Below are 230686 nucleotides of genomic sequence, written 5' to 3'. Positions count from 1 at the left end.
AAAAGAACAGCAAATATTTTTATATAACGCTTGATTCGTACGTTACGTGAGGTTTTATGATAAAGACAGAAAGAATTTCAGGAGGGATATAAATGAGCGAAACATACTCAATTGGCCAATTTTCAAAAAAGACAGGAACGACCATTCGTACATTGCATTATTATGATGAACTTGAACTGCTTAAGCCATCCATCATTACAGAATCGGGACGCCGATATTATGCAGATGAAAATATCGTTCAGCTTCAGAAAATAATATCGTTAAAATTTCTAGGATATTCTTTAGAAGATATAAAAGAATTTTTGCATTTAAACGACTGGAATTTAATGGACTCCCTTCTTTTTCAAAAGGACGAAATGCTGAAGAAGAAGGCTCATATTGAAAGGGTTATCCGCGCATTAGATCAAGCCATTGATATTACAGAGTCACAAGGACAAGTAGATTCCTCCATTTTTCTTATGATCATTCAAAATATTCAAATGGAAGAAGAATTTAAAGATTGGCTAAAAAGCTTATTGCCAAGTGATCGTGTAGAAGAAATTTACAATATTTCTGATGAAAAACAGCGCGAGCTGAATAGAACTATGACTACAACTTGTATACAGCTTAAAGAAGCCGCTGGAAGTAAACCAGAGGACCCAGCTGTTCAAGAGCTTGTCGGTCAGTTATTCATGATGACAGCAGAATTATTAGGCGGAGAAGATGTTCTATTTCAAGAGATTATTGAGAATGAGCAGATATCAGAAGAAGACCTTGATAATGATCCGCTTTCCCTTGCTTCACCATTCTCAAAGGAGGAAGAGGAATGGCTGGCTAAAGCGATGGAAATCTATTTACTGAATAGAGGGGCTGATGAGTATGACAGCGAATAAGGCCGAAGTTTCCGCCTCTGTTGGAGGCTGGAAATCCTTCTGGCAGTTAATTAAAATGTCCAATCCGCCGAAATGGCTCTTCATCATAGCCATTTTGTTAAGTCTTGTTGAGACGGCTGCTGGTTTGGTTGTACCCCTTTTAACTAAATCACTTGTTGACCAGATGGCAGCTTCTGCACTTGAAGCTTCACTTATTGTCTTTTTTGCAGCAGCGTTTATTCTACAGACCATTTCCTCAGGATTTTCTTATTATTTTATGACATATATGGGAGAAAAGATTGTCGCTTCCCTAAGACAGCGGCTTTGGCGGCATGTGTTAACCTTGCCGATCCCTTATTTTGACCAGCATGAATCCGGAGAAACCATGAGCAGGATTACACAAGATACGAATATTGTGAAAGCATTGATTACTCAGCATTTAGTCACCTTTATTACAGGGTTAATTTCCATCATTGGAGCCATTATTATTTTGCTTGTAATCGATTGGAAAATGACGTTAATTATGCTGATATCTGTTCCTATTTCCGTCCTGATCATTCTGCCATTAGGACAAAAAATTTATAAAATCTCTCTTTCTACACAAGATGAAATGGCTCATTTCTCGGGAAATTTAGGCAGGGTTTTAGCAGATATTCGCCTTGTTAAAGCCTATCATGCTGAAAAAACTGAAATTGAACGCGGTGAAAAGGGAATTACTCATCTCTTTCAGTTCGGGTTAAAAGAAGCTAAAATTCAAGCCATTGTTTCTCCTTTTATGACACTGATTATGATGCTCGTTCTTGTTATTCTCATTGGATATGGAGGCGTAAAAGTCGCAGCAGGCACTCTCTCAGCAGGCGCACTAGTTGCCATCATTATTTATCTGTTTCAGATTATCGTTCCATTCACACAAATGGCTTCTTTTTTTACAGCCTATCAGAAAGCACTTGGAGCGACTGAAAGAATACAGGAAATGCTCGAACTTAACAGTGAAGCTTCTGGTTTGGCAGTGCCTGAAAATAGCAGCACTCAAAATATTTCCTTTCATCAGCTTGTTTTTTCCTATGGAGACAAACCAGTTATACAAAATATAAATCTCCAGGTTCCATCTGGTAAAACAACCGCCTTTGTTGGACCAAGCGGCAGCGGGAAGACTACCCTTTTTGCCTTGCTTGAACGCTTCTACTCCCCATCAGACGGAGCCATCTTCCTGGGGGATCAGAATATAGATGAATTTGATCTTCACAATTGGCGCAGTCAAATTGCCTATGTATCTCAGGAAAGCCCGCTTATGTCCGGTTCAATTCGTGATAATATCTGCTACGGTTTGGATCGTCCTGTTTCAGATGATGAATTGCTTCAGGCTGCAAAGGTAGCCAATGCAGCTGAGTTCATTGAAAACCTGCCAGATCAATATGAAACAGAGGTAGGTGAACGAGGAATAAAATTATCTGGCGGACAGCGTCAAAGAATCGCGATTGCAAGAGCAGTCATTCGCGATCCAAAAATTTTATTATTAGATGAAGCTACTTCTAACCTGGACAGCGCATCTGAACAGCTTGTACAGGAAGCTCTTCAGCAGCTGATGAAAAATCGAACAACACTAGTAATAGCCCACAGACTCTCGACCGTTTTTGATGCTGATCAAATTGTCGTGCTAGAAAAAGGCAGCATTACAGGAATCGGTACACATATGGAACTGTTTGAAACTCATGAGTTGTATAAAAAGCTTGCAAAGCAGCAGTTAAAAACAGAAGCATAGCATGAAACTAAAACAGACTCCCAAAAAGGGGGCCTGTTTTTTTAATGCCTTATTAATGAAGTTCCAATTTCTACTTTAAAAAAGGTTTAAAAAAGACAGCAATGGTGGAATTTAGGTAGAGGGTAAGCAAATAGTAAAGCAAATACATAAAAGAGTTGGCAATCTTATTAAAATGTATTAAAATTAGTTTTTGCTTATAAATATTAATAGAAAAGGTGAATGAATTGCAGCAAACAACAGAGAAGAAATATGCATCCGCTGATCTAATAAAATTCATCATCCCTTCCCTCATTGGGATTGGTTTTTTTATGGTGCCTATTTCTTATGACGGGGAAATTACGATCCCAATCGCCATTCTATCTAATTTCGTACAGGATATACTCGCAGGATATATCCCTGCGATCATGACGGTTTTGATCATCATTACATTAATCGGCACACTTGCGGCTAAGTGGGTAAAGCCGGCTTTTATACAAAACAGTTCATTTTTTACAAACTTATTTGATGTTAGCTATATATGGGTAATTGCCCGGGTAATCGGCAGCTTATTTGCCATTGCAGCATTGTTTAAATTAGGTCCGGAAGCAGTTTGGTCTGAAAATACGGGCGGATTGCTGCTGTATGACCTGCTCCCGGTTTTATTTGCGGTCTTTTTATTTGCAGGTTTATTTTTACCACTGCTGCTGAATTTCGGTCTGCTGGAATTCTTCGGTACACTATTAGCGAAGTTTATGCGTCCTGTCTTTAAACTTCCTGGACGTTCTTCCATCGATTGTGTTGCTTCATGGCTTGGCGATGGGACCATTGGTGTTTTATTAACAAGCAAGCAATATGAAGAAGGCTTCTACACAAAAAGAGAAGCTGCGATCATCGGTACAACTTTTTCTGTCGTATCTATTACATTCTCTTTAGTTGTCATCTCACAGGTTGGTCTTGGCAGCATGTTTGTCCCCTTTTATATCACCATCTTAATTGCAGGACTGGCCGCTGCTTTAATTAGCCCGAGAATCCCGCCTTTATCACGTAAACCTGATACGTATTATAATGGTGAAGCTAGTAAGACTGATGAAAGTATTCCAGAAGGGTATACCCCTTTTAGCTGGGGAGTTACAAAAGCTGTGGCTAAAGCAAGAACTCATACTGGAGTGGCAGCATTTTTTAAGGATGGAGCAAAGAATATTCTCGATATGTGGATGGGTGTAGCCCCTATTGTCATGGCACTTGGAACACTCGCCTTAATTGTTGCGGAATACACACCTGTTTTTCAAATTCTTGGAATGCCGTTTATTCCTCTATTGGAATTGATGCAGATCCCAGAAGCAAAAGCCGCTTCAGAAACCTTGGTTGTCGGTTTTGCTGACATGTTCTTGCCATCTGTAATCGGTTCTGGTATTGAAAGTGAAATGACACGATTTGTTGTAGCGAGTGTATCTGTTACACAATTGATATACATGTCAGAAGTGGGCGGCTTGCTGCTTGGCAGTAAGATTCCTGTTACATTCCTTGAACTAGTCATTATTTTTATTCAACGAACCCTTATTACATTGCCGATCATTGTGATTGCGGCTCACATTATTTTTTAATACCACTACATACCCGCCGTTATGGCGGGTATTTCTATTTCCTCCAGATTCCCACCCTTCCAAATTTACAATATATTTACAAAAAATTAATAATCACGGTAAGTTCGATTTTTCCAATCATTCATTATTTCAAGCTTCTAATCGGAAACAGAAAAGGTTTTGTAAATATTTTTACGTTAAATTTACATTATATTAATAATAAATTTACACTGAATGTTTATAGTCATTAAGCGTAGATTAAAAAGAAAAAAGCAATTTAAATGGGTATTCGAAAACAAAAAAGTCAGAAAACTGTTTCACCTTTTTAATAGAGCTGGCTTCTCATCATCTTTACTAATCTTGTCCATATCACAGGATATACAGCGCCAGCAAAATTTGTATTTTTATGTAAAACAGGTAGGTACCACGAAATGTATAACTCTGGAGGTATTTCATGAACTTTAAGAAAAAACTCATGACAGGAATTGCTTCGCTTAGTCTCATACTTGTCATTTCCGGCTGCAGTCAAGATAACACGGAAGCTGAGCCTTCATCAGGCAATCAATATACGCTTGCGATTTCTGGATCTACATCTGTTGGGCCACTAGCGGAAAAGCTCGCTGAGAAGTTCGAAGGTAAAAATGCTGAAGTCAATATCGAAGTCAATCAGATTGGCTCTTCTGCAGGTATAACAAACTCTCTGAGCGGTGTTTCTGAAATTGGCATGTCCTCTCGCGATTTAAAGGAGGAAGAAAAGCAGGAGGGATTGGCAGAAACCATCATTGCTTATGATGGTATTGTCGTTGTCACGCATCCTACCAATAAGGTTCAAGATCTAACACTTGATCAAGTCAAACAAATATTCACTGGAGAAGTCACAAATTGGAAGGAACTAGGCGGGGATGACATGGAGATTGTCGTTGTCTCTCGTGAGGATGGTTCAGGTTCTCGCGATGCCTTCCAAGAAATTGTTGGATACTCATCAGGTGAACTTATTAGAAGCTCCATTGTAGCCAGCGGAAACGGAAATATTAAAACAACCGTTGCTATGAATAAGCATGCTGTAGGATTTATCTCATTTGAGTACATAGATGATACGATATCTACGGTTAAAATTAATGGAGTTCAAGCAACAGCAGAAAATGTTCTGCAGCAAAAATACCTGCTATCAAGACCATTTTTATTTGTTAACAAGCCAGAGAATTTAACTGAGTCAGGTCAAAAATTTATTGATTACATTTTAAGTCCTGAGGGACAGGAAATTGTGTCTGAGGCGGGAGCTATCAGAGTAAAATAATATCTTTTCAACATTATTTCAACACGAAAGACCTGGGAGGAAAATGGAATGCCAAATCATTCTAATGAGGAGTTAGTTTCTCAGATCGAGAGTTCAAATAAACGAAAATATTTCTTAGAGAAGTTGTCTGAAAAGGTCTTCCTATTTTGCTCACTTCTCTCTGTTATCAGCTTATTACTGATTATTGGTTTCGTCTTTTATAAAGGCACCCACCCCTTCTTCGCTGAAGGATATAGCTTTATTGAATTTATCTTTGGATTAGACTGGGTGCCAAGCGAGGACAAGTTTGGCATATTGCCAATGATTGTAGCTTCCATCTTCGCTACAATCGGCGCTTTAATTATTGGGGTGCCTATCGGGCTATTTACAGCCATATTTCTAGCTGAGATTGCCCCTAAGAGTATTGCCAGAATCATATCACCAGCTGTCCAGCTGCTGGCAGGGATCCCTTCAGTCTTATACGGTGTATTTGGACTAGCGATTATTGTACCTTTCTTACAAAATCATTTAGGCCTGGCTAAAGGGCAAAGCTTAATTGCCGTGATTCTTGTACTGGCAATCATGATGCTGCCAACCATTGTTACTGTTGCAGAAACATCTATTCGCGCAGTTCCAAAAACCTATAGAGAAGGCTCTCTTGCATTGGGAGCTTCACCGATCGGCACGATCTTCAAAGTAGTCGTACCCGCAGCAAAATCCGGAATTATGGCGGCTATTGTCTTAGGCTTAGGAAGAGCAATCGGTGAGACAATGGCTGTTATTCTCGTCGCAGGAAATAGCCTCGTACTCCCGACTAGCCTTACAGATAGCATACGCCCTTTAACAACGAATATTGCCTTGGAGATGGGCTATGCATTCGGAACACATCAGGAAATGCTATTTGCTACAGGGATTGTTCTATTCTCATTTATTTTAATATTAAACCTTGTTTTGGCTAAAATCGGATCAAAAGGTGGGAAATAGGTTGAGGAAAGCAAAGGATTATTTTTTCCAGAGTCTGCTTTGGCTATCAGCCATTATAACTATTGCAACACTTTGTATCATTGTAGGATTTATCTTCTATAAAGGCATTCATTTAATCAATCTGGATTTTATTTTTGGTGACTATTCTCCTTCTGGCGGAGGCGGTATTTTACCGATGATTGTTACCACCATTTATACAATCGTGATTTCGTTATTAATCGCGACTCCTATTGGAATATTAGCAGCTGTATATTTGCAGGAATATGCAAAACAAGGCAGGCTGATCAGAATTATCCGGTTTGCAACAGAAAGTTTAACAGGGATTCCATCCATTATCTACGGATTATTCGGAGCTGTATTTTTTGTTACTGTCCTGAAAATGGGTATGTCCATTATTGCCGCATCACTGACATTAACTATTATTGTACTTCCTGTTATTATCAGAACCACTGAGGAAGCATTAAAAACGGTTCCTCTTACCTATCGGGAAGGTTCACTTGCCCTGGGAACAACTAAGCTTCAAACCTTATATAAAGTTATTTTACCTAGCGCAATGCCTGGAATTCTTTCAGGAATTATCCTTTCAATCGGAAGGATTGTCGGAGAATCTGCCGCTATTTTTCTAACAGCAGGGACGGTAGCCGCAATGCCGGAGAACATTTTCTCTTCTGCAAGAACGTTAACGGTTCATTCATTTCTAGTGACACAGGAAGCTGGAGATATTGAACTGGCAGCAGCAGTAGGCATTGTTCTTATCGTGATTATTTTGATACTTAACCTTTCAGCCACTTTTATTTCCAAAAAGTTAAACAAGGCCGACTATTAGTGAGGTGCTAAATCATGAATACAACGAAGATGGATAGAAATAAAGGGAATGAGCAGCAAATACAGAATAAAATAAGCGTAAATGATTTAAACTTGTTTTACGGTGAAAAACAAGCCCTATTTAGTATCTCTATAGATATTCGGGAAAAAGGGGTAACGGCTCTTATCGGACCTTCTGGCTGCGGGAAATCAACTTTTCTCCGCACATTAAATCGTATGAATGACTTAATTGACGGTGTAAAAATCAGCGGTGACATTGTAATTGACAACGAAAACATTTATCGATCAAATGACGTAATCAAGCTGCGCACAAAGGTTGGTATGGTTTTCCAAAAACCAAACCTATTCCCGATGAGCATCTACGATAATGTTGCGTATGGACCGCGTATGCAAGGCATTAAAAGCAAGAAGGTCCTCAATCAACTAGTAGAGGATAGCCTGAAAAGCGCAGCTATATGGGATGAGGTAAAAGACCGTCTGAAGAGTTCTGCTCTTGGTCTGTCTGGCGGACAGCAGCAGCGCGTATGTATTGCCAGAGCGATCGCAATGAAGCCTGAAGTTATTTTAATGGACGAACCCACTTCAGCACTTGATCCTATTTCAACCTTAAAGGTTGAAGAGCTAATCGCCAATATGAAAAAAGATTATACAATCGTTATCGTAACGCACAATATGCAGCAGGCTGCACGTGTTTCTGATAAAACAGCTTTCTTTTTAAATGGCGAAATTATTGAATATGCTAACACAGAGACCATCTTCTCAATGCCAAAAGATCAAAGAACAGAAGATTATGTAACCGGCCGTTTCGGTTAATTCAGGAGTGATATGAATGGTTGTTCGTGAAAATTTTGAAAATAATCTGCAGGAACTTCAAAATAAAATGTCTGAAATGAATGCGCTGACGCTTGAAGCATTTGAGAATGCATTTACTGCATTTAAAACCCAAGATGTAGAGCTGGCTTTAAGAGTAATTGAAGAAGACAATGAAATTGATGTTTTGGAAACAGAGATTAACCAATTTATCGTATGGCTTATGGTAAAAGAACAGCCTGTTGCTCGTGATCTCAGAAGAATTATCGGTGCTTTAAAGATTTCCGCTGAGATTGAGAGGGTAGCTGATTTTGCAGTCAATATCGCAAAATCGACTATAAAAATCGGAAAAGCCAATTCACTTATTAAAGGAACAAAATTAGAGGAAATGAAAATAATCTCTATGGATATGCTGCAAAAAGCAGTTAGTTCATTTATTGATGAGAATATCCTCCTTGCTAAAGAAGTCGGTTCATTAGATGATCAGGTTGATGATTTTTATAGTGAAAACTACAAACAATTGACAATGTACTTGTCCAGCAGTGCTGCTGACACAAATCAAGCAGTTCAGTTATTATTTGTAAACCGTTACTTAGAACGTGCTGCAGATCATATTACAAATATAGCTGAAAGTGCTGCCTATCTAATCAAAGGTGAGATTTACGATTTGAACACATAATTAAAAGCCAAAAAATGCGGATTAGTGCATTTTTTGGCTTATTTTTTTAGAAATTAAAAACAGCGGAAGCTGCTGATTCTTCTTAAATCAGTTCCATAATATGTCCAGCGGTTTCTTCTCCAGCGCCAGCCAGCTACTGAAGTTCTGCCTACAAATGTTGGATAGAACCAGAAACTGTTACCATTATCAAGCCACACATATGTGAAACGGAAACGACATCCTCTAATTGCTCCAGGGTCTACTGCAAAAACAGATGGACCACCGCTGCTGCTGAATTGCTGCTGCTGCATTTGCGGTGTAAAGGATGGTGGTGGTGAAGATGGAGGTCCATCTTGGCCTCCGCCTCCGCTAAATCCAGGAGAGCCACCTTGGCCTGGTCCAAATCCCGGCGGCTGTGACGGGAACCCCGGTTGGAATCCTTGTGATGGGAATCCTGTCGGAAATCCTTGTGATGGGAATCCAGGAAAAATTCTCATTTGCTCTTCTTCGTACCCATATGGATATGGATTAAAATACATGATTCAATCTCCCCTCAAGACAGTCTATATTTGTGTTTATTCGAATTTTGTTCAGACTATATTATGCAATCTGGCTAAGGCGGGTGTTTGACCACTTTGATTTCTTGGAAACTGATGACTTGTTTCTGTATTGTAGTTTGGTCCTTATGCTTAGGGAAATCATTTTATGTGGGATGATTGGATTTGATAGGAAATCGGCGGGATTTGATAGGAAGTTTAATTATTTTGATAGGAAATCCTGAATGTTTGATGGGAATGTCCGCTTTTTTGATAGGAAAACCTGAATGTTTGAGGGAAAGCCCGCTTTTTTGAAAGGAAAGCCCAATTTTTGAATCCCAAATACTCTTAGATTGGTCAATTCATCGAAAAAACCAAGAAATTGATCGAAAATCTTTAAAAAATGATTGAATAATTCCAGGAAATGATCGAAAACCTTTGGGAAATGATCGATATCCCCTGCAAACCGGCCATCTCAATAATCCCCAAGCCAATTTCAGATACACACTATAAATCCCGCTCCTTCCCCTTTCTTCGCGGCACAACAAAAAGAGACAGATTCTCCCCGTCTCTTAGTTTGTTGTGATTTCTGCCAGCTTAGCAGAGATCGCTTTTATTAGTTTTTCTGTTTCTAATTCTATTTGAGCACCAATACGGCCGCCGCTGACGATAATTCTATGCAGATCGTCCGCCTCTTGCGCCAGGAAAGTTGGGTACAGCTTTTTCATGCCCAGTGGCGAGCAGCCGCCGCGTATATAACCAGTCAGCTTTTGGATATCGTTGACTGGCACCATTTCAATCTTCTTTTCTTCTGCTGCTTTCGCCGCTTTTTTTAGATCCAGTTCTTTTTCTACAGGTACTATAAAAACATATACACTATTGCTGGAGCCTTTTAGCACCAAGGTTTTATAAACCATTTCTGGATCTTTTTTTATTTTCTCAGCAACTGAGATTCCATCAATTTTCCCGTCATTTATTTCATATGAAATAAATTCATAGGGAACTTTGTGCGAATCCAGAAAGCGCATTGCGTTTGTTTTTCCTTTGGCCATTTTTAAACACCCTATGTCATTTTAAAACCATTATAACATTTTTCCCCAATTTATAGGAAAGAGGGAATCATAAGTTAGATTCGATATACACGTGCTTCGTATGGCTTTAAGGCAATTTTCTTCGTTGGTTCATGAAGAATGTCACGGTAATTGTGCAATAGTAACTTTTCTTGGTTCAGCGTAAAGTCAGAGGTGAATGTGGCTTCCTCCATGGATAAATTAGTGATGACCACAACCTGCTCTTTTTCGTAAGTTCTTGTGTACGCATAGATTTGTTCATCCTCTTCCAGAAGCAAATCATAAATGCCATACGTAAAGAGCTCATGATTTTTTTTCAGCTGAATCATTTTTTTATAAAATGATAGAACTGAATGTGGATCCTTCAGCTGTTCTTCCACGTTAATTTGAAGATAATTTGGGTTCACCTTCATCCAAGGCTGCGTATTTGTAAATCCAGCTTGATCCTGAGAGGACCATTGCATCGGAGTTCGGCTATTGTCGCGTGAAGATGCCCAAAGAATCTTCATAATTTCTTCATGAGGCACTCCTTCTTCACTTTTAAATCGATAAATATTCTTAGTTGCCACATCATCATAATCATCAATGGAAGGATAGTGCACATTCGTCATGCCGATTTCCTGCCCCTGATAAATAAATGGTGTTCCTTGCATAAGAAAATACATCGTTGCCATGGCCGTTGCACTTTCATACCAATATTTATCATCATTGCCCCATGTTGATACAATACGTGGCTTATCATGATTTTCAATAAAAAGGGCATTCCAGCCATCACTTTCAAGCCCTTTTTGCCATCTTGAGAGGACTTTTTTCAATTCTACAATATCAAGAACAGGATTCGTTTCAGCATCCCATAGCCCTAAATGCTCGAATTGAAAAATCATATCCATTTTTCCTTCTTTTTCACCAACCCATAGATCTGCTTCATCAACTGATACACCATTTGCTTCTCCAACAGTCATGACATCGTAGTTGGCATAGGTGCGCTCTTTAAACTCTTCTAAGAAAGGATGAATGCCTTCCTGATTCATATGCATATCAAAAGATGACACATATTGTTTCTTTTTCGGGTTAGGCATATCAGGAAATCCTGGACGTTTCTTTATGTGACTGATCGCATCAATTCTAAAGCCATCAATTCCTTTTTCCAGCCACCAATTTACTGCGTCATAAAGCGCATCCCGCACTTCTTCATTTTCCCAGTTTAAATCTGGCTGTTTTGTAGAGAAAACATGAAGATAATATTGATCTGTTGTTTCATCGTATTGCCATGCAGAGCCTCCAAAGATGCTTTCCCAGTTGTTTGGCTCTTTGCCTTTTTTGGCATCTCTCCAAATATACCAGTCACGCTTTGGATTATCCTTTGAAGACTTTGATTCAATAAACCATTCGTGTTCGTCACTTGAATGGTTTAAAACGAGGTCAAGAATCAGCTTCATTCCGCGTTTATGAACTTCTTTTAAAAGCTCATCAAAATCCGCCATTGTTCCAAAGTCTTCCATAATATCCTGATAATCCGAAATATCATATCCGTTATCATCGTTCGGTGATTTATACATTGGACAAATCCAAATGACATCTATTCCTAAATCTTTAATATAATCCAGCCGTTGTATGATCCCTTGAAGATCACCGATTCCATCACCATTTGAATCTTGAAAACTGCGGGGATAAATTTGGTACCCTATAGCTTCTTTCCACCATATTTTTTTCATATGAACCCCCCATTAAATAGAGTTTCTATCCGTATTTTTCCCTTGTGCGCAAACGTTTGCATTTCACTTCAAAAAAAAGCTGTGAAACATTCACTATTGCTATGCTCAGTGTAACGCTTACAAAGAATTTTTTCAACTGTTTTTAGATAATAAAAAAGACTTAGGAACTTTCACAAAAAGGTGCCTATTTTGAGGATTTTACATAAAAACACCAACAAGCCCCACACCTAAAATACCCACTGCCAACGAAAGGATATACTGTTTGGATCCTTTAAGGTATTTCCAGTCTATGAAAGTTTGAAACCCCATTATTGTTATGACAACAGCAATGAAGAACCACTCTATCATATTTTCTTCTATAAATAGTGAATAGATTATAATCATCATGAGAAAAAGAAGAGGCTTCCCAATTAAATCCGCTTTTACTGCCCCGTACTCCCTCTCTGCTTTCTCATTGCCAAAAAAGATTTTTCTTAATAATAAATGAGAAAGAGAAAGAATAATCACGATTAATGGCAGTATGATAAAATTGTCCACTATTAATTCCTCCCTCTCATTATCGGCCGTGCATTTTATAAAAGTTTTAAGCCCCTACCAGCAGCTGATCTCGATATGGCTGAAGTGAATGTGTCTTGATGACTTGGAATAGTTCGCTGTCGCTCCCGATGACACTCTCAGCGAAGTTCCAGGCATTTTCTTCAATCTGCAGCGCTATGCCAAGCCTTTCTGTTTCTGTTTCAGCAAGATCAAGCTGATCGGCAAGCCATAGTAAATTTTTGTCTTCCGCATGACCAATTTCATGTGCAAAAACAATTTCTATATATTCATTAAAGAAATCTAATGACGAAAACAATTGCAAACATTGTCCTTTTATCTCTTCTAAATACAAAGTAATTGTATGGGTACCTATATGGTATTTGCCTCCAGCAAAACGCTCTCCAGGGAAAAATGATTCAAATTGAACGATTGCTTTACTTCCGGACCGTTCCAGCAAAGAATAAAGCCTATTTTTTAGTCCTGTTTCCAAAATTTCACCTTTTCTATATATAATCTTACACCATTATATGCAAAAACAGGAAGTTAATAAATGTTATTTTATTCCTTATCCTTTTATTGGTTTGGCATTAGCGATTTGTGAATCCAAATAGCTGCTTGTGAGCCATCGCCCATCGCAATGGTAACCTGCTCCGAGTGAGCAATTACATCACCTATTGCCCATACATTGGGAACATTCGTCATTTTTGTTCGCGGGTTGACAATGATATGCCTATTTTCCATAATTTCAGCCCCAAGCTGTTCTGCTAAGTTCGAATGGACAGCCGTACCTCCGAACCCTAAAAAGGCCTTTTCAGCATATATACGTTCTCCATTTTTTAAAAGAACGCCTTGAAAAGCATCACCCTCCGACAATGCTTCTAATATATCTGCCTGAATAAGCTGTATTCCTTTTCTTTGCATTTGTTTTTGCAAAAGTTCATCCGGCATTCCTTCTTCATGATTAATCATAATAATATCAGTGGTCCAGTAAGCAATTGTAAGAGCTTTATTTGCTCCTGCATTACCAGAACCAATGACAATTGTTTTTTTATTTAATACTTCATAGCCATCACAGTCCGGACATACATAGATGGATGTTCCAAGACATGGCATGATACCGGGAATTGGAGGAATTCTGTCCATTACGCCTGTAGCAAGCAATAATCGGGCACTTTGAAACGTCTCTCCTGATTCAAGCGTAATAACAAACTGGTCTGCTTCCTTCCGAGCCTTAACAGCCTTTCCTTTTACAAACTGAATTCCCAGGCTTTCTGCTTGTTTTTTGCCAAGACCTCTTAAAGTTTGACCGCTTACCCCGTCAGGATACCCAAGAATATTATGATAGCTTTTGCATATTTCTGATCGTCCTCCCCCAGCATCAATCACCAGGACACGATGTTTATATCTTCCTAACTGAATAGCTGCCTGCAGTCCTGCTATGCCGCCACCGATAATTAAACAATCATAGTTCATTTTCAAGACCCTTCCTATATAGAGAATAAAAAACAAAAGGACACCCTAATAAAATAGGATGTCCTCTTCACATATCAGCGATTCATATGAGCTAAAAATCCGCCTAAAAGCTCGTCCAAATCCTCTGTTTGTTCTTCACTTTTAACCGAACGCTCCTGTTCAAGATCTTTTTTAGCATCTTCCCAATTAAAATCTGCAAAATCATCATCTGAATCATCTTGCATGATGTCATTTTGTTCTTGAAACAGTTCTTCCTCTGGGGTGTCAGGCAGAGCAGGCATTTCTTCAGCTGTCTTATCGGAAGCAGCCGCTTCCTGTAAATACAAAGCTTCTTCAATATCAGTTGATTTGCTGTTAAGGGCCGCTAGCAGTGTTGTTGCTCTGACCGGGTCATTAATGAGCTGATAAACAATACTTCCTAACAAGGCCTCTGAGTGCTCATGCTTCAGCCAGTCTTTCTGTGACTTCGTTAAGTTCCTTGGCATTGGAATACGAATCGTTTCCCGTCCGCTTGAGCTCATGGTGCCGACGCCGTTTATAACGAATTCCGCCATCTTGCTCGAAAAATTTCTTCTTTCCGTTTCACGGAGCTTTTGTAAGCTCTTTATAATATGGTCAGGTGTATCAGAGGGGATACGAAAGGAAATAGATTGCCCTCTTTTCATTTCAGAAGCCATACAGCATCACCTAGTTTGCCTCTACTGGCTTTTTATCCTGCGCAGCAGAATCCTTGTCCACTCTTCTTTTATAATCTGAAATCAGCTTATAGTAGGCATTGGACATCATCCAAATGCTTTCCTTTTCATCCTCAAAAAAGTCAATGTTATAACCGTCTAAGCTATTATTTAATGCTTTTAGATAATCCTTTAAAACGGTTGAACCGCCGCCAACAAAATAGCAAATTTCAGTCTGTGAATTCTTCTGCCATATATTGCGCAGCAGGCGATACTGCTTCTTGGCTAGGTCAAGCAGGATTCTGTCTGTAATATCATGAACGCTCGTTCTGCTTCCTTTTACCATAATATGATTGCGATCATTCTTTTTTGTAATAATTTCTACCACATCTCTGCGGCTGTCTAATTCAACGCCATGCTTGCTGCGAATCTCTTCGCGGATGGCTTCCAGTGCTTCTGACACACCTAGATTAAAGCCCTGCGCCTTATCATCATCTACATTGCGGTCTTTAATGACAGCAATATCAGTGGAAAGCCCGCCAATATCCTGAATTAAAATTCGCTTATCAATTAAATCCTTATTGATAATGTTTAAGTCATTGTCCATGACCAAATTAATAAACGCAGCAAAGCCTTCCGGATAAACCTTTACTTCTTCAAATTTTATATTCACTTTAAGCCCTTGATATTTTGGTGTGATTAAAAATTCCACCTGATGAACAGAGCCTAATAGCTTTGAACGATAGCCGGCATCCTTGCCTTCTTTTACTTCACGAAGAGGAAGACCTGTTCCAAGCATATAGCTTGCATCAATGGTATTTCCTGACTTTTTGAACTTTTCCGTTTTTTCAGCTTCTACTGCATCCAGTGCAAGTGCAGCAAAAAGCATAATAAGCGTCTGATCTTCCTCCGACTTGCTGCTGCCTGGATCTAATTCTGATGCATTATCACTTTTAGTGGCTAAACTGCCAACTCTGTATATCGCATTATTTTCTTTTAAAGCAGGGGAGTGGACTCTAATATGTAATCCGTCTAGAGGGTTTTTGCTGTCCAGCTCCTCAATACCAATAACTGGTCTGTCCTCAATATCTCGCGCAATTACATTAGGGATGCTCATCTCTGTTTCCAGCTTACCAAAAATGGCTTTCACCGAATCATTTCCAACATCAACAGCAGCAATCCTTGAATTAACCATCCTTCATCCAATCCTTTCAACTCTTTTAATAGAAAAAGAGGTAATACATCAAGAGTAAATGAGATTCGTAGATTAATCAATTATTCTTGTAAAAACGTAATATAAGCGTAAAAACGTAAACAAAGTGTAAACAACTGTGATTTGTCTGCACTTTCCGTTTACACGTATACATATTTGCATACATACCGTTATATCAATATGTGTGCGAGTTTGTATACATGTATACATTTTTGTTTACATTTGTATTCAATATTGTATACAAGTTTTCAAATTTGCATACAAACCCTTTCTAGCTTTTATTCATAGATTTCATCACCCTGAGGTCTGCTTCATCCTCTATAACGCCATTTAATGCTGACAGCAGGGCACGACTTACGTAACTTGAAGAGTATTAAGCTGCAATATAATCTGCAATGAACCGCAAATAAATGAAATTCAGCAAAACTAAATAAACTATTATTTTAGAAAAATATGAGAATAATTAAGCATAGTAAATACATTCCATATTTAAAAATATTTCAGAGTATTTCCAGAATAAAGTTTTGACACAAAAACCAAAAAAGTATTATATTAATATATTATACAAGGAGGTTGTAAGATGTCAGACTTTAATAAACAGAAAATTGTGGCCAGTGTCCCTCAACGTGGCTTTTTTGGTCATCCTAAGGGGCTATTCACCCTATTCTTTACAGAGTTCTGGGAACGATTCTCTTACTATGGAATGCGTGCTATTCTCGTCTATTATATGTATTATGAAGTATCAAAAGGCGGCCTTGGCATAGATGAACCGACAGCTTTAGCTATTATGTCCATTTATGGCTCCCTCGTTTATATGTCAGGTATTATTGGAGGATGGCTGGCTGACCGCATCTTTGGCACCTCAAAAGCCGTATTTTATGGCGGAATCTTAATTATGCTGGGACATATCGTTTTAGCGATCCCTGGAAGCCTCGCAATGTTCTTTACTTCTATGGTATTAATTGTTCTAGGTACAGGTTTATTAAAACCTAATGTTTCAAGTGTTGTTGGTGATATCTACAGTGAAGAAGATCATCGCCGTGATGCCGGCTTTAGTATCTTCTATATGGGGATTAACCTTGGTGGTTTCCTTGCACCGCTGATTGTTGGTGAAGTTGGAATGAAGCATGATTTCCACCTTGGTTTTGCCATCGCAGCAGTTGGAATGTTTATCGGATTATTGGTCTTCTTATTTACAAAAAAGAAAAACTTAGGTTTAGCAGGCACATATGTAGCGAATCCGCTCTCTCCTGCTGAAAAGAAGAAAGTATATACAATTATCGGAATTGGTCTAGTTGTCATAGCCATTCTAGTTGCCATTACAATTCCGCTGGGTATTTTAACTTTTGATAGCTTTATCACACTGATTGGTATCCTGGGCATTGGGATTCCTACTGCTTACTTTATTGTCATGTACCGCAGTCCAAAAACAACTGCAGTCGAGCGTTCAAGAATCATTGCATATATTCCTTTATTTATTGCGTCAGTCATGTTTTGGGCTATCCAAGAACAAGGGTCTACGATCTTGGCAAACTATGCAGATAAGCGAACACAGCTTGAGATTGCAGGCTTTGATATTTCACCAGCTTGGTTCCAATCATTAAACCCATTATTTATTATCATTTTTGCGCCGGTATTTGCTTGGCTATGGGTAAAGCTTGGAGATCGCCAGCCATCTGTTCCTAAGAAATTCTCTTTAGGTCTTCTATTTGCAGGTATTTCATTCTTAGTGATCTTATTGCCAGCATATTTTGGCGGCACAGATTCACTTGTAAATCCTTTATGGCTCGTTTTAAGCTACTTTATCGTCGTATTAGGTGAACTTTGCTTATCACCTGTTGGTCTTTCTGCAACAACAAAATTAGCACCTGCTGCATTTTCTGCGCAAACTATGAGTTTATGGTTTTTATCAAACGCAGCTGCACAAGCAATCAATGCGCAGATCGTTAAATTTTATACACCGGAAACAGAAATGCTGTATTTTGGGGTCATCGGAGGAGCATCGATTCTTCTTTCCATTATCTTATTTGCTCTATCCCCTAAGATTCAGTCATTTATGAAGGGTGTCAGATAATCTAATATGTAAAAAAGACAGGTCATGCGCCATCCGGCACACGTCCTGTCTTTTTATTTTGCTCATTAAACTCTCTTCTCCCCTATCGCTTCATTTCAATCATGAATTTATACCGATCAGCGCGATAAATGGATTTAACGTATTCAACTGGTGTGCCGTCATGTAAAAATGTATTTCGTTCAATTAGAAGCACAGGACCACCAGATTTAATTCTAAGATAGTCGGCTTCATTCTGACTGGAAATAGCTGATTCTATCGTTTGAGTGGCATAATCTATCTGCAGGCCAAGCTTCCCTTCCATATATGCATATAACGATTGATTAACAATTTCTTCTGTAAGCCCCTTCATTAAATTGGCTGAGATATAGTTCGTTTCTAATGCCATTGGGACATCATCTGCTAATCGAATTCTTTTTATTTCATATACTGGACCATGTTCAGGAATGGAAAGCTGCTGTGCAATTTTTTTCGTAGCCGGGATTAGCTGAAAGTGAACAAGCTGAATTCCGGGTATCATTCCTCTTTTTTTCATATCTTCGGTAAAACTAGTAAGTCCCTGTAATGGCTGTTCAAGCTTACGCTCTGCCACAAATGTGCCTTTTCCTTGGACGCGATATAAAAAGCCATCGTTCACAAGTTTAGTAAAAGCTTGTCTTACAGTCATTCTGCTGATTTGAAAACGTTCAGCGTACTCTCGCTCTGCTGGCAGTGCATCACCTGGCAAAAGCTCACCCTTTTCAATTAACTCTTTTATAATTTCCTCTAGCTGATAATAGATCGGGACTGGGGAATTTTTATTAATCATGCTCCTCTCAACTGCTTCCTTTCTATATAAAGATTTCCTGGATATATATATCTATTTTAAGCTTCTGTTCACGTTTGTATAGGAAATACGTTAAGATCTAGTATAAAGTTTCGTTATCAGGATAATAAAATCGGGATTTATGTTTGAAGTACGCAGCCTACAGTTCTAGGTTTGGGTTTATTCTTTCAGTTTAATTTCTGAAACGGGCCTAAAGTTAGCTATCACCTTAAAGAAAAAAGCCAGAAGAACCGTTCCTCTGGCTTATTCACCAATTGCCGCTTTATCTGCAATTATTGTAACATATGGGTGATTTCTTAATATAGATGCTGGGAAGTTTTCTTGTATTTCTCCTTCTATTAACTGCTTGTAAGCTTCATGCTTGCTTTCCCCGGATATCAGCAGGAGGATTTCTCTGCTTTTCATGATAGAAGCAATGCCCATGGTGATCGCTTGGTTTGGCACCTCATCAATATTGGCAAAATATCTCGCGTTCGCCTCTTTAGTTGATTGCGCAAGATCGACAATATGTGTAGGGCTTTGAAAGCTTGTTCCCGGTTCATTAAATCCGATATGGCCATTTCCGCCGATTCCAAGGATTTGCAGATCAATGCCGCCCACGCTTGCCATTAGAGCTTCGTATGCTTCGCACTCTGCTTCTGCATCAACTGTGTTGCCGCGTGGCACATAGGTATTTTCCTTGTTAATATCAATATGATTGAAAAAGCGCTCATTCATGTAATGACGATAGCTTTGCGGATGATCTCCTGATAATCCCACATATTCATCCAGGTTAAAGGTTGCAATTCCGTCGTAAGAAGTTCCATTTTGATTATGGTCCTCAATCAATCGTTTATAGGTTCCTTCTGGAGTTCCTCCAGTAGCAAGACCCAATACCATTTTTGGATTTGCTTTTACTTTATCTATAATATACTGAGACGCTTTCTCGCTCATTTCCTGATAATCATTTACTTTAATAATGTTCACTTTATTCATTCTCCTTTCGATAGGCAACTTCACCGCGGCATAAGGTCATAACAACATCATGCTCTTCATTCAAAATAACGATGTCTGCATCCTTTCCTGCTGCGAGGCTTCCCTTGCGGTCAAATACACCAAGCTGTTTTGCTGGATTAACGGAAGCCATCTGGATCGCATCCTCTAATGAACAGCCGGTAAATTCAATCATATTTTTAACTGCGTGTCCAAGGCGCAATATGCTTCCTGCTAATGTTCCGTCTTGAAGTACTGCTTTCCCATCAGCAACAGTTACATCCTGCCCGCCTAAATCATATTGTCCATTTTTCAGGCATTTGGCTCTCATGGAATCTGTGATTAAAATTAATCCTTCTTCACCCTTTTGCTTAAATGCAAGCTTGACCATCTCAGGTTTGACATGAACACCATCTGCGATAACTTCAACCATCAACTCATCATGCAGAAGAGCTGCTCCTGCAACACCTGGCTCACGATGATGCAGGCCGCGCATTTGGTTAAACAAATGGGTAACATGCGTGCATCCCGCCTCGATTGAATCTTTCACTTCTTCGTACGTGGCATTTGAATGACCAATGGAAGCAACAATGCTTTTACTGCTTAAGTATGATGCCAATTCCTTGCCGCCCGGCCGTTCAGGTGCGAGGGTTACTAATTTAATATTCCCTTGAGATAGGTTTTCCCATTTTTTAAAAAGTTCAACATCAGGATCAATAATATATTGTGAAGGCTGTGCTCCAGCCATCTCTTTATTCACAAATGGTCCTTCAAGGTGCACCCCTAAAATTTCAGCTCTTCCCTCAGGCTGCGGTTTACTCATATAGCCTGCTGCGGATTTTAATGCTTTTTCAATTTCTTCCTGCTCTTGTGTCATGGTAGTCGCTAAAAAGCTGGTCGTGCCTTCTGCAGGCAAGGTATTCGCCATAGTCATAAGAGCAGATTCCGTTCCATCCATTACATCAGCTCCGGCAGCACCATGTATATGCACATCTATAAAACCTGGTACTGCTGTCAGATTTTCCTGCAAATCAAAGACGACAGCATCTGTTATATCTTGCAGATCTTCTAATCGTCCGATCTCACTTATTTTTTGGTTCGTAATTTTAATATATCCTGTATAAAATTGATTCTTTTCTGAATAGATTTGCATACCCTTTAACAAAATAGGCTTATCCATCATTTTTCATCCTTTCATTTTCAAGGTCATTTTAGCATTATACTCATATAGTTGTCTATACCAATTAATCGTAAATTCATATAGACAACTAATAAACTAGCTGTTATGATTATTTTCATGAAAAGCGCTTTCAGCTTAACAAGCACAACCAAAATATAATTAAGGAGTTGAGATTTATGTTAGGTTTTTTACAGCGCATTGGTAAAGCTCTAATGCTTCCGATCGCAGTGCTGCCGGCAGCAGGTTTGCTGCTTCGCTTCGGACAGCCTGACTTACTGGATATTCCCTTCATCGCTAATGCAGGGGACGCTATTTTTGGAAATTTAGCTTTAATTTTTGCTATTGGTGTTGCCATGGGATTTGCAAAAGATAGCAACGGTGCGGCCGCTTTATCAGGAGCGATCGGCTATTTAGTTTTAACAGAAGGTGCAGTAGCAATTGATCCGGATATTAATATGGGTGTTCTTGGCGGTATCATTGCCGGGATCATTGCAGGGCTATTATATAATAAATTTCATGATATTAAATTACCGGATTGGTTAGGGTTTTTCAGCGGACGCCGGTTCGTACCAATCGTAACATCTGTTACCATGATTTTGCTCGCATTTATTGCAGGTTATGCATGGCCGCCTGTTCAGGCAGGAATAGATGGAATTGGAAATTGGATTATTGAACTGGGTGCAGTTGGTTCAGGTATCTTTGGATTTTTAAACCGTTTATTGATTCCATTAGGACTTCACCATGTTCTGAACAGCTTATTTTGGTTCCAGTTTGGTGAATTTAATGGAGCAGCTGGGGATATTGCCCGTTTCTTCGCTGGAGATCCAACTGCCGGCGGATATATGACAGGCTTCTTCCCAATTATGATGTTTGGTTTGCCTGCAGCAGCGTTTGCAATTATCGCGACAGCAAAGCCGGAAAACCGTAAAGCAGTCTCTGGTATGTTTATTGGTCTAGCGTTAACTTCCTTCTTAACGGGAATTACAGAGCCAATTGAATTCTCATTTATGTTTATTGCTCCACTTCTTTACGGAGTGCACGCTTTATTAACTGGGGTATCCATGTGGTTAACTTCCATGTTAGGCATTAGAGATGGTTTTACCTTCTCAGCTGGTGCAATTGATTATTTGCTCAACTTTAATATTGCCGAAAAGCCGCTTCTTCTTTTACTAATCGGTCTCATCTATGCGGCAATCTACTTTGTCCTATTTTACTTCCTCATTCGGGCCTTTAACTTAAAAACACCTGGCCGCGAGGATGAAGATGAATCTCTTACTGAAGATGAAGACACGGAAACAACTGGCGGTACTAAATATGATAAAATGGCTAGTCAATTTATCAAAGATATTGGCGGCACAGAGAACATCGATGTCATTGATAACTGTGCGACACGCTTACGTTTAAATGTTCATGATATGAATAAAGTAAATGAGTCTGCATTAAAAGCGCACGGCGCCAAAGGTGTTATGAAGCTCAACAAAACAAATCTGCAAATCATTGTAGGTACAGACGTTGAATTTGTTGCAGATGCTATGAAGAAACAGAATAAGTAAAAATGAAAGCTGACTGGGGTCTTTTCCAGTCGGCTTTTTTTATACCTTTTCCTTTTCTGTAATGAGGCGAGACGGGGCTTCGTTTGATTCTAACTTAATACCTCTTCCTAATTTATGGGATTAGCACTGTTAAAACTTTATTTATGTAGTTGATTACCCTTTTATAGTGTTTATAATTCAGCTTTTCGTTAATCTCTGCTTACAAGTCACGGATTTCAGACCTGTGTTTCTGCTCTTTTTGTATTTATATACCACTTATTGGGTGTCCTTGTCCTATTGCTGCTCTTTTCGCCTCTCTATTTCCCATTTACTGGAGTTTAGTGTCCTGTTTCCGCTCTTTCCGTCTCTCTATTTTCCACTTACTGGGGTTTAGTGTCCTGTTTCCGCTCTTTTCGTCTCTCTATTTCCCATTTACTGGGGTTCACTGTCCTGTTTCCGCTCTTTCCGTCTCTCTATTTTCCACTTACTGGGATTCACTGTCCTGTTTCCGCTCTTTCCGTCTCTCTATTTTCCACTTACTGGGGTTTAGTGTCCTGTTTCTGCTCTTTTCGCCTCTTTATTTACCATTTAATAGGATTATATGTCCTGTTTCAGCTGTTTCAGCTCTTTCAGTCTCTCTACTTACCATATATCATGATCCCCTGTCTCGTTTTTTTCATTTCTACTAACCTATATACCCATTATTGGATTTCCGATTCCTTTTACTTGTCTCCAGCTATAATATGCTGGTCTATATGTTTATACTTCTGAGATTTTTTTGAACACATCCTTAACGATTTCACATTCATTACTCATTCTGATAAGCTCCCCTGCAGATGTTTTAAATCTTTCTCAACCTTTTCCAGTTTTAGGTACATTTGCATATCCATTGCTATCGTGATAGCAGTCTATTATACTATGAATATATTGTCTTTTTTCGACAATATTGGACATAATGCGTAATTTTTGCATGTACCCCTGAAAAAAGGAGGTCTTTTAATGAAAAAAAATCAGCGCAAAACGGAGTTCACTTCTGCACAGGAGGAGGTAGCTGCAACTGCAGTTATGCGAAGCAGCCGAAAAACAGGATTTTCATTCCCATTTTTCAAGCCTCTAAAATTGAAGTTGTTTTTTACTGTGCTTTTCACCGTACTGCTTATTGGTACAGGGATTTTTATGTACCAAAAGCTTTTTACAGGCAGTACTTATGCCAGTGAAACCGTGAGCATTGTTGAGGAAGTTCGGGAACTTTCTTCTCTCGCAACTGCTGAAGCCGTGATTACTACTGTCATCAAAGAAGAAAACAATAAGATTTTTAATAAAGAGATAAATGTAAACTTCCCTGGTACGAAAAGAACGATCCTGCTTGTTGTTCCAGCAACCGTTCTTGCAGGTGTGGATTTACAATCAATCAGCAATGAGAGCTATACGGTAGACGAAGAAAAGAAGCATATTACGATGACACTTCCGCATGCAGAGCTGCTGCAGGAGCCATCGATTCAAATGGACAAGGTTCAGACATTCTCCGACCAAGGAATCTTCCGAAGTGATGTAGATTGGGAGGAAGGCTTCGATTTAGCAGCTGTCGCTTCTGATGATATAAAAGAACAGGCTGTTAATTTAGGTCTGTTAACAAAAGCAGAGCAAAGTGCAGTTAATGCGCTCACTAGCCTTTTTAGCGGTCTTGGCTACACAGCGTCTATTGAATTTGAATAATTGAAGCGAATGCAAGTAGAGAATGATCTCTGCTTGCTTATTTTTTGTCTAACAGAAGTTTGTTTATTGACCTTTCTTTTTTCTCTTTTATTCCTTATCATGAAAGAGAGTAATCGTATACATATTAGATCTCACTGGAGATACAGCCAGTGAATTGGAGTGACGGATCAGTGGAAACCAAAAAAGCTTTGCCTGTACTTTTTGCCGTGATGTTTCTGGTCATGGTTGGTTTTGGAATTATTATTCCGGTTATGCCCTTTTACGCAGAAGAGATTGGAGCTTCTCCAACACAACTCGGACTGTTAATGGCTGTTTACTCCCTTATGCAGCTGCTTTTTGCACCGATGTGGGGAAGAATTTCAGATAAAATCGGCCGAAAACCTGTCATTATGATTGGGATTTTTGGTTTAGGTATTTCCTTTCTTTTGATGGCACTCTCGACGGAGCTATGGATGCTCTTTGCAGCGCGTGTGCTAGGCGGCTTTCTTTCCAGTGCCAATATGCCAACTGTTATGGCATATGTAGCAGATATTACAAGTGAAGAAGATCGCGGCAAAGGGATGGGTATTGTTGGAGCTGCCGTTGGCATGGGGTTTGTGTTTGGACCTGCTATTGGCGGTGTGTTTTCCAGCGAAAGCCTGCATATACCATTCTTTATTGCCGGAGCTTCTTCCTTTATCACATTCTTTTTCGTATGGATGGTTTTAAAAGAATCACTCACACCTGATCAAAGAAGCTCTGCAAATAAAAGAGCTCCGCTTCGGCAGGCATTTAATGGACCCACCTCCATGCTGTTTTTACTGCAGCTCTTTGTTTCTTTATCTCTATCAGGACTTGAAGCGACTTTTGCCTATTTTGCTGCTGAAAAGGCAGGCTTAGGCACTGTTCAGCTCGGCTATATCTTTATGATCATGGGACTGGCAGGAGCCATCGTCCAGGGTGGAATCGTTGGCAGGCTGACGAAAAAATGGGGTGAAGGTGCAGCGATTCAAATTGGAATTGTTGTCTCAGCCATCGGTTTTGGACTTATTCTTCTGACTGACAGCTTTTGGAGTGCTGCTTTATTTTTAAGCGTGTTTGGAATTGGAAATGGCTTTATTCGGCCAAGCGTCTCTTCTTTGCTGACCAAGCAATCAGTTTCTGGTCACGGAAGTATGACCGGGCTATTATCATCCTTTGATTCGTTCGGACGTATTATTGGCCCTCCCCTCGGCGGCTGGCTTTTTGCTTTTGCGATTGGGCTTCCTTATATTTCAGGAATACTACTATCCCTGCTGGCGCTGATTCTATTCCAGGTCTATAAAAGAAAGTCAAGAACAGCTATTAATCACAGCTCCCCTATAAAATAGATACATTGAAACTCGGCTGACAAACGCTTCTGCATAAGTAGCGTTTGTCAGCCTTTTTCCTGCTCTTTTATGATTGCACTGGTATTGAAGATTAGGATCTTAACACTCATGGTTTAATAAAACAATGATGCGGGGAAAAATACTGTCATCTTTACCTAGAGTTAAAGATTAGGAGGATTTTATATGGAGCTTCATAACGGTAAATTATTTTGGGAAGAAATCACTGAAGATATAGAAGTAAAAACAGGAAAACAGCCAAAAAGTCATTATGATGTCATTATTATAGGCGGAGGCATGTCAGGAGCATTAAGTGGTTACATACTGGCAAAAGAAGATTTAAGAATTGCTATTGTTGATAAGCAGAAAATGGGCACAGGAAGCACAATGGCTAATACTGGTTTGCTGCAGTATTCGAATGACATCATGCTTTCTGAATTAATACAGCAGATTGGCAAAGACAAGGCCGTCAGATTCTATCAGCTTTGCCGGGAAGCAATGGATCAGCTGAGAAAGGTCGCTGAGGAAATCGGATCAGAAGCTGATTTTCTGGATAGAAGCAGCTTTTATTATGCAAGCGAAGAATCTCACATTGAGCTGCTGAAGAAAGAATATCAGGCTCTTTCCGAAAATGGTTTTGAGGTCGAATACTTATCAGAAGAGGATATCAGGGAGCAATACCCTTTCACAAAACCTGCCGCACTTAGAACGCACGGCGATGCTGAAGTGAATCCTTTTAAATTTAACCGAGACATTTTAGCAGAGCTGAGTAAAAAGGAAAATGTTGATTTATTTGAGAATATTGAGGTAACAGAAACAAGAGAAAAGGATAATGAAATCGAACTCGTGACGTCTTTAGGGGTTTTAAAAGCAAATCACCTAATATTTGCAACCGGTTATAATAAATCACTTGCATTTCCTGGTACAGAACCTGAAATCAATCGTTCTTATGCCATAGCAACTGAACCAATTGCTGATTTATCACCTTGGAAGGACAGAGAAATGATTTGGGAAACCAAACGGCCGTATCTGTATTTGCGGACAACAGCAGACGGACGCATTATAGCTGGCGGGCTTGATGAAGAGAAACCAAATGCGCCTAAAAAAGATCGCACCATTGAAGATCATGCTAAAGAACTGCAAGAAAAAGTGCAGTCTCTGTTTCCTATGTTAACGATTGAGATTGCTTATTCCTGGGGAGCTGTTTTTGGAGAGTCTGCAGATGGTCTTCCTTTTATCGGGCGTATTCCAAAGAAAGAACAGACCTATTGCCTGTTAGGCTATGGAGGAAACGGTACAGTATACAGTATGCTCGGAGCCCATATCCTGCGCGATTTAATAACTGGCCAGCCTAATCCGGACGCTGAAATCGTTCAGTTAAATCGAAATTAAGAATTTTTTCCTGCTGCCATACAGCATCTCGATAAAAGCAAAAGGGCTCTCCATACACAATACTTTGAGAAAACCCTTTTGCTAGTTAATTTGTTGGAGGCGGTTCTTCCATCCAGCTATGCTTAATCATCAATTTTGCCCCTTTATGGGCATATTCAAAAACATCTTTCATGATTCCAGCCAGCGTAGCTGCAATATCATTTCTTAAGCTAAAAGCTGTGCCGAGTGAATTGCCTCCTAATGAAAAGCTGCAGAACAGACTGACACAATACATCATCAGCTTATCTGAAAAAGGAGCCAGTATAGATTTGGTAATATTCCCCCCTGGGGGCACAGGAATCTTTAAATCACTTGCAGTCAGCAGCTGGGTTAAGTCCTTTATAATTTCCTGGGCTATTTTACCGCCTTCTGTAAAATAGTCCTTCACCGCTTGCTCATGAGCACATTGTGCAAATCCTTTAATGAGCGTCATGCCAAAGAGATTTGCTTCAATTGCATGGTACATATGCGAAACTTCCACTGTATTTAAAGATCTTTTAGTGGCAAGAGGGTTGATTCCGCCTAAATAGCTGTTGTCTTTAACAAAGTCTACTTTAACTGGCATTGGTACACTAGGAGACCTCGTTAATAGCCCTCGCTGCAATAAATATGCTGTACAAATCTCATAATACCGCTGTGTGATGACCGTTAATTCTCTAAATAAGTTTATAATATCTTCCCGATACGCCATCGTTAAGTTTAAGGTGTGCATGCCCATGCTTATTTGTTTTAAGAGGCGAAGAAGCATAATATCAAAGCCATTATCGTATAACTTTGGCACCTCTTTATTCACATCTGCTTCTGTAAAACCAAGAGGAACCGCCATTCCTTCTTCTTTGAAAATATCAGCGATCCGTTGTATATACGGCTTAATTTCACTCTGCAGGCTTGTCATTATTTCCTTTGCTTCCTCATCATCAGCTTGCTCAATAAAATAGTCCAGAATGCGGGTAATCATGGTTTTCTGCTTATATGTCATCCAGAGTATGCCTATTTCAGAAGAAGTGATTGCAGTTCGCTTTGACATCCTTTTCCCTCCATGAAAGTTTACAATTCATCATTCCAAGTTATTTTTCACATGGACCGCAGAAATCATTCTCTCTAAGAGAAAGTATTTAGCCTCAATTTCAGCTGGCTTTTTCCATTGCGAATCATTCCCCCGCTTGCCTAGCTGCTGCTTGTCATTTAGAAACTTTTTCCTTTAGAATAAACATCATAAAGGAGAGTGCGTAACATGTTTTCTATTTTGCTGATTGAGGATGATACTTCCTTGTACACAGAGATAAAAGAACGGCTTGGTCAATGGTCTTATACTGTTCATGGTGTACAAGATTTCAGCAATGTTTTAGCCGAATTTTCACAATTAAAGCCTGATCTTGTCATCATTGATATACAGCTCCCTAAATTTGATGGTTTTCACTGGTGCAGAGTGATTCGTGCTGTTTCAAACGTACCGATTATTTTTCTGTCATCCCGTGATCACCCAACTGATATGGTGATGTCCATGCAGCTTGGCGCAGATGATTTTGTCCAGAAGCCATTTCACTTTGAGGTTCTCATTGCTAAAATTCAGGCTATTTTAAGACGCGTCTACAATTACAGTTCAAGTCAGTCAGAATTTAGAACCTGGTGCGGAGCTGCTGTTGACTTTGAAAAAAACACAGTTTCTAATGAACATGGAACGATTGAACTGACCAAGAATGAGATCTTTATTTTAAAACTGCTGATTGAGAAGAAAAATTCCATTGTTACACGAGATTCATTAATGAATAGCTTGTGGGACGATAAACGATTTATCAGCGACAATACACTTACTGTCAATGTAAATCGCTTGCGGAAAAAGCTTGATGAAATTGATTTAGGCAAGCAGATTGAGACAAAGGTCGGACAAGGCTATGTGGCGCTGGAAGAGGAAGTTTCATGATGATTGGCACTTATTTACGTGAAAGATTGAGCTGGATCCTTCTTTTTTTCGCAACACAGTTTTTGATTCTTTTTATAGTCTTTATTGATTCAAGTATTCCTGTTGGCTCTGTGCTGTACATACATTTGCTGTCATTCCTTCTGTTCGCCATTTTTTTGACTGTTCGTTACCATAAAGAAACAAAATTTTACCGAAGTCTTGCAGATAGAGAGTATAATCTCGATATTACAGGCATTATTCAAGCTGAAAGTCCATTTGAGAAGCTAGTTGAGGAAACCATCACAGAGCAGACGGCTCTGCTAAAGCGAGAGGCAGCTCAAAATTTTATCCTGCTTGAACAAGAGAAGGACGATTTATTAGCATGGATTCACGAGGTGAAAACGCCGTTAACTGCCTTGAAGCTTATGATTGATCGTCTGGATGATGAAACGATGAAGAAGCAAATGACATATGAATGGCTGCGGGTTCATTTGCTGCTTGATCAGCAGCTCCATAAGAAACGGCTGCCTTTTATGCAGAATGATTTATATATCGAGAAAACAGAGTTAGAACCGATTGTTTTTGAAGAGATCCAAACATTGCGGGCATGGTGCATGCAAAAAGGGCTTGGCTTTCACATTGATCTGCATGAAGAAGAGGTATATACGGATGCGAAATGGCTTGGCTTTATCCTTAGACAAATCCTGTCTAATGCAATTAAGTATAGTGAACAAGGGGATATTATTGTAAGAAGCGAAAGAAAAGGTGATCAGCATATCCTTCAAGTGCAGGATTTTGGCAAAGGCATAAGTGCAAAAGATCTCCCCCGTATATTTGATAAAGGCTTCACATCAACTGAACAGCATCAGAATAGCGCTGCAACTGGAATGGGCCTCTATTTAGCGAAGAAAGCAGCAGACTCCCTGCTCATTCATATTGATGTAACATCAGCTATGGGCAGCGGTACTACCCTTACTTTAACCTTTCCTAAAAAGAATGATTTTGTAGATATGAAAGCATTGCATTAATCTATATATATACGTTTCAAGCATGTGACAAGAATGTCACATGCTTTTATCATTTGTTCGTCCGATCGAAGGTAAAGAATGTTCCCCCATTTTATAATAAAGACAAATTTACAGAATGAAAGGAAGGAACGAATATGGTCATTTTAGAGGCTCAAAAAATATATAAAAGCTATGGAAATAAATTTAACAAACAAGAGGTTTTAAAAGGGATTGATGTCAGCATTGGAAAAGGAGAATTCCTTAGTATTATGGGTGCATCCGGATCCGGTAAAACGACATTGCTGAATGTCCTTTCCTCTATTGATCACGTAAGTACTGGAAGCATCAAAATTGAGGGCAAAGAAATCACATCTCTAAAGGAAAAACAGCTTGCTGAATTTCGCAAAAAGAGTTTGGGATTTATTTTTCAGGATTATAACCTGCTCGATACTTTAACGGTGAAGGAAAATATCCTGCTTCCGCTCTCGATTGCGAAGGTATCAAGAAAAGCGGCTGATTCCCTTTTCCATTCCCTTGCATCGGAGCTTGGCATTCGTGAGATTGAGCATAAGTATCCGAATGAAATCTCAGGCGGGCAAAAGCAGCGTACTTCTGCAGCACGTGCGTTTATTCATGAACCGAGCATTATTTTTGCTGATGAGCCTACTGGTGCACTTGATTCGAAATCAGCATCAGACCTGCTGAATAAATTAAGCGAATTAAATATGAAGCGCGGTTCTACCATTGCGATGGTGACACATGATCCTGTCGCCGCAAGCTACAGCTCGCGTGTTATTTTCATAAAAGATGGGCAGATTTATACACAGCTGACGAAGGGTGAGCAGGACAGGCAGGCATTTTTCAAGGATATTATGAAAACACAGGCCGTTTTAGGAGGCGTCCAGCATGAGTCTTAACCAGCTAATTTTTCGCAACTTAAAGAAAAACCTAAAAAATTATTATTTATATGTGTTTGCGCTTATTTTTAGCTCGGCTCTCTATTTTTCCTTTGTGACGCTGCAATACGATCCTTCCATGGATGAAATGACAGGATCCATAAAAGGCGGCGCGGCACTGCGGGCTGCATCAGTTCTGCTTGTCGCTATTGTTTCCATCTTCTTAATTTATGCAAATAATCTTTTCATCAAAAGACGAAGCAAGGAAATTGGATTATTTCAACTGATCGGGATGACCAAAGGGAGAATATTTCGGATTTTGACTTTGGAAAATTTCCTGCTGTATTCTGCATCCGTCATAATCGGTATTGGAGCAGGCTTTGCTTTTTCAAAACTGATACTGATGATTCTTTTCAAAATTATTGATATTGATATGCTTGCAGAGCTGCGGTTTTCACCAGAGGCGCTTCTTCAAACAGCTATTGTATTTGCAGTTATTTATCTGCTGATCATGCTCATGAACTATTTGTTTATTAAAAGGCAAAGCATCTTATCTCTATTTAAGGTGACATCGTCTACAGAGACTCGTGCCCGGAAGCTATCCATATTTGAAATTCTAATTGGAATTGTCGGAATCACCCTAATTTTAACTGGCTATTATGTTTCTTCTAAGTTATTTAGCGGTGATTTTACCAATATGAATCGTTTATTCATGGCGATGATCTTTATACTGGCATCCGTGATTATTGGCACGTATTTGTTTTTTAAAGGCTCGGTCAGCTTTATCTTTAATTTAATACGGAAAAGTAAAAATGGTTACTTAAATATTAATGAAGTTCTTTCACTATCCTCCATCATGTTTCGCATGAGGTCGAATGCGATGCTGTTATCGATCATTACAACGGTATCAGCCCTGGCAATTGGACTCTTGAGCTTAAGTTATATTTCGTATTATTCGGTGGATAACGGTGCAGCCAGCAGTCAGCCAGATATGTTTACATTAGCTGATTCAGAAGATGCTGCAGCATTTACAGCAAAACTTGATGCAGAAAATATTGATTATAGCCAAAAAGAGATTGAAGTTTTGCAGGCGAATTTAAATATTGGAGATATTATGGACTCCGCCTTGGAAGAAATGAACTTTGACCCTGCTAATGTCTCAATGGGAATTGTCAGTGATGAAGCATTGGAAGAAATTGATGCTGAAGCTGACGAAGTATTATTTGCTGGATATAATGATGCTTTAGGCAGATTTTATAATTTCGAGGACGAAGGCAATATTACTCTTTTTTCAAAATCTTCTTCCATGGATCTGCGCTATATTGGGCTTGAGAAACAATCGGTTGTTCCCTACTTTTTTTCAGGCGGAGGATTCCCTGCCGCGATTGTAGATGAAGCTGTTTTTACACAGCTTCAGAATGATCTGGATCCTGAAATACAGCTTGAAACATCTACTTATATTGGGATGAATATTAAGGAAGAAGCACAATATGAACTTGCAAATGAAGTTTTTAATGACCTATTCGCTGATGCTGAGGGCATGAATATGTCCAGGATGAACAGCAGTGCTTCGCAAAAGCTTGTGATGGGTCTTGCGATGTTTATTGTCGGCTTCTTAGGACTAACCTTCCTGATTACTTCCGGGTGTATCCTTTATTTTAAACAGATGGACGAAAGTGAAGATGAGAAGCCAAGTTATGTCATTCTGCGCAAGCTCGGGTTTACGCAATGGGATCTGCTGCGCGGTATACAAGCAAAGCAATTATTCAGCTTTGGAATTCCGCTTGTGCTGGGTCTCTCTCATAGTTATTTTGCCGTGCAATCGGGCTGGTTCTTTTTCGGGAACGATCTGTGGACACCAATGCTGATTGTTATGGTCGTTTATACTGGATTGTATTCAATCTTTGGGGTGCTTTCTCTAATGTATTATAAGCGTGTCATTCGGGAAGCACTTTAATTTAAAAACCAAGCAGTCTATTTCACTAGTTGAAATAGACTGCTTGGTTTTTTGTATTACATTTTCCTAATGGTTTGCTGCCTTTTTGAGTTCCAGCAGCAGAATCTTCTTTATAGGTAATGTGCTGGAACAGAAAAAAACATCCAACCACCTTGCTTCTTTGCAGAGTATTTGGTAAGATAACTGACGAACGTTCGTTAGATTCGAGGTGGTTGAGTTGAAAAGTACGGAAATTAAGGAAGCTGCTTTAAAGTTTTTTACCATTCATGGATATGAAGGGGCTTCTCTTTCACAAATAGCAGATGAGGTTGGCATTAAGAAGCAATCCATTTATGGACATTTTAAAGGGAAAGATGATTTGTTTCTTCAAGTGCTGCGCGATGCAAAGGATACGGAACTTTCTTCAAAGTTAACTTATTTTCAATCAACATTGGATGAAGCTCCAGAACAATCTTTATATGGTTATCTTCAGCTTGTCATTGATCTGTTTCAGAAGAATGAGCATCTGAAGTTTTGGCTGCGTATGTCCTTTTTTCCGCCCGCACACTTGGCTGAAGCCATCACAGAAGAAGTTGTGGACTTGGAAGATCAAATGCAAGTGGTCATTGAAAAACGATTTAGTGAATGGATTGAAAAAGGGCTGATTCACAATAGTGATCCTTCCATACCTGCTCTCGCCTTTATTGGGGTCGTCGATTCAATTCTTCTAGAACTTGTATATGTAAATGATGAAAAAAGATTATGTAAAAAGCTGGAAGCATCCTGGTCCATCTTTTGGAGAGGAATTTCATCGTAGAAAAAGAGGTGTTCATTATGAAAAATCAAAAAGCAGTATTAGTCATCCTTCTTAGTAATGTTTTCATTGCTTTTTTAGGGATTGGACTCATTATTCCTGTCATGCCGTCATTTATGAATATTATGCATTTGTCAGGCGCGACGATGGGCTATCTGGTCGCCATGTTTGCCGTTGCCCAGCTTGTGATGTCACCGTTCGCCGGGCGCTGGGTCGACCGGTTTGGGCGGAAAAAAATCATTATTCTTGGACTCTTCTTATTTGGGGTATCTGAGCTTATCTTCGGTTTAGGCAAAAGTGTGCCTGTCCTTTATCTATCCAGAATATTAGGAGGGTTTAGTGCAGCCTTTATAATGCCAGGTGTTACTGCATATGTAGCAGACATCACGTCCCTGAAAGACCGTCCTAAGGCTATGGGATATGTCTCTGCGGCTATTAGCACTGGATTTATTATTGGCCCTGGAATCGGCGGGTTTATAGGCGAATATGGTGTTCGGCTTCCATTCTTTTTTGCAGCTGGCATTGCTTTTGCAGCTTGTATTCTATCGGCCTTTATATTAAAAGAGCCGCTTTCTAAGGAGAAGCTTGCTGAATTAGCAAACAATCAGGCACAATCTAATTTCTTCTATGATCTTAAAAAATCAATTCGGCCATTATACTTTATTGCCTTTTTAATTGTATTTGTACTTGCATTTGGATTATCTGCCTATGAAACAGTTTTCAGCTTATTCTCAGATCATAAATTTGGATTCACACCAAAAGATATTGCGGGTATTATTACGATCAGTTCCATCTTTGGTGTTATCTTTCAGTTATTTTTGTTTGGGAAATTGATTGATCTGTTTGGGGAAAAGAAGCTCATTCAGCTTTGCTTGATCGTTGGTGCTGTTTCTGCATTTTTATCAACCGTTATCTCAGGCTATTTTGCTGTTTTAGCTGTCACATGCTTCGTTTTTCTTGCTTTCGATCTCTTGCGTCCAGCGTTAACGACATTCCTGTCTAAAGCAGCTGGAGAGGAGCAGGGCTTTGTGGCCGGCATGAACTCAACATATACGAGTCTCGGCAATATTGTGGGTCCAGCTATTGGCGGTATTCTATTCGATGTGAATATTCATTACCCTTATCTCTTCTCAGGTGTGGTAATCGTAGTTGGACTTCTCATTACCGTCATCTGGAAGGAAAAGCAGTTCTCTGAGAGTTTAGCGAAATAACACAGCGCTAAATAGATTTAAAGGAATATAACAAAAGGCATAGCGGAACATACCGCTATGCCTTTATTTTTAGGCACCTGCTCTTTTACAGAGCTCCTTAAATGTTTGAAGCAGTTCCACATCGATTTCATGCAATAGGCTTCTATTTTTCCGTACACCTGAGCCAACATGAATTTCATAAGGTGAAACATCTTGTAAAAAGGCCTCGATATTCTCTGGTGTTATGCCTGATCCCGGCATAATCGTCAAATGGCTGCCTTCACAGGAATTTATCAGCTCTTGCAGCTGTTCTTTTGCCTGTGGAGCTTTTTCTGCTCCTCCAGATGTTAAAATACGGGATATCTGTTTGTAAGACTTTAACACTTCTAATGCTTCCAATTGATTCTCTACTTGATCAAAAGCACGATGATACGTAACATCCAGGCCTTCTGTATCTTCCAGCAGAACAGAAAGAGCCTCTTCATCGACTTTATTCTCTGCAGTTATTGCTCCGATCACAATTCCCGCTGCCCCAATATCTCTGCATGCTTTAATGTCTGATTTCATGATTGCTACATCCTGCTGTGTGTATGTAAAACTCCTGCTATGCGGACGGATCATCACACTGACAGGAATCGAAACAGCATGGCAAACCGCCTCAATCAAGCCATAGCTCGGGGTAAGCCCGCCTTCTCCAACAGCTGTAATTAACTCAATTCGATCTGCTCTTGCTTTTTCTGCTAGTATTGCATCGTTTAGCGTATCCGCAATGACTTCTATCAACATATGTTTTATAACTCCTTTAATTGAAAAACTTCATGGATCGTGCCTACTTCATGGCCTGAATCATTTTTCACTGAATTGGGCTTAAGTGCCCTTAAATTCCGAATGGTTTCTTTATTGCTATAGTCAATCTGCTCTAAGATAGAAGCAACAATATTTGGCCACACTTCTTCGGATCCATTGATCACCTTTAAAGCAAAGCCAAGGCGCTCTTTTCTTAACCCAAAGCAGTATACACCCTGTGCTCCCCCTTTAGCAAAGATATTATCGTCCCGAAGCAGAATAGAGCAAATAAAATGATGTGAAGCAATGATATTTGGCTCCTTGTTCATGATTGCTCCAAGCTTTTGAACAGCTGATCTTAATGCGGAATCTTTAATCATATCTGGACATGCCAGTTTTAAGTAAGTTAAAGCCATATTTTCCAGAGGGATTGCCAATACAGGAACACCACAGCCATCCGTCCCTGCCTTGATTAGGTCAAGAGGAATTTCTGACAGCTCAGAAAAAATGTCATTGATTTGCTTCTGCAGCGGGTGCTCCTGTCTCCAATAGCCGCTTACCTCATATCCTAATTCCCTGCAGACAGCGGCAAAGCCGATATGCTTGCCTGCACAATTATGATAGAGACGCCGTTTTTCTTTGCCTTCTCGAAGCATTTCCTCATAAGGTCCCTTATTTAATGGATAGGACGGGGGACAGAGCAGTTCTTCTTCACGAACAGGCAATTTATTCAGCAATGACTCCAGTGCTGCAATATGGTAATGCTCTCCGCGCTGAGAAGCGCCAAACAGCGCGGCCTCTTCATCCGTTACTCCATATTTTTCAATGATATCTGTTAGCAATAAAGGCAGTGCTTGAATCGGTTTAGCCGCTGATCGAAAGAAAACATCCTGCTTGATATCTCCAAATTGCCGGACTGTTTCTTTCTTGTCGTTCACACCTGCAATAATCCCAAAATGGACATTTTCAACACTTCCATTTCTTCTTTCTTCAATGATGGCATGATGCATGAAGATTCCCCATTTCTGCTGTTTATTACCTATCATACTATATTGCCCGATATATTTTCTAAATAGCTTTTTCAAGCATTTATTACTTAGTGTAAACGAACTGTTGTCAAACTATAAGTTGTTCGAACAACCTAGAAAGAAGTTATGTCAAAAATATAGAATAAAATTCTAAATATTATAAAAATAGTATAAAATAATATAAAAAGAGTTTCGGGGGTTTTGTATGGGGAGATGGAAAATGAATTTATTAATAGTTGGTGTCTTTTTGCTTATATTCGCCATTGTTACAGTAACACGTACCTTTATGACAGAGTCAAGGCAGCCTGAACCAAATAAAGCTGAAGTAGCGCTTGATGAAGACAAAGCTATACGTCATTTTTCGGAAGCGCTTACCTTCAAAACCATTTCCTATCAGGATCGAACTGCCTTTGATTATCCAGAGTTTGAGCGCTTTATTGAATTTTTAGAAGACACATATCCGGCTGTTCATCAGCAGCTTGAGGTAGAGAAAGTAAACGATTATGCGCTAATTTACAAATGGTCTGGAAGCGAATCCGGCAAAAAACCAATTGGTTTAACCAGTCATTATGATGTGGCCCCTGTTCTTGAAGGAACCGAAGCAAACTGGGAGCAAGGTCCATTTAGCGGTACTGTTACCGACGGAGAAATTTGGGGACGCGGCACCTTGGACGATAAAATTGGGGTAATTGGAATTCTTGAAGCTGCAGAACATCTTTTAGAGGAGGGCTATGCACCGAAAAGAGATGTGTATTTTATGTTTGGTTTTGATGAAGAAATAGGTGGAGATGAAGGAGCGGCTGCGATTGTCGATCTGCTTGAAGAACGGGGAGTGACATTTGATTTTGTTCTTGATGAAGGCGGAGCGATCGTGGGAAATATGGTTCCTGGCGTTGAACAGCCTGTTGGTGTGGTAGGTGTGTCAGAAAAAGGTTCGGCTACTGCTGAACTGACCATTTCCGGAAGCGGAGGGCACTCTTCTCAGCCAAAGGATCATACCAATATCGGCCGAGTCGCCAGTGCAATTGCAAAGCTTGAGAATACTCAATTTAAAGCAGATCTGCGCGGTCCAGGTGAAACCTTATTTGAATTTGCCGCACCAGAAATGAGTTTCGGCATGCGATATGTGTTTGCAAATAAGTTTATTTTTGAACCGATTATTGAATCGATTTTACTAAAACAGCCAGCTACTGCCGCCTTAATTCGAACAACCATTGCACCAACCGCCTTCCAGGCTGGTGAGCAATATAATGCGCTGCCTGAACAGGCGACGGCCATTATTAATCTTCGTGTCATGCCAGGCGAATCGCTTGAGAATGTGAAAAAGTTTATTGAAGAAACCATTGATGACGATGAAATCTCTGTGTCTGTAACTGGGAGCGAGGCAACAAGTGTATCCTCGACAGACAGCTGGCAGTTCCAAACCATTCAGCAGGCTGCCCGCAATGTCTACAGCGATGCTGTTATGGTTCCATACTTAATGTTTGCCGGATCAGACGCAAAGCATTATGACCGTATCGCTGATAATACGTATCGTTTTCTGCCCGTTCTCATCACCTCAGAAGATTTAACAAGGATGCATGGCACAAATGAACATGTCAGCATTGATAATTATTTGAATGCAATTGCTTTTTATATGGAGGTTATGAAGGAGAGTGATCGAAAATAAAAAGTGCCCAAGAATGTCTGATCATTCTTGGGCATTTTCTTATTTCCATTGTGCAATTGTATTGACAGGCAGACGGTAAGATTGGTATCCCTCTTCATCTGCTTTACCAATTGAAATGAGCATAATTGGTACATATCTGTCTTTATCCATATCAAACGCTTCAGCAATTTGATCCTTTTCAAAGCCGCCGATTGGGTTCGTGTCATACCCATGCGCCTTTGCTGCAAGCATAAGCTGCATCGATACCAGACCGCTATCAACAAGCGTAAGCTCTTTATTGATTTGCTCTGGCAATGTGGAATAAATTTTTGAGATTGATTGAATTTGGCGCTCTTTTACTTCCTCAGGCATAATGCCAAGTTCAACTGATTTTGTGAAAATTTCTTCTGCATACGTATGACTCTGCAGATCAGCAAATACCTCAATCACCGCAGATGATGTTTGCACTTGTGATTGATTAAATTTAGCAAGCGGCGCAAGTTTTGCCTTTGCTTCAGGGCTTTCAATTACAAGAAAGCGCCAAGGCTGCAAATTAAGGGATGAAGGAGCTAAGCTTGCTTCCGTTAAAATTTCCTCCATCTCTTCCCGGCTGATTTTTACCTCAGGATCATATTTTCGAATTGATCTTCTGCCTTTTAAAACATCCATAAAATGGGTCATAACAATTCTCTCCTTATGTTTAATTTCCAGGCTGCAAACGTTGTTTGATAACTCTCCAAGCAGTGTGTTATTTTGATCCTTGATAGGTCAATGTTTAATAATTCCAATATATATTCTTTCCCTATAGTGGTCAAAAAAAGTGCTCAATGGGAAAAGTAATAGGAAATCCACTGGTTTTGATAGGAAATTCAATAAGTTTAATAGGAAAATATTTATGTTTGATAGGAAACTATTGAATTAATTGCATATTTATACAAGCCCGTTTCATTGCGCTTCGGACCCTCGCTTTCCGCGGGGAGCAAGCTGAGCCTCCTCGTCACTCCGCGTTCCTGCGGGGTCTCACCCTTTGCTCTTCAGCCCGCAGGAGTCGAGGGGCCTCCGCTCCATTTCACTCATGTTTGAATGATATATGATCAATTAACAAATAAAAAACCGGATGATTAGAAAATGTTGTTTTCTAATCATCCGGATGTATAACAAAGGCTTAATACTTATGTCCAAGTCTTTTCTCCAACATCTTATACAGTCTTCAATGTCCGTTTTAAGAACTCTCTTGTACGCTCCTGGTCAGGATTGTTAAAGATTTTTTCTGGAGGTCCTTCTTCCGCGATGACGCCTTTGTCCATAAATACAACACGGTCAGAGACTTCTCTTGCGAATTCCATTTCATGTGTAACGATTAACATGGTTAAGCCTGTTCCAGCGAGCTCTTTCATAATTTTTAATACTTCGCCAACCATTTCAGGATCTAACGCAGATGTCGGTTCATCGAAAAGCATTACATCTGGTTCCATTGAAAGGGCACGTGCGATAGCAACACGCTGCTTTTGTCCGCCTGATAAGTGGCGCGGCTTGGCATTAATGTAATTTTCCATCCCTACAACACGCAAGTATTTGCGTGCAATTTGTTCCGCTTCTTCCTTTGAACGCTTTAATACCTTTATTTGTCCGACCATACAGTTATTTAATACATCATGATTATTGAACAAGTTAAATTGCTGAAAAACCATCCCCAGCTTTCGGCGGTATTGGTGGATATCATGACGGTCATCCAAGATATTTTCTCCATTATAAATAATCTGGCCGCCGCTTGGTTTTTCAAGTAAGTTTACACAGCGCAACAGTGTTGATTTTCCCGAGCCTGAAGAGCCGATAATTGTAACAACTTCACCTTTTTCCACAGAAAAATGAATATCCTTTAAAACCTCATGCGAACCAAATGATTTGCTTAAGCGCTGGATTTCAATGATTGTTTCCATATATGTTCCTCCTCTCAGTCAAGAAATTACATCCCTTTATTGGCTTTCTTTTTCATATCTTCTGCTGTTTCAACATGCAAGTTATTGCCGATCACAGTGTAGTTATCCGGTCCCTCGAGTTTGCGTTCAAAGTAGCGCAGGATGAGAGTAATCGCAAACGTCATAATAAAGTAAATGATACACGCGACAAAGAATGATTCGAAATAGCGGAAATTATTGCCCGCCACCGTTTTCGTCTGGAAAAATAATTCTGTTACAGAAATAACACTTAATACAGCCGTGTCTTTAATATTAATAATGAACTGGTTCCCTGTTGCCGGCAAAATATTGCGGATTACTTGCGGCATAACTACATGAATCATGGTCTGCACATGATTCATGCCGATTGCCTGCGCCGCTTCATATTGGCCTTTATCGACCGAAATAATGCCTCCGCGTACAATTTCAGCCATATATGCACCTGTATTAATTCCTACTACCACAATACCCGCAATAATCGGGTTCATATGAAAATTAAAGGCAAGTGCAGAGCCATAAAAAATGACCATTGCCTGTACAATCATTGGTGTGCCGCGGAAAAATTCAATATAAATGGTTAAAATGGCATTGATCAGTTTAAGCAGATTCTTTTTTATTCCTTTTTCAGGAGCAGGTATTGTTCGAACTACTCCTGCCAGCAAACCAATGAGCGATCCAATAATCGTTCCTGTTAAAGCGATGACTAACGTCCAACCAGCTCCGCGCAAAAACATCGGCCAGTTTGACTGTATGATTTGTATCATCCAATCGAGACTCATGGTGATCCTCCTTTTTTAATGAATATGTCAAAAAAGAAGCCGGCTACATGTCATGTCATGCAGCCGGCCGTGCAGCGTTATTAGTTAGCTGCTGGCTGATTTTTAATCGCCTCATCCATAATTTCTACACGCTCTTCTTCAGAGATTCCTGCTAAAATTTCATTGATCTTTTCAGTTAGCTCGCTGTCTTTTGCAACACCTACAGCAATAGCTGTATCGTCCTCAGATGTTTCAAAGCCTTCTGTAAATTCAACCATTGCAAAGTTTTCATTTGCAGAAGAAGCACTCACACCTTCAGGACGCTCGGAAACATAGCCGTCAATTACGCCAGATTCTAGCGCAACACGCATAGCAGGGAAGTTATCCATTGCCGGCTGCTGTTCAACGCCATCAATTTGTTCAATAACTGAGTAATGGAACGTATTCAATTGAGCCGTTACTTTTGCACCGCTGAAATCTTGAATAGAAGTGGCATTTTCATAGTCTCCGCCTTTTTTCACTACCATAACAAGGTCGGATTTATAATAGTTGTCTGAGAAATCGATTGTTTGCTTTCTTTCTTCAGTTGGTGACATCCCTGCGATAATTGCATCAATTTTATCAGAAGTTAAGGCAGGTACAAGACCATCCCACTCCGTTTTAACGATCACTAGCTCTTTCCCTAAGCCTTCAGCGATTTTTTTCGCAATTTCTACATCATAGCCGCCTGCAAATTCAGCGTTTCCATCAATTTTCACACCGCCATTTGCATCATCCATTTGTGTCCAGTTAAATGGTGCATAACCTGCTTCAAGACCAACACGGAATACATCCTTCTCCGTATCAGACTCTGATCCTGATCCCGCAGAACCCTCATCTGAGCTAGTTCCACACCCTGCTAAAAGCAATACTGCCGCAAGTGCCAATACACTTAAAAACGATAATTTTTTTCTCATATTTTTCTGACCCCCATTTTTTTCTTTTAATAAAAATTGAGATAGGGGGAGGCGATTAACCTCCATTTATCCCTCTCACACCACCGTACGTACGGTTCCGTATACGGCGGTTCCGATTAAGTCGAACGCTGTAAGTCATATCTAGCAGAAATACTTTTTAACCCAAGGGAAAGCCAGTAGGCTTTCCCTAATGTTTTATGAAGAATTGGACTTTTGGATATCCTCCAATAAGCCTTTCTTGTATTTCCCCATTCATATGCTTTCCCTTTCGAAACACCTAGTTTAATAAGTTTCTTGACCTTCGTTTGGGGAAGTTTCCATTCCTTCCATCGAATCATTCTTAACCTTCGATTAAGCCATCCTTCGAGTTTTGCGATTACTGAACGGGTATCTGCTAAATGATAATAATTAACCCATCCCACTAGATATTGGTTAAGGTTATGAATCCTATCTTCCATGGCAATTGACCTTCGTCTGCTTGTAAGCTTTCTTATTTTATCTTTAAACCGTTTAACTGATTGGGGAGATATTCTCACCTTCGGTTTTAGATTACTTGTAAAACTGAACCCAAGAAATTTCCTTTTCCAAGGGCGGTCTACAGCACTTTTATCCTTGTTAACCTTCAGTTTAAGATTCCTCTCGATAAAATGGGTCATTGCCTTCATAACTCTTTCTCCAGCTCTTTTAGATTTCACATAGATATTACAATCATCGGCGTAGCGGACAAAGCGATGTCCTCTGCGCTCCAGTTCTTTATCCAGTTCATCCAACACAATATTCGAAAGTAAAGGGCTTAAAGGTCCACCTTGCGGTGTCCCCTCAAGGTTAGGACTGACAAGTCCGCCTTCCATAACACCAGAGGTTAAGAACCGTCTTATTAGTTTGAGGAGAGTACTATCCTTTATCCTCATGGCTAATTTACTCATTAATCTATCGTGGTTAACCTTGTCAAAGAACTTTTCAAGGTCAATGTCGACTACCCATCGATAACCCTCTTCTATATAGCTTTGGGCTAATTTAACAGCCTGGTGCGCTCGCCTGTTAGGGCGAAAGCCGAAGCTACATTCAGAGAAACTAGGGTCATACATTCTGGTAAGCACTTGGGTGATTGCTTGTTGAATGAAACGGTCTGTCACGGTTGGGATTCCCAGTTTCCTCTTCCCTTTGCCGTCTGGTTTCGGGATTTCGACTCGACGGACGGGGGATGGGATATAGGTTCCCTCGAAGAGGGATTTTCGCAGTTCGCTCCAGTTGAGCATAATATGTCCACGAAGAGCAGTGACGGGCATTTCGTCCACTCCATGTTTTCCCTTATTCTTTTCTACTCTTTTAATCGCATTAAGTAGGTTTTCCCGTGACATGATTCGTTCCATTAACATTGATATAACCTCCCGCGTAAATAGGTGTTCTGTTTGTGTCCTTTTCATTCTCCACCCTGTTTAATGACCCCCGCGGATTCACCGTTTCTTTCATTAAACAGGTACTATGTTTTCTGTTTCATCGAATGGAAAGATACGCCTAGTTCCTATTTTCCATAACCGGTTCAGCCCTTCCTTATCCTCTTAAGCGAATAAGTACTATGGCTTCTGCTGACGCCTGTCGTTCAACTTATCCTCACGGATAGGCTTACCGCATGAGTACGGCATATCGACAGGTTCTCCCCGGGTAAGAGTACAGACTTTCCTTCCATGTCTCCGCCTCATTTACTATGTGACACCTTTGGCAGTATGGACTTTGTCTTGTATTGCAGACTCACCCAATGTCATCTAGCCTCATATGAGATTCGTGTTCCTCAGAGCGGAAGTTTGCCGCCGACTTCCTTCAGATAGGAGGGTCACCCCGCATATCCTTGTCTTAAGCTACGGCTACTACTGCCTTCGCCGTTCGGGACTCGCACCCTAGAGCCTGCACCCATGCCGGGCACACAACAAAAAAGACCTGAGATGAACTCAGGTCTTTGTATACATAGTTAGCCTAAATCCTCCACTTTTCCCTTAAAGAGATAGCACACCTCGAGTAAACCGGGAAGTTTACCGAGACAGTCCTGCAGCTCTTAACTGCAGACCCAGCATCCAATACTTGAGCATATTGCACACTTCGGCGGGATTTCCTTCTTTTTAGCATCATCGCTGCTCACGCTCAACTAAAAACTATTAAATACCGCACCTCTACCTCACCGAAAAGTGAGGTTTATTCAGTTTTCATATATTCATAGGCTACAATAAAGCATGTAGTTCTGTCAACCTAGTAAAAACTGACAGCTTTTGGATCATTATTCTGAAATAATTTCTAACTTCTCTCTAATAGAAGTTCTTGGCTTAGCTTCCGGCACATGTTCAGCATATCCGATCATTAATGTGCCAACGATCTTTTCGCCTGGCTGCACACCCACTTTTTCACGGAAAACCGGATTGTAAATCCAGTCATTTGTGCGCCAGATCATGCCGATTCCTCTTGCCCAAGCCGCAAGCTGGAAGTTTTGAATAAATGCCGATACAGCCCCATAATCTTCGTCCCATGTTTTTTGACGAGGATCTTCCGGCATAATAACAACTAGATGTATGGGAATTGAACGGAAATACGCCGCTTTTTTTGCTGCCTTTTCTGCCGCTTCCTCTCCAGTGCCTTGAGTTGCTTTAAAAGCTTCTATAAATTTTTCTTTTCCTTCCCCGCTATATAAAAGAAAACGCCATGGCTCCGTCATTTTGTGATTTGGCGCCCATTTTGCTATCTCCAGTAAGTCAATGATTTCCTCTTGATCTACTGGCTTCTCCTGAAACTTCTTGATGGAGCGTCTTCCTTTGATCAGATCATCAATACTTTGCTGCATTTCTCTTCATCCTCTCTCATTATTCCCCTCTTCTTATAAGCGTAATTTAAATTGGTCTTTTAGGCAATTTAAGCGTCCATGGAGTGTGTTACTGAGATTTATTTATCTATGACTGTACTATCTGCTATGAGCTTACTTATTCAAGTCCGACCTGCTTGGCATTCCTGCCTGGGCACCAAGTTTTGTTACAGAAAGACCTGCTGCTTTAACGGCAAATTGGCAGGATTCTTTTAAAGGCAAGCCCTCAGAAAGGGCAACTGCTAAAGCACCAGTAAATGTATCCCCTGCTCCTGTTGTATCAATTGCATCCACTTTTAATGCAGGTATCGAGACTCTTTCTCCTTGATCAAAATACTCCGCACCGTCTTTTCCTTTCGTGATAACCAGCTTTGAGAGAAGAGCTTCTTTGTTTGTAAATGCCGAAAACAGCTGGTTAGCCTCCGCTTCATTTGGCGTGATATAGGTAATTTTATCAATCCAATTTTCTGGTATGTCATGATAAGGAGCAGGATTGACGATCACATTTACATGACCTTCAGCAGCTATTTCTAATGCTCTTTCTACCGATTCAAGCGGTATTTCAAACTGAAGCAGCAGCCAGCTGCTCTTTAATATCTCTTCTCTATGCGACTCAACCATTTCTGGTGTAATTCTCTTATTCGCTCCAGGCACGACTATAATTTTATTATCGTTATTCCAAACTGTAATACTGGCGATCCCCGTTTTTTCATTCTTTAGACTGCGAATATGCTCAATATTAATCTGATGGCCTTTTAAATGGTTTATATATTGCTCACCAAATAAATCGTCTCCCACACAGCCAATCATTTTTACCGACGCCCCCAGTTTTGCTGCCGCAACCGCCTGATTAGCACCCTTTCCTCCTGGCACTGTAAGAAAGTTTTCTCCCAGAACTGTTTCGCCTAATGCAGGCTCTCTGTTTGTAATTGTAACAAGATCCATATTCATACTGCCGATTACAGTGATCATCTTTATTCTCCCTTCAATTAGTAAAAAACACGAAGAATTATCTCCACTCTACTGTAAAGAATAAGTTAAATAAAAGTAAAAACCTTTGACAACTGCAAAAAAATCCTGTAAATTACCGTATGTACGAACATTTAATAACTAACACAATAATAATATTCGCTTTTAGGAGTGTTGAACCTTGGATAATGTATTTGATTATGAAGATATTCAGTTAATTCCTGCAAAATGCATTGTAGATAGCCGTTCTGAATGTGATACATCTGTTAAATTTGGCAAGCATACATTTAAGCTGCCTGTTGTACCTGCGAATATGCAGACTATTATTGATGAGAAAATCGCTGCTTATTTAGCTGAAAATAATTATTTTTATATTATGCACCGCTTTGAACCGGAAACACGTATTGCATTTATTAAAGATATGCAGTCTCGTGGTTTAATTGCCTCAATCAGTGTTGGGGTAAAAGAAGAAGAATACGGCTTCATTGAGCAATTAGCGGCAGAGAAGCTTGTGCCGGACTATATTACAATTGATATTGCACATGGTCATTCAAATGCCGTAATCCGTATGATTCAGCATATTAAGAAGCATTTACCTGAAAGCTTTGTCATTGCCGGTAACGTTGGAACACCTGAAGCGGTTAGAGAACTTGAACACGCTGGTGCAGACGCAACAAAAGTCGGAATCGGACCAGGGAAAGTATGCATCACAAAGATTAAAACTGGTTTTGGCACTGGCGGCTGGCAGCTTGCAGCATTGCGCTGGTGTGCAAAAGCAGCAAGCAAGCCAATTATTGCTGACGGCGGTATCCGTACACATGGCGATATTGCAAAATCAGTCCGCTTTGGCGCTTCTATGGTTATGATTGGCTCTCTTTTTGCGGGACATGAGGAATCACCTGGGGAAACAACTGAAATTGACGGCAAACTAGTTAAAGAATATTTTGGCTCGGCTTCAGAGTTCCAAAAGGGAGAAAAGAAAAACGTAGAAGGCAAAAAAATGTTTGTTGAGCATAAAGGTGCTTTGCAGGACACATTAACCGAAATGGAACAGGATCTGCAATCCTCCATCTCATATGCTGGCGGAAACAAACTTGATTCCATTCGCACTGTAGACTACGTAATCGTGAAAAACTCTATTTTCAACGGTGATAAAGTTTATTAATACTGTGATAAGGCCAGGTAGATGGTTCTCCTGGTCTTTTTTATTTTGGATATTGGATGAAGGCTATATCTGTAATTATTTCACTAAAAAAGCAAAAGCCGGCTTGTCACCTACTGACTAGTCCGGCTTTTGCTGCTTCCGTTGCGAAATGCGAAACACGATCTGTTTTCCCGTTTTTTTATACGGTTAATGCCTCTTTCATTTTTTTCTTAACGATTTTAGCTGCATTAATTTTTGTGTGCAGATTTGGGGCAATGGAGCGTTTATACTGGTTTCCTTTAATGGCTTCTCTGATTTCCTGGGCAGTGCTAAAGTCTTTTTCAAATACATTTTTGACAACTCCAATGTGGATAGGGTGATGGGAGTCGCTTCCGCAAACGACTGGAATGTCCAGCTGTGCAGCAAACGACAGAACATCTTCCATCATTTCTTCTATCCCATGCTCATGCATATCTTTTCCATTCAAATCAAAAGCATGGAACCTTTTGAGCAGAGCAGGATCATGATGATGCAATGGTGTTGTTTCTCTTAACGGATGGGCACCAATCATCAGCAGGTCATGATGCTCACCTAAGTCCAGTAAGTTCGGAAGTGAGATAAAGGATTCCTTATCCGTATGGAAATCAAGCAGCCTGCGGATTTGCAGAAGCCTCTCTTTATGTCCTATGAATAAAATATGACCTGTTTCGTAAACATCAATTTCCATTCCAGTAAACACTTTAAAGCCATCAACATCGTAATAATCATCTATATAATCAAAGTGCTCATCGAGCTGCTCGTAGATTTCATAGTAATTTTTCGTGTTAAAATGCTCCGTCATTGCGATTGCAGTCAGTCCTGCCTCTCGTGCATTCAAAATAACCTCTTTAAAAAATTCAATATCAAAATCCACTCTTTTTGCCAGTTTAACATGTGTATGAAAATCTATGATCATGCTGAATCTTCCTTTCTATTAAAGCGGGAATTGATATCCCACTATGTAGATCAATGCTGTAATTAGCGTACTAATCCCTATAAAATAATAATCATATTTTGTCATTTTTAAATAATTCAGTTTGATATCTTTTGCAATATTATTCTCCAGCGTGTAACTAAAACCTCTTACCTCTAAAACCTCTACCGTTGTTCTGGTCCGCTTCGCTGTATTCAGCATCATCGGATAAAAGGCCATGATACACATTTTGATATAGTAAAAGACATAACGGCTGTAAAGAAAGCCTGGTTTAGCCGGCAGCTTCCCTCTTAATCGGAAGGAATGAATAATGTTCTGGTATTCCTCAATTAAAATGGGCAGCATACGATAACCATATGAAACGCCAAAGCTAAACTTTCCTGGTACCCCTAATTTAAGAAGTGCGTCACTAAACTTTTCAGGATCCATACTTGTAAAGACTGCCATTGTCGCTAAGGAAACCGTAGCTACCTTCATCGTCACTGGAATAACAGCAATTAAGACTGTAAAGCTATTGCCTAAAAACATGGCCGCAAAAACCAAATACGTAAACTGCGAAATAACACCAACAATCAGAAGGAATATAAGCAGCGGGCTTACTCTCGACATATAGGCAAGTACTGCCGTAAATAAGGTCAGCCCAATTAGGATCGTCTGATTATGTGTCAGCCATGGAATGATTGAATAGATGAGCACCCACAGAATCAGCATACGCGGATCCAGCTTAGCAAGCGGAGTTGGTTCATTTCCATATGCTGTTCGCATGAGTTCAATTTTAATATTTTCAACGGTCAGCTTGCTAAAGAACTTTTGAAAAACACTCACTTGCAGATTCCTCCCATTTGATTCTTCTTAAAAAGCCGTCAATCGTGAGTTCAACCGGGTGGATTTTCAATTCATGACATAAAGAAACGATTTGAGGCTCAACCAGTGAAGCTTCCCTTAAAAGAAACTGGTTTGAAAATAACTCCTGCGGTGTTGTATCAGCGATGACTTCTCCACGGTTAAGAACAACCACCCGCGTTGCCCACTCAGCAACAAGCTGCATATCGTGGGTAGCAATCACAGCGGCCTTGACCGAAGAGTCCAGCTCCCCGAGCATGGCAATCATTTTTTTCCTTGTTGCAATGTCCAGGCTTGCTGTCGGCTCATCTAATAAAACAACCTCAGGCTGCATTGCCAGTCCAATGGCAAGGGATGCTCTTCTCTGCTGTCCCCCGCTCAATAAGCGTCCATCCCGATGCTTCAGCACTTCTAGGTTAAACTGCTGAACAATTCTATTCGTAATCTCCTCTTGAGCAGGATGATTGCGCACTTTAAGGAAGAAGGATATATCTTTCCGGATTTCATCTTCAATGAACATCTCTTCTGGATTCTGATAGATATGGGCAATTTTCTCAGCTCTTTTTTCAGGAGAAACCTTTTTAAGAGAATCCCCTTTATAAAAGACATCACCCTGCAGCGGTTTAATCAGACCTGAAATAAGCTTGAGTATTGTTGACTTTCCCGCTCCATTACTTCCTACTAAGGCAATTCTGTCACCTGTCTTAATTTGAAGCTGAAGATCTTTTATAACAGGTACAATCTTGCGGGATAAGGTTTTATAGCCATAATGTACTCCATTGAATTCAACAATTGACTGCTGTTTTTCAGGAGAGACAGTAAACGGCATACCTTTCTCATGAATGGTGTAGTTTTCAAACCAGCGTCCCGCTTCTTCTAGTGTCACAGGCAATTGCTCTGACAGAGGACGTTCATGAAAGGCTGCCATTGTTACTTGAGGAGGATGTATATGTTTTTCTGTGAGCTCCTCAACTGAGTTCAATGCCTCTTTCACAGGCTTCTTCCACTTAACGCTTCCTTTTTCCATCAGCATCACATCCTTGCAGTAATTCGCAATAAATTCAGTATGATGCTCAATGACAAGAATCGTTAAACCTAATTCGGAATGCAGGTATTTTAACTTTTCGTACAATTGTATAGCATGCGCAGGATCCAGCTGTGCTACTGGTTCATCAATGATTAATACTTCAGGCGTAAGGGCAAGTGCACCTGCTAAAGCCACAAGATGCTTTTGCCCTCCGCTTAACTGCCAGACATATTCATCTGCTAAATGAGTGAGATCAAGAAGCTCCAGCGCCCTCTTGCCTCTTTCTATATAGTCCTTATATCCGTAATTTAACGGAGAAAAAATGACTTCATCAAGCACCTTTGGACGAACTAGCTGATTCTCAAAATCCTGATATACATAAGCAACTTTGCTAGAAAGGGATGCAACATTTGAAGCTGCTGCATCCTCTCCATTAATAGACATTTTCCCTTCAAAATCTCCTACATAATAATAGGGGATTAGGCCATTTATCACTTTGCAGAAAGTAGATTTACCTGCCCCATTTCCGCCTATGATTGCCGTAAACTCATGCTTTTTAATTTCGACAGAAACATCCTTTAATACCCATTCTTCTGCCCCAGGATATCGAAATGAAACATTTTCAAATAGAATCATTGGACCTGCCCCCATCTGACTTGTTATTATGCTGCCTGATCAAGATCAGCTGTTCCGCTTCCTTTTTTGCGAACCAGTTTATAGATGATAAAGATTGCTCCTGCCGCTAAAATTACCCAAGCACTATAGCCAATCCATTTTTGATCATCTGCAAACTGATTAATGAAATCCGCTGACCAGAAAGCTAAGTTCATATCCATCTCAGCAATAAACTCTGCAATCATACCAACAAATGTTAAAATAACAATCGTTGCAATTAACCCAGGCGTAATATAAGAACCGATAGATGTTTCCACTTTCGCATCACGCGGACGCATACCTAGTAAAGGTTCGATTTTTCCATATAATTTTGGTGTTAAGATCAACGTAGGAATGAGACCAACTAACACACCTGTAATGACCATTTCATTTAAAAAGCTAACACCTTCTAAGACAACTATACTTTCAGGCAATCCTGGTACGGCATCAAAGCCTTCTACTCCAAACCAGACCTTCCCGATATCAACAATTGTGCTGAGGAGCTGATCAATTCCCACTCCAACAAGGGATGCAATCGCAAGCTGAACCTTGCTTAACGGGTTGCGGACAAGGAGACCCGCAACATAAATGGCGAGCGTAAATTCAATGAATCCTTCAATCTCACCAATTCCGCCAAAATCGCCCATCAGCAAACCTGCGAAAACGATATTTCCTACTGAAGCACCGACTGCAACATAAAGCGGATGAAATAAAGCTGCTAAGATGAGTGGAATAAAAGCAAAATAAGAAATAGAAAATTCAATTGGCCCCACTTCATTTGATGGAAGCAGCTCCGTAATCATTTTCGATAATCCAAATAAAGACATAGACAAAACAAATACCATCATTTTTTGTGACTGTGTTAATTTTCTTTCCTTGTTAATACTCATTTTCTTCACTCCCTTTTTTGATCTTGCCTCCAGTATAGAGATGGTTTGTGAAGATAGTTTTAAGATAATGTAAAATTACTATCTTTTTTATTTATATGAAATTTTTATTTCATTTTTGTAGTATACTCAGATTATGAAGATGAAGGAGGGCACAGAGAATGGTAGATTTCACAAAGCAGCAGCTTTCAAAGAGCCAGCAGATTATTGCTGACTATATCCAAAAAAACATCGATAACGTACCTTTTATGAATGAACTGGACATTTCAAAAGCTTGCGGGACAAGTGTCGCCACTGTATCCCGCTTTTGGAATGCTGTTGGTTTTCAAAATTTAAAGGATTTTAAACAATATATTAAAACGGCGACAAATCAAGTGACACCAGCGAGCAAAGTAGAGGCGTCCCTGAGAAAATATGAAAACGGCTATACGCCGTTTATGCTTGATAGCGCACTCCACTATTTATCGGACACAAAAAAGCACTTAGCAGATCAAAGTTTTCAGCAATCGATTGAAAAAATTGCGAATGCGGAGAACATTCATTTATTTGGAGCAGGCTCTTCAGTAAGTCTTGTTTCGCTATTCGCCTTTCGTCTTAAAAGATTTAATAGTAATGTATACACCTTTAACTCAAGCGGCCATGAGATATTTGAGGATATGATTCATATGAAAAAAGGGGATGTGCTCTTTCTTTTTGGTTTTGTGCAAGCATCTGTTGAAATTAATGTCTTGCTCGATTACGCCAAAAAGAAAGAAATCTGCACCATTTTAATGACAGATATGCTGGTATCTCCATTGCTTGAACAAGCCACTTATACCTTGTATACAAGCAGAGGTGATGTGGGAGAGTTCCACTCTATGGTGGCTCCCATTGCTTTAATTGAAAGCATTGTTGTAAATGTAGGAAAGCAAATGGGAGATCAAGCCTTAGATAAGCTGCATGAACTTCATCAGATTCGGAAGGATTATCATGATCGGCTGCCTCGAAAGTAGACAAGTTGATAGCGATTGACTTAACTGCTTTCACTAATGATGGTTTCTGCTATACGAAAAATTACTTAATGCACAAAAAGCTAATTGCCCGCATTCGGACAATTAGCTTTTTTCAATTGTTTTATAATTTGAATTTCGTTACCGCATTTTGCAGTTCCAGGGCTAAGTCGCTTAAGTTTCGTGCAGATGAAGACATCTCTTCAATTGCTGCTAATTGTTCCTCGGCTCCAGCAGCCACTTCCTGGGTGCTGGAAGTAGTTGTTTTTGTAATAGTGGAGATTTCATTAAAGGAAGCAGAAACCTCCTCTGACGCAGCTGATATTTCCTCTGACGTGGCCGACATCTCTGAAATATGATCAGCGACATCTTTCGTAAGCTCGACAATTTCCATAAAGAGCTCTCTTGTATCTTTTGCAACATTTACACCATTTTGGACTTCATCAATCACACTTTTCATCGATTTGCTTGACTGTTCAATATCATACTGTATTTCAGTAATGATATTTGAGATTTCTTTTGAAGATCTCTGTGATTCCTCAGCAAGCTTACGGACTTCGTCTGCTACAACTGCAAATCCTTTGCCATGCTCTCCAGCACGAGCCGCTTCGATAGCGGCATTGAGGGCCAGTAAGTTTGTCTGATCAGCTATCGCAGTGATTGCATTTAAGATCTTGGTAATATCCTGTGAACGAACGATGAGTGATTGTGTTAGTTGATCTGATCCAATCACCGATTCATGGATTGCGTTCATTTGCTCTATTGTTTTTTCTACAGACCCACTGCCTGCACCTGCTTTATCCAGTGTTACATTTGACTTTTCTGTGATTAGAGCAGAGGCTTCGGCCATCTGCTGGATGCCCTGTGCGACTTCATCAAGTGCCTGCACACTTTCAGAAACCATTTCTGATTGCGCTGAAGCACCTTCGGCAACAGTTTGCATGGATTCAGCAATTAACATGCTTGTTTGGTTGGATTGGTCTGCACTTGCTGCCAATTGTGCCGATGTGGAGGCAGTCTGCTCAGATCCCTCTTTTACCTGCAATATTAACGAATGCAAATTCTCTTTCATGGTACTAATATCTTTTGCCAGTATTCCAAGTTCATCCTTTGAGCGTATTGCCAGCTTTTCTCCGGTTAAATCACCTGCTGCAATGGTTTGAACTTGTCCTGTTAATTGTTTAATTGGCTTACTGATTCCATTCGCAATGAGAACAGCTGCTAGAGTAATTAGGATAAAAGCAGCAATCATAATAATGATCGCTATGTTTCTAATGCTATCCGTAACTGCTAAAACAACATCTAAAGGTGTAAATAAGTAGATGCCAAATCCTCCAGCTTGCAATGGGGCATAAGAAACTAACAGATCTTCTCCATTTTCTTGAACTGTTTTTGTCCCGCTAGCTGTTTTCCCCTCTTGTAAAAGATTCGCTAACTCAGCAGAAAACGCGGCTTCATCCACCTTTTTCCCAACTAAATCTGTTTCAGGATGATATTGAATGACATTTTCCTGATCAATTAAGACAGGATATGTGCCATTATTTGCTCCTTCTTCATCTTCTAAAAACTGCTGCACAAGACTTTCAAAATTAACGGAGGCAGAAACTACGCCAATTACATCTCCCTGCTGGGATGTAATTGGCGTAGCAACAACAATGATCCGATTTCCTGTTGCTTTCGATACGATCACATTTGAAATCGTTTGCTCTCCCTTCATCCCGTTTATAAAATAATCCCGGTCTGATAAATTTAATGTTCCGACATTACTTGCGGTTGTATGGGCCTCAACGATTCCGTCCTGCCCAGTGACAACAACTGTCTCATAATTTGGATCTTGTTCTTTTATAACACTCATTATCTGACTGCGTTCTTCTAAATCTCCATTGATAATGGCATTTGATTTTGAAATAATTGTTATTTCATCTAATCTTTTTAAAATCCAATCTTCCATGCTTGAAACTGTATTCTCTGTTTCCGCTCCTAACCACTCTTTTTCATTTGAAACAACTTCCTTACTGCTTGTTTCATAAATAAGGTAAGAAGCAGCTGCAAGAGGAATTAATCCAATTAATAAAAAGTATAAAATAAATTTAGTGCGAATGTTTGCTGATCCTGATGCACGTTTTTTCATTGATTTTCCCCTTTGAATTTTCTAAGCTGTAGCTTACTTTACATATCGGTGAAATTTAAAATAAATTCACTAATATGCCGAGGTTTTTGGGGGTTTTTTTATTGCCAGTTTCTTCATCTATAAAAATATCTATATCAATATAATATATGACCTGATTTAGAGAGGATAAGCACTTCTTCAACTATACTAGTTAAGAATTAGGTTCATACTTGTTGCTTCCAGGACGCCTTTTGATTTCATTCCACGCTTCGATTGCTTCATTACGGCTTCTTCCTTTGTTCCTTGAATCAGAAAAATAGTCTTGAATAAATTGATTATATTCAAACTGAGGAGCAATGGCTTTCTTATAAGAAGGATCTTTCTTTCTTTTTTCTTCCTCATGCCAGGCAGCTAAAGCATCACGATATGTTTTTCCAATATTACTTTTAAAGTAGTTTTGAATATATGTAGAAAAATGAAAATTTGCTATAACGCTCTTAAAAAAAGCTCTTACATCCTGACTGCATCGATGATTTTCTGTAATGACAGTATCAAGACTCAAATCACCCTTTGCCTCTACATTCTTTCTAATGTTTGAATTTCTAACAGGTTTTCTGATCTCTCCTGTCTGAAGATAGATTTCTATTCTCTCAGCAATCTCCATTTTTGAACCTGATGCACTGATGCCATTTTCTCTGCAAAATGTTTGCAGTTCAGCTTTAAGCCAATAGTACTCTTTAAAAGTATCAATCTTTATATCCTTCCTTAGTACTGGTCTCAAAAGATTTCGCCTCCTATAACGGTTTCACTTTATTTTAGAACAAACGTTCCTGTTTTACAATATTATCCTTTATAATGAGTTTTTCTCTAGAATACCACTCTGCTTTTGATTACATGTTCACAAACGTGTTTCAGCCTTAATGAAAAAGGTATTAACTCTATAAGCAGTTATTTGGGAAAGGGTGATTTTTTTCATGTCTTTAGGAGTTGCTGGTTTTGCGCTTGTTCTTTTGGCCATTTTACTTGTTCTGGCAATGTGGGTTCGGTTGAAGATTAGAATTCTGCAAAAGTTGTTTTTACCGGCATCTCTGATCGGCGGTTTTCTCGCTTTGCTTCTGGGTCCTGAGGTGCTCGGCCAGCTCGTAAGCAGCCTTGGTTTCAGCCGTTTAGAGTCTGGTTTATTTACAGAGGAAATTGTGGAGGTCTGGGCAGATTTACCGGGACTGCTGATTAATGTGGTTTTCGCATGCCTATTTATCGGACTTTCCTTGCCGAAACCAAAGAAAATCTGGAAAATTGGCGGACCACAAACTGCATTAGGCTACACTATTTCTTTAGCTCTATATGTTGTTGGAATCCTGCTTACTATTACAGTTATGACACCTCTTTTTGGTTTAAATCCTGCAGCTGGCGCCTTACTCGAAATCAGTTTTGTAGGCGGTCACGGCACGGCTGCAGGTCTGCAAAGCACTTTTGAAGAGTTAGGATTTCCAGAAGGATATGACCTCGCGATCGGACTTGCTACAGTAGCGATATTATCTGGAGTTATTATTGGGATGGCTTTAATCAATTGGGCAGCACGAAAAGGAAAAACAAAAATATTGGATCATCCCGATGAAATCTCAGTCGAGCAGCGCTCTGGCATTATTAAGGAAGAAAATAGGGAAGGTGCCGGTCTTAAGACGACTTCACCTATGTCTATTGAACCGTATGCTCTGCATCTGGGCATTATTGGGATTGCAATTTTCATAGGATACATTCTTTTGGAAGGTTTCATCTGGCTGGAGGAAGCTACATATGGAAGCGCCTATGATGTTTTTTTATTTCAGTATGTGCCGCTTTTTCCCTTTGCCATGCTTGGCGGGATCCTCCTTCAACTTGTACTTGGACGATTCGATTCTCATAAACTGACAGATCGTGAAACCATTAATCGCATCCAAGGTGTTGCGCTCGACTTTTTGATTATTAGTGCGATGGCGTCTCTCAGTCTCCAAGTTATTGGAGAGAATTTGCTTCCGTTTATTATTTTCGCTGCAGCCGGAATTGTGGTTAATCTACTATTATTCTTGTATCTTGCTCCCCGAATGATTCCAAATTATTGGTTTGAACGGGGAATTGGAGATTTCGGCCAAGGAGTCGGCGTGGCTGCAACAGGTATCATGCTGATCCGAATTGCTGACTCTGACAATAAGACACCTGCGCTGACTGGCTTCGGCTATAAGCAAATTCTATTTGAGCCTATGCTCGGCGGAGGCCTCATCACTTCGGCTGCTGTCCCCTTTATTATTCAATTTGGCGCTATCCCTGTTCTAATTGCAGTAACACTCCTGATGATTGGCTTTTGGTGTTTAGGCGTGCTGTATTTTGGCCGAAAAAAAGAGGAGGAATAAGAGCTCTTCTCTTAGATGCTCTTCCTTCTCTTTATTCTAAAACAAGAATAGATCTTTAGATAATTTTCTGCTAACCTCGCACATTGTCCCTTAAAGGGATACTGAAAGAGTAAAAGGAATTATTTACAAAAAGAAGGCGAAAAGGAGAAATTTTCGTCTCTTTCAGGAAGGTCTGTGTGATAGATTTAATATTTTCACGAGCTGATCATTTAAATAGTCTGCGCTGTAGGAGAAATCACTTTTATACCACTCAATGATAATGCCGATAATAGCATTGGCTTGATATGCACAGTGAATTTGTGCATTTAGGTCTTCTGGCATTTTAGGATCCGCTTCTTGCAGCAATAAACGGTTGATTTCTTCGAACAGCAAATAATAATACATAAGAGGAACTTTCTTAGAAAAGACAATCCGGTAAAAGTGTTCATACTTTTGAATATGATGAAAGATGCGAATCGTTGAAGAGTTTAGCCTGCTTACTTTTAAGACAGAAACAAAGCGATAGGGTTCTTGATACGCACGCGAAAGATCTCCTGTAATTTCTTTAAAATATTCTTCGAAGAGGTCTTCAATTTGAGCATAGTGTAAATAAAAAGTTCCTCTATTAATATTGGCAGTACGGCAAATTTCCGTTACTGAAATGTCTTCAAGCAGCTTTTCATCTAATAAATCAAGCAGGGCATGGTGCAGGGCATTTTTGGTTTTTACAATTCTCATATCTTGTTTTGTCATTTTTTACCTCTTAATAAACAAATTTTTAAAATCTGTGCACTAACAGCACAATCTCTCTCCACCATCTATTGAAAGCGTTTTATTCTTTATAATATTATTTATTCAACAAGTGTACAATAAAACTCGTTTGAGATTCTTACCATCTATGAATGGATGTGCTCTTGTCACTATGAGTTTAAAGGAGATGTTCACAATGCGATTACAGGACAAAGTAGCGATTATCACGGGTGCAGCATCCGGCATGGGGAAAGCAATTGCCGAATTGTATGCAAAAGAAGGAGCAAAAGTAGTTGTTTCAGATTTAAACTTTGAAGGGGCTAAGGCTGCAGCAGATGAAATTAATAATGCTGGCGGCGAAGCGATTGCCGTTCAAACAAATGTGACGTCTGATTCAGATTTGGAGCAGCTGTTCAACGAAACGAAAAAATCATTTGGGAAGCTTGATATTCTTGTCAATAATGCAGGGATTATGGACGGCATGGAGCCGGTTGGCGAGATTTCCGATGAACGCTGGGACAAAGTCTTCGAGGTCAATACTGTCTCTGTTATGAAAGCTTCTCGTATTGCTATTAATCTCTTTTTAGAACAAGGACATGGAACGATCGTTAATAACATTTCTGCAGGTGGTCTATACGGTGCTCGTGCAGGAGCAGCCTATACGGCTTCAAAGCATGCAGCAGTTGGTTTAACGAAAAACACAGCCTTTATGTATGCAAATAAAAACATTCGCTGCAACGGAATTGCACCAGGAGCAGTCATAACAAATATCAGCTCTTCTATGACAAATGTGAGCGAATATGGCGCAAGCAGGCAGTCACTCGGCATGCCAATCAACCCGCGTGCCGGACAGCCGGAAGAAATTGCCCAAATGGCTCTCTTCCTCGGTTCAGATGAATCAAGCTTCGTCAATGGCCAAGTCATTGCTGTCGATGGCGGCTGGACTGCCTACTAGGATAGCTCTGATCAGCGGACCTGGGATTGTTCTGAAAATTAAAAGGCTGTCCAAACGTCAAATAAATGACTAATTGGACAGCCTTTTTGTGTACTAAACTCTCTTATCGCCTGCTTAATTAAAACGCAGGAATAGCTGTTTCGTCGTAGTTTTCTTCAAGGAATTGCTTTACCTCTGGGCTGGTCATAGCCTCGGCAAGTTTTTGAATCGCTTCTGATTCGGCATTGTCTTTACGTGCCACTAAAGTGATCGCGAAGTCGTTGTCTACTCCTTCGGTCAGCAGGGCATCATTTTTCGGAGTGAGGCCAAGCGGTGCTGCATAAGCAGGTGTCATCACGACTGCATCGGCATCATCATACATTCTCGCCAGCATAAGCAGATCAACTTCTTCAAATTGATAGTTTTTAGGATTTTCTGTGATATCCCCGATTGTATAATAGGGTCCTGTTTTTTCCTTTAGTGTAATAACTTCGTGCTGAGCAAGCAGTGCTAAGGAACGGTCGATGTTCGATACATCATTCGCTATTGCAATCACTGCTCCCTCTGGCAGCTGGCCAATCTCATCGTATTCCTTTGCATACACACCATAGTTAGCAAAGTAAATTGGTGTGACAGGCACTAGTTCAGCATCGTTGCTGCGATTAAATTCCTCCATGTAAGGAACATGCTGAAAGAAGTTTGCATCAACTTCTTCTGCTGCAAGTGCATTATTGGGCTGTACATTATCACCAAGCACAACAACCTCAAGGTTAACTCCTTCTTCTTCAAGCTGCGGTTTAACCAAATCTAAGATTTCCGTCATCGGCGGAATTAACGAAGCTACCTTTAGTGTGACTTCTTCTTGCTCCGGTTTCGTCTCTGTTGCTTGTTCCTTTGTTTCTTCATCTTGACCACTGCAGCCTGTTACAAATAAAAGTACAGCTGCTAATAGAAATAATAGTTTCTTCATGCTGTCATCCTCCAAGTTTATCTTTTATCAATTACTCTGGACACCGTAGTTCCAGTAAATTGAATTAGTTGTACAAGTATAACCATAATGATAATCATATACATCATCAGTTCAGTTTGAAATTGCTGATAGCCATATCTAATGGCGAAATCACCAATCCCTCCTCCTCCAACAACACCCATAATGGTCGAATATGAGATAAAGCTTATGATCGAAGTCGTTAATCCGAGCACAAGTCCTGATCTCGCTTCAATGTATAAGAATTTAAAAATAATTTCTCTGACAGAAGCACCCATAGATACGGCTGCCTCTAATACGCCTTTAGGCACATCCAAAAGCGATTGTTCCACTAGTCGTGAATAATGGGCTATTGCGATAATCGATAACGGTACTGTTGCAGCCGCCGTCCCAATCGCTGTCCCAAGCAGGAGTCTTGTAAACGGGATTAAGAAAACGACTAATAACAAGAATGGAAAAGATCGAATTACATTGACCAAAAGATTCAGGACCGAGAAAACATATCTATTTTCGAGCAATTGACCTTTTCTGCATAAAAAAAGAAAGGTACCTACAGGCAGTCCAATTAGGATGGCTGCCAGTATGGACACACCGACCATAACAAAAGTTTCGCCAATGGACTGCCAAATCTCCGCTTCATACTGCAGCATGATTTGCATATGTTACTCACCGTCCCTTTTAAGCTGCTGAACAAAATATTCGGGCCGATTGTCTATTGCCTGTATTCCTAAAGGTTCAATCGTGACGGTTTCATAGATCTCTCCTTCTGACATAACTGACACCCTGCTGCAGATTTTTTTTACAACGTCCATCTCATGGCTGACGAACACGATTGTTACGCCCAGCTGCTGGTTAATATTGTTCAAAACAGTTAAGATCTCTGCGGTTGTGTTAGGGTCAAGTGAAGATGTCGGCTCATCACAAAGCAAAACCTGCGGATTATTGGCAAGTGCTCTCGCAATAGCCACACGCTGCTTTTGACCTCCGCTTAACTGTGCCGGATATTTTTCTGCCATCTTCTCAAGTCCAACAAACTGCAGGCATTCTAACACGCGCAGACGTATATCACTTTTCCTTGAGCCTGCCAGCTGCAGTGCTACCGCTACGTTATCAAACACTGTTTTGTTGGCGACAAGATGAAAGTGCTGAAAGATCATTCCAATCGACTTGCGGGCGCGCCGAAGTTCTTTGGCACTCAAGCGTGTAAGCGTCTGCCCGTTTACTTCCACATCCCCTGTATCCGGAAGCTCTAATAAATTCATCAGCCGCAGCAATGTAGACTTCCCTGCTCCGCTCGCACCGATCAATCCGTGAATTTCGCCTTTTTCAATTGTTAAATTCACTGATTTGATCGCTTCAAACTGTGAAAAGCTCTTGCTCACATTTTGTAATGTAATCATAAAAAAACCCCCTATCCAGAAAGAACGGGTAATGGCAACGCAATTTATTATAGCTTAATAAAGGATGGATGTCATGGGGAGACCATTCCATTGCCAATCCTTGTTCCTTTTATGTATGTTTAATGAGATGATCGGCTGTTCAAAGAAATGTATGTGAAAATAAAAAATCCGAATTGCTCCTAATTCAGAAAGAATTTGAAGCATTTTTCGGATTTTAAGCAGAGCATTTATTACTAAAAACATAACGATTAGCTGTGAACAGGCTGTTCTTTACTAAGTCCAAGTGTTTCCGCTGTTGAATGCAGCAATTCCTGGAATAGGCGAGGATTCGCCTCTAATGATACTCCATAGGATGGAACCATTTCTTTAATCTTAGGCTCCCATTCATTTATTCGCTGCGGGAAGCACTTTTCTAATACTTCAAGCATGACATGAACGGCTGTTGACGCCCCTGGAGAGGCACCAAGCAAAGCAGCAACCGATCCGTCAGAAGAGCTGACAACCTCTGTCCCGAATTGCAATGTTCCTTTACCTGCAGGTGTATCCTTGATAACCTGTACACGCTGGCCGGCAACAACAATGTCCCAATCCTCTGCTTTAGCATTGGGGATAAATTCCCGCAATTCTTCCATGCGCTTTTCATTAGACAGCAAAACCTGACCAATCAGATACTTGGTTAAAGCCATTTCTTTTACCCCTGCAGCCAGCATCGTCAGCACATTATTCGGCTTTACAGACTTAATTAGATCCAGATTAGAACCAGTTTTCAAAAACTTTGGAGAGAATCCTGCAAACGGTCCAAATAATAGTGATTTTTTATTGTTGATGTATCTCGTATCAAGGTGCGGCACAGACATAGGCGGTGCTCCAACCTTTGCCTTTCCATACACTTTTGCGTGGTGTTGGGCCGCAACTTCTGGATTATTGCACACCATAAATAAACCGCTGACTGGGAATCCCCCGATCTGTTTTGATTCCGGAATACCCGTTTTTTGCAGCAGCGGCAAGCTGCCCCCTCCTCCTCCGATAAAAACAAAGGATGCTGTATGATATTCAATTTTGCCGCCTTCCATATCCTGAACCTTTAACTCCCAAGTGCCGTCACTGCTGCGCTTAATGTTTTCTACACTATGCTTATAATTCACATAAACATTCTGCCTTTTTAAGTGATTAAAAAGAATGCGTGTTAATGCACCAAAGTTAACATCCGTACCAGAATCAATTTTCGTTGCAGCAATCGGTTCTGAGGAAGTTCTTCCCTCCATCATCAGCGGAATCCATTCCTTCAGTTTTTCTGGATCACTCGAGAATTCCATCCCTTGGAATAACGCCGTGGCTGATAACGCTTCCAAACGTTTTTTAAGAAAAGTGACATTTTTTTCGCCTTCTACAAAGCTCATATGAGGAATCGGCATAATAAATTCCTGCGGGTTTTGTATAAGATTGCTTTTGACTAAATAAGACCAAAATTGTCTTGAAAGCTGAAACTGCTCATTGATCTTTACAGCCTTGCTGATATCGATGGTTCCATCCGGACGTTCAGAAGTATAATTAAGCTCACACAAAGCGGAATGGCCTGTGCCTGCATTATTCCATTCGTTCGAACTCTCTTCTCCTGCTTCTGCAAGCTTTTCAAACACTTTTATTTCCCATTCTGGAGCTAATTCCTTCAGTAAAGCACCTAAAGTCGCACTCATGATTCCAGCACCAATTAAAATAACATCTGTTTTTTTCTGTACGCTGCTCATCACAATCATCCTCATCCCCAAATTTGCCAAAACATTCGGTTAAGCCCTTCCATACCCCTTAAGAGCACACCGCACCGTGTCTAAAAAAACAATATCATAATATTATTATAATAATTTATGCAATAAAATATCTAGTATTATCTGATAATTATAAACTATTTATAGCTTGAAAAAAAGGGAAAGGTTTTGGAAATGAAAAGGAAAAATCACTTTATATTGAAAGCGCTCTAATAAAAAGAGGATTAATCCCTTAATTTCCCCTAGTATTAATAGGAATGACTACTAAACCCCATTTAGCTTCCTTTCAAAAGTATTAGGGTATAATAATTTGATTAAGAAAATTCTTCATTATAGTAATCCTCTCTTAGTTATATTCTTGAATCAAAAAAAATAAGACTGGGAGATCCCAAGTCTTATAAATCATCATGATTATACTCTTTTACAGTATTACGCCCTTCCCGCTTCGCTTTGTACAGGGCTTTATCCGCCTTTTGCAGAAGCTGATGTAAGGTTTCTTCTTCGTTTAATTCTGTTTTGGCTATCCCCATACTCACCGTTACATAAATCTTTGTACCTTCAATAATAAGGGGCTTTGATGCCAAAAGCTGCCGAAGCTCTTCAGCTATGATTTTTCCATTTGAACCATTAAGAGCAAAGACAAATTCCTCGCCTCCGTAACGGGCAAATAGCATGTCTTCATTTACTAACGAGTTACATACCTTAACGACATGTCTTAATAGCTGATCTCCTGCATCGTGTCCGTATGTGTCATTTACTTTCTTAAAGTAATCAATATCCATTAGGATAACCGATAGCGGCTGAACCTTTTTCTTTGCTTCCCAGAGCATTTGTTTAGACATCTGGAAAAAGGCTCTGCGGTTATAAATTTGGGTGAGTTCGTCATAGTCAGCTTGATGCTGCAATCTAATCTGTAATCTTTTTAGCTCTGTAATATCCGTGAAAATAATTAATAAACCTTTAGTATTACCAGCCTGCTGCAGCGGTGTTGTGCGAACCTGATAAATATGATCGTCATGATTAACCTCCCGGGAGGCAGCCGTTTCGATTGAAAAAGGAACCTGACCACCTGACAGATCATTCCAAATTTGATGAAATGGCAGACCAAACATCTTTTTATTTAATTTCGGAAACATATTTTTACATGCATGATTAAACTCAACCATTTGTTTCGCTTCATCCAAAACGATTACCCCATCATTAATGCTATGAAAGATCGCATCTTTGGCAATTGGCATAAGGGTAAACATTCGTGATGAACTAATTGACCAAATATATAAGATAGACGTTAGCCATAAAACGATTGGAACTGGATCTAGACCAGGCGGAGTTAATCCAATTAAATAGATGAAAGCCGTTGCCATTGGAACGAATTGACCAAACAATAAGGATATTAATTGGGGGCGATACACTCGTTCTGTTTCTTTCCATCTAGTGAGGACAAGAACGAAAGCAAAAAACATACTTGCAAAGGTATAGATGCCATGAACCACGTACCAAACGCCCATCTCCTGACGCACATACGGAGCACCTAATAATGGGTCGATTTCATAGACACGATAATGGAGATGATGAAAGTCATTTGTTGCTACCATGAACAGACTGATCATCGGGATTGTTAAGAGCGCAATCCATTTTTTGCGTGTTAGTTCAAATCCTAAGTAATTCATGATGAATAACAACCCAACAGGGGCGGAAAGCGGCATGGCTGTGTACTGAATGATGGTCCATAGCTTGATTTGCTCAATATTTGTAGACATTAAGCCAAAAGCTGAGGAAAAACAATATACAGTGATCAAAAAGGTGTATAAGCTAAAAACCTTCCCTATACTTGTATATTTGTGGCGATTAAGGAAGACATTTATAAACAAGTACATATTTAATACACCCGAAGTGCACACAAGGGTGATATACGCTGTTAATTCAGAATTCATAATAGAGTCCCTCTTTTGGAAATTTCCTGCTATTAGCATATACGATAACCGCTGTGCATTTCAATGCTCTTTCTGCGCATTTAGCTTCCTTTAAATGTAAAAGAACCCATTAAAAAGCGGAAAATATACATAGTGGCGCACCCATTGGGCAAACTATCCACTACCAATACAATAGAGCAAAAAGAGGGGCAACATGAACGCACAGCCACGCAGAAGCCTTTTAAAGATTAGCATGTTCGGCATCTCTTATTTAAAAGACCATAATCCTTATATGATTGCATGGTGGTCAGCCGTTTTTCCCGGCTTTGGCCACTATCTGCTTAATCAGTACATACGCGCCACGTTACTGACATTATCAGAGGTTATTATAAATACTTTAGCTCATATAAATGAAGCAATGGTCTATTCTTTTTGCGGAAAATATGAACTAGCCACCTCTATATTGGAACCCACATGGGCATTTGGATACTTGGTAATCTACCTATACACAATAGGAGATAGTTTTCGAATTGCTTTATATCAAAATAAACTTACTCATCTGGCCCTAAAAGAAAACAAAAACATACCATGTCTGGCAGTCACAGCCGCAGAAATTCAATATCTTGAGGAAAAAAGCCCGTTTTTCAGTGCTTTTTATTCTTTTTTCTTTCCGGGATTAGGGCAATTATATAACCATCGATTTGGCCTTGCCTTTTACGCGATGTTCTGGTGGTGGATCTACATCTGGCTTTCAAAGGCACATGAAGCATTATTGACCCTTTTACTCGGACAACTAGAAGCTTCTAATAGCATGCTAAACCCTCATTGGTTCTTATTTATGCCTTCTGTCTTGTTTGGATCTATTTACCAATCTTATTTAGCAACAATGGAACAAAACCAACTATTCCGCTTGGAACAAAGAACTTATCTATCCAAGAGGTATAGCAATTCGAAATTAAGAATCTTCTCATAAGCAGGTGCTTGACCATGTTGATTTTTGGATTATTTGAGCAGTCAATTGAATTAGAACAGGCACTTGCGGAGTTAGAGGAATTCTCAGTTTTAAACGAACAAATCCTTATCGTGTTTATGGATCAAAACAAGCAAGGCAGTAACAAGCAGCATCCTCCTCCTCATGATTTTGAAGTCGGAGTTGCCTGTGCCACTGGAGCTGCCGTTATAGGAGCAAGCCTTGGGTTTACCCTCATGCTTGGGCCTATTCTTTGCGGCATAATTGGCGCATTTACAGGTTTTATCACAGGATTATCCGTCTCCAAACTTCTCAATAAAGCCAAGAATCATAAAACCTTAAAGGAAAGCCGTCAGCAAGTGATCATCGTCATAGAGTCCCCTGAGTCCTTAACTTCACAAATAACGGCCATACTCCGGCGCTACCAGGCACTCTCAATTGGAGTACCAGGTAAATAGCAGGGACATTTCCAGTAATCTTGATAGCAAGAATAGATTGCAAAATAAGGTTTAATCAATTATATCTTCATCTTTTTAGCACGCTGCTCGTTTTACTCCTTATATAAAAAAAGCCAGGAGATCGCTCCCCTGGCCTTTTTATGTCAATCTTTTTCCAATAACGATGCCCCTGCAATGCCAGGGTGTGTCATTTCATATGGGTCTAATATGAGATCAAGTTCTTCTTCTGTAAGTACATCGTATTTCAGGCATAAATCTCTTATGGAGGTACCATTCAGGATCGCTTCTCTCGCAATTCTGGCAGCTACTTCATAGCCAAGATGCGGATTAACAGCGGTGATAATTCCTGCGCTCTTTTCGACATATTCCTTTAATCTTGCTTCATTTGCTTCAATGCCTTTAACACAATACTCCGTAAAACTGGTAAATGCGTTTTTCATGATGCTAATTGACTGCAGAAGATTAAAGATTAAAACTGGCTCCATTACATTCAGTTCAAGCTGCCCTGCTTCAGAAGCAAGAGAGATTGTATGATCATTTCCAATTACCTGAAAAGCCACTTGGTTAATAAGTTCTGGCATAACGGGATTAACTTTTCCTGGCATGATGGATGAACCGGGCTGTCTAGCGGGCAGTGTAATTTCCCCTAAACCTGCTCTTGGGCCTGAAGCCATAAGTCTTAAATCATTGGCAATCTTAGACATATTGGTCATACAGATTTTTAGCGCAGCAGACACTTCTGTGTAGGAATCCGTATTTTGAGTGGCGTCCACCAAGTGTTCAGCACCTTTAAAGGGCATCCCGCTTATATCAGCCAAATATTGTACAACCAGTTCAATATAGCGAGGCAAAGCGTTTAAGCCTGTCCCAACAGCAGTAGCACCCATATTCAATTCATATAAATGCTGTCTTGACTGCTTAATTCGCTTAATATCGCGACCGATTACACGGCTATATGCTTCAAATTCCTGTCCAAGCCGAATAGGTACAGCATCCTGCAGATGTGTTCTGCCCATTTTAATCACATGATTAAACTCTTTTCCTTTTTCAAGAAAAACAGTTTGCATTTTCTCCATCGTTATAATGAGCTGTTCCAGCAGACTTAAAATGGCAATATGCATAGCTGTTGGAAAAGAATCGTTTGTTGATTGGGACATATTCACATGCGTATTCGGGCTGCAATGAAAATAATTTCCTTTCTCTTCTCCAAGAAGTTCAATGGCACGATTGGCAAGAACTTCATTTATGTTCATATTAATAGATGTTCCAGCTCCGCCTTGAATTGGATCCACAATGACCTGCTCATGCCATTGTCCTTCAATCATTTCATCTGCTGCTTGTACAATTGCATTTCCAATGCCGGAATACAACTGTTTAACATCCATATTTGCCATGGCTGCCGCCTTCTTTACCATTGCCATGGCTCTAATTAGTTCAGGATGAATTCTATACCCCGTAATTGGAAAGTTTTCTACTGCCCGAAGCGTTTGTACACCATAATACGCCTCAGCAGGAACTTCCTTTTCCCCTAAAAAATCTTTCTCAATCCGAAAGTTATTCATTGATGCTAGCATAAAAGTCATTCTCCTTTTTATAAACCATCAAGCCTTATTTTCTCTATAATAAATGTTCCATTTTATACTCGTATTCACTATAAAGCGATTAGATTGAAATGGCAACATAATTGACGAAAATCCGCCTGTCACATTCATTTTAATCGATAAGACTTGCTTAAAAGAATAGCTCCCTCAATTGACAGTCTAATATTCAGTCGAGGAAGCTCTATTTTATAGAAGCGAAACAATTCTGTATAAAGTTATTGTAACCTGCTTAACATCGTCCAATTCCTTATAAATAGCAGGTATATTGTCAAGCTTCATCCAACATTTTCATTAAAATACGTTTCAGCTGGATAAACTCTTCTTCATTTAAATTCGTTTGCTCAAGGAATTTCAGCGGGATCTTTTCGGCTTGTGCTTCTGCTTGTTTTCCCTGCTCTGTTAATGTCACTTCTACTACGCGCTCATCTTCCTTTAAGCGTGTTCTTTTAATTAACCCATTCTCCTCCATTCTCTTCAGCATCGGTGTTAAAGTGCCAGAATCAAGATATAGTTTTTCACCTAATGCTTTAACAGAGATTCGATCTGTCTCCCAGAGAACGAGCAAAACTAAATATTGCGGATACGTAATGTTTAACTCCGTTAGTAATGGACGATATAATTTTGTCATTTCCCGTGTTGCTGCATAAAGCGGGAAACAAATTTGATTATCTAATTTTAATATTTCCTTCGTCATTGGTAATCACTCCTGAGTTTATTATATCAAGGAAGGGGAATAATTATATAAGATTTGACTACTGATAATTAAATTGTGTACAATTTAATAGTAAAAAATTAATTCAAAAGGAGTGTTTCATAATGTCAGCATTATATACTGCTTCATCAACAGCTTCAGGCGGCCGTCAAGGTTCCGTTAAATCATCTGATGGTACACTAGATTTGGCTCTTTCCATGCCAAAAGGATTAGGCGGCACAGAAAAAGAGGGAACAACTAACCCTGAACAATTATTCTCTGCTGGCTATTCAGCGTGTTTTGACAGTGCCCTTCAATTAGTTGCAGGACAAGCGAAAAAAAAAATTACATCTGCTGTAACAGCTGAAGTCAGCATTGAAAAACAAGGTGCAGGCTTTGGCTTAAGCGTTAAATTGATTGCTGAAATGGAAGGTGTCACACAAGAAGAAGCTGAAGAGCTTATGGAGAAGGCGCACGCAGTCTGCCCATATTCCCGTGCTATTGAAGGAAATGTGAAAGTAGAAAGGTCTGCTGTTGCAAAATAAGCCCTTAGTATAAACAAAGAAGGCCGCGATGAACGCGGCCTTCTTTCTATTCAAGATTGGCATGCTTGCCATACATTTTGTTAGAATCCAGACCCTTTTTATCCATAAAGCTTAAAATAAGGGCATCATAAAATAACAGCATCGTTTGCTCAAATAAAGATCCCATAGGCTGAATGGTTTTATAGTCCCCTTCAGATTGATCTTTTGTTACGCCAGGCAGTTTCACAACAATATCAGCCAATTCGCCAATTGTTGAGTTAGGCGAAATGGTAATGGCTGCAATGGTACCGCCAATGCTTTTTGCCTTTTCAGCAATTGCTACCAGGGTTTTCGTTTCACCTGAACCAGAACCGATGATCAATAAATCATCTTTTTCTAAATTGGCTGTTACGGTTTCACCTACTATATAAGCATCAATGCCCATATGCATCATTCGCATTACAAAGGATTTACCCATAAATCCAGATCTGCCTGCACCAGCCACAAAAACCTTTTTAGCCTTTAAAATCTGTTCGACCAATGCGTCTGCTTCAGATTCAGAGATCAAATGAACCGTTTGACTTAATTCCTGAACAATTTCTGTTAAGTATTCAGTCGTCGTCTTCATCACTAATTATCCTTGCTGGATTAGCTTTTGCATTTCTTGTGCGACTGCTTTTTTATCATCTTTACCAGTAATGCCTCCGCCAACGATTACAAGATCTGGCTGCTGCTTAATAACATCAGGAAGTGTTTCTAGTTTAATTCCGCCTGCAACAGCTGTTTTCGCATTTTTAACAACACTTTTAATCGTTGCAAGGTCTTCAAACGAGTCTTTGCCAACAGCTTGAAGATCGTAGCCTGTATGGACACAAATATAATCGACACCAAGCTCATCCAGCTCTTTTGCACGTGCAGCAATATCTTTCACAGCAATCATGTCAGCAAGAATTTGCTTGCCTTGTTTCTTTGCTTCTTCTACTGCACCTTTAATTGACTCATCTTCAGCTGCACCAAGAATCGTCACAATATCAGCACCTGCTGCTGATGCTTGACTCACTTCATAGCCAGCTGCGTCCATGATTTTCAAATCAGCAAGAACCGTCATGTTAGGAAATGCTGCTTTTACTTCTTTTACAGCTTTAAGACCTTCATTGATGACAACCGGTGTCCCGATTTCTACAACATCCACATGATCTTGAACTTCTTTAACAACTTCAATTGCTCCTGGAATATCGACTAAATCTAATGCTAGCTGTAATTTCATGAACATTCACTCCTACTGGAATATTTTGATAAGTTTAGTTAAAAACATTTACTCATCAATATACGGCTTAGTATACTGAACATATATCAAAAGAAAAAGTACGCACTTTAAAAGCATATAGTGCTAAAAAGTATACTATTTGATATAACTGGGCTGACGGAGAATCAAAAGCTACGTTATTTCTCCAAAATCACTCAGCTATATATTTTCCTTAACATTTGAAAAAGGAGACGTGAGAACAATGCCAAATTTAGGTGAAAGAACATTTAATTGTGAGAAAGAATTAACACTTGCGATTATTGGTGGCAAGTGGAAAATGCTGATACTTTGGTATCTGGGCAAAGAAGGGACGAAGCGATTTGGAGAGTTAAAGTCCCTTATGCCCGGCATTACCCAGAGAATGCTTGTCAATCAATTGCGTGAATTAGAGGACCATTTAATTGTTCATCGTGAAGTGTATCCGGTTGTCCCTCCTAAAGTGGAGTATTCATTAACAGAACATGGCCAGAGACTCATGCCTATTTTGGAATCCATGTATGAATGGGGCAAAGATTATATTGAAGATGTCCTGGAAAAAGAATCAGAAGAACAATCAGCAACAAAATAAATCTAAGAAGCCTTATCAATGATTAGCATCATTGATAAGGCTTTTTTATAGTTCCTTTTTATTCACTATTGCACTTTTATGTAACTAGATGAAAATAAAGTGCGTACTTTCACCTGCTGACTATACATAATATACTGATTTCGCAAAGCAACAATAAATAGAGATGTAACCTCTCAGAAATATATAAGAGCTGAAACTATGTATCATTTGTTGTCATTTTATCAGAAAGTAGGGCTGTTCATGGATTCTATGACCTTTGTATTATTTGGGGCAACAGGTGATTTAGCAAAAAGAAAAATCTATCCTGCACTGTTCAACTTATTTCTTGATCAGAAATTACCGAAATCCTTTTCAATTATAGGAGTTGGAAGAAATAACTGCACTGACACTGAATTTCAGGCTAAAGTAAAAGATTCGCTTTATACGTTCTCAAGACATCTTTTAAACGACGTTTCTAAAAAAAAGGAATTTGTTAAATTATTTCATTACTGCCAATTAGATGTGACCGACCCGGAAGGCTATCATAAATTGCTGAAATTAGCAGAAAAACATGAAGCAGAACAGCAAATTGCAGAGAATAGAATGTTTTATTTATCAGTTGCTCCACAACTTTTTGATGTCATTGCTCTAAATATTAAGAAAAGCGGCTTAGGTAGCACCAATGGCTGGAAGCGATTAATCATAGAGAAGCCATTTGGTCATGATGTTTCATCTGCACAAGCTCTAAATGAAAAACTAAGCAGAACCTTTGAGGAAGAGGAAATCTTTCGAATCGACCATTATCTCGGAAAACCAATGGTGCAAAACCTGGAGGCTTTCGTGCTTGCCAATCCGCTCTTAAAAGCCATTTGGAACAATCAGTTTATCTCGAATGTCCAAATTACAGCCAGCGAAACGGTAGGAGTTGAAGATCGAGCAGAATATTATGATCATACTGGAGCCATCCGTGATATGGTACAAAACCATTTGCTCCAGCTGCTTATGATGACGGCTATGCGCATTCCTGAGAAAAAGAGTGCTCATGATATCCGAAATGGAAAAAGAGAGGTAATGGAATCAATAAGACCATTAACTAAAGAGGGTGCCAAAGCACAAATAGTAAGAGGACAATATCTCGCAGGTGAAATAAACGGACAGCCGGTTGTTTCCTATAGCGAAGAAACAGGCGTTCAAGCGCAATCCAAAAATGACACTTTTATCGCTGCCCGCGTATGGATCGATCATCCGTACTGGAATGGTGTACCTTTTTATATTCGAACAGGAAAACGAATGCAGGAAAAAACAACAAAGATTGTTGTTGAATTCAGAAATTCCAGTGATCTGGATTCTGTTGAAATAGAAAACATAAAACCAAACCTATTAACGATTAGTATTTTCCCCAATGAAGGCGTTTCGCTGCAGTTAAATAGCAAAAGTCTAATGAGTGGAAAGATTGAGCCGATTAACGTGCATTTTTCTGCCAGTCAGCGCGATTTGCCAGAAGCATACGAACGATTGCTCTATGATGCTCTTAGCGGGGATCCTACCTTCTTTGCTCATTGGGAAGAAGTTGAAAGTTCATGGAAATGGGTTGAGCCGATCCTGGAAGCATTTGAAGAAGATTCCATTCCGCTGCACCATTATCCTTCAGGATCAATGGGACCTGATGCAGCCCAGCAGCTATTAGATGAATTGGGTCATAGATGGTGGTAGATAAAGAGTAAGCAAGCATAGTGGCGAGGGATAATTAAGGAGTATATGTTATATGAAAGTTGGATTAATAGGCTTAGGGAAAATGGGTTTGCATTTAGGAAAAAATTTAATAGATCATAAACATGAGGTCGTTGCCTTTGACCTAAACAGCATGGCTGTCGAAGAACTTGGTCAATATGGTGCCATCGGGTCCGAAAGCCTGAAAGAACTTGTTCAAGCTTTAACTAAACCGCGCATTCTCTGGCTGATGGTGCCTCATCCTGTCGTAGATACTGTTATCCATGAGCTTTTGTCTTACTTAGATGAAGGAGATATTGTCATTGATGCTGGAAATTCTCATTACAAAGAATCCTTAACCCGATACAGCTCGTTAAGAGAACAAGGTATCCATTTTGTTGATGTAGGGACTTCAGGCGGTATAGACGGTGCCCGAAATGGAGCTTGCTATATGATAGGCGGAGACAAAGAAGCCTGGGAAATCATAGAGCCAATATTTAAGGATACAGCAGTAGATAATGGGTATCTTTATACAGGTGAAGCAGGAAGCGGCCATTTCTTAAAAATGGTGCACAATGGCATAGAGTACGGCATGATGGCTGCAATTGGAGAAGGCTTTGAAGTATTGGAGAAAAGCCAATTTGACTATGATTATGAAAAGGTGGCAAAGGTATGGAATCATGGATCCGTCATCCGTTCCTGGCTAATGGAATTAACACAGCAGGCCTTTTCCAAGGACGCTGAACTCGATGAAATTAAAGGCATTATGAACTCGTCTGGTGAAGGAAAATGGACAGTTGAAACAGCCTTGGATTTGCAGGCTGCCACACCAGTCATTGCGCTGTCGCTGCTTATGCGCTATCGCTCACAGGAGACCGATACATTCACAGGTAAAGTTGTTGCCGCACTGCGAAATGAATTCGGGGGCCATGCGGTGGAAAAAAATAATTAAAGCGGGGAAGGGATTCCCCCCTCCCTTACTTTGCGTTTTTAATAAACACAACCTTCAGGTAATCTCCCTCAGGAAATGACTTAATGGTTTTAAAATCCTCAGGCAGTGAATATTCCTCCAAAAGCTGATACTTCTTATTTGATTCTTTATAAGCCTGATCAATAAACCCTTTAAATTTATCCATATTAAAAGAGCTGGCATTCGTTGATGCTACAATGATCCCGCCCTCTTCTGTAATGGAAATTGCTTCTTTTAAAAGATTTTTGTAGTCTTTTTCGGCACTGAATACCATCTTTTTCGATCTTGCAAAGCTAGGAGGATCGAGAATGACCATATCAAATTTCAGCTGCTTTTTCACCGCATATTTAAAGTAGCGGAATACATCTTCTACAATAATATCCTGCGCTTCGTAATCAACTCCATTGATGCTAAACTGTTCGATTGTTTTACTTAAGCTTCTATTAGCTAAATCAACACTTGTTGTTTTTTGAGCATCTCCTAAAGCTGCAAAAACGGAAAAGGCACCTGTATAGGAAAAAGTATTTAAAACAGTCTTTCCTGCAGCATATGCGTCACGGATTCTTTTTCTAACTTCCCTTTGATCTAAAAAGACCCCAACCATTGCACTTTCATTAAGATAAACGGCAAAATGAACTCCATTTTCTTTAACGATAATCGGGAATGTGCCTCTTTCTCCCGTAACAAAATCATCTTCCTCAATATATTTGCCGCTTTCAGCAAATCGTTTCTTTTGATAGATTGCTTTGTACTGTACCAATTCCTGCAATGCCCCGATAATAGATTTCCGAAAGCTATAAATTCCTTTGCTGTACCAATGAATTAGATAGTAGCCATCAAAATACTCAATCGTTAATCCGCCTAATCCATCACCCTCGCCGTTTACTACTCTGAAGGCAGTGGTTTCCTGGTTATTGAAAAATGACTTCCGGCTCTCAATGGCCTTCTTTAGTTGCTTTATAAAAAAGGACTGGTCAATTAGCTCATTCTCATTTCTAGTCAAAACCCAGCCATATCCTTTGTTTTGCTTGCCATAATAGCCTCTTGCAATAAATCTGTTCTTTTCATCTACGAGCTTAAGGATGGTACCTTCTTCTATACCATCATGCAGATTTAGAACAGACTCTTTTGAGATCAGCGGATAGCCGCCTTTAAATTTACTCACAAATTTACTCTTAACAGTTAAAGTGACATCTTTTTTCATCTTGTCATCCTATCAATAGTTTATGGTGTTGCTTAACATCATAATCATATCAGATCTGCAAGATGAAATCATTTTGCCGGGAAATAGATATCTTCAAGATCTGATTTGCTTCTTTCACTTACACTTTTAGAAAATAATATAACTATAACTACAGGGCTTATCTTATGAACATTTTGTTACAAATCCCAATCTGAATTGCTATTTGAGTGGATTTTCTTTAATTTTGATAGGGTAGTGTTTATTTCTTTCTGAAAAAACTGCATTCTATGAAAATTAGGATTGACACATTAACTGATAACGATTATCATTGAAAACGAATCTCATTACCAACTATTTTTCAAGAGTTTTGCAATACACTTCATTTTCCTGATAGCTAAGCATGTTTACATAGATTTATAACCGCTTTCAAATAAATGAAGAAAGTAATCCATTAATACAAAGGTTTAAAATGATTGCAGGCATTTCAAGTACTACTAACTTAATGACGAAAAGGATGAGAAAAAGAATGAAAGCGAACAAAAGATTTATTACCTTCATTATTTTTGCTATGACCCTATTCCTGCTTGCTGCATGTTCTGGCCAGGATTCTGATACAGCTTCAAATGAGAATGAGAGTAACTCAGACTCGTCCGAAGAGACAGCTGCTGCCGAAGAGGAAAACTCTGAATATCCAATAACGATTGAGCATGCTTTTGGTGAAACGGTTATTGAAAGCAAACCTGAACGTGTTGCTACTGTTCAATGGGCAAACCAGGATGTAGCTCTTGCTCTTGGTGTTGTGCCTGTAGGTTTTTCAGCTGCAAACTTTGGTGTTCAGGATGACAGTGGTTTATTGCCTTGGACAGCAGAAAAGCTTGAAGAACTTGGGGAAGAAAACCCGAATGTTTTCCAAGATACAGATGGCCTTGATTTTGAAGCAATTTCTGATTCAGATCCAGATGTCATTTTGGCAGCATACTCAGGCATTACCCAGGAAGACTATGATTTATTAAGTCAAATTGCTCCAGTTGTTGCATATCAAACAGGACCTTGGGCTACAACATGGCGTGAGCAAGTTCTTCTTAGCGCGACTGGTATGGGTATGAAGGAAGAAGGAGAACAGCTGATTGCAGACACGGAGAATTTAATTAAGGAAAAAGCTGCTGAACATCCTGAAATGGAAGGGAAAAAGGTTGTGTGGGTAAACTTCTCAGCTGATGATATGTCCAAACTTCACCTTTACACACCTGCAGATCCTCGTGGAGAATTCTTAATGGAGCTGGGAATGGAGTATCCTGAAAGTATTACAAACGAGATTACAGATCCTTCTAGTTACTCTTTAAGTTTAAGTGCTGAAAATGCTGATTTACTTCATGATGCTGATTTAATTGTTGGCTATGGCGATGATAGTTTATATGAGGCAGTAAAAGCTGATCCTCTATTAGGGAAGATTCCTGCCATTGAAAGAGGTTCTGTAGTATTCATCAATGGTACCTCTCCATTAGGAGCAGCTGGCAACCCGAATCCGCTTGCAATTGACTATACGATTGATGAATATTTAGAGTTAATCGGAGGAGCTATTGAAAAGATAAATGAGTAGTTTAACAGATCAAACTATAAAGCAGAAAAATGCGTATTTACCAAAAAACTTCATAATCGTATTGACTGCTTGTTTGATCCTGCTTGGTGTATGTATAGTCGCCTCTCTGGCGCTTGGCTCTCGTACTGTGAGCTGGAATGAACTGATGGCTGGCTTATTTCACAACGACGTTGACTCCTATGGGGCCAGCGTCGTTCGTCAGAGAATAAGCCGGACCATTTTCAGTTTATTTTGCGGTGCAGCACTTGGTGTTTCCGGAGCGCTTATGCAGGCTGTTACACGTAATCCCATTGCAGATCCAAGCATTTTAGGAGTCAACACAGGTGCATCCCTTTTCGTTATTTGCGGACTCGCATTCTTTAACATTAGTACTGCGGGTGAATATATGTGGCTGGCAATAGCTGGGGCGATGGTCACAGCTGTATTTGTATATGGTATTGGCTCTATGGGGCGTGGGGGTGCCACGCCTCTTAAGCTTGTTTTGGCTGGTGCCGCGACAAGTGCAGCCCTTTCATCCCTTGTCAGTGCTATTATGATTCCACGCTCTTACGTGATGGATCAATTTAGATTTTGGCAAGTAGGAAGTGTTGGCTCTGGGAATTGGGAGTCTATTTCTCTCTTTTTGCCATTTCTCATTACCGGCCTTGTCATTGGAACCCTGGCAGCTTCAGCCTTAAATGCCTTGGCGCTAGGTGATGATGTAGCAACCGGATTAGGCGTGCGTACAGGAACGCTAAGAATTATTGCCGCTTTTGCCGGGGTACTTCTATGTGGTGCAGCAACAGCACTAGCTGGTCCAATAGGCTTTGTTGGATTACTGGCTACGCATGTAATCCGTCTGATGATTGGTCCTGATCTTCGTTTCGTTATTCCAATGGCCGCCCTTTCAGGAGCCATTATATTAACCATTTCTGACGTAGCAGGCAGGCTTATCGGCAGTCCTGGAGAATTGGAAGTTGGAGTTGTAACTGCCTTTATTGGCGCTCCAATCCTGATTATTATAGCCATGAAAGCGAAAGTGCGTTCACTATGAAAAATAATTCTATTGAAATCATCAAACAAGGCAGACGTCTTAGACGCCGCCGCTGGATATTGGTCACTAGCCTCCTCTTTATTCTTGCAATCGCCCTTTGCTGTGCCATGCTTTTACTGGGAAACACGATCTACCCAGTAAACGATGTCATTCGCACTCTTTCCGGCGAACAAATTAAAGGGGTAACATTTGCTGTTAATACCATCCGTCTGCCGCGGATGCTGGCGGGTCTTTTTGCCGGCTTTGCTTTCGGTATAGCAGGATACATCTTTCAAACGATGCTGCGCAATCCACTTGCAAATCCTAATGTTATCGGAATTACATCTGGTTCAAGTGCGGCAGCAGTCTTTTGCATTGTTATACTTCATACCAGTAATACGGTTGTTTCCATTGTCTCTGTGATTGCTGCACTTATAACCGTTATACTCATTTACTTATTATCTAAAGGAAGAACGTTTTCCATCGGCCGTCTTATTTTAGTGGGGATTGGAATCCAGGCAATGCTGGACGCTTTTATTTCATATGTTCTTTTAAAAGGGGATCAGCAGGACATCCCGGCAGCCATCAGATGGCTTAGCGGCAGTCTTAATGGATCACAAATGGATGAACTTCCTCCTCTTGTAATCGCCGTACTGATTTGTACGCCTATTGTTCTTTTATTGGGGAAACATTTAAGTATATTAGAGCTTGGTGAACAAGCTGCAACTACTTTAGGCGTAAGAACAGACCTTGCAAGAATATTATTAATTGTCAGCTCGGTCTGCATGATTGCACTTGCTACTGCAACGACTGGTCCTATTGCCTTTGTTTCATTTCTGGCCGGACCAATTGCGAAAAGAATTGTCGGAATTGGTTTTTCCAGCATCATCCCTGCAGGCCTTGTAGGTGCAAATCTCGTCTTGGCAGCAGATCTGATCGGTCAATTCGCATTTGAAGTCAGATTCCCAGTAGGAATCATAACAGGAATACTCGGAGCGCCATATCTGATCTTCTTGCTCATCCGAATGAATCGAAAGGGAGACTTATGATGATATCACCGCATGTGTTTAAAGCAGAAAAAATCGAAGCTGGCTATGAAAATAAGAAGATTTTACATGAAGTAAGCTTAACCATTCCCAGCAACAAAATAAGTGTTATTATTGGCGCAAACGCCTGCGGGAAATCGACGCTTCTAAAAACATTGGCTCGGCTGATCAAGCCCACTTCCGGCAGCATCACGCTTGATGACAAACCGATCAGTAAGATTCCCGCTAAAGAATTAGCAAGAATTGTTGGACTTCTGCCGCAATCTCCAATTGTGCCTGAGGGAATATCAGTGGCCGATTTGGTTGGCAGAGGCAGGTTTCCTCACCAATCCTTATTTAGCGGCTGGACAAAAAAAGATTATGAAGCGGTCGCAGATGCCATGGATATTATGAATATCACCGAGCTTGCCAATCGCAATATCGATGAACTTTCCGGCGGTCAAAGACAGCGTGTATGGATTGCCATGGCCTTAGCACAGCAAACAGATATTTTATTTCTAGATGAACCAACCACCTTCTTAGATATTACGTATCAGGTTGAAATTCTTGATCTGTTGACAGATCTAAATCGAAAACGCGGAACAACCATTGTGATGGTTCTGCACGATATTAATTTATCGGCCCGTTATGCTGATTATATTTTCGCGATGCACAGCGGAAAGCTGGCAGCGGAGGGGAAACCATCAGACGTAATCACAAGCACCTTAATTAAAGACATTTTTGGTCTTAACTCAACTGTGATTGAAGATCCTGTTTCAGGATCGCCAAATGTAGTGCCTATCGGACGCTATCATGCTGATAGAGTATAAACTTAGAATGGGTTGCAGGAATCTTACTTGAGGAAGATTCCTCAGCCTTTGAAAACCACTGCCGAATTAAAAAAACTCCTCTAAATCGTTTAGAGGAGTTTTATCATATTAGTGATTCGTTTAGATGATTAAATAGATTTTATCTGCTCTGCCAACAATATCAATGAGTTGTTCATCATTTTTTAGAATCTGTCTGGCTATTTTTCTTCGATGGATTAGTTTAGTCCATTGTTTTTGATTACCTCTTGATACCAGTGAAAGCTATCCTTTTTAATTCTGCGCAATTCCTTTTCATTAAAATCATCTCGGTCTACATAAATAAATCCATAACGTTTCATAAAGCCTTGGCGAGAACTTAATAGATCCATCACAGACCATGGGCAATACCCAAATAGTTCTACACCATCCGCAATCGCATCATTACATGCTGCAATATGACTTTTTAAGTATTCAATACGGTAGTCGTCATGAACCTTGCCGTCTTCTGTCAGCTGGTCTCCTGTTCCCAGGCCATTTTCAGTAATAATTAATGGTAAGCGATATTTTTCATAATAATCATTTAACACTAGTCTTAATCCCATTGGATCTACTTGAATTCCGTAATCAGTAACTACTAAATTTGGATTCTTTTCAATCTTAAAGTATCCATATAAGTCAAAGTCAATATCGTTCACCTTTGTTCCAAATGGATTGGCTTCATCTGCCGGCAAATAGCTGGCAACAAGAGTGCGATAGTAGTTTAAAGCAATAAAATCTGGTTTCGCTGCCTTTAGAATTTCAGCATCTTCAGGTTTTGTGATAGGGTAAATATCACATTTTCTAAGATACTCTTTATAATAGCCAGGATAATCACCATAACAATACATCTCTAATGCGTAGTTTGTTTTAAAGTTGTCATTCATGCGTGCTGCCCATACATCTTCCGGACGGTTTGAGTTGGGATATGTCATCGTAGAAGACACCGCTGGACCGATTTTTGCATCTGGCAGCATTTCATGGCAGGCATTTGTTGCGAGTGCATGTGCAACAAACATATGGTAGTCCATCTGTGCTCTCATTCTTTCTACCTGATCAGCCGGAACATCATACATATTCATTCGAATATTCACTCGTACCATAAGGTTTTGCTCATTATTCACTTGCCAATGCTTCACACGATCGCCAAACGCTCCATAACAAACCTTTGCATACTTCTCAAACGCATATACAGATTCACGGCTCTCCCAGCCATTGTACTTTTCAACTAGAGCAAAAGGAAGGTCAAAGTGATATAGAGTCACAAATGGTATGATGTCATTCTCTAGTAAGAAATCAATTACATCATTATAGAAATCAATTCCCTTTTGGTTGACTTCTCCGTCTCCATCTGGGATGATTCTTGCCCAGGAAATGGAGAATCGGTATGTTTTTAAACCCAGTTCTTTCATTAATAAAATGTCTTCTTTATAATTATGGTAAAAATCACTTGCAACCGTGGTATCGGCTTGTACATCTGATTTCATAAATGAATTATGATCCGCAACTGTTTTCCCTTTTCCATCTTTATCCCATGCACCTTCGATTTGAAAAGCGGAGGATGAAGCTCCCCACCAGAAGTCCTCTTTAAAATAATTTTTCATCTATAACACTCCTATGCTTTAATTAATAATAATTGTCCTTCAGGTGTTGCTATGTCATTTTCTGTAAATGTGACACTTTGATACTGTGTTGAATTCGTTATAATAATCGGAGTACTAAGATCATAGCCTTTAGCTTCCATATCTTTTATATCAAAGGAAACAATTTTTGTCCCCTTTTTAATTTCATCGCCTGCTTGGATATGTGCCTTGAATCCCTCGCCCTTAAGTTGAACTGTATTCAAGCCAATATGTATCAGCATTTCTACTCCATTTTCAAACTGTAAACCAATAGCATGCAAAGTTGGATATAAGGTTGTCACTTTACAATCCATTGGTGCGACAACTTCTCCGATCTCAGGATAAATCGCAATTCCTTCACCTAATGCTCCTGAAGCAAAAACTTCATCATTTATTTGTGATAAAGGAAGTACTTTTCCTTGCAGAGGTGACGGGATTTTAATATCTCCATCTGCTTTAATGGCTCCTGGAACAACTTTATCCGTATGTTTTGGTGCTTCATCCACTTCTGCATCTTCCGGCACATCTTTAAATCCAAATATTATGGTCATTGCAGCAGCACCAAAAAATGCAATTGCGATCCCGATCAAATAACATAAGAAAGCCTTTGTACCTGCTTCAATATATACCGGAATGGTTAAAACCCCTTGGTTCGCAAAGGCTGTACCGTATGAGCCTCCCCAGCCCATTAAAGCCCCGCCTAACGCACCGCTGATGACTGCGTAGATCATTGGCTTTCTCAGTCGCAGGTTTACACCGTATATAGCTGGTTCAGTGATACCAAATAGAGCTGTTATCGTGGAAGTAGCTGCTAGTGTTTTAAGTTTTTTATTCTTTGTCTTTAAGAACACCCCTGCTGCTGCTCCTGCTTGAGAAAAGTTAGCTGCACCAGCGAAAGCTAATAGATTCTGCTGGCCGGTTTTTGCGACATCATTGATGCCGATTGGAACAATTGCTTTATGTGCGCCAAAGATCACCAGCACACACCAGATTCCGCCTATAAATGCTCCTAATAAAATGGGGCTAATGTCCATAATGACATAATAAAGCCAGTTAATGAAATCTCCTAAATAAATGCCAATAGGACCAAAAACAATTAAAGTGGCAGGTACCATGACCAATAATGTAAAAGTAGGTACCATGATAATCTTTAGAACTTCAGGTATCACACGCTCAAAGAAACGCTGAACATAAGCCATGATAAAAATTGCAATGATAATTGGAATTACGGTAGAAGTATAGTTAGCTTCTGTTATGCCAATCCCAAATAAGGTAACAGGATTTTCGCTAGTCATTAATGCAACAATGTCAGGGTAACATAGGGTTGCTGCTAATACCATTGCAATAAATTCATTTGCTTTAAACACCTTTGATGCGGCATAACCGATCACAATTGGGAAGAAGTAAAACACTGCGCTTGATGCAGCATTCAAGATAATGTACGTATTGTACTCTTTAATATCAATGCCGTAATAGAGAGTAGCGATCATGACCGCAAGAGCTAGAATCCCTTTGATCATTCCGGATGCAGCGATTGCTGGAATGATTGGTGTAAAAATAGCCGTTACTGTATTTAAAATCCGGCTCCCAATAGAACTTTTCTCTTCTTTCTTTCCTTGAGGACTGCCTAAGTCATCCAAATGCTGCATAATGTGTGCGTACACATCTTCTACTTTATTTCCTATAACCACCTGGAATTGGCCTGCACTCTCTACAACCGAGATAATTTCGTCCATATTCTCCAAGTTTTCTTTATTGGCTTTTTCTACACTTTTCAGTACAAAACGCAAGCGGGTATAACAATGTGTTAATTGCGATATGTTTTCTTTCCCTCCAACATTCGTTAAGATGTCTTGGGCCAATTGCTTTATATTCATCCTCTTAGCTCCTTCACTAGATTAATCCGCTGGCCAACGGGTAAGGAGACACTAAAACAAAAAAAGATCAAATATACACAAATACCCCATTAGAGAGCGAAAATACTCTATGGTTATTTGGTGTACATTTGATCTAGCCTGCTTTACCAGTAACATGTCAAAGTGTATCCCGTCATTAACTAAGCTATAATATATCAAGGTTTCATTTTGTTAGCAAGATTTTTTTATCACAGTTTCCTTCATTCAAAAGTATTTTATTCCTGCGCATGTTTTAATGAAGATCTTAAAGATTATTATTCTGTTAACACGAGCAAGGATATAAAAACTAAGCCCAGCTAGAGATTATACTCTGCTGGATTTAGTTTGGTTTAAATTGATTTAAAACTCTTCCTTGGCAATTGGATGTGATGCTTCATAAATGAACTGTTCCAGTTCTTCCTTATATTCCACTTCCTGCTCATTGCTCCAGTTAAAGATTTTTTTCATATACTGGATGACTGATTCCTTATGTGCTTGAACCCAGGCAATATCAAAGAAGAGGGCACTGGTTCTTCGAATAAAGAAGTCTGCTGGCTTATAGACCTGCTCATCATTTATAGCATACGTTAAACACGCATAAACGACTGGGTCAAGATTTTCTGCTATTGCTTTGTTGGCATCATCCTGATAAATAGAATACACTTGATCCACATTTGATCCATAGCGCTGCACTAATTTTTCCGCTTCAGCTTCTGTTAAGCCAAGCTTCTTTCCTTCTTCTACCTTGTTCTGTGCAAATGTGATGAATCCTTTCGAACCGCCTACATCTCCTCCAGAAATGACCATATGCTTTGTTGTTGTTCCAGGAAATTCTCTGCCTTCCTCCTTGTGGAGCTGTCCCGCCACTAAGTCAACAATGTTTTCTGCCATTTTACGGTAGCCTGTCAATTTCCCTCCAGCTATAGAGATAAATCCTGATTCTGAAACAAAAATTTCATCTTTTCTTGATATTTCAGATGGCGACTTTCCATCCTCATGTATCAATGGTCTAAGCCCTGCCCAGCTTGATTCCACATCATCTGCTGTAATCTTCACTTCTGGAAACATAAAATCAATCGCTTTTAATACATAATCACGATCTTCAACTGTCATTTTTGGATGAGCAATATCCCCCTTATAAACCGTATCTGTCGTGCCCACATATGTCTTGCCTTCTCTTGGAATGGCAAATACCATGCGCCCATCAGGTGTATCGAAGTATATTGCCTGTTTTAATGGAAAACGGCTGCGATCGAAGACAAGGTGAATACCTTTTGTCAGCTGCAGTGATTTGCCTTTTCTTGACTTGTCAATCTCCCTTAGAGTATCTACCCATGGGCCTGCAGCATTCACAATTTTCTTTGCCCGAATCTCCTGAACAGATCCATCCGTTAAATCCTCTGCTTTAATCCCAACGACTTTCCTATTTTCATATACTAGATCAGTGACCTTCATATAATTGAGAGCCAATGCGCCTTTTTCAACAGCCTTTTTCATCACTTCGAGGGTCAGGCGGGCATCATCCGTCTTGTATTCTACATAATAGCCTGCACCATTCATTCCCTCTCTTTTCAATAATGGCTCACGTCTTAACGCTTCATCTGGAGTAAACATTTTTCTTCTTTCGCTTTTCTTAACTCCCGCTAGAAAATCGTACACCCTTAAGCCAATATTGGTTGTAAAAGGACCAAAAGTTCCTCCTTTATAAAAAGGCAGCAGCATCCACTCTGGCGTTGTGACATGTGGGCCATTTTCATATACAATCGCTCTTTCCTTTCCTACTTCAGCCACAACTCCAACTTCAAACTGCTTTAAATAGCGCAATCCGCCATGGACAAGTTTCGTCGATCTGCTTGATGTGCCGGCAGCAAAGTCCTGCATTTCTACAACAGCTGCTTTCATTCCCCGGGCCACAGCATCCAGCGCAATACCCGCTCCAGTGATTCCGCCTCCAATCACAAGGAGATCCAAAGGTTCTTTTTGCATTTGATCTTTAACGTCCTGTCTTACTAAGTTTGTGAATTTCATACAAGTCAATCCTCTCGTTTTATGTTCTTCTTCTATGTCATTACAAGCTATTAAACAATGTTTTCGTTCCTGATTCTGAAGGTACAAAAAAAGAGACCACAAACCGACCCTGCTTTTCGTTGCCAAAAAAGGGTGATTGTGGTCTCTCGAGATCTCCAGCCAAATAGTATTAACTTATTTTTAGTATAACATTTGATGCATTAATTTTAAAGTTTAACGTTACAGCAATTGTAAAAAATCTATTTATATTCACGTGTTGCTTTGACCGCTTTTTTCCAGCCATTATAGAGCAATTCACGCTTTTCCTCAGCCATATTGTCTGTAAAGGTGCGATCCTTTCTCCATTGCTGTGCGATTTCTTCCTTTTCGGACCAGAAATCAACTGCAAGGCCAGCAAGAAAAGCAGCGCCTAACGCTGTCGTTTCATTCACAACAGGCCGGTCAACAGGAACTCCTAAAATATCGCTTTGGAATTGCATTAAAAAGTCATTCTGAACAGCACCGCCATCCACGCGCAATGATTTTAAATCAATACCAGAGTCTGCTGTCATTGCATCTAATACATCTCTTGTCTGGTAGGCAAGAGACTCCAATGTCGCACGGATAAAATGCTCCTTTGTTGTACCGCGTGTCAGGCCAAATACGGCTCCGCGAGCATCACTGTCCCAATAAGGGGTACCCATTCCTACAAAGGCAGGTACCATATATACGCCTTCAGTTGATTCTACTTTGGTTGCATACTCTTCACTTGCCTTGGCACTGTCGATCATTCTCATTCCATCCCGCAGCCATTGAATGGCAGATCCAGCGACAAATATACTTCCTTCCAGCGCATATTCAACTTTCCCGTCAACACTCCACGCAATCGTCGTAAGAAGTCCATGCTCGGACTTAACTCCTTCACTGCCGGTGTTCATTAACATAAAGCAGCCTGTTCCATACGTATTTTTAGCCATGCCCTTCTCAAAACATGCCTGGCCAAACAATGCTGCTTGCTGATCGCCGGCAATACCGGCAATAGGTACGTTGTAGCCAAAGAAATGATAGTCTACTGTATGTGCATAAACCTCTGAAGACTGACGGACTTCAGGCAGCATGCTTTTTGGTATATCTAAAATCTCAAGCAGCTCATCATCCCATTGCAGGTCATAAATATTAAACATAAGTGTCCGGGAAGCGTTTGAATAATCGGTTACATGCACCTTGCCGCCTGAAAGCTTATAGACCAGCCAAGTATCAATAGTACCAAATAAAAGCTCACCATTATTAGCCTTTTCTCTGGCACCTTCTACATGATCAAGAATCCATTTTACTTTCGTACCAGAGAAATAGGGATCTAAAAGCAGACCCGTTTTACTGTTAAATAATTCATTATATCCTTTGTCACGCAGTTCCTGGCAAATGTCCTCCGTTTGGCGTGACTGCCATACAATCGCATGATGTATTGGTTTCCCGGTGTTCTTATCCCAAATAACGGTTGTTTCTCGCTGGTTTGTAATGCCTATTCCTGCTACTTCCCCAGGCTCCACATCTGCCTTTCGCAGCACAGAGGCAATACAAGCAAGAATGGAAGTCCAAATTTCATTTGCATCATGCTCTACCCAGCCTGGTTTCGGAAAAAATTGTTCAAACTCCTGCTGAGCTGTCCCAACAATTTCACCCTCTTTATTAAAAAGAATAGCACGGGAGCTTGTTGTACCTTGATCCAATGCTAATATATATTTTCCCATCCGTATTCCTCCTCTTCCATCCATCATTCCTTGCCGTAATCTTTAACGTGTTAGATTGTGAATAAAAGAGAGCCCGGAACACCTTGCTCCTTGCTCTCTTCACATTTATATTCTATTAGAGAATTGTATACAACGCAGTATTTGCCAGTGTAATGAGTGTCATTAACACGGTATTTAGAATAGCACCTACATATACATTGCCCGTTTTTCTATAAAAGTAGCGATTGAAGATGGCAGCTACCAGAAGAACGGGAACCAGTCCAATGACGATAATAGAGGATAACGATTCTCCCGTATAACCTGCCGTTCCTGTCGTAAATAGTAAACCATATTGATAGCCTAAATATAAAACTAAACCGCCTATAAAGTGAACGATGGAAACGAGATAACCTTTAAATCCATCATATTTTACACTAGCTGTATTCATATTGACAGATAAGCCAATGATGAAATAGTAAATAAAGAAGAGTGGAGCATATTTTAATAAAGCAACCAGATGCTGATCTTCAAACGTTTTCACAGCTAGTGTCCACAGACGGAAATCAACCTTGAATAAAGCATCTACAAGATATAGAATTCCAAAGCCGATCGCAATTGCTGCAATAGCTGTTACGAAGGCAGCAAGAATCGTTTTAATAGAAACCTTAATTCCATAGCTATTAATCGTTGCACCTTCAGGCTTTTTAGCAATATAGTGATAGCCAACCATAATCATTAAAGTGACAATCGCGACATTAATAGCCCAATAAAGAACTGGGTTTACCGTTGGTGCTCCAAAGAATTCTGTTGTAGCTATAAGAGTATCTTGGTTTCTTAAAATAACATATTGAACCACACTCAAAACAAGCATAATAGAAGAAACGACTGTGATTGTACGCTCTGACTTTTTCACCATTGAGAAGATTAGAGCAATGGCAGAAATAGCAATAAAGACCATACTCACTTGTCTCAAGAGCCTCATTCCATATAGATCTCCACTATATAATGCAGAGAAGAATAAAGCAGGGAACAGGAGCCCAATGACAATTAAGAATAAACCTGCGAGCTTTGATCCATTTGTTTTTGCTTCTGGAAGCAGATCAGGTCTGCCAGTATAAACGTTTTTCAAGAAAGGCAGTTTTGACAGCAATGATACAACTGGTATGAATAGCATGAAGAATCCAATCAGTGCAAGGAAAGAGAACCACTCTTTATACATCCATGTCTGGCCATCCGCATCTACTGTTACAATATTGCTGTAATCAGCAAATGTCATATCATAAAAATCAATTGCGTATTCTGTAGATGTTTTTGAAAAATGATTCCAAGGGTGTGTTTCATTTGGCTGATAAATAACCCTTTTTCCGCCATTGACTTCATATATAGTGCCTGCCTCCGGATTTTCCGGATTGCCTAAAAATCCTTGACCTTCTGCTGTGCCGATGTAATTTTTCTTCACTACAGGTGCGCCGGCCGCTGCTGCGTCAGCATCAAAGAAGAATTCATCATAGATACCTGCAATTTTACCAGATGTTCTTGGACCATATGAATTGTTGATGATTTCATCTGTGTATTCCAGTGATCTCAGCCACTGATAATCAGAGCCCATTGTTAGAGAACTAAAGATTTTTCTGATGCCTGATTCCTGGAAATCCATTTCATCAAGCATAACGGCATGAGTTGACGAGAAGCCGCCCATTGAATGCCCAGAAACTGCAATGATTCCATTGCCGCTTTCATCTTTCAGAACAAAGTCCTGATCATACATATATTGAACGGCATCATAAATGGCTTGAGGCCAGAATGAGAAAAACGGAACTGGCTTTTCCATTGTACCTGTTGAATGTCCATGATCATATTGATCTAATGCTAAAACGACATAGCCTCTTTTAGACATTTCAATTGTCTGTGCATCCTGCATCTCAGCAGAATTCAGATAACCGTGAGTTGCAATAATCGTTGGTCGCGGCTGTTCGTCACTTCCTTCTGGTTTATATAAGAGACCAGAAAGCTCTCCTCTTGGTGTATCAAAGTAAATCCGTGATACATCCACATCCCCACTCGAACTATTAAACTGAGAAGCTGAAAAGCTGCCAACTAAAATCAGCAATAATGAAACCACTAATAAGATGACTGTTTTTTTCATGTTTTTCATATTAATCCCCCTTTTGATCTCTCTTTAAAACTCCATCCCCAATAACGATGACCATTTTCAGAGCATAAAAAAGACACACTAAATACCCTTGAATAAATATCCAAAGCATTTAATGTGTCTCCTGATCACGGTCACTAGTTATTAACTTAAATACAGTGTATAACTATATGAAAACGGTGTCAACAAAATATTTCGGGGCAGGGTTTACAACTTTTTTCAAAAAAGTCTTCTACGTATCTTACCAAAGTTCTCTATTTGAAGTCGTAACAGCAATAGCGCCGTTTTCTATAGACTTCTCGACATCCTCTTTCGTGCGGATCAAACCGCCAGCAATCAGCGGAATACCTGTTTTTTCATGAATTTCTTCCATGATGCCTGGAATAATGCCCGGCAGCACTTCTATATAATCGGGCTGGATTTTTCTGCATACTTTCACATTGTTCTCAAGCACATGACTGTCTAATGCAAAGAGCCTTTGAATGGCGATAATATTGTGCTTTTTTGCCAAAGTAATCACATTTACTCTGGTAGAGATAATGCCATCCACCTTCACGTTATTGATTAAATATTCAATCCCGTATTCATCCATTTTAAGGCCTTGAATCAGATCCGCATGCATAAACACCTTTTTGCCATTCTTCTTAGCATACTTAACAACACTTTCTGCCTGAGAAAGGCGGGTTTCTAAAAAAATGATATATTCATGGTCTTTATTTAACGCATATTCAAAATCCTTCATATTGCGGATCGCAGGTATAACTCGATTAAACAACCTCTCACATCCTATTTCTGATTTATGAATCATTAGCACACTCGATGGCACATTAACTTTATCGGCATCATTGTACCATTTTTACACTCCTTTTACGGTACGCCTGCCTAAACAGAATTAAAAGGATTTAAGAGGAAAGAAGAGTTCCTCCAAAAGGACGTTATCATTTTTTAATTCTCCAGCGCCTGCTCTTCTCCTTCTTTCCATTCAGCAGGAAACTGTCCATAACGCCAGATAATACTTCTTTCATAAAATGCATACCATAAGTGAATACCATCTATAATCTGCTGTATTTGTTCTTCTGACTTTAGCTGTTCCTTGGTCTCCAGAAAATAAGGAAGATAGATTTCTAAATGATGATGGAACTTCACAGCAACTCCAATGTCTCGATTGATAAGCGGCTGAAGAAAGGAAATGATTTCATCGAGTTGTTCTTGAGGAATTGCCTTCTCTGTATAAAGATTATGAGCTACCAGTGATTGCTGTAATGTATACTTTTCACTTTTAAGTTTATTCCCTTTAGGGACTAGCACAAAAGGATGTAAACTTTTCCCAGCGTCTTTTGGCAGAGTTAGCTCGAAGTATAACCCCACCTTTCTAGTATTTTCAGTATGCTTCTTCGTTTTATAAGAGATATAATATATTCGGTCTTTTTGCAGCTTCGGAAAATGAAAGAACCTGGTTATTTTCATGTTCCTGCGGTTCTCAAAACCATACTTTAGAAACATTCCAGTGACATTCGGTTTTATTCTATAGCCACTGTTAGGAATAAGGTATTCAAAGAAACTATTCCAATATCTGATGCAATATTTATAGATTACGAGTGAAGAAGTACTTTTCTTTTTATTTATATCTTCATTCAGCTCTTTTTGCAGAACCCATGCCCCGCCAATCCAAAGAACACTTAAGAAGACTGCAAACTTCCATACTTCTATTAAGGAACTTTGTACAATGAGGCTTATAACTATAACTGCTAAGATAAGAGCTGCTAAAAAAACTCTCCAAAAATAACGTTTTTTCAGCTTCTTTATATATTGCTCCTGAGAGGGATCTAAAGGTTTAAAACCGAGCCATCTGCTCACCTTCTCCTTTACCTCTGGACGTTCTTCAATCTGAAGATCAGATACTTCATAAAAAAGGCCGGATTTGCGATGAGATTGAGGATTCATCTCTTTTTCGATTTTTATTTCTGCCACAGTGCTGTCATCAATTGATGAGCTAAAACTACCCCTCTGGTCGTTTATAAAATGAAAAAAAGACTCTGTTTCTTCTTTCTCTAACATCTCTAATTTAATCCATTTTCCTAAATACAGCATGTCTATTTTTCCATAAACCCAGCCTAGATTGTATTTCATATCTAAAAGCTCATCATACTTAAATTCATTCAGTGTTAATTTCCCTTTATAGCCTTTATCAATAAAAAGAAAGCGGCTATTGGTTGCGATGAACATCCCAGTAAATGTTTGATAAGTCCCGCCCATTAAGCGTAAAATCTTTTCATTATCCTTTAAAATATTGGGCAGCTCTTCAATCTCTTTTCTCATTAATTTCCTTCGATGATCACTTACATGCAGTTCTTGAAGCTGCCGCTGAACTTCTTCCATACTTGGCATGCTATCACCTCAGTTCTATGTGTACTCACCTAATTTTTAAATTTCTTTTAGCATACGTATAAGTTAGATAAATTGTTTCAAAATCATGCTGAACAACAAAACAATCATCCTAAAATTAATCTCAATATGCTGTTTTTGTAACTTTATTGCTTGATGATGTGAATAAATTTGTTTACTCAGGAGTCTAATAACATCATTTTATATTTATTCTTTAAAAGCCACAAAAAAACCGAACAATTAGTCAGGCTGTTAACCTCTGCTAATCGTTCGGATGTTTCTTGAGCTGAACCTAATGTCTCAATCTCTTTGCTTTATACCTTAATCTTTTAGAAATTGCCGGGTTCCTTTGAAATGAACAATAGGATGTTCTGCTGTATACCTATACCTTCAATAATGCCTTTCATTTTCTTATCCAACTCTTGTTCCAGGCTGCATCCGTTTCATCTTACCTGTACTTTCTTTCACCTGATCCGCTTCATGCGGAGGTTTGATCGTCATAGCAATGATGAGAGAAATAATACATAGAACGGCAATAACCGTAAAGGTTGCCTGGAAGCCTCCAAGAATCGCTGCGACAATTGATCCTGCTAAAGCACCTATTCCAAAGCCCTGATAAATGACACCATAGTTTTTACCTTGATTTTTAAGTCCAAAGAAATCGGCTACGATGGCTGGAAAAACGGTAATATTTCCTCCGAAGCAGAAGGCGATAGCTGCTACACAGGCAAAGAAAATTGGGAAGTTCAATGGCACAAAACTTAATACTGCTACCGCAATAGCTGTGGCTAATAGTGTTCCACAGACAACTTGCATTCGACCAACTTTGTCTGACAAAGCCCCTAAAATAATTCGGCCAGTGGTATTAAAGATTGCTACTAATGCTACTGCATTTGCAGCTGTGGCTACATCTAAACCAGCTAGACTCACACCAATGTCCTTAACAATACCAACTAAATATAAACCGCTCATACAAGCTGTAAAGAAGATGATAAATAGCATGTATGCCTGTTTCGTCTTAAGCATCTCTTTTACTGTATAATCTTTTTGAATTGATGCTGCTTGTGCTGTGCTCTCTCCAGAGACCTTCGCTTCTTTTAATAAGAAAGAACCGCCAACGACCATGACTAACACGATGAGTCCCCATAATAAGAAGGCTGTTGAAACACCAAATGAAGAAATGAAGCTTGCGTTGACATATTTGAAAATTAAGCTGCCTGTTCCGAATGCACCTACTGAAATTCCTGAGATTAATCCTTTTTTCTCCGGGAACCACTTAATCAAGTTACTTAATGAGGTAATATATGCCGTACCGTCAGCAAAACCGACAATAACGCCTGCAACAATGTAAAGCGTCCATAAAGAAGATACTTGGGAGCTTAAGATCAGTCCAGCACCTAATAAAATCCCAGCAGCCGCAACTAAGCGGCGAAGTCCCCACTTATCCTGCAGCTTTCCTGAGAAAAGGGTAGCAAACGCAAGTGCAAAGCTTGTGATCGAGAACGTAATGGCTGTTGCACTTAAATCCCAGCCAAATTTATCGACTAGCGGCTGGTTAAATAAACTCCATGTATAAATAGTTCCAAGTCCCATTTGCACAATGACTGTGCCTATTATAATAAGAAAGCGATTTACGTTTTGGTTTTTCATTCCGATCTCCTCTTTCTTAACGGTTTCTATACTTGAATTTTACCGCTGGAAAGCTTTATGAAATCGGTATCAGAATGAAATGCCTCAGATCTGGAATGAATGGTATTTACAAATGCATAATCTGTCGAAAGGTTTTTGATTTGCTTCTGCTGACCGGTATTTCAGCCTTTATATCTTTTAATCGGACGATATACGTATTGTTGAACCAAGGAACAATTTCATGTATTTTAGACAGGTTTACGCTATACGAACGGTGACATTTAAAGAAAATATCCTGCGGAAGTTTATCATGAAATTCGCTTATAGACATCGGCATGCTGTATTCGTCTGTTTTAGTATAAACAAGAGTCGTCTTCTCACTTGCTTCTGCGTAATAAATATCATTCACATCTGTTACGATGATATTTTCATTTTTCCGGAGGTTGATTCTGCGATTTGAATCTGAAGGAACTTCATCATGCGGCTGCTGATTCTTTTTAAAAGCTGATTCCAGCTTCGCTAACATCGCTGCAATTCTTTTTTCCTCGTATGGCTTTAATATGTAATCAAAAGCCTCTAACTCAAATGCTTGTGCTGCATGTTCCTTATAAGCTGTAGTAAAAATGATATATGGCTTTTTTGCAAACTTGCTTATACTCCCTGCAAGCAGCATGCCATCCAATGAAGGGATATTGATGTCTAAAAAGATCGCATCCACTTCTTCTTCTTGTAAAAATTTTAATACATCAAGTCCGTCTTCAAATGCAGCAACAATGTCGATCCCGCTATGCGTCTCAATTAAATATTCCAGCTCGTCCTTCGCCGGAATCTCATCTTCTACAATGATGGCTCTCATGATATCTCCTTTGTTATGTCAAAATAAACTTCCGTTCCTGGCTCCAGCCTCTGAATGACTAGACCTGTTCCATAAATTAATTTCACACGCTGATGTACATTGGATAAACCGATTTGCTTGGAGGAAACCGTCCCTTGGTATAAATGATCAATGACATCCTGCCCAATCCCCACTCCTGTATCGCGAACACTCACTCTAATTTTCCGGCCTGTATCTTTAATTGAAATCGTCACTTTCCCAGGTCCTTTTCTTTTTAAAATGCCATGAATAACTGCATTTTCAACTAATGGCTGGATCAGTAAACTTGGCAATTTTAAATGAATGTCATCTACATCGTATTCAACTTGAAGACGTTCACCAAACCTCGCTTTTTCTATTTTGATATAATTTTCTACTTGTTGCAGAGCTGTCCCAATATCAATAAGTTCTTCATCTACTTCTAAATTATATCGCATATAGCCCGATAAGCTGATGATCAGTTCTCTCGCTTTATCAGGGTCACGTCTTGTAGTAGAAGCTATTGCATTGAGTGCGTTAAATAAAAAATGAGGATTGATTTTTGTCTGCAGCGCTCTTAATTCTGCTTTATTCGCCTCTTCTTTAATCTGTTCTACTCTTGATACCTCCATCAGGGTAGAGATGATCTGCGCAAGTCCGATGGCCATTGTCTGGAGCGTATATGTAATCGTATAAGCTTTGCGGTAATAGATTTTCAGCGTTCCTGTAATAATACCCCTTTCCTCTAAAGGAATAATCAGCAGGCAATGGATCTGCGGAGTATGATGATCTGCAATATTGTTTCGGATCGTAATCTTCCCGCTGCGGATCGTCTCTTTTGTTAAATCACTAATAATTTCTTGGCCAATCTGATATTTTTCTTCTCCATAGCCCACATAGGATAGCACGTCTTTTGTATCTGTTATCGCAACGGCATCTGCTTTAATATCTTTTTTTATAATGGTACAGATGGTATGAAGAGATTCCATGTTGATGGATCGAAAATAGGGAAGTGTTTTATTCGCAATATTAAGAGCTAATTGTGACTGCTGAGCGGCAATACGTTCCTTTTCACCCTCCACACTGGCAATCATCAGCACAATTAATCCAATGCTCCCCTGTCCTAAAATCATTGGAAATGCAATCTTTGAAACGATATCCACCCCTAGTTCATATGGTTCAGCCATCATGAGTATGAGGATCATCGTTAAGATCTCACAAAACATTCCCGCTGCAATGCCATATATCCACCTTCTGGCTTTTTTCATATAGAGATAGATATAACCCGATACAACCCCAGCCAAGATACTTGTGATCAAACAGGGTATAGAGGTTACTCCCCCAATATCGATTAAATACCGGTGAACTCCTGAGACAATCCCTGTTATAATCCCCACCCATGGACCGAAAAGAATCCCTCCAGCCGTGATGGCAATTGTCCGGATATTCACAATAGAGCCTTCTACTTCTATTCCTGAGTAGGTTCCAAATAGGGCAAATAGACAGAAGATCACCGTGATAATTGATAGCTCTGTTGGAGAATGCCGATCTCTTTGCAGTATTTCTTTAAATCTCGGCACTCGCGTCATAAAAAATAGAGTAATCAGTAATAGTGCTGCTCGTTCAATTAATTGAATGAGCATTTGCAGTTCAATTGAAAGGTACAAGGCGAACAGCCTCCTTGGTGCTAGATTCTTTTATCTTAATAATATCACTGCAGCATCGCATTAATGAAATCCCGATTACACTATGTTCTTGACTCTCACTTACGAGAAACATTCATTTAACCTGACTGACTTTAAATCCTAAGAGCAGGGTACCGTCCGTCCAAAGCATTTTTCAGAAGCAATTGTATTTTCAACAGAAAGAGTGCAATTGAAAATAGCATATTCGAGGATTGGATGTTCATCTATTTGCAGTATTTAATTTCATTGAGAATTTTTGATCGTTTCTTTTGCCATTTTTACCTGTTATTGATAGATTAGAAAGGGAGGCACAATCGGACAAAATGGTTTTTTTACACAGATCATAAGCATCCTGGTGCACAGTCTTGTCCATTGCTGCTTAATTTTTCTTCAACTCATTACTCTTTTCATTAAAACCTTTCCTGTAACCTTGTGAATTCTAATGTATAGAACAAAAATGATTAGATTATACTAATCGGCGTGGTATGTTTCCCAGACATCCTCACTGTACATGCATGAAAAAATTCATCTATTACCCAGCTTTTAGTTTCCGCATCTTTGTTACAACTTTATTAATATAAATGAAAACCACCTTAAATCTGTTGACAAAGAGAATCAGTCCTATATAATAATAATTACAAATTAGTATCTATTATAGGAATTAAGTTTTCTATAATAATCTATATACTAAATCTTAGGAGGAATTTTATTATGCCATTAATCGGTAAACAAGTTGAACCATTCACATTACAAGCCTACAAAAACGGTGATTTCATCGAAGTAACAGAAGAAAACTTTAAAGGAAACTGGAGCGTTCTTTGCTTCTACCCTGCAGATTTCACTTTCGTGTGCCCAACTGAGCTTGAAGATCTTCAAAACCAATACCCAGCACTTCAAGAACTTGGAGTAGAAGTATTCTCTGCATCTAGAGATTCTCACTTCACACACAAAGCTTGGCACGATACTTCTGAAGCAATTGGCAAAATCACTTACACAATGATCGGTGACCCAGCTCACGTTCTTTCTCGTCAATTTGATGTTTTAGTTGAAGAATTAGGACAAGCTGACCGCGGTACTTTCATCATTGATCCTGACGGCGTAATCCAAGCTGTTGAAATTAATGCTGATGGCATTGGCCGTGACGCTAGTACAATCGTGAACAAAATTAAAGCGGCACAATATGTTCGCAACAACCCAGGCGAAGTTTGCCCGGCTAAATGGCAAGAAGGCAGCGATACACTTAAGCCAAGCCTTGACCTTGTTGGTAAAATCTAAGGAGGCTTCGTAACATGGCACTGGATGCAGAAATTAAGTCACAATTAAATCAATATCTTCAGCTTTTAGAAAATGACATTCTGCTTAAAGTCAGTGCAGGTACAGATGACGTTTCAAAGGAAATGCTAGCTCTTGTTGATGAGCTAGCTTCCATGTCATCTAAAATCACTGTCGAAAGAGCAGAATTATATAGAACACCTAGCTTTAGCATAAACCGTGCTGGCGAGGACACTGGCGTAACGTTTGCCGGGATTCCTTTAGGACATGAGTTTACTTCTTTAGTATTAGCATTGCTTCAGGTCAGCGGCCGTGCTCCAAAGGTAGAGCAAAGCGTCATTGACCAAATCAAAAAAATTGATGGCAAGTATAACTTTGAAACTTATGTTAGCTTAACATGCCACAATTGTCCTGATGTTGTACAAGCGCTAAACATTATGAGCGTACTTAATCCAAATATTACGCACACGATGATTGATGGAGCAGCTTTTAAAGAAGAAGTTGAAAGCAAAAACGTTATGGCAGTACCAGCTGTCTTCTTAAATGGAGAGTTCTGGAATGGCGGACGTATTTCACTGCAGGAAATTTTAGCGAAATTAGGCGAAGGCTTAAGTGCTGAAGATTTTGCAGATAAAGATCCATATGATGTTTTAGTTGTTGGCGGCGGACCAGCTGGTTCAAGTGCTGCTATTTATTCTGCTCGTAAAGGAATCCGTACCGGTATTGTTGCGGAACGCTTTGGCGGACAAATTCTTGACACTTTAAGCATCGAAAACTTCATCAGCGTAAAAGCAACAGAAGGTCCAAAGCTTGCACAAGCGCTTGAAGAGCATGTAAAAGAGTATGATATTGATATCATGGACTTACAGCGTGCAAAGCGTCTTGAAAAGAAAGACCTGTTTGAACTTGAACTTGAAAACGGAGCTGTTCTTAAGAGTAAGACCGTGATCATTTCAACTGGTGCCCGCTGGCGCAATATTAATGTTCCTGGTGAACAAGAGCTTAAAAACAAAGGTGTAGCTTACTGCCCGCACTGTGATGGACCATTATTTGCCGGTAAAGACGTAGCCGTAATCGGCGGCGGTAACTCTGGTATTGAAGCAGCTATTGATCTGGCTGGGATTGTGAAACATGTCACAGTTCTTGAGTTCGCTTCTGAATTAAAAGCAGACAGCGTACTTCAAGAGCGCTTGAATAGCCTGCCAAACGTGACAGTTGTCACTAACGCTGCAACGAAAGAGATTACTGGTACCGATAATGTGACTGGCATTACGTACACAGACCGTGAAACAAACGAAGAACACCATGTTGAACTTCAAGGTGTATTTGTCCAAATCGGTCTTGTGCCTAACACTGAATGGCTTGAAGGCACTGTTGAGCGCAACCGCATCGGTGAAATCATCGTTGACAAGCGCGGAACAACAACAATCCCTGGCGTATTTGCTGCGGGAGATTGCACAGACAGCGCTTATAACCAAATCATTATTTCAATGGGATCAGGTGCAACTGCTGCATTAGGTGCCTTTGATTATATGATTCGAAATTAATAAAAAACCCGCTCTACTATTTAAGTAAAGCGGGTTTTTTATTTGTCTTCACTGCTCTTTTGTGAAGGCTATATACATGAACTATGCTTCTGAAATATTCATATTTTTAAAATTTACAAAACTTCATATTCATTTAAAACACTTGCTACAGTGAACAGCTAAACTGAAATTACATGAATTGTACATTTCTTAAGGAGGCTGTCCGCATGTTTGCAGGTCATTTTGGTGTTGCTGCTGCCGTTAAAAGCAAAACACCTGAACTACCGCTTTTGTCTTTGTTAGTTGGCACACAATTGCTTGATCTCGTATATATTCCTTTTGAATTAGCCGGTTTAGAATCTATTGAGCCAATAGGCGATGGAGGCTACGCCAACATAATGGTTTACGCCTTTTACACACACTCATTTATCGGCGCACTGCTCATCTCAATCATAGCAGCCTTTCTAGCCAAGATCTTTTGGGGTACGAAATCGGGGCTTATTATGGGAAGTGTTGTCTTCAGTCACTGGATACTCGATTTAATCGTCCACCGTCCAGATTTACCGATCCTCCCCGGAAATGCAGGTAATTTCCCGCTGATGGGATTTGGAGTTTGGGAATCAGTCACAGCCACTCTCCTGCTGGAATTTCTCTTACTTGCAGCTGGTGCCATTCTTTACTTCAGATACACACTTAAAGCCGCAGGTCCGGAACGCAGAGGAAAAGCAATTGCGGCTGGATGTGTGATGACTGTGTTTCTCTTTGCCTCTTTAGGCTTTGATGCATTTGCCTAAGTGAATCCTGCCGATTGATCAAATCGAGAAGGCACAAGTAGCAGCTAGAGGCTGGGACATAAGTATTTAACACTCTCATAGAACCGTATGGTTAGGAAGTCATCTTTCTAATCATTCGGTTTTTTTATGATTATAATATATATTTTATTAACATGAGTGAAATGGAGCGGAGGACACTCGACTCCTGTGGGCAATAGAGGAAAGGGTGAGACCCCGCAGGAGCTTGCTCCGAGGGCTCAGCTTCCTCCCCACGGAAAGCAAGGGTCTGCAGCGCAATGGAACGGACTTGTTTAAACACCTAACCAACTTATTGAATGTTCGTATTTTAGAAAGGTTAATTTCGTTTTGTCCTAGCCTTTTTTCAATCTTATTTTGTATTTAAAGCACTCTTTTCCAGTCGCTTCTACATCATATATTTTTCAGTCTAACTATGTAATAATAATAGGTATCGACCTTATAATGCAGAAAGGAGATTTAACGATGAAATGTATCTCAATCGATTTAGACGGCACTTTGTTAAATTCTCAGCATGAAATCACTGAAACAAGTCTTAAAACATTACAAGATCTTAAAAATCAAGGACATTGTGTCATTTTAAATACCGGCCGCGCTATTGCAGATGTCATCAAAGTACCAGGCATTGCAAGCTTAGAACTGCCTACATTCTGTATAAATGGCTCCACCTTATATTCCAGAACAGGTGAATTGCTATATGAAGCAACCATCCCTGTTGAAACATATCAAGAAATTTTTACTGTACTGAAAAAGCTGGGTGTAGGTATTCTTGTTTATACCAATACCGGCGGACACCCGTCCACATTGCCTCCATTACATGGAAAAAGCGTGGATGAACTGAACACTCTTTTTCAGGAATACGATTATGATAAACTTCTAGAGCAAGAGGATGTTAAAATTTATAAAATGATTGCTCTTGTTTATAATGGGCAATTAGAAAAAATAGAAGAAATGAAGGCAGCGTTAGGACCCCACTTCGATGTTTCAATGGCATCTTCTTTTCCCAATAACTTAGAAATCACCTCTGGTGAAGCTCATAAGGGGAAGGCTCTCTTTCGATATCAAAATTTAATGAATATCGAATTTGAAGAGATTATCGCCATTGGTGATGGCGGAAATGATCTTGCACAATTTGAAGTGGCAACCACTTCAATCGCCATGGGGAACGCTCCGCTTGCCATTCAAAACGCGGCGGACATCGTGACAAAAACGAATGATGAAGATGGGTTCTCCTATGCAATGGCACAGCTTAAATTGCTGTCTGCAACTGATCCAATCATCGCTTGACTTGAAGGGACATAGGATTAATTCTATGTCCCTAAGCTTTATCTCTCCTATCCATTCCTCAGTGCACCTGCCAATTCATGCAATGATTGAGGCTGTATAATCCGGTAGTTCCTCCCTTCTTTTTGCAAAAACTGCTTCTCACAGAACTGTGTCAGCACGTGTAAAAGGTGGCGATAGGATACGCCAAGATAATCACAAACGGTTACGTGCTTCTCCTTATAGAGTCCTTCATCTGCTGTCTGCAGGATAAAATCAGCCAGCCTATTTTCCAGTGGAAAAGCAAGACTTTGAGAATACTTTGCGGCCATAAAAGTGGCTTTTAAACTTAAAAACTTGGTTAATTCACGCAGAAATTTATTATCATCCAGCAGTTGATTCCGGTAGCGATGATAGGGTATGGCAAAGCAAATCGTTTTTGTCGTTGCTTGAATTCCTTTTGTGTAATACACATCATTTAATAATTCCATTTCGCCAATATATTCGTTCTCATTAATAAAATTGATCAGCGACACTTTCCCATTTTGATGTGTGACATAGATTTTGGCTTTTCCTTCAAGAACATAAAATAAATAATGGGGCCTCATCCCCTCTTGAATGATCCATTCATCACGCCCATACTCGTGTACTTCCATTTCAACGTGAAAAGAAAATAAATGAGCGATACTATAATTCTCTACATAAAACTGCTTCTTCTGATTTTTGTAAACTTCCATCTTTCACCTCGAAAATATGAGATATCTCATATTCATTAACTTTCCTTCCATGATATCATGCATTCAGTAAGGAGGTTCATAATGAATACACAACGCTGGATGAGTACACAATTTTTTAGTTTCTTTTTGACTTGGGGAATTTTTCTCCCTTATTGGTCAGGATGGATGATTTATACAAAGGGAATTTCCGTGTCGGAAGCAAGCTTAATTATGAGCTGCGGTTTAGTTGCCAGAGGCCTGTCTACATTGTTTGCATTTCCATACTTATTAGAAAGAGTAAGCAGTAAAGCACTATTGCAATTATCTGGGATTGGCACCTTGGTGTCCATTCTATGCTATATTCCTGTTGATTCTTTTACTGGTTTATTGATTGTTACAATTGTTCTTCATTTATTCTATCCTACGTTAATGCCAGCATTAGATAGTGCAGCCAGTGTTTTAGTTCAAAATAAACAGCTTCAGCATTATGGACGAAGCCGACAATGGGGATCAATTGGTTTTGTTTCTATTGGGATTGTTTTAACCATTTTTACAGGCATGATGGGAGATGAAGTCATCCTCTGGGCACTTTTAATTGGGATGATTGGCTTTGTAGCCCTCAGCTTTATGAATGCGCCTCGTATTCTTTCTGAAAAGCCGAAAACAGATCCTAAACAAAGAGTAAGCCTTGCTCAGTTATTCCGCATTAAAAACTTTGGCTTAGTACTGATTATTGTGATTCTGCTTCAGGCAGCACATGCCACATATTATAATTATGGCTATGTTTTTCTGCAGGATATTCATGCACCTGTCTATCTGATTGGTCTGATCATTAATATTGCGGTCATAGCTGAGATTCTATTCTTTGCTACTGCCGATAAAGTGTTCAGAAAATTTTCAGTCGGATCCTTGCTATTGCTATCTGCGCTTGGTTCCACGGTTCGCTGGATTCTGGTCTTCATTTTTCCAAACGTAATTGTATTTAGCATCGCACAGACCTTGCATGCATTCTCTTTTGCAATGGGCCATTATGCTTTTATGAAATACTTAATTGCTCATATTCCACATGCACAAATTCCAAAGGCACAAGGCATCTATTCCGCACTTGCGCTTAGCTGGAGCACTTCTGTTTTCACGATTATCGGCGGCTATTTATATGAAGTGCAGCCGCAGTACGCCTTCCTCGGGATGATTCTCTGCAGTGTGCCTGCGATGATTATTGCTGCCGTGTACCAAAAGCTGGAGAATAAAGGGAAAGGCAATAGTCTTATCCAGCCGAAACAAGCATAAGATGTTGTCCAGAAGAAATCTATTGATCTTCTGAATATATATATAAGACCTGATGAGCTAATCATATTCAAAGTGGTTAGCTCATTATTATTTTAATCCTAATGCTATATTTTTTTCGTTTTAGAAGGAAATTATATAAGTGTAACGATGTCCATTATCGTTGATCAGGAGGTAATTGGCGTCTACGGGATTGCTAAAAATATTACAGATCGAAAGCTTACCGAACAAAAACTTCTAAAATTAGAAAAACTTTCAGCAGTTGGGCAGCATTGCTGATGAGGGAGAGGGCATTCCCAGGGAGCAGGCTACGTCTCCTCGGCAAACCTGCTGGATCTCCTTCTTTACTCCTGATACTCCCTAACACTAACTGCATACCGGCTATTGGGAAGATAATCAATCTCAAGCTGTCTTCCTGATAAGTTTTCATGATAATAGGTCCTTGAGATATCAAGAGAATAAACGTCTAAGATCAGTTCATTGAATTCCAACTCCATGAGGTATTCTCTTCCATAGTCTGGGTCGTCAAATTCTGTTCCAGTTGGAATCATTACTAGTGTTTCAAACTGCTTGTTTTCATAGGCCGCTTTATCTTTATAAAGAAGGGCAGATGTTTCCATAAAAGAATAAGCGCCTGACGCTGTAAAACCTGCAACTAACAGACAGACAATCCTCCCAAACCAACTGCCTTTAATGCCAACGAAAAGGGCAATAAACATTATACTAAAGCAAAGAAACAAGCTTGCAACACTATATGCACCCAACATTTCAGACACTATAAAATGTTCATCTATTAGCTCAGATACTCCCCATAAAATGAGTGTGAGAAGAAAGAAACAAGTACTGATGATCGCAATTCCACCAGCAATCGTTTCTCTTTTATCACTGCCTGAAGTACGTTTTTTTGCTTTCTTTTTTAGCTGTGTGCCCATAAGCGATTTCCCTCACCCTCAACCTATCTTATCGAGAAGACGGCCTGGCTGTTATTAATGCGACCAGACCTAATCTTCATAGATCATCTTACTGCCATTGTTTACGCCATTCCTCAACCTTTGTGGTTATTTCTTCATGTGCTTGTTCTCTCTCTGCTTCTTTGGTTTCTTTCATCTCTGAAAAGTGCTCTTTCCTTGAATCATATAAAGAATCTGCTAATTCATTAACTTCATCCTTTACTTCAACAGAAATGAGTTCTTCATTACTTAAGAAGCGAATAGCATCTTTAATTCGATTCATTTCTGATTCGGAGGCAAAATAGAGTGGATTATAAATGTCATTCATTCGTTCCATTGCCTCAACTGTTTCATTTAATGTCACACCTTGTGTCCACCAGATTTGCCCTAGAGTAGGCTCCCATTTCTTCGTCATTTCAATTTCAAGCTCAGCCGGATTATCTACAGTGACATATTCTCCTCCGCCAGAATCTGCAACCTGCTTTAGCTGCTGCTGGCCTTCGTTATCTACATTAAATCCAATAATATTGACCTTTGCTTTAATATTTTGATTCTGAAGCTCTTTTGCTGCTGCAACAGGATCTCCATTACATGTCTCTACTCCATCACTTACAATATAAACTAGGTTATAATATTCTTCTGATGGGTAAGCCTGTAAAATTTCTCCGGCTTTTTGAATCGCTCCAGCTAATGGAGTCCAGCCGCTTGCCTCAAATGAACGAAGCGAATTTGTGAAATTTTCCTTTTGGTATGCTGCTAACGGGTATACCGTTTCTACAGCTGCACATGATTTTGCCTGATCGGAATTAGCTTCTGTTCCGACATGTCCGTATGATATCAGCGAAACATTTGCTTCCTCAGGAATTTGCTCTACAAAACCCTCAATTGCTGCTTTTGCCAAATCCATTTTCGTCTTGCCTTCTAAAGCTTCTTTCATACTGCCGCTCGCATCTAATAATACTAATGCATTTACCTTCTTTTGCTTCGTTGTCACCTCATCCTCACCATCCGGCAATTCAGGCATCCTAAATCCGTGATCATACGAAGCTAATTCCTCATAATATTTTTTATAATTTCCTGAACCAAGTGTATGTACAAGGTAATCATAAACCTCTTCACTGCTTAGGCTTTTATTCTCTGTAAAATAAGTCTGAAGTTCTTCCTCGACAATTGGCTTGAATGTTTCTTGAATAAAATCAAGATATTGCTGCCGATCCCAGCTCTGCAGAGTTTCCAGCTCTGGATCCATATGTTCCTCTACCAATGTGCCAGCTTTTTGTTCTACCATTTCTTCCACTGTTCTTGCGGCAGCAGGAATTTTTTCTTCCTCAGATTCCTCCGCGGCAGGTGCAGCAGCAGATTTTGTATCCTCATTTTGTGCTTGTTCGTTCGCACATGCTGTCATAACCGCTAATGATAAAATGAATAAAACAAATATGCCACTTCTTTTTATCAAACCCATCTTTTATCCTCCTCTAGAAAATTCTACTAGTTTATGTACGATTTAGGAAAGATATGGTTTCTGAGGCTTTTGGGGGAATATAACATTATTAAGATAGGTATTTTCTACCGAAGTGGTGATTTTTCAGAATTAGTTTCTCAATTACAAAAAAAACCCGAACAATTAGACAGATGAAAAGTATCTGCTACTTGTTCGGGCATATTAGCCGCTTTTTACTTCCATCCGCCTAAAATGCATTCATACGCTGCGGACATGCTAGCGCAGGTCATCTATCGATTTAACAACAGTGTGCTGAATTGGCTTCCATTCAATCTTCTTAAATAATGCTACTAAGGATATTGGCAGGTAGGTGAACATAAAGAGCGGGAATGTGAACATATAGAAGATTTTCTTCCAGTTGGAACAGCGTATTTTATTCCACTCCATAGTTGTTGTAATGAATCCAAAGGAGAATAGAAATACATAGATTGACAGGATCCCGCCAGCTCCTCTGAACATATATTCATTGAATAGTCCTTCTCCTTCTAATAAGGCAAGAAGCAGGACAACTATATTCCCGGCAAGACTAAGAACGGAAACAATAATGATGGGCGCAAGCGTCATCATCATATCGAAACAGGAAACTCTGTTGCCTTTCCCGCGAATGATTCCATTCATCAGATCCTTGCCATACCTCATGAATACTTGGTAAAACCCTTTTGCCCAGCGAAGCCTCTGCTTCCAGGACTCACTGAAGATCGATGGCTGCTCATCATAGAAAACAGCTTTCCCGCAGTAGCCGATCTTTTCTCCTTTGATAATCTGTGCGACAGTAAACTCGATATCTTCGGTTAAAAGATGGTGGACCCAGCCGCCATTTTCTTTGATCACATCTGAATGGATTAAAAAACCTGTTCCGGAAACAGCACAGCTTGTCTTCAGATACATCCTTGGGCGATTTAGGAATTCTGCTTCATATAAAAACCAAAGTGCGTACCCAGATGTAATCCAATTTTCATCATAATTCTTTGAATTCCGGTAACTAGTTGTGACTCGGTATCCCTGATTAAAGGTTTTATTCATTTCTTGGATATAATTCTCATCTAGAAGATTGTCAGCATCGAAAACAAAATACCCATCATAGCTTTTAGAAGAGTAATCCCTTTTAATAATGTTCAGCAGATGATTGAGTGCATAGCCCTTCCCAACCACTTCTTTATTAAAGCGTTCCGTTACGATGGCCCCTGCTTGTCTGGCAATCTTAGCTGTTTGATCTGTACAATTATCGGCACATACATAAATATCATACAATTCTTTCGGGTAATTCTGATTTTTAATGCTTTGAATCAGTTGTCCAATGACAAGTTCTTCATTTCGAGCCGGTATTAGAAATGCATATTTATTGAGCGGGACTTCTTTCTCTTCTTGAGAATGATCCCTTCTTGCTTTAAACGCAACAAATATGTAGAAAACTTTATATAAAAATAACAGTGTAAACACGATTCCCAAAAAGAAAATAAACTGACTTACAATTTCTAATAGATCTTTGACCATGGTCCACCCCGCATTTTTGAATATGTGCCTGTTAGTCATGTTTTTTACTATTTCATTTCTACATCTAATTTTTATCTAAAACGGGCATATACATCCCCACTATTTATAAAGAGTTAAGTAAAAACGAATTAAATGATAAAGACTATAAGACCATAGACCATCTCCTTTTTCTGAACTTGGATTGCATATCAAAAGCCAAAAAAAAGAGTGTAATCTGAATTGCAGAGTTAAAACAAAGAACCTTTAAACCATTTTGTTAGTCATTCAGAGATCTTGAATAAAATATTCACTTTACAATGTAACAAACCTGTCCCCACTCAAAAAAGGCAGTTCCTGTAAAGGTTTTGTTAATAATTGTTAAATATGTTACTTCTTTATGAAACAAGTTTAATTAAATAGAGACGGCATAATTAATGGATTACTCGCAATTTTGAAAAAGAGGCCCGGACAAAACGAAATTAATCATTCTAAAACAATATTCAACATCTTATCTTGGGTATTTAAACTAGTCCGCTCCATTTCACTCATGTTAATAAAATAAAAAACCGAATGATTAGAAAGATGACCTTCCTAACCACTCGGTTCTATGTATGTCAAATACTTATGACCCAACTTCTTTTTATACCTATTTTATTCAAGCTGCTTACCTACTTGTAATCATTTACTGGCCCTTGGTCCATAAATACTTCTACTAGATTTAATGGGCCCATTTGAAGTCTTGGCCGGTTCTCTGAATTCGGCTTACTATAATACTCCAGCGGACTGATGATGATGCCATCATCTGTATTATGAAGGATTCCGGGTACACACGTATAAATCCGGTCATTATTATTCGCATTTTTGGAAGATATCGTGACAGACGTCCCTTTATGATTATCGATACTCATAGACACTTTATATCGATAAAATGAGCCTGTACCATTTGACTGTGCAGAGTAAACAACAGGAACAACGGCGAGAATATCATTTGTCAGTCTTAATTTAATGATCTCTGTCTTCGTTGAACCGCTGTTTCTCCCAACATCGCCCATATGTTCAACAGCTCCATTGCCATAGGTGCTAAGAGGCGGTGTGCCTTGTGCTCCAAACATGGCTACATCTATTTGTCTGCCATTCTTTGTATAAACTAAAGCATAAATATCATAATCTGTACCTGTTTTCCAAGAAACTGTAGCGGTGATTTCTGGTGTCTTTTCAATAATCACGGGTTTTTGACCTTTATCGAGACTGATATTGCCTGTTACCTTTTCCAGGCTGATCGACGAAAAAGCACTTTTACTGCTCTTACTCTGAAGCTCTGTTGCTGCCATTTTAGGTTCAGAAGAAATCATTTTCTCCTCCTCTTCAACTTCTACGCCGAAGTTTTCACATAAACCTTCAAGACCAGAATTAAACCCCCGCCATATTGATTTTGCCTTTGTCTGGCCATTTCTTACATATATTTCGAGTACGACAATACCATTTTCCGTTGTAAAACTAGATGGAATCAATTGAATCACTTCTTGATCGGTACGGATTTCCGCCTTTAAGTTTTTTACATTTGAAAACCCTGTATGATGATCCTCTGTCAATGTAATGGCTATTTTCACAATACCAGCTGGAACTTTACTCATGTCAAAGTCCATTTTATGTACTTTTGTTTGTCCAGCAATCATAGCTGGTATAAACGTCGCAGCACCAGAAGGAGCTTTTGGCTGATTATAAAAAATAATGCCGCTGTCTCCCTGTACCTTGTCAGCACCTGTTAAAAGAAAAGCCGTCAATGAAACATCAATAGTATTTGAAACATCATGGCTAACTGTTACAGTCCCTTTTGGTGAAGCTAATGCTGTGTTTGCCCCCATCTGCAGTGGTGGATTCATTGTTAAAACTCCTTCCTGGCGGTTCAGAAATAGGTATATAAATTTTCAATAGATTGTACTCAATTATATCATCAGATCCTTCGCTTCTACTGATTTTCCAGCATTTATCCAAAAGAATTTCTTGTATACCTATTTGGACAGACGGAACTCTTAGCGGCGCTACTCCAGCGAGCACGGCTAGCTTAGAACTCTTTTAGTAAAAGAAAAGCCTATTCAAGTATTGAGCTTCTTGAATAGGCTTCTTTTTATAGTTTTACAGTCATAAATATATTTAATCGACTATAATTGTGGTGCTTTTTCCATTAGTGAGGTACCGTTTTCCACCCCAAGCTCCTGCAGCCATTTGCGATAGGCAATGGTAAGTGCATCAGACTTCAGGTGCATTTCAGCTTGCAGGTCTAAGGGAAGAAGCTCCGGTTTTTGACTTTCTACAATGTCTAAATCCTGGTTAAAAATGATATCCTGAAACTCGATAAAAGGTTCATCCGGCTTATCTAAGTCATAGTTTCTCGTCAATAGCATAAACGCTTGAGATTTCTCATTTTCCATTTGATTAACAGCAAGCAAAATGGTAAATTCCTCATCATTATCGTCTGTTGTTTTCGTAAAGCGCACTGTTTTTGGATTTAGAATTTCATATACATAGTTTGCATAGCCACCCTTTGAACGGCCGTCAGGGTTCGGCTGGTACACAGGAATTTTACTAGTAATAATACGATTATCCTTAAACTCTACAGTATAATCCGCTACCTCAGCATGATCTTCATCTCCAAGCAATCCTTCGTGAACAAACATAAGATGAGAAACATCGAGAAAATTTTCAATGATTCTAGGTGCATTAGCTTTTACTTCATAAGGTCCGCAAATGGCTGTATGATAGCTATCCTGATGATATTCAGGGTAAGAAATGAGCGGTGCTGGATCATCACCCAAATTAACCCAAATCAGCCCTAGGTATTCCTCGCATTTGTAAACCGTTGCTTTTGCTTTAGGCGGAATTGGACGGCCCTTCGGCAGAGCAGGAATGTTCACACAAGCTCCTGAACAGCCAAATTCCCAGGCATGGTAGGCACATCTCAAGTTTCCATTTACCACTTTACCAAGTGATAAAGCTGCTCCTCTATGGATACATAAGTCCTTAAAAGCATGTACACCTTTTTCGTTGCGGAAGATGGCAACACGTTCACCTAGTACATATACCTGCTTCGGATCATCCAGCAATTCTTCTGCCTTACATACCGGATGCCATTCATTCCATAATCGATCTTGTTGCATAAGAGATCCCCCTTCTCGATGTTAGTTTATAGTTACGTTGACTTTGCCTGTCACTTCAGTGTCATCAAGCTTCTGCGGAAGAACTAAATTCAGAATGAGAGCCGTAACCGCCCCAACAGCTGTTCCTGAAGAAACAAAATAAGTAACGATTTCTGGAAGTCCTTGAGAAATATTGGCTGGAATCAGCACTGCAAACATCGCAAGCATAATTGATACACCAATGACCAGCATATTCCGCTCTGTAAATGGCACGTTTTTAATGACTTTGAAACCATTCATCATAATAACGACACAAAGGATAGCAAACACACTATTGATTACAACACTTGGAATACAAGCAATAACGGTCATTAGCTTTGGCATCATTCCAAGCAATACGAGTATAAAACCGCCCATGATAATCGGCTTTCTGCTCCTCACTCCTGTGATGGCAATAATACCGGCATTAGACGAATATCCAGTTACTGGCGTTCCGCCAAAGAATGAACCAACAAAACAGCCAATTCCTTCACCAAATGCTCCGCCATTTAAACGCTTATCCGTAAGCTCTTCATCCGTCACATTTCCTACTGTAAACCATGTTCCGGTCGTTTCAATCATGACAATAAAGTAAATCGCAAGCATGATTAAGATCGCATGAAGTTCAAATTCCGGCATTCCAAATGCAAAAAGACTTGGCATCTGGAACCATGCAGATGCTCCAACAGATGAAAAATCAACTAATCCAAAAAACGAAGCAACAACAGTTCCCATTCCCAGTGATAAAATAACGGATACGAGTTTCATATATTTCAGTTTGGTTTTTGATTTCTCACCAACATACATACAAAAAATCAGAATGGCTGCTGTTATGCAAGCAACTAACATATTTGTTCCAAAGCTTCCTTCTGCACTATAAATCGAATTGATGGCACTTGGCATCAATGATAGCCCAACCACCACAATAACGGTTCCTGCCACGATTGGCGGAATAAATTTTCTTACCACTTTACTAAACACTTTGAGCGGATTACCCAATAAAGCAATTAATATGGCACCTGGTATTAAGCTGCCGATCATTACACCAATTCCTGAAGTCGTACCAATGGCAGCCAATGCACTAAGCGGTACAAAGGAAGGCCCCTGCATAACAGGCAGTTTCATGGCTAAACCCGCTTGAATAATCGTTGCAATTCCGCAGGCAAGGAAGGTCATTTGAATCAGCATTGTGCTATCTGTAACAGAAAAGGATAACATTCCAGCTAAAATAACCGGCGGGATAAACAGGTCCATTGCTAGAACCTGCTGCAGACCAAGGAATAATGATTGCGAGAAGGTAACCTCTCTTTTCTGCTGCCCATCATTGCTGGCAGACTCTAAATGCTTCGTAGTACTCTCCATTTTGTCATCCTCCTACTAGGATTTGATTTTTTTATTAAGGCTATTTCTTATGCTGCCTTTTAAAAAGGCATTATGATTTCTTTCCAGCAAAACTGAACATACAAAAAAAGCTCGAAATACATGCTTCTGGAAATAGAAAAGCATGTACTTCGAGCCTTAGCGAAATACGAAAGAAGGACAAATTCCATTAAAGAAATTGATCCTGTCTCTGCTTTTCATAGCCTGTTTATTTACGGTAAACAGGTAGAAACTTGTAGGCCATATTCCTACGATTATATGAAAAACAATATTTAATTTTCATAGATATAATTCGTGTTTTTATAGAGAAAAAGTGTTACTATTTCACTATAATCACGATGATAACACAAAATACGAACATTAGGAAGGTAATTATGAATAATTATCCGCGAATTTTTGTTGGAACTGCTTTCACAAGTGATTCACCAGAGAAAATAAGTATTCTAAAAGATTATCTTTTTTGCATTAATCATAATGGCATGATTGATAAGATCGTTGCACCACTAGATGAAGAATATCAGCAATTGATTGAGACTCATAAGAAGAAAGATCACTTTCATGTTTTGGATGATGGGCACTATCTCCTGCCTGGTTTTGTGGATTTACATGTTCATGCTCCGCAATGGGCTCAATCAGGAACGGCTCAGGACCTTCCCTTATATGATTGGCTGAATACGTACACGTTTCCTTTAGAAGCTAAATACACGGATTTAGACTTTGCCCAAAGTGTTTATGGAAATTTAGTAGACACACTGCTGGCAAATGGCACAACTACTGCTCTTTACTTCGCGACCGTGCATAAGGAAGCCAGTCTATTATTGGCAGAAATATGCGCACAAAAAGGACAGCGCGGATTAGTAGGAAAGGTTGTTATGGACGACCCTGAACAAAACCCATCCTATTACCGAGACCAAGATGCCGAAACCGCACTTAGAGAGACAGAAGAGTTTATTTTAGCAGTAAAAGAACTGAACAAAACAGTAAAACAAGGTGTGTATCCAGTTGTGACACCTCGCTTTATTCCCAGCTGTTCCGATGAGGCATTAAAAGGCTTAGGCGAATTGGCTCTTAAATACGATACCCATATTCAATCTCATTGCAGTGAAAGTGATTGGGCACATCAACATGTAAAAGAAAGATTTAACAAACATGATGCCTTTGCGTTACATGACTTTGGATTACTAAGTGATAAATCGGTCATGGCTCATAGTAATTTCCTTAGTGATGAGGACGCTGCTTTATTCGCTGAAACAGGCACCGCTATTGCTCATTGTCCCTTATCAAATGCCTATTTTGCCAACAGCGTCCTTCCTCTCTATCGCTTTAGAAGAATGGGGATCGACATTGGACTAGGAACTGATATTTCTGCTGGTGCCACACCAAGTTTATATGATAATGCCAAACAGGCTGTTGTCTCTTCAAGAATGCTGGAAGACGGAGTTAACGCAAATCTTCCAGCAGATGAAAGAGGAGTAGCAAACTCACGCATTACAATTAATGAAGCATTCTATCTCGCAACCGCTGGCGGTGGAGAAAGCCTCAGCCTTCCAGTCGGCCGATTGAAAGAAGGCTATACATGGGATGTACAGATTATTGACACAAAAGCTCCTGCGGCAAAGCTGCCTATTTTTAATCCAAATGAAGATTTGTATGATATCTTTCAGAAGATCATGTACAACGTTCGGCCGGAGAATATTCGTGAGGTTTGGGTTCAGGGGGAGAAGGTTCATACCCGGTAAAATCGAATCGATACTGGAATTTAATGATGACGGTCTTTAATAAATAATAAAAACATGGCCTTTCATGCAAGGCCATGTTTTCTTATTTACTGTTTGTTCGCAATAACACTGTCCAGAAACTGATCTGCGTCACGATTAAATTTCCAGGTTAATCCGAATTGATCAACCAGCATTCCAAAGCAGGAAGACCAAGGCGTTTCCGATAAAGGCATGATTACAATTCCGCCTTTAGATAGATTCTTAAAGTATTGCTCTAATAAATTTTTATCATCCATCACTAGACTAATCAGGACATTACTTCCTTTCACCAATTCACCTGTTACACTCTTCATGGAAGGCAATAGATCTGACATCATGATTTTACAGCCTGCAAATTCTATGGATGATTCCATGATCATATTAAGTTCATTTTCCGGCATTGGAAAATTGGGATCCTGCGGAAAATCTTTGAATTTCACTTTCTTTACCTTGCTTGCATTGAGTGCCTCCGAATAAAATTCAATTGCCTCTTCTGCGTTTCCATCAAAGTTTACATAAACAATAGCTGACATATAGTTATACCTCCTTCTTTTGATAAATGAAGTATAATTTATTAGTGGTGACAGCCGTATGTCACCTTTTCTAAATAAATAAAAAAAGGTGATGTTATGGGGAAGATTGAGCGATTAATAACGATTATCATGATTTTGCTGAAAAAGGATGTTGTTTCCACAAGAGAATTTTCACACATTTTTAACGTCTCCAAAAGAACGATTCTTCGTGATATGGAAACATTGAGCCTATCAAACATTCCGATCTACTCGGTTCACGGAGTAAATGGCGGCTACGGGATCATGGAAGAATACAAGGTCGATAAACGACTCTTAAATACCTCTGACTTAGAAAATATATTGATTGCGCTTGGAGGATTGGAACAGATTTTTATGAGCGAGGAAGTGGAACTTACCATTAAAAAGATGGAAGCGATGGTTAATCCATTGGCGAAGCAAAATTCAATCCATCTATCTTTTTATAAGTGGGAAGGCCGAACTGAAGTCTCAAAAATCTTAAAGACATGCCAAAAATCAATAGCAGAACATAAGTTGATCACTTTTGACTATATAGATAAGAATGGTCTTAGCACCATTCGAACGGTCGAGCCGTATCAGCTTCATTTTAGCGAAAGCAGCTGGTATGTGAAGGGATTCTGTCTCCAGCGGCAGGGTTATCGAACGTTTAAATTATCTAGAATCGACAATCTCGCTTTAGAAGAACAAACCTTTCATCCTAGGGAACTAGCACCAGAACACGCTCATACGAGTTATCAAGATCCGCAAATCACTATAAAGGCGATCATTTCTCCTGCCATACAAGATCATTTCATAGAAAGGTATGGCCGAGAGAGTATTGAAATCGATCCCGCACAGCGCCTTCTTGCTACCATTCATGTTCCTCAGAATACGATAGGATTTCAATTTTTAGCAGGTTTCGGTACAAACCTTACGATTATTGAACCAAAATCCTATGCTGAAGAATTTCGTCATTATTTACTGGAAATCGCGAAGAATTATGCTTAATTCCCGCGGTCCATTTATGGCAGCATAAATAGAAAATGCCTTTCTAAAGTACGTACTTATATTTGCTGAAGACCATCATTCCTTCATCGGTTATTCTTCTCTATTTGTGGTAAAGTAAAATAAAACGATTCCAAGAAGGCGAAGAAAGAGTGAGTCCAATTGATTGATATCAGCAAAATGATCCAAGGGAAAAATTTAACGGAATTAGATGTGCAGATCCTTCAATACATCATTCATAATATTGACCACGTTTTACAAAAAGGAGTCCGGGAAATTGCCAAAGAAAATTTCACGTCTCCTGCAACAATTATCCGCCTATCAAAAAAAATGGGCTATACAGGATTTGTCGATCTGTATTATCACCTCCTGCCCATGATCAATAAAGTGGAAAGTCCTGAGAGCAATGAACTTGAAGACTGTTTACATATTAGCCAAAATGACTTTTTAACTCATAACACACTAGAGGATTTTGAAATATTTATCAGTAAAGTGCTGAATCTTAAGCACAAATATATTTTTATTTATGCGACCGGTTTTTCAGCTATTGCCGCAGATTATTTTTATAAGAAGCTGCTTGTATTAGGCAGGAAGACTATTTTTTCGAGCGGTACAGATTCCATTGGTGTCTTTGAAAATAACCTTGAGGATATTGGTGCTTTAGTAGTGATCAGCAAATCCGGTGAAACACAGCTGGTGATCAATAAACTGCAGGCAGCTACAGAGCATGATATTTTTACAGCCTCCTTCACAAAGGAAACAGAAAATAGAGTCGCCGAGCTTTCTGATTTGAATTTTAAAATAACAGATCCAAATAAGCTTGATGATCGCAATATGCTGCCAAGCAGCTTCTTTCCAAGCCTGCTGCTATTGTTTGAATTTATTTTTAAACAATATATTTCCCATCTCACTGCAAAAGACAAATAGAGAACTTGCCGATTGGCAAGTCTTAAAAGACGCAGACAGAGGTCTAGTTGCACTTATACTACATTCCTAAACTGAGCCATTACGTTGGATTTTCTTCTCCGATGCTCAATTATTTTTTCTGATAGTATAGTGACGAAACGTGTTTCTAGATGTGAAACACGTTTTTTATCGTGGCAAAACCATCGACTTACAAGCGCTTACATTGTAATCTAAACACATCAAAAAAATCACATAAAGGTAAGGAGGCGGCAAGATGAAAGCCAAAATGATGGAAGGAATGCAGCGCTTTTCCAAAGCCATGTTCATTCCCGTACTTATTTTGCCGATTGCAGGTATATTAATCGCATTTGGAAATTTATTTACCAATGCAAGGCTTCTAGAAGTTATTCCTTTTTTAGATAACCCGATTACTACAGGGTTTGGATCGATCTTAACAGGATCATTGGTTTCAATCCTCGGTAACCTTGGACTCATTTTCTGTGTTGGTATAACTGTCGGTTTAGCGAATCGCGACAAGGCTGTTGCTGGTTTTACGGCACTTTTAGGCTATTTAGTATTCGTTAACGCAATGAATAAATTTATGGAATTAAGCGGAGTCCTTTTTGAAGGTGATTCTCTGCAAGGTTCAGGACAAACCCTTGTCTTAGGTGTTCAAATCCTGGATATGGGTGTTTTCCTAGGAATTATTCTCGGAATTGTAACCGCTATCGTCTTTAATAAATTTGCAGATAAAGAATTTAAAGGTGCTTTTCAAATATATGGAGGCTCTCGCTTTGCCTTTATCGTGCTGATTCCTGTAGTTGTTCTATTATCGATTGCACTCACCTTTATCTGGCCGTTCTTCCAGTCTGGAATAAACAGTCTTGGAACATTGATCAATCACAGCGGCAACTTTGGTCTCTTCTTATATGGAGCATTGGAGCGTCTATTAATTCCAACAGGTCTTCACCATCTGATTTATACGCCTTTCTTATACACCTCATTAGGCGGTGCAGTAGAAGTTGGCGGACAATTATTTGAAGGAGCTAGAAACATCTATTATGCGGAAATCGCTGACCCGGCTGTAAAAGTTCTTTCTGAAAGTGTCATTTGGGATGCACGCGGTATTTCGAAGATGTTTGGGTTACTTGGGGCATGTCTAGCGATGTACCACACAGCTAAACCTGAAAATAAAGGGAAAGTAAAAGCAATCTTAATTCCAGCTGCTGTTACATCTTTTATCGCTGGAGTTACAGAACCAATTGAATTCTCATTCATGTTTGTTGCACCGCTGTTATTCGTTGTGCATGCTGGATTAAGCGGATTAAGTTTCGTCGTGTTAAATCTATTTGATGTTAGAGCAATCGGTCCAAATGGAATGATTGACTTCCTTTTATTCAACCTGCCGCTTGGAATCGAAAAAACAAGCTGGCCGATGTACATTGTAGTCGGATTAATGTTCTTTGTTGCTTACTATGTAATCTTCCGCTTCTTAATCACGAAGTTTAAGTTCAAAACGATCGGAAGAGAAGATGTAGGCAGTGAAACAAAATTATATTCCAAGCAAGAATACAAAGATAGCAAAGGAAAAGACAAAACTCAATCTCCAGCAGTACAAGGAGATGACGGACTTGCAGGCGTGATCGTCAATGCTTTGGGCGGAGCGGATAATATCCAAACTGTCACCAATTGCTATACAAGACTTCGCTTAACAGTAGATAAGCCTGAATTAGTAGATGAAGCTGTATTAAAAGGTCAAACAGGTGCCAATGGTGTCATCATTAAAGATAAAAACGTTCAAGTTGTTTACGGTTTGCAGGTAACAAGTGTACGAAAAGCAGTTGATAACTATCTAGGTTTAGAAACAAACGAATAAAACAAAATGTTTCACATGAAACAGAAAAGAACCTATTAAAATCAGAAGGGAATGGAGATACATGAAGAAATTTTCAGTTGTCATCGCAGGCGGAGGAAGTACTTATACACCAGGGATTGTTATGATGCTATTAGATAATCTGGATCGTTTTCCCCTTCGCACGTTAAAACTATATGACAATGATGGTGAAAGACAGGCTATGCTTGGGGATGCACTGGACATTGTGATGAGAGAAAAAGCACCGGATATTGAGTTCAGTTTTACAACAGATCCAGAGGAAGCCTTCACGGATGTAGACTTCTGCTTTGCACACATTCGCACTGGAAAATATGAAATGCGAGAGAAAGATGAAAAAATCCCATTAAAACATGGTGTTCTTGGCCAAGAAACTTGCGGTCCTGGCGGAATTGCTTACGGAATGAGAAGCATCGGTGATATGATTGAGATGATTGATTTAATGGAGAAATATTCACCAGACTGCTGGATGCTGAACTATTCAAACCCTGCGGCGATTGTAGCAGAAGCTTGCCGCGTTCTTCGCCCGAATTCAAAGGTATTGAACATCTGTGATATGCCTGTAGGAACACTGCGCAGAATCTCACATATCATTGACAAAGAGCCACAGGATTTAGAAGTCCGCTATTTCGGATTGAACCACTTTGGCTGGTGGACAAGCATCAAAGATAAAGAAGGCAATGAATATTTACCGGCAATTCGTGATTATGTGGCTGAACATGGCTATCTGACGCAAAAAGAAGTGGACACACAGCATACAGATGCAAGCTGGCAGGATACACATAAGAAAGCAAAAGATCTATTAGCAGTAGATCCAAGATTCTTGCCAAACACGTATTTAAAATACTATTTATATCCTGATTATGTGGTGGAGCATTCAAACCCAGATCACACAAGAGCAAATGAAGTCATTGCTGGCAGAGAAAAGACCGTCTTCTCTATGGCAAAAACAATCATTGAAAATGGAACTTCTGAAGGCTGTGAATTTGAAATGGGTGCTCACGCTACCTTTGTTGTCGATCTAGCTCGTGCGATTGCCTTCAATACACATGAAAGAATGCTTCTGATCGTAGAAAACAATGGAACCATCGCAAACTTTGATGATGACGCAATGGTTGAGGTTCCATGTATCGTAGGAAGCAACGGCCCAGAGCCACTAAGCCAAGGTAAGATTCCTGAATTCCAGAGAGCCTTAATGTATCAGCAGGTGACGGTTGAAAAATTAGTCGTTGAAGCGTATATTGAAGGCAGCTATCAGAAATTATGGCAGGCTCTAACACTTTCAAAAACAGTGCCAAGTGCAAAAGTAGCAAAAGAAATACTGGATGATCTAATTGAAGCAAATAAAGGCTACTGGCCTGAGTTACACTAAACAATAAATAAACTGAGAAAAGGCGAAAAAGTGTAAGTTCATTTTTCGCCTTTTCTATTGAATTAGAGAAATTGAGGTGAGCAAAAAGGTGACTACCTATATGCTAGGAATTGATATCGGCACCACTAGCACCAAAACCGTTTTATTTAGTGAATACGGGCAAGTTATTCAAGCTGAAAATATTGGATACCCACTATACACTCCAGATATAACAACAGCTGAACAGGATCCGGATGAAATCTTTAAAGCTGTACTGCAAGCTGTTTCGAATATTATGAAGCAGCACAATGATAAGAAGCTATCGTTTATCTCTTTTAGCAGTGCCATGCACAGTGTCATCGCAATGGATAAAAATGACGAGCCCCTTACGCCTGTCATTACGTGGGCAGACAACCGCAGTGAAGCATGGGCTCATAGAATTAAGAATGAGTTAAATGGTCATGCCATTTATAAACGAACCGGGACGCCAATTCACCCTATGTCACCTTTAAGCAAAATAGCCTGGCTGGTCCATGAACATCCTGAAATTGCTCTGGGAACGAAAAAATACATCGGCATTAAAGAATATATTTTTAAAAGACTCTTTGATCAGTATGCTGTCGATCATTCGATTGCATCGTGCATGGGCTTGATGAATCTTGAAAAACTCGATTGGGATCAAGAAGCATTAGAGGTTGCTGGCATCACATCTGCTCAGTTATCAGAACTCGTGCCAACGACTAAAATTTTTAAAGGCTGTGATCCAGCTCTAGCGAAACAAATGGGGATTGATCCTGAGACTCCTTTTGTCATTGGGGCCAGTGACGGAGTTCTCTCAAATCTCGGTGTCAACGCAATCCGAAAAGGGGAAATTGCGGTCACGATTGGGACAAGCGGTGCCATCCGGACGATTATTGATAAGCCGAAAACAGATGATAGAGAACGAATCTTCTGTTATGCCTTAACGGAGAAGCATTGGGTCATTGGCGGACCGGTCAATAATGGCGGCATGGTTCTGCGCTGGATTCGGGATGAGCTTGCAGCATCAGAAGTTGAAACGGCGAAAAGGCTGGGCATTGATCCTTACGATGTATTAACGAAGATTGCAGAACGAGTAAGACCAGGGGCAGATGGTCTCTTATTCCATCCATACCTTGCAGGTGAACGTGCTCCCTTATGGAATCCCGATGTGCGCGGATCATTCTTCGGTTTAACACTATCACATAAAAAAGAACATATGATTCGAGCAGCCTTAGAAGGGGTTGTTTACAATCTATATACTGTCTTTTTGGCACTCACAGCATGTATGGATAGCCCGGTTACCCGCATTCAGGCAACAGGCGGATTTGCACGCTCAGAAGTTTGGAGACAAATGATGGCCGACATCTTTGGAACAGAAGTAGCGGTGCCAGAAAGCTACGAAAGCTCATGTCTTGGTGCATGTCTTTTAGGCTTATATGCGACAGGAAAAATTGACTCATTTGAGCGTGTTTCTGATATGGTTGGCAGCACCTTTAAACATACACCTATGGAAGAGGCATCAAAGGAATACAGACAATTGATTCCGATATTTATCAGCTTGTCCAAAGTATTAGAAGAGGATTATACGCGTATTGCCCAATATCAGAGAGGCTTAATAAAACCTCAGTAAAAGGTTTTTTCATAACCTCCTCATAGTGCACAGTGAAAATAGAAATAATTTTAGTATAAAGCTTATTTTGGCAGTAACTATTTGCAGATGTTACTGCCTAGTCATCAAGAAAAAGGAGCAGTAGCTATGTTGAATACAATTGGTGTGATCGGTTTAGGTGTTATGGGCGGTAATCTTGCCCTGAATATGGCGGATAAGGGAGAACCAGTAGGTGTTTATAATTATACAAGTGACCTAACGGATCAGCTTATGGAAAAGCTAGAAGGACAAACCATTCGTCCCTTCTATAACATTGAAGCTTTTGTACAATCTTTAGAAAAACCGCGGAAGGTTTTCTTGATGGTAACAGCAGGCAGAGCGATTGATGAGGTCATTGCAAGCTTAACTCCTTTTCTGGAGGAAGGAGATATCATCATGGACGGCGGCAACTCTCATTATGAAGATACAGAACGCAGATATGATGAACTGCAAGGAAAAGGAATCAGATACTTAGGAATTGGCATTTCAGGCGGCGCAGAAGGAGCTCGAACAGGTCCTTCCATTATGCCTGGCGGAGATCGTGAGGCTTATGAACAAGTCGCCCCTATTCTGACGAAAATCGCTGCACAGGTTGATGGTACACCTTGCTGTGCCTATATGGGCCCTAAAGGGGCCGGCCATTTTGTCAAAATGGTACATAACGGGATTGAGTATGCAGACATGCAGCTCATCACCGAGGCTTATACTTTTTTAAAAAATCGGTTAGGGTTATCTGTTGATGAAATTGCTGATATTTTCGAATCCTGGAATGAGGGAGAACTAAAAAGCTATCTAATTGAAATTACCGCTGATATTTTACGAAAAAAAGATGATGTGACCGGCTTGCCGCTAATACAGGTGATCCTTGATAAAGCCGGGCAAAAAGGAACCGGCAAATGGACAAGCATTCAAGCGATCGATCATGGAATTCCAAACTCGATCATTACAGAATCGCTATTCGCTCGTTACCTCTCTTCTTTAAAAGAAGAACGAATGACTGCCGAAACCATTTTGTCTCTTCCTGACATAGAGCTGCAGGAGCTGGATAAAGAGGTTTGGATTGAACATGTCAGACAAGCTTTATATATGGGAAAAATATGTGCTTACGCCCAAGGGTTCACTCAATATAAAATGACTTCAGAGCAGTACGGCTGGAACTTGCCATTAAAGGATATTGCGCTTATTTTCCGCGGCGGCTGCATCATCCGCGCCGAATTTTTAAATATCATAAGTGAAGCATATGAAGGGAATTCCAGTCTAACCAATTTATTAATCTCTCCCTATTTTGCTGAGAAAACAAAAGAGTATCAAAGGAACATGAGAAAAGTCGTTTGTGAGGGTATTCAATCTGGCATCTCATTCCCAAGCTTAGGTGCCTCCCTCACCTATTACGATAGCTACCGGACAGGGACTTCCAATGCAAGCATGATCCAGGCACAGCGTGATTATTTCGGTGCTCATACTTATGAAAGACATGATTTAGAAGGCAGCTTTCATACAAACTGGCAGGAATAACGGATCGCACTATTTAAAAGCGAAGTAAGGAAATGATTGTCCTTGCTTCGCCTTTTCTAAAACCTATAAATAAGCTATACCAATATGGCCAGTTACAGGATTTTGATAAATTTCACACTTAACATCAAAAACAAATTCAATATTCTCCTTTGTAAGAACCTCTTCCGGCTTTCCATAAGTGACGACCGATCCATTTTTCAGTAAATATAAATAATCACAATACGATCCAGCTAACGTTAAATCATGCAGTGCAGCTAACGTACCGATATTGATCTGCTTGACCATTTTGATGATTTCAATCTGATATTTAACATCTAAATGATTGGTCGGTTCATCTAAAATTAAAAACTTTGGTTCTTGAGCTAATACCCGTGCCAGGATAACCCTTTGTTTTTCTCCGCCCGATAATGTTAAGAAACTGCGATTCTTATAAGCTAATAGATTTACTGTTTTTAACGCCTGCTCTACCATTTCATGATCTTTTTTTGCTTCAGAATCTAATAGTTTTTTATGAGGCGTCCTGCCCATCATCACCATTTGTTCCACTGTAAAATCAAAGCTGATTTCATTGAATTGACCTACTACGCCTATATGTTTAGCAATTTTCTTCGACTTCTCCTTTAGTACATCCATTTCACCAAGCTTTACGTACCCTTTATTTGGTGATAAAACCTTATAGATGCTTTTGAGCAGGGTTGATTTACCGCACCCATTTGGACCAAGAATACCAACGAATTGCTCGCTGTTTACACGAAGTGAGATGTCATCAACAATTTGCTTTTTCCCAATTTCAATTGAAATGTTTTCAACCTGCAGATTCAATTTAATTCCCTCCGAATCCATATCCTTTTTTAATCAGCATGTACATAAACATTGGCGCACCAATCATGGCGGTGACAACGCCGATCGGCAATTCCACTGATGGCAAAATGATTCGGGCAAAAATATCTGCCCAGATGAGAAAAATAGATCCAAATAAAATGGCAGCCGGAAGCAGTTTTCGATGATCAGAACCGACAATACTTCTAATTAAATGTGGAATGATCAGTCCGACAAATCCAACCATTCCTACAGAGGCAACCGTAATTCCAGTTAAAATCGCCGTAATGGTCATATAAATTCTTCTGTATGTACTTAAATTGATGCCCAGAGTAACGGCTGCTTCATCTCCAAGCAGCATCGTATTTAAATTCCTTGATTGAATAAGAAAATAAATAATCCCTATTAGTACGATGATTGTGAGAAGCGGTATTTCACTCCAGCGAGCACTGGCAAGGCTTCCCATGCTCCAAAAAGTAATCGTCCGGATGCCCTCAGCATTATTGGCAATATAAATAATAAAGTTTGAAAACGCGGAAAATAGAGCATTAATCACCATTCCCATTAGTACTAATTTAACGGAAGTCATCTTCCCGCCTATGCTCGAGAAGGTAAGGACAAAGACGCTGGCAAGAAGTGCTCCCGCAAACGCACCAAATGCTAAACCAAACTGAGAAAAGATCGTGCCTGCACCAAAACCAATCAGTACGGCGAATGTTGCACCTAAAGTGGCTCCTGAAGAAATCCCCAGAATATATGGGTCAGCTAGAGGATTTTGGACAGTCGCCTGCATAATCGCACCACAAAGTGCCAGAGCAGCTCCTACAAGCAAAGCCATTAAAACACGCGGAAACCGTATGCTCCATATGATATTAACACTGGATCCATTTTCGATTTCTCCACCGCCAAACATTTTATGAACTAATATTCTAAATGATTCTGAGAAAGGGATATCCACTTGTCCTAGTGAAACGCCCATCACAATAGATAATAAAAGAATGATAATAGCGCCAGAATAGATCATTGCCAAAAACGTTTTTGATTGCACAAAGCCTTTGCTTGAATGATGGTCCACTTTCATTTCCTCCAAAAGAAAAGATTGTCAAAATGAATCTCTTCCTCTATACTAATCGAGAAAGATTATCATTGTCAATTAGCCTTTCAAACTATAAAACTCAAAAGGTGGAGGAAATATGAAAAAATTCTCATGGTTAGTGTTCGCATTCGTTTTATTCCTGTTAGTTGGCTGCTCAAATCCGGAGCAATCAAATTCAGCTGATAGCTCAAACACAGAAGAAGAGACAAATACAGAAGAAACAGCTGCATCCGATTCAAACGAAACACAGTACCCGCTTACAATTGATAACTATTTAACAACCGATGGCGTTACATATGAAACACATTCTCAAACATTTGAGGAAGCACCAAGTAAAGTAGTAGCCAATACACAAGGAATGGCTGAAATTTTAGTTCACTTAGGATTAACAGACAAAATTGTTGGGGTCTCTGCACTATATGGAGAAACAGATCCTGAAATTGCTGAAGACTTTGCAAAAATTCCTGTCATTTCAGAAGGATATGCCAGCAAGGAACTTGTTGTCGGCGCAGACCCTGACTTTGTAATGGGACGTGCAGGACTATTCCAGGATGCCGAATGGGGTGTTGGTTCAATCACCGGCTTAAATGAACTAGGCATTAATACATTTGTACAGCATGCCAGTCTAACTGGTGGAACGCTTGATAGTTTATATAAAGATATTGAAGATATCGGTCAAATTTTTAACGTTCAAGATGCTGCTGCAGAATATATCAGTGAACTAAAAGAAGAACAGAGCGCGATTGAAGAAAAAGCCAGTGAAAAGCCATTAACATATGCATATGTATTCGATGGCGGTGAAGGCAAGATTTCCCCTGATCCAGGTGGAGACTATACATTTATTGCTGACATTCTTGACAACTTGAATCTAACAAATGCTTTAGCTGATAGTGAAGGAACAGTGAGTGTAGAACAATTAGTAGAAATTAATCCGGACATCTTTATCCTTTCTCATTATGCAGGCGGTCCTGATACGCAAGCTACAATTGACAGCTTCTATAACGATGAAGCACTGCAGAGCATTAATGCCATCAAAAACAAAGCGATTATGGTAATCGACTTCAACCAATTCTTTGGGTATGGTCCAACTATTTTAGACGGAGCTTCAAAGCTGGCAGATGATGTTGCTGCTAATGAGAATTTGAAATAATAATAACTTCAAAGGTTAAATTGATATTTTTATAAGAAAAGTCCTGCTCTCTCTTTTGAGAAGCAGGACTTTTCAATTTAATATTTATAAGATTGTCCGCCATCAATGGGAATAACCGTTGCATTAATGAAGTTAGCCTGATCAGATAGCAGGAATGCCACTAAATAACCCACTTCTTCAGGTTTACCGAATCGTTTCATTGGGTTTGGCTGAACAAATTGCTTTCCGACCTCTTCCCAGTTAACAGGATCCATTTGTTTCAATGACCCTTCCACCATTGGTGTCATGATTGCCCCAGGAGCAATCGCCTTGACCGTAACTCCATACTGGCCATATTCAATCCCTGAGTTTCTAGTTAAACCCACTACACCATGCTTACTTGCTGCATATCCAGATTGGTTTCCAACTCCGCGAATACCGCCAACTGAAGCTGTATTTACAACAGATCCAAAGCCTTGTTCTTTCATGACTTTTAATACATATTTCATACCGTAGAAGACACCATTTAAGTTGACGCTTACTACTTTCTCAAACTCATCACTGCCATAATTCTCTGTTAGATTTTGTTTTCCTTCAATGCCAGCATTATTAAAGAAGCCATCAATCTTCCCAAACTTTTGAACGGTTTCATTTACAAAGTTTTCAACTGCTTTCTCATCAGCCACATCCGCCGTAATCAAAAGCATCTCTGCGTTTGGCACAACTTCTAATATCTTGCTTTTTGTTTCTTCTAATGAAGCTTCATTTAAATCAACAAGCGTAAGCTTCGCTCCTTCTTTTGCAATCTGCAAAGCAGAAGAATAGCCTAAGCCTGACCCTGCACCTGTAATAATAACTACTTTTTCATCAAAACGATTCATCATTCCATTTCCTCCAGTCGCTATTATTTCTTGTACAGTGCTATATTGCACTTTTTTTCATTGATCTAAACTTTTTGATTGAGCAGTACCTTTTAAAACATAAAATAATCGTACTGTGGCTGAGCTGAGCAGCTGCAGACAAAAGAAGGAAACAGGATATAACGACCTTTTTCGTTTTCAAGAGAGTTTATAGGCTATAATAGATTTATAGCATTTGATCAGTGAACCAAGAAGGGCTAAAAACAAACATGACAACATTTAACTTGCAATCAACAGAATTTCTATATGCCTATACACATGGCCGGGAAGAAAAATCGCTCTGTGCACTGGAGCAGCGAGCCATTTTCGGGGAAGAGTCAGACCACCTTATAATCAGCACTAAAAACATAGACCCAAACAGAAGCCCTTTTATCAGAAGCAAACTTTCCATTCTTTTCTCAGGCCAATCTGTTCAAGAGATCTCTGAACAGGTTCCACAGCTCGAACTGGGCGGCCAAACCTTTAAGGTTATTTTTATGAAAATAAATGATCTTTCTGATGAGGGTAAAATAGAATACGCAGAACGCCAGCAAATTGAAAGAGAAATTGGCTGGAATGTCAATGCTGATGCGAAAATGAAAAACCCTGATATCCTTTTCGGCATTGTACCGTTTAAAGGGCTGTGGTATTTCGGCATTTACCAGGAAAATGAGAATGTTTGGCTGCACCATGTTAAGAAGCCTCAAGAATACTCAACAGCCATAAGCGCACGTCTAGCCAGAGCTGTTGTAAATATTGCGGTTCCAGATCCAGCAGGTGTCAGCGTAATCGATCCTTGCTGCGGAATTGGAACGGTTCTTGTCGAAGCACTCTCCATGGGTATTCCTATTGTTGGATCCGACCGCAATCCTTTAGCCGTAAAAGGATCCAGAGAAAATATCGCTCAATTTCACTTTGACGGAACAGTGAAGATAAAAGACATTGCCGACGAAGAAGGTCATTATGATGTGGCTATCATTGATATGCCTTACAACCTCTATTGCCGAGCGACAGAGGAAGAACTGTTCACGATCATCAAGAACGCTAGAAGAATAGCAGATCGAGTTGTGATTCTCACAATTGAAGACATGGATGAGATGATTTCCAAAGCCGGTTTTACGATCGTTGACCGGTGTGTTGCCAATAAAGGGATTAAGGCGCTATTTTCACGGCAGGTTGTTGTCTGTGAATAGAGAAAAATAGATATCTGCGGAAAAACCGTTATTTGCAAAGCGAGCAGTCCGATTTCTGCTCGTTTTTTACTTTCATCGCATCAATGGGCACAGCACAGGAGAAAGAACGATATAGCAGCTAAGCCTCTGTCCTCGTCTTTTAGGCTTGTCAGCCTGCAATTCTTGGTTTTGTCCTGCTTTTTTCAAGTATAATGAATCATATTCAGATTATATTGTGGCTTTAAGAGAATGATATAGATGACAATAATACAAAAAATGAGGTTAAAAAATGAGTAATAGCCGTTTTGCGGAGTATCAGCTGAGTGAAGAAATAAATAGAGCAATAGCCGTTTTAAAATACGAAGATCCAACAGAAGTTCAAAGCAAAGTCATTCCATTAGCATTAGAAAATCAAGACCTTGTCGTAAAAGCCCAAACTGGAAGTGGAAAAACTGCCTCCTTTGGTATTCCTCTTTGCGAAATGGTTGAATGGGAAGAAAAGAAACCACAAGCCCTTATTCTTACTCCAACGAGGGAACTTGCCGTTCAAGTCCGCGAAGACATGACGAACATTGGAAGGTTTAAACGCATTAAAGCAGTAGCTGTATACGGAAAAGAACCTTTCTCAAAACAAAGGGATGAATTGAAGCAAAAAACACATGTGGTTGTTGGCACGCCTGGACGGGTTCTCGATCATATTGACCGCGAAACTCTTGAACTGGATCAAATAAAGTACCTCATTATCGATGAAGCTGATGAGATGCTGAATAGAGGTTTCATTGATGAAGTGGAGGCGATCATTAAAGAGCTGCCTTCCAACCGAGTAACTATGGTGTTTTCTGCTACATTGCCTGCAGATATTGAGAAGCTTTGTCATCAATATATGAATCATCCTGCTCATATTGAAATTGAATCAAATGGGGTAACAGCCGATACAATTGAACATGGTTTAATTGAAGTGACTGAAGAAGAAAAAATCTCACTTCTTAAGAACATCACGATTGCAGAAAACCCAGACAGCTGCCTCATATTCTGCCGGACAAAAGAACATGTAGATACGCTATTCAGCGAACTTGATCAAGCCGGATATCCTTGTGAGAAGCTTCACGGCGGACTTGAACAAGAAGACCGTTTTGCTGTTATGGAAGGCTTTAAAATGGGGAACTTCCGTTACCTTGTAGCCACCGATGTGGCTGCGAGAGGCATTGATATTGATAATGTAAATCTCGTCATCAACTATGATGTTCCAATGGAAAAAGAAAGCTATGTGCACCGAACAGGAAGAACAGGCCGTGCCGGCAATAAAGGAAAAGCCATTACGTTTGCTACACCTTATGAAGAAAAGTTTATTAAAGCCATTGAAAGATACATCGGCTTTGAGATTCCTATTATAGAAGCTCCGAGTGAAGAGGAAATCGCTGGCGGGAAAGCTGCTTTCGAAGAAAAACTCAGCGGCCGTCGGGTTGTAAGAAACAATAAAACAGCACGAATCAACCAAGACATTATGAAGCTTCATTTCAACGGCGGCAAAAAGAAGAAAATCCGCGCTGTTGACTTTGTTGGAACCATTGCAAAAATCCCTGGAGTAACCGCAGAAGATATCGGCATTATCACCATCCACGATCAAATGTCGTATGTTGATATTCTGAACGGAAAGGGCTCACTCGTTTTACAAGCGATGGAGAATTCAACGGTTAAAGGGAAGAAATTGAGAGTTAGTAAGGCGATTAAATAGAGTATTGCTAAAAATCCCCCCTTATTCTGAGAAAAAAAGGGGGGATTTTTGACATTTAAAGTTTAAATAATAGTTATAACAAGCGAGAGCCTCCACCTGCTTAAATCCTTCTTGTCTATATAATGCAATAGTGCCCAAATGCTTGCCGTTCATCTGCCATATTTCTTCCGCTTAACCAAGATCCCACTTAATCAAAGTAAATTCTGCTTTTCCTTCAATGCTAACTATCACATTTTCGGAATCTGGAAAATAGCGCGCAGTAAATACCTCTTCACCACCATTGATAAAAATTTCCAAGGAGGAATGGTCCATAAATATGTGCAGCTTAGAAACAGAAGCTAGTTTGCAGGTTCTTGATTCTGCCTCACCCGTCTTTAAATTTCTCCTTTTTAACGTAAGTTTGCCGGTATCATAACTTAAGGATGCTTCATTTCGAAATGTAATTTTAAATGGACCATTTTTTTGGAAGTCTATAACTAATTCTGCTGAAACAGCTTCAAATTCATTATTTTTCACCAAAGCTTGATCTTTTCGAAGCTTTTTCAATTCTTCCACTGGTTTTTGAATAACTTTCCCGCCCTGAAGTTCTAATTCTCTTGGAATGGTCAGGGCATGAACCCAGCCATTCTCAACGGTTGGCTGATGTGCTTCCATCTCATCGGTAATCCCCATCCAGGCGTATAAAATAGTTCTCCCGATTTCATCTGTAAAGGTTTGCGGTGCATAAAAGTCAAAGCCGCGGTCAAGTTCAGTAAATGACCCATGCTGATACTTCAATGGCTCATAATCCAGCTCCCCGATAAAATAACCAGATTGGAATAAATTCTGATAAAAATCACCGTCTGGATTAAGTCCCTGAGGCGAAACCAATAAGACATCTTTGCCATTTAAATGAATCAGATCCGGACATTCCCACATATATCCAAAGTCCTTCAGGCCATTCATATCCGATCCGGCAATCGTCCCCGCTTCCTCCCAATGAAACAAGTCATTAGAATGAAACAAGGCTACTATCCCTTTTTCATCCAAGGTCTGTGCGCCAACAACCATATACCAGTGGTCACCTTTCTTCCAAACCTTCGGATCGCGAAAATGGGGTGTATACTGTTCGGGAAGCTTTAACACAGGACCAAGCTTTTCAAATTGAATCCCATTTTCAGACACGGCAAGGCATTGATACGTTTCCCGGGTTCCATCATCATTCTTCACATTTCCTGTGTAAAAGAGGTACAGTTTTCCATCCTCTTCTACCGCACTGCCAGAGTAACAGCCGTTTTTGTCATACCACTCATCTGGAGCCAAGGCAATTGGCTCCTCCCGCCAATAAACCATATCTTCCGACGTATAATGACCCCAAAATTTTGCTCCATGCGCCGTTTCAAACGGATTCCATTGGTAGAAAACATGATATACACCTTTAAATTGGATTAACCCATTCGGATCATTCAGCAGTCCAACCGGCGGCATAAGATGATAGTTCAGCCGGTAAGGATCATTTTTAACCTTATTTCTATATTTTTTTACTTCCTTATAAGCTTTTTGAATAAGGATTTCTGTCATTCCAGAACCTCCTCTAAAGGAATGGTGATCTTCGCAAATTGTTGTATTTAAAAAGTAGTTTCTTAGTGCGATTTCCACTCCAGGGTACTCGCTTTCCAGCGGGGCGGGTGCTGATCATCCAGGCCTGCTGTAGTCAAAGCATTACTCAGACTTGCCTATTTTCTCTTGTTCTTTATCAGAGAAGCCGAACATCCATGTCAAAACAAACGCAACAGCAACGGCAACAACGTTTACTAAAATATATTGCAGAACCTGGCCATCTAAATAAAGCAGTATGCCAGGAAGTGCGGTAACTGCCATACCCGTTGCCTTTATCCCTAGTATTGAAGCTAAAAATCCACTTGCGGCTCCGCCGATCAGTGCCATAATAAATGGTTTCCCATAACGAAGGTTTACCCCGAAAACAGCTGGCTCGGTGATTCCCAAAAAGGCTGATAATGAAGATGGCAGAGCCAATGCCTTTAATTTTGCAGATTTTGTTTTTAATCCAACTGCCAAAGCCGCTCCCCCCTGTGCAGCTACCGCACCAGTTACAATAGCGTTATATGGGTTGTTATTAAACTCAGCAAGCAGCTGAATTTCCAGCATATTGAACACATGGTGGACACCTGTGATGACGATTAGCTGATTCAGTCCGCCGATTAATAGTCCGGCTAGACCAAATGGCCATGAAAGGACATGTGTGGCAACATCTAAAATTCCTTGTTCAACTGCATGGAAAATAGGTCCGATCACTAATAGTGAAAGAGCAATCATCACAAGCAATGTAAGAAACGGTGTAAGAATTAAGTCTAATGATTCAGGTGTGCGTTTTCTAATCGCTCTTTCAAGCTTTGCTCCAATTAGACCCGCAATAAATGCTGGAATAACGGATCCCTGGTAACCAACGACTGGAATAAAGTCGAAGAAGCGCAGTGCTTCCACATTCCCGCCTGCAACATCATAGGCATTTGGCAGCGAAGGAGATACGAGCATAAGACCAAGAACCAAACCAATAATCGGCGTTCCTCCAAATACCCTAAACGTTGACCAGGCAACAAGTGCTGGCAGGAAAGCAAATGCTGTATCTGTTAAAACCTGTGTGAACAGCAAAAAGTTTTCTGAGATATCATCCGGCTGCATGCCAAAGAGGTCTAATATTTGTTCTTGCATAACCAAGCCGCGGATCCCCATAAATAATCCGGTTGCGACTAACACAGGAATAATGGGTACAAAAACATCTCCAAAAGTACGGATTGCCCGTTGAAATTTCGATCCGCTTTTGATTGCTTCTTGTTTCTGTTCGGAAGCAGATGTCGTATCAAGCCCCAAACTTGTTATCTCTTCATAAATTCGATTAACTGTGCCAGTGCCAAAGATAATCTGGTATTGACCAGAGTTATAGAACGCTCCTTTTACTTTATTGATTTGTTCTACTTGTTCCTGATCAACTTTTTCCTTATCGATGACCATAATTCTTAATCTTGTTGCACAATGGGCTACTGATTGAATATTATCCTTGCCGCCAACAGCCTCCATTACATCTTGTGCAATTTTGCGATTTTCCGACATTTTAATCACCCCTGTTTGTTTGTGGAATCGATTCCATATAACTAAGAGTACACTAACTTTTTAGAATATTCAACTTTATGGTATCGATTCCATGTTTGACAAAAATAAAGTGTAATCAAAATCCGCAATAATGAAATCGATTACACCGTCATTATATACTTGAACGTTCAATAAGTCTATATTCTACTTTCCTGATTTTTTCATGAGTATTTCTACCATTTATTTGATCTAATAATAAATCAGCTGCTTCAAGTCCCACTTCTTCCATTGAGAAATCAATGGTCGTTAAGGACGGAGAAACGAATCTGGATAGTTCTGATGCCCCCATTCCTGCTACGGCGATATCATCTGGTATGGATAAACCTGCTTCTTTAATATATTGCATAGCGCCAATAGCAAGCCGGTCTGTTACAGCAAGCACCGCATCAGGCTTTTGTTTAGAATTTTTGACGATTTCTCTCATTGAATGATAGCCAGAGTCCACATCAAAAATCCCCTGTTGAACCCAGCAGTCTTCAATCGGCAGGTTAATTTCTTTCATTGCATCCAAGTAGCCAGCTTTTCTTAAATAGCCAACCGAGCGGTCCTCTTCGTGTACGCCTATAAATGCAATATGCTTGTACCCTTTTTTAATCATAAGGTTAACCAAATCTTTAGAGGCCTGATAATCATCAAAAAGCACATTGGAAATTTTCGATATCTGCTGCCCTACTGTTACAAATGGGATTTTCAGCTGGCTGATTTCCTCAACTAAAGGCTGATTAATAATTGTCGTAGATAAAATAATTCCATCCACATGCCTGCTTTTCAATAGCCTTAAATACTCGATCTCCTTTTCAGGAACAAGATTTGTATTGGTTAAAAGAATCTGATAGCCTTCTTTTGCAAACACTTCGTCCAAACCTTTTACAAGACGGCTCGATGTTTCAGTGCTGATTTTAGGAAGAATAACACCAATCACCTTCGTTTTTTTCGTCCGTAAAGATTTAGCATTTTCGCTGGGTATATACCCTGTCTCCTTGATTACCTTTAAAACTCTCTTCTTAACATCTTCACTCACGTAACCATTATTATTGAGAACTCTTGAAACGGTTGTGCGCGAAACACTTGCCCTTTCAGCTATTTCTTTAATCGTTATCATGAATAGACCTCCTGGGCACCAAATAACCGTATAGTTTGTCATATGTATTTTAACAAAAAATATCTGGAGATTAAAATTTTTTCCTGTCCCTTACATGTATAAGGGTAAATGGTTTACCCTGCATCTCATTTGGCAATAATGAAAACAACGAAAATGAAGGAGTGATGTCCAGTGAAAAAAAATATACTATTGGTGGGTATTTTACTGGTTTTATCCATCGTTCTTGCTGCTTGTGGTGATAATGATGAAGTAGAAAACCCTCCAGAGAACGCTGCAGAGAGCAATCAGCAGCAGACAGAAGAAAATAATACAGCTAACGAAAGCACTGACAATACTGGATATAATTTTACACACTTTGATCTTGATGCAGATTATCAAGATCATAATGATGCTCTTGATGTTGACTATGAAAATGAAACAAATGACCAAATGGAGGCATCCTACCGTGATCAATCACAGGATATCGATTTAAATGGTGACGCAGCGATGGAAGAACTAGACAGTATGTTTTCTTCTTTTAACTTTGATGAAAATACACCAGATGAAGAAGTTTTAACTACAGTAAGTGAGGCATTCAGCATACCTGAAGACGCGCAAAATATTGAGTTAGAGATTCAATTTAGCGGTGGAGCTGAGAAGGAATATCGGAAGTAGATTGGTGGGAGGCTTGGGGTTCAAGTCTTCCTTCAATTTTTGAAAGGCAAAGAGAAAAACCCAAACTACTAATAAGCCTAGTAGTTCGGGTTTATAAATATGCCTCTGCCTTTTCAAGCTTTGTTAATGTTTCTTTTTCTTTCCGCGTTTTTTCTCTCCGCCTACTTTCATAATCACGGCAGTTAGAGCATCAATTGTAATGGTATCTTTGGATAATTCAAATCCAGATGGGTCTTTCACTTCTTTAATCCCTGCTTCATCACTGTCTACTATTACTTTGCCGCCGCTTAAATCGTAGTCATCAAGCGTAAGTGTCCGTTCTTGATCGTCGGCATTAATGAATACATAATACGATTCCTTCTCGGACTCTTTGGCGTGATAGCCAATAATTAAATCCTGCTCCTGTATTTCTGGGGCGTCGATAAGAGTTACGTTATTGTTTACTTCATTTCTCGTACCCAATGTAAAGGCATCCGTGGAGCGGCGCAGTTCAATAAGTCCCTCTGTATAGTTCTTTGTCTCTGTTTGGACAGGATATTTTTTTGCATTTGTGGCTTTTTCCCAATCAAACTTATTCACGGCATCACTTGAATCATAGGAATCATGGATGAAATATGGGTATTCAAATGGATTGCCGTCTTTATCCGTCATAAACGTTGATTTGTATGGCGGATTGTCTACAGGATTCTTGAAATCCTCGTGCCGGAATTGCTTTGTTCGGCCATATTCCTGACCAGAATGCAGGAAGGCTGTTCCCTGTGATGTCAGCACCAGGGTATTTCCAAGTCGAATGCGCTTATGAATTTCTTCTTCATGAGCTTTCGGATCTTTTTTAATCGACTGTGCGATTACGTCATGAAGAGTTAAATTGTCATGTGCAGCAATGTAAGTTAGAACATCGCCAGGGTCATCTGCCAGGAAATTATGCGGATTGGCAGTCACATTATCGAAAATCTGCTGAATATTCCTTGGTCCGCCCGTTAAAAAGCGAGGTTCCCCTTCTGAACCGAAACCAGATTTCAGCTCATTTCTAATTTCATCAGAGAATGACGCAACGCTATCTGTATGCTGCATCCAATCCTGATCCGCCGGCATCACCTCTCCGCCAGTCTCATCGCCCGCGTATGTTCTCCATCCTTCTCCAACCATAATGATGTTGGGATTCAGTTCTTTTGCTTTGTCATAGGCGATTTGGATGGTCTCGGCATCATGGTCTCCCATCATGTCGAAGCGGAATCCATCCACTTTAAACTCATCCACCCAATAAGTGATCGAATCAACAAGGACTTTTCTGGCCATTTCATGTGTCGTGCCTAAACGCCCGCCGCCAAAACTCTCTCTTGGCGTCCCATCTGCATCCATAAAGTGATAGTAATTCGGTTCGAGATTTTCAAAAATTTCTACCTTTGCTGTATGGTTGTACACGACATCAAGGACGACGCCCATATCACGCTTGTGAATTTCCTTAATTAACTTTTTAAATTCCTTTATCCTTTTCTCGGCGTCATCCGGATCTTCCGAATACATGCCTGTTAATGAAAAATAGCTATGCGGATCATAACCCCAGTTATAATTGTTGTCACTGGATGAATACTCTAGAAGCCTTTTACGATCATATTCATTTACATTGTAAAAGTTCATGACCGGAAGCAGCTGAATATGAGTAACGCCTAAATCCTCCAAATAATCCAGCTTCTCAATGAATGCAGAAAATGTTCCATAATCGGATTTCAAATCATCTGCAATACTCGGATCTGATGTAAAGTCACGGACATGCGCCTCATAAATAATGGCATCTTCCCGTTCTTCAAATCCGTCAATATCTGCATAACGGAGTTTCGGGCCAATTTTCGATGGATCTACAATTGCTGCTTTTCCAACTGGAAATTCACTTGCTTCTTCCACATTCCATGCTGCCATTGATTTTGCATACGGATCCAGGGCGAGCACTTTCTCTCCATCCCGATCTATTTCATAATGATAATAATATCCTTTAAGGTTAGAAACACCCGTATTGCGTTTGTTTAGCGTAACCTCCCAGACTCCATGATCACCTTTCTTCATTGGAACTGGCTTGCCAATCACTTTGTCCTGATCTTTTTTGTCATATAAAATAACGGAGACATGATCAGCACTTGGCGACCAAACCTTTAACGTTGCAGATTTATTTTTGTTTAATGTTGCTCCGAGATCATCGCCATCATAGCTAAATAGCTTATCGGTAAGCTTATAGCTTTTATTCACCTGTACAGAGCGATTCATAAAAGCAGCACTGTATGGCGCAAGTTCCACATCAAAAGAACCCTTCAAATGAACAGTCTTGCCATCTTCATTCTTTACAGCTGAGCTTATTTTCACTGCATTTCCATCTTTGTCTTTCAGCTCAATATTTTCGAGGAGTTCCTGCTCTGTGAAATCTGCTGTTGATGAAAATGTCAGTTCAATCTTGTCTAATGCAACCAGCTCGCCATACTCAATTCCTTGTTCAAACTGATAATAGGGATTGGTATAGACAGTGTTGTCTCCCTCTCTAATGAAAATTTGGTTATGCTCTTCAAATTCGGAGAAAACCATATCGCCAGTCTGACTGCCTCCATTTTGTCTTTCTACTAATAGGAAGCCCATTTCTTCAGCATTTTCAGCGAGGTTTACATCTACATATGCACCATATTTCCCCGCTCGCTCATTGGAAAATGCCTGAGCACCCATAGGCCAGTTCGTACTTGGCTCCGCTACATCGCCCCATGACCATAATCCCCAAGGTTCATAGGCACCGCTCTCACTATAATAATGAATCCGCAGTGTATTTGGATCAAGATCAGCTGGTTCATATAGTGAAACGTTTCCATCCTCAGATAGCCAAATTTCATTCATTTCAGGTGATAGAATATCGACCGAAATATCCCCTGTTATATTGGCTCCATTGGAATGATTGACAAGCATCTCGACTGTCTCGGCAGCTTCCGTCAGCTTGATATCCACATAGGCACCGTAGTCGGTTAGAGGGTTATCCGTGAACGCCGTTGCTCCATTTGGCCAGCTTCCATTTTGCTCCGAAGGCTTTTCCACATCTCCCCAGAACCATAGCCCTAATCCTGTAAAATCATTGTCTGATCGTTCATAATGAACCCTTAGTGTATCCTCAGGAATCTCCGCTTCCTCTTGCTTTTCTTTCTCAATGATTGCACCATTTTCTGCAGTCAGCAGGACAGTTCCGCCTTCAGCCATGGATGGAAGTTTAATCGTAATCTGATCACCATCCGCTTTATATTCGCTGTCCGAATAATGGTCCGTCACCACAGTGTCAGCTGAGTCGACAGCTAGAGTTACTTCTTTTACACCGTTTGAGACATTCAAGCCTACATAAACAGATTCATCCTTGTGCTTGCGTTCAACCAGCAGAAATTGCTCTGCATCTGACCCTGCAATAGCAGATCGTGTACCGCGGGAAAGTGTCTCAGAGAATTCCTCTCGGAAATTAAGCACCTTTTCATAATGATTTAAAATCGCATTGTCATTGGCCCGTTCCCAGTCCATGTTGTACCGATTATCCTGGATTGGGTAGTTATTCGCTCCGCTTAAGCCAAGTTCCTCGCCATAATAGATCACTGGCTGTCCCTTTGCTGTCAGCTGCAGTGAGGCTGCTGCCTTTAACTTTCCTTCATCATTGCCGAGGGAATATAAGAAACCATCTTCATCATGACTGCCAAGGAATTGCCCGAGCGTTGCTGTATTGGAGAGACTGCTATTTCTGCTTTCAAGGAGCTCATTCGCATGTTCGATATTGCCATTAACAAAATCTCTGGCAATTTCTTTAAACTGAAAATCAAGCAATGAATCCATTTCACCTGTCTGCAGGAAATCAAAATCTTCATACTGATTGGCTCCCCAAGCTTCGCCAATCATCTTGAAAGAAGGATCTGCATTTGTCATGGCATTTTTAAATGCTTTCCATGTGGTATGTTCAGCATGCTTAACCGTATCCACCCGGAAATAAGAGATAGCATTGCCATTATCCGTCCGCGATTTTTCGATCCAGTCTTTTTGCCACTGTATGACCTGGTCACGAACCTCTGGATCTTCTGTGATAAAATCCGGAAGACCTGCAAGCTCCCCAGTAACCTCATCACTGCCTACATTACTTCCCTGTCTTACCAAAGAACTGTATGAAGATCGTTCTTCATCCGTCGGGTATCCCGGAGGCTGTTCAGCTTCAGGAAGTTCACCATCGACCTCCTTCAATCCGTACCCAGCATGATTAAGAACCACATCGACCATAATTTTCATATCACGAGCTGCTGCTTCATCAATCAGCTCATGCAGGTCTTCGATATCCCCAAAATGCGGATTCAAATTCTCGAAATCACTTCCCCAATATCCGTGGTATCCATAAAAAGGCTGATTGGGAAAAGCATCCTGGGTATTGTGCCGGACATCATATTTGATATTTTCTACAATCGGGCTGATCCAAATCGTATTGACTCCAAGGTTGTCGAGATAATTCAGCTTCTCGGTAATCCCCTTTAAATCTCCACCCTGATAGGTCCCCGGCTTACTCTTATCGTAATTTAAATTATAGGGATCATTATTTGTTGTATCTCCATCAAAAAATCTGTCTGTTAAAAGAAAATAAATAACGGCTTCGTCCCAGTCAAAGTCTTCTCCTTCAGCAAGTTCACGCGTTTTTACTTCAACTGTCGCTGTCCCGTTATGTTCATTTCCGAATTCATCCACGATCGTGAGCGGAATTTCTTTTACCCCAGCAGGCACATCTTCTTTGACTGCGATCGTCCCTTCATTTAATTCAGGATCAATTGCTAATTTTTCTGGTCCGCCGAGTGCTGACGCATCAGCAAAAATTTCCCGAATTCCCGCACCGCTCTCGTTTTCGATATTCAGAGAAAGAACGGCATTTTCGTTATAATGAATGCTATTCGGAGTTACGGTCCCAGATACAGCCATCTCCACTTTCAGATTCTTAATGACAGACTCCTCATTATACGGATCGGTGACTTCTACCGTCTGACCGTCCTTCGTTACAAGGAATGAATAAGGATAGGTTCCTTCTGGAAAATCCTCATATACATATTCATAGCGTTCATTTGCTTCATCATAGACCATCTCAAACGTATCATTTGCAACCTTTAATTCTACTTTTTCCAGGCTATCCATCTCGTCATTCTCATACAAATCGGAATCACGATAATAGAATGCTGCAGCCCCGTTATTAATCTGTGCTTGTGGAATTTCAGGGACGATATGAACATCTTCATTCCCCTGCTGTACAGTTGCTTTGGTGACTGATTCCTGCTGATTGATCTGGATGAAACGATCAATCTGCTGATTATTCGGCTCACGGTCACTCCAATCTTGTTTTCGAATGATAAAGCCTATTTCCTTTGTAGTCGGAGCTACCTCAATAAAAGCAGTAGCCGCACCGTTTTCAAATTTCGTAAAATCAATATTATCGTCCTTCACTCCCGTATTCCAAACCCAAACATCCCAGCCCTCATAATTCCCATCTTCGCGTTCATACGCCAGACGAACCGTACGGTTATCGCTACTCGATTCTGCATGTACCTCCTGATTTGGAACAAACGGCAAAGTAACACTTAGCTGCATCATGAAAATCAAGATTAATACAGTAAACCGCCTGCCTAAACTTTTTTGCATAAAGTTCTTCTCTCCCTTCCTATTTGAGTAGTTTCAACTGTATAACTAATAACAGTGGAAACGTTTGCATAAATAGGTAAAGTAAAATAAGTGAATGGCTTTCTCATGGAGTTTCATATTTGCGCAAACGCTTTCATTCAGTATCACATAGCGAAATACTATTAATCAATATGAATTAATGCGTATTTTAGGTTTATTTGGATAGATAAATAGGCTTATTTTTTGAATAATAGAAATCTAGCAATTTTTTTAAGTGATTTGTATATCACTATGCCTAAGAACCCTATTATTCACCTATTTAAAAATGGTAAAATATAGATAAAAGACTTCTTAAAAGTTGGACGTACTTGATTATTTATGAAGCGGCAGTTTGAATTTATACCTGACAGACATGGCTGCTGAAGAACGTGAAGAATATTAAAAAGCATATTGAAAGGGGAATGAATATGATCCAAAAAGTCGGACAAATTGGTATACCTGTTAAAGATTTAGATAGAGCTATAGATTTTTATAAACAGAAACTTGGCCTATCTCTTTTATTTAACACGGATAATATGGCGTTTTTTGAAAGCAATGGTTTGAGACTTTTGCTATCACTTCCAGAGAAAGAAGAATTTGCTCATGCGAGTTCAGTTATTTATTTTCAAGTGAGTGATATTAGAGATTCTTATGAGCGATTAGTAGCGGAAGATGTACGGTTTGTTGATGAACCTCATATGGTGGCTAAAATGGGAGAAACCGAGACTTGGATGGTGTTTTTTGAGAATGGTGAGGGGAATAGGCATGCGTTGATGAGTGAGGTGGAGATTTAATATAGTTTGACAGAGACCGTTATGTGCTAACGGTCTCTGATAGTTTTAATTCATCATAAATAAAGGAGGTTTTTAAACTACAATTTATATCCAGCCCTTTTCAGTTGCCTTTTGTACAGCCTGCTGCCTTGTTTCAACTTCGAGTTTTTGAATGGATAAAGATAAATAGTTGCGAATTGTGCCTTTAGTCAGGAATAACCTTTTACTAATTTCATTCGTCGTATAGCCATGCTTCACGAGCTTAAGTACGTTGATTTCCCGGTCATTCAGAGGATTTTTCTCATTCATAAATAAAGTAGCGGCAAGATCCTGACTGATTACCCTTTCACCTTGCATAATTTTGCGTATTGCACCAATTACATATTGGATAGGTTCGTCTTTCAGAAGATATGCTTCAATATTCAAATCCATTGCTTCCTGCAAATAACCGGCTCTCGCAAAGGTTGTCATAATCATAATTTTGCAAGGATAATTGTGATGGCGTATTCTCGCAGCTACTTCCAACCCGGACAAATGCGGCATTTCAATATCCAAAATGCATACATCCGGCTTTTCCTTTTCAATTAAAGCCCATGCTTCTGCTCCATCTGCTGCTTCACCCACAATATGTAAATCATCCTCAAGCTCCATAATGGATATTAAGGCACCTCTCAGCAGTTGCTGATCCTCAGCGATACTAAGTCTAATCATTTCACGCCCTCCCGAATCGGATCCAGTGGTATAGTCAGAAGCACCTTTGTTCCTTCCTGATCATACGTCACTTCGGCATTCCCCTTTAATGACCTCATCCGTTCCTTCATTGTAAACAGTCCATTGCCATGCTGCTTTTCGGATAAACCGATTCCGTTATCGATAATAGCTGCTACTACCCGGTCTTCATTCTGATATAGATGTATGCTGCAATCATTAGCATGACTGTGCTTTACAACATTCGTTACCCCTTCTCGGATACTGTAGGCAAGCATCGTTTCCTGCACACTAGACAGCAGAATATTGGTAAGCTGATAATCAATCTGCACACGGATACCGGCATTCTTAATCAACTGCTCACAATGCTTAAGCTCTTCCTGCAAAGATAAAAAATTTATTTCCGATATAATTTCACGCACCTGCTTATGTGCTGTTCGGACTGTTAGAACCATATCATCAAGTTCTTTATGAATCCTCTGATTGTCGTTTGGCACCAGCCTGGAAACAAGCTCTGTTTTTACCTTTATAACCGTCAGCGTATGCCCTAAAGTATCATGCAAATCGCGGGCAATCCGCTGACGTTCCTGCTGCATCGCAATGTAAACCGACGCTTCATCAACCTCACGCTGAAGCAGCTTGGATTTTTCAATATAATAGCGTAACCACGGTAACAGCAGGATAAAAAGCATAACAGCCAGTACAATTGATTGCGCATTTGAAAACAGTATCTCCTGATAGCGCCAAACGAGACTCGCTAGGAGGATAAAATTTACGCACGTAGCAATCCATAAAATATGCCGGTTGACAGCACGCCCGACAAAATCTGCAAAGGCAAACTGAAAGAAAATCCACTGTGGACCGCTTAAATAAGCCAAATATGCTGTCATAACAAAACCAAGCAAAACAGCAGGAAGCAACAGACCATCCTGATACCATAGTGCCGTGTAATAGACGCCTATATAAATGACGATTAATACAACCTTAAAAATAAGTGACGGAATCTGCTCCGAGACGACAACCGCATAGCTAAATAGCAGGACGGTCAGTACATCAATAATTAAATAATATCTTGCCTGACTTTTAGGATACCATTCCAGTATCTAACACCCCTATCTTTCCAGCCTCTGCAGCATTCCCTTCCGCAGCCATTCGACCGGTCCATAAGGAAATTTAGTTAACCACATATTCGACAGTATAATTTGCCCTACTACTATCATACAAAAAATCCCTATAATTTCCACACTGTTTAGACTACCTCCAAGACCTAAACCCCATCCGTAGAAAATAGCTGAAGCAGTAATGTTTTGCAGAATGTAACAGCTTAAAGACATGCGCCCCGTTTTCTCAAGCCACTTCCACATTCCCCACGTACTGCACTTACGTACAATATAAGCAATCAGTCCTATATAGCCTAATGCAAGGACAGGAGCAAACAGATAACGGACAGGTAAATCAAATAGACCGCCTGGTACAAAAGTCAACATATTCAAAGGCAGACCTAGACCTAATCCCCAAATGAGCAATTTCCTTTGAATAGCAATGCCATGCTCAGTAAAGGAGAACACACCACTGCGCATCAGCTTTATACCAACAATAAATAAAATAATATTTAAAGGAATAATAAAGATTGCCTCTGCTCTAAAGAACATAAAATTCATGAGACGATTCTGTACCTGATCCAGCCATGTTCCCTCTGCATATATTGCAAGCAACTGTGGAGAGCTTGCCATTGAAAACGCCGGTCCAAATAGCATGGAAGTAAAAATTAGAGCAAGCAGCCCTAAATGAATAGCTCCCGCAACCCACAACGCCCTTTTCATTACCCTCTCTCCGCGCTTAAGTATGACCGCAATAATTCCTGCAGTAACGGCATAGCTCATGAGCACATCATACTCCATTACTAGTAGGTAGTGCAGAAGACCTTCCACCATTAAAAATACGATTACCCATTTATACATACCGATCCAAGGCTTATTGTGCCTAATGGATTGCTGATATTTAATCTCCATTCCTACTCCGAACATTATCGTTAACATGCCAAGCAGCTTGCCGTTAAATACGAACAGTACAAGGAGGCGTAAAATATCATTTATACTCGACCAACTGGTAAAGTCTGTAGTCGTTATATACTTTAGATCCCCTAAATGGGCAAAAATCCAAATATTCGTTCCAAGTGTCCCCAAAATAGCGATTCCTCTTAAAATATCGATCAATGCTATACGTTTCATATAAATGCCCCTCCATTTCTGTACCTTTATCGTACAATACAGGGCATCCATGAAAATATCGACAGGCGTCAATAGATACAGATGACACTTGTCATTTATAAAACGCAAAACCGCACTTATTTATGGTACGGTTCATCCAAATTCATTGGTAACATATATGAACATACTTAAAATTCTATTATTATGTATAATAATACTATGGAAAAATAAGTTATGGAGTTTGTTTTATGACAAAAAATGAATCTAACAATTTCGTATTGCATGCAAAAAGTGAACAGTTTTACTGGGAAGGAAATGGTCAACTGTCCATTAAAACATTCTTTAATGGTAAAGCCCATTATAAAACTAACAAAGGCTTTTTTGCTGTTGAAGAGAGTAGATACCTACTCCTCAATAAAGGTGCATACACAATTTCAATTGATGAACCTAAAGTTGTAGAATCCTTTTGTCTTTTCTTTAAAGATGGGTTTGCAGAAGAAGTCCTTCATTCCTTAAAAGAAACAAATGATCGTCTTCTAAGCGATCCGTTTAAGGATACAAGTTCTATTGGCTTTTTTGAAAAAACCTATCATAAAAATAGTATTTTATCTTCTCAACTGGAAAATTTCATGCAGATATTACCTAGTCTTGATATTGATTCCGTTGGTTATGAGGAACAATTTCATAAGATAATGTATTCCATTTTAAATGAACACTTAAATACATATACAGAAATAGAATCATTACATGCAATTCGCAATTCTACACGTGAAGAATTATATAGAAGAGTAAGTATAGCACATGATTATATTAGATCTTATTTTAATCACCCTATAAAACTAGATAAAATTGCTAGGATCGCATGTTTATCACCTAACCATTTATTAAGAACTTACAATCAAATATACGGTAGAACACCCCATCAGCATATTTCAGAATTTAGAATACAAAAAGCAAAGCAACTATTATCAAAAGCAGATAAAAATATGACTGATATAACCTTTGAACTTGGATTTCAAAACCCTGTGTCCTTTAGTAAAGTGTTTAAACAGCATGTTGGTATATCTCCTATAGAATATCGAAAAAAAGGTGATATTGGATAAGAAAAATTAGAGGAAATTATTTATGCTTATCTTGAATAGATATTAGAAAGGAGAATTGTATTATGGAAACAAAAATGGTTCAAAAGGTTGGACAGATTGGTGTACCTGTCAAAGACTTGAATAGGGCATTAGATTTTTACAAAGAGAAATTAGGTCTCTCCCTTTTATTTAACACTGATAGTATGGCTTTCTTTGAATGTGATGGGTTGCGACTAATGTTATCACTACCAGAAAAAGATGAATTCGCTCATTCAAGTTCAGTTATTTATTTTCAAGTAACTAATATTAAAGATACTTATGAGCGCTTAGTAGGTAAAGAAGTTATCTTTATTGATGAACCACATGTTGTAGCGAAAATGGGACAAACAGAAACATGGATGGTATTTTTTAAAGATACAGAAGATAATACTCATGCATTTATGAGTGAAGTACAAGTATAAGAAATTGAGATAGGGGGAGGCGATTAACCTCCATTTATCCCTCTCACACCACCGTACGTACGGTTCCGTATACGGCGGTTCCGATTAAGTCGAACGCTGTAAGTCATATCTAGCAGAAATACTTTTTAACCCAAGGGAAAGCCAGTAGGCTTTCCCTAATGTTTTATGAAGAATTGGACTTTTGGATATCCTCCAATAAGCCTTTCTTGTATTTCCCCATTCATATGCTTTCCCTTTCGAAACACCTAGTTTAATAAGTTTCTTGACCTTCGTTTGGGGAAGTTTCCATTCCTTCCATCGAATCATTCTTAACCTTCGATTAAGCCATCCTTCGAGTTTTGCGATTACTGAACGGGTATCTGCTAAATGATAATAATTAACCCATCCCACTAGATATTGGTTAAGGTTATGAATCCTATCTTCCATGGCAATTGACCTTCGTCTGCTTGTAAGCTTTCTTATTTTATCTTTAAACCGTTTAACTGATTGGGGAGATATTCTCACCTTCGGTTTTAGATTACTTGTAAAACTGAACCCAAGAAATTTCCTTTTCCAAGGGCGGTCTACAGCACTTTTATCCTTGTTAACCTTCAGTTTAAGATTCCTCTCGATAAAATGGGTCATTGCCTTCATAACTCTTTCTCCAGCTCTTTTAGATTTCACATAGATATTACAATCATCGGCGTAGCGGACAAAGCGATGTCCTCTGCGCTCCAGTTCTTTATCCAGTTCATCCAACACAATATTCGAAAGTAAAGGGCTTAAAGGTCCACCTTGCGGTGTCCCCTCAAGGTTAGGACTGACAAGTCCGCCTTCCATAACACCAGAGGTTAAGAACCGTCTTATTAGTTTGAGGAGAGTACTATCCTTTATCCTCATGGCTAATTTACTCATTAATCTATCGTGGTTAACCTTGTCAAAGAACTTTTCAAGGTCAATGTCGACTACCCATCGATAACCCTCTTCTATATAGCTTTGGGCTAATTTAACAGCCTGGTGCGCTCGCCTGTTAGGGCGAAAGCCGAAGCTACATTCAGAGAAACTAGGGTCATACATTCTGGTAAGCACTTGGGTGATTGCTTGTTGAATGAAACGGTCTGTCACGGTTGGGATTCCCAGTTTCCTCTTCCCTTTGCCGTCTGGTTTCGGGATTTCGACTCGACGGACGGGGGATGGGATATAGGTTCCCTCGAAGAGGGATTTTCGCAGTTCGCTCCAGTTGAGCATAATATGTCCACGAAGAGCAGTGACGGGCATTTCGTCCACTCCATGTTTTCCCTTATTCTTTTCTACTCTTTTAATCGCATTAAGTAGGTTTTCCCGTGACATGATTCGTTCCATTAACATTGATATAACCTCCCGCGTAAATAGGTGTTCTGTTTGTGTCCTTTTCATTCTCCACCCTGTTTAATGACCCCCGCGGATTCACCGTTTCTTTCATTAAACAGGTACTATGTTTTCTGTTTCATCGAATGGAAAGATACGCCTAGTTCCTATTTTCCATAACCGGTTCAGCCCTTCCTTATCCTCTTAAGCGAATAAGTACTATGGCTTCTGCTGACGCCTGTCGTTCAACTTATCCTCACGGATAGGCTTACCGCATGAGTACGGCATATCGACAGGTTCTCCCCGGGTAAGAGTACAGACTTTCCTTCCATGTCTCCGCCTCATTTACTATGTGACACCTTTGGCAGTATGGACTTTGTCTTGTATTGCAGACTCACCCAATGTCATCTAGCCTCATATGAGATTCGTGTTCCTCAGAGCGGAAGTTTGCCGCCGACTTCCTTCAGATAGGAGGGTCACCCCGCATATCCTTGTCTTAAGCTACGGCTACTACTGCCTTCGCCGTTCGGGACTCGCACCCTAGAGCCTGCACCCATGCCGGGCACACAACCAAAAGGAGACCGTTTAAATAACCAACGGTCTCCTTCAATTTAAATTAGCCTCTTTAAGAAATCTTTAGCCAGAGTTACTTCCACTCTCTGCTTTACCACTATTTGTGATATGGTTCCCCATAGTCATTAAAGAGGCAAAAAGGCATTGTAACGTTGCCTATTTTAATTAAATTCACACCTGCCATTTAGTGGTCAAATTTAGGAATTTACTGGTATGAATTATGTCACTACTTGGAACAACTCAGATATTTAGGGGCTTGCCTATTGTAAAAACGGATTTTCTAATAATTAGTGGAATATAAGTACTATGAATATAGGACATAAGATCTATCCGAATAATTCTCAGATAGGGTTTTTGCCATGTAACGACAGATGATGAAGAGGCTACTAACCCCTTATTTATTAGAATATTCTTTATTCCACCTTTCTCAAATGCTATTATATTATTGTGAATAATTGTAAAAGGGGGATTTATTTTGACAATAACTACAAACGATGGAGCAATTACTAATGAGGTTACAATTAATGCATCTTTAAATTTAGTTTGGTATGCTTGGACAATCTCTGAACGAGTTTCCGAATGGTTCGCACCTGAAACTGTGATTGAGGCAAGAGAAGGCGGAGCATATGAACTTTACTTTATTCCAGGGAATAAAACTGCAATGAATACAAAAGGGTGCAATATAATTAAAATGGTTGAAGAAAAAGAATTGCAATTCACTTGGAAAGCCCCAGACCAATTTGAATCTATTATGAATAATGAAAATGAATTAACTACTGTCAAAGTAAAATTCGAATCAGTAAAGTCTGACTCCACAAGAGTTGTTGTAGAACATTTTGGGTTTAAAGACGACAAAAACTGGAAAGATGCAATTGAATGGCATAAAATGGCTTGGGCTGGTGTTCTAAGTAGTTTAAAATCCGCTCTTGAAGAAGATAAAGGAAATTTGTGTTGCCAACCAATAAAGTAGAAATATTAATCGGTTTTTTTAGCCACTTATTTCATATAAATAATTGTCCTTCGTGCAAAGACTTTATCGTTTAAACCGATTCCTTTTGCGTATTTGTGCATATCAACAATTAAACAGGGTATAGAACCTACGCGATTCTATACCCTGTTTGTGTTGCTGACTAGTAATAACAACTCAAGAAAAACTTTAACTTTCTGCTTACCCTATTTGTGAAACATTACTGTTCAGTTCTATATTTTTATAAAACCTATAGTATGTTGTGTTGGTGTGAATATAGTTTATGTTAACTAGGATATTATTTCTAAAATATTTCCGTCCGGGTCTACAACATGGAATACGGAATGCAAAGAACTTCTTCTTACCTGAAAATTTTTCGACTCTAATAGTCGATAAAAATAAAATATTTGCATCGGCTTAGACTCCCGTATTGCTTTAGTGAGTGCTAAAATAATTTCGTGATTAGGGGTTAGGACTTCCATATCTATATTACTGTTTTTAAACTTTAGTTTCTTTCTAGAGCGATGAAGTGCTGTTTTAATAGATTCATTACTCACTCTTAACATTGACGCTATTTCTTTTGAAGTGTAGCCAAATACATCTTTCAAGGTAATAAGCATAGACTGTTTCAATGGCAAAGTGGTAAGTAAAATTTCAATTAAACTAAAGTGTTCTATTGAATCATATACTTCTCCATAAAATTCCTCTTTAAAATGTATTATTTCTTTACTTTTTCTTTTTTCGTCAATAAAAAGATTTTTAGCCACAGTACATAGAAAAGAGAAGTTGAACTCTCTATTCGGTTCTGTCTTTTTTAATCTATAAACCTTTAGCATCGTTTCTTGTACTAGATCCTCGGCTATCCAAGGTGACCCTGACAACTTTAGGCAATATTTATAAAGTTTCTTAATCTCAAACTCAAAATTCTCAAAAACCATTTTTTCCACCTTTTTATTTAAATTTATTTATGTAAGTGTAACTTTTACACTATTATATTCGTTATAAGTAAGAATTTCATTTCAAGGAGGAATATTATGTTTAAAGTAGGTAGTATATTTATTCCAGTTACAGACATTGAAAAATCTACAGATTGGTATGTAAAGTTTCTTGGTGTAAAGATAATCGATAGTTGGGGAGATGGTGCTGGGTTTTATTTACCAACTGGGTCAACACAATTAGCCTTAGTAAAAGTTAAATCCCCGCAACCCACTGAGTTTATTACCGAGGGTGACCAGAAGAATTCCTATTTTAATTTTGTCGTTGATGATATTGAATCTGCACATCAACATTTTAAAAATAATGGCATAGTTACTACTGAAATCGATGATTTTGGTGGAATGAAATTTTTTGATTTCTTTGACTTGGACGGTAATCCATTTAGTGTAGTTAATGAAGTTGATGGTTCTCCTTACCACTCAGATAATGTTAGAAAAATGCAAGAAAGAGATAAAAAGAATAAATAAATATTTATAAAAAAGAAGAGGCTGGGACAAAACCTACCTCCAAGATAAAAAAGCCGGTGAAATTTTACTCATTGTAAAATTTCACCGGCTTTTATCATTTTTAAATAAAAATAAGGACCACTTCTGATAAAATAAAGTCACCACAACAAATTCAATCAGAAAGAAGGGTCCTTATGTTTAAAGATTATAACATGAATCAAATTATTTTGCCTTTAGATTTAGCAGTGAAATTACAAGAAAATGATATCGCCTTTTCCATCCATCATTTAGTCGAAAGTATTCCTCAAGAAGCTTTTCATTCCTTTAGCCGACAGACTGGCTGTCCATCCTATCATCCACGCATGATGCTGAAAATTATTTTATGCGGCTACACGCAATCTACTTTCTCTGGTCGTAAAATAGAAGGATTATTGAAAGATAGTATCCGCATGATGTGGCTCGCACAAGGATATGAGCCAAGCTACCGCACGATCAACCGGTTCCGTGTACACCCCGAAATGAAAGAATTAATACGCCAATGTTTCGTCCAATTCCGATGTCAGCTGGTTCAGGAGAACCTGATTGATCAAGAAGCGATCTTTATTGATGGCACAAAAATTGAGGCGAACGCTAATAAATTCACGTTTGTATGGAAGAAAGCCATTGAAAAATTCCATGCCAATCTCATTGAAAAGTCTAATCAGTTATACAGCCAGCTCCTTGAAAATGAAATCATTCCTGAAATAAAAAGAGAGAATGAAGAACAGCTTTCGATTGAAGAGTTAAAGCAAGTCGCCAAACAACTAGATGAAGTAGTCGATGATTATACACAAAAAATTGAGAGCTCTGATGATGCAGAAGAGCGTAAACAGCTTCGGAGTGAACGGAAGTCACCAAAACAAATGGTAAAACAACTGAACGATTGGATTGCCCGCAAACAGAAGTATGAAAAGGATTTTAACATGTTTGGCACAAGAAACAGCTATTCAAAAACGGATCAGGATGCAACTTTCATGCGAATGAAAGATGACTATATGCAAAACGGACAATTAAAGGCTGGCTATAATGTACAAATCGCGACAGAAGGACAATACGCACTGGCTTATGATGTGTTTCCAAACCCGACGGATACCAAAACATTAATCCCCTTTCTTGACCGAATTGAACAGGAATTCTTTTCGTTGCCGAAATACATTGTGGCAGATGCCGGTTATGGAAGCGAACAAAATTATGATGACATTTTGACAAAACGCAGCTGTACACCGCTTATTACGTATAATCACTACTTAAATGAGCAAAAGAAAAAGTTCAAACAAGATCCCTTCAAAACAAGTAACTGGGAGTATGATAAGGAAAGTGATACGTTCACTTGTCCGAATGACAAAAAGGTCATGTTTCAATACCATTCAACTCGTTCCGATAAAAGTGGTTACAAGCGACAATTAAAGGTTTATGAATGCGAGGACTGTTCAGACTGCCCATTGCGATCGTTTTGTACAAAAGCACAAGTAGGTACAAATCGTAAACTCATGATCAACGAGAAATGGGAACAGCAAAAAGAATATGTAAAGACAAAGCTTTCGGAAGAAGAAACGGCTGCCATTTACCGTCAACGCAAAACAGACGTGGAGCCAGTTTTTGGATTCTTGAAGGCTAATTTGGGTTTCACTCGGTTTTCGGTTCGCGGTCAATCAAAAGTCGATAACGAAATCGGCCTCGCGTTAATGGCCGTGAATATAAGAAAATCTGCGGCAAGAGCGTAAGATCTTGCCTACCTAAGACCAAAATACATAAGAAAAAAGTGAAATCGACGAGCGATTTCACTTTTTTTCATTGACTGAGACTATTTGTCCCAGCCTCTTCTTTTTTGTATTTGCTTCCAAAAGGAGCGTTTTTTTTTCATGTGCACTTCCAAAAAGTAATTTAATTATGTTTAATGATTTTTTCTAGCCACTCTTTATCAAGCACAACTTCAACTCTTTGCTTTACCACTATTTGTGGTACGGTTCACCTTACCACCCCCTATTCTAAACTTTTTCGAAAAACGGAAATGAACCTCATTAATATGCTTGTCCTCAACCTGTATCTCGGCTACAAGCATTCTAACTAAGGCTTGTTGTTTTTCTTTATCTTCTATCTTTTTAATTACTTTGCCAGCATACTGAAAGATTTCTACAATATCATCTTTATTTAGATTTTGGCTTTCAAGGTTTTTAATACTGGTTCTTTTCTTTTCTATATCAGCCTGAAATTCTTCAATTTTCAAAGAAACTTCATCCATTCTATTCCTTAACTTTTCTTTTACACGTTCAGTGCTTTCAGCTAGTAATTCATCAATGAGGTTATCCAACATTTTTTCTGCTTCTTTAATTTCTTTTTCTTTACTGCCAATAATTCTTTCGAGTTCTTTAACTTGTATATCAGTATTGTTGATTGATGCTAACATGCTTTTCTGAAAATCAGGTTCATTAACCTTTTTCTCAAAAATATCTAAGAATTCCGGCTCAATCTTTGCTTTGTTAATAGTATTCGGTTTACACGTTTTATGATTCATATACTGATTGCATGTATAATATTCATATGTTTTATTACCCCTTTTTACAGGTTGTATTGACATACCATTACCGCAATCTGGACATCTAAGCAAACCACTTAGTAAGTGGTTTCCATTAAACCTTTTCATGTGATGACGTGGATTGTTATCAATTAAATTTTGTACTTTATTGAAGGTCTCCTCATCTATAATTGGCTCGTGTTTACCTTCAACAATAATTGGGTTTTCATTATAAACTCTTTTCCTTTTACCATCAGAATACCGTTTACCCCAATCTTTGCGATGCCCCCAACGAATTTTCCCACAAAAAGTTGGGTTTCTTAATATATCCTTTACACTATTACCACTGAAAGTTCCACCAGTTTTGGTTTTAACACCATTATCGTTTAACTGTGCTGCAATAGTCTTATAACCGTTCCCTTTTAAATACTCGGTATATATGAATTTGACAGTTTTAGATTCCTCTTCATTTATTACTAGTTTCTTCTCAACTAAATCATACCCAAGAGGAGCAGTTCCACCGTTCCACTCACCTTCCCTAGCTTTTTGGGACATTCCACCTCTTACTTGTTCGATAATATTATCTCTTTCCATCTCCGCAATAGAACCTAATACCGATAAAATTATTTTTGAAGCTCCTGCTTCTGAAGAAAAATTATCTGAAATAGAAATAAGATGCGTGGAGGTTTCTTTCAACTGTTCAGTAATAAGAAACAGATTACCAATATTTCTACTTAATCTACTAAATTTGAAAATAACTAAATAATCGACGTTATTTTCCTTAATAAACCTCATCATTTCAATTAAGCCAGGTCTTTCATTTAATAAGGCTCCAGAAATTCCTTTATCATCAAATATCCCTAATAGCTCCCATTCTTGCTTCTTGCACTCTTTATTAATTTCTTCTATCTGATTATCCAGACTAAAGCCGTCTCTTGCTTGAACCCCTGTTGAAACCCGAATATATCCAACAGCTGTTTTTCTTTTGGTCACTATCATCACCTCGTAAATTAAATATAACATGTAAATATAAAGAAAATGGTAGTAAACTCTACCCTATATTCCTCCAAATAAAAAAGCACATATTCCAGAATGGCATTTGTGCTTCCTTCTAAATAATATTGTATTTGTTTTATTTCCCAGACTTTACCATTTTTAAGAACTCTTCTTTCCCATATTTATCAGCAAGTTTTTTAGCTTCATATAAAAGTTCATTTGCAAAGTCACTGATTATATCCATTTTAATTTCTTCATCCGTTTTAAATAAACTATTAAAATGAGTAGACATAATTATTTCACTCCGAAATAAGGTATTTGGAGTTCAACTCCATGTCTACATAGGGAATCTCTTGAAAAATATCTTGAAATTTAACCATGTTCCAATAAATAAAAACTTTTACCCCTAGGGATATAAATATGCCTAACAAATCCTATAAACTGTAAACTGAAATTATAATGTGTCTATAAACGATTAAAAAAAATCAGCTACTCTTTCAGCCGACCTACAAATAGTCACTGTTAAAAGAATAACTGATAAATTTTCTTTACTTTCTATTAAAATTGATTGTTTCATGCAACTAAAATTGCTACTTTATTAATGGTAGTTTAAAGAGGTTCATCACTATCAATCTAGTAGGTATATGCACATATAAGAATATACGTTCCCTAGATATAAAAGTTCTCCTATTATAGAATTGTAGTTACAAATACTGGTATCGGAGGTTAAGCAATGATTAGATTTCCCAATCCTGGTTCAAATATCCCTACTATGACAAAAATTTTCCAGGTCCTTTATTCTTATTTGAATAAACAATATTCCTTCTCTCTCGATGATATGTCAAGAACTTTAACTTTAGCAAATCTAGCAAGTTCATCTGGTTATATGGGTGAAGAAGCACTTAATCGTTCAACTCGTAAAAAGCGCTCTTTAGACCCATTATATAATCAATCGAAAATGTATGCTGAAGTTTATAGGACTCTTGGATGGATTCAATCAACTGAAACCAGTAGGTTACAATTTAGATTTACTCTCTTGGGTGAGCATATGGCAATCGCCAAAAACAACCCTCTCCCTCTTTTTCGACAATGTTTATTGGGTATTAGTTATCCGAATGAGGTATTAGAAATAAAATCACCAAATAAAAATAGACCCTTTTTCACCATTCTAAAAACAATGAACGATTTGGGTGGTGTAATAAATAGAGATGAAATGATTGTTGGACCACTCAGCCTTGATTATTCTGATGCAAACTATTCTAATATGATTAAAAGGTTGATACAAATAAGAACAGCTTCCGACAATAAACAAGCTTTGCAACATGAACTAGAGCATTTATCTAGTACATTAAAAATTCAAATAAATACTTTGCAAAATTATACAAGGTTTCCAATGGCTGCCCTTAGACATTCAAAATGGGTAGAAGATAAAGCAGTAAAAGTATACAAAGGTACTAGGACAATGCTAAGCCTCACTGAAGAAGGAAAAAATCTTGTTAGTTGGCTTAATGACATCGAGAGTATATATTATCCAGATTTAAAATCAAATAAAGAAAATGAAATAGCAATGATATGTAGAATAGGTTTCTTTGAAATGTTAGAACGGGCAGATTTTGATATTGAACATATCAAAGAAAAGCTCATAGAAGATAAAGAGTATATACAAAAACAATATAAAAAGGATATATTATTTTCACCTTACCAGACTCTTCCACAGTCATTTGTTAACGAGTCTTTAAGACCTATTATCGGTAAAATCAATGAAATTAGTGACGAAGTTCAGCAAGTTGCTGAAGTTTCCTTTGATAAAGAAATTGTATCTGAAGAACCACTTACTAGTACAATATTTTTACAAAATGCTTATTCTAACAATAGTTCTAGTTCATCGGAAGAAGAAATTGTAGATGAAATAAAAAAATTAGCAGTAAAGTGTAGTAACTCAGTAAAACTAATTGTAGATGAACTCTGTGGAAGGTTTGCATCTTCAGATAAAGATGATTTTTATCCCCTAGTTTCAAGTTTATTCAGAACCTTAGGACTACGCTGTGAAAACCCAAGGCATGGGGTCAACTATCAAAGATGGGATGCAATAATCATTGATGATAACTTCAGTATTCCTATTGAAATTAAATCTCCTTCTGAAGAAGAATTCTTATCTGTTAAAGCTGTACGACAAGCATTGGAAAATAAAATAGTATTATTATCTCGTAAATCTTATATAACTGATTATGATACTGTCACTTTAGCAGTCGGTTATAAGTGTCCAAACTCTAGGTCAGATGTGTACAGACTAATTAATGATATTAAAAGCACATACAATATAAATATTGGAATACTTGATATAAGTACGTTGTTCACTCTAGCAGTTAAGAAAGTGATTGAAGGTAAAGAACTCAGTATTGATATCATAAAAGGAATGGAGGGAATTATTAATGTCGCGGATATTTAAACAAAAAGAAGTTATTATTAAACCCAAACTATTTTGTCCAGATTCTCCTCCTACAAAAATAGTCTATAATCAAAATGAACCTGCTAAAATCATACTAGAAAATAATGAGGTTGTTTGGGGCAGTTGCTTAAATTGCCCTGATACCCCTTGTTTAAAATATCAGGAAGATGAATTAAAAAATGATGCATTTCCATTATTTCCACAGGATAATACATTGAATGTTTGTCCAACAGAAGCTATAACTTTAGATGCAGACTCTGGTTCACCGACTATTGACCCTAGCAGATGTATAGCTTGTGGAATTTGTGTTTCAAGATGTCCAAGTGGAGCAATCTATTTTAAAGAACAGGTCGTTCCACCTTTTTCCCTTAGCGGAAAAAGAGAAGAAACAGTAGCTATTGTCAACACTGAATCTAACAAATATATAAGAGAAATTGAACATGATAATCAACACGATATACTTAATAAATTAGATTCTAACAAAAAACTCCTAAAATCCCTACCCCGTGAAGGAGCTTTTGTACAAGAAACAGATGAACTGTTTAGAAATATTTATAGTAAAATTACTAATATCAGTGTCGATGCTCAATTTCCAAATCTATTAACAAGAAATTTATTAATTCAAACAGGCATCTCATGTTCCATTCGTAGAAAGGGGGATGTTAACTTGAGAATGGATGCTGTATTAGGCCCACCTGGAACTTCAAGTGGAGTTTTAGAGGTCGAACTTGCACCAATTGGTATTTTAGACTCCCCAAGAAATATGTTAGATAATATTGCCGTACTACATTCTAGATATAATACAGACACTAAGAACTTAACTCCTTTAATTGTTTCAATGTCTCTTCCTAACTCTAGGACTGAATATTATAGAGTTATCAATGATATTAACAATGTATTGAATATTAAAATTAACACTTTGACTATTGGAGCTTTCTTTATTTTTGTCTGGAATAATGTATTACTTAATTTTAATAAGTCGAGTTTCTATGTAGATTCAGAACAACTGAGTATTAGGGATTACGTTATAAAAGAACTAGGAAGGGAAATTAATCTATCTGAAGGGTTTTATTCAATTTTAGAAACGGAAAAATAGAAAAACGGGGAGACTTAAACCAAAGTCTCCCTGATTTCTTGCAATCTTTGATTAGCCACATTTACCCACTTTTCTTCTATTTCAAATCCCATCCATTGAATATTATGACCTTCTTTATTAAGAATTTCACAACAAACGCCTAAAGTTCCAGAACCAAAGAATGGGTCAAGTATCTTACCTTCATAAAAACCATCTTTGTTCTTAGGACAGTGTGCTTTAATTATATCTAAGATTAGATTAATTGGCTTTTGAGTGGGATGTTCAGTTCTCTCCTTTTGAGCGTTTTTCCCAGCTAGTGTTGGATATTGCCAAACATCTCCTCTTAATGCCCCTAGTGGATTCGGCTCCCATTTCTTTGTTTCTCCTTTTGAATTCTTATAATATACCGGAGTTTTTAATCTCTCTGAACTTTTATAAGGAACCCTAACATCGTCTGCATTATAAGTCCATTTTTTATCAGATTTAGAGAACCATAAAAAAGGCTCATACTGAGTAGCAGGTGTTTTTTTTGTTCTTGAGAATCCATTTTCATAAAACCAGATGTTCATTCTCTTATATGATAACCCCAAATCGTACATCATTGTTTGAATAAAACCAATATAATGATGTATCCCAAACCATATTATACTCGCATTTTTATCTAGTAGCTCATTACAGTAACCTAATCTTCTTTTATTTACCTCAATGAATTCATTTAATTCTAGTTTATCGCTATCATTTCCAAAATCCTTTTTTAAATTATAAGGAGGGTCTGTTAAAATTAGGTCGAAACGAACCCCATCTTCAATTAATTGAGGTAATGCTTTATCACAATCTACTCTATAAACATTATTGAATTCATATTGCATTTTAATTCTTCCTCTTCGACTTTGTTTTTCTAAATATTAATATATACTGATGATGAATATTTTCCACATAGGCAAATGGGTAACCATAAGGTAACAGCGATTTATGGTTTTGTATTAATGCTTTTACCCCCTGTAATGTAAGGGTGTAATCATCATTTATTCTTTTCTTACTTAATTGTTGTATTAAATCACTGTGAAAACTTATAAACTCAGACTTATTTCTAAAGTCAGAAACCACTATTGCCATGTATTTATCAGGGTTTAATACTCGAGCACATTCTAAAAATACATCTTCTACAAGTATCTCTAAAAACTCCCCGTATTCTGGGATATTGCCTAGGTCTTGTTCATCTTCTGAGTAATTAGTAGCTAGATTATTTTCTACTCTCTCTTTTTTTACCTTGTGATCGGCCTTTTTATTTAAGATTGCCCAATATGGCGGACTGGTTACCATAAAATCAAAAGAGTTATCCTCTAGATTTTTTAGTTCAATTCTGCAATCTCCTGTTATAATAGTATGTTGTTCAGAAGTCCCTTCACCCACTTCAAAGTCTAGACGTTCTCTTGCTAAGTCACTCCATTTAGGGGATAATTCAATACCTGTTCCTATCCTATTAAGTAATGCACTAGCTTTAAGCGTAGAACCTACACCAACAAATGGGTCTAATACTTTATCTCCTTCCTTGGTAAAAAAGGCTATTAATCTACCAACATCCTGGAATGAAAAAGGAGCTGGATGTTGTTTTTCAATTTGTGCATGTGGATGTTTGGAACCCAGACCCTTTTGAAACCAAAAACTTTTAGTTTCTGGGAGCCATTCTTTACCTGTTAAGTTATTTAATTTATTTCGTGGGTCATAAACGCCTGAATTTTCTTCTTTCTCATCAACCTCATCTTTTACATCTACTTCAATTTCCCCAACTTTATCCCCAGATGCATTATCTTCAATCAATTCTAATTGTTCAAATTCAGTTTGTTTATTTCTAATTGATGGCGTTTGAGGAGCAATTATGTTTTTACTTTTTTCTTTATAATTGTCCAACTCTTCTTTTTCAAACCTTCTTTGTCCACCTGGTGTTTTTATTACGTTCAATAGACCTTTCTCCTCAGCCCTATAAATTGTTGAAGTACTAACTCCTAAATAACTTGCTGCTTTTTTTACAGTAAGCAGTTCATTAGGTTTTATTACTGTTTTATTTACCATTTTTATTGCAACTCCTTATATACTAATTTACATATTATTGAAAACCTATCCAACTCTAATCAACATTAATCAACACTAATCAAATATATCTTCTGCTATTATAGAATAATAGACGTTAGTATGTAAAGGTACTAATTGCACTTAATGAAGTCTAACTAAAAAGTAATATCAAAAACTTAGAAAGTACAACTAACCAATCTTTGGATTTATGGATTATCAGAAAATGATATTAATTATTATAAAAAAACACCTATCCCTTTAAGATGACATTAAATAATCATCACTAAATGAATAGATGCTAATTTTTGATTTTAGGTGACGTTCTTAACTTACCCTCAGCAAATCCCCATTTAAAACGTTGACCCCGATATTGTAGAAGTCTGCCGAACCATCATCACTTACTACATAAGCATATAAATACCCCTGATTCGCCATAAATAAATCATGCTCGATGTATTCCTTGATAACCGATTCTTTATTACTTTCATTGGTTATATCCTCGTCAAAGGACATTGCCTCAGTGAAAATATCTTTCGGAACACAGAGATAACTTTTAGTGGTAATTACTTTTTCATATGTAGATACCTCATGCTCACATTGGATTTCTGTTTGCTTTCCTACCATAAAATACGAGAGCAATACATGATAAACTGATAACCCATTTTTGTCTAAGTCCGAGATAATTCCCTCATCTGTTTCAGTCAGGTTTTCTTGAGAAATAGATAACGGATTTAAACAATTAGTTTTTAAGATTTTCCCTTCTTTGAACGATTTCATAATGCTGCCCTTCATGCCAACCGTTTTCATTAAATCCAATGCTAGTTTCTGACTTCTGGTTGCGAATGGTAAAATACTATTGCCCTTTCCACATAGTCTTAAATCCTTTTCTATTTGCTTTGTCATTCTTGTACATCTCCTTTATAGAAACTTACTTACTCAATATCATCAATGCCTTTTTTGTACAACTTCACATACTCTTTTCTACCATCTGGATATAAATCATAAACTCCTAACTCATCGACTGTTCTTGTAGGCAAACCTAGTTTATGTTTATTCTCAATATCCCTTTTAGCTGATTGACGTAATATGCATTCAGCTTCATCTTTTGGAGTGTTCATATTAATCTTCTTCATGACATCAACCCCCTTAAGCTAAGATTTTCTTTTAGGAAATTGGGGAGCCTTTTTATGAAGTAACAATAAAAGAGCAGAATACCCCTAATAGCAATAAACTAAAAATTGATTGTTATTATAACTCTAATTAAGAAAATTGGTAGCACTTTTTTAGGGGATTTTTTCACAATAAATGGATATCCTAAGCGATACCCCGAAAACAAAGGGAAGTGGGAGATAATGGCTATAATAATTTTTATCGCTACTTTGAAATTGGTGGTATTAAAAAACCACTAGGTATTATACCCAATGGTTTAAAGGCTATATTCTACGGTTATAGAGGGTGTTGGATGTTCGAGTGATAGATTACTTGGAGCAATACTAAGCTCTGTTAGTTGGATTTGATTCTAGGAATTGCATAAATTGGATTGGTGTAAGTGAAATTGGTTTGTACTCCATGTAGCTGGTCCTTTTCTTTTCAGTCCTATCCTATTAAATATAAGTTATGTTTGTCCTCTACTCCTAAAATCAAATTATCTCAAGAAAGGTTTTTTAATTTATGATATTCCCTTAATTATATGTGGCTAGAACATTGAGAAAAATATCGGGAGTTTTTTCGTTGTGTGGGGATTTGGGCAGGGATTTGAGAGAATTACCCCAAGATGGACAAAATCCTCGAATTGCTTGTATAGTAAAAACCGTACAGTGTGGGATGTACGGTTTTTAAGTCTTTACTATTTTTTAAGTAGGTTCATGATTTGATTACATTCTTACTTTAACTGGTTGTTTTCATTTTTGAATATTGCAATGTCTAAATTTGCTCGGATATAATGGTATGCTAGTTCCTCAACTTCGTTCAACTTCTTGTTGTTTGCTAATGAAGAAAGGTGGTCTACCAAGGATTCGAATTGACTGAAGAACCTACCGTACTGATTAGGGAAATAGTCTGGGATTAAAAAGACTAGATTGTTGATAGTATGACAAATCTCTATGTCGTTTAGGTATTGCTTAGGGTCGACCATTCCTATGGCTGTAATCACATCTTCAATTTCCTCTTCTGTTGATTCCTCATAGCAATCATTTCGTAAAGTTTCTAAATAATTGGTTGATGGAGTATTGGTAGAAGTCCCTGTTTCCAACTGGCTTAAGGCTACCTCTTCTTTTACTTTCACTGGAATCTTTACTACTTTTCTTGTCATTTAAATCGCTCCCTTAATATGTGTTTTGAGCCACCTGTTTTTAACAGGTTTCCGACTTTACATTTACTATTGTGTATCTCATAGTTCAGGTGTTGAACTCGATAAATATGTAGTAGAAAAACTGAATATGTGTAAAAAGTTTTTCTATGTGTGTCATTTTTTCTTAATATGTAGTAACGGTAAATCCAGGTGTAGAAGAATTAATTTCATGTGTAGTAAAAATCAGTTCAGGTGTAGGTGGCTATGTTCAATGTGTAGTGTTGGTTTTTCTATGTCCTGATAGATTTATTTAAGATATGTAGCTAGAGTTGCTTGTGTTGATCAATGTTGCTCGGGTCGGGCAAGGGATGTTCAAGATGACTACCCCTGAAAGCAAAAGAATAACCGTACAAGCTAAGTGTACGGTTAAATTTTTATACTCGATATCCCATGAACCTTAAAACAGGGATGCCTTCCCTTCTTAACCAATAAAAAAAAACAAACACTTTAGAGGTCCTTATTTTAGATTGGACTCGTATTCTTTTACCTTACGATAGAAGGTTCCCTTTCCCATGTTCATTATCTTCATACATTCTACCGCCATAAGCTCTCCGTTCTTCCACTGCTTATATAGGATAGGGAACTCATTGGGAATTTCCTTTCTTGGTCTTCCTAAGTGCTTCCCCCTTGCTTTAGCTGCTGCAATTCCTTCGGCTTGACGCTTAAGGATATTTTGACGCTCATTTTCCGATACAAAGGCTAAAATTTGTAGAACAATATCACTTACGAACGTTCCTAGCAAATCTTTATGCTGAGTGGTATCTAATAATGGCATATCAATTACCTTAATATCCGCACCGAGTTCATGAGTAATTTCCTGCCACTCTTTCATAATTTCTTTACTATTTCTACCAATACGGTCAATTGCCTTCACAATTAGCAAATCATCTTTTTCTAAGGACTTTTTCATATATTGGTAACCAATTCTATCCATATCCTTTCCACTAGCTTTATCTTCATATATGTATTTCTCTTCGATGCCTAGTTTTTTCATTTCATCAATTTGACGAGCTAAATTTTGTTCTTTACTTGAAACACGAATATACGCTACCGTTTTTGGCATTTTACATCAAACCTTCCTTCTAGAGTTTGTGTGATTTTAGCTCTAGTGACTCAGAAGGTCAACAAATTTGTTGGAACGTTACAAAATAATTTTAGGGCTTTTTGAACCGCAAATTACCCCATTTAATGAGAGAATCATAACCTATACCTTTGTGAACTCATTTTTAAAAAGGATAATGGGGATTTTTTGACAAGTATCTTCTATTAGTAAAATATTCTTTAAGTTACCAATTTGATTAAATTTTACTCGAATGCGTAATCTTGTACATTGCAAAACTCAGGTATGCAAATAGTGCAAATAATTGGCTGTAGAAAAGGCTTAATAGGAACCACTTCGTTAGACTATCATTGTAGGTATCGAGTGGATAGGGTAAAAGCACACTTGGGTAAACAATACCAACTATACTTGCATATATTAGTACAGCTATCCCACTCCATATCCAAGCTGGCTTTCCGAAATTATTTAATAAGTCTTGTTGTGCTTTCTTTTGAAGCTCCAGCACTTTGATTTCATCCTCTATTTTTTCGTGTTCCTTTACATAGTATCCATAATTATGATTAGGTGTTAGACTGGCAAAATCAACATCTAGACTATCATATTTAGGAAGTGAAACCCCGATACCAAATACCCCATTTATGCTTTGTTGCCTTAATGAATCATCAATAACTTTAAAAATCTTTTCATACCAATCTTTTCTGTTGGGATATTTTAACTCTTCATTATCCTTATGAAATTCCTTAAAGGAATTATATGTATTCTCAGAGCTGATTAATTTGTGCTCTAATTCATCAATCATTTCCTTAATCTGATTAAAATATGGTTCAATTTCTTCTTTTGTAAGACGTGTGAAATCATCCTCTTCAATGGTTTCATCTAAAGTCAGACCATTAAATATCCTCTTAATATTCTTCCTAGTTACAAAATCGCCTAAGTCATCCTCAAACAAGTAATCTTCAATACCCTTGCTAATTTCCTGTTTAGCCATGATGTCATTATTAATTTCTCTTATTCTGCGTTTGATACTGTTCTGTTCACTAGAAATCGAAATTACCCTACTTACTAGAAAACCCCCAATAATAGCAACTAATGCTGCTGTAGAAGTAATTATAGTTGAAATTAAAGTATTTAAATCCATATTTTCCTCCAAGCAAAGATAAGTCAATTTGTTTCTTCCGAATCTTTATATACTAATATCAAAATCACATAAAAATACATCTAATCTAGAAGTATACCAACATGATGCCACACTTTTAGAAATAGATGCATGATTATTTTTTATGCAGTTGACGCTGAAGGTTTATTATCATTCCTTGCATCAATTAATATAATATTGTCTTTTTCCCCCAGACCTAACTCGTTCATTATTTTGGTTACTCTTTTTAACTCTGTTTCAGAAAAGTATAATATTACCTTGATTGATTTTTTAGTTTCATTTGCCGTTTCGTAAATTCCAACTTGATTTCTTAAATTTCTTTTTAGCTGAGAATTGCTCGCAAGTTTGAACTCTATTAATGTTTTGTCTTTATTACCCCTAGAAACTTTGAAATCGACTGGACCCCTACCATTATTAACTTCTCTATTTACATCTGAAATAGTTGCAAACCACGTTAATCTGTATAGTATTTGAAGGTCATCCTCTTTTTGGATTGCCCTTCCCTTAGAATAAAAGAGTTTGTAACCATCGTTATTTTCAATTACTTGCTTCATAAACATTACTCTTCTCATAGATTCTTCAAATGTATCATCAGATGTATTATAAAAGTCTGTTTCTTTTTCAATTAAATGAATTAGTTGTTTTAATTGTTCAACGTACAATGCTCTAGATTCTTTAACTTTTTCAATGCTGCTGGATTCCGCCTGGTCTCCACTATCCTCTTTATATTTAATATAGTAATCTATAAACTCTGGGAATTCTGCTATCACTTTGCTCACCGCTAGATTACGGTCTTTTTGCGATGCTTTCTTAGGAAGAATTGAATAAAAATAATTATTAATTTGTGCACGTAACTGTTCATTGTCAATACTTTCTGGTATTAATGAAAAATCCCTTACAATATCAGATTTATTTATCCATGTCTCATCCTTGGTTAAGATATCAACTGGAGTTAAGAGAACATAATCATTGTTCATATAAGGTAAATAAAAATAGTCCATTTCCCATGATTCTGTATCATAATTAAAACGTACATTCTTAACTGGAACTTTTTTAACAAATTCAGGCTTCAAATGTTTCAGTGCAAAATCCTGAGTAAACTTTAATAAGAAATCATGAATTAATCTGGTAGTAAAATCACTAATATTGTCCCTTCCAACTTTATCCTTTACAATGCAGAGCTTTTCTAAATGACTGCTTTGGGTAATCTTCTCTGAGCCAAAGTCACTGAATAAATTTAAATTTTCATGTAATGCAAGTGCAAAGTCTCTTCCAAGACCACTTCCACCGTTGCCTGTCTTGGAAAATCCAAACCAATTATGCTTTATTTCGGGAAACATATACCAAGCTTTTAAAAGTCCCTCTGATATATTCTTTTCCTGAGATTTATCCCTTAAGAACCTTAGATATTTCAACATATTCTCGTGTAACATCTTGTACTCCGCCTTAGAACTGTTAAAAAGGAGAAAAGGGTCAATGAATAATGGTAAATCATTTATAAGTGATACATCAAAAGCGCCATAATCCTCAATAACGCTAGGTTCTATATCGAAAAAATCAGAAAAATATACTTTAACTTTCATAATAGCTCCTCCCCCCTTGCATCCGAAATGTCCCTGTTAGAATTTTCTATTATTTTATCTTATAATTGGACAAGACTCAATAATAAGTGGGGATAATTTACATTGGAGAGAAACTGAATAAAAATCTAGAATTAAAAGAGGTTTTTGTCTACATTTTCATTAATATAAACCAATGCTTTTACACCTTCTTGATAGTAATCAGCACTATACGGGGCAACCATATCATTTACATCTGTAAGTATTACATTAAGCTCCTCCTTACGATAAACCTCTAAATCAAAAAAGGAATCTAGCTCCATTTCATCTTCTGCTGTAATACTGTATAGAACGACAGGTACATTACATCCAGCAGAACTCTTTAAATTCTCAAGTGCTCTATCTTCCAATTCAAAATCTTTAATACTACCCCACCCAAAGACATAGGATTCAGAGCAAACTTGAACCATCTTATCTACATTCATCAGAGAACCATAAGCTATAAAGAATTTACGGTGTACTTTATCCATTAACTATCACCCCTACTTCCTCGTTTGACTTGTTAGTATAGCTCTCAATATATTTTTTGTGTAATGAATTCCCAAATAATTGCTGCTAAATTAACAAAGCACGTCAAAGTATCACTGAAGTAAAGTAATAATCATAAAAAAAGGAAGCTTCCATCCTTGATAATATCTAAGGAATAGAAACTTCAATATGAATTTCATCTGTGAAAATATCTAGCATCAAATTCTAACGCTTATTACATACTCGTCATAAGGAATATTCTTTACCACACCCCCACTTAATAGCTCATAAAAGAATTTGCTCGGCTCCTTAAATAAGAAAATCTTTACTCTTCTTGATTTTGTATAATTTTTTGGAGTAATCGTTGGAAGTATTTCTCCATAAGCAAACTCCCAATGATTCTCTTTTTGTATCGCCACCATAAAACGATTAAATGGACTGTTACTAACAATTTGATATTGAGCAACATTAGCTATCTGCTTTAAAGCCATATGCTCACTTATATCAGTTGATAGATTTAATGCATAGATTCCTATTGAACCAACAAAATCATCTGGAGTGAAAAATAAAAATTGGCGAGTCCAATCACAAACTGTGGGCATACGTAGGTAAGTCTCATAAATTAGACAATTTACTGAGGTCACTTCAATTAGCCAATCCCCATTAGCAATTTTCCGTTCAATAATTCTTCCTAAATCATCATTAGAATACGGTCGAAATGAGCCTTTACTAACAAAATAAGAGAGTTTGCTCCAATTCTCGTTTGAATACGGTGAATTGGTTATGTCCATGATTTCCTCGAAGGTCAAGGAACTTCGGTGTTCTATACCCCTTAGGAGATTAACTCTGTTTGGATCTGAATGAACCTCTTGTTGAAGTGTTTTTACAAAGCACATAATTTCACCTTCTTGTTTTATTTTACTGTCTGAAACCTTGGGTTAAAAACTCTTCATATGCCTTTGTAATTTGAGTATTTAAATCTAAAGAACTCCCATCTACATCATTGCTGAAATCACCTTTAAGTAATTGATACAAAATTTTCCGTTCATCAGCTACAACTCTATCTGTCGATGTCAATACATACAGTAAGTAGGACAGATTTTCCTTATTGTATAAAGAGGAAACCCTTGCTAAGTTGGACTTTGTAAATGTAAGTAAGAATTTTATTTCTTTTTCACATTCTTCTAAATTGGCATGTGGTTTATCTTCCTTTGGTAACAAATCCAACAGACCATCAATTAGATAATCTGAAGGATTTAACTTACCCGTTCCAGCACGAAACTGTATCATCGCCTCATCCACTTTACCTTCAAGTATTAATTCAATGGTGCTTGCTCCTACTTTCCTTTCTAGCTTTTTTGAAAGATAGCTCATGGATGCCTCAACACTGTTTTTACTTTTTGCTCCTAGCTTATCTTTTGTTTTTGCATAGTTACAGTGATTCTTAATGAAAATTATTGCTTTCTGTCTAGACCTTTCTTGGCCTGCCCAGGTCTCATCATTCTTTATATAATCAAATATCTCTTTAAGAGCAGATAACTGCTTCTTTTCCACTGAATCATCTTCACCGTAGTATTCCTTACTTCGCAGTAATGCCTCTATATGTTCTCTTGCTTCAACATATTTTCTAAAGAACAATTTGTTTGCCACCGGATAACCTCCATCCATACTCATCTGAAATATCCCTTACTAAGCGAACTAACTCTAGTCCAAAACCATTTTTTTATTTCATCAAGTTCTTGTTGTGATTTACAATTTACAATTTTGGTTACGGTGTCCTCACCGAAAATATTCTCTAAGCGACTGTTAAAATACCAAATGGTTGCTCTTAAACCATCAGTAGTCATTCCTAACTTTTCGGCTGTTTCCTCTCGGTTCTTACCTCTATTTATCCAAGCTTCAAATTTCAATGATGATTTCTCTGTCAACTTACCAATGTGTTGAATTAATAGAAACAATTCAGCTAAAAAAAGCTGTTTCTTATTCTCAAGACATCTGGCTTCATCAGTTACATCTTGTGACCGTAACCTTTGCTCGATTTCATTTATGCCTGCCTGAACTTTCTCCCACAGCAACAGCTTTTTCATGAACTTCCTTCCTCCTATCCTTTGCCTTTTACTTGAATAACTTTTGATGCAAATAACGTAAAATCTACAAAATCAGCAGAAACTTTAAGAACTACTACAAGACTTAATAAAAATGAAGCAAACACCAGAAATACTTAATAAATTTTCACTATTATTATTTTTATAGATTTGTAAATCTTTAAAAACCCCTAGAGCAACAAGGTTCAAAACCTCCAAGCTCAAGGCAAGATAAAAATCAGGAGTGATTTTTGTTAAGAAAAAAATTAAGTATTTCCCTACTTAAAATAGTTTTGGTTGCTGGAATTCTCTTGAAGAGTAAAAATGTTCCTTTATACAACCAAAATGTTAATAACGAGTTTCAGAAAGATGCATGCAGAACCAATGATATTGAGTGAATTTGGGTATTTTTAAGCTATTGAATACCAATCAGAAGAATTAATTGAGGAAATGACCATATATGAGCATAAAGTAAGTTACGCCTTCTTCACCTAACTCTGGTTGAAGTTTTCTGTTTGAGGAATAACAAAGTAGATGGATACTAAGGTATTTTAATTCTTATATCTATAAAGCAAATCTAAATATAACAGCAAAATTTGGATAGAGTAAATCGCTTTATACTGTATACTTAGAACCTAATCCGAAGAAGTTTAAGGTGTAGACATTTATAACCAGTCTTTTCGCTTTTTATAAAAAATTTATGACTTTTATAAATTCCCTTCTAGTTTTATAAGAATTTCAGACCTTTTATAAGAATCCTTTTCGGCATTTATAAAAATATTAAGAGAGTTATAATTCCATTTTTTCTTTTATAAAAATATCTAGACAATTATAAATCTTGTTTTCGGTATTTATAAGGGCATCATCTACCCCCTCACTAGATATTTTTGGATTTACCCTTACATCGTAACGAACTCCACAACTCAAACATTCGACTGTTTGAACGGAATGAAAACTATCAACGACTTTGACTGTTCCAAAACAATACTCACAATTCAAATCAATTCCCCCCTATAATGACCACCTTTGCGTTATTTGTTCACTAAATCAGAGTTAGCAAGCAAAATTGCCCTGTTTTCTATTTTTAATACTCACTTGGGGTCATAAATGTGTAATAACTAAATTCTACTTCCTCACTATAAACCGCCCAGACATCATGGCTGAATAATCGTTGGTCAATGGTAGCAAGGATAGAATCATTACCATCAGTGATTATTGTTCTTCCTTCAAAATATTTAAAGACTATGAAATCTTCCTTTTCAGCAAAATGATTTACAATTAATGATGCTGCAACATCTAAATGAACGATTTGTAGAGCCTGAACACCTGGTGTTTGATAGAACCTTAAAGATTTAAAAGACATTGGACTACCCCTCCTTTAGAAATGTTGCTATGATAACTCTGTATTCAAATATTTGCTAGAATTTTTACGGAAATATTGGGAATAAGCTATAAAATATACAGCTACTGAATGGTAACTCTGATTTTTTAACTTGATTGGTCATTATAAAAATGCAAATAAAAAATAGCAAGGATGGAATAGGTAGACCACCCTTGCTGTTTTTTACAATCAAACACAAAATGCTAGTTTGATTTTATTTAATATTTTTATCATCGGTTCCCTTGAGTATTTGAAGGTTGCGAACTGAGTTGTTTTCCGATTTTTCATAGGCAACAATATGACGAAGTTTATGAGTAGGTGAATCACCTACACAAAAATTAAGGATTATAATACCCCATTTCATTAATGCAATTATCCAGTGAACTCGTATAGAATCTGCAAAGTTGTTCTCAAAACGTACAGCTGGAACACCTTTGTAGTCACTACTTGAATCACCTGAAAAATACGTATAGTTGTTCATTCCGAGATGCTTTACATTCCTGAAATCCAATTTACCACCTTCAATAAGGAAATGCTTCTCACCAGTATTGTTATCAATAACTAGGATGTTATCATCTACAACTTTAACCGTGTAAAGTTTACTTTTTATTTTATATACTTGTCCATTAACCATGTCTATTACCAAATATTCATCAGTCGTTTTACTTTTCTTTCGGCTTACGTAGAATTTCCCTTTCTGCACCTTTACTTTCATAGCATTAATTTTTGCCATCTCGACTACTCTAGTATTATCACCGAAAAGTAAGATGTAATTGTCTGTCTGGTCAACCCCTTCTCGTTGCAAACGGTTAAATTCCTGTAATTTACTATGAATATCTTTGTACATTTTATTTTTCCTCCTTAGAATTAGCTCTTTGAAATATTTTTTATGAAAGTCCTTATTAGTTAACTGAATTCCCGTACTAGCCTGTAGAACTTATGAACATCTACTTTTAGTTTCTTGGCTGCCATTTCCGCCTTTAGACCATTATTCTTATAATCAATAAATACCTGATAAAAACCATCTGGAAATACTTCTTGATTTTCTCGATGCTTGATTTGGTTCTCAGCTTTAATTTCAATTGCACCTCTAATTTTGGTTACATCCCTGCGGAGACTGAATATTGCTTCCAATGTTTTAAATCCACCATCGGTTAAGAAGATTTCCTCTCCTCTTGTTGGATTTAAGAGATTCAGCTTTACCCCCTTATTACGAAAAATGCATAGGAGATTATAGACCTCGTCTAAATCTTCACTTATCATAACTAGACTTGGCAGGATGACTTTATCATTTTCCTCTACTTCTTCTATTAAGTTATTAAACTCTGCATAACTAGAACAGCCTCGATCGGTTGCTAAGTCGATGTAAAACTTATCAGCTTTAACTACGCTTTTGTACAGTTGAGCTTCGCTATGCTTTTTCGTGCAAAGGTATCCGATTGTTTTACCCATTATTCTCACCCTCTTTACATTTACTCAGCTTCTATACCGTTAATAGATAACGTTCGATGTCCTGATATTTATAAAATTGTCTCGGCTATTGATGATATGGTAGATTAGCTGGTATAGTAATTAATTTTTATATGCACACTCAACTCACCTTTCGTATAAACTTTCCATGTTCTATTGCAAAATGTCAGTCAAAACCTATGGAAAAAAACAGTTTGATTTAAAGGCACAAAAAAAGAGATTTTTATAAATCCCTTTAATCGAAACAGTAATTTTATATACAAATAAATAAGCAATACCCCTGTAAGCGATTTTAAGCACCGAAATTGACGAGTGTAAACAAAAGTAAGGGATGAATAGCCTACCGACCCTAGAAACAATTTGTGAGCGAATTTGAAAAGACAAATAAATACCCTAGAGGTAATAAGTTACTAGATACCCCTCCTATAAATCCTCATCTGAGGGCTCTTCTGGTAGTAAACCTTCAGGGAGTTGGAAATTTGTCCATATAAACTCTTTCTTTTTCTTCCCTGAAGATATTTTTACAAGTCCCAGAAAATATTTGTAGAAACCATTTTTTTTATCCTCTAAGGGCTTGTATACATCATTCTCGTAACCTGACAAGATATATTTATTGTTTGTAGTTAATAAGTTTTTTACAAGTTCCTTGTGGTCTTCTATGGTAAATGGATGCACATAGCCTGTTGTTTCCTTAGTATTACTTTCATCACTGTCCTTCTTTTTTCTAACCTTCTTAAACTGCTTCGGTTTTTCAGTGACTAAGTACGGAGGGTCTAGGTATATCAAAACATCTGAACGGTTTTTATATTTGTTAAACTGCTCCCTGTAATCGCCACAGAAGATTTGGACATCACCAATGTCAAGGTCTACATCGTATAACTTCTTTAATGACTTAGGTGAGATACCATCATCTGCATCATGTTGTGAAAAGGTTTGTCTATCAGCAGAACGAGAATATTCCACTACGATGTAAGTTAAGGCGGCTGCACGAATTAGTGGAGTTTCTGGGTCTATTCGCTCTTCCATTGCTTCTTCAAACTTACCCTTTGTACTATATTCATCAGCTAGTAACCAAATCTGCTCGATTAACTGGTCAGTTTTGTTAAGGTCTTGCATACATTGGAAAAGGCTCACTACCCCGTAATCAATTTCATTTGCAGTTCTAAACTCTAAATTACCATCGTGGTCAAGATATAGGCTGAAGCGAAATCCACCTCCAAATAGCTCTTGAACCCCTGCAATGTTATAAGTGGAGATGGCATACTCTGCCACCTCACACAATTGTTGAATAACCTGTCTTTTTGAACCCAATGAATCCATTGGGTCTGATTTTCTTAGTGGTTTTGCCATACTAGTTGCTCCCTTCTAATAGATGTGGAATAATATTGAAAATATATACATCTTCATGATAGTCCGGGTCGCCTTTTTTCTCTAATTGCATATCTACCATTTTTATTCTCCGTTTAGGTTTTGTATTTCTCTCTATCCTTCTTGATGTAGATTCATGCAATACCCCTAGATGATTGAGTTTACTAATAACTTGTCCAAACTCCTGGTCACTCATATAAGGAAATAACTTTTCAAGGTTACCTGACCTAATTGCCACAGGATAATAACCATATTCATTTTTAAAATACCCCTGACTCTCTGAATCATGAATAATTCCATGACTTACACCCTTTTTAAATTGATTGCTACTTTTTGTAGGATACAAACCTTGATTATGGAAATAATCTTGAGCAAAAAACTGATAATATTCAAGGACAGTAAATCCCACTGCTAAGTTCCGTTCGGACACTACAAGTGATAAATCCTTAACGACCGTTACTCTATCAGGAAGTACTCTCGCTGCATTAATGTAGTTTCCAAAAAATCTAATGTAATTCCTTTCAACTTCACCGATGATATTTAAGGTATCTACAATTTGGTCTGCATTTTTCATATTTTGAATCTCATTTTTTAGGAAAGCGATACTTTCTCCTGTAATATTATTAGTTAACTTAATTGCATGAGATTGTCTATTCAATGAACTCGACCTTCCATAGAGAACCTCAATCTGCCATTCTTCTAAAACCTTTTTACCAAGTTTGCTTTCTATTAGCTCATTTAATCTTTCCTCTCTTTTTGCTCTTTCTTCAATTGTTAGAGTGGAAAGATTGGTTGCTTCAACAACCTTTAATTTTGTTGGTTTCATTGAGTTACTTTCGTCCATTGCTTGCAGACCTTGTGGTAGTTTAAATAAATTGTTTAACATAAAATCTTGCCCCCATAGATAGTTAATTTGCTAACCCGACCTAGCAAGTTAGTAAATATATTGGGAGCCTCTTGAAAAATGTTGCCAATTTGGTCTATGTTTGTAGATTGGTTTAAAATATGTTGAATAATTTTTACATACTCCATATATGAATATCTATGTTCCATAAAATGGAACCATATCTCCGAATAGAAACTCTATGTGTAGAATCATTTAATGAAATAGTAGAACGAAATTTATGCATGCTCGGACACTCTGTGAAAAGGCTGAAACATTAGAAGAACTCAAAGTGGCTAATGAAATCTAAGTTGCTTGAGTTTGTGTGATGTGGGGGATATTTTTGTGTGTGCTCTGGTTTGTATATGTTATTGCTCAGTCTAAGTCTAGTTTTATATTTCTACTGACCAAATAACTGTTAATTCATTTTTTCTCTGAAGTCTTATTTGACTTGGTTGAGTTTAGATTCATTTATTGTTGGGTGCTCGGGTGCTCGGATGGAGAAGAAGGATGCAGGTTGAGATGGATTTAGTGGACTCAAGAAGGGTTACAAATTCTGAGTTGTTTGAGTTCGTTTGGTGTGGGTGAAATATTATTTGTGTACTCAGTTTTTACTGTTCTATTCAGACTCTCTCTATCTACTATGTATTAGCTCAATCAATCACTCATGAATGAATTTATTCTCCTAGACATATTTTCGAAAATCACCGTTTATTTATTTGAACACCGATACGATACGAAACGTATGTTCCCATTTTAAAAAATAAAAACTTAGAATTATTGTTTTCGAGAGCATTAAATACTCAAAGAATAAAAATAAGGTGCCAATTTTATGACACCTTAGAATATATCCTCATAATCATCTTCTTCATCATCGACTTCATCCAATAAATCCAATGAGAACTGTTTATACTTATCTATGATTAAAAAGACTTCACGTGTATTGCTAGAAAAATCAATATGGAGTGCATCCAATGATTCCCCTACAAAATAAATATTGATGTCAATATTTCTATTTCGGCTTTTAAACCATTCCTCTAGTTCTTCGAATAGCATTACAACAAGCTGAAGTTGTGCTTCGTTTAAGTTCCATTCAATTGAATCATCAAAATCTTGTTCAGTATCAATTTTGTCGAATAAAGATTTTTCCTTTGCCCAAGGGAACCTCTCTAAAATGCTCTTTCTAGACAGATTGAGCATATATTATTGCTCTCCAAGATATATAGCTCGATATTTTTCGAATATGTCATCCACCTCAGGAAACCCACAAATCTTCTCAACAAAAACGTGACCCTGAACCTCTTTAAATTCGACTATTACAACCTCAATCGGCTTGTGTCTTAACAAATACCAATGTTCTACCTCTTCAAGTATTGTGTGTATCAACTTCATTTGAGCCTGATTGAAGGTCCAAGGCATAACATCACTGAAATACCACCCCTCCACAGAATCATCAATCTCTAAATCGACTGGTCTTGCCCAAGGAAAACGATTAAAAATAACTTCTTGTGATATTTGCATTATTCATTCCGTCCCTCTCCAAATTAGATATGAATTTTTTCTTTGTTGTAATATAACTCGGAAGGAAGATGAGTTAAAGTAAATAAACATGCTTTTTTTCACTGTTTTCATTCATAATTTAGCGTTGCTTGTGTTTCATCTTAGAAATAAAGTAGTATGAATTAGTAGAAATAAAATAATGTAACTGAGGTTTTACGATGAATATTAAAATTTACATTGTTGGAGATAAAATTGAAAAGACATTTCTCGAAGGTATAAAGGAATATGAGAAGCGTTTGAGCAGATACTGTAAAATAAAATTACAACACTTTAAGAACAAAGAACAGCTCTTAAAAAAAATTTCAGATAAGACCTATAAGATATTGATTTCTGTTATGGGAACAACGGTAACATCAGAGGAACTCGCTGAAAAAATAAATCAATTAGGGATAACAGGCAAATCAGATGTAACTATTATTATTGGTGCTGATAATTTACCCCATGATGAAGTATTAGCCATTAGTCCAATGGAAATGGACTTAGGAATTAAAACACTCATAATGTTTGAGCAGATTTACCGTTCATATCGCATTCTCAATAATGAGCCATACCACAAATAAAAGGTGACCTGTTAAAGTCACCTTTTCCCTTTATGTTGCCCTTTTCATTTGAGTTATTACGCCATCTGTCATATACAACACAAATTCCACTGACTCATTAATATCGATAAAACTTGTTTTAGGGTTTGGTGTGGTAAGCATCCCCCCGATTAATCCGAAAACTCCGATAAACCTGCTCCACCAATACCAGCCGCATTAGCTGATGAGGAAACGTCATCTTTGAAAAAGACAATGCAAACTTGCTGGCAGCCTTTACTTCATCACTAAGCCCAAGCGACCCGCCAATAATAAAGGCAATTTTGCTGTTCCCATATGTAGCAAGGCTATCAAGTTTTTCAGCAAGTTGTTCGGAGGTTAGCATTTTCCCGCCTATTTCCAGGGTAATAACGTAGGTGTCCTGGCTGATGTGGGCAAGGATCTTTTTGCCTTCTTTGTTTTTGACTTCTTCTTCTTCGGCTGGGCTCATGTTTTCTGGTGCTTTTTCGTCAGGGACTTCGATGATATTGACGTTGGCGTAGGCTGTGAGGCGTTTTAGGTATTCGTCTATGCCTTGTTTTAGGTATTTTTCTTTTAGTTTTCCGACGGATATGATGGTAATTTTCATAGTTTGCTGCTTCCTTTTCTTTACGTTTTTTTATACTGTATCAAATGGGTGGAGAGCTTTTAAGAAAACTATTTTACTTTAAGCCCCCCAACAGAACCGTCCCCCTGGTATGCTGCTTTAAATTCTTCGAAGGACGTATACTCTTGATCCTTCCAAATCCAAATGCCGTCTTCTCCATCTTCTTTTTGAAATACATTATCGCTTAGTGTTGTATTTTCGTTGGTCGTGAAGAAGTTTGCGATATAGATGCTGGATGGACCTGCTGTTAGGGTATTCTTTTCAATCGTATTGTCTTTTACGTCATGCTGGATCATTAGCTGTCCGCCGGCGAGATCAAGGGTATCATTTCGGAAAAGGATGTTGTGTCCAATATAGGAATTGATTGTACCGCCGCGGTCTTCGTCGTATCCGCCAATGGAGATGCCTGTGTAAAAGTTTTCATATATATTATTATTGATGATTTCAATGTTTTCCGCGTATTGATCAGCATGTTCGGAAGTGGCTTCGATGCCGATATCACTGCCATAGATGGTATTTTCTTCGATTGTGATCTCTTTTCCGCCATCAACGTAGATCCCGGCAGCGTTATATTCCTCGCCATATGTTGGATTGCCGTAAGTAGAGATGTCATGAACTGTGTTACGAGCTACCAACCCATTGCGCACATAGTCTGCGTCTTGATCTGCAGCCACTCCTTCATAGCCGATCAGATCAATGCCGATATTGTCATTGCGGCTTACTGTGTTATCTTCAATATTAAAACCATCAATATTGCCATTGAGGACAAGTGCTTCGCTTGCGCCCAGCTTGAGGTCTTGTACAGTATTTTTGGTCACCGTTATGTCCTTCATAGGCTCCGTTCCATAAAATGCAATGCCATGGCCATTTCCATCGTCTGCATGTGTTTCAATACGCTGGATATGGTTGCTGTCCAATGTAATATGGCTGCTGGAGCCTGTCACAAAAATGCCCATGACGGTTTCATCCGTTAATTCCGTCGTTAAATCCTGAATCATGAGGCCCTTAATTGTCACATAGTCTTTGCTGTCGATCGTAATGAGGGCAGTATCGCCTTCCTCACTTGGTATGTTTTCACCACTCAGAATCACATCTTCATCATGATAGGGCTGAAAAATAACTCCATTTGATTTTGTGCCGCTATGCTGGATGACCAGCTGCTCTTCGTAAATTCCTTCATGGATATGTACAGTTGTCCCGGCTTCCGCTTCAGAAGCGGCTTTCGTCAGTGTGCGAAAGGGCTTTGTTATGGATCCATCATTTTCATCATTTCCATCTGTCGCTACATATAAATCCTGTTTTTGTTCTTTGGTTTCGTTCATGTTCAGTAAGAAAAAGATCATGGCTGCGGCTGCAGCAATAATCAAAAGTAGTCTTTTCATGGTGGCTCCTGCTTGTTTATTTTCTTAAATTTTCTTCACAAATTCGGATTTTAATTTCATAGCACCAAATCCAGTGATTTTGCAATCAATATCATGATCTCCGTCCACTAAGCGGATTCCTTTCACTTTCGTACCTTGCTTCAGTACAGATGAACTGCCTTTGACTTTCAGGTCTTTTATCACACTCACAGTATCGCCGTCATTTAAAATATTTCCGTTAGCATCTTTGACGATCTTCGTATCTCCAGCAGCTTCTGTTTCCTCATTCGCACTCCACTCGTATCCGCATTCCGGACAAACGAGAAAAGTCCCATCATCGTAAGTATATGCAGATTGGCATTTTGGGCAATTCGGGTATTGGCTCATTATTATAGTTCCTCCGCTCATTCAATTTATCTATCCTATTATAACAATAACTATTAATATTGTTTTTGAGTAAATAATGAAATTTACATCTGAAGGCAAAAAAATCCCGGCGACACAATCGCCAGGATTCTATGTTCATTTATTTATCTGATCATGGACTGACGGTTTCTGCTAGTTCACTGCTTCGCCAGTGTCTCCACAATCCTGTCCTGGATTTCCGTCATCGATCCGCTGATATAGTTGTTCATCATAATCGAGAAGATGAACTTCTCGCCATTTTTTGCTGTGACGTAGCCGGAGAGGGTGTTGGCACCAGTAAGGGAGCCGGTTTTCGCTTTGATGTTCCCTTGTGTGTTCTCACCCTTAAGTCGGTTGCGCAATGTGCCTCCTACTAGCCGGTCTGAAATTCCTGCAACAGGCAGGGAATGTTCAAATTGCGGATACCATGGTTCATCTTGTATTTCATAAAGCAGCTTTGTTAGCTGCTCTGCTGGAATAAGATTTTTATGAGACATGCCTGATCCGTCACGGAGCAGGATGGATTCCATGTCCAGTCCAAATGAGGTGAGCTGGCTTTCAACGACATCGAGTCCTTTCTCCCAGCTGCCTTCCCCATGAATCTCTTTGCCCATAGCTTTAACGATCATTTCCGCATGGCCATTGTTGCTGAGCTTCATAAATGGCAGGAACAATTCTTTTAATGGCATGGATTGTTTGGTGGCCAGCAGTACTGCATCCTTAGCTGTTACACCACGTTTTACTTCGTTTTTGCCAATCTGCTTAATTCCTTGTTCTTGCAGTGACTTCGCAAACACATCCAGCACATAACCTGTTGGTTCCCATACAGACACCCATGATCTCGATGCTGAACCTTCTAGCGGGATTTTTCCTTTAATGATAATATCATTGGTGCCGTGTTCTCTGCTGATCGAGATGCTTTTTGATTCGCCTTTTGCAACAGTAGCTGCCTCGGTTACGATGTTCACATAGTCCGTTGCTGGAGTAACGGAGACCTGTGCCTGATCGCCGGCCTTTTTCCCTGCTGTCACTTCTACGATGACTGTTCCCATATCATAATCTTCATTAGGAGATAAGGTAAGAGCTGAGACCTGTGCACCTGTGTAGTTCGATTCGTCATCCCAGTTCAAGTCAGTCGATAGGCGCACATCATCATACCAGCTGTCGTCTCCGATGATATCTCCATTGATTTTTTCAATGCCTTTTGCTTTCAGTTCTTTAGCAAATGCATCTAGATCCTTTTTTAAAAGGGTTGGATCACCTTTGCCTTTTATGTATAAGTTTCCTTGAAGTACTTTCCCTCTTACTACTCCATCTGTTAAAATCTCCGTTGAAAATTGATAGTCACCGCCAAGTGTTGCTAATGCTGCTGCTCCTGTGAGAATTTTTTGGTTGGAGGCCGGATGAAGTCGTATATCCTCGTTATGGGAGTACACTATTTCTCCGTTATCAGCATTTCTTACGCTAACACCTGTTAATGCACCGGCAAGTCGTTCATCTTGAAGAATGGCATTTAATTCTTCTGTCAATGATGTCTGCTCTGTGGATGTCGTTTCTGTCGATTCTGCTGCTGTCGAGTTTTTTTGCACATCATTTGTTGCTCCAGCATGCTCTCCAACTGTAAATGGCAGGATCAGCATTAAAGCTAAAACAGCAAGAAAAGCTCTCGATCTGTAAAACCTTTGAATCATCACAGCTCACATCCTTTATGGAAATTTATAATAGTATATCGAAAAATTCCAGAAAAAGAATATAGGATTTCAGTAAATTCATTCAGATGGCCTACCATTAATTTTTAAAAATAGCTAGATATTCACAGGCAATCCTCAGGTACAAACAAGATATCCACAGTAGTTATCCACATGTCCACATTTTCTATCCACATATGGTATGGAATCACTTGTTCGCCACAACATATATTGCGGTATTTCGACAATATTCACAGGCTGTTGATAAATTTTGTTCGTCTTCCATTTGTGTTAATTGCGGGAAAGTTTCCAGCTCATCCACAATTATATCAATGGCTAGCTCTACATGTTCCTCACAGCAGTAAATTTTCACTTTTAAAACGCTCCTCTTTTTTACATCAATTTATTAACAATGTGGATAAACTCTGTAAAACCTTGCATCTTCAGTTATCCACACTACATCTTAACATACTGACACCTTTTATGTGTTTTGATTTTTGCACATAAAAAAACAGGAGTGCGTTATGCTCTCCTGTTTAGTATTTCTAGCTTCCACATATTTTAGACAAATGGAGATTGCTTGATTGCTGAATGCCTTGCCTAAAAAGTAGAGGCGTCACTCAGCTTTACCGTTACTTCTTGCTTCTCACCGTTCCGATAAATGACGACTTGCATTTGGTCACCGACTTTTTTCTGGTTATATAAATGCTTTCGCAAGCCAATAACATCATCTATTACTTCCCCATCCATTTCAACGATCACGTCAAATTCCTGCAATCCAGCTTGTGCGGCTGGTGAATTTGGTTCTACTTGAGTAATCGCTACTCCTGTTGTAATATCCCGCGGCAGCTGTAATGTTTGCTGCTGATGATAGCCTGGGATTTCTGTAACGGACTGTAACCCAACGCCTAAATACGGACGTTTTACTTCGCCAAATTGCTCAAGATCGTCAATAATCGGCCTTGCATAGTTAATTGGTATCGCCAATCCAATTCCCTCTACCGCTGACTCAGCAATTTTCATGGAGTTGATTCCGATTAGCTGGCCGCCAATGTTTACAAGGGCTCCACCACTATTTCCCGGATTAATGGCTGCATCTGTCTGCAGTACTTCTGCCTGCCAATCCACTGTTCCATTCTGATCAATATCAACCGGCACAGTCCGCTCTAAACCCGAAATGATTCCTTGTGTGACAGATCCTTCAAATGTACCGAGCGGATTTCCGATTGCAATGACAGGTTCCCCTGTTTTTAGGGTATCTGAATCACCAAACTCAACAACCGTATCGATTTCGTTACCTTCTACTTCAATTACAGCTAAATCCGTCCACACATCACTGCCAACTAGAGTGGCAGGAATTTTTGTTCCATTCGCCAGGCTCACTTCAAGCTGCTGTGCTCCGTCCACTACATGGTGATTTGTGACAATAAATGCTTTATTGCCGTCTTTTTTATAAATAACGCCAGATCCTGTTCCAGCTGGAGCACTTCCAGTTTCCTCTCCCCAGAAGCTGGTCGATTGCAGGTTTGTAATACTGACAACCGCATCACCGGCTTTATCAACTGCCTGTGTTACATCTGTGACCACATCAAGGGAGAGATTTTGCGTCTCAACATTTGATGAGTTATTATTTGTGCGCTGTTCCGTTTCTTCCGCAGAGTATGGAAGAACATTATAATCAATTAATTTTGGCAGTGCTATGACAACAAGCAGTGCACCAAGAATAAGCCCCACCAGGCTCGCTAAAAAATAACCGCTCTTTTTGCCTTTTTGGCGGCTTGAGCGATTTTCATAATCCTGATCATAATAGCCCATATGCATACACCCTTTCCCTTTTTAAATTATAGGTTTCTTTGTATAAGATGATGGCTATCATTTATTTTACCTCTATACCCATTATTATACTCAGCCTAAAATAAAATTCTAAAAAAAACACTTATCTTCTGTTAATCTTACGAGTTTGTTCATAATTTGTTTGCCTTTTATTAAAATACCGAACATCTTTATAAAAAAAGCAGCAAAGGATTCAGTAGCTCCTCTGCTGCTTTCTATTCTTTAAACTGCCGTTAAAATCGTCGGTGTTTTCGGATCGGTGTCATAAAGGGTAAACTGTTCTCCAACCATAATACCCTGTGTTTCAAGTGTTTGAGCGACAGACATGCGTGCTAAATCTTTAATGTTGTTATCTTGGCTTAAGTGAGCAAGGTAGATGCTTTTCGTGCGATCACCTGCTACTTCACCCATCGCAATCGCTGCATCCTCATTAGAGACATGGCCAACGTCGCTTAAAATGCGGCGCTTAATGCTCCAAGGATAACGTCCCATTCTCAGCATCTGTACATCATGGTTGCTTTCAAACACATAGGCATCTGCATTGGAGATTAACCCTTTCATCCGGTCACTGACATAGCCTGTGTCGGTAATTAAGACAAGCTTTTTTTCACCGCTATGGAATACATAAAACATCGGATCTGCCGCATCATGTGAAACGCCAAATGACTCAATATCCAGGCTTCCGAATGATTTCACTGTTTCCATTCCAAAGGTGAATTTTTGCTCCACTGGAATCTGGCCGATTAAGTTGTCCATTGCCAGCCATGTTTTTTCATTTGCATAAATAGGCAGCTTATACTTGCGGGCAATAATGCCGACGCCTTTTATATGATCACTATGTTCATGTGTCACGAGGATGCCGGACAGCTTCCCCATATCTCGGTCAATCTGCTGAAATAAGGTTTCCATTTGCTTGCCGCTTAGTCCTGCGTCAACCAAAAAAGAATGCTCCCCGTTTTCCACATAAATGGCGTTCCCCGTACTGCCGCTTGCCAGAACGCTGAATTGCATGGACATAATTTCTCCCCCATTAATTATTCTCTATATTACTTAAATCGATGATATCGCCATACTTCACATTTACATATAAACTTCCCTGGTCTTTTACTACAAAACGCCATACCGGAGTGAGTGTATAGGTAGTCGTATTTTCACTTAAGAACGTATAATAACCGATTTCCACATCCGTAATAACGGAGTTTGGAAGCAGCTTTCCGTTTTGATACAACGTCTCCATTGCACTTAGCGGAGGAACCGGATCTTCAACTTCTACACGATCTTCAATGCTGGTGAGCAGTGTTTGTGTATATGAAACAATTTCACCTTCTGGATTCAGAAACAGCGTCAATCGGCCATTATTGTTTTTGTAAAACATTTTTCCTTCGAATGTCTGATAGAACGTAATTGTTGTTTCTCCTTTTTCCCAGAATGCATATTGATCCGCATAAATGATATAAGCATCTAAAAAGGTGTTTAATTCTTCAAGATCAGCATCTTCATCTATTGCATATGGTTCATCTAAACTGACGACTAATTCTTTTCCTCTATTAATTTCGGCGGATTGTTCATCAAACTTTGCATCTTCAAGATCTTCCTCTGTGAATTCCGCCCGTTCAGCATTAATTAAATTCACTTCATTATTATCATTTTTCAGTTCTGGAAACTCGATGCCATCAGCTCTTAATCTGTTTTCTACAGAAGCTTCCGATTCAAGCGCTAATTGGCTTGCATCCCTCAGCTTTGAGAATTCATAGATGAGATACACATCCAGTACGAGAAACGCGATAATAAAAATCGTTTTAATTTTACTCCAATCCACGGTTGATCCCTCCTGTCTCCTCCATGGAAAACATAATCCAATTCCCGCCATATAAGTAGTACCAGGAAGGGTCAAGATAAATTAATTTGGTTTGTGGATCCTTGGTCATTTTATAGCCAATTGCAATATCCTCAAGCTGATCTAATTCTAATCCTTCCAGACTCTCTAAATGATTAACGACTGATTCTCCAGATGGAAGATCAACCTTTATATGATCTGAAAGAGGTGCATCGAAAGAAAAATTGCTTCTTCGATATTCGCGGAATTTACCTTGACTCCAGCTTACCTGAACGGTTGACTTACTAGAGCTATCACTAAAAATGGGATATCCGTTTAATTCATACTGTCGGAAGACAACTCGATTACTGGCTTGATCAAATGAATCATAGCGGTAATTATCTGTCCATCCGCCATGACTATTGACATAATCAATGCTTTCGGATAATAAACTGCTGTCTACCGGAGACCATTCCGTACTTGTATCAAAATTAATATAGGAAATCGTATTTGAATCATGCATAACTCTCAGCAGACTTGAGCTGTCCGTGAATTCTTCCATTGTAGACTGAACATTTTTCTGCACAATCGTTGGTTCACTAAAAAGAAGGTTCTTAAATCGATCTGATTCGAATTCCTCTGATAAATATTGATATTTAACAAGCTGCCTTTCACCTGAAGGAATAAAAATGGTCGTTCCAGCAGATGGCTGGTAGCGAAAATACTTGGAAAAATTCTCATTGAATATTGAGTTCTCAAAATACTTATCTTTAAATGATTGAACAAGTGAAGCTCTTACATGACTCTGATAAACGGTATTGGACTTTTTCGAAATAAAATAGACAATCCCATCTTCCCTGTCCAGATTATTTGAGTTAATGACAATATGATCAAAATCGAATGTGAGCGCAATCTCTTCATCAATGGCAATGACATTTTGATATTGCTCAATCGGTACATTATCTGGATAAGTGATAACCGTATTTCCTGGTTCATACATGGAAGAGATTAATACATCTGCTTCACTGCTCCGATCCTCGAAATCGGTTAAATTCCATTCTTTTATTTCATTAATTGTTTTGTTGATTTCCCCGATGTCAACCGTTCCGTAATGTTCATTATTCGGATAATGGTAGACTACCTTCTCAGGCAAGACAAGCTTGCTGAACTCGTTAGTAGGACCTATTGGCTCTTCCTTCAGCGTTTTTAGATTTTCAAGCAGTTCCAAGTTAGGCTGATATGTCCATAGAGTCCAAGTTAAAACTCCACTAAGGACAACTAAAATGACTAATATGATATTTTTAATATTTTCATATGTCATTCCCACTCATCCTCTTCTGTCCGGTCATAAGGCAGACTGAATGAAACGGTCGTCCCTTTGCCTTCTACACTATCGGCCCAAATTTTCCCTCCATGCGCTTCGACCATTTCCTTCGCGATGGCAAGTCCTAATCCAGTGCCGCCAAGCTTTCTTGTTCTAGCTTTATCAACTCTATAGAATCGCTCAAAAATCTTGCTGAGATTTTCTTTCGGAATTCCAACTCCCTGGTCAGAGATACTGATTACAATAAAGCCTTCCTGATCTTCAATCTGGAATGCTACTTTCCCGCCTTCTGGGGAATACTTTAAGGCATTTGAAATAATATTATCCAGCACCTGTGTCAGTTTATCTTCATCAATCTCCACAAATATCGAATGATCTGGCAGGTTTCGTTCGAAGATCACATTTTGGCTTTTTGTAAAGTCAAAGCGATCAATAATTCGGTTGTAAAACGGAATAAAATCAATCCATTCCTTCGTTAAACGATAATCCTTACTGTCCATTTTAGAAAGCTGGAGAAGATCATTCACCAGGCGAATCATTCGCTCTGTTTCAGTTTGGGTGACATTTAAGAAATGCGGCGCAATTTCTTGGTCTTCCCATGCTCCTTCTGCCAGTGCTTCTAAATAACTTCTCATCGTCGTCAATGGCGTTCTCAATTCATGAGAAACGTTGGCCACAAATTCTCTGCGCTCCATATCAATTTTTTCCTGCTCGGTAATATCGTGCAGTACCGTAATCAAGCCGTTTACAAAGCCAGTTTCCTTTTGAATGACTGAAAAGTTAGCACGTAAAATTAATGGATTAGGCTGATCACTATAGTCTAAAATGACCGAATCCTGTTCGTCTAGAAGGGCTTCAAATGTATATTCATCTTCTAATTCAAGCAGAGAAACAATAGAGGATGACAACACTGTTTCACGTGAAACATTCAGCATTTTTGCGGCAGGATCATTGATTAAAATAACTCGTCCCTTTCGATCTGTTGCGATTACTCCGTCAGTCATATAGGAAAGAACGGAAGACAGTTTTCTGCGTTCTCCCTCTGTCGTCGCATGGGCTTCCTGCAGCTTCTTCGTTAAATTGTTAAATGTCATCGCAAGCTGCCCAATTTCGTCTTGACCATAAATTTTAACCTTACGGGAGAAGTTCCCCTTCGCCATCGCCAAAGCCTGTTTACGCATATCAGAAATAGGCTTGGTAATCGTTTGGGAAAGCAAAACACCTAGAATAGCGGTGATGACCAATGCGATCGCTGTACCTGAAGCAAAGATTTTATTTATCTGCTTCATTTGTTCATACACATTTTCAATTTTGCCTTCTAAGTAAATTACTCCAACGATCTCTCCATTTGTTTCAATTGGCGTCACAAGTCGCCAGATTCGGTTGCCTGTTGACCGATCAATGCGTTCTTCATTTGCTGGCTGGCTCGTTGCCAGTGTTTTATTAATGATCGTGTCAATGGCCGTCTGTCCCACTAAATACTGATTATCAGGATCAGATGAACCAAGAATTCGCTTATTGTCATCAATAACCCGTACCTCTGTCACATCATCAGAATAGTAATCACGCAATAAGCGATAAATGTCAGCCTGCAGTGTCGGAGTGCTTTCATCCTCTACATTCCGATCCTTAGACAGCTGTTCCTCTAAATAATAAGCTAGCAAGTCTACACGATCTTCAATCGTTGCTTTAAAGTTATCCTTCAAGGTTGTTTCCAGCTGACGGACAAAATAGACCCCAATGGTTTGAATGGCAATAAAAATCAGCAATACATAGATGATTACGAACTTTAAATGAATCGAGCGAAAGAACCCAACCTTGTTCATCAATTTTCTTTACTCCTGTTCGGGATTACGCAGATAGTACCCCACTCCTCGTCGTGTAACGATCCATGTTGGATGACTTGGATTGTCCTCGATCTTTTCACGAAGTCTTCTTACGGTTACATCGACCGTTCTGACATCCCCATAATAATCATAGCCCCAAACGGTCTGCAGCAGGTGCTCTCTCGTCATGACTTGTCCAATATGTCTTGCCAGGTAATGAAGCAGTTCAAATTCGCGGTGTGTTAATTCAATTTGCTCCCCGCGTTTAGATACAATATAAGCATCCGGGTGAATGGTTAATGCACCAACTTCAATTTCATTGGTTTCCTCTTCTTCAACCGCACGATCCGAGATCTGCTGATGTCTTCTTAAGTTTGCTTTCACACGTGCGATAAGCTCTCTCGTACTGAAAGGTTTTGTTACGTAATCATCCGCACCAAGCTCCAAGCCTAGTACTTTATCGATTTCCGAATCTTTTGCTGTCAGCATGATAATCGGCATATCATATTTTTTGCGTACCTCACGGCAAACTTCAATACCGTCTCTTTGCGGAAGCATAATATCTAAAAGAATCATATCCGGCTTAATTTCCTCTACCATTTCAATCGCAGAGTTGCCATCATAAGCACAGTGTACATCAAAACCTTCTTTTTTCAGGTTAAATTGTAATATATCTGCAATTGGTTTTTCATCGTCTACTACTAGAATTTTCTTATCCATATATGTCCCCTTCTCTTGAAAAAATGATGAGAGTTTCTATTTGTATGTTCTGCACAATTTCTGTGGTTTATATCATTTTTACATTTAATGTTTTCAGGTGCAAATTTGAGAAGCGATTACTTGGCTCCATTCTTGCATCATCCGCTTTTCTTTGACCAGCTGCAGGCGCTAGGAGCTTTAGTTCTTCCGCTTTCCTATATAAAATTTTATCATTTTAGAGGCTTGAATTCATCTTTTAGCCGCTTTCATACTTAATTTACCACATTTTCAGTGCACCGGATTGGTCTGTTTAATAGAAAAAGTCTCTAGCAGCCAATGACTAGAGACTTTTTCAGTTAAACTTAGCGAACGTAATTTAGCGGGTCTTGAAGACTGCCGTTTTTGTATAGCTCAAAGTGCAGATGGATACCTGTTGAATGTCCTGTAGAGCCCATTACACCAATGCCGGATCCCTTTTGGACTGTTTGCCCAGAACTTACGCTCATTGAATCTAAGTGTGCATAAACTGTACGGTAGCCATTTTGATGGTCAATGATAATTTTATTGCCATAGCCGCCGTCCCAGCCAGCTGATACGACAATGCCATTGTCTGCGGCTTTAATCGTGCGATTGCTTGGTCTGGCAATGTCGATTCCTTTATGCAGCTTACCCCATCTGTAGCCAAGCTTGCTTGATACATAGCCGCCTGATGCAGGCCATACAAAGCTGCCGTCACCGCGTGATGGGATGACCTTGGTTCCTTTTACTACAATATGTTTAACAGGCTTTGTAATAATCTCTTCACTTACTTCTTCTTTTGCTGTTTGTTTGCCATTTTGCTCTGTTATAGCATATGTAACATTTCTGGAGCCTTCTTTTCCTTCTTGCTTCACCTTTGTGTCGCCTTTGAACATGGAAGAATCCTCAATGACTTCTTTTTCATAGTCAATCTTCTCTTTGCGCAAGGCTTCTTTCTCTACCACAACATCAACATAAGGCTTTAACACCGTTACATTTAATTGCTGACCAATATCTAAAATCGAATCCTCTTTTAGTACTGGGTTTAATTCGAGAAGCTTTTTAGTCGTCAGGTCATATGCTCCAGCAATGCCGCCAAGCACATCCCCTTCCTTTACTGTGTACTTTTTATCTTCTAATGTTCCTTTTTTCAGCAAAGTGACCGCTTCTTTTACGGTCATTAATTCATCCGGAGTAATGGATTCTGCTGAGACAGAAACATTTTCTGTAAAAGAAACATCCACAACTCGTGTTTGATTGACTTCTAAAGCGGGTAAAGGCTCACTAGACGCTTTGTTTACTTCTACTGCTCGTAAAAGCGCATCTGATACATAACTGAGCTTTATTTGCTTAAGTACTTCTTCCGCTTGCTTCTCATCTGCTAAATAAGCAATTTGTTTCCCATCAATCACAATGGCCGATGCCTCAGCCTTAATCGCTAAAGACGATTTGATCTTGTCTGCTGTTTCTTCATCATAGGTATTGGCATTAGCAGCAAATACTTGTTCTGGAACAAAAGAGACTTGTGACTTCAGAATTGCATCTAAATTTCTATACTCATTTTCTAAGCTTTCCAGCTGCTTTTTCACTTTTTCTTCTATTAAGTTTTTATCAGAAACGGTTCCAATATATTCATCATCCATGTATACGTAATAAACGGTTGTTAACTCACTTCCATCTGCATATGCAGCAGAACCCGCAGCCAATGTAATTGCTCCTGCGGCTAAAGCAGTCATACAAACCCGTTTTAGCTGTTTTATCATTCTCTCTGTTGTTTGTACTGTATATGTAGTTATGGATTCCTTCCAATTAAACATTGTGACTCCTCCTAGACTACTGTAACAAATCTCCAAACATATAGTTCTATTTATCTACTAAAATTTCACACCCCTATACTTTACCATATGATTCTTCTTAATAAAGAATAGAAGTGATAATGTAACAAAATTGTATAATAACTGACATTTTATTACTTTTAACAAGCGGAAAGGCTTGTCGAAAAGACGGTTTAGATAGTATTTCGTGATAAATTTGAAGATTTTATGCATTATTCAGCTGGGCTGCAATAAATACATTAGTTGAACTTTGTAAAAAGAAAAAAGCTGCCTTGATTATTTTCAAGACAGCTTTTTGAGATGGCTCAGGACGGAATCGAACCGCCGACACAAGGATTTTCAGTCCTTTGCTCTACCGACTGAGCTACTGAGCCATAATTAGTTTTCATTCCTAAATCGTAAATCTGCTAGTCCTTTGTGAAAAAAACCTTCGATTTTTTTCACAGATTGCCGCTGAAGTATTTCCAGGGTGTTAGCAATCTGCTCTACCGACTGAGCTACTGAGCCATTCAATTTATTATGTAAATGGCGGTCCGGACGGGACTCGAACCCGCGACCTCCTGCGTGACAGGCAGGCATTCTAACCAACTGAACTACCGGACCATTTAATTATATATGGCGTCTGAGAGACTGACCGCTCTTGTCGATCTGCTCTCAGCTGCCAAATGCCGATGACCCCTACGGGATTCGAACCCGTGTTACCGCCGTGAAAGGGCGGTGTCTTAACCGCTTGACCAAGGGGCCATTTTATTAGTGAAGATGGTGAGCCATGAAGGACTCGAACCTTCGACCCTCTGATTAAAAGTCAGATGCTCTACCGACTGAGCTAATGGCTCATGAATATTGCTCATTGGCGACGCTTTTTATAATATCATAGCATTGCACATTGTACAATAGTTTTTTAAAAACTTTTTTGTTAACCACACAGTTTATGTTGTTTACGGAAAAAGATAGAGTATTTACATCATAAGAGCGTACTATTTTTACAGATAAAATACTTTTTTAAAGATATTTCGTAAAAATAACGGATACCACTTCAGTTCTGCATTGTTTTGAACTCATTCTCTCGCATTTTAATCCCTATTACCCTAATTTAACCGGATTTTAAACTGCTGGCGCTGAAATAAATCTGTATATCCGCCGTCCAGGAAATTTATCCGCCATAAAACACAATATTTCCGCCGTGAAAATTTTTTATCCGCCAAAAACAACCTTTTATCCGCCAAACCTCCAACCAGAGTGACGTCCAATGCCGCAGCAGTCTCCAAATACCTCACAAAAAAAGACCAGAGAGAAAACCCCTCTGGCCTTAACGAACATATCTGTTATTAGTTTTGTCTCCAAGGGCTTCTGACTACGTTTGTTTGCGAACGGTCAGGGCCAACAGAGAAGATTGATAATGGAATACCTGTCAGCTGTGCAATGCGCTCTAAATAGTGCCGTGCATTTGCAGGAAGCTCATCAAGTGATTTGCAGCCTGTGATATCTTCTGTCCAGCCTGGAAGCTCTTCAAATACAGGCTCACATTCAGAAAGGACTTTTAGGCTTGCTGGGAATTCTTCAATTACTTCGCCTTTGTACTTGTATGCTGTACAAATTTTTAATGTATCAATGCCTGTTAATACGTCAATAGAGTTAAGAGAAAGATCAGTAATTCCGCTCACACGGCGCGCATGACGAACCACTACGCTGTCAAACCAGCCAACACGGCGCGCACGGCCAGTTGTTGTACCATATTCGCGTCCTACTTCACGGATTTGATCGCCAATTTCGTTATTTAATTCAGTTGGGAAAGGACCGTCTCCTACACGAGTCGTATAAGCTTTAGAAACTCCAACTACATGAGTAATCTTAGTTGGGCCTACACCAGATCCAATTGCTACACCGCCAGCGACTGGGTTTGAAGATGTTACGAACGGATATGTGCCTTGGTCAATATCCAGCATAACTCCTTGTGCACCTTCAAATAATACACGGCGTCCATCATCTAATGAGTCGTTTAAGACAACTGACGTGTCACATACATAATGCTTAAACTGCTGTCCGTATTCGTAATACTCATCAAGAATATCTTCTAACTTGAAGCCTTCTGTTTCATAAATGCGCTCAAGAAGACGATTTTTCTCATCCAGGTTACGAGACAATTTTTCTTCAAACACTTCTTTGTCCAGCAAGTCCGCAATACGGATCCCCACGCGGGCTGCTTTATCCATGTATGCTGGGCCAATTCCTTTTTTCGTTGTTCCGATTTTGTTGGCACCTTTGCGCTCTTCTTCTACCTCATCCAGCTTTAAGTGATAAGGCAGAATAACATGAGCACGGTTGCTGATGCGAAGGTTGTCTGTTGATACGCCCTTTTCATGCAAATATGCAAGCTCTTTTAAAAGAGCCTTTGGATCAACAACCATTCCATTGCCGATGACACAAATTTTATCATTATAAAAAATCCCTGATGGAATTAAGTGCAGCTTATACGTTTCACCGTTGAATTTAATTGTATGTCCAGCATTATTACCGCCTTGATAACGGGCGATGACTTCTGCATTTTCAGAAAGAAAGTCTGTAATCTTTCCTTTCCCTTCATCTCCCCATTGTGTTCCAACTACTACTACTGATGACATTTAACATGCACCTCCGAGGTTAACTTAAATCCCTTTTCAAACAAACTAATTTTATCAATAATGAAGGATAAAAGTCAACAAAACACGAACATTTCTTATAAAATTATTAAAATATGTTCGTAATATATGAAAATAGCAAAGAAAAAAGGGATCAGTTTTGAACTGATCCCCTTATGCACCAGGCGGCGCGTACGCATCATCATAGCGTTTCTCTAAGTTTACGAATTTATTATACTCTTTCACGAATGCGAGCTGCACAGTTCCGACTGGACCGTTACGCTGTTTAGCAATAATGATTTCAATAATATTTTTGTCTTCGGACTCTTTATCATAATAGTCATCACGATATAGGAAGGCGACAATGTCGGCATCCTGCTCAATACTTCCCGATTCACGGATATCGGACATCATTGGCCGTTTATCCTGACGCTGCTCCACACCACGGGAGAGCTGTGATAAGGCAATAACAGGCACTTGCAGCTCACGCGCTAGAGCCTTTAGGGAACGGGAGATTTCAGAAACTTCCTGCTGGCGGTTTTCGCCTGAGCGTCCGCTGCCTAAAATGAGCTGAAGGTAATCAATTAGAATCATGCCAAGACCGTGTTCCTGCTTTAAGCGGCGGCATTTTGAACGGATTTCCGTAATACGCACACCAGGAGTATCATCAATAAAAATACCTGCATTTGATAAACTCCCCATTGCCATCGTCAGCTTGCCCCAGTCATCATCAGTAAGTGATCCTGTTCTTAAGCGCTGTGCGTCAATATTCCCTTCGGCACATAGCATACGCATGACAAGCTGCTCAGCACCCATCTCAAGGCTGAAAATCGCTACATTTTCCTGGGTCTTCACTGCGACGTTCTGAGCGATATTCAGGGCAAAGGCTGTTTTACCAACGGAAGGACGTGCCCCCACAATGATTAAGTCATTACGCTGGAACCCAGCCGTCATTTTATCCAGCTCTGCGAAGCCGGTGGCGATCCCGGTAATATCGCCCTTTCGGTTATGCATGACTTCAATATTATCGTAAGTGCGGACAAGCACATCTTTAATATTATGAAAGGCGCCAGCATTTTTGCGCTGTGCCACTTCCAGAATGCTTTTTTCTGCTTCACCTAATAAAGATTCAACTTCATCCTCACGGGAATAGCCGTCTTGTGCAATCGTAGTAGCTGTACGAATCAGTCTTCGCAGCAGCGATTTTTCTTCAACAATTTTTGCATAATACTCCATGTTTGCCGCTGTTGGAACAGAGCCGGCAAGCTCACTTAAATAACTGACACCGCCTGTATCCTCAAGCAGCTTGGCTGCGTTCAATTCCTCTGTAACGGTGACGAGGTCAACTGCTTTACCTGCATCGTTCAGCTTCAGCATGACATTGAATATTTTCTGATGTGATGCCCGGTAAAAATCTTCTGGAATTAGTATTTCAGATGCTAAAGTAAGGGAGGAAGGCTCCAAAAATATGGCTCCTAATACAGCTTGTTCGGCCTCCATATTCTGCGGAGGGAGACGATCAGCATATGCTTCATTCATAATAAAACCCCCTAATTTGAAATGCGGAAGCGCCTTGCTCAGCCCTGCATGGCGAACGAAGCGCTAAAACTAGATAAATATATATATAAAGGACATAAATAACTATTTTAAGTCCTAAAAAATGTGACCAGCCGGAACCGATCACATTTAATAGGACTTATCTATTGTAACATGTTTATCTCATTTCTGTATTTCCAATATTAGTTTGCTTCTTTTACATGAACATTTAGAGTTGCTGTTACTTCTGTATGAAGCTTAACAGGAACCTTTGTATACCCTAATGAACGAATAGCGTCATTAAGCTCAATTTTACGCTTATCAATTTTGATTTTATGTTTTTTCTGCAGTTCTTCTGCAATTTGCTTGCTTGTGATTGAACCGAATAAGCGGCCGCCTTCACCAGCTTTTGTTGAAAATTCAACAGTCAGTTTTTCAATCGTTTCTTTTAGCTCTTTTGCACTTTCTAATTCTTCAGCAGCAACCTTTTCTTCTTTTTTCTTCTGAGCATTTAGTGTGCTGACAGCTGATTGGTTTGCTTCAACTGCAAGACCATTTTTAATTAAGAAGTTATGCGCATAACCATCTGCAACATTTTTCACTTCGCCTTTTTTGCCTTTGCCTTTTACGTCTTTTAAGAATATAACTTTCATTCGTTCTTTCTCCCTTCAAAGTAATCATCAATTGCTTCTTTTAGTTTGATTTCAACATCATCAATGGAGATATCCTGAAGTTGTGTAGCTGCGTTTGTCAGATGGCCACCGCCCTCTAGGTTCTCCATAATAACTTGTACATTCACGTCACCGAGCGAACGAGCGCTGACCCCAATAATATGATCCGAACGATACGAGATGACGAAGGAAGCAATAACTCCATCCATTGTCAGCAGGGTGTCTGCTGCCTGGGCAATGAGCACCTGATCAAATTCCTGGTTTGGATCCCCCTTTGCAATGGCAAGGCCATCCCGGTAAAACGAAACGGTCTCAATTAATTTAGCCCGCTTAATATACGTATCGACATCTTCTTTTAAAAACTTTTGAACGAGAACGGTATCTGCTCCCAAGGCCCGCAAATAGGAGGCAGCATCAAAGGTACGAGAACCTGTACGCAATGAAAAGCTTTTCGTATCCACAATGATGCCAGCCAATAAAGCGGTCGCTTCAAGCATTTCAATTTTGCTGTTTTTGGGCTGATATTCAAGCAGTTCTGTAACGAGTTCAGCCGTTGAAGAGGCATATGGCTCCATATATACAAGAAGCGGGTTGGCTATGAACTCTTCTCCTCGGCGGTGATGGTCAATGACAACAACATGGTCGATTTTCGCCAGCAGCTTTTCTTCAATGACTAAAGAAGGCTTATGCGTGTCAACTACAACCAATAATGTGTCATCTGTAGCCATTTCCATCGCTTGCTCAGGTGTAATGAATTTAGAAAACAAAGCTTCATTTTTTTCAATTTCACCCATCAGCCTGCGCACACTCATGTCGATTTCTTGAGCATTCATAACGATATAGCCTTCACGCTGGTTCATTTGTGCTACCTTCTGAATGCCTATAGCCGCGCCGATTGCATCCATATCAGGCCGTTTATGCCCCATTATGATTACCTTATCACTTTCAGCAATCAGCTCTTTTAGCGCATGTGAGATGACTCTCGCACGCACCCTTGTTCTTTTTTCAATCGGATTGGTTTTCCCTCCGAAGAATTTTACTTTCCCATTCGGCTGCTTAATTGCTGCCTGATCGCCGCCTCTTCCTAAAGCAAGATCCAAGCTGGACTGTGCCAGTGTGCCCAGTTCAGGCAAGCTTGAGACGCCTGTACCAACTCCTATACTAAGCGTAAGCGGCACATTCTGTTTTGCTGTCGTTTCCCTGACCTCGTCTAAAATCGTAAATTTCCCTTTTTCTAAAAGGCGCAGGATGTTTTCATTAAAAACAGCAATGAAACGCTCTGAGGAAACACGCTTTAAAAAGACTCCATTTTCCGTTGCCCAATGATTCAAAATGGACGTAACAAGATTATTTATACTGCTTCTTGTCGGATCATCCATTGCTTGAGTAAGGTCATCATAATTATCTAAAAAGATGATGGCTATTACCGTTCTTTCCGCCTCATACATCTTCTCAATTTCTGTCTGTTCCGTTACATCAAAAAAATACAGCAGCCGTTCCTCTGGCTTATGAATGACACGGAACTTCCGGTCATGAAGTGTAATCACTTCGCTCTCTACTTCTTGCTTCACAATAGAAACAAGTGAATCCGCTACATCATAAAGCGACCTGCCCACAAGCGTATCTTCATCAAAACAAGTAGCAAGGAATGGATTGGTCCACTCAACAAAATATTCATCATTAATGAGCATAATGCCAATAGGCATTTCCATCAATGCTTCTTCCCCAACCTTTTTCACCCGGTAAGACAGAGTTGAAATATATTCTTCTGTTTCTTTGATCTGTTCATTATTTAGCTTGAACAGAAAGTAAAAAGGAAGAACAGCAATAAGTAATGCTATAAGACCGATGATCCAATTGTAATATGCTAATACCCCAAGAAGCACCGCTGTTACGCCCATTAATCCGAAAATCGGATAGCGGATGGACCGCTTTTCTAAATATGAAGGCATTCTTTCAGCTCCTAAACATCTCTGCTTTCTACTCTTTGTCTTAATCCAAACCCTAAGTCAATTATACCTAATAATCTCACAATATAAAGGAGAATCGGCAATAATAACGAAAGTACGAGCGCTATTATCGGGAAAGCTTTTGGGAGCCCCTTCTTATAACTAAAATAAAAAATGAGTGAGAATCCTTGAATGACCATAAAGATCTGAAGAATATAGGTTAAGTTTACTAGTGCAAGAAACCAATAGCTTCCTTCTTCAGGCTGAAGGAGCAATGAAGCAATGATAGCAAGCAAATAGTACCACAGGATGCTTTTAGGAAATGACAGCTCTCTAAATGGCTTCGATTTGCTGACTTCCACACCGAATCTTTTAATAATCGGAAATGCAATAAGCTGCAGGAAAAATACAGTTAGAAAAGAAGACATAATTAAAAGCGTCGGGATCAATGTCTGAATCATTTCAACTCCTGCATCAAGCTGTTCGAACAGCTCGTCTCCTCCTTGCCCCATTGCCGCCATCATATCTTTTGCCATCGCAATCGATTCTTTCATGACCAATATACTTTCTTCCACAAAATTGATATCCATTACGAGAACGGAAACCGCATATACCCCCAGCGTAGCAAGCAGGAAGGCCAATGAACCAGCAATATAGGTTTCTAAACGGCCTTTCTTCTCTCTAAGAAAATCCCCGATCACAAGTCCTGTTAAACCAAATAAAAGCGTGACAGGCACAGCAAATATGGTCCCTGTTATAAAGGAGATTAGGACTGCAGCTACGAAGAACAAAAGAGCGTCCTTTCTGGCATGCTTTGCGGCAATCATCATAAACGGCACCGGCAGCACAAAATTGACAACGGCTCCAATTACCGGCACATATATGGTAATCATTAATAAAACGGCGAAGATCGCCAAAAATACGGCACCCTCTGTTAGCTTATGTACATTTTTCAATTATTTCACCTCATTAGACAGCTATTCCATAAGGACTATTGTAGCTACATTTATGCTCGCATTCAACCATACCGACCTAATCCATGATTTGTCCAAGGGTGAACAGGCTATATTGTTTAGCTGAACAAAAGGAACACCTTATGATCTAAGGTGTTCCTTTTGCATCATCTTTATTAATCATGCAGTTCAAACTTATTCACAGCAATTTGCAGATCATTACTGAGTTCTGTCAATTGTTCAGCCGATTTTGAAACAGATTGGAGTGCAAGCACTTGTTCATCAGTAGAAGCACTTACCTGTTCACAGGAAGCTGCTGATTGCTGTGCCATTGCCGCCATATTATGAATACTATTCAAAACATCTTCCTTACTACTGGAAACTTGCTCCACTTCGCGATAAATATAAAAAATCGATTCCTTCATTTTATTAACAAGTTCAGAAATCTCCCGGAAGCTACCTTCTGTTTCTTGCACAGCGTTCGACTGCTGATAAAAGTTATCTTTTGTTCTATTCATGGAATCAACAGCTAGGAGTGATCCCTGCTGAATGTCCATGATCGTTTGCTTCACTTCATCTGTTGCTTTTACAGACTGCTCAGCAAGCTTTCTGACTTCATCAGCAACAACAGCAAAGCCTTTTCCATGTTCCCCTGCCCGAGCTGCCTCTATACTTGCATTCAGTGCGAGTAAGTTTGTTTTTGAGCTTATATCTGTAATGGTCGTCATTACATTTTCAATCATCTTTATTTTGCTCTCGAGTTCATGAATAACATTCTCTGTAGCTCCCATAAACTCTTTTGATGTCACAAAGGAATTTTTCAATTCGGTCATCTGGTTAATTCCTGCAGAATTCACTGTATCTGCCTGCTCTGCCAGCTTCGTCATCTCCATGGTCTGTGATGTAATATCATTGATTTGAGTACTTAATTTTGAAGACATTCGATTGGCGTTCTCGCCATCCTCTGCAGCCTGTGCAGCTCCATTAGCAATTTCATTAATGGCAGCCGCCACTTGTTCACTGGATGCATTTGTTTCCTCTGAAACGGCGCTTAAATTTTCAGCCGACAGCTTCACATCATTAACAGAACTTTCTACCACCGTAAGTAATGACCGCATATTGTCCACCATGTCATTAAATTGACCCGCTAACATTCCAATTTCATCTTTTGAAACAATAGCTGCTTTTACTCGCAAATCTCCATTTGCCACTTCACTTACGGCTTTTTTCAAGTGGAGGATCGGCTTTGTCATCCGGTCAGCCACAAAATAAATGATCATTAGGGCAAAGATAAGAGCAATTGCGGATACTAAAATAATGTTAAATTGAATGGATTTAGCGCTAGCCATCAAATCATCTTCAGAATAAGAAGTACCAATCTTCCATTTTGTCCCTGGCACAGTATCAAACATGAGCCTACGATTCTCATTTTGATAAACATAATGAATAGTGCCTTGTTCTCCTTCACGATTATACATCTCTTGGATAAAAGAAAGATTTTCTATATTTTCTTGATCACTTTTAGGATATACAATTGGCGTACCCGCCTCAGAGAGGATGAATGGATATCCTTCATGACTAATTTCAATGTTGTTAATCATTTCTGTCAGCTGAGTTAATTTAAAATCAAGCCCCATCACTCCTACTGTACTGGCATTTTCCTTAATAGCATAAGCTGCTGTGACCACAATCTCATTTGTCGCAACATCTTCATAAGGCTCACTCCAAACAACTTCATCAGATGAAGCCACTGCCTTTTGATACCATTCACGAGTCGTTGGATCAAAATCAGCAGGAAGTTCCACTATTGGCATAATATTAAGGTTTTTGCTTTCTGCGGCTGCAGCATAAATAGAAGTTACTTCACTATTAATCTCATTATAGTCAGCCAAAATCTTTTCAAGCCCAGCTGTATTGTATTCTTCTTCAGCGTTTGAGGCTTGAATATAATTCAGAACTTCTTGAGAAGATGCAATGTGCTGTAAGCTTGTTGCGTATCTTTCCATAAAAAGCTGCAGCGTATTGTTCATCTGCGAGACGATTCCTTCAGTCTGAATGACAACATCCTCTTCAATTTTATTTTTAGTCTGTTCATTTACAGCGAAACCAACAGCTGCCAATATTGCAAAGAGGAGGAAAACAAACAAGATGACTAATTTCACTTTAATAGACTTCAGCATGCGATCGCCCCTAACTCAATCATTTTTATGACAATAGTACCACATTCGACAAAATTCTACTATAAATTATTTTGAAAATTATAATTTTTATGAATACTACTAAGAGGGGTTATCACACAAACGATTCATACATATCGAGGCACCTAATGTGAAACTGACTTTAAAAAATAAAAAAGCAGCATAGAGACCAGGTCTCCATACTGCTTTGAAGTTCAATTATTCTCCTGCAACGAATGGCAATAATGCCATTTGACGTGAACGCTTGATAGCAATCGTTAATTTACGTTGGTATTTAGCGTTCGTGCCAGTTACACGACGTGGTAAAATTTTACCACGCTCAGAGATGAATTTTTTAAGAAGATCCACATCTTTGTAATCGATGTGAGTGATTCCGTTTGCTGTGAAATAGCAAACCTTACGGCGCTTTGCGCGTCCTCCTCTGCGTCCTCCAGCCATGTTCATTTCCCTCCTTGCTGAATAAGTTTTACTGCATGTAAGGTTATATTAGAATGGAAGATCATCATCCGAAATGTCGATTTGACCGTCATTTGCGAATGGATCCTGATCCACACGAGTATAACCTTGGTTATTATTTCGATTATCCTGCTGACGTTGATTCTGATTTCCAAATGGGAAATCCTGCTGTTCCCTTGGGCTGTTGCCATATCCGCCGCCATATTGCTCGGATCTGCCGCCACCGCCGCCTGAGCTATTTTTGGGCTCAAGAAACTGCACACTTTCTGCCTGAACTTCTGTGATATAAACACGTTTTCCATCCTGGCCTTCAAAGTTACGCGTCTGAATACGCCCATCTACTCCAGCTAAACTTCCTTTTTTAAGGAAATTCGCTACATTTTCAGCTGGCTTTCTCCAGACAACACAATTGATAAAGTCTGCTTCCCGCTCACCTTGCTGATTCGTAAAAGCACGATTCACTGCAAGAGTAAACGTGGCAACTGGAACACCATTCGGCGTATAGCGTAAGTCCGGATCCTTTGTCAACCGTCCGACAAGAACAACTCGGTTCATCATCAGAATCAACTCCCTTCAGCAAAATATAATTTATCTATTACTTTTCATCTCTAACAACGATTTGACGAATGATGTCTTCGCTGATTTTAGCAAGACGAGTGAACTCATCAACTGCTGGTGTTTCAGCATTAACAGTCAATAATTGGTAGTATCCATCGCGGAAATCATTGATTTCGTATGCAAGACGGCGTTTACCCCAATCTTTTGATTCGATTACTTCCGCACCATTGTCAGTTAAGATTGAGTCGAAACGCTCAACAAGCGCTTTCTTAGCCTCATCTTCAATGTTTGGGCGGATGATGTACATGATTTCGTACTTTCTCATCACATTTGCACCTCCTTTTGGTCTAAGCGGCCCATATAGGGCAAGGAGCAATTATTCATTACTCACAAGTTGAAAGTATACCACATTCAGCTTCTTAATGCAACGAGCTTATTCATAACTGCAAATATCCAACCTATGACGGCATATGCCTGTTAAAATGCTTTCGGAATCCTTCACCAAGTATATTAAATGTTAAGGCAGCGACAACAATCGCCAGCATCGGGTAGAAGGGAATCCATATGGCCGTCACAAAATCGGCTCTTGCATCCTTAATAAGCGTCGCCCAATCATGACTTAAATTTTCAACAGAAAAACTGCCATAGCCTGTTTGCACAAAACCTTGGCTTATAAAAACACTTAAAACAGCTAATTGCCCAATGAGCATTGCCACACGAGCCGCTTCACTAAAGAAATTCACAATCACTTCCGGCAAAAGGTTCGGGAAATAATAATGATAAAGCATTTTTACAGGGTTATTTCCAATCGTAACTCCTGCCTCAACAAATGGTTTCTTTGAAAGCTCATGTGCCTGCTTTTGAATAATAAAAGCCACACGGCCAACATCAACAAGAGCAATAACTGCTATGGCAATGAAAAAGCGCGATTCGTGAAACAAGAGCGGAGGCAGGCATAGTATAAGTGCTACTGTTATAACGACCGGCAGACTTGAAAAAAGCTGACTCCAGCCGCGGACAAACCATGAAAAAAAACCTTTATCCTTCGCCCCCATTAAACCGAGCGGAAGAGCGATTGCATAACGAAGAATGACAATGAGGAATATAAGCAAAAAGGTATCCTTCGCTCCTACTACCAGCAAGCTCAGCATATCTCTTCCTTCACGATCAGATCCTAAAATAAACTCATCAGATGGCGGAAAGGGAGCAACCTTAATCTCACCTGAGGAAGGAAATAAAATCCTTTCTCCTCCCAAATCCTTATCAATAAAAGGAAGATGCGGACCAGCAAATGTAATAAGTGCAAGAACAGCAGCCATAAGGAATCCGATGATTAGATAATAGTTTTGCTTCATTTTGATCAGCCTCCTATACAATCCGCATACTTCTTTTAATGATAAAACTGGTCAGCTGTGCCAGCATTACAAGCAGCATAATAATGAGTCCAATGCCAATAATCACTGCATGTTCAAATAACCCAATACTAAGTCCCTCATTTGTATTGGTATATCCGAGAGCAGTAAACAACCGGTAAGACATGCCTTCATACCCCAGTAAATACTCCACTATTAGAAGGCTGGTCATCAAATGAACCATGATGGAGGTCATATGTGCTAACACTGGCTTTAAAGCGTTTGGAAGAATATGCCGATATACAACCTTTTTTTGCGTAAATCCTTTAGAGCGAGCCACCTGTATGTAATATTGACCGTCTTCATTTAAAAGCGAGGTTGAAGTAATTCTAGCAATGTACATCATTGGATAGATGGCTACTAAAATCGTCGGCAGCAGAAAACTATAAGAAGTATTTTGACTTAGAAGCTTTAGGTCAGGAACAAACATGGTGACTCCCCAGATCATACAAACGGCAATAAAAAAATCTGGAATCGACTGCAGCATCCAGGTTAATCCATTTCCAAACACACTGAGCTTTGTTCCCTTGCGGCGGTAATCAAAAATCCCTTTAAATATCCCTAGAAAGACACTGAGAAAAAAAGCGGGAAAAATAATCTTCAGGCTTGCGGGCACATATCTCAGCAATTCATCTTCAACTGTTACCCTTTCATGTCTTGTATCACCTAAACTTTTATCATTCCAAACCGTTTCAAAATAGTGAGTTAGATTATTTTTGTATTCAGACCATGAAAATTGGTATTCCAGCATCATTTCAGCGGTTCCGCTAACGGTTGCCACTGTTAAATTCCGCGGAAACAAAACAATTAAAACAAGCGCACAAATAATAAGAAAATAGAGCAGCACCTGTTTTAGAAAAGCTCTAGTAATCTCCATAACTCCTCCCCCGAATTTCTTTTTTTATCTAATCATATCAAAGGCAGGAATTATTTTCTATAAATTTAGTATTTTCATAAAATTTTTATTGCCGGCAGCTCAGCTTGAAAATGGATAAAAAAGAAAGACTGCCAAATGACTGGCAGCCTGCTTCTTATACATTGAAACGGAAATGCATGACATCTCCATCTTTTACGATATATTCTTTTCCTTCTAAACGAACCTTGCCCGCTTCTTTCGCTGCTGTCATTGTTCCTGCATCTAACAGGTCCTCATATGCAACAGTTTCTGCACGAATAAATCCTTTTTCAAAATCACTGTGAATAACACCAGCACATTGTGGAGCTTTCATGCCTTTGCGGAACGTCCATGCTCTTACTTCTTGAACACCAGCTGTAAAATAAGTAGCTAGACCTAATAAATGGTAGGCAGCACGAATCAGCTGATCAAGACCAGATTCTTCGATTCCAAGCTCTTGAAGGAACATTTCTTTTTCCTCACCCTCAAGCTCTGCAATCTCAGATTCAATTTTTGCACAGATCACAATCACTTCTGCGTTATCTTTTGCTGCAAATTCTCTTACTTGCTGAACATACTCGTTGCTAGAAGGATCTGCAACATCATCTTCAGATACATTTGCTACATAAAGGACTGGCTTAATTGTCAGCAAATGCATGCCTTTAGCAATTTTCATTTGTTCTTCTGTAAATTCAACTGTACGTGCAGGCATGTCCGACTCAAATGCTTCTTTAAGCATTTCTAGCACTTCTAATTCAAAAACAGCTTCCTTATCCTTCTGTTTTGCTAATTTGCCGACACGGCCAATTCGCTTTTCAACTGATTCAAGGTCTGCTAAGATTAGTTCTAAGTTAATCGTTTCAATATCATCAATCGGATCAACTTTCCCTGCAACGTGCGTAATATTGTCATCAGCGAAACATCTGACAACCTGGCAAATTGCATCTACTTCACGAATATGAGACAAGAACTTATTTCCTAAGCCTTCCCCTTTGCTCGCACCTTTTACAATTCCAGCAATATCCGTAAATTCAAAAGCAGTTGGCACAGTCTTTTTCGGCTGAACAAGTTCCGTTAGCTTCGTTAAACGGTGGTCAGGCACTTCAACAATACCGACATTCGGATCAATCGTACAAAACGGGTAGTTGGCAGACTCTGCTCCTGCCTGTGTAATTGCATTAAATAAAGTAGATTTACCGACATTCGGCAAACCGACAATCCCAGCTGTTAAAGCCATTCAAAGGTCACTCCTCTAATCTTCATAATCTATACTCAAAAACAATTCCATTCCTAATCAATTAACCTCCCACAATTATAGAGAGGTAAACAGAAAAGCGCAAGGGGCTCGCCCAGGGACGACAAGCATAAGACGAGCCAGGTGAAAGGTCGTTCTTTGACCTTTTGACTGGATTGACTTATGACCTCGAGTCCCTAGCCCCTGAAGCTAGACATCTCCGAAAAGCGCAAGCGCCTTGGTCAGCCCCGACAAGCATAAGACAAGATGGCTAGAAGGTTGATCTTTACCTTCTGGACAGATTGGCTTATGACCTCGAGGGGCTAGGCGCTGAAGCTAGACATCTCCGAAAAGCGCAAGGGGCTAGCGCTGAAGCTGGAATCTTAGAAAAACACATCCTCTAGCTCGTTTGTATTATTCTGATAGGATTTTCTTCAGTTTACGGGCAAATTCTCTTCTTGGGATCATGACACTATGACCGCAGCCTTCACATTTAATGCGGATATCAGCGCCCATGCGAATGATTTTCCAGCGATTTGTTCCACATGGATGCTGTTTTTTCATTTCTACTATATCGTTTAATTCAAATTCCTTTTCCATACTTATCCTCCCATATTCATTTTGCCTCTATTTATTTCAGGTTCTCTGCTGTACGTAACCATTCTTGGAAATGGAACATCAAAGCCATTTTGCTCTAAACAAAATTTAATTTCTTTTCTTAATATGCGGGCAATATAAAAGTGACGCATTGGCAATGTTTCGGACGTAACCCGAATGGCAACATCTGCTCCCGCCATCGTTTGAATTCCTAATATCTCAGGCGGTTTTACCATATCACTATACTTTTCAGGCAGCGTGAGAAAAAGCTCCTGCAGCACTTCTTCTGCTTTTGTGAAATCTGCATCGTAAGTAAGACTGACATCCACAAAGGCAACACTATTATTCAACGAAAAGTTCGTCACTTGAATAATGCTTCCGTTCGGCAGAATATGAAGCTCTCCTGTCCAGTTTTTAATTTTCGTCGTCCGAAGACCAATCTCCTCTACGGTGCCCTCAAACTGATCAATTCGAACGTAATCGCCAACGGAAAACTGATCTTCAAAGATTATAAAAAAACCGGTGATAATATCCTTTACTAGGTTTTGAGCGCCAAATCCAACTGCCAAGCCAACAATTCCTGCTCCTGCAAGCAAAGCTCCTACATTAATCGTTAAAGCCTGAAGGATCATCATTAAAGCAATAAAGGATGTGACATACGTCAGGACATTTTCCAGAAGCTTCATTAATGTGGCTTCGCGTCTCTCTGTAATTCTAATTGCCGACCGTGTTCGCACCGTAAACAATTTGTGAATTAAGATTTTGCCTGACTTAATGATAAATCGAGTGATTATGATAATAAGTAAAATTCTTAAGGCACCTTCGCCAATTTTCCACCATAAGGCTTCATTAAATAAATGCTCTTTTATCTCTAATATAAGGCTATCCAGACCGTTCATGGGTTTCACCTGCTTTAATTTTGTTAATTATACATTGTATACGATCTATATTAGCAACTTTTCTCTCTACATTGTAGCAGAGAGCACTACACTTTATCTCTTCAAAAAAAACTGGCACATGAACATTGATGGAACATTGTTCAGATATACAAATCCTTTACCATAATAAGTTCATTTTTTAGCAGTTCTTCGCAAGACATACGTATAGATTTTTAAAAAATTCCGTATACTGTTACTACTCAGAAAAATACAGGGTGTCTGCAAGAGGCACAAAATGATTTAACAAGCCAAATTATGCAGAAAAACAGCGATACAGCAGAAATTTTGAAGGAGAGAAGCCGATGAATTTTAAAACAAACCTTTTTGATAAAAAAACTGGCGGAACAAAACGGATCGAGCATGATGAGCAAAGTGCAGAAGAAAAGTTGGCAATTGAATTAAAGGCTAAACTGCCTGCAAGATTAGGCATCCGTCCTGTTGTTTTTGTTTGCATCGGTACTGATCGTTCAACCGGCGACTCTTTAGGACCACTTGTTGGGACACTGCTTGAGGAAAAAAAGATGGAATCCTTTTATGTGTACGGTACTTTAGAAGATCCCATTCATGCGGTCAATCTTCAAGATAAATTAGCTGAGATCCGCAAAAAGCACTTTAATCCTTTCATCATTGGCATTGATGCCTGTTTAGGAAGGGTTAAATCTGTCGGCATTATCCAAGTTGGTGACGGTCCTGTTAAACCTGGGGCAGGCGTTAATAAAGATTTGCCTGAAGTGGGAGATATGTATATAACGGGCATCGTTAATGTGAGCGGCTTTATGGAATTTTTTGTTTTACAAAATACCAGATTGCATTTGGTTATGAAAATGGCCCAAATGATTGCGGGCGGTATTTATGAAGCGAGTCTGGAATTTCCCCGGCATCCAACTTGGTCTGCAATTAAGTGGCCAGTTGAAACAGAACAAACACAGTAATAAGAAGAGCATCGAGGCTTAATACGGATACAGGGCTATAAAACTTTTACTTTCTGAAAGAATAACGAAAAATGAGGCAGTGATTTCTTTTCACCGCCTCATTTTCTTTTATCCCCACATATATAATATGGTCACAATAATGGCTGTCACGATAATACCCGGCAGCAGATTGGCCACTCTAACCTTTGTTAATCCTGTTAAATTAAGTCCAATCGCAAAAATCATAATGCCGCCTGCTGCTGTCATTTCAGTTATAAAACTATTTAATAGAGCCTCAGGAATGACATTATTTATTCCTTTTGCAAATAAAGCGATCAGTCCTTCATATAAGACCACAGGAATAGCAGAAAAGATGACGCCGATTCCCAATGTAGTTGCTAAAATTAGGGCGGTAAATCCATCAATAATCGATTTGGTATACAAAACCGAATGATCTCCCCTAATACCGCTATCTAATCCGCCTATAATAGCCATTGCACCAATCACAAAGATCAGTGTCGCTGTCACAAAACCTTGCGAAATGCTGCCTTGCCCACTTGTTCCAATTTTCTTCTCCAGCCAATTTCCTAGCTTATTGAGCTGATCTTCTAATCCTAAAAACTCCCCTATTACAGCTCCAAAAACAAGACTTAAAATGACAATTAGAAAATTCTCACTTTTCAAACCCATCTGCAGACCAAGAACCATAACACATAGGCCAATGGCATACATGACCGTTGTTTTCATATTCTCTGGAATGCGGTGAAATAATCTGCCTAAAAAAGTACCAATAATAATGCATATGCCGTTTACCGCTGCACCTAATAAAAACATGTAAATCTCCTATTCCTCTTATAAAAGATCTTTTGGAATGAAAAAAATAACCATCATGGTTGTGATGGTCACATATCTGATTCTTCAGAGCCCAGTAACTCGATAATGCGCTCTAAATCATCTTTAGAGAAAAATTCAATTTCGATTTTCCCTTTTTTCTTGTTCTTGTTTTGTTTAATAATGACATTTGTTCCAAAACGCTCACGCAGCGATGTTTCCTTCTCACGAATAAAGACATCTTTTTTCTCTGGCTTTTTTGTTTCACGTGAAACATTTTCATTGATTTGCTGAATGAAGCTCTCGAGCTGTCTTACATTCCAGCCTTCTTTGATCGTTTTTTGCACAACCGCATTCAGTTTGTCTTTATTGCGAAGTCCGAGCAATGCTCTTCCATGTCCCATGGAAATTTTCTTGTCAGTAATAAAGGCTTGAATTGCAGGCGGAAGTGATAGCAGTCGAATATGATTCGCAATATGCGGCCGGCTTTTGCCAAGTCTTTTAGCAAGCTCTTCCTGTGTCAGTTTAAGCTTGTCCAAAAGGAGCTGATAAGCAGAAGCTTCTTCAATTGGTGTTAAATCTTCTCGCTGTAAGTTTTCAAGAACAGCAAGTTCCATCATTTGCGGTTCTGATAAATCACGGATGATAACCGGTACTTTATCAAGCTTCGCTTCCTTTGCTGCACGATAGCGTCTTTCTCCGACAACAATTTCATAGCCTTTAATGCTTTTTCGAACAATAATCGGCTGCAGGATCCCATGTTCAAGAATAGAAAGCTTCATCTCTTCAATTGAGTCTTTGTCAAAGACCTTCCGCGGCTGATACGGATTGGGGCGAAGCTCTTTTAAATTGACTTCTTGAACCATTTCCTCTTGATTTTCGTCCATATTTCCAAAGAAAGCATTGAGTCCTTTTCCTAACCCTTTAGCCATTCGCAACCACTTCCTTTGCCAAATCTAAATAAACTTCTGCTCCTCTTGACTTTGCATCATACGAAATAATCGGCTGACCATGACTTGGAGCTTCACTTAGACGTACATTTCTTGGAATGATCGTGTTATATACTTTATCTTGGAAATATTTCTTCACTTCTTCAATTACCTGAATGCCCAGGTTCGTTCTAGCATCCAGCATAGTCAGCAAGACACCTTCTATTTTAAGGTCTTGGTTCAGATGCTTTTGCACGAGGCGAACTGTATTTAATAGCTGACTTAACCCTTCTAATGCGTAATATTCACATTGAACAGGAATAATGACCGCATCTGAAGCTGTAAGAGAGTTAATGGTCAGCAAGCCTAGTGATGGCGGGCAATCTATAAGAATATAATCATACTCATTGTTAATTTCATCTAGAGCCCGTTTTAAACGTACTTCCCTTGAAATCGTCGGAACAAGTTCTATTTCCGCTCCTGCTAAAGAGATTGTTGCAGGAATAGCAAATAAATTCTCCACAGAGGTTGGCTTAATCACCTTGGAAGATTCTACATCATCTACTAAAACATCATAAATGCACTGATCAACATCGGCTTTTTCAATACCAACACCGCTGGTGGCATTCCCTTGCGGATCAATATCAACGAGCAGCACCTTATACCCCATATGAGCAAGGCATGCACCTAAGTTGACAGAGGTGGTGGTTTTCCCTACTCCGCCTTTTTGGTTCGCAATGGATATTACTTTGCCCACGATGTCACCTACCTTCATATCAAAAGTTTCTATTAATAAATGGTCTATTGGTAAAAATAGAAATCACGTATTCTATTTTATCATGAATTGATTAGGAGAATCATTTTTTATTCGGTAGTTTTGTAAGTTAGTGTGATTTCGCAGATAGTTGCTATTAATCGAGTCCGTTCCATTGCGCTGCGGACACTCGCTTTCCGCGGGGAGGAAGCTGAGCCTCCTCGGCAAGCTGCACTGCCCCCCTATTGTTGGACACCCCAACAATAGGAGGCGACCTCATAAATGACTCATCTTATCAAGGAAAAGAAACTTCAAATTGCTAAACGTTATTTAAACGAAATGATTAGTTATCGTGAACTAGCGAATCAGGTGGGCGTAGATCATTCCACTCTCCGTTACTGGGTGCTGCTCGTTCGTTACCATGGGGATCAGGCTTTTTCCTTTCCCTATACAAACTATCCTTCTGCCTTTAAAATGAGGGTAATTCAATTTATCACGGAAAAGAATTACTCCATTCGAGAGGCATCCGCGATTTTCCATCTCCCTGATCCATCTATGCTTCGCAAGTGGAAGAAAACGTGGGAGACAGCTGGAGTAGATGCCCTTGAACCAAAAGAAAAGGGGCTTTCTATTATGACATCTAATCAGAGGAAAAATAAGGACAAGAGTAACGCTCAGAATCCATCGGTAGAAGAGCTGATAGAAGAATTGGAATACCTTCGTATGGAGAACGCGTATTTAAAAAAGCTGAAAGCCTTAGTTCAAGAGGAACAATCACCAGCCAAATTAAAGCGAAAGTAATATATGAACTAAGGAACGCCTTCCCGGTGATTAAAATGATCAACATAGCCAAGATGCCTAGAAGCACATACTACAGCTTCCTAAAAAAGTGGAATCAACCAGATCCTGATCGCAAATGGAAAAGAAGAATTACATTCATTTACCGCAAACACTCAGGTCGGTTTGGATATCGCCGTATTACGGACGTTCTTCAGGAAAAAGGATATCAGATCAACAAAAAGAAAGTACTTCGAATTATGAGAGACCTAGGACTTAAATGCATGGTGCGTATGAAAAAGTATAGATCGTATAAAGGGGAAGTTGGAGAAGCAGCTCCAAACATCCTTAACCGTGACTTCCGTGCCCAGAAACCGAACCAAAAGTGGGTGACGGACATTACAGAATTTAAAGTGTTTGGAGAGAAGCTTTATCTTTCTCCCATTTTAGATCTATTTAATAGCGAGGTCATCACCTATACACTCCAATCAAGACCGACGTTTGATTTGGTCGATACGATGTTGGCCCAAGGACTAAAACATGTAAATGAAGGCGATGATCTCTTACTACATTCCGATCAGGGATGGCACTATCGAATGGCCAAATACCGAAGGACGCTGAAAGAACATAAGATTACACAAAGCATGTCGAGAAAAGGAAACTGTCTTGATAATTCTGTCATGGAAAACTTTTTTGGGATCTTAAAATCAGAATTTCTTTATTTACAAGAGTTTGAAAGTATCGAGCATTTTAAAGACGAGTTAGAAAAATACATCTATTACTACAACCACTTGAGAATAAAATCAAGATTGAATCGGAAAAGTCCAGTAGCTTATCGGGTTAGTACCGAAGAAGTAGCTGCTTAAATATAAGTGTCCAACTTTATGGGTCCAGTGCACAAGCCTGCGGGGTCTCACCCTTTCCTCTACTTCCCGCAGGAGTCGAGTGTCCTCCGCTCCATTTCACTCATATTCAAAAAATATATCAGAGTAACAAAAAACCAAATGATTAGACATGTTTCCCCCTAATCACTCGGTCTCTTTGGATTAAATAATATGTCCCAGCCTGTTTATAGAAAGTATTATTAAAGGCGGCATTTATTTATAGCTTCTGCTCAGTTATTTTTACAGTGCTTGTTTGTTTGTCATACGTTTTGGAGTCAAATGGCTGGTTTCGTTTTACTTGTTTTAAGGTTGCGACGATGAGGAAGCTGACTATGACGAGCAGAAGCCATGAGCTGACCTTTCCTAGGTGTACAAGACTCCAGGCCTCTGTCTGGTTTGGGTATTGCCAGGCTCCAAAGAAGGTAGCAATATTTTCTGCAATCCATATAAAAAATCCGATTAAAATAAATGAAAAGACAAGCGGCATACGATAAAGAGATCCATTCACTTCGTATGTAACCGAAGATTTCCAAAAGACGATGATAACGAGAGCAGATAGCCACCAGCGGATATCAACCCAAAAATGATGTGTAAAAAAGTTCAAGTAAATGGCAGAAGCAAGAGGTACAACAGCTAAAAATGGCGGCCACTTCACTAGGTTAACATTCAGTCTTCTCCATGCCTGACAAAGATAACTGGCTACACTGGCATACATAAATCCGCTGTATAATGGTACTCCCAATATTTTAAAAAATCCTTCTTCTGGATAGGACCAAGACCCCATATGCACTTTAAAGAGTTCCAAAGCCAGCCCAATAATATGAAATAAGGTGATTACCTTCAGCTCATCACGCGTTTCAAGTCTGGAGCGCACCATCCACCATTGCATGAAAAGGCAGATGAGCAGCAGCCAGTCATATCGATACAAAAAAGGAAGCTGAACAAACTGTGTCAATGCTAATGAGGCAAAAATCACAACAGGAAAAAGACAAGATAATGCCTGTTCCCAGCCAAAATTCGTCAGCTGTTTTAGTGCCCTCATAGATTTACACCTCCATTTTTATAGCTTCATACATGCTCTAATTTTCATTTTGATCTTTTTCATCTCTTTTATATTCTAAAATATCTCCAGGCTGGCATTCTAAAGCCTGGCATATAGCTTCTAATGTTGAAAAGCGAATCGCCTTTGCCTTTCCATTTTTTAAAATTGAAAGGTTTGCCATCGTTATTCCAACACGCTCCGAAAGTTCCGTTACGCTCATTTTTCTCTTTGCCAGCATGACATCAATATTAATTATAATTGCCATTATGTTCACCTCAGACCGTTAAATCATTTTCTGATTTTATATCGATTGCTTCTTGAAGCAATTTTTGCAGTACTGCCGCAAAGACAGCAATGACCATTGATGCAAAAGGCACGAGCAATCCGACAAAGATGACACCTGGAGCATCATCCATTTCCGCAAACAGATAAAATAGCGGAAGTGCGAGAATATGCAAGCTGCTGATGATGATGGCACAATATTTGATCTTCTTTAATGCCTCTACAGAAATTTGTGAGAAAGCTTTGTTGCTGTCGATAAAGCGCAATAAGTTAAATGCCTGATATAAGGCAAAATAAAAAGGGATGGCTGAACCCCAAAAAATCATATAAACCATATATCGGATCGCAGGAAAATCAGGAAGCAATTCTGCTGCAACCTTTCCTAACTGGGGCACTAAGAAAATGCATAGTGCAAGAATTGGTATCCCAATAAAAATCACAGCGATTTTCAAGAAAAGCGTTGATACTTGTTTCATAAATACACCTCACTTTTATTATTACTTTTTCAATTTACCATGCAATTTATCGTTTTTCAATAAATATTTATTATTTATTATGTTGTTTTTATTGAAAAATAAACCAAAAAAACATCTTTTTTTAAAAATACACATAAAAAAAAGACCAAATTTCATTGGTCTCGAGATTATCTATAATAAGTTTGAATAGGTAAGATTCTTAAATAAGATCATTTCTTTTTCGGAATTTTAATGGTAATTTGATAAAACTCGTCAAATTCTTCTTCTTCTGAGTTTAAATTGATTCCGCTATCCTCTACCATTGACAGCGATTGACGGATCGTATTAACTGCGATTCGCATATCTTTGCTGAATGCTTTTCTTTTTGGCTTTGGCTTTACCTGTTTCTGCTCAAGCATTTTGACAACTCGGTCTTCTGTCTGCTTAACATTAAAATTTTTATCAATAATCTCCTGAAGAAGGAGAACCTGCTTTTCCGGATCTTTTAAAGGAATCAGTGAACGGGCATGCCGCTCCGTTATTTCTTTATTTAAGACAGCTTCCTGAACTTGCTCAGGCAGCTTTAATAAACGCAGTTTATTTGCTACAGTTGATTGTCCTTTTCCTAAACGCTGTGCAAGTGCTTCTTGTGTCAAATTATGCAGCTCTAATAGCTTCCCGTAAGCAACCGCTTCTTCAATCGGAGAAAGCTCCTCGCGCTGTAAATTTTCTATAAGTGCAACTGAAGCTGTTTCTGTATCGCTTAAGTTTCTTACGATGGCAGGCACTTCGGTCCACTCTAATTTTTTCATGGCACGCCATCTGCGTTCCCCAGCAATGATCTCGAACTGATCATCCGCATACTCACGAATAACAATAGGCTGAATGATGCCATGGATATGAATGGTACGCGCAAGCTCTTCTATTTTTTCATCGTCAAATACCGTTCTTGGCTGAAAACGGTTAGGCACAATTTTATCTATCGGTATTTTTTTCACTTCATCGTGGTCAGAAACTACATCTATTTCAAGCTTATTTTCTGTTTCCACTTCTTCTCCCTTTTCGCCTAGGCCAAAAAAGCGTGAGAAAGAATTTTTCATCACCCTGCACCACCTTTACGAAACTCCCTATTACATATTCTCTAGTGATATGACAAATCCTGCATGATAAATATAACATGTTTTGTACATTAGATGTCTTTCATTCTGAAAAATACGCCAATATTCTATTGTTATTCAATTGGTGTTTTATTTGGTGTACCAGGCTTTCTTGGGTATTTTTTCGGTGTTTGTTTTTCTTTTTCAATGATTAAAATATTTCGTTCACTTTCCTCTTGAGGCAATGTAAAGGTATGGCATTCTTTTAAGCGGCCGCCAAGAGTTGCGATTGCCTTCTTTCCAGCATCGATCTCTTCCTTTGCACTAGCACCCTTCATTGCAACAAAAGTCCCGCCCTGTTTTACAAGCGGCAGACATAGTTCACTTAGCACAGATAACCGTGCTACAGCGCGTGCAGTAACAACATCATATGACTGTCTATGGTTTGGGTTTTGTCCAAAGGTTTCCGCCCGATCATGAATAAAGCGGACATTTGTCAGGTTAAGCTCCTTGGCTAAATGCTCTAGAAATCCAATTCTTTTGTTGAGTGAATCTACAATTGTTATATGTAAATGCGGGAAAGCAATTTTTATAGGAATGCTTGGAAAACCAGCACCTGCCCCTACATCACAAAGATGCAGCGGTTCGTTAAAATCATAATAAAAGGCTGCGGAAATGGAATCGTAGAAATGTTTTAAATAAACCTCTTCCTTATCCGTAATTGCTGTTAAATTCATTTTCTCATTCCACTCAACCAGAGTAGAATAATAAATTTCATATTGTCTGATTTGCTCAGACGAAAGGGAGATCCCTTTCGCCGCAAGCATTTCAGTAAATTCGGTCGTGTTCATCGGTCAATCCTTTCTCGCTACTAGCAGATTAGTCGTTTGCTATTTTTGCAATTCTGCCTTGCTCCAAATAAACAAGTAAGATGGAGATATCCGCCGGATTGACGCCGGAAATTCTTGATGCCTGTGCAATCGAAAGCGGCCGAACTTCTTTTAATTTCTGTCTCGCCTCAGAAGCTAAACCATGAATGGCTTCATAATCAATGTTCTCAGGGATTTTCTTATTTTCCATCTTTTTCAGCCGATCTACTTGCTGAAGAGATTTTTCAATATAACCTTCATATTTAATTTGGATTTCTACCTGCTCGGTCACATCTGCATCAAGCTGTACATCTGCAGGCACAAGCTGATTGATATGGCTGTAGTTCATTTCAGGACGCTTTAGCAGGTCAGCCCCGCGGATACCATCCTTAAGCTCACTGCCGCCAAGTGATTGAATCAGCTCCTGAACTTGTGCTGTTGGTCTGATCATCACTGTTTTAAGACGTTCTTTTTCTGTTTCTACTGCTTGCTTTTTCGCTGTGAAACGAGCAAAACGATCTTCTTTAATTAATCCAACCTTATGACCTAGTTCAGTTAAGCGCAGATCCGCATTATCATGGCGCAGCAGCAGACGATATTCTGCACGTGAAGTCAATAGACGGTAAGGTTCATTTGTCCCTTTTGTCACAAGATCATCAATTAGTACACCAATATAAGCATCAGAACGGCTTAATATCACTTCTTCTTTGCCAATTGCATTTAAACCGGCGTTCATTCCTGCCATTAACCCTTGGCCAGCCGCTTCTTCATAACCCGATGTACCGTTAATTTGACCGGCCGTATATAAGTTTTTAATCTTCTTCGTTTCAAGTGTCGGCCATAGCTGTGTCGGTACAATGGAATCATATTCAATTGCATAGCCGGGACGCATCATCTGTACATTTTCAAGACCTGGGATGGTCTTAAGGATTTTATGCTGAACATCCTCAGGCAAGCTTGTTGATAATCCCTGCACATAAACCTCTTGAGTGTTTCTGCCCTCAGGCTCTAGGAAGATTTGATGGCGCGGCTTGTCGTTAAATCGGACTACCTTGTCTTCAATTGAAGGACAATAGCGCGGGCCCGTTCCTTTAATCATGCCTGAATACATCGGTGAACGATGCAGATTGTCATCAATGATCATATGTGTCTGTTCATTTGTATAAGTCAGCCAGCATGGAAGCTGATCTGTAATATATTTTGTTGTTTCAAAAGAAAAAGCACGAGGTACGTCATCACCTGGCTGTATTTCAGTTTTGCTGTAATCAATCGAGTTGCTGTTTACCCGAGGCGGTGTCCCCGTCTTAAAACGAACAAGATCGAAGCCAAGTTCCTGCAAGTGCTCTGAAAGTTTAATGGATGGCTGCTGATTGTTCGGTCCGCTTGAATATTTCAGTTCTCCTAAAATAATCTCGCCGCGCAGGAAGGTTCCTGTCGTAATAACAACTGATTTTGCCTGATAAATAGCACCCGTTTGTGTGATGACACCTTTACATACGCCATCCTCAACGATTAAACGCTCAACCATTCCTTGAATTAGCGTCAGGTTCTCTTCGTTTTCCATCGTTTTTTTCATTTCATGCTGATAGGTAAATTTATCTGCCTGTGCTCTTAATGCCCGAACGGCCGGACCTTTACCTGTATTTAACATCCGCATCTGGATATGGGTTTTGTCGATATTTCTTCCCATCTCTCCACCTAATGCATCAATCTCTCTAACAACGATTCCTTTAGCGGGTCCACCAACCGATGGATTACACGGCATAAAGGCAACCATATCTAAATTGATTGTAACCATCAGCGTTTTAGCACCTAAACGTGCTGAAGCCAACCCAGCTTCAACACCTGCATGCCCAGCACCAATGACAATTACATCATAATTCCCTGCCTCATACGGCATGTTCTTACCTCCTATTTAGAAAAGCGCAAGCGCCTTGCTCAGCCCCGACAATGGATCACTGGCTAGGTGCTGCTGCTAGACAAAGTTCTTAATTCTTATCTTTATTATGTTTCCTATTTTCCTAAGCAGAATTGAGAGAAGAGCTGATCGATCAAGCTTTCATGAACGCTGTCTCCAATGATTTCCCCAAGCAGCTCCCATGTTCTTGTCAGGTCAATTTGAACAATATCAATTGGTGTACCCATTTCAACACCTTGTATGGCCTCATTAATGGTGTTGAGTGCCTGATTTAATAATGCAATATGGCGTGTATTTGAAACATACGTCATATCGCCTGCTTCAATCGAGCCGCTGAAAAATAAACTGGCAATCGCTTCTTCTAATTCATCCACGCCCTGCTCTGCCAATAAAGAAGTCGTCACAAGTTTATGATTTCCTGCTAATGTTCGAACCTTGTCCATATCAACTTTTGCTGGCAAGTCCGTTTTATTAACAATCACAATCACATCCATGCCTTCGACAGCTTTGAAAAGATTCTCATCTTCCACACTGAGTTCATCTGAGTAATTCAAGACAAGCAGAAGTAAATCAGCTTCCTTTAAAACCTGTCTCGATTTTTCTACTCCGATTCGTTCTACAATATCCTCAGTTTCTCTAATGCCTGCTGTATCGAGCAGCCTCAATGGAACTCCCCGCACATTAACATATTCCTCAATGACATCACGGGTAGTACCAGGAATATCTGTAACAATCGCCTTGTTTTCGTGTACGAGACTATTTAGCAGGGAGGATTTACCGACATTCGGACGGCCAACGATCACTGTTGATAGGCCTTCTCTAAGAATTTTGCCCTGCTGTGAAGTTCTCAGCAGTTTTTCAATTTCCTTTTTAACAATCGCGGATTTTTCAAGCAGCATTTGATGGGTCATTTCTTCGACATCATCGTATTCCGGGTAATCAATATTGACTTCGACATGGGCCAGAATTTCTAAGATTTCTTGTCTTAACCCTCTAATCAGCTTCGATAATCTGCCTTCCATTTGTCCTAAGGCAACATTCATCGCTCTATCCGTTTTTGCGCGGATAAGATCCATAACTGCTTCAGCTTGCGACAAGTCAATCCGCCCATTTAAGAAAGCTCTTTTGGTAAATTCCCCAGGCTCCGCTAAACGGGCACCATGGTTAAGAAGCAGCTGAAGAACACGGTTGACAGATACAAGTCCGCCGTGGCAATTAATCTCAACTACGTCCTCTTTTGTAAATGTCTTTGGCCCCTTCATAACAGAGACCATCACTTCTTCGGCAACTTGTCCTGTGCCGGGATCGATGATATTGCCATAATGGATCGTGTGCGTGGGAACTTCCTTAACCTTTTTCCCGGATACACCCTTAAATAGTACATCTGCAATTTCAAAGGCCTGCGGACCGCTCAATCTGACAATCGCGATGGCGCCTTCCCCCATTGGCGTCGAAATAGCTGCAATTGTATCGAATTCCATCATTTTGTTCACCTCTCTTTATTCCTAAACTATCTATAAGATCAAATGAAATTTTATTTCCCAAAAGTTCAGCATATCATATCCATATCTATTAGAAAAGCAAACAAATTCAATTGTCCACAGAGCTACAGCTTATACACCGTCATTTTATCCACAAATCGTCTTTTTGATATGCTCTATTTTAACTTATCCACATGTGAATAACAATAAAACGGAAATAGAATTAACAATTCCAATCATCCACAGAAATGGTTGCACGAAAAAATAGAACGCTCGTTATCAAGTGAAAGAACTAAAGCTTTATTTTCACGCAAAAAAACCTCAATCCATAAAGATTGAGGTCTGCTTTTTATCTCGTTTTAAATGGTTCAATGACAATATGACGATGCGGATCATTGCCATCTGAGTAGGTTTTAATCTTTCTATTGCCCGCCAGTGCCGAATGTATCACCTTGCGTTCATAAGAAGGCATTGGCTCCAGTGCAATTTTTTGACCAGTATGAACAGCTTTAGAAGCAAGTCTTTCAGCCAGCTGTATCAATGTATCATTTCGACGCTTGCGGTAATCCTCTGCATCAAGCAAGACATTAAAATACTGATTAGAATATCGATTGATCACTAATTGTGTCAGATATTGCAGTGAATTAATGGTTTGTCCTCTTTTACCGATCAAGATGGCAATTTTATCTCCAGATAATATAAATTGGACATTTTTTCCGTCTTGTTTCACTTCTACTTCGATCAGCGCGCCCATTTTTTCACCTATATCCAATAAGAACTTTTTTGCCTCTTCTATTGGATCTGGCTTCTTAACAGCTTTCACAACTGCTGGCCGGGAACCGAAAATTCCAAATATCCCCTTCTTGCCTTCATCAATGATCGTAATATCTATGCGGTCTTTCGTTGTGTTTAGTTGAGCTAGTGCTGAGTTTACTGCTTCCGTGACGGATTGTCCTGTAGCAGTTATTTCGTTCACTTTTTCGCTCCTCCTGCATTTCCGGATACTGCTGCTTTCTTCAAATCCGGACCTTTAATGAAATATGTTTGGATAATCATGAAGATATTTCCGACTACCCAGTATAATGAAAGTGCTGCTGGGAAGTTAATCGCAAAAATAACAATCATGATTGGCATTAGCCAAAGCATCATATTCATTTGAACAGCCATTTGCGGTGTATGCTGTGTACCAGCCATCATCATCTTTTGCTGAATGAATGTTGTACAGCCTGCAATTAACGGCAGGAGATAAATAGGATCTGGTGCACCTAGGTCAAACCATAAGAAATTATGGTTTGCAATTTCTCTTGTTCGGGAAATTGCATGGTAGAAGCCTATTAAAATCGGCATCTGAATAAAGAGCGGCATACATCCAGCTAATGGGTTTACACCATGAGTCTGGAATAAAGCCATTGTTTCCTGCTGAAGCTTTTGCTGTGTTTTTTGATCTTTTGAACTATATTTTTCACGCAGCTTCTGCATTTCCGGCTGTAGAGCCTGCATCGCTTTAGAGCTTCTTGTTTGCTTAATCATTAATGGCAAAATCAATAAACGGATGAGGATTGTAACAATAATAATAGACAATCCATAGCTTCCTCCAGCGAATTCAGCAACTTTTACAATAAAAAGAGAAAGCGGATAAACAATGTATTCATTCCAGAATCCTTCACTATCAGATGTAATCGGTTCATTAAATTCTGTACAGCCTGATAATAGTACTGTTACAAGAATTAAACCAATTATTAACGGTATTCTTTTCTTCAAGCGTTTTTTCCTCCTTAATGCCAAGTACATAGTTATTTTTTCTATCTCAAGCCTGTCCAACCAGGGCAAAAAGTTCGCCTTCCACAAGAATATGCGTAAATTCTGACCCTAATTCTATCTTAGATAAAATTTAACTTCCTCATTTACACTTTCTTATCTTTGAACAACTGGCCATATGTATTGTATTTTAACATCTTTTACAATATAAGTCTTACTATATTAAAAGAGAAATCCTGAACTATTCTTTTTTTGCATTATTACCATTGTAGCTTCGATCCAAAACTCTCGATAGCTTTAAAACATGGATTAGACTTTTTTTCACTTCATGGAAATCCATTTCAGCAACAGGCTTTCTGGCAATGATAATATAATCGATATCATTTTTCAGTTCGCCGTCTAATTCGTGAAAAACTTGGCGTATATAACGTTTAATTTGATTTCGTTTTACCGCGTTGCCGAGCTTTTTACTGACTGACAAACCAATGCGAAAATGCTCCTGGCTGCTTTTATTTAGGGAATAAACGACAAATTGCCGATTTGCAAATGACTTGCCCTTTTTAAAGGCATTCTGAAATTCTTTATTCTTCTTTACTCTAAACTCTTTTTTCATGTCATTTACACCTTCTTCATGCAAAGCTCAGCTACCTCTCTACCTCTATTCTCTTTATCTCCATAAAAGCAGAGAACGATAACGAAGCATATTGATCCAGATTTTGATGATCACAGCAATGATCACTGGTTCTAGTATAGCCATTCCTTTAATGATATATATTTTGAACTTCATTTATATTTACATTTTGATTTATCCTGAAATTTTCAGGATAGTAGAAAAAAGACCACTGACGTTTCAGTGGCCTAAGCAGATAATACTTTTCTTCCTTTACGGCGGCGACGAGCTAAGACGTTACGTCCGTTCGAGCTGCTCATACGGCTGCGGAATCCGTGAACTTTACTTCTTTTACGCTTATTTGGTTGAAAAGTTCTTTTCATTATATGACACCTCCCTGAGGAATAGCTGTTTAAGACAGTCTTTCTAATTATATAGATGACACCCCTAGGATGTCAACTCCACATTCAGCTTGTAAAATACATACCTTAGAATTTTAACCTTTTTTTCCCGAAATGTCATCTGCAAATTTTTTCTTTTTTTTCTTTTGGTCATCTGGAGCCGCGATCTGAGCTTTTTTGTGAATAAAATTCAGCAGTTAAGACATCCTCTTACTAGACACCATTAAGACTGTTCTCCAATTAGCAAGCCAAGATTACGGTTAATACTTCAGAATTAATGCTGATGGTTGAAATCCCCCTTTTATTAAAAGAAGAACAGATCATATTGATAAGACATTGGATCGCTTTTTTCGCATGTTGATATTTGTACATATTTCTTTGCACTGAAACATGCTCCTTACACAATTAGTCTATTGAACAAAAAACATGCATTTAGTGTTCATTTTTGTTTGTGGATGAATTTTCGACAATTTTTATGTTATCCACACCACATATAGACAGGTTTTTCACAAAAACACTACCTGTGGACAATGTTTGTACACATGATCTGAACCTTGTGGATAACAGTTTAAAAAACATTGCAACGTCTATTATTATCTGTTATCATATTTGTGTTTTCACACTTAATAACACACTGTGAATATCTTCTTTATCCACAGATTGTGGATAACATGTGGACAGGTTATCCAAGCCCATTGTAAAACTTTGTCCACAGGCAGTGGATACTGTCGAAATTCCACTATACTTCCTTATTATATATTTTTCCACATACACAGTTTCGTATATTTATAAATTTATAGGTTAGAAGCACTAATAGCCTGCCATTTTGTGCACGAAACGAACGGCAAAGGAGGGAAAACATTGGAGAATATTGAGGATCTTTGGAATCAAGCGTTGTCTAATATTGAAAAGAAAATCAGCAAGCCAAGCTTTGATACATGGCTAAAGTCTACGAAAGCACATTCTCTTCAAGGAGACACGCTCGTTATAAAAGCTCCTAATGAATTTGCCCGTGATTGGCTGGAAGAGCGCTATTCCCAGTTAATATCCGGTATTTTATATGATTTGACTGGTGAGGAGCTGGGAGTTAAGTTCATCATCCCTCAAAATCAGAATGAAGAAGAGGATGATCTGCCAGTACCGGCCAAAAAAAGAATTACCGAAGACGAACAGCCAGAACCGCTTTTTAATATGTTAAATACCAAAAATACATTTGATACATTTGTTATTGGGTCAGGAAATCGTTTTGCGCATGCGGCATCTCTTGCTGTGGCAGAAGCTCCTGCTAAAGCATATAATCCTTTATTTATTTACGGGGGCGTTGGGTTAGGTAAAACCCACTTAATGCATGCCATTGGCCATTATGTACTCGATCATAATCCGAAGGCAAAAGTCGTGTATCTATCTTCTGAAAAATTCACAAATGAGTTTATTAATTCAATTCGTGATAATAAAGCCATCGATTTTCGCAATAAATATCGAAAAGTAGATGTTTTGCTTATAGATGATATTCAGTTTCTTGCTGGAAAAGAATCGACTCAAGAGGAATTTTTCCATACTTTTAATACCTTACATGAAGAAAGTAAACAAATTGTCATCTCAAGTGACCGGCCTCCTAAGGAGATTCCAACACTGGAGGACAGGCTGCGTTCAAGATTTGAATGGGGTCTTATAACGGATATTACACCTCCTGATCTTGAAACAAGAATTGCTATTTTACGCAAAAAGGCTAAAGCAGAAGGGCTCGATATTCCTAACGAAGTCATGCTTTATATCGCCAATCAGATTGACTCCAATATTCGTGAACTTGAGGGTGCACTTATACGTGTTGTTGCTTATTCATCACTTATTAATAAAGACATTAATGCAGACTTAGCGGCAGAAGCATTAAAGGATATTATTCCAAGCTCAAAGCCAAAAGTTATAACTATACATGAAATCCAGCGAATTGTTGGAGAATATTTTAATGTGAAATTAGAAGACTTTGCTGCGAAAAAACGGACAAAGTCAGTGGCATTTCCACGCCAGATTGCCATGTATCTTTCTAGAGAGCTGACTGATTTTTCTCTGCCTAAAATTGGTGAAGAATTTGGAGGCCGCGATCATACGACCGTAATCCATGCTCATGAAAAAATTTCTAAAATGCTGCAGACAGATGCTCAATTTCAGAAGCAGCTTAAAGAAATAAATGACATGCTAAAAGTATAAATTGGCTCTCAGCCAAAGCAGCCATTTTTTCAATGCTTGCTGTTTATTCTGAGAACAGATTAGATTCTCTTCCTGGACTGCTTCCTTTCTTTTAAGCCAGAAAGAGTACAATAATTGTGCATAACTCTGCATTCATTACTCACAGTCTGTCCACATGTGGATAGGCTGTATTTCCTTTCAAAAATGCAGTTATCCACATACTAACAGGCCCTACTAGTACTTCTAAAAAATCTTTTAAATAAATATATATATGCATTAGCTTGCTAAATATGCTTAAAAACGGAGGGAATCTCAAATGAAATTTATCATCCAGCGTGATCGTCTTGTTCAAAGTGTGCAAGATGTAATGAAAGCTGTCCCAAGCAGAACGACGATCCCCATTTTGACGGGAATTAAACTTGTAGCAAATGAAGAAGGAGTAGCATTAACAGGCAGTGATTCTGATATTTCCATTGAATCATTTATTCCAGCTCAGGAGAATGATCAGGAAGTCGTTGAAATTATTCAGCCTGGAGCTATTGTTCTTCAAGCAAAGTTCTTCAGTGAGATTGTTAAGAAATTACCGACAGATTTAGTAGAGATCCGCGTTGAAAATCATTTGCAGACAGTCATTCGTTCCGGTAATTCCGAATTTAACTTAAATGGGCTTGATGCAGAAGAATATCCTCATCTTCCACAAATTGAGGAAGAAAATATATTTAAAATACCGACAGACCTTTTAAAAGCAATGATCAGACAAACAGTCTTTGCAGTGTCCACCTCAGAAACACGCCCTATCTTGACAGGTGTAAACTGGAAGGTTGAAGATGGGGAATTAATCTGTATTGCAACAGATAGTCACAGGCTCGCTTTAAGAAAAGCAAGAATCGAAACCATTGCGGATGATTCTTATAATGTGGTGATTCCTGGTAAAAGTTTAAATGAATTGAGTAAAATTCTTGATGACCAAAATGAACCGGTGGAAATCGTCATTACAGAAAATCAGGTATTATTTAAAGCAGAGAACCTACTATTCTTCTCTAGATTGCTTGAAGGAAACTACCCTGATACTTCAAGACTGATTCCAACTGACAGCAAAACAGAAGTAGTCGTTCAAACGAAGGAGTTTTTACAGGCTATTGATCGTGCCTCCCTTCTGGCTAGAGAGGGAAGAAACAACGTTGTTAAATTTTCAATCATTGAAAATAATGTTGTGGAGATTTCCTCCAATACGCCTGAGATCGGAAACGTAGTAGAAGAAGTGCAGAGTTCATCCATTGAAGGAGAGGATCTAAAGATATCTTTTAGTGCTAAATTCATGATGGATGCTTTAAAAACATTAGAGGGTACGGATATTAATATTAGTTTCACTGGAGCAATGAGGCCGTTTATTATAAAACCGTTAAATGATGATTCAATCCTACAGCTGATCCTTCCTGTAAGAACATATTAAAATAAAAAGCCTTAAGCAGATTGGACTGCCGGTATCATTCCGGCAGTTTTATTTTTTCTTTCAGAAGAGATATGCAGGAGTGTAAAACATGCTTTTCGAATACAAAAGCGGGGGAAATTCTTTTCCAGCTATGAAGAATGGATTATTTGTTTAACTTTTTTTGTGTATCGAGCAATTATTTAGTACAATAAAATATTAGATGCATAATATGATCCTTGTTTATATATTGGGCAGATCATCCATTCAAGTCAGTTCATAAGAAAGAGTGAAAGTATGACGGAAATAAAAATTGATACAGAGTATATTACACTTGGCCAGTTTTTAAAAGCAGCAGACGTCATTCAAACAGGCGGGATGGCCAAATGGTTTCTAAGTGAATACGAAGTTTATATAAACGGAGAACAGGATCAGCGCCGCGGCAGAAAGCTTAGAGCCGGAGATGCCATTGAGATACCTGGTCATGGTTCGTTTGTTGTAACGGATTAATTAAGGATGTAGCCTATGTATATAGAGCAGCTGCAATTAAAAAACTATCGGAATTATGAGCAATTGGAATTAAGTTTTGAAAATAAAGTAAATGTCATTTTAGGGGAAAATGCACAGGGGAAAACCAATGTGATGGAGTCGATTTATGTTTTAGCCATGGCAAAATCACACCGAACCTCAAATGACAAAGATCTTATTCGCTGGGATCAAGAATATGCTAAAATAGAAGGTAAGATTCAGAAAAGCAGCGGTCCGCTTCCCATGCAGCTGGTGATTTCCAAAAAAGGAAAAAAAGCTAAATGCAACCATTTGGAACAGCAGAAATTGAGCCAATATGTCGGAAATATGAATGTAGTTATGTTCGCGCCAGAAGATCTCCATTTAGTAAAAGGGAGCCCTCAAGTAAGGCGTCGTTTTATTGACATGGAAATTGGACAAGTGTCACCAGTCTATTTGCATGCAGTGAGCCAATATCAAAAGGTGCTGCAGCAGCGGAATCATTATCTGAAATTACTGCAGACCCGGAAGCAGACAGATGAAACGATGCTAGAAATCTTAACAGAGCAGTTCATTGCTGCAGCTGTAAAGATCATCAAAAAACGGTATGAATTCCTCCACCTTCTGGAAAAATGGGCAATTCCTATTCATGAAGGCATTTCGAGAGGACTTGAAACACTGCAAATAAAGTACAAACCATCAGCAGACGTATCAGAACAGCAAGACTTGTCGAAAATGATAGAGGTATACGAAGAAAAATTCTTCCAAGTTAAAAAGCGAGAAATAGATCGTGGCATGACCATGTTTGGTCCCCACCGTGATGACCTGCTTTTTTTTGTAAATGATCGTGATGTTCAAACATTCGGATCACAAGGACAGCAGCGGACAACCGCTTTATCTGTCAAACTCGCTGAAATTGAACTTATACATGCTGAAATTGGGGAATATCCGATCCTCCTGCTTGATGATGTTTTATCAGAGCTGGATGACTATCGGCAGTCACATTTATTAAACACCATACAGGGGAAGGTACAAACCTTCGTTACTACAACAAGTGTAGATGGGATCGATCATCAGACATTGAAGGAAGCTGCAGCTTTTAATGTGGAAGCAGGGACGATAAAAATCATTCAATGAGGTGATAGTTTGTACATTCATGTTGGTGAAGATGTGTTAGTTCGTGCCAAGGATATTGTAGCCATAATTGATAAAGAAAGCTCGAGCTCTTCTCCGTACGCAGAAGAGTTTTTGCGCCGTTATGAGAGCGAAGCCGTTAATCTTTCGAAAAGCGGTTTTAAATCGGTTGTGATTACAACCGAAAAAGTATACTTTTCTCCGCTGTCATCCAGTACGTTAAAAAGGCGGTCAGGAAAAATGACTGTAGCGGAATTTTAATTCGATTGGCATTTGTCATTCTTAATATATAGATTTTAAAAAATGAAGTAAGTGATGGAAAGTGTAGGTGATCGATGTGTCAATGGAGCAAGAGGCCATGCAGCAGCAATCATATGATGAGAATCAGATACAAGTTCTCGAAGGTTTAGAGGCTGTAAGAAAACGACCAGGAATGTATATCGGCTCGACCAGTGCGAAGGGTCTTCACCATTTAGTCTGGGAAATAGTTGATAATAGTATTGACGAAGCATTAGCCGGCTTTTGTTCAGAGATAAACGTAATCATCGAAAGTGATAATAGTATAACTGTTATTGATAATGGACGGGGTATTCCTGTTGGTATACATGAAAAAATGGGACGTCCGGCTGTGGAGGTTATTTTAACCGTTCTTCACGCTGGGGGTAAATTTGGCGGCGGAGGATACAAAGTATCAGGCGGATTGCATGGTGTAGGTGCCTCTGTAGTAAATGCCTTATCAACGATGCTTGAAGTGCATGTTCACCGTGACGGCAAAATTCACTACCAAAAATTCCACCGTGGTGTTCCTGCTGAAGATTTAAAGATCATCGGTGAAACAGATCACACCGGTACTGTTATTCATTTTCAGCCTGATAGCGAGATCTTCCAGGAAACATTAGAGTACGATTATGAAACACTTGCAAACAGAATTCGAGAGCTTGCTTTCTTGAATAGAGGATTAAAAATCACGATTGAAGATAAGCGTGTTGAAAATAAAAAGAGTGAATACCTTTATGAGGGCGGAATTAAATCATATGTTGAGCATTTAAACCGTTCAAAAGAGGTATTGCATGAAGAACCGATTTATATTGAAGGTGAACGTGAAGGCATTGCTGTTGAAGTTTCCATGCAGTATAACGATAGCTATACAAGCAATATTTATTCGTTTGCCAACAATATTCACACGTATGAGGGCGGTACGCATGAATCTGGCTTTAAAACAGCGCTGACTAGGGTCATTAATGACTATGCGCGTAAAAATGGTGTGTTTAAAGATAATGATGCCAATCTGTCTGGTGAAGATGTCCGTGAAGGACTTACAGCGATTGTATCCATTAAACATCCCGATCCGCAATTCGAAGGACAAACCAAAACAAAATTGGGGAATTCAGAGGCGCGTGCTGCGACAGATACCATCTTCTCTGAAACGCTAGAGAAATTTTTAATGGAAAACCCATCTGTTGCCCGTAAAATTGTTGAAAAAGGGCTAATGGCTGCCCGAGCCCGTTTAGCTGCTAAAAAAGCAAGAGAGCTTACAAGAAGAAAAAGTGCACTTGAAGTATCCAGTCTGCCGGGGAAATTAGCGGATTGCTCTTCTAAGGATGCCGCTATTTCAGAATTGTATATCGTTGAGGGTGACTCTGCCGGCGGTTCAGCAAAGCAAGGCCGTGACCGTCACTTCCAGGCGATCCTTCCTCTGCGCGGAAAGATTTTAAATGTTGAAAAGGCTAGATTAGACCGTATTTTATCTAATAATGAAGTTCGTGCTATGATCACTGCTGCCGGAACAGGCATTGGCGAAGATTTTGATATTGCCAAGGCAAGATATCATAAGATCGTTATTATGACAGATGCCGACGTGGATGGAGCTCATATCCGCACACTGCTGTTAACATTCTTTTACCGCTATATGAGACAAATTCTTGAAGCTGGCTATATTTATATCGCACAGCCGCCGCTTTATAAAATACAGCAAGGAAAGAAAATTGAATATGCCTACAATGATGCCCAGCTTGATGCGGTCATGAGCAGTTTGCCAAGCGCACCAAAGCCAAATGTACAGCGTTATAAAGGTCTTGGAGAGATGAATCCTGATCAGTTATGGGAAACAACGATGAATCCTGAGACACGCACATTGCTTCAAGTAAGTCTTGAGGATGCTATTGAGGCGGACGAAACGTTTGAAATTCTAATGGGTGATAAAGTAGAACCGCGCCGTAACTTCATTGAAGAAAACGCGCAATACGTTAAAAACTTAGATATATAAAAACGGGATAGAGAAATTCTATCCTGCTTTTACATAGCTGGCATATAAAACAATTAAGGGTCATAGGTCCTTAGTAAAGGGAGGTTCTTTAAATGGCTGAAACGCCAAGGTCCCAAATTAAAGAAAGAAATATTAGCGAGGAAATGCGCGAATCATTCCTTGGTTACGCGATGAGTGTTATCGTTTCGCGTGCATTGCCAGATGTCCGAGACGGGCTTAAACCTGTTCATCGAAGAATATTATATGCTATGCATGACCTCGGAATGCATTCGGACAAGCCTTATAAAAAATCCGCCCGTATTGTCGGGGATGTAATCGGTAAATATCACCCGCATGGTGACTCAGCTGTTTATGAGACAATGGTGCGGATGGCGCAGGACTTTAACTACCGCTATATGCTTGTTGATGGACATGGCAACTTTGGTTCAGTTGATGGCGATTCCGCTGCAGCGATGCGTTATACTGAGGCTCGCATGTCCAAGATTTCAATGGAGCTATTGCGCGATATCAATAAAGATACGATTGATTATCAGGACAACTATGATGGTGAGGAAAAAGAACCGGTTGTGCTTCCTGCCCGTTTTCCTAATCTATTAGTAAATGGTACATCAGGAATTGCCGTAGGGATGGCAACAAATATTCCGCCTCATCAGCTTGGAGAAGTGATTGATGGCGTTTTAGCGATCAGTAAGGATCCTGAGATTTCACTGCCTGAGTTAATGGAAATTATCCCAGGTCCGGATTTTCCAACTGCCGGTCTCATTTTAGGAAGAAGCGGAATCCGTAAAGCATATGAAACTGGCCGCGGATCCATCACACTTCGTGCAAAGGTAGAAATCGAAGAGAAATCAAACGGCAAAGAAGTAATTATTGTTAATGAAATTCCTTATCAAGTAAATAAAGCAAAACTTATCGAAAAAATTGCTGAACTTGTTCGAGATAAAAAGATTGATGGAATTACTGATTTACGAGATGAATCTGACCGTAACGGCATGCGGATTGTGATTGAAGTAAGAAGAGATGCCAATGCAAATGTCCTGTTGAATAATTTGTATAAGCAAACAGCTCTGCAGACAAGCTTCGGGATCAACTTGCTTGCACTTGTTGATGGCCAGCCGAAGGTGCTGAACCTTAAGCAGTGTCTTCAGTATTATTTGGATCATCAGCAAGTCGTCATTCGCCGCAGAACAGAATTCGAATTGCGAAAAGCAGAGGCAAGAGCCCATATTTTAGAAGGTTTAAGAATTGCTCTTGATAATCTGGATGCAGTTATTAGCTTAATTCGCAGCTCACAAACGACAGATATTGCCCGCGAAGGCTTAATGAGAGAATTCAATCTTTCAGAAAAGCAAGCTCAAGCTATCTTAGATATGCGACTGCAGCGTTTAACAGGTTTAGAGCGTGAGAAAATCGAAGAAGAATACGCTAACCTGCTTGCTTTGATCGCTGAATTAAAAGCAATATTAGCTGATGAAGAAAAGGTTCTTGAAATCATCCGTGAAGAATTGCTTGAGATTAAAGATCGCTTTAATGATACACGCCGTACTGAAATTGTATCAGGCGGACTTGAAATGATTGAGGATGAAGACTTAATCCCTCGGGAAAATATTGTCTTAACGTTAACACATAAAGGCTATATTAAGCGTCTTCCTGTTTCTACTTATCGCGCACAAAAACGCGGAGGCAGAGGAATTCAGGGAATGGGTACAAATGAAGATGACTTTGTTGAACATCTCATTACAACCTCTACACATGATACGATTCTATTCTTCACAAACAAAGGAAAAGTATATCGTTCAAAAGGATATGAGATTCCTGAATATAACCGTACAGCTAAAGGAATTCCGATTATCAATCTCCTAGGCATTGAAAAGGATGAATGGATTAATGCCATTATTCCAGTGGAGGATTTTGTAGACGATTGGTTCTTATTCTTTACGACTAAACAGGGAATTTCAAAAAGATCACCGTTGTCTTCTTTTGCCCATATCCGAAATAATGGATTAATTGCATTGAATTTGCGTGAAGATGATGAGCTTATTTCTGTTAAACTTACGGATGGCACAAAAGAAATCATCATTGGTACAAGCAATGGAATGCTGATTCGCTTCCCTGAAGAGGATGTCCGCTCAATGGGCAGAACTGCGACGGGGGTAAAAGGGATTACACTTGGCAAAGATGACACCGTTGTTGGAATGGAAGTCCTGGAAGAAGATACAGAGATTCTAATTGTTACGAAAAAGGGTTACGGAAAACGCACACCGGCCGAGGATTACCGTGTTCAGGGCCGTGGCGGTAAAGGAATTAAGACATGCAATATTACGGAGAAAAACGGAAGCCTCGTATCGATGAAGGCAGTTACCGGTGAAGAAGATCTTATGCTTATTACAACTGGCGGAGTTCTCATCCGGATGGCTGTAGGTGATATTTCGACTATGGGCCGTAACACTCAAGGTGTTAGATTGATCCGTCTTGATGAAAATGTAGATGAGTCTGTATCAACAGTAGCTAAAGTTGAAAAGGACGAAGAAAAATCCGAAGATGAACTGACAAAACCATTAGAAAATAGTGATGATTATATTGAAGATCCTAATGTAGATTCTGCTGAAGATCCTACCGATGATGTCACGGATGATGGTGAAGAGTAATCTAAATGTTGAGAGGAACACAAAAATGTGTTCCTCTTTTTTATGGAAATAAAGTAAACTATTGTTATAACTAATTACCGAGGTGTATAGTGGTGCAAATTAAGATTGAAGATCTCCAAGAAGGCTGTATCTTAACCGAAGATGTGTTTAGTCTATCTAATCGGCCAATCATAAGTAAAAATTCAGTCGTTACAAGGGAAATTATGAATGTATTAGAGGCTTTCCTCATTAAAGAGGTAAATGTAGCCAGTACCCTCGTAAATGGGCTGCCATTCACTCCCCCATTAAATATAAGAGATGAGCTTGCAGCGTTAGAACATATAGATGATGAGAATAAGAACTTGTTTACTCTTTTTCTTCATGCAGCTCAGCAATATGAGAAGGAATTTAAGAGCTGGCAATCCGGTATGCCGGTAGAAATTCAAGCAATTAGGAATATTATGCTGCCACTTATAGAAAAGTTGGATGAAGCGACATCAGCAGATGTTTTTTCACTGTACCATTTGTCTACAGAGGAACATTATATTTATCAGCATGCAGTAGCTGTTGGAACAATTAGTGCATATATAGGCAAGAAACTAAACATGGAAAAAGGAAAAATCATTCAATTGGCTTTAGGTGGCTGTTTGTCAGATTGCGGAATGGCGAAGATTAAGCCCTCCATTTTAAATAAAAAGGGATCTCTCACAGCTGAGGAGTTTGATGAGATTAAAAGGCATTCGATTTATAGCTATAAGATGATACAAAATATCTCCTCTTTAAGTGATTTAACCAAGACTGGAATCATTCAGCATCATGAACGTTTGGATGGCAGCGGCTATCCGCTTGGGGACCGTGATCAGAAAGTGAATGAAGTTGCCAGAATTATTGCAGTTGCAGATGTATTTCATGCTATGACCTCGCAACGGCAATATAGGAGAAAACAATCTCCTTTTAAAGTATTAGAGTTACTTCTCGAGGATAGCTTTGGAAAATATGATATTTCGGCTATTCAAGCAGTTTCAGCAGGAATGATGAATTTTTCAGTTGGCAGTAAAGTTAAGCTATCAGATGGACAAGTAGCTCATGTGCTGTTTAATGAGGAAAAGTCTCCAACAAGACCACTCGTTAAGCTGGATGATTCAGGAGAAATTATTCACTTGGAGCGTCATCGTCAGATATATATAGAGGAAGTTTTATCATAAACCGCCATAGGCGGTTTTTTTACGGAAATAGCACCAATTGGGATTTGCGTTTATAGCTCACCAATAAAATCATTCGACTGACTATCTATTAATTTCTCTGATGCTGCCGTTCTTAGACTAACCCTCTAGGTCTTTCCCTTATCTTTTACAGCAGTTATGGAACAAACTTAAAAAGATTAAATATAATAGGGAAGATCAGCCCCAAAAGGCTTAACTTAGAGGTTTTGCTGGTTAGAATAATCACAACAATGTTTTATAAAAAAAATATAAAAAACCCCTTGCTATATAGGTTTTATGCTGATATAATAATTCAAGTCAGCAAGAAAGACGCATTAAAAAAACGAATTCAAAAAACTTGTTGACATTGAAATGCATACATGATATATTAATAAAGTCGCTTCTGAGCGGCGGAGTTAATAAAATTGCTCTTTGAAAACTGAACGAACAATAAAACGTCAACGTTTTAAAAAAGATTCTTCGGAATCAACAATGTACATTATGTACACAAGAGCTAATCAACTCTTTCTTGGAGAGTTTGATCCTGGCTCAGGACGAACGCTGGCGGCGTGCCTAATACATGCAAGTCGAGCGGACAGATGGGAGCTTGCTCCCTGAAGTCAGCGGCGGACGGGTGAGTAACACGTGGGCAACCTGCCTGTAAGACTGGGATAACTTCGGGAAACCGGAGCTAATACCGGATAATGCTTTTGGACTCATGTCCTTAAGCTGAAAGATGGTTTCGGCTATCACTTACAGATGGGCCCGCGGCGCATTAGCTAGTTGGTGAGGTAACGGCTCACCAAGGCAACGATGCGTAGCCGACCTGAGAGGGTGATCGGCCACACTGGGACTGAGACACGGCCCAGACTCCTACGGGAGGCAGCAGTAGGGAATCTTCCGCAATGGACGAAAGTCTGACGGAGCAACGCCGCGTGAGTGATGAAGGTTTTCGGATCGTAAAACTCTGTTGTTAGGGAAGAACAAGTACCGGAGTAACTGCCGGTACCTTGACGGTACCTAACCAGAAAGCCACGGCTAACTACGTGCCAGCAGCCGCGGTAATACGTAGGTGGCAAGCGTTGTCCGGAATTATTGGGCGTAAAGCGCGCGCAGGCGGTCCTTTAAGTCTGATGTGAAAGCCCACGGCTCAACCGTGGAGGGTCATTGGAAACTGGGGGACTTGAGTGCAGAAGAGGAGAGTGGAATTCCACGTGTAGCGGTGAAATGCGTAGAGATGTGGAGGAACACCAGTGGCGAAGGCGACTCTCTGGTCTGTAACTGACGCTGAGGCGCGAAAGCGTGGGGAGCGAACAGGATTAGATACCCTGGTAGTCCACGCCGTAAACGATGAGTGCTAAGTGTTAGAGGGTTTCCGCCCTTTAGTGCTGCAGCAAACGCATTAAGCACTCCGCCTGGGGAGTACGGCCGCAAGGCTGAAACTCAAAGGAATTGACGGGGGCCCGCACAAGCGGTGGAGCATGTGGTTTAATTCGAAGCAACGCGAAGAACCTTACCAGGTCTTGACATCCTCTGACACTCCTAGAGATAGGACGTTCCCCTTCGGGGGACAGAGTGACAGGTGGTGCATGGTTGTCGTCAGCTCGTGTCGTGAGATGTTGGGTTAAGTCCCGCAACGAGCGCAACCCTTGATCTTAGTTGCCAGCATTCAGTTGGGCACTCTAAGGTGACTGCCGGTGACAAACCGGAGGAAGGTGGGGATGACGTCAAATCATCATGCCCCTTATGACCTGGGCTACACACGTGCTACAATGGATGGTACAAAGGGCTGCAAGACCGCGAGGTTTAGCCAATCCCATAAAACCATTCTCAGTTCGGATTGCAGGCTGCAACTCGCCTGCATGAAGCCGGAATCGCTAGTAATCGCGGATCAGCATGCCGCGGTGAATACGTTCCCGGGCCTTGTACACACCGCCCGTCACACCACGAGAGTTTG

General features: G+C 39.1%; 198 protein-coding genes, 4 tRNA genes, 1 rRNA gene, 2 pseudogenes and 2 riboswitches (1 of these 207 only partly in view). Of the genes and pseudogenes, 71 read left to right on the top strand and 134 right to left on the bottom strand.

Going from position 1 to position 230686, the window contains the following annotated elements:
• Positions 1-92 precede the first annotated feature (92 nt).
• From A6754_RS01990 to phoU, 8 genes are all read left to right on the top strand, one after another.
• Complete coding sequence (locus A6754_RS01990) at positions 93-872, top strand: MerR family transcriptional regulator (protein WP_066442182.1); 780 nt, start codon at positions 93-95, stop codon at positions 870-872.
• Positions 859-2613 (top strand): ABC transporter ATP-binding protein, encoded by a 1755-nt coding sequence (locus A6754_RS01985; protein ID WP_066442181.1) that lies wholly within the window; start codon positions 859-861, stop codon positions 2611-2613. The genes A6754_RS01990 and A6754_RS01985 overlap by 14 nt, the downstream gene beginning before the upstream one ends.
• A 308-nt stretch (positions 2614-2921) precedes the next feature.
• Positions 2922-4196: a YjiH family protein gene (locus A6754_RS01980; protein ID WP_082851793.1), complete on the top strand. Its 1275-nt coding sequence runs from the start codon at positions 2922-2924 to the stop codon at positions 4194-4196.
• 433 nt (positions 4197-4629) lie between these two features.
• The gene (locus tag A6754_RS01975; protein WP_066442178.1) at positions 4630-5472 is read left to right on the top strand and encodes a phosphate ABC transporter substrate-binding protein; all 843 of its coding nucleotides are present in this window, start codon (positions 4630-4632) and stop codon (positions 5470-5472) included.
• A 48-nt stretch (positions 5473-5520) separates the two neighbouring features.
• On the top strand, positions 5521-6435 hold the full coding sequence (gene pstC, locus A6754_RS01970; protein ID WP_066442175.1) for a phosphate ABC transporter permease subunit PstC: 915 nt from the start codon (positions 5521-5523) through the stop codon (positions 6433-6435).
• Position 6436: 1 nt separating this feature from the next.
• Positions 6437-7261 carry a phosphate ABC transporter permease PstA gene (gene pstA / locus A6754_RS01965; protein ID WP_066442173.1) on the top strand — a complete coding sequence of 275 codons (825 nt, stop codon included), beginning with the start codon at positions 6437-6439 and terminating at the stop codon, positions 7259-7261.
• Positions 7262-7275: 14 nt separating this feature from the next.
• On the top strand, positions 7276-8073 hold the full coding sequence (pstB, locus tag A6754_RS01960; RefSeq protein ID WP_082851581.1) for a phosphate ABC transporter ATP-binding protein PstB: 798 nt from the start codon (positions 7276-7278) through the stop codon (positions 8071-8073).
• Between the two features lie 16 nt (positions 8074-8089).
• Complete coding sequence (phoU, locus tag A6754_RS01955) at positions 8090-8749, top strand: phosphate signaling complex protein PhoU (protein ID WP_066442170.1); 660 nt, start codon at positions 8090-8092, stop codon at positions 8747-8749.
• A gap of 53 nt (positions 8750-8802) precedes the next feature.
• Here phoU and A6754_RS01950 read toward each other — a convergent pair whose 3' ends face one another.
• The 8 genes from A6754_RS01950 to A6754_RS01915 form a co-directional block, all read right to left on the bottom strand.
• Positions 8803-9267: a hypothetical protein gene (locus A6754_RS01950; RefSeq protein ID WP_066442168.1), complete on the bottom strand. Its 465-nt coding sequence runs from the start codon at positions 9265-9267 to the stop codon at positions 8803-8805.
• 569 nt (positions 9268-9836) lie between these two features.
• Entirely contained in the window at positions 9837-10316 is a 480-nt protein-coding gene (gene ybaK, locus A6754_RS01945) for a Cys-tRNA(Pro) deacylase (protein ID WP_066442167.1), read from the bottom strand.
• A 74-nt stretch (positions 10317-10390) separates the two neighbouring features.
• Positions 10391-12049, bottom strand: coding sequence for a glycoside hydrolase family 13 protein (locus A6754_RS01940; RefSeq protein ID WP_066442164.1), 1659 nt, complete (start codon positions 12047-12049; stop codon positions 10391-10393).
• A 198-nt stretch (positions 12050-12247) separates the two neighbouring features.
• The gene (locus tag A6754_RS01935; protein ID WP_066442161.1) at positions 12248-12586 is read right to left on the bottom strand and encodes a DUF4181 domain-containing protein; all 339 of its coding nucleotides are present in this window, start codon (positions 12584-12586) and stop codon (positions 12248-12250) included.
• A gap of 46 nt (positions 12587-12632) precedes the next feature.
• Complete coding sequence (locus A6754_RS01930) at positions 12633-13076, bottom strand: hypothetical protein (RefSeq protein WP_257297382.1); 444 nt, start codon at positions 13074-13076, stop codon at positions 12633-12635.
• Between the two features lie 83 nt (positions 13077-13159).
• Positions 13160-14059, bottom strand: a complete 900-nt coding sequence (locus A6754_RS01925; RefSeq protein WP_066442158.1) for an NAD(P)/FAD-dependent oxidoreductase — start codon at positions 14057-14059, stop codon at positions 13160-13162.
• Between the two features lie 74 nt (positions 14060-14133).
• Positions 14134-14736, bottom strand: a complete 603-nt coding sequence (locus A6754_RS01920) for a hypothetical protein (protein WP_066442157.1) — start codon at positions 14734-14736, stop codon at positions 14134-14136.
• A gap of 10 nt (positions 14737-14746) precedes the next feature.
• On the bottom strand, positions 14747-15928 hold the full coding sequence (locus A6754_RS01915) for a ParM/StbA family protein (protein WP_066442153.1): 1182 nt from the start codon (positions 15926-15928) through the stop codon (positions 14747-14749).
• A 598-nt stretch (positions 15929-16526) separates the two neighbouring features.
• Here A6754_RS01915 and A6754_RS01910 point away from each other — a divergent pair.
• Positions 16527-18020, top strand: a complete 1494-nt coding sequence (locus A6754_RS01910) for a peptide MFS transporter (protein ID WP_066442151.1) — start codon at positions 16527-16529, stop codon at positions 18018-18020.
• 82 nt (positions 18021-18102) lie between these two features.
• Here the strand turns inward: A6754_RS01910 and A6754_RS01905 are convergent, their stop codons facing one another.
• The 3 genes from A6754_RS01905 to nagA all read right to left on the bottom strand — a co-directional run bounded on the left by A6754_RS01905 (position 18103) and on the right by nagA (position 20995).
• Positions 18103-18825 (bottom strand): GntR family transcriptional regulator, encoded by a 723-nt coding sequence (locus tag A6754_RS01905; protein ID WP_066442149.1) that lies wholly within the window; start codon positions 18823-18825, stop codon positions 18103-18105.
• Between the two features lie 261 nt (positions 18826-19086).
• Complete coding sequence (nagB, locus tag A6754_RS01900; RefSeq protein ID WP_180320184.1) at positions 19087-19809, bottom strand: glucosamine-6-phosphate deaminase; 723 nt, start codon at positions 19807-19809, stop codon at positions 19087-19089.
• 1 nt (position 19810) lies between these two features.
• Complete coding sequence (gene nagA, locus A6754_RS01895) at positions 19811-20995, bottom strand: N-acetylglucosamine-6-phosphate deacetylase (protein ID WP_066442146.1); 1185 nt, start codon at positions 20993-20995, stop codon at positions 19811-19813.
• A 176-nt stretch (positions 20996-21171) separates the two neighbouring features.
• On the opposite strand from nagA, the gene nagE reads away from it, so the two are divergent.
• The 4 genes from nagE to A6754_RS01875 all read left to right on the top strand — a co-directional run bounded on the left by nagE (position 21172) and on the right by A6754_RS01875 (position 26981).
• Entirely contained in the window at positions 21172-22548 is a 1377-nt protein-coding gene (gene nagE / locus A6754_RS01890; protein WP_066442144.1) for an N-acetylglucosamine-specific PTS transporter subunit IIBC, read from the top strand.
• A 978-nt stretch (positions 22549-23526) separates the two neighbouring features.
• Positions 23527-24243: a DUF4230 domain-containing protein gene (locus A6754_RS01885; protein WP_066442143.1), complete on the top strand. Its 717-nt coding sequence runs from the start codon at positions 23527-23529 to the stop codon at positions 24241-24243.
• Between the two features lie 170 nt (positions 24244-24413).
• Positions 24414-25592 (top strand): MFS transporter, encoded by a 1179-nt coding sequence (locus A6754_RS01880; protein WP_066451274.1) that lies wholly within the window; start codon positions 24414-24416, stop codon positions 25590-25592.
• Between the two features lie 183 nt (positions 25593-25775).
• Positions 25776-26981 (top strand): NAD(P)/FAD-dependent oxidoreductase, encoded by a 1206-nt coding sequence (locus tag A6754_RS01875; RefSeq protein ID WP_066442141.1) that lies wholly within the window; start codon positions 25776-25778, stop codon positions 26979-26981.
• A gap of 85 nt (positions 26982-27066) precedes the next feature.
• On the opposite strand, the gene A6754_RS01870 is transcribed toward A6754_RS01875, so the two are convergent.
• Positions 27067-28047: a DUF3231 family protein gene (locus tag A6754_RS01870; RefSeq protein ID WP_066442140.1), complete on the bottom strand. Its 981-nt coding sequence runs from the start codon at positions 28045-28047 to the stop codon at positions 27067-27069.
• Between the two features lie 207 nt (positions 28048-28254).
• Between A6754_RS01870 and A6754_RS01865 the strand changes: the two genes are divergently transcribed.
• The 6 genes from A6754_RS01865 (at position 28255) to A6754_RS01840 (ending at position 34787) form a co-directional block, all read left to right on the top strand.
• Entirely contained in the window at positions 28255-28944 is a 690-nt protein-coding gene (locus tag A6754_RS01865) for a response regulator transcription factor (RefSeq protein WP_066442139.1), read from the top strand.
• Positions 28944-29951 carry a sensor histidine kinase gene (locus tag A6754_RS01860; protein ID WP_066451270.1) on the top strand — a complete coding sequence of 336 codons (1008 nt, stop codon included), beginning with the start codon at positions 28944-28946 and terminating at the stop codon, positions 29949-29951. The genes A6754_RS01865 and A6754_RS01860 overlap by 1 nt, the downstream gene beginning before the upstream one ends.
• A 134-nt stretch (positions 29952-30085) precedes the next feature.
• Complete coding sequence (locus tag A6754_RS01855; RefSeq protein ID WP_066442138.1) at positions 30086-30847, top strand: ABC transporter ATP-binding protein; 762 nt, start codon at positions 30086-30088, stop codon at positions 30845-30847.
• Complete coding sequence (locus A6754_RS01850; protein ID WP_066442136.1) at positions 30837-32783, top strand: FtsX-like permease family protein; 1947 nt, start codon at positions 30837-30839, stop codon at positions 32781-32783. Before A6754_RS01855 ends, A6754_RS01850 begins: the two co-directional genes overlap by 11 nt.
• Before the next feature lie 217 nt (positions 32784-33000).
• Positions 33001-33579, top strand: coding sequence for a TetR/AcrR family transcriptional regulator (locus A6754_RS01845; RefSeq protein WP_066442134.1), 579 nt, complete (start codon positions 33001-33003; stop codon positions 33577-33579).
• Positions 33580-33596: 17 nt separating this feature from the next.
• Complete coding sequence (locus A6754_RS01840) at positions 33597-34787, top strand: MFS transporter (protein ID WP_066442132.1); 1191 nt, start codon at positions 33597-33599, stop codon at positions 34785-34787.
• Positions 34788-34856: 69 nt separating this feature from the next.
• Here the strand turns inward: A6754_RS01840 and A6754_RS01835 are convergent, their stop codons facing one another.
• Positions 34857-35552: a copper homeostasis protein CutC gene (locus A6754_RS01835; RefSeq protein WP_066442130.1), complete on the bottom strand. Its 696-nt coding sequence runs from the start codon at positions 35550-35552 to the stop codon at positions 34857-34859.
• 5 nt (positions 35553-35557) lie between these two features.
• On the bottom strand, positions 35558-36562 hold the full coding sequence (locus A6754_RS01830) for an asparaginase (RefSeq protein WP_066442129.1): 1005 nt from the start codon (positions 36560-36562) through the stop codon (positions 35558-35560).
• 238 nt (positions 36563-36800) lie between these two features.
• Here A6754_RS01830 and A6754_RS01825 point away from each other — a divergent pair, with 238 nt between their 5' ends.
• Positions 36801-38249 carry a M20 family peptidase gene (locus A6754_RS01825; protein ID WP_180320183.1) on the top strand — a complete coding sequence of 483 codons (1449 nt, stop codon included), beginning with the start codon at positions 36801-36803 and terminating at the stop codon, positions 38247-38249.
• Between the two features lie 39 nt (positions 38250-38288).
• Here A6754_RS01825 and A6754_RS01820 read toward each other — a convergent pair whose 3' ends face one another.
• The 7 genes from A6754_RS01820 to rbsK form a co-directional block, all read right to left on the bottom strand.
• Complete coding sequence (locus tag A6754_RS01820) at positions 38289-38909, bottom strand: nitroreductase family protein (protein ID WP_066442125.1); 621 nt, start codon at positions 38907-38909, stop codon at positions 38289-38291.
• Between the two features lie 518 nt (positions 38910-39427).
• On the bottom strand, positions 39428-40168 hold the full coding sequence (locus A6754_RS01815; protein ID WP_066442124.1) for an amino acid ABC transporter ATP-binding protein: 741 nt from the start codon (positions 40166-40168) through the stop codon (positions 39428-39430).
• A 26-nt stretch (positions 40169-40194) separates the two neighbouring features.
• Complete coding sequence (locus A6754_RS01810) at positions 40195-40965, bottom strand: amino acid ABC transporter permease (protein ID WP_066442123.1); 771 nt, start codon at positions 40963-40965, stop codon at positions 40195-40197.
• An 80-nt stretch (positions 40966-41045) separates the two neighbouring features.
• Complete coding sequence (locus A6754_RS01805; RefSeq protein ID WP_066451267.1) at positions 41046-41900, bottom strand: transporter substrate-binding domain-containing protein; 855 nt, start codon at positions 41898-41900, stop codon at positions 41046-41048.
• 116 nt (positions 41901-42016) lie between these two features.
• Positions 42017-43279: a group II intron reverse transcriptase/maturase gene (ltrA, locus tag A6754_RS01800; protein WP_066441994.1), complete on the bottom strand. Its 1263-nt coding sequence runs from the start codon at positions 43277-43279 to the stop codon at positions 42017-42019.
• 616 nt (positions 43280-43895) lie between these two features.
• Positions 43896-44079: riboswitch (Lysine riboswitch) on the bottom strand.
• Positions 44080-44172: 93 nt separating this feature from the next.
• Positions 44173-44730 (bottom strand): nitroreductase family protein, encoded by a 558-nt coding sequence (locus A6754_RS01795; RefSeq protein WP_066442122.1) that lies wholly within the window; start codon positions 44728-44730, stop codon positions 44173-44175.
• A 132-nt stretch (positions 44731-44862) separates the two neighbouring features.
• Positions 44863-45720: a ribokinase gene (rbsK, locus tag A6754_RS01790; protein WP_066442121.1), complete on the bottom strand. Its 858-nt coding sequence runs from the start codon at positions 45718-45720 to the stop codon at positions 44863-44865.
• A 178-nt stretch (positions 45721-45898) separates the two neighbouring features.
• Here rbsK and guaC point away from each other — a divergent pair, with 178 nt between their 5' ends.
• On the top strand, positions 45899-46882 hold the full coding sequence (gene guaC, locus A6754_RS01785; protein WP_066442119.1) for a GMP reductase: 984 nt from the start codon (positions 45899-45901) through the stop codon (positions 46880-46882).
• 178 nt (positions 46883-47060) lie between these two features.
• Here guaC and A6754_RS01780 read toward each other — a convergent pair whose 3' ends face one another.
• The 4 genes from A6754_RS01780 to A6754_RS01765 are packed head-to-tail and all read right to left on the bottom strand — an operon-like array spanning position 47061 to position 51248.
• The gene (locus A6754_RS01780; RefSeq protein WP_066442117.1) at positions 47061-47816 is read right to left on the bottom strand and encodes a PHP-associated domain-containing protein; all 756 of its coding nucleotides are present in this window, start codon (positions 47814-47816) and stop codon (positions 47061-47063) included.
• 18 nt (positions 47817-47834) lie between these two features.
• Positions 47835-48659: an energy-coupling factor transporter transmembrane component T family protein gene (locus A6754_RS01775; protein ID WP_257297381.1), complete on the bottom strand. Its 825-nt coding sequence runs from the start codon at positions 48657-48659 to the stop codon at positions 47835-47837.
• Entirely contained in the window at positions 48634-50340 is a 1707-nt protein-coding gene (locus A6754_RS01770; RefSeq protein ID WP_066442113.1) for an ABC transporter ATP-binding protein, read from the bottom strand. The genes A6754_RS01775 and A6754_RS01770 overlap by 26 nt, the downstream gene beginning before the upstream one ends.
• A 26-nt stretch (positions 50341-50366) precedes the next feature.
• Entirely contained in the window at positions 50367-51248 is an 882-nt protein-coding gene (locus A6754_RS01765) for a DUF8171 family membrane protein (RefSeq protein WP_066442111.1), read from the bottom strand.
• A gap of 158 nt (positions 51249-51406) precedes the next feature.
• Between A6754_RS01765 and A6754_RS01760 the strand changes: the two genes are divergently transcribed.
• Positions 51407-52237: a MurR/RpiR family transcriptional regulator gene (locus A6754_RS01760; protein ID WP_066442110.1), complete on the top strand. Its 831-nt coding sequence runs from the start codon at positions 51407-51409 to the stop codon at positions 52235-52237.
• A gap of 121 nt (positions 52238-52358) precedes the next feature.
• Here the strand turns inward: A6754_RS01760 and A6754_RS01755 are convergent, their stop codons facing one another.
• Together A6754_RS01755 and A6754_RS01750 are read right to left on the bottom strand one after the other, a co-directional pair.
• Complete coding sequence (locus tag A6754_RS01755; protein WP_066442108.1) at positions 52359-54365, bottom strand: methyl-accepting chemotaxis protein; 2007 nt, start codon at positions 54363-54365, stop codon at positions 52359-52361.
• Positions 54366-54555: 190 nt separating this feature from the next.
• Positions 54556-55125, bottom strand: a complete 570-nt coding sequence (locus A6754_RS01750; RefSeq protein WP_066442106.1) for a DUF6434 domain-containing protein — start codon at positions 55123-55125, stop codon at positions 54556-54558.
• A 193-nt stretch (positions 55126-55318) separates the two neighbouring features.
• Here A6754_RS01750 and A6754_RS01745 point away from each other — a divergent pair, with 193 nt between their 5' ends.
• Complete coding sequence (locus tag A6754_RS01745) at positions 55319-56734, top strand: sodium/glutamate symporter (RefSeq protein WP_066442103.1); 1416 nt, start codon at positions 55319-55321, stop codon at positions 56732-56734.
• A gap of 162 nt (positions 56735-56896) precedes the next feature.
• Here the strand turns inward: A6754_RS01745 and A6754_RS01740 are convergent, their stop codons facing one another.
• Positions 56897-57466 (bottom strand): TetR/AcrR family transcriptional regulator, encoded by a 570-nt coding sequence (locus tag A6754_RS01740; protein WP_066442099.1) that lies wholly within the window; start codon positions 57464-57466, stop codon positions 56897-56899.
• A gap of 193 nt (positions 57467-57659) precedes the next feature.
• On the opposite strand from A6754_RS01740, the gene A6754_RS01735 reads away from it, so the two are divergent.
• Entirely contained in the window at positions 57660-58418 is a 759-nt protein-coding gene (locus tag A6754_RS01735) for an SDR family oxidoreductase (RefSeq protein ID WP_066442098.1), read from the top strand.
• 118 nt (positions 58419-58536) lie between these two features.
• Here A6754_RS01735 and A6754_RS01730 read toward each other — a convergent pair whose 3' ends face one another.
• The 5 genes from A6754_RS01730 to A6754_RS01710 form a co-directional block, all read right to left on the bottom strand.
• On the bottom strand, positions 58537-59367 hold the full coding sequence (locus tag A6754_RS01730) for a MetQ/NlpA family ABC transporter substrate-binding protein (RefSeq protein ID WP_066442096.1): 831 nt from the start codon (positions 59365-59367) through the stop codon (positions 58537-58539).
• Between the two features lie 17 nt (positions 59368-59384).
• Entirely contained in the window at positions 59385-60044 is a 660-nt protein-coding gene (locus A6754_RS01725; RefSeq protein WP_066442094.1) for a methionine ABC transporter permease, read from the bottom strand.
• Positions 60045-60047: 3 nt separating this feature from the next.
• On the bottom strand, positions 60048-60785 hold the full coding sequence (locus A6754_RS01720; RefSeq protein WP_066442092.1) for a methionine ABC transporter ATP-binding protein: 738 nt from the start codon (positions 60783-60785) through the stop codon (positions 60048-60050).
• Between the two features lie 248 nt (positions 60786-61033).
• Positions 61034-62533, bottom strand: a complete 1500-nt coding sequence (locus tag A6754_RS01715; protein ID WP_066451261.1) for a malate:quinone oxidoreductase — start codon at positions 62531-62533, stop codon at positions 61034-61036.
• Positions 62534-62946: 413 nt separating this feature from the next.
• The gene (locus A6754_RS01710; RefSeq protein WP_066442090.1) at positions 62947-64485 is read right to left on the bottom strand and encodes a histidine kinase N-terminal 7TM domain-containing diguanylate cyclase; all 1539 of its coding nucleotides are present in this window, start codon (positions 64483-64485) and stop codon (positions 62947-62949) included.
• 193 nt (positions 64486-64678) lie between these two features.
• Between A6754_RS01710 and A6754_RS01705 the strand changes: the two genes are divergently transcribed.
• Both A6754_RS01705 and A6754_RS01700 read left to right on the top strand, forming a co-directional pair.
• A complete protein-coding gene (locus A6754_RS01705) occupies positions 64679-65437 on the top strand; it encodes a hypothetical protein (protein WP_066442088.1) in 759 nt (252 codons plus the stop codon).
• A 14-nt stretch (positions 65438-65451) separates the two neighbouring features.
• Positions 65452-65892, top strand: a complete 441-nt coding sequence (locus A6754_RS01700) for a hypothetical protein (RefSeq protein WP_066442086.1) — start codon at positions 65452-65454, stop codon at positions 65890-65892.
• Between the two features lie 143 nt (positions 65893-66035).
• Here A6754_RS01700 and aspA read toward each other — a convergent pair whose 3' ends face one another.
• Positions 66036-67466 carry an aspartate ammonia-lyase gene (gene aspA, locus A6754_RS01695; protein ID WP_066442084.1) on the bottom strand — a complete coding sequence of 477 codons (1431 nt, stop codon included), beginning with the start codon at positions 67464-67466 and terminating at the stop codon, positions 66036-66038.
• A 295-nt stretch (positions 67467-67761) separates the two neighbouring features.
• On the bottom strand, positions 67762-68187 hold the full coding sequence (locus tag A6754_RS01690) for a MarR family winged helix-turn-helix transcriptional regulator (protein WP_066442082.1): 426 nt from the start codon (positions 68185-68187) through the stop codon (positions 67762-67764).
• Positions 68188-68309: 122 nt separating this feature from the next.
• Between A6754_RS01690 and A6754_RS01685 the strand changes: the two genes are divergently transcribed.
• Positions 68310-68729 (top strand): organic hydroperoxide resistance protein, encoded by a 420-nt coding sequence (locus A6754_RS01685; protein ID WP_066442080.1) that lies wholly within the window; start codon positions 68310-68312, stop codon positions 68727-68729.
• Positions 68730-68775: 46 nt separating this feature from the next.
• Here A6754_RS01685 and hxlB read toward each other — a convergent pair whose 3' ends face one another.
• Positions 68776-69336, bottom strand: coding sequence for a 6-phospho-3-hexuloisomerase (gene hxlB / locus A6754_RS01680; RefSeq protein WP_066442078.1), 561 nt, complete (start codon positions 69334-69336; stop codon positions 68776-68778).
• Between the two features lie 6 nt (positions 69337-69342).
• The gene (gene hxlA / locus A6754_RS01675; protein WP_066442077.1) at positions 69343-69975 is read right to left on the bottom strand and encodes a 3-hexulose-6-phosphate synthase; all 633 of its coding nucleotides are present in this window, start codon (positions 69973-69975) and stop codon (positions 69343-69345) included.
• Positions 69976-70216: 241 nt separating this feature from the next.
• On the opposite strand from hxlA, the gene A6754_RS01670 reads away from it, so the two are divergent.
• The 3 genes from A6754_RS01670 (at position 70217) to gnd (A6754_RS01660) (ending at position 73223) form a co-directional block, all read left to right on the top strand.
• Positions 70217-70582, top strand: coding sequence for a winged helix-turn-helix transcriptional regulator (locus A6754_RS01670; RefSeq protein ID WP_066442075.1), 366 nt, complete (start codon positions 70217-70219; stop codon positions 70580-70582).
• Between the two features lie 240 nt (positions 70583-70822).
• Entirely contained in the window at positions 70823-72274 is a 1452-nt protein-coding gene (zwf, locus tag A6754_RS01665; RefSeq protein ID WP_066442073.1) for a glucose-6-phosphate dehydrogenase, read from the top strand.
• A gap of 52 nt (positions 72275-72326) precedes the next feature.
• The gene (gene gnd / locus A6754_RS01660) at positions 72327-73223 is read left to right on the top strand and encodes a phosphogluconate dehydrogenase (NAD(+)-dependent, decarboxylating) (protein WP_066442070.1); all 897 of its coding nucleotides are present in this window, start codon (positions 72327-72329) and stop codon (positions 73221-73223) included.
• A 25-nt stretch (positions 73224-73248) separates the two neighbouring features.
• Here gnd (A6754_RS01660) and A6754_RS01655 read toward each other — a convergent pair whose 3' ends face one another.
• Positions 73249-74445: a class I SAM-dependent rRNA methyltransferase gene (locus tag A6754_RS01655; protein WP_066442069.1), complete on the bottom strand. Its 1197-nt coding sequence runs from the start codon at positions 74443-74445 to the stop codon at positions 73249-73251.
• Between the two features lie 505 nt (positions 74446-74950).
• Here A6754_RS01655 and A6754_RS01650 point away from each other — a divergent pair.
• From A6754_RS01650 to A6754_RS01635, 4 genes are read left to right on the top strand one after another with little or no spacing between them, the layout of a single operon-like run.
• On the top strand, positions 74951-76024 hold the full coding sequence (locus tag A6754_RS01650; RefSeq protein ID WP_066442067.1) for an iron-siderophore ABC transporter substrate-binding protein: 1074 nt from the start codon (positions 74951-74953) through the stop codon (positions 76022-76024).
• Positions 76017-77057, top strand: coding sequence for a FecCD family ABC transporter permease (locus A6754_RS01645; protein WP_066442066.1), 1041 nt, complete (start codon positions 76017-76019; stop codon positions 77055-77057). The genes A6754_RS01650 and A6754_RS01645 overlap by 8 nt, the downstream gene beginning before the upstream one ends.
• On the top strand, positions 77054-78085 hold the full coding sequence (locus A6754_RS01640; RefSeq protein WP_066442065.1) for a FecCD family ABC transporter permease: 1032 nt from the start codon (positions 77054-77056) through the stop codon (positions 78083-78085). The genes A6754_RS01645 and A6754_RS01640 overlap by 4 nt, the downstream gene beginning before the upstream one ends.
• Positions 78085-78891: an ABC transporter ATP-binding protein gene (locus A6754_RS01635; protein ID WP_066442064.1), complete on the top strand. Its 807-nt coding sequence runs from the start codon at positions 78085-78087 to the stop codon at positions 78889-78891. Before A6754_RS01640 ends, A6754_RS01635 begins: the two co-directional genes overlap by 1 nt.
• A 215-nt stretch (positions 78892-79106) precedes the next feature.
• Here A6754_RS01635 and A6754_RS01630 read toward each other — a convergent pair whose 3' ends face one another.
• The 10 genes from A6754_RS01630 to A6754_RS01585 all read right to left on the bottom strand — a co-directional run bounded on the left by A6754_RS01630 (position 79107) and on the right by A6754_RS01585 (position 94822).
• Complete coding sequence (locus A6754_RS01630; RefSeq protein ID WP_066442062.1) at positions 79107-80510, bottom strand: glycoside hydrolase family 1 protein; 1404 nt, start codon at positions 80508-80510, stop codon at positions 79107-79109.
• A gap of 11 nt (positions 80511-80521) precedes the next feature.
• Positions 80522-82405: a beta-glucoside-specific PTS transporter subunit IIABC gene (locus A6754_RS01625; protein WP_066442061.1), complete on the bottom strand. Its 1884-nt coding sequence runs from the start codon at positions 82403-82405 to the stop codon at positions 80522-80524.
• A 378-nt stretch (positions 82406-82783) separates the two neighbouring features.
• Complete coding sequence (locus A6754_RS01620) at positions 82784-84451, bottom strand: glycerol-3-phosphate dehydrogenase/oxidase (RefSeq protein WP_066442060.1); 1668 nt, start codon at positions 84449-84451, stop codon at positions 82784-82786.
• A 239-nt stretch (positions 84452-84690) separates the two neighbouring features.
• Complete coding sequence (gene glpK / locus A6754_RS01615) at positions 84691-86181, bottom strand: glycerol kinase GlpK (RefSeq protein ID WP_066442055.1); 1491 nt, start codon at positions 86179-86181, stop codon at positions 84691-84693.
• 115 nt (positions 86182-86296) lie between these two features.
• Positions 86297-88315 carry an alpha/beta fold hydrolase gene (locus tag A6754_RS01610; protein ID WP_066442054.1) on the bottom strand — a complete coding sequence of 673 codons (2019 nt, stop codon included), beginning with the start codon at positions 88313-88315 and terminating at the stop codon, positions 86297-86299.
• Between the two features lie 238 nt (positions 88316-88553).
• Positions 88554-89120 (bottom strand): glycerol-3-phosphate responsive antiterminator, encoded by a 567-nt coding sequence (locus tag A6754_RS01605; RefSeq protein ID WP_066451258.1) that lies wholly within the window; start codon positions 89118-89120, stop codon positions 88554-88556.
• Positions 89121-89257: 137 nt separating this feature from the next.
• The gene (locus A6754_RS01600; protein WP_066442053.1) at positions 89258-90700 is read right to left on the bottom strand and encodes a PH domain-containing protein; all 1443 of its coding nucleotides are present in this window, start codon (positions 90698-90700) and stop codon (positions 89258-89260) included.
• Between the two features lie 408 nt (positions 90701-91108).
• Complete coding sequence (locus tag A6754_RS01595; RefSeq protein WP_066442049.1) at positions 91109-92347, bottom strand: L-lactate MFS transporter; 1239 nt, start codon at positions 92345-92347, stop codon at positions 91109-91111.
• A 106-nt stretch (positions 92348-92453) separates the two neighbouring features.
• Positions 92454-93182 carry a LytR/AlgR family response regulator transcription factor gene (locus tag A6754_RS01590; protein WP_066442047.1) on the bottom strand — a complete coding sequence of 243 codons (729 nt, stop codon included), beginning with the start codon at positions 93180-93182 and terminating at the stop codon, positions 92454-92456.
• A complete protein-coding gene (locus tag A6754_RS01585) occupies positions 93179-94822 on the bottom strand; it encodes a sensor histidine kinase (protein WP_066451252.1) in 1644 nt (547 codons plus the stop codon). Before A6754_RS01585 ends, A6754_RS01590 begins: the two co-directional genes overlap by 4 nt.
• Positions 94823-95575: 753 nt before the next feature.
• Between A6754_RS01585 and ahpC the strand changes: the two genes are divergently transcribed.
• From ahpC to A6754_RS01565, 4 genes are all read left to right on the top strand, one after another.
• Positions 95576-96139, top strand: coding sequence for an alkyl hydroperoxide reductase subunit C (gene ahpC, locus A6754_RS01580; RefSeq protein WP_066442045.1), 564 nt, complete (start codon positions 95576-95578; stop codon positions 96137-96139).
• Positions 96140-96153: 14 nt separating this feature from the next.
• A complete protein-coding gene (ahpF, locus tag A6754_RS01575; protein WP_066442043.1) occupies positions 96154-97683 on the top strand; it encodes an alkyl hydroperoxide reductase subunit F in 1530 nt (509 codons plus the stop codon).
• Between the two features lie 206 nt (positions 97684-97889).
• Positions 97890-98456 carry a permease gene (locus A6754_RS01570; RefSeq protein ID WP_066442042.1) on the top strand — a complete coding sequence of 189 codons (567 nt, stop codon included), beginning with the start codon at positions 97890-97892 and terminating at the stop codon, positions 98454-98456.
• 480 nt (positions 98457-98936) lie between these two features.
• Positions 98937-99758 carry a Cof-type HAD-IIB family hydrolase gene (locus A6754_RS01565; protein ID WP_066442040.1) on the top strand — a complete coding sequence of 274 codons (822 nt, stop codon included), beginning with the start codon at positions 98937-98939 and terminating at the stop codon, positions 99756-99758.
• Positions 99759-99805: 47 nt separating this feature from the next.
• Here A6754_RS01565 and yeiL read toward each other — a convergent pair whose 3' ends face one another.
• Positions 99806-100471, bottom strand: coding sequence for a transcriptional regulator YeiL (yeiL, locus tag A6754_RS01560; RefSeq protein ID WP_066442037.1), 666 nt, complete (start codon positions 100469-100471; stop codon positions 99806-99808).
• A gap of 81 nt (positions 100472-100552) precedes the next feature.
• On the opposite strand from yeiL, the gene A6754_RS01555 reads away from it, so the two are divergent.
• The gene (locus A6754_RS01555) at positions 100553-101740 is read left to right on the top strand and encodes an MFS transporter (protein WP_066442035.1); all 1188 of its coding nucleotides are present in this window, start codon (positions 100553-100555) and stop codon (positions 101738-101740) included.
• 147 nt (positions 101741-101887) lie between these two features.
• Positions 101888-102016 carry a hypothetical protein gene (locus A6754_RS23100; protein ID WP_257297380.1) on the top strand — a complete coding sequence of 43 codons (129 nt, stop codon included), beginning with the start codon at positions 101888-101890 and terminating at the stop codon, positions 102014-102016.
• A gap of 65 nt (positions 102017-102081) precedes the next feature.
• Here A6754_RS23100 and A6754_RS01550 read toward each other — a convergent pair whose 3' ends face one another.
• The 6 genes from A6754_RS01550 to A6754_RS01525 all read right to left on the bottom strand — a co-directional run bounded on the left by A6754_RS01550 (position 102082) and on the right by A6754_RS01525 (position 110199).
• Positions 102082-102669 carry a hypothetical protein gene (locus A6754_RS01550; protein ID WP_066442034.1) on the bottom strand — a complete coding sequence of 196 codons (588 nt, stop codon included), beginning with the start codon at positions 102667-102669 and terminating at the stop codon, positions 102082-102084.
• A gap of 88 nt (positions 102670-102757) precedes the next feature.
• Positions 102758-104149, bottom strand: coding sequence for a vWA domain-containing protein (locus tag A6754_RS01545; RefSeq protein WP_066442033.1), 1392 nt, complete (start codon positions 104147-104149; stop codon positions 102758-102760).
• Positions 104150-104404: 255 nt separating this feature from the next.
• A complete protein-coding gene (locus tag A6754_RS01540; protein ID WP_066442031.1) occupies positions 104405-105682 on the bottom strand; it encodes a glycosyltransferase family 2 protein in 1278 nt (425 codons plus the stop codon).
• Positions 105683-106329: 647 nt separating this feature from the next.
• A complete protein-coding gene (locus A6754_RS01535) occupies positions 106330-107544 on the bottom strand; it encodes a TerD family protein (RefSeq protein ID WP_066442029.1) in 1215 nt (404 codons plus the stop codon).
• 279 nt (positions 107545-107823) lie between these two features.
• Positions 107824-108819, bottom strand: coding sequence for an aromatic ring-hydroxylating dioxygenase subunit alpha (locus A6754_RS01530; protein WP_066442027.1), 996 nt, complete (start codon positions 108817-108819; stop codon positions 107824-107826).
• A 21-nt stretch (positions 108820-108840) separates the two neighbouring features.
• Positions 108841-110199, bottom strand: coding sequence for a nucleobase:cation symporter-2 family protein (locus A6754_RS01525; RefSeq protein WP_066442025.1), 1359 nt, complete (start codon positions 110197-110199; stop codon positions 108841-108843).
• A 198-nt stretch (positions 110200-110397) separates the two neighbouring features.
• A riboswitch (purine riboswitch) is annotated at positions 110398-110499 on the bottom strand.
• Positions 110500-110591: 92 nt separating this feature from the next.
• Here A6754_RS01525 and guaD point away from each other — a divergent pair.
• A complete protein-coding gene (gene guaD, locus A6754_RS01520; RefSeq protein WP_066442024.1) occupies positions 110592-111956 on the top strand; it encodes a guanine deaminase in 1365 nt (454 codons plus the stop codon).
• A gap of 86 nt (positions 111957-112042) precedes the next feature.
• On the opposite strand, the gene A6754_RS01515 is transcribed toward guaD, so the two are convergent.
• Positions 112043-112507: a VOC family protein gene (locus tag A6754_RS01515; RefSeq protein WP_066442023.1), complete on the bottom strand. Its 465-nt coding sequence runs from the start codon at positions 112505-112507 to the stop codon at positions 112043-112045.
• A gap of 96 nt (positions 112508-112603) precedes the next feature.
• Between A6754_RS01515 and A6754_RS01510 the strand changes: the two genes are divergently transcribed.
• The 6 genes from A6754_RS01510 to gnd (A6754_RS01485) all read left to right on the top strand — a co-directional run bounded on the left by A6754_RS01510 (position 112604) and on the right by gnd (A6754_RS01485) (position 120841).
• Entirely contained in the window at positions 112604-113512 is a 909-nt protein-coding gene (locus A6754_RS01510) for a helix-turn-helix transcriptional regulator (RefSeq protein ID WP_066442021.1), read from the top strand.
• A gap of 159 nt (positions 113513-113671) precedes the next feature.
• Positions 113672-114436: a MurR/RpiR family transcriptional regulator gene (locus A6754_RS01505; RefSeq protein ID WP_082851577.1), complete on the top strand. Its 765-nt coding sequence runs from the start codon at positions 113672-113674 to the stop codon at positions 114434-114436.
• 253 nt (positions 114437-114689) lie between these two features.
• Positions 114690-116291, top strand: a complete 1602-nt coding sequence (locus tag A6754_RS01500; protein WP_066442020.1) for a PTS transporter subunit EIIC — start codon at positions 114690-114692, stop codon at positions 116289-116291.
• A gap of 61 nt (positions 116292-116352) precedes the next feature.
• Positions 116353-117678: a 6-phospho-alpha-glucosidase gene (locus A6754_RS01495; protein ID WP_066442019.1), complete on the top strand. Its 1326-nt coding sequence runs from the start codon at positions 116353-116355 to the stop codon at positions 117676-117678.
• A gap of 88 nt (positions 117679-117766) precedes the next feature.
• On the top strand, positions 117767-119308 hold the full coding sequence (gntK, locus tag A6754_RS01490; protein WP_066442018.1) for a gluconokinase: 1542 nt from the start codon (positions 117767-117769) through the stop codon (positions 119306-119308).
• 126 nt (positions 119309-119434) lie between these two features.
• The gene (gnd, locus tag A6754_RS01485; protein WP_066442017.1) at positions 119435-120841 is read left to right on the top strand and encodes a decarboxylating NADP(+)-dependent phosphogluconate dehydrogenase; all 1407 of its coding nucleotides are present in this window, start codon (positions 119435-119437) and stop codon (positions 120839-120841) included.
• 63 nt (positions 120842-120904) lie between these two features.
• Here the strand turns inward: gnd (A6754_RS01485) and A6754_RS01480 are convergent, their stop codons facing one another.
• A complete protein-coding gene (locus A6754_RS01480) occupies positions 120905-121663 on the bottom strand; it encodes an ABC transporter ATP-binding protein (RefSeq protein WP_066442015.1) in 759 nt (252 codons plus the stop codon).
• Position 121664: 1 nt separating this feature from the next.
• The gene (locus tag A6754_RS01475) at positions 121665-122741 is read right to left on the bottom strand and encodes a FecCD family ABC transporter permease (protein WP_066442014.1); all 1077 of its coding nucleotides are present in this window, start codon (positions 122739-122741) and stop codon (positions 121665-121667) included.
• A gap of 112 nt (positions 122742-122853) precedes the next feature.
• On the opposite strand from A6754_RS01475, the gene A6754_RS01470 reads away from it, so the two are divergent.
• Positions 122854-123906 (top strand): ABC transporter substrate-binding protein, encoded by a 1053-nt coding sequence (locus tag A6754_RS01470; RefSeq protein ID WP_066442013.1) that lies wholly within the window; start codon positions 122854-122856, stop codon positions 123904-123906.
• 77 nt (positions 123907-123983) lie between these two features.
• On the opposite strand, the gene A6754_RS01465 is transcribed toward A6754_RS01470, so the two are convergent.
• Positions 123984-124766 carry an SDR family oxidoreductase gene (locus A6754_RS01465; RefSeq protein WP_066451247.1) on the bottom strand — a complete coding sequence of 261 codons (783 nt, stop codon included), beginning with the start codon at positions 124764-124766 and terminating at the stop codon, positions 123984-123986.
• Between the two features lie 248 nt (positions 124767-125014).
• On the opposite strand from A6754_RS01465, the gene A6754_RS01460 reads away from it, so the two are divergent.
• The gene (locus A6754_RS01460; protein WP_066442012.1) at positions 125015-125977 is read left to right on the top strand and encodes a TRM11 family SAM-dependent methyltransferase; all 963 of its coding nucleotides are present in this window, start codon (positions 125015-125017) and stop codon (positions 125975-125977) included.
• 268 nt (positions 125978-126245) lie between these two features.
• The gene (locus tag A6754_RS01455; RefSeq protein WP_066442010.1) at positions 126246-127691 is read left to right on the top strand and encodes a DEAD/DEAH box helicase; all 1446 of its coding nucleotides are present in this window, start codon (positions 126246-126248) and stop codon (positions 127689-127691) included.
• A 171-nt stretch (positions 127692-127862) separates the two neighbouring features.
• Here the strand turns inward: A6754_RS01455 and A6754_RS01450 are convergent, their stop codons facing one another.
• The 3 genes from A6754_RS01450 to A6754_RS01440 all read right to left on the bottom strand — a co-directional run bounded on the left by A6754_RS01450 (position 127863) and on the right by A6754_RS01440 (position 131943).
• Positions 127863-129251: a sucrose-6-phosphate hydrolase gene (locus A6754_RS01450; protein ID WP_066442008.1), complete on the bottom strand. Its 1389-nt coding sequence runs from the start codon at positions 129249-129251 to the stop codon at positions 127863-127865.
• 141 nt (positions 129252-129392) lie between these two features.
• Positions 129393-130802 carry a sucrose-specific PTS transporter subunit IIBC gene (locus A6754_RS01445; RefSeq protein WP_066442007.1) on the bottom strand — a complete coding sequence of 470 codons (1410 nt, stop codon included), beginning with the start codon at positions 130800-130802 and terminating at the stop codon, positions 129393-129395.
• Between the two features lie 151 nt (positions 130803-130953).
• Positions 130954-131943: a LacI family DNA-binding transcriptional regulator gene (locus A6754_RS01440; protein ID WP_066442005.1), complete on the bottom strand. Its 990-nt coding sequence runs from the start codon at positions 131941-131943 to the stop codon at positions 130954-130956.
• Positions 131944-132114: 171 nt separating this feature from the next.
• On the opposite strand from A6754_RS01440, the gene A6754_RS01435 reads away from it, so the two are divergent.
• On the top strand, positions 132115-132597 hold the full coding sequence (locus tag A6754_RS01435) for a YusW family protein (RefSeq protein WP_066442003.1): 483 nt from the start codon (positions 132115-132117) through the stop codon (positions 132595-132597).
• A 123-nt stretch (positions 132598-132720) separates the two neighbouring features.
• Here the strand turns inward: A6754_RS01435 and A6754_RS01430 are convergent, their stop codons facing one another.
• Positions 132721-138270 (bottom strand): pullulanase, encoded by a 5550-nt coding sequence (locus A6754_RS01430; protein WP_066442002.1) that lies wholly within the window; start codon positions 138268-138270, stop codon positions 132721-132723.
• A gap of 440 nt (positions 138271-138710) precedes the next feature.
• Here A6754_RS01430 and A6754_RS01425 point away from each other — a divergent pair, with 440 nt between their 5' ends.
• Complete coding sequence (locus A6754_RS01425) at positions 138711-139082, top strand: VOC family protein (RefSeq protein ID WP_066442001.1); 372 nt, start codon at positions 138711-138713, stop codon at positions 139080-139082.
• A gap of 84 nt (positions 139083-139166) precedes the next feature.
• Here the strand turns inward: A6754_RS01425 and A6754_RS01420 are convergent, their stop codons facing one another.
• The 3 genes from A6754_RS01420 to A6754_RS01410 form a co-directional block, all read right to left on the bottom strand.
• The gene (locus A6754_RS01420; RefSeq protein WP_066442000.1) at positions 139167-139772 is read right to left on the bottom strand and encodes a response regulator transcription factor; all 606 of its coding nucleotides are present in this window, start codon (positions 139770-139772) and stop codon (positions 139167-139169) included.
• The gene (locus A6754_RS01415; protein ID WP_082851575.1) at positions 139769-140689 is read right to left on the bottom strand and encodes a sensor histidine kinase; all 921 of its coding nucleotides are present in this window, start codon (positions 140687-140689) and stop codon (positions 139769-139771) included. The genes A6754_RS01420 and A6754_RS01415 overlap by 4 nt, the downstream gene beginning before the upstream one ends.
• Before the next feature lie 192 nt (positions 140690-140881).
• Entirely contained in the window at positions 140882-142000 is a 1119-nt protein-coding gene (locus A6754_RS01410; protein WP_066441996.1) for a DUF418 domain-containing protein, read from the bottom strand.
• 227 nt (positions 142001-142227) lie between these two features.
• On the opposite strand from A6754_RS01410, the pseudogene A6754_RS01405 reads away from it, so the two are divergent.
• Positions 142228-143092, top strand: a pseudogene (locus A6754_RS01405) (helix-turn-helix transcriptional regulator).
• Positions 143093-143144: 52 nt separating this feature from the next.
• A complete protein-coding gene (locus A6754_RS01400; protein ID WP_066441995.1) occupies positions 143145-143522 on the top strand; it encodes a VOC family protein in 378 nt (125 codons plus the stop codon).
• Positions 143523-143606: 84 nt separating this feature from the next.
• Here A6754_RS01400 and ltrA (A6754_RS01395) read toward each other — a convergent pair whose 3' ends face one another.
• Positions 143607-144869 carry a group II intron reverse transcriptase/maturase gene (gene ltrA, locus A6754_RS01395; RefSeq protein WP_066441994.1) on the bottom strand — a complete coding sequence of 421 codons (1263 nt, stop codon included), beginning with the start codon at positions 144867-144869 and terminating at the stop codon, positions 143607-143609.
• 1027 nt (positions 144870-145896) lie between these two features.
• Between ltrA (A6754_RS01395) and A6754_RS01390 the strand changes: the two genes are divergently transcribed.
• Positions 145897-146391, top strand: coding sequence for an SRPBCC family protein (locus A6754_RS01390; protein ID WP_066441992.1), 495 nt, complete (start codon positions 145897-145899; stop codon positions 146389-146391).
• A 287-nt stretch (positions 146392-146678) separates the two neighbouring features.
• Here A6754_RS01390 and A6754_RS01385 read toward each other — a convergent pair whose 3' ends face one another.
• Positions 146679-147326 carry an RNA polymerase sigma factor gene (locus A6754_RS01385; RefSeq protein ID WP_066441990.1) on the bottom strand — a complete coding sequence of 216 codons (648 nt, stop codon included), beginning with the start codon at positions 147324-147326 and terminating at the stop codon, positions 146679-146681.
• Positions 147327-147422: 96 nt separating this feature from the next.
• On the opposite strand from A6754_RS01385, the gene A6754_RS01380 reads away from it, so the two are divergent.
• Together A6754_RS01380 and A6754_RS01375 are read left to right on the top strand one after the other, a co-directional pair.
• Positions 147423-147851: a VOC family protein gene (locus A6754_RS01380; RefSeq protein ID WP_066441988.1), complete on the top strand. Its 429-nt coding sequence runs from the start codon at positions 147423-147425 to the stop codon at positions 147849-147851.
• A gap of 173 nt (positions 147852-148024) precedes the next feature.
• Positions 148025-149584 (top strand): annotated as a pseudogene (locus A6754_RS01375) (IS1182 family transposase); the annotation flags it as partial.
• A gap of 218 nt (positions 149585-149802) precedes the next feature.
• Here the strand turns inward: A6754_RS01375 and A6754_RS01370 are convergent.
• Both A6754_RS01370 and A6754_RS22630 read right to left on the bottom strand, forming a co-directional pair.
• Positions 149803-151377 (bottom strand): recombinase family protein, encoded by a 1575-nt coding sequence (locus A6754_RS01370; protein ID WP_066441984.1) that lies wholly within the window; start codon positions 151375-151377, stop codon positions 149803-149805.
• Positions 151378-151516: 139 nt separating this feature from the next.
• Positions 151517-151672 (bottom strand): hypothetical protein, encoded by a 156-nt coding sequence (locus A6754_RS22630; RefSeq protein ID WP_156495654.1) that lies wholly within the window; start codon positions 151670-151672, stop codon positions 151517-151519.
• Positions 151673-152113: 441 nt separating this feature from the next.
• Between A6754_RS22630 and A6754_RS01365 the strand changes: the two genes are divergently transcribed.
• Together A6754_RS01365 and A6754_RS01360 are read left to right on the top strand one after the other, a co-directional pair.
• The gene (locus A6754_RS01365; protein WP_066441982.1) at positions 152114-153829 is read left to right on the top strand and encodes a hypothetical protein; all 1716 of its coding nucleotides are present in this window, start codon (positions 152114-152116) and stop codon (positions 153827-153829) included.
• Positions 153813-154925, top strand: coding sequence for a 4Fe-4S binding protein (locus A6754_RS01360; RefSeq protein ID WP_066441978.1), 1113 nt, complete (start codon positions 153813-153815; stop codon positions 154923-154925). Before A6754_RS01365 ends, A6754_RS01360 begins: the two co-directional genes overlap by 17 nt.
• A 14-nt stretch (positions 154926-154939) precedes the next feature.
• On the opposite strand, the gene A6754_RS01355 is transcribed toward A6754_RS01360, so the two are convergent.
• From A6754_RS01355 to A6754_RS01260, 20 genes are all read right to left on the bottom strand, one after another.
• Positions 154940-155773 (bottom strand): DNA-methyltransferase, encoded by an 834-nt coding sequence (locus tag A6754_RS01355; protein WP_066441977.1) that lies wholly within the window; start codon positions 155771-155773, stop codon positions 154940-154942.
• Between the two features lies 1 nt (position 155774).
• Entirely contained in the window at positions 155775-156977 is a 1203-nt protein-coding gene (locus A6754_RS01350) for a DNA methyltransferase (RefSeq protein WP_082851573.1), read from the bottom strand.
• A gap of 324 nt (positions 156978-157301) precedes the next feature.
• Positions 157302-157880: a hypothetical protein gene (locus A6754_RS01345; RefSeq protein WP_066441976.1), complete on the bottom strand. Its 579-nt coding sequence runs from the start codon at positions 157878-157880 to the stop codon at positions 157302-157304.
• Positions 157881-157909: 29 nt separating this feature from the next.
• Positions 157910-158110, bottom strand: a complete 201-nt coding sequence (locus A6754_RS01340) for a hypothetical protein (protein WP_066441975.1) — start codon at positions 158108-158110, stop codon at positions 157910-157912.
• 749 nt (positions 158111-158859) lie between these two features.
• Positions 158860-159288: a hypothetical protein gene (locus A6754_RS01335; RefSeq protein WP_066441974.1), complete on the bottom strand. Its 429-nt coding sequence runs from the start codon at positions 159286-159288 to the stop codon at positions 158860-158862.
• A gap of 496 nt (positions 159289-159784) precedes the next feature.
• Entirely contained in the window at positions 159785-160390 is a 606-nt protein-coding gene (locus tag A6754_RS01330; RefSeq protein ID WP_066441972.1) for a recombinase family protein, read from the bottom strand.
• A 235-nt stretch (positions 160391-160625) separates the two neighbouring features.
• A complete protein-coding gene (locus A6754_RS01325; RefSeq protein WP_066441970.1) occupies positions 160626-161525 on the bottom strand; it encodes a hypothetical protein in 900 nt (299 codons plus the stop codon).
• 140 nt (positions 161526-161665) lie between these two features.
• On the bottom strand, positions 161666-163126 hold the full coding sequence (locus A6754_RS01320) for a DUF8370 family protein (protein WP_066441968.1): 1461 nt from the start codon (positions 163124-163126) through the stop codon (positions 161666-161668).
• A 131-nt stretch (positions 163127-163257) separates the two neighbouring features.
• Positions 163258-163632 (bottom strand): gamma-glutamylcyclotransferase family protein, encoded by a 375-nt coding sequence (locus A6754_RS01315; RefSeq protein WP_066441966.1) that lies wholly within the window; start codon positions 163630-163632, stop codon positions 163258-163260.
• Positions 163633-163848: 216 nt separating this feature from the next.
• Positions 163849-164421, bottom strand: coding sequence for a hypothetical protein (locus tag A6754_RS01310; RefSeq protein ID WP_156495653.1), 573 nt, complete (start codon positions 164419-164421; stop codon positions 163849-163851).
• Between the two features lie 127 nt (positions 164422-164548).
• The gene (locus A6754_RS01305; RefSeq protein WP_156495651.1) at positions 164549-165280 is read right to left on the bottom strand and encodes a hypothetical protein; all 732 of its coding nucleotides are present in this window, start codon (positions 165278-165280) and stop codon (positions 164549-164551) included.
• A 20-nt stretch (positions 165281-165300) separates the two neighbouring features.
• Positions 165301-165717, bottom strand: a complete 417-nt coding sequence (locus A6754_RS01300; protein WP_066441961.1) for a hypothetical protein — start codon at positions 165715-165717, stop codon at positions 165301-165303.
• A gap of 786 nt (positions 165718-166503) precedes the next feature.
• Positions 166504-166713 (bottom strand): hypothetical protein, encoded by a 210-nt coding sequence (locus A6754_RS01295; RefSeq protein ID WP_066441959.1) that lies wholly within the window; start codon positions 166711-166713, stop codon positions 166504-166506.
• 85 nt (positions 166714-166798) lie between these two features.
• Positions 166799-167077 (bottom strand): hypothetical protein, encoded by a 279-nt coding sequence (locus A6754_RS01290; RefSeq protein WP_066441958.1) that lies wholly within the window; start codon positions 167075-167077, stop codon positions 166799-166801.
• 232 nt (positions 167078-167309) lie between these two features.
• Positions 167310-167942 (bottom strand): hypothetical protein, encoded by a 633-nt coding sequence (locus A6754_RS01285; protein WP_066441957.1) that lies wholly within the window; start codon positions 167940-167942, stop codon positions 167310-167312.
• A gap of 59 nt (positions 167943-168001) precedes the next feature.
• Positions 168002-168547 (bottom strand): hypothetical protein, encoded by a 546-nt coding sequence (locus A6754_RS01280; protein WP_066441956.1) that lies wholly within the window; start codon positions 168545-168547, stop codon positions 168002-168004.
• A 441-nt stretch (positions 168548-168988) separates the two neighbouring features.
• A complete protein-coding gene (locus tag A6754_RS01275) occupies positions 168989-169915 on the bottom strand; it encodes a DNA adenine methylase (RefSeq protein ID WP_066441955.1) in 927 nt (308 codons plus the stop codon).
• 1 nt (position 169916) lies between these two features.
• A complete protein-coding gene (locus tag A6754_RS01270) occupies positions 169917-170819 on the bottom strand; it encodes a hypothetical protein (RefSeq protein ID WP_066441954.1) in 903 nt (300 codons plus the stop codon).
• 837 nt (positions 170820-171656) lie between these two features.
• Positions 171657-172016 carry a hypothetical protein gene (locus A6754_RS01265; RefSeq protein WP_066441952.1) on the bottom strand — a complete coding sequence of 120 codons (360 nt, stop codon included), beginning with the start codon at positions 172014-172016 and terminating at the stop codon, positions 171657-171659.
• Between the two features lie 3 nt (positions 172017-172019).
• Entirely contained in the window at positions 172020-172337 is a 318-nt protein-coding gene (locus A6754_RS01260) for a hypothetical protein (protein ID WP_066441950.1), read from the bottom strand.
• Between the two features lie 197 nt (positions 172338-172534).
• On the opposite strand from A6754_RS01260, the gene A6754_RS01255 reads away from it, so the two are divergent.
• The gene (locus A6754_RS01255; protein ID WP_066441948.1) at positions 172535-172936 is read left to right on the top strand and encodes a 23S rRNA (pseudouridine(1915)-N(3))-methyltransferase RlmH; all 402 of its coding nucleotides are present in this window, start codon (positions 172535-172537) and stop codon (positions 172934-172936) included.
• A 118-nt stretch (positions 172937-173054) separates the two neighbouring features.
• Here the strand turns inward: A6754_RS01255 and rlmH are convergent, their stop codons facing one another.
• The 30 genes from rlmH to A6754_RS01105 all read right to left on the bottom strand — a co-directional run bounded on the left by rlmH (position 173055) and on the right by A6754_RS01105 (position 202339).
• Positions 173055-173540 (bottom strand): 23S rRNA (pseudouridine(1915)-N(3))-methyltransferase RlmH, encoded by a 486-nt coding sequence (rlmH, locus tag A6754_RS01250; protein WP_066441945.1) that lies wholly within the window; start codon positions 173538-173540, stop codon positions 173055-173057.
• Between the two features lie 68 nt (positions 173541-173608).
• On the bottom strand, positions 173609-174940 hold the full coding sequence (locus A6754_RS01245) for a right-handed parallel beta-helix repeat-containing protein (RefSeq protein WP_066441943.1): 1332 nt from the start codon (positions 174938-174940) through the stop codon (positions 173609-173611).
• 24 nt (positions 174941-174964) lie between these two features.
• On the bottom strand, positions 174965-175306 hold the full coding sequence (locus A6754_RS01240; protein ID WP_066441940.1) for a zinc ribbon domain-containing protein YjdM: 342 nt from the start codon (positions 175304-175306) through the stop codon (positions 174965-174967).
• A 176-nt stretch (positions 175307-175482) separates the two neighbouring features.
• Entirely contained in the window at positions 175483-177015 is a 1533-nt protein-coding gene (gene dacB, locus A6754_RS01235) for a D-alanyl-D-alanine carboxypeptidase/D-alanyl-D-alanine endopeptidase (RefSeq protein ID WP_066441938.1), read from the bottom strand.
• 205 nt (positions 177016-177220) lie between these two features.
• Positions 177221-177385 carry a CxxH/CxxC protein gene (locus A6754_RS01230; protein ID WP_371806952.1) on the bottom strand — a complete coding sequence of 55 codons (165 nt, stop codon included), beginning with the start codon at positions 177383-177385 and terminating at the stop codon, positions 177221-177223.
• 227 nt (positions 177386-177612) lie between these two features.
• Positions 177613-178827, bottom strand: coding sequence for a S1C family serine protease (locus tag A6754_RS01225; protein WP_066441936.1), 1215 nt, complete (start codon positions 178825-178827; stop codon positions 177613-177615).
• Positions 178828-179067: 240 nt separating this feature from the next.
• Positions 179068-179862 (bottom strand): MBL fold metallo-hydrolase, encoded by a 795-nt coding sequence (locus tag A6754_RS01220; RefSeq protein WP_066441934.1) that lies wholly within the window; start codon positions 179860-179862, stop codon positions 179068-179070.
• A 13-nt stretch (positions 179863-179875) separates the two neighbouring features.
• Positions 179876-180664 (bottom strand): two-component system regulatory protein YycI, encoded by a 789-nt coding sequence (locus tag A6754_RS01215; protein WP_066441932.1) that lies wholly within the window; start codon positions 180662-180664, stop codon positions 179876-179878.
• Positions 180651-181982, bottom strand: a complete 1332-nt coding sequence (locus tag A6754_RS01210) for a YycH family regulatory protein (protein WP_066441929.1) — start codon at positions 181980-181982, stop codon at positions 180651-180653. The genes A6754_RS01215 and A6754_RS01210 overlap by 14 nt, the downstream gene beginning before the upstream one ends.
• Complete coding sequence (walK, locus tag A6754_RS01205) at positions 181979-183811, bottom strand: cell wall metabolism sensor histidine kinase WalK (protein ID WP_066451237.1); 1833 nt, start codon at positions 183809-183811, stop codon at positions 181979-181981. The genes A6754_RS01210 and walK overlap by 4 nt, the downstream gene beginning before the upstream one ends.
• A gap of 9 nt (positions 183812-183820) precedes the next feature.
• Positions 183821-184531: a response regulator YycF gene (gene yycF, locus A6754_RS01200; RefSeq protein WP_066441928.1), complete on the bottom strand. Its 711-nt coding sequence runs from the start codon at positions 184529-184531 to the stop codon at positions 183821-183823.
• A 341-nt stretch (positions 184532-184872) separates the two neighbouring features.
• The gene (locus tag A6754_RS01195; RefSeq protein WP_066441927.1) at positions 184873-186345 is read right to left on the bottom strand and encodes a M23 family metallopeptidase; all 1473 of its coding nucleotides are present in this window, start codon (positions 186343-186345) and stop codon (positions 184873-184875) included.
• A 319-nt stretch (positions 186346-186664) separates the two neighbouring features.
• Positions 186665-186737: transfer RNA gene (locus A6754_RS01190), tRNA-Phe, on the bottom strand.
• A gap of 152 nt (positions 186738-186889) precedes the next feature.
• Positions 186890-186966 (bottom strand) — tRNA-Asp (locus tag A6754_RS01185).
• A 69-nt stretch (positions 186967-187035) separates the two neighbouring features.
• Positions 187036-187107 (bottom strand) — tRNA-Glu (locus tag A6754_RS01180).
• Positions 187108-187123: 16 nt separating this feature from the next.
• A tRNA-Lys gene (locus A6754_RS01175) sits at positions 187124-187199 on the bottom strand.
• A gap of 492 nt (positions 187200-187691) precedes the next feature.
• On the bottom strand, positions 187692-188984 hold the full coding sequence (locus A6754_RS01170) for an adenylosuccinate synthase (protein ID WP_066441926.1): 1293 nt from the start codon (positions 188982-188984) through the stop codon (positions 187692-187694).
• Positions 188985-189155: 171 nt separating this feature from the next.
• Entirely contained in the window at positions 189156-190520 is a 1365-nt protein-coding gene (gene dnaB / locus A6754_RS01165; RefSeq protein WP_066441924.1) for a replicative DNA helicase, read from the bottom strand.
• Between the two features lie 200 nt (positions 190521-190720).
• On the bottom strand, positions 190721-191170 hold the full coding sequence (rplI, locus tag A6754_RS01160; RefSeq protein WP_066441922.1) for a 50S ribosomal protein L9: 450 nt from the start codon (positions 191168-191170) through the stop codon (positions 190721-190723).
• Positions 191167-193140, bottom strand: a complete 1974-nt coding sequence (locus tag A6754_RS01155) for a DHH family phosphoesterase (protein ID WP_066441920.1) — start codon at positions 193138-193140, stop codon at positions 191167-191169. Before A6754_RS01155 ends, rplI begins: the two co-directional genes overlap by 4 nt.
• Positions 193141-193151: 11 nt before the next feature.
• A complete protein-coding gene (locus A6754_RS01150) occupies positions 193152-194093 on the bottom strand; it encodes a YybS family protein (protein WP_066441919.1) in 942 nt (313 codons plus the stop codon).
• A gap of 173 nt (positions 194094-194266) precedes the next feature.
• Positions 194267-196270 carry a methyl-accepting chemotaxis protein gene (locus A6754_RS01145; RefSeq protein ID WP_066441916.1) on the bottom strand — a complete coding sequence of 668 codons (2004 nt, stop codon included), beginning with the start codon at positions 196268-196270 and terminating at the stop codon, positions 194267-194269.
• A 216-nt stretch (positions 196271-196486) separates the two neighbouring features.
• Entirely contained in the window at positions 196487-196726 is a 240-nt protein-coding gene (gene rpsR / locus A6754_RS01140) for a 30S ribosomal protein S18 (protein WP_066188608.1), read from the bottom strand.
• Between the two features lie 48 nt (positions 196727-196774).
• The gene (ssb, locus tag A6754_RS01135) at positions 196775-197302 is read right to left on the bottom strand and encodes a single-stranded DNA-binding protein (RefSeq protein WP_066441915.1); all 528 of its coding nucleotides are present in this window, start codon (positions 197300-197302) and stop codon (positions 196775-196777) included.
• A 37-nt stretch (positions 197303-197339) separates the two neighbouring features.
• Positions 197340-197627, bottom strand: a complete 288-nt coding sequence (rpsF, locus tag A6754_RS01130) for a 30S ribosomal protein S6 (protein ID WP_066441913.1) — start codon at positions 197625-197627, stop codon at positions 197340-197342.
• Positions 197628-197760: 133 nt separating this feature from the next.
• The gene (locus A6754_RS01125; protein WP_066441910.1) at positions 197761-198657 is read right to left on the bottom strand and encodes an ABC transporter permease; all 897 of its coding nucleotides are present in this window, start codon (positions 198655-198657) and stop codon (positions 197761-197763) included.
• A gap of 13 nt (positions 198658-198670) precedes the next feature.
• Positions 198671-199591, bottom strand: coding sequence for an ABC transporter permease subunit (locus A6754_RS01120; RefSeq protein ID WP_066441908.1), 921 nt, complete (start codon positions 199589-199591; stop codon positions 198671-198673).
• 154 nt (positions 199592-199745) lie between these two features.
• Entirely contained in the window at positions 199746-200846 is a 1101-nt protein-coding gene (gene ychF / locus A6754_RS01115) for a redox-regulated ATPase YchF (protein WP_066441906.1), read from the bottom strand.
• A gap of 411 nt (positions 200847-201257) precedes the next feature.
• Positions 201258-201443 carry a DUF951 domain-containing protein gene (locus A6754_RS01110; protein ID WP_066441904.1) on the bottom strand — a complete coding sequence of 62 codons (186 nt, stop codon included), beginning with the start codon at positions 201441-201443 and terminating at the stop codon, positions 201258-201260.
• Between the two features lie 2 nt (positions 201444-201445).
• Positions 201446-202339, bottom strand: a complete 894-nt coding sequence (locus A6754_RS01105) for a mechanosensitive ion channel family protein (RefSeq protein WP_066441902.1) — start codon at positions 202337-202339, stop codon at positions 201446-201448.
• Positions 202340-202680: 341 nt separating this feature from the next.
• Here A6754_RS01105 and yyaC point away from each other — a divergent pair, with 341 nt between their 5' ends.
• A complete protein-coding gene (gene yyaC, locus A6754_RS01100) occupies positions 202681-203310 on the top strand; it encodes a spore protease YyaC (protein ID WP_066441901.1) in 630 nt (209 codons plus the stop codon).
• A gap of 108 nt (positions 203311-203418) precedes the next feature.
• On the opposite strand, the gene A6754_RS01095 is transcribed toward yyaC, so the two are convergent.
• The 3 genes from A6754_RS01095 to A6754_RS01085 form a co-directional block, all read right to left on the bottom strand.
• Entirely contained in the window at positions 203419-204123 is a 705-nt protein-coding gene (locus tag A6754_RS01095) for a DUF554 domain-containing protein (RefSeq protein WP_066441900.1), read from the bottom strand.
• A 68-nt stretch (positions 204124-204191) separates the two neighbouring features.
• Positions 204192-205052 (bottom strand): ParB/RepB/Spo0J family partition protein, encoded by an 861-nt coding sequence (locus A6754_RS01090; RefSeq protein WP_066441898.1) that lies wholly within the window; start codon positions 205050-205052, stop codon positions 204192-204194.
• Positions 205045-205806: a ParA family protein gene (locus A6754_RS01085; protein WP_066441896.1), complete on the bottom strand. Its 762-nt coding sequence runs from the start codon at positions 205804-205806 to the stop codon at positions 205045-205047. Before A6754_RS01085 ends, A6754_RS01090 begins: the two co-directional genes overlap by 8 nt.
• A gap of 279 nt (positions 205807-206085) precedes the next feature.
• On the opposite strand from A6754_RS01085, the gene A6754_RS22230 reads away from it, so the two are divergent.
• A protein-coding gene (locus A6754_RS22230; protein WP_371806951.1) for an IS3 family transposase occupies positions 206086-207446 on the top strand; the annotation gives its coding sequence in 2 pieces (ribosomal slippage) (positions 206086-206551 and positions 206551-207446; 1362 coding nt in all).
• Between the two features lie 235 nt (positions 207447-207681).
• On the opposite strand, the gene A6754_RS01070 is transcribed toward A6754_RS22230, so the two are convergent.
• The 11 genes from A6754_RS01070 to rpmH form a co-directional block, all read right to left on the bottom strand.
• Positions 207682-208506, bottom strand: coding sequence for a DUF817 domain-containing protein (locus A6754_RS01070; protein ID WP_066441892.1), 825 nt, complete (start codon positions 208504-208506; stop codon positions 207682-207684).
• 37 nt (positions 208507-208543) lie between these two features.
• Positions 208544-208771, bottom strand: a complete 228-nt coding sequence (locus A6754_RS01065; RefSeq protein WP_066441889.1) for a helix-turn-helix domain-containing protein — start codon at positions 208769-208771, stop codon at positions 208544-208546.
• 10 nt (positions 208772-208781) lie between these two features.
• Positions 208782-209264: a DUF2975 domain-containing protein gene (locus A6754_RS01060; protein ID WP_066441887.1), complete on the bottom strand. Its 483-nt coding sequence runs from the start codon at positions 209262-209264 to the stop codon at positions 208782-208784.
• Positions 209265-209473: 209 nt separating this feature from the next.
• The gene (gene noc, locus A6754_RS01055; protein WP_066441881.1) at positions 209474-210343 is read right to left on the bottom strand and encodes a nucleoid occlusion protein; all 870 of its coding nucleotides are present in this window, start codon (positions 210341-210343) and stop codon (positions 209474-209476) included.
• A 131-nt stretch (positions 210344-210474) separates the two neighbouring features.
• Positions 210475-211191 (bottom strand): 16S rRNA (guanine(527)-N(7))-methyltransferase RsmG, encoded by a 717-nt coding sequence (gene rsmG / locus A6754_RS01050; protein ID WP_066441880.1) that lies wholly within the window; start codon positions 211189-211191, stop codon positions 210475-210477.
• A gap of 28 nt (positions 211192-211219) precedes the next feature.
• Entirely contained in the window at positions 211220-213109 is a 1890-nt protein-coding gene (gene mnmG, locus A6754_RS01045) for a tRNA uridine-5-carboxymethylaminomethyl(34) synthesis enzyme MnmG (protein WP_066441879.1), read from the bottom strand.
• 113 nt (positions 213110-213222) lie between these two features.
• On the bottom strand, positions 213223-214608 hold the full coding sequence (mnmE, locus tag A6754_RS01040; protein WP_066441877.1) for a tRNA uridine-5-carboxymethylaminomethyl(34) synthesis GTPase MnmE: 1386 nt from the start codon (positions 214606-214608) through the stop codon (positions 213223-213225).
• Positions 214609-214957: 349 nt separating this feature from the next.
• Positions 214958-215584 (bottom strand): RNA-binding cell elongation regulator Jag/EloR, encoded by a 627-nt coding sequence (gene jag, locus A6754_RS01035; RefSeq protein WP_066441874.1) that lies wholly within the window; start codon positions 215582-215584, stop codon positions 214958-214960.
• Positions 215581-216369, bottom strand: a complete 789-nt coding sequence (spoIIIJ, locus tag A6754_RS01030) for a YidC family membrane integrase SpoIIIJ (protein ID WP_066441872.1) — start codon at positions 216367-216369, stop codon at positions 215581-215583. The genes jag and spoIIIJ overlap by 4 nt, the downstream gene beginning before the upstream one ends.
• Positions 216370-216607: 238 nt before the next feature.
• The gene (gene rnpA / locus A6754_RS01025; protein ID WP_066451230.1) at positions 216608-216979 is read right to left on the bottom strand and encodes a ribonuclease P protein component; all 372 of its coding nucleotides are present in this window, start codon (positions 216977-216979) and stop codon (positions 216608-216610) included.
• Between the two features lie 245 nt (positions 216980-217224).
• On the bottom strand, positions 217225-217359 hold the full coding sequence (rpmH, locus tag A6754_RS01020; protein WP_066441866.1) for a 50S ribosomal protein L34: 135 nt from the start codon (positions 217357-217359) through the stop codon (positions 217225-217227).
• A gap of 879 nt (positions 217360-218238) precedes the next feature.
• On the opposite strand from rpmH, the gene dnaA reads away from it, so the two are divergent.
• The 9 genes from dnaA to A6754_RS00975 all read left to right on the top strand — a co-directional run.
• On the top strand, positions 218239-219585 hold the full coding sequence (gene dnaA / locus A6754_RS01015) for a chromosomal replication initiator protein DnaA (RefSeq protein ID WP_066441864.1): 1347 nt from the start codon (positions 218239-218241) through the stop codon (positions 219583-219585).
• A gap of 295 nt (positions 219586-219880) precedes the next feature.
• Positions 219881-221017 (top strand): DNA polymerase III subunit beta, encoded by a 1137-nt coding sequence (gene dnaN / locus A6754_RS01010; protein ID WP_066441857.1) that lies wholly within the window; start codon positions 219881-219883, stop codon positions 221015-221017.
• 273 nt (positions 221018-221290) lie between these two features.
• A complete protein-coding gene (gene rlbA, locus A6754_RS01005) occupies positions 221291-221503 on the top strand; it encodes a ribosome maturation protein RlbA (RefSeq protein ID WP_066441853.1) in 213 nt (70 codons plus the stop codon).
• A 15-nt stretch (positions 221504-221518) separates the two neighbouring features.
• Entirely contained in the window at positions 221519-222637 is a 1119-nt protein-coding gene (gene recF, locus A6754_RS01000) for a DNA replication/repair protein RecF (RefSeq protein ID WP_066441850.1), read from the top strand.
• Between the two features lie 9 nt (positions 222638-222646).
• Entirely contained in the window at positions 222647-222895 is a 249-nt protein-coding gene (gene remB / locus A6754_RS00995; protein WP_066441848.1) for an extracellular matrix regulator RemB, read from the top strand.
• An 82-nt stretch (positions 222896-222977) separates the two neighbouring features.
• Positions 222978-224900 carry a DNA topoisomerase (ATP-hydrolyzing) subunit B gene (gene gyrB / locus A6754_RS00990; protein ID WP_066441846.1) on the top strand — a complete coding sequence of 641 codons (1923 nt, stop codon included), beginning with the start codon at positions 222978-222980 and terminating at the stop codon, positions 224898-224900.
• Positions 224901-224992: 92 nt separating this feature from the next.
• Positions 224993-227548, top strand: a complete 2556-nt coding sequence (gyrA, locus tag A6754_RS00985) for a DNA gyrase subunit A (RefSeq protein ID WP_066441844.1) — start codon at positions 224993-224995, stop codon at positions 227546-227548.
• 92 nt (positions 227549-227640) lie between these two features.
• Entirely contained in the window at positions 227641-228732 is a 1092-nt protein-coding gene (locus tag A6754_RS00980; RefSeq protein WP_257297379.1) for an HD-GYP domain-containing protein, read from the top strand.
• Between the two features lie 523 nt (positions 228733-229255).
• Positions 229256-230686 (top strand): 16S ribosomal RNA (locus A6754_RS00975); it runs 119 nt beyond the window's last position.

The sequence above is a fragment of the Cytobacillus gottheilii genome (genome assembly GCF_001636345.1).
GTDB lineage: Bacteria > Bacillota > Bacilli > Bacillales > Cytobacillaceae > Cytobacillus > Cytobacillus gottheilii.
This window is presented reverse-complemented; position numbering and strand designations above follow the sequence as displayed.

Excerpts from the sequence above, each read along its gene's own strand:
- A6754_RS01990 (WP_066442182.1), top strand. The coding sequence starts at position 93 with ATGAGCGAAACATACTCAATTGGCCAATTTTCAAAAAAGACAGGAACG.
- A6754_RS01985 (WP_066442181.1), top strand. The coding sequence starts at position 859 with ATGACAGCGAATAAGGCCGAAGTTTCCGCCTCTGTTGGAGGCTGGAAA.
- A6754_RS01980 (WP_082851793.1), top strand. The coding sequence starts at position 2,922 with ATGGTGCCTATTTCTTATGACGGGGAAATTACGATCCCAATCGCCATT.
- A6754_RS01975 (WP_066442178.1), top strand. The coding sequence starts at position 4,630 with ATGAACTTTAAGAAAAAACTCATGACAGGAATTGCTTCGCTTAGTCTC.
- pstC (WP_066442175.1), top strand. The coding sequence starts at position 5,521 with ATGCCAAATCATTCTAATGAGGAGTTAGTTTCTCAGATCGAGAGTTCA.
- pstB (WP_082851581.1), top strand. The coding sequence starts at position 7,276 with ATGAATACAACGAAGATGGATAGAAATAAAGGGAATGAGCAGCAAATA.
- phoU (WP_066442170.1), top strand. The coding sequence starts at position 8,090 with ATGGTTGTTCGTGAAAATTTTGAAAATAATCTGCAGGAACTTCAAAAT.
- A6754_RS01950 (WP_066442168.1), bottom strand. The coding sequence starts at position 9,267 with ATGTATTTTAATCCATATCCATATGGGTACGAAGAAGAGCAAATGAGA.
- ybaK (WP_066442167.1), bottom strand. The coding sequence starts at position 10,316 with ATGGCCAAAGGAAAAACAAACGCAATGCGCTTTCTGGATTCGCACAAA.
- A6754_RS01940 (WP_066442164.1), bottom strand. The coding sequence starts at position 12,049 with ATGAAAAAAATATGGTGGAAAGAAGCTATAGGGTACCAAATTTATCCC.
- A6754_RS01925 (WP_066442158.1), bottom strand. The coding sequence starts at position 14,059 with ATGAACTATGATTGTTTAATTATCGGTGGCGGCATAGCAGGACTGCAG.
- A6754_RS01920 (WP_066442157.1), bottom strand. The coding sequence starts at position 14,736 with ATGGCTTCTGAAATGAAAAGAGGGCAATCTATTTCCTTTCGTATCCCC.
- A6754_RS01915 (WP_066442153.1), bottom strand. The coding sequence starts at position 15,928 with ATGGTTAATTCAAGGATTGCTGCTGTTGATGTTGGAAATGATTCGGTG.
- A6754_RS01910 (WP_066442151.1), top strand. The coding sequence starts at position 16,527 with ATGTCAGACTTTAATAAACAGAAAATTGTGGCCAGTGTCCCTCAACGT.
- A6754_RS01905 (WP_066442149.1), bottom strand. The coding sequence starts at position 18,825 with ATGATTAATAAAAATTCCCCAGTCCCGATCTATTATCAGCTAGAGGAA.
- nagA (WP_066442146.1), bottom strand. The coding sequence starts at position 20,995 with ATGGATAAGCCTATTTTGTTAAAGGGTATGCAAATCTATTCAGAAAAG.
- nagE (WP_066442144.1), top strand. The coding sequence starts at position 21,172 with ATGTTAGGTTTTTTACAGCGCATTGGTAAAGCTCTAATGCTTCCGATC.
- A6754_RS01885 (WP_066442143.1), top strand. The coding sequence starts at position 23,527 with ATGAAAAAAAATCAGCGCAAAACGGAGTTCACTTCTGCACAGGAGGAG.
- A6754_RS01875 (WP_066442141.1), top strand. The coding sequence starts at position 25,776 with ATGGAGCTTCATAACGGTAAATTATTTTGGGAAGAAATCACTGAAGAT.
- A6754_RS01870 (WP_066442140.1), bottom strand. The coding sequence starts at position 28,047 with ATGTCAAAGCGAACTGCAATCACTTCTTCTGAAATAGGCATACTCTGG.
- A6754_RS01865 (WP_066442139.1), top strand. The coding sequence starts at position 28,255 with ATGTTTTCTATTTTGCTGATTGAGGATGATACTTCCTTGTACACAGAG.
- A6754_RS01860 (WP_066451270.1), top strand. The coding sequence starts at position 28,944 with ATGATTGGCACTTATTTACGTGAAAGATTGAGCTGGATCCTTCTTTTT.
- A6754_RS01855 (WP_066442138.1), top strand. The coding sequence starts at position 30,086 with ATGGTCATTTTAGAGGCTCAAAAAATATATAAAAGCTATGGAAATAAA.
- A6754_RS01850 (WP_066442136.1), top strand. The coding sequence starts at position 30,837 with ATGAGTCTTAACCAGCTAATTTTTCGCAACTTAAAGAAAAACCTAAAA.
- A6754_RS01840 (WP_066442132.1), top strand. The coding sequence starts at position 33,597 with ATGAAAAATCAAAAAGCAGTATTAGTCATCCTTCTTAGTAATGTTTTC.
- A6754_RS01835 (WP_066442130.1), bottom strand. The coding sequence starts at position 35,552 with ATGTTGATAGAAGTCATTGCGGATACGCTAAACGATGCAATACTAGCA.
- A6754_RS01830 (WP_066442129.1), bottom strand. The coding sequence starts at position 36,562 with ATGCATCATGCCATCATTGAAGAAAGAAGAAATGGAAGTGTTGAAAAT.
- A6754_RS01825 (WP_180320183.1), top strand. The coding sequence starts at position 36,801 with ATGAATTTATTAATAGTTGGTGTCTTTTTGCTTATATTCGCCATTGTT.
- A6754_RS01820 (WP_066442125.1), bottom strand. The coding sequence starts at position 38,909 with ATGACCCATTTTATGGATGTTTTAAAAGGCAGAAGATCAATTCGAAAA.
- A6754_RS01815 (WP_066442124.1), bottom strand. The coding sequence starts at position 40,168 with ATGGAAACAATCATTGAAATCCAGCGCTTAAGCAAATCATTTGGTTCG.
- A6754_RS01810 (WP_066442123.1), bottom strand. The coding sequence starts at position 40,965 with ATGAGTCTCGATTGGATGATACAAATCATACAGTCAAACTGGCCGATG.
- A6754_RS01805 (WP_066451267.1), bottom strand. The coding sequence starts at position 41,900 with ATGAGAAAAAAATTATCGTTTTTAAGTGTATTGGCACTTGCGGCAGTA.
- ltrA (WP_066441994.1), bottom strand. The coding sequence starts at position 43,279 with ATGTTAATGGAACGAATCATGTCACGGGAAAACCTACTTAATGCGATT.
- A6754_RS01795 (WP_066442122.1), bottom strand. The coding sequence starts at position 44,730 with ATGCAGCAAAGTATTGATGATCTGATCAAAGGAAGACGCTCCATCAAG.
- rbsK (WP_066442121.1), bottom strand. The coding sequence starts at position 45,720 with ATGATCACTGTAATCGGCAGTATGAATATGGATCTTGTTACAATTACA.
- A6754_RS01780 (WP_066442117.1), bottom strand. The coding sequence starts at position 47,816 with ATGATCATAGATTTTCATACACATGTTAAACTGGCAAAAAGAGTGGAT.
- A6754_RS01770 (WP_066442113.1), bottom strand. The coding sequence starts at position 50,340 with ATGATTCTATTTGAAAATGTTTCATTTCGATATCCTGGGGCAGAAGAA.
- A6754_RS01765 (WP_066442111.1), bottom strand. The coding sequence starts at position 51,248 with ATGAGTATTAACAAGGAAAGAAAATTAACACAGTCACAAAAAATGATG.
- A6754_RS01760 (WP_066442110.1), top strand. The coding sequence starts at position 51,407 with ATGGTAGATTTCACAAAGCAGCAGCTTTCAAAGAGCCAGCAGATTATT.
- A6754_RS01755 (WP_066442108.1), bottom strand. The coding sequence starts at position 54,365 with ATGAAAAAACGTGCATCAGGATCAGCAAACATTCGCACTAAATTTATT.
- A6754_RS01745 (WP_066442103.1), top strand. The coding sequence starts at position 55,319 with ATGTCTTTAGGAGTTGCTGGTTTTGCGCTTGTTCTTTTGGCCATTTTA.
- A6754_RS01740 (WP_066442099.1), bottom strand. The coding sequence starts at position 57,466 with ATGACAAAACAAGATATGAGAATTGTAAAAACCAAAAATGCCCTGCAC.
- A6754_RS01735 (WP_066442098.1), top strand. The coding sequence starts at position 57,660 with ATGCGATTACAGGACAAAGTAGCGATTATCACGGGTGCAGCATCCGGC.
- A6754_RS01730 (WP_066442096.1), bottom strand. The coding sequence starts at position 59,367 with ATGAAGAAACTATTATTTCTATTAGCAGCTGTACTTTTATTTGTAACA.
- A6754_RS01725 (WP_066442094.1), bottom strand. The coding sequence starts at position 60,044 with ATGCAAATCATGCTGCAGTATGAAGCGGAGATTTGGCAGTCCATTGGC.
- A6754_RS01720 (WP_066442092.1), bottom strand. The coding sequence starts at position 60,785 with ATGATTACATTACAAAATGTGAGCAAGAGCTTTTCACAGTTTGAAGCG.
- A6754_RS01715 (WP_066451261.1), bottom strand. The coding sequence starts at position 62,533 with ATGAGCAGCGTACAGAAAAAAACAGATGTTATTTTAATTGGTGCTGGA.
- A6754_RS01710 (WP_066442090.1), bottom strand. The coding sequence starts at position 64,485 with ATGAATTCTGAATTAACAGCGTATATCACCCTTGTGTGCACTTCGGGT.
- A6754_RS01705 (WP_066442088.1), top strand. The coding sequence starts at position 64,679 with ATGAACGCACAGCCACGCAGAAGCCTTTTAAAGATTAGCATGTTCGGC.
- A6754_RS01700 (WP_066442086.1), top strand. The coding sequence starts at position 65,452 with ATGTTGATTTTTGGATTATTTGAGCAGTCAATTGAATTAGAACAGGCA.
- aspA (WP_066442084.1), bottom strand. The coding sequence starts at position 67,466 with ATGCTAGCATCAATGAATAACTTTCGGATTGAGAAAGATTTTTTAGGG.
- A6754_RS01690 (WP_066442082.1), bottom strand. The coding sequence starts at position 68,187 with ATGACGAAGGAAATATTAAAATTAGATAATCAAATTTGTTTCCCGCTT.
- A6754_RS01685 (WP_066442080.1), top strand. The coding sequence starts at position 68,310 with ATGTCAGCATTATATACTGCTTCATCAACAGCTTCAGGCGGCCGTCAA.
- hxlB (WP_066442078.1), bottom strand. The coding sequence starts at position 69,336 with ATGAAGACGACGACTGAATACTTAACAGAAATTGTTCAGGAATTAAGT.
- hxlA (WP_066442077.1), bottom strand. The coding sequence starts at position 69,975 with ATGAAATTACAGCTAGCATTAGATTTAGTCGATATTCCAGGAGCAATT.
- A6754_RS01670 (WP_066442075.1), top strand. The coding sequence starts at position 70,217 with ATGCCAAATTTAGGTGAAAGAACATTTAATTGTGAGAAAGAATTAACA.
- zwf (WP_066442073.1), top strand. The coding sequence starts at position 70,823 with ATGGATTCTATGACCTTTGTATTATTTGGGGCAACAGGTGATTTAGCA.
- gnd (WP_066442070.1), top strand. The coding sequence starts at position 72,327 with ATGAAAGTTGGATTAATAGGCTTAGGGAAAATGGGTTTGCATTTAGGA.
- A6754_RS01655 (WP_066442069.1), bottom strand. The coding sequence starts at position 74,445 with ATGAAAAAAGATGTCACTTTAACTGTTAAGAGTAAATTTGTGAGTAAA.
- A6754_RS01650 (WP_066442067.1), top strand. The coding sequence starts at position 74,951 with ATGAAAGCGAACAAAAGATTTATTACCTTCATTATTTTTGCTATGACC.
- A6754_RS01645 (WP_066442066.1), top strand. The coding sequence starts at position 76,017 with ATGAGTAGTTTAACAGATCAAACTATAAAGCAGAAAAATGCGTATTTA.
- A6754_RS01640 (WP_066442065.1), top strand. The coding sequence starts at position 77,054 with ATGAAAAATAATTCTATTGAAATCATCAAACAAGGCAGACGTCTTAGA.
- A6754_RS01635 (WP_066442064.1), top strand. The coding sequence starts at position 78,085 with ATGATATCACCGCATGTGTTTAAAGCAGAAAAAATCGAAGCTGGCTAT.
- A6754_RS01630 (WP_066442062.1), bottom strand. The coding sequence starts at position 80,510 with ATGAAAAATTATTTTAAAGAGGACTTCTGGTGGGGAGCTTCATCCTCC.
- A6754_RS01625 (WP_066442061.1), bottom strand. The coding sequence starts at position 82,405 with ATGAATATAAAGCAATTGGCCCAAGACATCTTAACGAATGTTGGAGGG.
- A6754_RS01620 (WP_066442060.1), bottom strand. The coding sequence starts at position 84,451 with ATGAAATTCACAAACTTAGTAAGACAGGACGTTAAAGATCAAATGCAA.
- glpK (WP_066442055.1), bottom strand. The coding sequence starts at position 86,181 with ATGGGAAAATATATATTAGCATTGGATCAAGGTACAACAAGCTCCCGT.
- A6754_RS01610 (WP_066442054.1), bottom strand. The coding sequence starts at position 88,315 with ATGAAAAACATGAAAAAAACAGTCATCTTATTAGTGGTTTCATTATTG.
- A6754_RS01605 (WP_066451258.1), bottom strand. The coding sequence starts at position 89,120 with ATGATTCATAAATCAGAAATAGGATGTGAGAGGTTGTTTAATCGAGTT.
- A6754_RS01600 (WP_066442053.1), bottom strand. The coding sequence starts at position 90,700 with ATGCCAAGTATGGAAGAAGTTCAGCGGCAGCTTCAAGAACTGCATGTA.
- A6754_RS01595 (WP_066442049.1), bottom strand. The coding sequence starts at position 92,347 with ATGAAAAACCAAAACGTAAATCGCTTTCTTATTATAATAGGCACAGTC.
- A6754_RS01590 (WP_066442047.1), bottom strand. The coding sequence starts at position 93,182 with ATGAGAGCCATCATTGTAGAAGATGAGATTCCGGCGAAGGACGAGCTG.
- A6754_RS01585 (WP_066451252.1), bottom strand. The coding sequence starts at position 94,822 with ATGCTCATTCAATTAATTGAACGAGCAGCACTATTACTGATTACTCTA.
- ahpC (WP_066442045.1), top strand. The coding sequence starts at position 95,576 with ATGCCATTAATCGGTAAACAAGTTGAACCATTCACATTACAAGCCTAC.
- ahpF (WP_066442043.1), top strand. The coding sequence starts at position 96,154 with ATGGCACTGGATGCAGAAATTAAGTCACAATTAAATCAATATCTTCAG.
- A6754_RS01570 (WP_066442042.1), top strand. The coding sequence starts at position 97,890 with ATGTTTGCAGGTCATTTTGGTGTTGCTGCTGCCGTTAAAAGCAAAACA.
- A6754_RS01565 (WP_066442040.1), top strand. The coding sequence starts at position 98,937 with ATGAAATGTATCTCAATCGATTTAGACGGCACTTTGTTAAATTCTCAG.
- yeiL (WP_066442037.1), bottom strand. The coding sequence starts at position 100,471 with ATGGAAGTTTACAAAAATCAGAAGAAGCAGTTTTATGTAGAGAATTAT.
- A6754_RS01555 (WP_066442035.1), top strand. The coding sequence starts at position 100,553 with ATGAATACACAACGCTGGATGAGTACACAATTTTTTAGTTTCTTTTTG.
- A6754_RS23100 (WP_257297380.1), top strand. The coding sequence starts at position 101,888 with ATGTCCATTATCGTTGATCAGGAGGTAATTGGCGTCTACGGGATTGCT.
- A6754_RS01550 (WP_066442034.1), bottom strand. The coding sequence starts at position 102,669 with ATGGGCACACAGCTAAAAAAGAAAGCAAAAAAACGTACTTCAGGCAGT.
- A6754_RS01545 (WP_066442033.1), bottom strand. The coding sequence starts at position 104,149 with ATGGGTTTGATAAAAAGAAGTGGCATATTTGTTTTATTCATTTTATCA.
- A6754_RS01540 (WP_066442031.1), bottom strand. The coding sequence starts at position 105,682 with ATGGTCAAAGATCTATTAGAAATTGTAAGTCAGTTTATTTTCTTTTTG.
- A6754_RS01535 (WP_066442029.1), bottom strand. The coding sequence starts at position 107,544 with ATGAATCCACCACTGCAGATGGGGGCAAACACAGCATTAGCTTCACCA.
- A6754_RS01530 (WP_066442027.1), bottom strand. The coding sequence starts at position 108,819 with ATGCAACAAGATCGATTATGGAATGAATGGCATCCGGTATGTAAGGCA.
- A6754_RS01525 (WP_066442025.1), bottom strand. The coding sequence starts at position 110,199 with ATGGAGAGTACTACGAAGCATTTAGAGTCTGCCAGCAATGATGGGCAG.
- guaD (WP_066442024.1), top strand. The coding sequence starts at position 110,592 with ATGAATAATTATCCGCGAATTTTTGTTGGAACTGCTTTCACAAGTGAT.
- A6754_RS01515 (WP_066442023.1), bottom strand. The coding sequence starts at position 112,507 with ATGTCAGCTATTGTTTATGTAAACTTTGATGGAAACGCAGAAGAGGCA.
- A6754_RS01510 (WP_066442021.1), top strand. The coding sequence starts at position 112,604 with ATGGGGAAGATTGAGCGATTAATAACGATTATCATGATTTTGCTGAAA.
- A6754_RS01500 (WP_066442020.1), top strand. The coding sequence starts at position 114,690 with ATGAAAGCCAAAATGATGGAAGGAATGCAGCGCTTTTCCAAAGCCATG.
- A6754_RS01495 (WP_066442019.1), top strand. The coding sequence starts at position 116,353 with ATGAAGAAATTTTCAGTTGTCATCGCAGGCGGAGGAAGTACTTATACA.
- gnd (WP_066442017.1), top strand. The coding sequence starts at position 119,435 with ATGTTGAATACAATTGGTGTGATCGGTTTAGGTGTTATGGGCGGTAAT.
- A6754_RS01475 (WP_066442014.1), bottom strand. The coding sequence starts at position 122,741 with ATGAAAGTGGACCATCATTCAAGCAAAGGCTTTGTGCAATCAAAAACG.
- A6754_RS01470 (WP_066442013.1), top strand. The coding sequence starts at position 122,854 with ATGAAAAAATTCTCATGGTTAGTGTTCGCATTCGTTTTATTCCTGTTA.
- A6754_RS01465 (WP_066451247.1), bottom strand. The coding sequence starts at position 124,766 with ATGAATCGTTTTGATGAAAAAGTAGTTATTATTACAGGTGCAGGGTCA.
- A6754_RS01460 (WP_066442012.1), top strand. The coding sequence starts at position 125,015 with ATGACAACATTTAACTTGCAATCAACAGAATTTCTATATGCCTATACA.
- A6754_RS01455 (WP_066442010.1), top strand. The coding sequence starts at position 126,246 with ATGAGTAATAGCCGTTTTGCGGAGTATCAGCTGAGTGAAGAAATAAAT.
- A6754_RS01450 (WP_066442008.1), bottom strand. The coding sequence starts at position 129,251 with ATGACAGAAATCCTTATTCAAAAAGCTTATAAGGAAGTAAAAAAATAT.
- A6754_RS01445 (WP_066442007.1), bottom strand. The coding sequence starts at position 130,802 with ATGTCGGAAAATCGCAAAATTGCACAAGATGTAATGGAGGCTGTTGGC.
- A6754_RS01440 (WP_066442005.1), bottom strand. The coding sequence starts at position 131,943 with ATGATAACGATTAAAGAAATAGCTGAAAGGGCAAGTGTTTCGCGCACA.
- A6754_RS01430 (WP_066442002.1), bottom strand. The coding sequence starts at position 138,270 with ATGCAAAAAAGTTTAGGCAGGCGGTTTACTGTATTAATCTTGATTTTC.
- A6754_RS01425 (WP_066442001.1), top strand. The coding sequence starts at position 138,711 with ATGAATATGATCCAAAAAGTCGGACAAATTGGTATACCTGTTAAAGAT.
- A6754_RS01420 (WP_066442000.1), bottom strand. The coding sequence starts at position 139,772 with ATGATTAGACTTAGTATCGCTGAGGATCAGCAACTGCTGAGAGGTGCC.
- A6754_RS01410 (WP_066441996.1), bottom strand. The coding sequence starts at position 142,000 with ATGAAACGTATAGCATTGATCGATATTTTAAGAGGAATCGCTATTTTG.
- A6754_RS01400 (WP_066441995.1), top strand. The coding sequence starts at position 143,145 with ATGGAAACAAAAATGGTTCAAAAGGTTGGACAGATTGGTGTACCTGTC.
- ltrA (WP_066441994.1), bottom strand. The coding sequence starts at position 144,869 with ATGTTAATGGAACGAATCATGTCACGGGAAAACCTACTTAATGCGATT.
- A6754_RS01385 (WP_066441990.1), bottom strand. The coding sequence starts at position 147,326 with ATGGTTTTTGAGAATTTTGAGTTTGAGATTAAGAAACTTTATAAATAT.
- A6754_RS01380 (WP_066441988.1), top strand. The coding sequence starts at position 147,423 with ATGTTTAAAGTAGGTAGTATATTTATTCCAGTTACAGACATTGAAAAA.
- A6754_RS22630 (WP_156495654.1), bottom strand. The coding sequence starts at position 151,672 with ATGTCTACTCATTTTAATAGTTTATTTAAAACGGATGAAGAAATTAAA.
- A6754_RS01365 (WP_066441982.1), top strand. The coding sequence starts at position 152,114 with ATGATTAGATTTCCCAATCCTGGTTCAAATATCCCTACTATGACAAAA.
- A6754_RS01360 (WP_066441978.1), top strand. The coding sequence starts at position 153,813 with ATGTCGCGGATATTTAAACAAAAAGAAGTTATTATTAAACCCAAACTA.
- A6754_RS01355 (WP_066441977.1), bottom strand. The coding sequence starts at position 155,773 with ATGCAATATGAATTCAATAATGTTTATAGAGTAGATTGTGATAAAGCA.
- A6754_RS01350 (WP_082851573.1), bottom strand. The coding sequence starts at position 156,977 with ATGGTAAATAAAACAGTAATAAAACCTAATGAACTGCTTACTGTAAAA.
- A6754_RS01345 (WP_066441976.1), bottom strand. The coding sequence starts at position 157,880 with ATGACAAAGCAAATAGAAAAGGATTTAAGACTATGTGGAAAGGGCAAT.
- A6754_RS01340 (WP_066441975.1), bottom strand. The coding sequence starts at position 158,110 with ATGAAGAAGATTAATATGAACACTCCAAAAGATGAAGCTGAATGCATA.
- A6754_RS01335 (WP_066441974.1), bottom strand. The coding sequence starts at position 159,288 with ATGACAAGAAAAGTAGTAAAGATTCCAGTGAAAGTAAAAGAAGAGGTA.
- A6754_RS01330 (WP_066441972.1), bottom strand. The coding sequence starts at position 160,390 with ATGCCAAAAACGGTAGCGTATATTCGTGTTTCAAGTAAAGAACAAAAT.
- A6754_RS01325 (WP_066441970.1), bottom strand. The coding sequence starts at position 161,525 with ATGGATTTAAATACTTTAATTTCAACTATAATTACTTCTACAGCAGCA.
- A6754_RS01320 (WP_066441968.1), bottom strand. The coding sequence starts at position 163,126 with ATGAAAGTTAAAGTATATTTTTCTGATTTTTTCGATATAGAACCTAGC.
- A6754_RS01315 (WP_066441966.1), bottom strand. The coding sequence starts at position 163,632 with ATGGATAAAGTACACCGTAAATTCTTTATAGCTTATGGTTCTCTGATG.
- A6754_RS01310 (WP_156495653.1), bottom strand. The coding sequence starts at position 164,421 with ATGGACATAACCAATTCACCGTATTCAAACGAGAATTGGAGCAAACTC.
- A6754_RS01300 (WP_066441961.1), bottom strand. The coding sequence starts at position 165,717 with ATGAAAAAGCTGTTGCTGTGGGAGAAAGTTCAGGCAGGCATAAATGAA.
- A6754_RS01290 (WP_066441958.1), bottom strand. The coding sequence starts at position 167,077 with ATGTCTTTTAAATCTTTAAGGTTCTATCAAACACCAGGTGTTCAGGCT.
- A6754_RS01285 (WP_066441957.1), bottom strand. The coding sequence starts at position 167,942 with ATGTACAAAGATATTCATAGTAAATTACAGGAATTTAACCGTTTGCAA.
- A6754_RS01280 (WP_066441956.1), bottom strand. The coding sequence starts at position 168,547 with ATGGGTAAAACAATCGGATACCTTTGCACGAAAAAGCATAGCGAAGCT.
- A6754_RS01275 (WP_066441955.1), bottom strand. The coding sequence starts at position 169,915 with ATGGCAAAACCACTAAGAAAATCAGACCCAATGGATTCATTGGGTTCA.
- A6754_RS01270 (WP_066441954.1), bottom strand. The coding sequence starts at position 170,819 with ATGTTAAACAATTTATTTAAACTACCACAAGGTCTGCAAGCAATGGAC.
- A6754_RS01265 (WP_066441952.1), bottom strand. The coding sequence starts at position 172,016 with ATGCTCAATCTGTCTAGAAAGAGCATTTTAGAGAGGTTCCCTTGGGCA.
- A6754_RS01260 (WP_066441950.1), bottom strand. The coding sequence starts at position 172,337 with ATGCAAATATCACAAGAAGTTATTTTTAATCGTTTTCCTTGGGCAAGA.
- A6754_RS01255 (WP_066441948.1), top strand. The coding sequence starts at position 172,535 with ATGAATATTAAAATTTACATTGTTGGAGATAAAATTGAAAAGACATTT.
- rlmH (WP_066441945.1), bottom strand. The coding sequence starts at position 173,540 with ATGAAAATTACCATCATATCCGTCGGAAAACTAAAAGAAAAATACCTA.
- A6754_RS01245 (WP_066441943.1), bottom strand. The coding sequence starts at position 174,940 with ATGAAAAGACTACTTTTGATTATTGCTGCAGCCGCAGCCATGATCTTT.
- A6754_RS01240 (WP_066441940.1), bottom strand. The coding sequence starts at position 175,306 with ATGAGCCAATACCCGAATTGCCCAAAATGCCAATCTGCATATACTTAC.
- dacB (WP_066441938.1), bottom strand. The coding sequence starts at position 177,015 with ATGATTCAAAGGTTTTACAGATCGAGAGCTTTTCTTGCTGTTTTAGCT.
- A6754_RS01225 (WP_066441936.1), bottom strand. The coding sequence starts at position 178,827 with ATGGGCTATTATGATCAGGATTATGAAAATCGCTCAAGCCGCCAAAAA.
- A6754_RS01220 (WP_066441934.1), bottom strand. The coding sequence starts at position 179,862 with ATGTCCATGCAATTCAGCGTTCTGGCAAGCGGCAGTACGGGGAACGCC.
- A6754_RS01210 (WP_066441929.1), bottom strand. The coding sequence starts at position 181,982 with ATGACATATGAAAATATTAAAAATATCATATTAGTCATTTTAGTTGTC.
- walK (WP_066451237.1), bottom strand. The coding sequence starts at position 183,811 with ATGAACAAGGTTGGGTTCTTTCGCTCGATTCATTTAAAGTTCGTAATC.
- yycF (WP_066441928.1), bottom strand. The coding sequence starts at position 184,531 with ATGGATAAGAAAATTCTAGTAGTAGACGATGAAAAACCAATTGCAGAT.
- A6754_RS01195 (WP_066441927.1), bottom strand. The coding sequence starts at position 186,345 with ATGTTTAATTGGAAGGAATCCATAACTACATATACAGTACAAACAACA.
- A6754_RS01170 (WP_066441926.1), bottom strand. The coding sequence starts at position 188,984 with ATGTCATCAGTAGTAGTAGTTGGAACACAATGGGGAGATGAAGGGAAA.
- dnaB (WP_066441924.1), bottom strand. The coding sequence starts at position 190,520 with ATGAATGAAGCATATGCTGATCGTCTCCCTCCGCAGAATATGGAGGCC.
- rplI (WP_066441922.1), bottom strand. The coding sequence starts at position 191,170 with ATGAAAGTTATATTCTTAAAAGACGTAAAAGGCAAAGGCAAAAAAGGC.
- A6754_RS01155 (WP_066441920.1), bottom strand. The coding sequence starts at position 193,140 with ATGCCTTCATATTTAGAAAAGCGGTCCATCCGCTATCCGATTTTCGGA.
- A6754_RS01145 (WP_066441916.1), bottom strand. The coding sequence starts at position 196,270 with ATGCTGAAGTCTATTAAAGTGAAATTAGTCATCTTGTTTGTTTTCCTC.
- rpsR (WP_066188608.1), bottom strand. The coding sequence starts at position 196,726 with ATGGCTGGAGGACGCAGAGGAGGACGCGCAAAGCGCCGTAAGGTTTGC.
- ssb (WP_066441915.1), bottom strand. The coding sequence starts at position 197,302 with ATGATGAACCGAGTTGTTCTTGTCGGACGGTTGACAAAGGATCCGGAC.
- rpsF (WP_066441913.1), bottom strand. The coding sequence starts at position 197,627 with ATGAGAAAGTACGAAATCATGTACATCATCCGCCCAAACATTGAAGAT.
- A6754_RS01125 (WP_066441910.1), bottom strand. The coding sequence starts at position 198,657 with ATGAAGCAAAACTATTATCTAATCATCGGATTCCTTATGGCTGCTGTT.
- A6754_RS01120 (WP_066441908.1), bottom strand. The coding sequence starts at position 199,591 with ATGGAGATTACTAGAGCTTTTCTAAAACAGGTGCTGCTCTATTTTCTT.
- ychF (WP_066441906.1), bottom strand. The coding sequence starts at position 200,846 with ATGGCTTTAACAGCTGGGATTGTCGGTTTGCCGAATGTCGGTAAATCT.
- A6754_RS01110 (WP_066441904.1), bottom strand. The coding sequence starts at position 201,443 with ATGGAAAAGGAATTTGAATTAAACGATATAGTAGAAATGAAAAAACAG.
- A6754_RS01105 (WP_066441902.1), bottom strand. The coding sequence starts at position 202,339 with ATGAACGGTCTGGATAGCCTTATATTAGAGATAAAAGAGCATTTATTT.
- yyaC (WP_066441901.1), top strand. The coding sequence starts at position 202,681 with ATGAATTTTAAAACAAACCTTTTTGATAAAAAAACTGGCGGAACAAAA.
- A6754_RS01095 (WP_066441900.1), bottom strand. The coding sequence starts at position 204,123 with ATGTTTTTATTAGGTGCAGCGGTAAACGGCATATGCATTATTATTGGT.
- A6754_RS01090 (WP_066441898.1), bottom strand. The coding sequence starts at position 205,052 with ATGGCTAAAGGGTTAGGAAAAGGACTCAATGCTTTCTTTGGAAATATG.
- A6754_RS01070 (WP_066441892.1), bottom strand. The coding sequence starts at position 208,506 with ATGAGGGCACTAAAACAGCTGACGAATTTTGGCTGGGAACAGGCATTA.
- A6754_RS01065 (WP_066441889.1), bottom strand. The coding sequence starts at position 208,771 with ATGGCAATTATAATTAATATTGATGTCATGCTGGCAAAGAGAAAAATG.
- A6754_RS01060 (WP_066441887.1), bottom strand. The coding sequence starts at position 209,264 with ATGAAACAAGTATCAACGCTTTTCTTGAAAATCGCTGTGATTTTTATT.
- noc (WP_066441881.1), bottom strand. The coding sequence starts at position 210,343 with ATGAAAAATTCTTTCTCACGCTTTTTTGGCCTAGGCGAAAAGGGAGAA.
- rsmG (WP_066441880.1), bottom strand. The coding sequence starts at position 211,191 with ATGAACACGACCGAATTTACTGAAATGCTTGCGGCGAAAGGGATCTCC.
- mnmG (WP_066441879.1), bottom strand. The coding sequence starts at position 213,109 with ATGCCGTATGAGGCAGGGAATTATGATGTAATTGTCATTGGTGCTGGG.
- mnmE (WP_066441877.1), bottom strand. The coding sequence starts at position 214,608 with ATGGAATTCGATACAATTGCAGCTATTTCGACGCCAATGGGGGAAGGC.
- rnpA (WP_066451230.1), bottom strand. The coding sequence starts at position 216,979 with ATGAAAAAAGAGTTTAGAGTAAAGAAGAATAAAGAATTTCAGAATGCC.
- rpmH (WP_066441866.1), bottom strand. The coding sequence starts at position 217,359 with ATGAAAAGAACTTTTCAACCAAATAAGCGTAAAAGAAGTAAAGTTCAC.
- dnaN (WP_066441857.1), top strand. The coding sequence starts at position 219,881 with ATGAAATTTATCATCCAGCGTGATCGTCTTGTTCAAAGTGTGCAAGAT.
- rlbA (WP_066441853.1), top strand. The coding sequence starts at position 221,291 with ATGACGGAAATAAAAATTGATACAGAGTATATTACACTTGGCCAGTTT.
- recF (WP_066441850.1), top strand. The coding sequence starts at position 221,519 with ATGTATATAGAGCAGCTGCAATTAAAAAACTATCGGAATTATGAGCAA.
- gyrB (WP_066441846.1), top strand. The coding sequence starts at position 222,978 with ATGGAGCAAGAGGCCATGCAGCAGCAATCATATGATGAGAATCAGATA.
- gyrA (WP_066441844.1), top strand. The coding sequence starts at position 224,993 with ATGGCTGAAACGCCAAGGTCCCAAATTAAAGAAAGAAATATTAGCGAG.